This window comes from Rhodococcus sp. NPDC056516 (assembly GCF_042794655.1).
In the GTDB taxonomy this organism is placed as follows: domain Bacteria; phylum Actinomycetota; class Actinomycetes; order Mycobacteriales; family Mycobacteriaceae; genus Rhodococcus_F.
The window spans coordinates 60812-291497 of record NZ_JBHTTG010000004.1 but is presented as its reverse complement, the minus strand read 5'-3'; the positions used below and the strand labels follow the sequence as shown (position 1 = coordinate 291497).

210 protein-coding genes, 3 tRNA genes and 1 riboswitch (2 of these 214 cut by a window edge) are annotated in these 230686 nt (G+C 62.2%); of the genes, 98 read left to right on the top strand and 115 right to left on the bottom strand.

The features are described 5' to 3' along the window. Positions 1–402: the final stretch of an acyltransferase family protein gene (locus ACFQ6Y_RS14255; RefSeq protein ID WP_378633583.1), read on the top strand. It extends 1701 nt beyond the left edge of the window; the window shows 402 of its 2103 coding nt (coding positions 1702–2103); its start codon lies off the left edge, out of view; its stop codon occupies positions 400–402. A gap of 9 nt (positions 403–411) precedes the next feature. On the opposite strand, the gene ACFQ6Y_RS14250 is transcribed toward ACFQ6Y_RS14255, so the two are convergent. Genes ACFQ6Y_RS14250 through ACFQ6Y_RS14240 form a run of 3 tightly spaced genes read right to left on the bottom strand, consistent with a single transcriptional unit; the run spans position 412 to position 2661 of the window. Further along, positions 412–1080 carry a histidine phosphatase family protein gene (locus ACFQ6Y_RS14250; RefSeq protein ID WP_378633579.1) on the bottom strand — a complete coding sequence of 223 codons (669 nt, stop codon included), beginning with the start codon at positions 1078–1080 and terminating at the stop codon, positions 412–414. Further along, positions 1077–1991 (bottom strand): prephenate dehydratase, encoded by a 915-nt coding sequence (gene pheA / locus ACFQ6Y_RS14245; RefSeq protein WP_378540852.1) that lies wholly within the window; start codon positions 1989–1991, stop codon positions 1077–1079. The genes ACFQ6Y_RS14250 and pheA overlap by 4 nt, the downstream gene beginning before the upstream one ends. Before the next feature lie 31 nt (positions 1992–2022). Further along, on the bottom strand, positions 2023–2661 hold the full coding sequence (locus ACFQ6Y_RS14240) for a hypothetical protein (RefSeq protein ID WP_378633576.1): 639 nt from the start codon (positions 2659–2661) through the stop codon (positions 2023–2025). A gap of 139 nt (positions 2662–2800) precedes the next feature. Between ACFQ6Y_RS14240 and ACFQ6Y_RS14235 the strand changes: the two genes are divergently transcribed. From ACFQ6Y_RS14235 to ACFQ6Y_RS14215, 5 genes are all read left to right on the top strand, one after another. After that, the gene (locus tag ACFQ6Y_RS14235) at positions 2801–3580 is read left to right on the top strand and encodes a DUF2470 domain-containing protein (protein WP_378633572.1); all 780 of its coding nucleotides are present in this window, start codon (positions 2801–2803) and stop codon (positions 3578–3580) included. Between the two features lie 10 nt (positions 3581–3590). Beyond that, entirely contained in the window at positions 3591–4412 is an 822-nt protein-coding gene (locus ACFQ6Y_RS14230) for a CPBP family intramembrane glutamic endopeptidase (protein ID WP_378536487.1), read from the top strand. A 160-nt stretch (positions 4413–4572) separates the two neighbouring features. Beyond that, positions 4573–5808: an LCP family protein gene (locus ACFQ6Y_RS14225; protein ID WP_378633567.1), complete on the top strand. Its 1236-nt coding sequence runs from the start codon at positions 4573–4575 to the stop codon at positions 5806–5808. A 99-nt stretch (positions 5809–5907) separates the two neighbouring features. Next, positions 5908–6378: a hypothetical protein gene (locus ACFQ6Y_RS14220; RefSeq protein WP_378633564.1), complete on the top strand. Its 471-nt coding sequence runs from the start codon at positions 5908–5910 to the stop codon at positions 6376–6378. Between the two features lie 37 nt (positions 6379–6415). Next, complete coding sequence (locus ACFQ6Y_RS14215) at positions 6416–6964, top strand: ferritin (RefSeq protein WP_378633560.1); 549 nt, start codon at positions 6416–6418, stop codon at positions 6962–6964. A gap of 11 nt (positions 6965–6975) precedes the next feature. On the opposite strand, the gene ACFQ6Y_RS14210 is transcribed toward ACFQ6Y_RS14215, so the two are convergent. Further along, positions 6976–7914 carry a cytochrome c oxidase assembly protein gene (locus tag ACFQ6Y_RS14210; RefSeq protein WP_378633557.1) on the bottom strand — a complete coding sequence of 313 codons (939 nt, stop codon included), beginning with the start codon at positions 7912–7914 and terminating at the stop codon, positions 6976–6978. 126 nt (positions 7915–8040) lie between these two features. Here ACFQ6Y_RS14210 and ACFQ6Y_RS14205 point away from each other — a divergent pair, with 126 nt between their 5' ends. Together ACFQ6Y_RS14205 and ACFQ6Y_RS14200 are read left to right on the top strand one after the other, a co-directional pair. Beyond that, the gene (locus ACFQ6Y_RS14205; protein WP_378540863.1) at positions 8041–8685 is read left to right on the top strand and encodes a DsbA family protein; all 645 of its coding nucleotides are present in this window, start codon (positions 8041–8043) and stop codon (positions 8683–8685) included. Continuing rightward, the gene (locus ACFQ6Y_RS14200; protein ID WP_378633553.1) at positions 8682–9248 is read left to right on the top strand and encodes a vitamin K epoxide reductase family protein; all 567 of its coding nucleotides are present in this window, start codon (positions 8682–8684) and stop codon (positions 9246–9248) included. Before ACFQ6Y_RS14205 ends, ACFQ6Y_RS14200 begins: the two co-directional genes overlap by 4 nt. Positions 9249–9257: 9 nt before the next feature. Here ACFQ6Y_RS14200 and ACFQ6Y_RS14195 read toward each other — a convergent pair whose 3' ends face one another. The 3 genes from ACFQ6Y_RS14195 to ACFQ6Y_RS14185 are packed head-to-tail and all read right to left on the bottom strand — an operon-like array spanning position 9258 to position 11219. Then, on the bottom strand, positions 9258–10205 hold the full coding sequence (locus tag ACFQ6Y_RS14195) for a M56 family metallopeptidase (protein ID WP_378633550.1): 948 nt from the start codon (positions 10203–10205) through the stop codon (positions 9258–9260). Then, on the bottom strand, positions 10202–10561 hold the full coding sequence (locus tag ACFQ6Y_RS14190; RefSeq protein ID WP_378540870.1) for a BlaI/MecI/CopY family transcriptional regulator: 360 nt from the start codon (positions 10559–10561) through the stop codon (positions 10202–10204). The genes ACFQ6Y_RS14195 and ACFQ6Y_RS14190 overlap by 4 nt, the downstream gene beginning before the upstream one ends. Positions 10562–10589: 28 nt before the next feature. Next, positions 10590–11219 (bottom strand): M23 family metallopeptidase, encoded by a 630-nt coding sequence (locus tag ACFQ6Y_RS14185; protein ID WP_378634346.1) that lies wholly within the window; start codon positions 11217–11219, stop codon positions 10590–10592. Between the two features lie 179 nt (positions 11220–11398). Here ACFQ6Y_RS14185 and ACFQ6Y_RS14180 point away from each other — a divergent pair, with 179 nt between their 5' ends. Beyond that, positions 11399–12325: a cation diffusion facilitator family transporter gene (locus tag ACFQ6Y_RS14180; protein ID WP_378633545.1), complete on the top strand. Its 927-nt coding sequence runs from the start codon at positions 11399–11401 to the stop codon at positions 12323–12325. 154 nt (positions 12326–12479) lie between these two features. After that, the gene (locus ACFQ6Y_RS14175; protein WP_024487904.1) at positions 12480–13025 is read left to right on the top strand and encodes a ferritin; all 546 of its coding nucleotides are present in this window, start codon (positions 12480–12482) and stop codon (positions 13023–13025) included. Here the strand turns inward: ACFQ6Y_RS14175 and ACFQ6Y_RS14170 are convergent. Genes ACFQ6Y_RS14170 through ACFQ6Y_RS14155 form a run of 4 tightly spaced genes read right to left on the bottom strand, consistent with a single transcriptional unit; the run spans position 13022 to position 16558 of the window. Continuing rightward, complete coding sequence (locus tag ACFQ6Y_RS14170) at positions 13022–13840, bottom strand: alpha/beta fold hydrolase (RefSeq protein WP_378633541.1); 819 nt, start codon at positions 13838–13840, stop codon at positions 13022–13024. The two genes, ACFQ6Y_RS14175 and ACFQ6Y_RS14170, sit on opposite strands and share 4 nt — an antisense overlap. A 53-nt stretch (positions 13841–13893) precedes the next feature. Continuing rightward, on the bottom strand, positions 13894–14808 hold the full coding sequence (locus ACFQ6Y_RS14165; protein WP_003944127.1) for a DUF5926 family protein: 915 nt from the start codon (positions 14806–14808) through the stop codon (positions 13894–13896). 11 nt (positions 14809–14819) lie between these two features. Further along, entirely contained in the window at positions 14820–15584 is a 765-nt protein-coding gene (locus ACFQ6Y_RS14160) for a glycerophosphodiester phosphodiesterase (protein WP_378445512.1), read from the bottom strand. Further along, positions 15581–16558, bottom strand: coding sequence for a DUF4328 domain-containing protein (locus ACFQ6Y_RS14155; protein ID WP_378633537.1), 978 nt, complete (start codon positions 16556–16558; stop codon positions 15581–15583). The genes ACFQ6Y_RS14160 and ACFQ6Y_RS14155 overlap by 4 nt, the downstream gene beginning before the upstream one ends. A 415-nt stretch (positions 16559–16973) precedes the next feature. Between ACFQ6Y_RS14155 and ACFQ6Y_RS14150 the strand changes: the two genes are divergently transcribed. Further along, on the top strand, positions 16974–18770 hold the full coding sequence (locus ACFQ6Y_RS14150; RefSeq protein ID WP_378633532.1) for a hypothetical protein: 1797 nt from the start codon (positions 16974–16976) through the stop codon (positions 18768–18770). Between the two features lie 16 nt (positions 18771–18786). Further along, positions 18787–19716, top strand: a complete 930-nt coding sequence (locus ACFQ6Y_RS14145) for an LLM class F420-dependent oxidoreductase (RefSeq protein ID WP_378536464.1) — start codon at positions 18787–18789, stop codon at positions 19714–19716. Positions 19717–19730: 14 nt separating this feature from the next. On the opposite strand, the gene ACFQ6Y_RS14140 is transcribed toward ACFQ6Y_RS14145, so the two are convergent. The 3 genes from ACFQ6Y_RS14140 to ACFQ6Y_RS14130 form a co-directional block, all read right to left on the bottom strand. Further along, entirely contained in the window at positions 19731–20327 is a 597-nt protein-coding gene (locus tag ACFQ6Y_RS14140; RefSeq protein WP_378536462.1) for a hypothetical protein, read from the bottom strand. Between the two features lie 112 nt (positions 20328–20439). Then, positions 20440–21153, bottom strand: coding sequence for a peptide-methionine (S)-S-oxide reductase MsrA (msrA, locus tag ACFQ6Y_RS14135; RefSeq protein ID WP_378536460.1), 714 nt, complete (start codon positions 21151–21153; stop codon positions 20440–20442). Then, positions 21092–22270: an acyltransferase family protein gene (locus ACFQ6Y_RS14130; RefSeq protein ID WP_378540884.1), complete on the bottom strand. Its 1179-nt coding sequence runs from the start codon at positions 22268–22270 to the stop codon at positions 21092–21094. The genes msrA and ACFQ6Y_RS14130 overlap by 62 nt, the downstream gene beginning before the upstream one ends. 260 nt (positions 22271–22530) lie before the next feature. Here ACFQ6Y_RS14130 and ACFQ6Y_RS14125 point away from each other — a divergent pair, with 260 nt between their 5' ends. Next, a complete protein-coding gene (locus ACFQ6Y_RS14125) occupies positions 22531–23154 on the top strand; it encodes a superoxide dismutase (RefSeq protein WP_003944189.1) in 624 nt (207 codons plus the stop codon). Here ACFQ6Y_RS14125 and ACFQ6Y_RS14120 read toward each other — a convergent pair. The 4 genes from ACFQ6Y_RS14120 to ACFQ6Y_RS14105 all read right to left on the bottom strand — a co-directional run bounded on the left by ACFQ6Y_RS14120 (position 23151) and on the right by ACFQ6Y_RS14105 (position 27764). Further along, a complete protein-coding gene (locus tag ACFQ6Y_RS14120; RefSeq protein ID WP_378633527.1) occupies positions 23151–24503 on the bottom strand; it encodes a hypothetical protein in 1353 nt (450 codons plus the stop codon). The genes ACFQ6Y_RS14125 and ACFQ6Y_RS14120 overlap by 4 nt on opposite strands. A 44-nt stretch (positions 24504–24547) precedes the next feature. After that, complete coding sequence (locus ACFQ6Y_RS14115; protein ID WP_378633524.1) at positions 24548–25696, bottom strand: AI-2E family transporter; 1149 nt, start codon at positions 25694–25696, stop codon at positions 24548–24550. Beyond that, entirely contained in the window at positions 25686–26258 is a 573-nt protein-coding gene (locus tag ACFQ6Y_RS14110) for an HdeD family acid-resistance protein (RefSeq protein ID WP_378633520.1), read from the bottom strand. The genes ACFQ6Y_RS14115 and ACFQ6Y_RS14110 overlap by 11 nt, the downstream gene beginning before the upstream one ends. 156 nt (positions 26259–26414) lie before the next feature. After that, complete coding sequence (locus ACFQ6Y_RS14105) at positions 26415–27764, bottom strand: DUF1254 domain-containing protein (protein ID WP_378633516.1); 1350 nt, start codon at positions 27762–27764, stop codon at positions 26415–26417. Positions 27765–27929: 165 nt separating this feature from the next. On the opposite strand from ACFQ6Y_RS14105, the gene ACFQ6Y_RS14100 reads away from it, so the two are divergent. Further along, a complete protein-coding gene (locus tag ACFQ6Y_RS14100; protein ID WP_230816072.1) occupies positions 27930–28457 on the top strand; it encodes a peptidase in 528 nt (175 codons plus the stop codon). Positions 28458–28751: 294 nt separating this feature from the next. After that, the gene (locus ACFQ6Y_RS14095; RefSeq protein WP_378536450.1) at positions 28752–29495 is read left to right on the top strand and encodes a TMEM165/GDT1 family protein; all 744 of its coding nucleotides are present in this window, start codon (positions 28752–28754) and stop codon (positions 29493–29495) included. Here ACFQ6Y_RS14095 and ACFQ6Y_RS14090 read toward each other — a convergent pair. Continuing rightward, positions 29424–30437 carry an ABC transporter substrate-binding protein gene (locus ACFQ6Y_RS14090; RefSeq protein ID WP_378633512.1) on the bottom strand — a complete coding sequence of 338 codons (1014 nt, stop codon included), beginning with the start codon at positions 30435–30437 and terminating at the stop codon, positions 29424–29426. The two genes, ACFQ6Y_RS14095 and ACFQ6Y_RS14090, sit on opposite strands and share 72 nt — an antisense overlap. Positions 30438–30593: 156 nt before the next feature. On the opposite strand from ACFQ6Y_RS14090, the gene ACFQ6Y_RS14085 reads away from it, so the two are divergent. From ACFQ6Y_RS14085 to ACFQ6Y_RS14070, 4 genes are all read left to right on the top strand, one after another. Next, on the top strand, positions 30594–31316 hold the full coding sequence (locus tag ACFQ6Y_RS14085; RefSeq protein ID WP_378633508.1) for a FadR/GntR family transcriptional regulator: 723 nt from the start codon (positions 30594–30596) through the stop codon (positions 31314–31316). Next, positions 31313–31963, top strand: a complete 651-nt coding sequence (locus tag ACFQ6Y_RS14080) for a sterol desaturase family protein (protein ID WP_378633504.1) — start codon at positions 31313–31315, stop codon at positions 31961–31963. The genes ACFQ6Y_RS14085 and ACFQ6Y_RS14080 overlap by 4 nt, the downstream gene beginning before the upstream one ends. Before the next feature lie 144 nt (positions 31964–32107). Continuing rightward, entirely contained in the window at positions 32108–32266 is a 159-nt protein-coding gene (locus ACFQ6Y_RS14075) for a hypothetical protein (RefSeq protein ID WP_003944172.1), read from the top strand. A gap of 90 nt (positions 32267–32356) precedes the next feature. Further along, complete coding sequence (locus tag ACFQ6Y_RS14070; protein ID WP_378540904.1) at positions 32357–33769, top strand: amidase; 1413 nt, start codon at positions 32357–32359, stop codon at positions 33767–33769. A gap of 20 nt (positions 33770–33789) precedes the next feature. Here the strand turns inward: ACFQ6Y_RS14070 and ACFQ6Y_RS14065 are convergent, their stop codons facing one another. Genes ACFQ6Y_RS14065 through ACFQ6Y_RS14045 form a run of 5 tightly spaced genes read right to left on the bottom strand, consistent with a single transcriptional unit; the run spans position 33790 to position 39447 of the window. Beyond that, positions 33790–35988, bottom strand: coding sequence for an acyl-CoA dehydrogenase (locus ACFQ6Y_RS14065; protein ID WP_378633500.1), 2199 nt, complete (start codon positions 35986–35988; stop codon positions 33790–33792). Positions 35989–35992: 4 nt separating this feature from the next. Beyond that, positions 35993–36859, bottom strand: coding sequence for an SDR family oxidoreductase (locus ACFQ6Y_RS14060; protein ID WP_347875688.1), 867 nt, complete (start codon positions 36857–36859; stop codon positions 35993–35995). Positions 36860–36900: 41 nt separating this feature from the next. Further along, positions 36901–37776, bottom strand: a complete 876-nt coding sequence (locus tag ACFQ6Y_RS14055; protein ID WP_378536437.1) for a MaoC/PaaZ C-terminal domain-containing protein — start codon at positions 37774–37776, stop codon at positions 36901–36903. 6 nt (positions 37777–37782) lie between these two features. Next, positions 37783–38214 carry an SRPBCC family protein gene (locus tag ACFQ6Y_RS14050; RefSeq protein ID WP_378633496.1) on the bottom strand — a complete coding sequence of 144 codons (432 nt, stop codon included), beginning with the start codon at positions 38212–38214 and terminating at the stop codon, positions 37783–37785. A 42-nt stretch (positions 38215–38256) separates the two neighbouring features. After that, entirely contained in the window at positions 38257–39447 is a 1191-nt protein-coding gene (locus ACFQ6Y_RS14045) for a lipid-transfer protein (RefSeq protein ID WP_230816081.1), read from the bottom strand. A gap of 102 nt (positions 39448–39549) precedes the next feature. Between ACFQ6Y_RS14045 and ACFQ6Y_RS14040 the strand changes: the two genes are divergently transcribed. Beyond that, a complete protein-coding gene (locus ACFQ6Y_RS14040; protein ID WP_378633491.1) occupies positions 39550–40233 on the top strand; it encodes a TetR/AcrR family transcriptional regulator in 684 nt (227 codons plus the stop codon). Positions 40234–40337: 104 nt separating this feature from the next. Beyond that, the gene (locus tag ACFQ6Y_RS14035; RefSeq protein ID WP_378633488.1) at positions 40338–40796 is read left to right on the top strand and encodes a GNAT family N-acetyltransferase; all 459 of its coding nucleotides are present in this window, start codon (positions 40338–40340) and stop codon (positions 40794–40796) included. Here the strand turns inward: ACFQ6Y_RS14035 and ACFQ6Y_RS14030 are convergent. The 4 genes from ACFQ6Y_RS14030 to ACFQ6Y_RS14015 are packed head-to-tail and all read right to left on the bottom strand — an operon-like array spanning position 40759 to position 44607. Beyond that, positions 40759–41877, bottom strand: coding sequence for an FAD-dependent monooxygenase (locus ACFQ6Y_RS14030; protein ID WP_378633486.1), 1119 nt, complete (start codon positions 41875–41877; stop codon positions 40759–40761). The two genes, ACFQ6Y_RS14035 and ACFQ6Y_RS14030, sit on opposite strands and share 38 nt — an antisense overlap. Positions 41878–41880: 3 nt before the next feature. Next, the gene (locus ACFQ6Y_RS14025; RefSeq protein WP_378633484.1) at positions 41881–43338 is read right to left on the bottom strand and encodes a DUF222 domain-containing protein; all 1458 of its coding nucleotides are present in this window, start codon (positions 43336–43338) and stop codon (positions 41881–41883) included. 35 nt (positions 43339–43373) lie between these two features. Continuing rightward, positions 43374–44024 carry a DUF6308 family protein gene (locus tag ACFQ6Y_RS14020; RefSeq protein ID WP_378633480.1) on the bottom strand — a complete coding sequence of 217 codons (651 nt, stop codon included), beginning with the start codon at positions 44022–44024 and terminating at the stop codon, positions 43374–43376. Beyond that, complete coding sequence (locus tag ACFQ6Y_RS14015; RefSeq protein ID WP_378633476.1) at positions 44017–44607, bottom strand: hypothetical protein; 591 nt, start codon at positions 44605–44607, stop codon at positions 44017–44019. The genes ACFQ6Y_RS14020 and ACFQ6Y_RS14015 overlap by 8 nt, the downstream gene beginning before the upstream one ends. A gap of 158 nt (positions 44608–44765) precedes the next feature. Here ACFQ6Y_RS14015 and ACFQ6Y_RS14010 point away from each other — a divergent pair, with 158 nt between their 5' ends. Beyond that, positions 44766–45533 carry an SDR family NAD(P)-dependent oxidoreductase gene (locus ACFQ6Y_RS14010; RefSeq protein ID WP_003944195.1) on the top strand — a complete coding sequence of 256 codons (768 nt, stop codon included), beginning with the start codon at positions 44766–44768 and terminating at the stop codon, positions 45531–45533. Positions 45534–45588: 55 nt separating this feature from the next. Here ACFQ6Y_RS14010 and ACFQ6Y_RS14005 read toward each other — a convergent pair whose 3' ends face one another. The 4 genes from ACFQ6Y_RS14005 to ACFQ6Y_RS13990 form a co-directional block, all read right to left on the bottom strand. Then, positions 45589–47916, bottom strand: a complete 2328-nt coding sequence (locus ACFQ6Y_RS14005; protein ID WP_378633471.1) for a putative bifunctional diguanylate cyclase/phosphodiesterase — start codon at positions 47914–47916, stop codon at positions 45589–45591. A gap of 206 nt (positions 47917–48122) precedes the next feature. After that, positions 48123–48710: a hypothetical protein gene (locus tag ACFQ6Y_RS14000; RefSeq protein WP_378633468.1), complete on the bottom strand. Its 588-nt coding sequence runs from the start codon at positions 48708–48710 to the stop codon at positions 48123–48125. Positions 48711–48927: 217 nt separating this feature from the next. Next, the gene (locus ACFQ6Y_RS13995; RefSeq protein ID WP_378633464.1) at positions 48928–49689 is read right to left on the bottom strand and encodes a hypothetical protein; all 762 of its coding nucleotides are present in this window, start codon (positions 49687–49689) and stop codon (positions 48928–48930) included. A 410-nt stretch (positions 49690–50099) separates the two neighbouring features. Continuing rightward, positions 50100–51656 carry a TM0106 family RecB-like putative nuclease gene (locus ACFQ6Y_RS13990; RefSeq protein WP_378445765.1) on the bottom strand — a complete coding sequence of 519 codons (1557 nt, stop codon included), beginning with the start codon at positions 51654–51656 and terminating at the stop codon, positions 50100–50102. Between the two features lie 124 nt (positions 51657–51780). On the opposite strand from ACFQ6Y_RS13990, the gene ACFQ6Y_RS13985 reads away from it, so the two are divergent. From ACFQ6Y_RS13985 to cysC, 8 genes are all read left to right on the top strand, one after another. Continuing rightward, positions 51781–52434: a DUF6474 family protein gene (locus tag ACFQ6Y_RS13985; RefSeq protein WP_378445457.1), complete on the top strand. Its 654-nt coding sequence runs from the start codon at positions 51781–51783 to the stop codon at positions 52432–52434. Between the two features lie 14 nt (positions 52435–52448). Next, positions 52449–52964, top strand: a complete 516-nt coding sequence (locus ACFQ6Y_RS13980; RefSeq protein ID WP_378633460.1) for a hypothetical protein — start codon at positions 52449–52451, stop codon at positions 52962–52964. Positions 52965–53016: 52 nt separating this feature from the next. Beyond that, positions 53017–53685, top strand: coding sequence for a YcnI family protein (locus ACFQ6Y_RS13975; RefSeq protein ID WP_378536415.1), 669 nt, complete (start codon positions 53017–53019; stop codon positions 53683–53685). After that, complete coding sequence (locus tag ACFQ6Y_RS13970) at positions 53685–54203, top strand: copper resistance protein CopC (RefSeq protein ID WP_378540943.1); 519 nt, start codon at positions 53685–53687, stop codon at positions 54201–54203. The genes ACFQ6Y_RS13975 and ACFQ6Y_RS13970 overlap by 1 nt, the downstream gene beginning before the upstream one ends. A gap of 4 nt (positions 54204–54207) precedes the next feature. After that, positions 54208–55149 carry a copper resistance D family protein gene (locus ACFQ6Y_RS13965; RefSeq protein WP_378633456.1) on the top strand — a complete coding sequence of 314 codons (942 nt, stop codon included), beginning with the start codon at positions 54208–54210 and terminating at the stop codon, positions 55147–55149. A 122-nt stretch (positions 55150–55271) separates the two neighbouring features. Then, positions 55272–56081, top strand: coding sequence for a Stf0 family sulfotransferase (locus ACFQ6Y_RS13960; RefSeq protein WP_019746329.1), 810 nt, complete (start codon positions 55272–55274; stop codon positions 56079–56081). Further along, positions 56078–56992: a sulfate adenylyltransferase subunit CysD gene (gene cysD, locus ACFQ6Y_RS13955; protein ID WP_378536407.1), complete on the top strand. Its 915-nt coding sequence runs from the start codon at positions 56078–56080 to the stop codon at positions 56990–56992. Before ACFQ6Y_RS13960 ends, cysD begins: the two co-directional genes overlap by 4 nt. Then, positions 56992–58872: an adenylyl-sulfate kinase gene (gene cysC, locus ACFQ6Y_RS13950; protein ID WP_378633449.1), complete on the top strand. Its 1881-nt coding sequence runs from the start codon at positions 56992–56994 to the stop codon at positions 58870–58872. The genes cysD and cysC overlap by 1 nt, the downstream gene beginning before the upstream one ends. On the opposite strand, the gene ACFQ6Y_RS13945 is transcribed toward cysC, so the two are convergent. From ACFQ6Y_RS13945 to ACFQ6Y_RS13930, 4 genes are read right to left on the bottom strand one after another with little or no spacing between them, the layout of a single operon-like run. Then, on the bottom strand, positions 58869–60239 hold the full coding sequence (locus ACFQ6Y_RS13945; RefSeq protein WP_378633444.1) for a sulfatase: 1371 nt from the start codon (positions 60237–60239) through the stop codon (positions 58869–58871). The two genes, cysC and ACFQ6Y_RS13945, sit on opposite strands and share 4 nt — an antisense overlap. Positions 60240–60295: 56 nt before the next feature. Further along, complete coding sequence (locus tag ACFQ6Y_RS13940) at positions 60296–63493, bottom strand: carboxyl transferase domain-containing protein (protein ID WP_378633440.1); 3198 nt, start codon at positions 63491–63493, stop codon at positions 60296–60298. Beyond that, positions 63490–65187, bottom strand: coding sequence for an AMP-binding protein (locus tag ACFQ6Y_RS13935; RefSeq protein WP_378633436.1), 1698 nt, complete (start codon positions 65185–65187; stop codon positions 63490–63492). The genes ACFQ6Y_RS13940 and ACFQ6Y_RS13935 overlap by 4 nt, the downstream gene beginning before the upstream one ends. A 25-nt stretch (positions 65188–65212) precedes the next feature. After that, positions 65213–65848: a TetR/AcrR family transcriptional regulator gene (locus ACFQ6Y_RS13930; RefSeq protein WP_378633432.1), complete on the bottom strand. Its 636-nt coding sequence runs from the start codon at positions 65846–65848 to the stop codon at positions 65213–65215. A 150-nt stretch (positions 65849–65998) separates the two neighbouring features. On the opposite strand from ACFQ6Y_RS13930, the gene ACFQ6Y_RS13925 reads away from it, so the two are divergent. Next, positions 65999–67375 carry a M20/M25/M40 family metallo-hydrolase gene (locus ACFQ6Y_RS13925; RefSeq protein ID WP_378633428.1) on the top strand — a complete coding sequence of 459 codons (1377 nt, stop codon included), beginning with the start codon at positions 65999–66001 and terminating at the stop codon, positions 67373–67375. After that, complete coding sequence (locus ACFQ6Y_RS13920; protein WP_378633424.1) at positions 67372–68931, top strand: YfcC family protein; 1560 nt, start codon at positions 67372–67374, stop codon at positions 68929–68931. The genes ACFQ6Y_RS13925 and ACFQ6Y_RS13920 overlap by 4 nt, the downstream gene beginning before the upstream one ends. 1 nt (position 68932) lies before the next feature. On the opposite strand, the gene ACFQ6Y_RS13915 is transcribed toward ACFQ6Y_RS13920, so the two are convergent. Next, on the bottom strand, positions 68933–69520 hold the full coding sequence (locus ACFQ6Y_RS13915; RefSeq protein WP_378633419.1) for a DinB family protein: 588 nt from the start codon (positions 69518–69520) through the stop codon (positions 68933–68935). Positions 69521–69538: 18 nt separating this feature from the next. Here ACFQ6Y_RS13915 and ACFQ6Y_RS13910 point away from each other — a divergent pair, with 18 nt between their 5' ends. The 4 genes from ACFQ6Y_RS13910 to ACFQ6Y_RS13895 all read left to right on the top strand — a co-directional run bounded on the left by ACFQ6Y_RS13910 (position 69539) and on the right by ACFQ6Y_RS13895 (position 72884). Beyond that, positions 69539–70447 carry a hypothetical protein gene (locus tag ACFQ6Y_RS13910; RefSeq protein ID WP_378633416.1) on the top strand — a complete coding sequence of 303 codons (909 nt, stop codon included), beginning with the start codon at positions 69539–69541 and terminating at the stop codon, positions 70445–70447. A 68-nt stretch (positions 70448–70515) separates the two neighbouring features. Next, complete coding sequence (locus ACFQ6Y_RS13905; protein WP_378633411.1) at positions 70516–72162, top strand: MFS transporter; 1647 nt, start codon at positions 70516–70518, stop codon at positions 72160–72162. A 3-nt stretch (positions 72163–72165) separates the two neighbouring features. Next, positions 72166–72603: a DUF6325 family protein gene (locus ACFQ6Y_RS13900; RefSeq protein WP_378633408.1), complete on the top strand. Its 438-nt coding sequence runs from the start codon at positions 72166–72168 to the stop codon at positions 72601–72603. Next, positions 72600–72884 carry an SHOCT domain-containing protein gene (locus ACFQ6Y_RS13895; protein ID WP_378633405.1) on the top strand — a complete coding sequence of 95 codons (285 nt, stop codon included), beginning with the start codon at positions 72600–72602 and terminating at the stop codon, positions 72882–72884. Before ACFQ6Y_RS13900 ends, ACFQ6Y_RS13895 begins: the two co-directional genes overlap by 4 nt. Before the next feature lies 1 nt (position 72885). Here ACFQ6Y_RS13895 and ACFQ6Y_RS13890 read toward each other — a convergent pair whose 3' ends face one another. From ACFQ6Y_RS13890 to ACFQ6Y_RS13870, 5 genes are all read right to left on the bottom strand, one after another. Beyond that, positions 72886–73569, bottom strand: coding sequence for a SagB family peptide dehydrogenase (locus ACFQ6Y_RS13890; protein WP_378633401.1), 684 nt, complete (start codon positions 73567–73569; stop codon positions 72886–72888). Continuing rightward, positions 73566–74546 carry an ABC transporter substrate-binding protein gene (locus tag ACFQ6Y_RS13885; protein WP_378633396.1) on the bottom strand — a complete coding sequence of 327 codons (981 nt, stop codon included), beginning with the start codon at positions 74544–74546 and terminating at the stop codon, positions 73566–73568. Before ACFQ6Y_RS13885 ends, ACFQ6Y_RS13890 begins: the two co-directional genes overlap by 4 nt. Further along, a complete protein-coding gene (locus tag ACFQ6Y_RS13880) occupies positions 74543–75337 on the bottom strand; it encodes an ABC transporter ATP-binding protein (protein ID WP_378633392.1) in 795 nt (264 codons plus the stop codon). Before ACFQ6Y_RS13880 ends, ACFQ6Y_RS13885 begins: the two co-directional genes overlap by 4 nt. Further along, positions 75334–76401: a FecCD family ABC transporter permease gene (locus ACFQ6Y_RS13875; RefSeq protein ID WP_378633388.1), complete on the bottom strand. Its 1068-nt coding sequence runs from the start codon at positions 76399–76401 to the stop codon at positions 75334–75336. Before ACFQ6Y_RS13875 ends, ACFQ6Y_RS13880 begins: the two co-directional genes overlap by 4 nt. Before the next feature lie 84 nt (positions 76402–76485). Next, positions 76486–77745, bottom strand: coding sequence for an MFS transporter (locus tag ACFQ6Y_RS13870; protein WP_378633385.1), 1260 nt, complete (start codon positions 77743–77745; stop codon positions 76486–76488). Positions 77746–77837: 92 nt separating this feature from the next. On the opposite strand from ACFQ6Y_RS13870, the gene ACFQ6Y_RS13865 reads away from it, so the two are divergent. From ACFQ6Y_RS13865 to ACFQ6Y_RS13845, 5 genes are all read left to right on the top strand, one after another. After that, on the top strand, positions 77838–78026 hold the full coding sequence (locus tag ACFQ6Y_RS13865; RefSeq protein ID WP_003943543.1) for a streptamidine-related RiPP repeat protein: 189 nt from the start codon (positions 77838–77840) through the stop codon (positions 78024–78026). A gap of 94 nt (positions 78027–78120) precedes the next feature. Then, positions 78121–78933 carry a hypothetical protein gene (locus ACFQ6Y_RS13860; RefSeq protein ID WP_378633380.1) on the top strand — a complete coding sequence of 271 codons (813 nt, stop codon included), beginning with the start codon at positions 78121–78123 and terminating at the stop codon, positions 78931–78933. Positions 78934–78944: 11 nt separating this feature from the next. After that, positions 78945–80360, top strand: a complete 1416-nt coding sequence (locus ACFQ6Y_RS13855; protein WP_378633376.1) for a CocE/NonD family hydrolase — start codon at positions 78945–78947, stop codon at positions 80358–80360. After that, positions 80353–81693 (top strand): YcaO-like family protein, encoded by a 1341-nt coding sequence (locus ACFQ6Y_RS13850; RefSeq protein WP_378633373.1) that lies wholly within the window; start codon positions 80353–80355, stop codon positions 81691–81693. The genes ACFQ6Y_RS13855 and ACFQ6Y_RS13850 overlap by 8 nt, the downstream gene beginning before the upstream one ends. An 11-nt stretch (positions 81694–81704) precedes the next feature. Beyond that, positions 81705–82982 carry a YcaO-like family protein gene (locus ACFQ6Y_RS13845; protein WP_378633369.1) on the top strand — a complete coding sequence of 426 codons (1278 nt, stop codon included), beginning with the start codon at positions 81705–81707 and terminating at the stop codon, positions 82980–82982. Here ACFQ6Y_RS13845 and ACFQ6Y_RS13840 read toward each other — a convergent pair. The 7 genes from ACFQ6Y_RS13840 to ACFQ6Y_RS13810 form a co-directional block, all read right to left on the bottom strand. Then, the gene (locus ACFQ6Y_RS13840; protein ID WP_378633364.1) at positions 82932–84011 is read right to left on the bottom strand and encodes a dipeptidase; all 1080 of its coding nucleotides are present in this window, start codon (positions 84009–84011) and stop codon (positions 82932–82934) included. The genes ACFQ6Y_RS13845 and ACFQ6Y_RS13840 overlap by 51 nt on opposite strands. Further along, complete coding sequence (locus ACFQ6Y_RS13835) at positions 84008–85639, bottom strand: dipeptide ABC transporter ATP-binding protein (protein WP_378633361.1); 1632 nt, start codon at positions 85637–85639, stop codon at positions 84008–84010. Before ACFQ6Y_RS13835 ends, ACFQ6Y_RS13840 begins: the two co-directional genes overlap by 4 nt. After that, positions 85636–86499: an ABC transporter permease gene (locus tag ACFQ6Y_RS13830; protein WP_378633357.1), complete on the bottom strand. Its 864-nt coding sequence runs from the start codon at positions 86497–86499 to the stop codon at positions 85636–85638. The genes ACFQ6Y_RS13835 and ACFQ6Y_RS13830 overlap by 4 nt, the downstream gene beginning before the upstream one ends. A 4-nt stretch (positions 86500–86503) precedes the next feature. Continuing rightward, entirely contained in the window at positions 86504–87466 is a 963-nt protein-coding gene (locus ACFQ6Y_RS13825) for an ABC transporter permease (protein ID WP_378633352.1), read from the bottom strand. Then, positions 87447–89090, bottom strand: a complete 1644-nt coding sequence (locus tag ACFQ6Y_RS13820) for an ABC transporter substrate-binding protein (RefSeq protein ID WP_378633347.1) — start codon at positions 89088–89090, stop codon at positions 87447–87449. The genes ACFQ6Y_RS13825 and ACFQ6Y_RS13820 overlap by 20 nt, the downstream gene beginning before the upstream one ends. Before the next feature lie 31 nt (positions 89091–89121). Then, a riboswitch (SAM riboswitch) is annotated at positions 89122–89235 on the bottom strand. Between the two features lie 183 nt (positions 89236–89418). Further along, the gene (locus ACFQ6Y_RS13815) at positions 89419–90198 is read right to left on the bottom strand and encodes an SDR family NAD(P)-dependent oxidoreductase (protein WP_378633344.1); all 780 of its coding nucleotides are present in this window, start codon (positions 90196–90198) and stop codon (positions 89419–89421) included. Next, on the bottom strand, positions 90195–91139 hold the full coding sequence (locus ACFQ6Y_RS13810) for a hypothetical protein (protein ID WP_378633341.1): 945 nt from the start codon (positions 91137–91139) through the stop codon (positions 90195–90197). The genes ACFQ6Y_RS13815 and ACFQ6Y_RS13810 overlap by 4 nt, the downstream gene beginning before the upstream one ends. 52 nt (positions 91140–91191) lie before the next feature. Between ACFQ6Y_RS13810 and ACFQ6Y_RS13805 the strand changes: the two genes are divergently transcribed. After that, complete coding sequence (locus tag ACFQ6Y_RS13805) at positions 91192–91818, top strand: TetR/AcrR family transcriptional regulator (RefSeq protein ID WP_283305739.1); 627 nt, start codon at positions 91192–91194, stop codon at positions 91816–91818. Positions 91819–91824: 6 nt separating this feature from the next. On the opposite strand, the gene ACFQ6Y_RS13800 is transcribed toward ACFQ6Y_RS13805, so the two are convergent. The 3 genes from ACFQ6Y_RS13800 to ACFQ6Y_RS13790 all read right to left on the bottom strand — a co-directional run bounded on the left by ACFQ6Y_RS13800 (position 91825) and on the right by ACFQ6Y_RS13790 (position 94160). Further along, positions 91825–92265, bottom strand: a complete 441-nt coding sequence (locus tag ACFQ6Y_RS13800; protein WP_003943598.1) for a PAS domain S-box protein — start codon at positions 92263–92265, stop codon at positions 91825–91827. Between the two features lie 111 nt (positions 92266–92376). Continuing rightward, positions 92377–93117 carry an ABC transporter ATP-binding protein gene (locus ACFQ6Y_RS13795; RefSeq protein WP_378541014.1) on the bottom strand — a complete coding sequence of 247 codons (741 nt, stop codon included), beginning with the start codon at positions 93115–93117 and terminating at the stop codon, positions 92377–92379. Further along, positions 93114–94160, bottom strand: coding sequence for an ABC transporter permease (locus ACFQ6Y_RS13790; RefSeq protein ID WP_378445401.1), 1047 nt, complete (start codon positions 94158–94160; stop codon positions 93114–93116). The genes ACFQ6Y_RS13795 and ACFQ6Y_RS13790 overlap by 4 nt, the downstream gene beginning before the upstream one ends. Before the next feature lie 114 nt (positions 94161–94274). On the opposite strand from ACFQ6Y_RS13790, the gene ACFQ6Y_RS13785 reads away from it, so the two are divergent. The 4 genes from ACFQ6Y_RS13785 (at position 94275) to ACFQ6Y_RS13770 (ending at position 98383) form a co-directional block, all read left to right on the top strand. Beyond that, positions 94275–95477, top strand: coding sequence for a sensor histidine kinase (locus ACFQ6Y_RS13785; protein WP_378633336.1), 1203 nt, complete (start codon positions 94275–94277; stop codon positions 95475–95477). Further along, complete coding sequence (locus tag ACFQ6Y_RS13780) at positions 95474–96091, top strand: response regulator transcription factor (protein ID WP_003943536.1); 618 nt, start codon at positions 95474–95476, stop codon at positions 96089–96091. Before ACFQ6Y_RS13785 ends, ACFQ6Y_RS13780 begins: the two co-directional genes overlap by 4 nt. A 93-nt stretch (positions 96092–96184) precedes the next feature. Continuing rightward, positions 96185–97423 (top strand): DUF222 domain-containing protein, encoded by a 1239-nt coding sequence (locus ACFQ6Y_RS13775; protein ID WP_378633332.1) that lies wholly within the window; start codon positions 96185–96187, stop codon positions 97421–97423. A gap of 144 nt (positions 97424–97567) precedes the next feature. Then, positions 97568–98383, top strand: a complete 816-nt coding sequence (locus tag ACFQ6Y_RS13770) for a siderophore-interacting protein (protein WP_378633330.1) — start codon at positions 97568–97570, stop codon at positions 98381–98383. A 9-nt stretch (positions 98384–98392) separates the two neighbouring features. On the opposite strand, the gene ACFQ6Y_RS13765 is transcribed toward ACFQ6Y_RS13770, so the two are convergent. Together ACFQ6Y_RS13765 and ACFQ6Y_RS13760 are read right to left on the bottom strand one after the other, a co-directional pair. Further along, positions 98393–98587, bottom strand: coding sequence for a hypothetical protein (locus ACFQ6Y_RS13765; protein WP_378633326.1), 195 nt, complete (start codon positions 98585–98587; stop codon positions 98393–98395). Next, complete coding sequence (locus ACFQ6Y_RS13760) at positions 98554–98838, bottom strand: hypothetical protein (protein ID WP_378633323.1); 285 nt, start codon at positions 98836–98838, stop codon at positions 98554–98556. The genes ACFQ6Y_RS13765 and ACFQ6Y_RS13760 overlap by 34 nt, the downstream gene beginning before the upstream one ends. A gap of 161 nt (positions 98839–98999) precedes the next feature. Here ACFQ6Y_RS13760 and ACFQ6Y_RS13755 point away from each other — a divergent pair, with 161 nt between their 5' ends. Next, a complete protein-coding gene (locus ACFQ6Y_RS13755; RefSeq protein WP_378633318.1) occupies positions 99000–99956 on the top strand; it encodes a proline dehydrogenase family protein in 957 nt (318 codons plus the stop codon). Between the two features lie 61 nt (positions 99957–100017). Here ACFQ6Y_RS13755 and ACFQ6Y_RS13750 read toward each other — a convergent pair whose 3' ends face one another. From ACFQ6Y_RS13750 to ACFQ6Y_RS13740, 3 genes are all read right to left on the bottom strand, one after another. Next, the gene (locus ACFQ6Y_RS13750; protein WP_378633314.1) at positions 100018–100461 is read right to left on the bottom strand and encodes an SRPBCC family protein; all 444 of its coding nucleotides are present in this window, start codon (positions 100459–100461) and stop codon (positions 100018–100020) included. A 3-nt stretch (positions 100462–100464) separates the two neighbouring features. Continuing rightward, positions 100465–102018 carry a succinic semialdehyde dehydrogenase gene (locus ACFQ6Y_RS13745; protein ID WP_003943578.1) on the bottom strand — a complete coding sequence of 518 codons (1554 nt, stop codon included), beginning with the start codon at positions 102016–102018 and terminating at the stop codon, positions 100465–100467. Between the two features lie 78 nt (positions 102019–102096). After that, a complete protein-coding gene (locus ACFQ6Y_RS13740; protein ID WP_378536332.1) occupies positions 102097–103413 on the bottom strand; it encodes an MFS transporter in 1317 nt (438 codons plus the stop codon). Between the two features lie 71 nt (positions 103414–103484). On the opposite strand from ACFQ6Y_RS13740, the gene ACFQ6Y_RS13735 reads away from it, so the two are divergent. Both ACFQ6Y_RS13735 and ACFQ6Y_RS13730 read left to right on the top strand, forming a co-directional pair. Next, positions 103485–104456, top strand: coding sequence for a GlxA family transcriptional regulator (locus ACFQ6Y_RS13735; protein ID WP_378541038.1), 972 nt, complete (start codon positions 103485–103487; stop codon positions 104454–104456). Positions 104457–104486: 30 nt separating this feature from the next. Next, a complete protein-coding gene (locus tag ACFQ6Y_RS13730; protein WP_003943558.1) occupies positions 104487–104864 on the top strand; it encodes a DUF5313 family protein in 378 nt (125 codons plus the stop codon). Between the two features lie 7 nt (positions 104865–104871). On the opposite strand, the gene ACFQ6Y_RS13725 is transcribed toward ACFQ6Y_RS13730, so the two are convergent. Beyond that, positions 104872–106551: an oleate hydratase gene (locus tag ACFQ6Y_RS13725; protein WP_378633310.1), complete on the bottom strand. Its 1680-nt coding sequence runs from the start codon at positions 106549–106551 to the stop codon at positions 104872–104874. Between the two features lie 94 nt (positions 106552–106645). Beyond that, the gene (locus tag ACFQ6Y_RS13720) at positions 106646–107524 is read right to left on the bottom strand and encodes a TetR family transcriptional regulator (protein ID WP_378536322.1); all 879 of its coding nucleotides are present in this window, start codon (positions 107522–107524) and stop codon (positions 106646–106648) included. A gap of 163 nt (positions 107525–107687) precedes the next feature. Between ACFQ6Y_RS13720 and ACFQ6Y_RS13715 the strand changes: the two genes are divergently transcribed. From ACFQ6Y_RS13715 to ACFQ6Y_RS13705, 3 genes are all read left to right on the top strand, one after another. Next, positions 107688–108641 carry a cyclase family protein gene (locus ACFQ6Y_RS13715; RefSeq protein ID WP_378633305.1) on the top strand — a complete coding sequence of 318 codons (954 nt, stop codon included), beginning with the start codon at positions 107688–107690 and terminating at the stop codon, positions 108639–108641. Next, positions 108638–110287, top strand: coding sequence for a class I adenylate-forming enzyme family protein (locus ACFQ6Y_RS13710; protein WP_378633300.1), 1650 nt, complete (start codon positions 108638–108640; stop codon positions 110285–110287). The genes ACFQ6Y_RS13715 and ACFQ6Y_RS13710 overlap by 4 nt, the downstream gene beginning before the upstream one ends. Before the next feature lie 378 nt (positions 110288–110665). Continuing rightward, a complete protein-coding gene (locus ACFQ6Y_RS13705) occupies positions 110666–112114 on the top strand; it encodes a histidine-type phosphatase (protein WP_378633296.1) in 1449 nt (482 codons plus the stop codon). Here ACFQ6Y_RS13705 and ACFQ6Y_RS13700 read toward each other — a convergent pair. Together ACFQ6Y_RS13700 and ACFQ6Y_RS13695 are read right to left on the bottom strand one after the other, a co-directional pair. Then, complete coding sequence (locus ACFQ6Y_RS13700; protein WP_378633292.1) at positions 112060–112443, bottom strand: helix-turn-helix domain-containing protein; 384 nt, start codon at positions 112441–112443, stop codon at positions 112060–112062. The genes ACFQ6Y_RS13705 and ACFQ6Y_RS13700 overlap by 55 nt on opposite strands. Before the next feature lie 149 nt (positions 112444–112592). Further along, the gene (locus ACFQ6Y_RS13695; protein WP_230816135.1) at positions 112593–113051 is read right to left on the bottom strand and encodes a hypothetical protein; all 459 of its coding nucleotides are present in this window, start codon (positions 113049–113051) and stop codon (positions 112593–112595) included. Between the two features lie 171 nt (positions 113052–113222). On the opposite strand from ACFQ6Y_RS13695, the gene ACFQ6Y_RS13690 reads away from it, so the two are divergent. Then, positions 113223–114119, top strand: a complete 897-nt coding sequence (locus ACFQ6Y_RS13690) for an oxygenase MpaB family protein (RefSeq protein ID WP_378445374.1) — start codon at positions 113223–113225, stop codon at positions 114117–114119. Between the two features lie 24 nt (positions 114120–114143). Here ACFQ6Y_RS13690 and ACFQ6Y_RS13685 read toward each other — a convergent pair whose 3' ends face one another. The 6 genes from ACFQ6Y_RS13685 to ACFQ6Y_RS13660 form a co-directional block, all read right to left on the bottom strand. Then, positions 114144–114713: a GNAT family N-acetyltransferase gene (locus tag ACFQ6Y_RS13685; RefSeq protein ID WP_378633287.1), complete on the bottom strand. Its 570-nt coding sequence runs from the start codon at positions 114711–114713 to the stop codon at positions 114144–114146. A 126-nt stretch (positions 114714–114839) separates the two neighbouring features. Beyond that, positions 114840–115121 (bottom strand): type II toxin-antitoxin system RelE/ParE family toxin, encoded by a 282-nt coding sequence (locus ACFQ6Y_RS13680; protein WP_378633285.1) that lies wholly within the window; start codon positions 115119–115121, stop codon positions 114840–114842. Next, the gene (locus ACFQ6Y_RS13675; RefSeq protein ID WP_374105663.1) at positions 115118–115393 is read right to left on the bottom strand and encodes a type II toxin-antitoxin system Phd/YefM family antitoxin; all 276 of its coding nucleotides are present in this window, start codon (positions 115391–115393) and stop codon (positions 115118–115120) included. Before ACFQ6Y_RS13675 ends, ACFQ6Y_RS13680 begins: the two co-directional genes overlap by 4 nt. Before the next feature lie 128 nt (positions 115394–115521). Further along, positions 115522–116466 carry a tyrosine-protein phosphatase gene (locus tag ACFQ6Y_RS13670; protein WP_378633282.1) on the bottom strand — a complete coding sequence of 315 codons (945 nt, stop codon included), beginning with the start codon at positions 116464–116466 and terminating at the stop codon, positions 115522–115524. Between the two features lie 53 nt (positions 116467–116519). Then, the gene (locus tag ACFQ6Y_RS13665; RefSeq protein WP_378633280.1) at positions 116520–117683 is read right to left on the bottom strand and encodes a hypothetical protein; all 1164 of its coding nucleotides are present in this window, start codon (positions 117681–117683) and stop codon (positions 116520–116522) included. Next, positions 117680–118903: a phosphotransferase family protein gene (locus ACFQ6Y_RS13660; RefSeq protein ID WP_378633278.1), complete on the bottom strand. Its 1224-nt coding sequence runs from the start codon at positions 118901–118903 to the stop codon at positions 117680–117682. Before ACFQ6Y_RS13660 ends, ACFQ6Y_RS13665 begins: the two co-directional genes overlap by 4 nt. Before the next feature lie 124 nt (positions 118904–119027). Here ACFQ6Y_RS13660 and ACFQ6Y_RS13655 point away from each other — a divergent pair, with 124 nt between their 5' ends. Then, complete coding sequence (locus ACFQ6Y_RS13655; RefSeq protein ID WP_378536299.1) at positions 119028–119651, top strand: TetR/AcrR family transcriptional regulator; 624 nt, start codon at positions 119028–119030, stop codon at positions 119649–119651. A gap of 97 nt (positions 119652–119748) precedes the next feature. On the opposite strand, the gene ACFQ6Y_RS13650 is transcribed toward ACFQ6Y_RS13655, so the two are convergent. From ACFQ6Y_RS13650 to ACFQ6Y_RS13635, 4 genes are all read right to left on the bottom strand, one after another. Further along, on the bottom strand, positions 119749–120129 hold the full coding sequence (locus tag ACFQ6Y_RS13650) for a MerR family transcriptional regulator (protein WP_007735825.1): 381 nt from the start codon (positions 120127–120129) through the stop codon (positions 119749–119751). Further along, on the bottom strand, positions 120126–121355 hold the full coding sequence (locus ACFQ6Y_RS13645; RefSeq protein WP_378633275.1) for an LLM class flavin-dependent oxidoreductase: 1230 nt from the start codon (positions 121353–121355) through the stop codon (positions 120126–120128). The genes ACFQ6Y_RS13650 and ACFQ6Y_RS13645 overlap by 4 nt, the downstream gene beginning before the upstream one ends. Further along, the gene (locus ACFQ6Y_RS13640) at positions 121352–122608 is read right to left on the bottom strand and encodes an MFS transporter (protein WP_378633272.1); all 1257 of its coding nucleotides are present in this window, start codon (positions 122606–122608) and stop codon (positions 121352–121354) included. The genes ACFQ6Y_RS13645 and ACFQ6Y_RS13640 overlap by 4 nt, the downstream gene beginning before the upstream one ends. An 83-nt stretch (positions 122609–122691) precedes the next feature. Then, complete coding sequence (locus ACFQ6Y_RS13635) at positions 122692–123660, bottom strand: DUF2332 domain-containing protein (RefSeq protein ID WP_378633269.1); 969 nt, start codon at positions 123658–123660, stop codon at positions 122692–122694. A gap of 150 nt (positions 123661–123810) precedes the next feature. Between ACFQ6Y_RS13635 and rraA the strand changes: the two genes are divergently transcribed. After that, positions 123811–124287 carry a ribonuclease E activity regulator RraA gene (gene rraA / locus ACFQ6Y_RS13630; protein WP_378633266.1) on the top strand — a complete coding sequence of 159 codons (477 nt, stop codon included), beginning with the start codon at positions 123811–123813 and terminating at the stop codon, positions 124285–124287. A 15-nt stretch (positions 124288–124302) separates the two neighbouring features. On the opposite strand, the gene ACFQ6Y_RS13625 is transcribed toward rraA, so the two are convergent. After that, positions 124303–124530: an RNA-binding S4 domain-containing protein gene (locus ACFQ6Y_RS13625; RefSeq protein ID WP_003943569.1), complete on the bottom strand. Its 228-nt coding sequence runs from the start codon at positions 124528–124530 to the stop codon at positions 124303–124305. Positions 124531–124618: 88 nt separating this feature from the next. On the opposite strand from ACFQ6Y_RS13625, the gene lysX reads away from it, so the two are divergent. From lysX to ACFQ6Y_RS13605, 4 genes are all read left to right on the top strand, one after another. Next, on the top strand, positions 124619–127975 hold the full coding sequence (gene lysX, locus ACFQ6Y_RS13620) for a bifunctional lysylphosphatidylglycerol synthetase/lysine--tRNA ligase LysX (RefSeq protein ID WP_378633261.1): 3357 nt from the start codon (positions 124619–124621) through the stop codon (positions 127973–127975). Positions 127976–127988: 13 nt separating this feature from the next. After that, a complete protein-coding gene (locus ACFQ6Y_RS13615; RefSeq protein WP_378633256.1) occupies positions 127989–128879 on the top strand; it encodes an alpha/beta fold hydrolase in 891 nt (296 codons plus the stop codon). A 120-nt stretch (positions 128880–128999) separates the two neighbouring features. Beyond that, positions 129000–130367: a diguanylate cyclase gene (locus ACFQ6Y_RS13610; RefSeq protein WP_378633253.1), complete on the top strand. Its 1368-nt coding sequence runs from the start codon at positions 129000–129002 to the stop codon at positions 130365–130367. Between the two features lie 5 nt (positions 130368–130372). Continuing rightward, complete coding sequence (locus ACFQ6Y_RS13605; RefSeq protein ID WP_378536281.1) at positions 130373–130972, top strand: histidine phosphatase family protein; 600 nt, start codon at positions 130373–130375, stop codon at positions 130970–130972. A 6-nt stretch (positions 130973–130978) separates the two neighbouring features. On the opposite strand, the gene ACFQ6Y_RS13600 is transcribed toward ACFQ6Y_RS13605, so the two are convergent. The 6 genes from ACFQ6Y_RS13600 to ACFQ6Y_RS13575 all read right to left on the bottom strand — a co-directional run bounded on the left by ACFQ6Y_RS13600 (position 130979) and on the right by ACFQ6Y_RS13575 (position 138659). Further along, positions 130979–131968: an ABC transporter ATP-binding protein gene (locus tag ACFQ6Y_RS13600; RefSeq protein ID WP_378633248.1), complete on the bottom strand. Its 990-nt coding sequence runs from the start codon at positions 131966–131968 to the stop codon at positions 130979–130981. After that, positions 131968–133065 carry an ABC transporter ATP-binding protein gene (locus ACFQ6Y_RS13595; RefSeq protein WP_378445346.1) on the bottom strand — a complete coding sequence of 366 codons (1098 nt, stop codon included), beginning with the start codon at positions 133063–133065 and terminating at the stop codon, positions 131968–131970. Before ACFQ6Y_RS13595 ends, ACFQ6Y_RS13600 begins: the two co-directional genes overlap by 1 nt. Then, positions 133062–134156, bottom strand: a complete 1095-nt coding sequence (locus tag ACFQ6Y_RS13590; protein WP_378445764.1) for an ABC transporter permease — start codon at positions 134154–134156, stop codon at positions 133062–133064. Before ACFQ6Y_RS13590 ends, ACFQ6Y_RS13595 begins: the two co-directional genes overlap by 4 nt. Beyond that, positions 134149–135105: an ABC transporter permease gene (locus ACFQ6Y_RS13585; RefSeq protein ID WP_003943571.1), complete on the bottom strand. Its 957-nt coding sequence runs from the start codon at positions 135103–135105 to the stop codon at positions 134149–134151. The genes ACFQ6Y_RS13590 and ACFQ6Y_RS13585 overlap by 8 nt, the downstream gene beginning before the upstream one ends. 145 nt (positions 135106–135250) lie before the next feature. Next, entirely contained in the window at positions 135251–136870 is a 1620-nt protein-coding gene (locus tag ACFQ6Y_RS13580) for an ABC transporter substrate-binding protein (RefSeq protein ID WP_378633243.1), read from the bottom strand. A gap of 193 nt (positions 136871–137063) precedes the next feature. Continuing rightward, complete coding sequence (locus ACFQ6Y_RS13575) at positions 137064–138659, bottom strand: Na+/H+ antiporter (RefSeq protein WP_317826763.1); 1596 nt, start codon at positions 138657–138659, stop codon at positions 137064–137066. Positions 138660–138685: 26 nt separating this feature from the next. On the opposite strand from ACFQ6Y_RS13575, the gene ACFQ6Y_RS13570 reads away from it, so the two are divergent. Continuing rightward, positions 138686–139006, top strand: a complete 321-nt coding sequence (locus ACFQ6Y_RS13570) for a UBP-type zinc finger domain-containing protein (protein WP_378633238.1) — start codon at positions 138686–138688, stop codon at positions 139004–139006. A 292-nt stretch (positions 139007–139298) separates the two neighbouring features. Next, the gene (locus ACFQ6Y_RS13565; protein ID WP_378633234.1) at positions 139299–141611 is read left to right on the top strand and encodes a pyruvate dehydrogenase; all 2313 of its coding nucleotides are present in this window, start codon (positions 139299–139301) and stop codon (positions 141609–141611) included. A 51-nt stretch (positions 141612–141662) separates the two neighbouring features. Here ACFQ6Y_RS13565 and ACFQ6Y_RS13560 read toward each other — a convergent pair whose 3' ends face one another. Together ACFQ6Y_RS13560 and ACFQ6Y_RS13555 are read right to left on the bottom strand one after the other, a co-directional pair. Then, on the bottom strand, positions 141663–143282 hold the full coding sequence (locus ACFQ6Y_RS13560) for an ABC transporter substrate-binding protein (RefSeq protein WP_378633229.1): 1620 nt from the start codon (positions 143280–143282) through the stop codon (positions 141663–141665). Between the two features lie 174 nt (positions 143283–143456). Further along, positions 143457–143747 carry a putative quinol monooxygenase gene (locus tag ACFQ6Y_RS13555; RefSeq protein ID WP_003943546.1) on the bottom strand — a complete coding sequence of 97 codons (291 nt, stop codon included), beginning with the start codon at positions 143745–143747 and terminating at the stop codon, positions 143457–143459. 71 nt (positions 143748–143818) lie between these two features. Here ACFQ6Y_RS13555 and ACFQ6Y_RS13550 point away from each other — a divergent pair, with 71 nt between their 5' ends. Then, positions 143819–144721 (top strand): SDR family NAD(P)-dependent oxidoreductase, encoded by a 903-nt coding sequence (locus ACFQ6Y_RS13550; RefSeq protein WP_378633224.1) that lies wholly within the window; start codon positions 143819–143821, stop codon positions 144719–144721. A 1-nt stretch (position 144722) separates the two neighbouring features. Here ACFQ6Y_RS13550 and ACFQ6Y_RS13545 read toward each other — a convergent pair whose 3' ends face one another. Beyond that, positions 144723–145448: a hypothetical protein gene (locus tag ACFQ6Y_RS13545; protein WP_378633220.1), complete on the bottom strand. Its 726-nt coding sequence runs from the start codon at positions 145446–145448 to the stop codon at positions 144723–144725. Between the two features lie 149 nt (positions 145449–145597). After that, complete coding sequence (locus ACFQ6Y_RS13540; protein ID WP_378536264.1) at positions 145598–146470, bottom strand: hypothetical protein; 873 nt, start codon at positions 146468–146470, stop codon at positions 145598–145600. A 212-nt stretch (positions 146471–146682) separates the two neighbouring features. On the opposite strand from ACFQ6Y_RS13540, the gene ACFQ6Y_RS13535 reads away from it, so the two are divergent. After that, positions 146683–147249, top strand: a complete 567-nt coding sequence (locus ACFQ6Y_RS13535) for a DUF732 domain-containing protein (protein WP_378633215.1) — start codon at positions 146683–146685, stop codon at positions 147247–147249. On the opposite strand, the gene ACFQ6Y_RS13530 is transcribed toward ACFQ6Y_RS13535, so the two are convergent. From ACFQ6Y_RS13530 to gltB, 3 genes are all read right to left on the bottom strand, one after another. Then, positions 147250–148146, bottom strand: a complete 897-nt coding sequence (locus ACFQ6Y_RS13530; RefSeq protein WP_230816160.1) for a cutinase family protein — start codon at positions 148144–148146, stop codon at positions 147250–147252. It abuts the gene before it with no gap. A gap of 183 nt (positions 148147–148329) precedes the next feature. Then, entirely contained in the window at positions 148330–149781 is a 1452-nt protein-coding gene (locus ACFQ6Y_RS13525; RefSeq protein WP_378445324.1) for a glutamate synthase subunit beta, read from the bottom strand. Beyond that, positions 149774–154372 (bottom strand): glutamate synthase large subunit, encoded by a 4599-nt coding sequence (gltB, locus tag ACFQ6Y_RS13520; RefSeq protein WP_378633207.1) that lies wholly within the window; start codon positions 154370–154372, stop codon positions 149774–149776. Before gltB ends, ACFQ6Y_RS13525 begins: the two co-directional genes overlap by 8 nt. A gap of 534 nt (positions 154373–154906) precedes the next feature. Between gltB and ACFQ6Y_RS13515 the strand changes: the two genes are divergently transcribed. From ACFQ6Y_RS13515 to ACFQ6Y_RS13470, 10 genes are all read left to right on the top strand, one after another. After that, positions 154907–157099, top strand: a complete 2193-nt coding sequence (locus ACFQ6Y_RS13515) for a DUF262 domain-containing protein (RefSeq protein WP_378633202.1) — start codon at positions 154907–154909, stop codon at positions 157097–157099. 4 nt (positions 157100–157103) lie between these two features. Beyond that, a complete protein-coding gene (locus tag ACFQ6Y_RS13510) occupies positions 157104–158543 on the top strand; it encodes a phytoene desaturase family protein (protein WP_378633198.1) in 1440 nt (479 codons plus the stop codon). Positions 158544–159541: 998 nt separating this feature from the next. Further along, positions 159542–159748, top strand: coding sequence for a helix-turn-helix domain-containing protein (locus ACFQ6Y_RS13505; RefSeq protein WP_378633193.1), 207 nt, complete (start codon positions 159542–159544; stop codon positions 159746–159748). A 6-nt stretch (positions 159749–159754) separates the two neighbouring features. Beyond that, positions 159755–163018: a helicase-related protein gene (locus tag ACFQ6Y_RS13500; protein ID WP_378633189.1), complete on the top strand. Its 3264-nt coding sequence runs from the start codon at positions 159755–159757 to the stop codon at positions 163016–163018. Next, the gene (locus tag ACFQ6Y_RS13495; RefSeq protein ID WP_378633185.1) at positions 163015–163722 is read left to right on the top strand and encodes a DUF4391 domain-containing protein; all 708 of its coding nucleotides are present in this window, start codon (positions 163015–163017) and stop codon (positions 163720–163722) included. Before ACFQ6Y_RS13500 ends, ACFQ6Y_RS13495 begins: the two co-directional genes overlap by 4 nt. Further along, complete coding sequence (locus ACFQ6Y_RS13490; RefSeq protein WP_378633180.1) at positions 163710–165647, top strand: site-specific DNA-methyltransferase; 1938 nt, start codon at positions 163710–163712, stop codon at positions 165645–165647. The genes ACFQ6Y_RS13495 and ACFQ6Y_RS13490 overlap by 13 nt, the downstream gene beginning before the upstream one ends. 5 nt (positions 165648–165652) lie before the next feature. Continuing rightward, on the top strand, positions 165653–168781 hold the full coding sequence (locus ACFQ6Y_RS13485) for a type III restriction-modification system endonuclease (RefSeq protein ID WP_378633175.1): 3129 nt from the start codon (positions 165653–165655) through the stop codon (positions 168779–168781). 216 nt (positions 168782–168997) lie between these two features. Beyond that, a complete protein-coding gene (locus ACFQ6Y_RS13480; RefSeq protein ID WP_378633171.1) occupies positions 168998–170683 on the top strand; it encodes a DUF262 domain-containing protein in 1686 nt (561 codons plus the stop codon). Next, positions 170680–171903, top strand: a complete 1224-nt coding sequence (locus ACFQ6Y_RS13475; protein WP_378633168.1) for a type II toxin-antitoxin system HipA family toxin — start codon at positions 170680–170682, stop codon at positions 171901–171903. Before ACFQ6Y_RS13480 ends, ACFQ6Y_RS13475 begins: the two co-directional genes overlap by 4 nt. Positions 171904–172108: 205 nt before the next feature. Beyond that, positions 172109–172450: a hypothetical protein gene (locus ACFQ6Y_RS13470; protein ID WP_378633165.1), complete on the top strand. Its 342-nt coding sequence runs from the start codon at positions 172109–172111 to the stop codon at positions 172448–172450. Here the strand turns inward: ACFQ6Y_RS13470 and ACFQ6Y_RS13465 are convergent. After that, on the bottom strand, positions 172444–172545 hold the full coding sequence (locus ACFQ6Y_RS13465; RefSeq protein WP_378633162.1) for a histone-like nucleoid-structuring protein Lsr2: 102 nt from the start codon (positions 172543–172545) through the stop codon (positions 172444–172446). The two genes, ACFQ6Y_RS13470 and ACFQ6Y_RS13465, sit on opposite strands and share 7 nt — an antisense overlap. Before the next feature lie 4 nt (positions 172546–172549). Next, positions 172550–172789 carry a histone-like nucleoid-structuring protein Lsr2 gene (locus tag ACFQ6Y_RS13460; RefSeq protein ID WP_378633157.1) on the bottom strand — a complete coding sequence of 80 codons (240 nt, stop codon included), beginning with the start codon at positions 172787–172789 and terminating at the stop codon, positions 172550–172552. 1484 nt (positions 172790–174273) lie between these two features. On the opposite strand from ACFQ6Y_RS13460, the gene ACFQ6Y_RS13455 reads away from it, so the two are divergent. Then, the gene (locus ACFQ6Y_RS13455; protein ID WP_378633153.1) at positions 174274–174453 is read left to right on the top strand and encodes a hypothetical protein; all 180 of its coding nucleotides are present in this window, start codon (positions 174274–174276) and stop codon (positions 174451–174453) included. A 619-nt stretch (positions 174454–175072) separates the two neighbouring features. Then, positions 175073–175414: a hypothetical protein gene (locus ACFQ6Y_RS13450; RefSeq protein ID WP_378633149.1), complete on the top strand. Its 342-nt coding sequence runs from the start codon at positions 175073–175075 to the stop codon at positions 175412–175414. A gap of 53 nt (positions 175415–175467) precedes the next feature. Here the strand turns inward: ACFQ6Y_RS13450 and ACFQ6Y_RS13445 are convergent. Then, a tRNA-Leu gene (locus ACFQ6Y_RS13445) sits at positions 175468–175553 on the bottom strand. Positions 175554–175807: 254 nt separating this feature from the next. Here ACFQ6Y_RS13445 and ACFQ6Y_RS13440 point away from each other — a divergent pair. The 7 genes from ACFQ6Y_RS13440 (at position 175808) to pknB (ending at position 185496) form a co-directional block, all read left to right on the top strand. After that, positions 175808–177226 carry an FhaA domain-containing protein gene (locus ACFQ6Y_RS13440; protein WP_378633145.1) on the top strand — a complete coding sequence of 473 codons (1419 nt, stop codon included), beginning with the start codon at positions 175808–175810 and terminating at the stop codon, positions 177224–177226. 186 nt (positions 177227–177412) lie between these two features. Next, the gene (locus tag ACFQ6Y_RS13435; RefSeq protein WP_003943418.1) at positions 177413–177877 is read left to right on the top strand and encodes an FHA domain-containing protein; all 465 of its coding nucleotides are present in this window, start codon (positions 177413–177415) and stop codon (positions 177875–177877) included. Next, the gene (locus ACFQ6Y_RS13430; RefSeq protein WP_116057577.1) at positions 177874–179298 is read left to right on the top strand and encodes a PP2C family serine/threonine-protein phosphatase; all 1425 of its coding nucleotides are present in this window, start codon (positions 177874–177876) and stop codon (positions 179296–179298) included. The genes ACFQ6Y_RS13435 and ACFQ6Y_RS13430 overlap by 4 nt, the downstream gene beginning before the upstream one ends. Then, positions 179298–180749, top strand: a complete 1452-nt coding sequence (locus ACFQ6Y_RS13425) for an FtsW/RodA/SpoVE family cell cycle protein (protein WP_007735775.1) — start codon at positions 179298–179300, stop codon at positions 180747–180749. Before ACFQ6Y_RS13430 ends, ACFQ6Y_RS13425 begins: the two co-directional genes overlap by 1 nt. Continuing rightward, positions 180746–182212, top strand: coding sequence for a peptidoglycan D,D-transpeptidase FtsI family protein (locus ACFQ6Y_RS13420; protein WP_378633138.1), 1467 nt, complete (start codon positions 180746–180748; stop codon positions 182210–182212). Before ACFQ6Y_RS13425 ends, ACFQ6Y_RS13420 begins: the two co-directional genes overlap by 4 nt. Positions 182213–182215: 3 nt before the next feature. Next, complete coding sequence (locus tag ACFQ6Y_RS13415; protein ID WP_378633134.1) at positions 182216–183574, top strand: protein kinase; 1359 nt, start codon at positions 182216–182218, stop codon at positions 183572–183574. After that, the gene (gene pknB / locus ACFQ6Y_RS13410) at positions 183571–185496 is read left to right on the top strand and encodes a Stk1 family PASTA domain-containing Ser/Thr kinase (protein ID WP_378633130.1); all 1926 of its coding nucleotides are present in this window, start codon (positions 183571–183573) and stop codon (positions 185494–185496) included. The genes ACFQ6Y_RS13415 and pknB overlap by 4 nt, the downstream gene beginning before the upstream one ends. 56 nt (positions 185497–185552) lie before the next feature. Here pknB and ACFQ6Y_RS13405 read toward each other — a convergent pair whose 3' ends face one another. Together ACFQ6Y_RS13405 and ACFQ6Y_RS13400 are read right to left on the bottom strand one after the other, a co-directional pair. Further along, a complete protein-coding gene (locus ACFQ6Y_RS13405) occupies positions 185553–186218 on the bottom strand; it encodes an aminodeoxychorismate/anthranilate synthase component II (RefSeq protein ID WP_003942537.1) in 666 nt (221 codons plus the stop codon). Positions 186219–186240: 22 nt separating this feature from the next. After that, a complete protein-coding gene (locus ACFQ6Y_RS13400; RefSeq protein ID WP_003942461.1) occupies positions 186241–186954 on the bottom strand; it encodes a DUF881 domain-containing protein in 714 nt (237 codons plus the stop codon). Between the two features lie 102 nt (positions 186955–187056). Between ACFQ6Y_RS13400 and crgA the strand changes: the two genes are divergently transcribed. The 3 genes from crgA (at position 187057) to ACFQ6Y_RS13385 (ending at position 188540) form a co-directional block, all read left to right on the top strand. Beyond that, positions 187057–187320: a cell division protein CrgA gene (gene crgA / locus ACFQ6Y_RS13395; RefSeq protein ID WP_003942576.1), complete on the top strand. Its 264-nt coding sequence runs from the start codon at positions 187057–187059 to the stop codon at positions 187318–187320. A gap of 107 nt (positions 187321–187427) precedes the next feature. After that, positions 187428–187919 (top strand): PH domain-containing protein, encoded by a 492-nt coding sequence (locus tag ACFQ6Y_RS13390; RefSeq protein WP_378633126.1) that lies wholly within the window; start codon positions 187428–187430, stop codon positions 187917–187919. 9 nt (positions 187920–187928) lie between these two features. Beyond that, positions 187929–188540: a TetR/AcrR family transcriptional regulator gene (locus ACFQ6Y_RS13385; RefSeq protein ID WP_378633121.1), complete on the top strand. Its 612-nt coding sequence runs from the start codon at positions 187929–187931 to the stop codon at positions 188538–188540. Here ACFQ6Y_RS13385 and ACFQ6Y_RS13380 read toward each other — a convergent pair. Both ACFQ6Y_RS13380 and ACFQ6Y_RS13375 read right to left on the bottom strand, forming a co-directional pair. Beyond that, complete coding sequence (locus ACFQ6Y_RS13380; RefSeq protein ID WP_378633116.1) at positions 188533–189381, bottom strand: TauD/TfdA family dioxygenase; 849 nt, start codon at positions 189379–189381, stop codon at positions 188533–188535. The two genes, ACFQ6Y_RS13385 and ACFQ6Y_RS13380, sit on opposite strands and share 8 nt — an antisense overlap. Before the next feature lie 140 nt (positions 189382–189521). Continuing rightward, on the bottom strand, positions 189522–190889 hold the full coding sequence (locus ACFQ6Y_RS13375; RefSeq protein WP_378633112.1) for an FAD-binding oxidoreductase: 1368 nt from the start codon (positions 190887–190889) through the stop codon (positions 189522–189524). Between the two features lie 113 nt (positions 190890–191002). Here ACFQ6Y_RS13375 and ACFQ6Y_RS13370 point away from each other — a divergent pair, with 113 nt between their 5' ends. Next, positions 191003–192868 (top strand): helix-turn-helix domain-containing protein, encoded by a 1866-nt coding sequence (locus ACFQ6Y_RS13370; RefSeq protein ID WP_378633108.1) that lies wholly within the window; start codon positions 191003–191005, stop codon positions 192866–192868. Here ACFQ6Y_RS13370 and ACFQ6Y_RS13365 read toward each other — a convergent pair. Continuing rightward, the gene (locus tag ACFQ6Y_RS13365) at positions 192859–194202 is read right to left on the bottom strand and encodes an MFS transporter (RefSeq protein WP_378633105.1); all 1344 of its coding nucleotides are present in this window, start codon (positions 194200–194202) and stop codon (positions 192859–192861) included. The genes ACFQ6Y_RS13370 and ACFQ6Y_RS13365 overlap by 10 nt on opposite strands. A 305-nt stretch (positions 194203–194507) precedes the next feature. Between ACFQ6Y_RS13365 and ACFQ6Y_RS13360 the strand changes: the two genes are divergently transcribed. Continuing rightward, complete coding sequence (locus ACFQ6Y_RS13360) at positions 194508–195035, top strand: lipoprotein LpqH (protein WP_378633102.1); 528 nt, start codon at positions 194508–194510, stop codon at positions 195033–195035. Between the two features lie 14 nt (positions 195036–195049). Here ACFQ6Y_RS13360 and ACFQ6Y_RS13355 read toward each other — a convergent pair whose 3' ends face one another. Together ACFQ6Y_RS13355 and ACFQ6Y_RS13350 are read right to left on the bottom strand one after the other, a co-directional pair. Beyond that, positions 195050–195994, bottom strand: a complete 945-nt coding sequence (locus ACFQ6Y_RS13355) for a rhomboid family intramembrane serine protease (RefSeq protein WP_378633098.1) — start codon at positions 195992–195994, stop codon at positions 195050–195052. Positions 195995–196011: 17 nt separating this feature from the next. Beyond that, a complete protein-coding gene (locus tag ACFQ6Y_RS13350) occupies positions 196012–196539 on the bottom strand; it encodes a peptidylprolyl isomerase (protein WP_007729190.1) in 528 nt (175 codons plus the stop codon). Between the two features lie 90 nt (positions 196540–196629). Between ACFQ6Y_RS13350 and ACFQ6Y_RS13345 the strand changes: the two genes are divergently transcribed. Next, complete coding sequence (locus ACFQ6Y_RS13345) at positions 196630–197082, top strand: hypothetical protein (RefSeq protein ID WP_283305659.1); 453 nt, start codon at positions 196630–196632, stop codon at positions 197080–197082. 57 nt (positions 197083–197139) lie between these two features. Here the strand turns inward: ACFQ6Y_RS13345 and ACFQ6Y_RS13340 are convergent, their stop codons facing one another. The 16 genes from ACFQ6Y_RS13340 to dnaA form a co-directional block, all read right to left on the bottom strand. Beyond that, on the bottom strand, positions 197140–198417 hold the full coding sequence (locus tag ACFQ6Y_RS13340; RefSeq protein WP_378633094.1) for a lipase family protein: 1278 nt from the start codon (positions 198415–198417) through the stop codon (positions 197140–197142). Positions 198418–198544: 127 nt separating this feature from the next. Further along, the gene (locus tag ACFQ6Y_RS13335) at positions 198545–200209 is read right to left on the bottom strand and encodes an alpha/beta hydrolase (RefSeq protein ID WP_378633090.1); all 1665 of its coding nucleotides are present in this window, start codon (positions 200207–200209) and stop codon (positions 198545–198547) included. Positions 200210–200271: 62 nt separating this feature from the next. Beyond that, positions 200272–201381 carry a hypothetical protein gene (locus ACFQ6Y_RS13330; protein WP_378445283.1) on the bottom strand — a complete coding sequence of 370 codons (1110 nt, stop codon included), beginning with the start codon at positions 201379–201381 and terminating at the stop codon, positions 200272–200274. 227 nt (positions 201382–201608) lie between these two features. Then, a tRNA-Ala gene (locus ACFQ6Y_RS13325) sits at positions 201609–201681 on the bottom strand. Between the two features lie 176 nt (positions 201682–201857). Beyond that, positions 201858–201931 (bottom strand) — tRNA-Ile (locus ACFQ6Y_RS13320). Between the two features lie 75 nt (positions 201932–202006). After that, positions 202007–203401 (bottom strand): DUF3566 domain-containing protein, encoded by a 1395-nt coding sequence (locus tag ACFQ6Y_RS13315; protein WP_378633086.1) that lies wholly within the window; start codon positions 203399–203401, stop codon positions 202007–202009. Then, the gene (gene gyrA / locus ACFQ6Y_RS13310; RefSeq protein ID WP_378445279.1) at positions 203401–205932 is read right to left on the bottom strand and encodes a DNA gyrase subunit A; all 2532 of its coding nucleotides are present in this window, start codon (positions 205930–205932) and stop codon (positions 203401–203403) included. Before gyrA ends, ACFQ6Y_RS13315 begins: the two co-directional genes overlap by 1 nt. Before the next feature lie 87 nt (positions 205933–206019). Then, on the bottom strand, positions 206020–208056 hold the full coding sequence (gene gyrB, locus ACFQ6Y_RS13305) for a DNA topoisomerase (ATP-hydrolyzing) subunit B (RefSeq protein WP_003942515.1): 2037 nt from the start codon (positions 208054–208056) through the stop codon (positions 206020–206022). Positions 208057–208253: 197 nt separating this feature from the next. Then, positions 208254–209177, bottom strand: a complete 924-nt coding sequence (locus ACFQ6Y_RS13300; protein WP_378633082.1) for an alpha/beta fold hydrolase — start codon at positions 209175–209177, stop codon at positions 208254–208256. Positions 209178–209216: 39 nt separating this feature from the next. Further along, positions 209217–210338 (bottom strand): PDR/VanB family oxidoreductase, encoded by a 1122-nt coding sequence (locus tag ACFQ6Y_RS13295; protein ID WP_378634341.1) that lies wholly within the window; start codon positions 210336–210338, stop codon positions 209217–209219. Beyond that, complete coding sequence (locus ACFQ6Y_RS13290) at positions 210338–211249, bottom strand: metal-dependent hydrolase (RefSeq protein WP_378633078.1); 912 nt, start codon at positions 211247–211249, stop codon at positions 210338–210340. The genes ACFQ6Y_RS13295 and ACFQ6Y_RS13290 overlap by 1 nt, the downstream gene beginning before the upstream one ends. Before the next feature lie 124 nt (positions 211250–211373). Beyond that, positions 211374–211919: a DUF721 family protein gene (locus tag ACFQ6Y_RS13285; RefSeq protein WP_003942471.1), complete on the bottom strand. Its 546-nt coding sequence runs from the start codon at positions 211917–211919 to the stop codon at positions 211374–211376. Further along, positions 211912–213141 carry a DNA replication/repair protein RecF gene (gene recF, locus ACFQ6Y_RS13280; protein WP_030536718.1) on the bottom strand — a complete coding sequence of 410 codons (1230 nt, stop codon included), beginning with the start codon at positions 213139–213141 and terminating at the stop codon, positions 211912–211914. The genes ACFQ6Y_RS13285 and recF overlap by 8 nt, the downstream gene beginning before the upstream one ends. Then, on the bottom strand, positions 213142–214050 hold the full coding sequence (gene gnd, locus ACFQ6Y_RS13275) for a phosphogluconate dehydrogenase (NAD(+)-dependent, decarboxylating) (RefSeq protein ID WP_042920749.1): 909 nt from the start codon (positions 214048–214050) through the stop codon (positions 213142–213144). Positions 214051–214094: 44 nt separating this feature from the next. Then, positions 214095–215279 carry a DNA polymerase III subunit beta gene (dnaN, locus tag ACFQ6Y_RS13270; RefSeq protein WP_007729165.1) on the bottom strand — a complete coding sequence of 395 codons (1185 nt, stop codon included), beginning with the start codon at positions 215277–215279 and terminating at the stop codon, positions 214095–214097. 584 nt (positions 215280–215863) lie between these two features. Then, entirely contained in the window at positions 215864–217426 is a 1563-nt protein-coding gene (dnaA, locus tag ACFQ6Y_RS13265) for a chromosomal replication initiator protein DnaA (protein WP_003942491.1), read from the bottom strand. Between the two features lie 779 nt (positions 217427–218205). Between dnaA and rpmH the strand changes: the two genes are divergently transcribed. The 10 genes from rpmH (at position 218206) to ACFQ6Y_RS13215 (ending at position 226734) form a co-directional block, all read left to right on the top strand. Continuing rightward, positions 218206–218349: a 50S ribosomal protein L34 gene (gene rpmH, locus ACFQ6Y_RS13260; protein ID WP_003942540.1), complete on the top strand. Its 144-nt coding sequence runs from the start codon at positions 218206–218208 to the stop codon at positions 218347–218349. Between the two features lie 26 nt (positions 218350–218375). Then, positions 218376–218756, top strand: a complete 381-nt coding sequence (gene rnpA / locus ACFQ6Y_RS13255) for a ribonuclease P protein component (RefSeq protein ID WP_003942450.1) — start codon at positions 218376–218378, stop codon at positions 218754–218756. After that, positions 218753–219133 (top strand): membrane protein insertion efficiency factor YidD, encoded by a 381-nt coding sequence (gene yidD / locus ACFQ6Y_RS13250; RefSeq protein WP_378633070.1) that lies wholly within the window; start codon positions 218753–218755, stop codon positions 219131–219133. Before rnpA ends, yidD begins: the two co-directional genes overlap by 4 nt. Before the next feature lie 4 nt (positions 219134–219137). After that, positions 219138–220244 (top strand): membrane protein insertase YidC, encoded by a 1107-nt coding sequence (yidC, locus tag ACFQ6Y_RS13245; RefSeq protein ID WP_378633067.1) that lies wholly within the window; start codon positions 219138–219140, stop codon positions 220242–220244. Between the two features lie 20 nt (positions 220245–220264). Beyond that, positions 220265–220828, top strand: a complete 564-nt coding sequence (locus ACFQ6Y_RS13240) for a protein jag (RefSeq protein ID WP_003942504.1) — start codon at positions 220265–220267, stop codon at positions 220826–220828. A gap of 544 nt (positions 220829–221372) precedes the next feature. After that, on the top strand, positions 221373–221630 hold the full coding sequence (locus tag ACFQ6Y_RS13235) for a hypothetical protein (protein WP_378633062.1): 258 nt from the start codon (positions 221373–221375) through the stop codon (positions 221628–221630). Between the two features lie 1359 nt (positions 221631–222989). Continuing rightward, positions 222990–223670, top strand: coding sequence for a 16S rRNA (guanine(527)-N(7))-methyltransferase RsmG (gene rsmG, locus ACFQ6Y_RS13230; RefSeq protein ID WP_019746204.1), 681 nt, complete (start codon positions 222990–222992; stop codon positions 223668–223670). 81 nt (positions 223671–223751) lie between these two features. After that, positions 223752–224753: a ParA family protein gene (locus ACFQ6Y_RS13225; protein ID WP_378633057.1), complete on the top strand. Its 1002-nt coding sequence runs from the start codon at positions 223752–223754 to the stop codon at positions 224751–224753. A 1-nt stretch (position 224754) separates the two neighbouring features. Further along, positions 224755–225795, top strand: a complete 1041-nt coding sequence (locus ACFQ6Y_RS13220; protein WP_378633053.1) for a ParB/RepB/Spo0J family partition protein — start codon at positions 224755–224757, stop codon at positions 225793–225795. A gap of 255 nt (positions 225796–226050) precedes the next feature. Next, positions 226051–226734, top strand: coding sequence for a GNAT family N-acetyltransferase (locus ACFQ6Y_RS13215; RefSeq protein WP_378633050.1), 684 nt, complete (start codon positions 226051–226053; stop codon positions 226732–226734). A 20-nt stretch (positions 226735–226754) separates the two neighbouring features. Here the strand turns inward: ACFQ6Y_RS13215 and ACFQ6Y_RS13210 are convergent, their stop codons facing one another. From ACFQ6Y_RS13210 to nox, 4 genes are all read right to left on the bottom strand, one after another. Beyond that, entirely contained in the window at positions 226755–227945 is a 1191-nt protein-coding gene (locus ACFQ6Y_RS13210; protein WP_124566988.1) for an N-acetylmuramoyl-L-alanine amidase, read from the bottom strand. A 128-nt stretch (positions 227946–228073) separates the two neighbouring features. Further along, positions 228074–228397 carry a thioredoxin gene (gene trxA / locus ACFQ6Y_RS13205; RefSeq protein ID WP_003942530.1) on the bottom strand — a complete coding sequence of 108 codons (324 nt, stop codon included), beginning with the start codon at positions 228395–228397 and terminating at the stop codon, positions 228074–228076. A 38-nt stretch (positions 228398–228435) separates the two neighbouring features. After that, positions 228436–229443: a thioredoxin-disulfide reductase gene (gene trxB / locus ACFQ6Y_RS13200; protein WP_003942521.1), complete on the bottom strand. Its 1008-nt coding sequence runs from the start codon at positions 229441–229443 to the stop codon at positions 228436–228438. A 131-nt stretch (positions 229444–229574) separates the two neighbouring features. After that, positions 229575–230686: the 3' portion of a 4,4'-dithiodibutanoate disulfide reductase gene (gene nox / locus ACFQ6Y_RS13195; RefSeq protein ID WP_378633043.1), read on the bottom strand. Its footprint extends 100 nt past the window's final position; 1112 of the gene's 1212 nt are visible here — the last part of the coding sequence; its start codon lies beyond the right edge, outside the window; it ends in the stop codon at positions 229575–229577.

Here is a 230686-nt window from a genome sequence, read left to right as displayed (position 1 = left end):
GGTCCCGGCGACGTGACGCCGGAGTCGTACGTGCACGTGTGGGAGGAACTGGGGCGCGACGGTATCGACGTGCTCGCCATTCGCGACACCCCGTGGTTGCATCACGACGGCGTCGCCTACCGCGCGATCGACTGCCTGGCGACCACCACCTCACCCGATCACTGCGCGATGCCACGGTCGGAGATGCTCAGCGACGTCAATCCGGCACCGTCGGCAATTGTCGATCTGACCAACGTCCGGCTACTCGACCTCAGCGACGGCGTGTGCGGACCGGAGTTGTGCCGCGTCGTGGAGGGAAATGTGTTGGTGTATCACGATTCCCACCACCTGACCGCCAGTTACGTGAGCACCCTGTCCGCCGAACTCGGGCGCCAACTGAGCGTCCAGACCGGCTGGTGGTGAAGCAGGCGGTCAGCCCATCACGTCGTCGGCACCGGGGATGAGCCGATGCTCGAACGGCGGATTCACAGCTCCCCAGCGCAGGCACTCCCAGCTTCCGTCGGCCGAGGGCAACAGTTCGACGGTCTCGGTGTTGGCCAGGTGGTTGTTGGCGGCGAACAGACCGGGGACACCGGCAAGTTGGGCGGCGACAAGACGGATCGCCGCACCATGACTGACCACGACGATGTCTCCGCCGTCGCGTGAGCCTTCGAGAAATTCTTCCCGCAACGCGTTGACCACGGGGACGTACCGTTCCAGCACGTCGTATCCCGTTTCGCCGCCGGGAATGCGGGCGCCGAGGTTCCCGGTGTGCCAGTGATGGAACGTCTCCATGAACAGTCGGTGCGCGGCTTCGTCGGTGCGATCCTCGAGATCCCCGGCCTGCACCTCGTGCAGTCCGTCCCGCACATCCAGGGAGACGCCCGCCGCCTGCTCCACGAAACCTGCTGTCTGCCGTGCACGCAACGCCAACGACGACACAAGTGCGAGGGGCGGGGCCGAAGCGAGGCCGATGCCCAACGTTTCGGCCTGCGCCAACCCTGCCGGCGTGAGTTTTGCTCCAGGCAAGGCGGTGTCGAGACGCTTGGCGACATTCGCCTCCGTCTGACCGTGCCGAACGAGGATGAGCCTTCCGGTCATCGTTCTCCCTCTCCCCGCTTGAGCTCGTCGATCCAGTTGATTGCTTCTTCGTCCGAAGGTGGTTGTGGCCCGGTCGAATTCGCTGTTGCCCACGATCCGAGGAAGCGGACTCCGGATTTGCGATGCAGTGCACGCATCGCTTCGGCCACCAACGAGTCCTCGATGTGCCCGACGCAGTCCACGAAGAAGCGATAAGTACCCAATTCCGTTCGCATCGGCCGCGATTCGATCCGAGTCAGATCGATACCGCGAGCTGCGAATTCGGAGAGTGCACGTACCAGGGAGCCCGGAGCGTTGTCGAGGTGAAGCACCAGCGCGGTGCGATCGGCACCGGTCCGCGGCGGAACCGGGGCCGGCTTGGTGACCAGCACGAAGCGTGTGCGGGCACCGCCCACATCGGCGACGTTGTCCGCGAGGCTGTCGAGTTCGAGCATCTGACCGGCCAGCGCCGTGGACACACCGGCGTCAACGGTTCCGGCCTGCACATCCAGGGCCGCACCGGCATTGGACGAGGCCAGCACTACCTCGGCTTGTGGAAGGTTCTCGGCGATCCATCCGCGGACCTGTGCGCCCGCATGTGGGTAGGCCCCGATCGTGCGGACCTGATCTGCGGTAGTCCCGGCCCGAACCAGGATGGAGAAGCTCACGTCCAGATCGGTTTCGGCCACGATCTGCAGCGGCGAACCGAGGGCCAGCGAATCGAGCGTCGGCGCTACGCCGCCTTCCACCGAGTTCTCGAAGGGAACCACGGCCCCGTCGACCGAACCCTCGCGAACCATGTCGAGCGTCGCCGGCGGACTTCCTGCCGGTACTCGCTCGACGGTTTCGCCGAACGCGCCCTCAGCCTCCAACTGGGCGAGAGCTATCTCCGTGAAGGTTCCCGACGGACCGAAATACGCGATTCTTGGCACGCCTACGAGATTACGCACCGACCCGCGCCGGTCACTGCAAACCCGCGGCACGCAGAGCGGTTTCCACCGCCTGCGGATCCGCAACCTCGATCGTGAGCAGCACCTCGCGCATCGCGGACGCGGCTTCCGGGATCAGAGCAGTGAGTTTTTCCGGCTTCGGATCGACTATCGCGGCGCGAACGTCATCGCCGCGCAGTGCGGCGACGGTGCCACACAGCAGGGCGATCACCTCGTCGGCGTCGGCGGCGCGGGCGACGAAACCGACGGACTCGTGCGCGAGTACCGCCAGGAAATCGGCCACTTCGGTGGGCGTACGACCGGCGGCGAGTCCGGGAATCCGGCCACCTTCGCACAGTCGCAGTGCCGCTTCGGCAGGCGTCAGTTCCTCTTCACCGCCGTCGACGTACACCGCGAGCGGAGCGGGCAGGCGCAGCGCGATCGCGTCGTCGATCTGGTCGGTGGTGACGTCGAGGTCGAAACGCACGGCCTCGTACGACGCACCGGTGTCCGCACGTAGTTTCTCGGGATCGATGTCGAGACGGACGACCACCCGGCCCGCGGCTTCGGCGCCGATCAGGGCGGACGCCGGAACGACCGGGAGAAAGAGTGCTTCGAGGAGTCCGCGCGAGTTTCTCGGGGCGGGCAGCCCGAGTGAGAGAGGAATGGCCACGGACAAACCGTAACCCCGGCGAAGTCGACGGATTCCACGCGAGTTGCGTAAAAGTCTTGCGATTCACACCGGAGCACCTTAGGTTAGGGTTACCTCATCATCCGATGGAGTTCGAGAGAACACCCGCCAAGGGGGCAGCATGGCAACGAAGACCAGCACCGGCCCGTCCACCGCCGAACGCGTCCGCAGCGCCTGCGTGCGCGCACAGGACGCAGTTCTCGCCATCGAAGGCAGCGACCCCACCGTCACGTCGGTGCATCACCTGCGTTCGAACGGTGACGTCGTCGTTGCAGTCCCACATGCCTCCGCGGCTGCGGCTCTGGCCTGGAACTCCGGCGGCGGCGGCTTGCCTGCCGTCCTCGAGATCACCGATCACGCACCACTGCGACTGCGCGAGCCCGTGCGCTCCCTCGTGTGGCTTCGCGGCACGTTGCACGCGGTGCCCGATTATGAGGCACGCGTTCTCGCCGACGACGTCGCATCCGAACATCCCCACCCGGGACTTCTCGACATCGGCCACACCTCGGTCCTTCTTCGTTTGAGCCTGGCCTCGGCTGTAGTCGCTGATTCGACGGGAGCGGAACCCGTCGCCGTGGACGAACTGCTGAACGCCAGCCCCGATCCCTTCTGGGAAATGGAAACGGCGTGGCTACAGCATCTCGACGAAGACCACCGCGACCTCGTGGACCTGCTCGTGCGCAAGCTTCCCCCGTACATGCGCACCGGACGCGTTCGGCCACTCGGCATCGACCGCTACGGCCTGCGCCTGCGGGTCGAGGATCACACCGGTGACCGCGACGTGTGGATGCCGTTCGCCAACCCCGTCGACGACACTCCCGCGCTGAGCCGCGCCATCCGCATGCTGGTCGGGTGCCCTTTCCTCAACGGCCTCCGATCGGGCGGCGCATCGAACGGCTAGCGTTGCGCGGGTGAATGCCCGCGAAACCGTCCGCACGTGGTTACGGCCGCCGACTCCCGTCCCGGCCGGCCCGGCGCTCGATCCGGCCGCCAGACGCGGAGTCTGGATCGAGATCACGATCGTCCTGCTGGTCACCTTCGGACTCAGCGGATTGTCCGGGATCCTGTCGCTCGCCGAATCCTTGGCGACGCCGGTTGCGCTCTCGGATCAGACGGTTGCGCTCAATCCCTCGCGGGCCGCCATCGACTGGATCGACCTGGCGCGCCAATTACTGGGCGTCGCAAAGCTTCTCGCATGGGCAGCGCTAGGACTCTATCTACTGTGGCGCTCGGGGATCGGTCCGCGTGCTGCGGGGCTGACTCCCAAACCTCGATTCGGACGCGACATAGCCCCGGGTTTCGGCTTGGCCGCCGTGATCGGTCTCCCCGGCCTGGTGTTCTATCTCGTGGCTCAGGCGCTCAGCGTCAACCTCACCGTCCAGGCCAGCGCGCTCGACGACCACTGGTGGCGGGTGCCGATCCTCGTACTGTCCGCAATCGCGAACTCCGGCGCCGAAGAGGTGCTGGTCGTCGCCTACCTGATCACTCGCCTCCGAACGCTGGGTTGGAGCGAGAACAAATCGCTGCTCGCATCGTCACTCCTGCGCGGCAGTTACCACCTCTATCAGGGGTTCGGCGGCGGCGTCGGAAACGTGATCATGGGGCTCGTGTTCGGCCGGTACTGGCAGCGCACCGGGAAACTCTGGCCACTGGTCATCGCCCACGCTCTCATCGACATGGTGGCGTTCATCGGTTACGCCCTCCTGCGCGATCACGTCTCCTGGCTGCCGTGACCGGTACCGTGAACTGGTGACCGGCGACTCCGAATATCCTCAGCGCCCTCCGCGGCGCCAGCCGCCAGGGCCACCTCCGCGTGGACCGATGCCTCCGAGGCAGAACCCTCCACGCCCGAATCCACCCCGTCAGGGCCCACCCCCGCAGCGGCGTCCACCGATGCCGCCGGAAGGCCCGACAGTCATACGCCGCGACGGACACCCGCCGCAGCAGAATCCGGCCAATCAAGCCTGGTCACAGGCCCCACAACAAGCGCCGCAGCAACCCAGACGCGAGGACTGGGCACCGACCCAGCGCCCGCAGCCGTTCCAGGACGATCCCCGTCGTCAGGGTGGGCAGCGTCAGGATCCGCAGCGTCAGGCCAAGTACGCGCCCGCTCCGCCGCGCCGAACCCCGCCGAACGCCCCGCCGCGCCCTCCTGAACCACCGAAGCAGCGACGCCCACGTAAGCGTCGTAGCTGGGGTAAACGTATCGGCATCACGTTGTTGGTGTTGCTGCTCGCATTGGCCGGTGCGCTCTATTACGTCGACAGTTCGCTCAATCGAATCGACGCGCTGCCTGACTACGCAGGACGCGTCGCCGATACTCCGGGAACGAACTGGCTGATCGTCGGCTCCGACTCTCGTGAGGGGCTCACCCCCGAGCAGGAGCAAGCCCTTGCGACGGGCGGCGACACCGGACCCAAGCGCACTGACACGGTGATCTTGGTCCACGTCCCCAAGAGCGGGAAGACGACGATGGTCAGCATCCCGCGCGACTCGTACGTTCCGATCCCCGGCTACGGCTCGGACAAGATCAACGCCGCCTTCGCCTTCGGTGGCGCTCCCTTGTTGGTGCAGACCGTCGAGGAGGCAACGGGGCTTCGCATCGACCACTACGCCGAGATCGGATTCAGCGGGTTCGCGGGCATCGTCGATGCCGTCGGCGGCGTCAACGTGTGCCTGGCTCAGCCGATCGACGACCCGCTGGCCGGGATCAACCTCCCCGCCGGATGTCAGGACTTGAAGGGTTCGGACGCACTCGGGTTCGTGCGAACTCGCGCCACGGCGCTCGCCGACCTCGACCGCATGAACAACCAGCGCCAGTTCATGTCGGCGTTGCTGTCGAAGGCGACCAGTCCGACCACGTTCCTCAATCCGTTCCGGTTGTGGCCACTCGTCTCCGATACCGCCAAGTCTCTACAGGTCGACGAGAGCGATCACATCTGGAATCTGGCCTCACTCGCCTGGGCGCTTCGGGGAGGGATGACCACCACCACGGTTCCCGTCGCTGGTTTCGAGGACGTCGACGGTTCGGGCAACGTGCTGTTGTGGGACAAGGCACGCGCTTCCCAGTTCTTCGACGCCCTCGCCAACGATCAACAGATTCCGCAGGATCTGATCACCACCGGGTGATCGCCCTGAGTTCCGGTCGTACCGAGGGAGGACAATCCGGGCGAACAAATCGCTTTTCGGCAGGACGCGGAATCAGCGGCCGAAAAATACCGTGAAGGTATGAACAAAACACACCACAGGTACCGCACTCTCGCCGTCGTGGCCGCCGCCGTCGGAGCTGCTGCACTCGTGACATCCTGCTCCGGAACCTTCGAGAAGTTCGACGACTCCAAGGCGTACAAGAAGACCGAAACCTTCTCGTTTGCACGAACATCCAACGGAATCGACACGCTGCCGAGTTGGGTTCCGGCCGGCGCGACGGATATCGACGAGATCATCCGCACCACCGGCAACGAACGCATCCTGCGAATGAAAGCGAACGTCGCGGAGATCGATCACAACATCTGTACTGCACTTCCCACTGCCGAAACGCGCCCGGCCTCCCTGTCCGCTCAGTGGTGGCCTGAGGGGATCGAAAAGAGCAGCTCGTTCCAGTGCGGCGACTGGTACGTCGGCGAAAAAGACTCGTTCGTCTACGGGTACCGACCGGAATCTCTCGGCTTCATCATCGATCAGCTCGACAAGAAGTAGCTCCCTCTCAGCGGCGACGACCCAGTAACCTGTTGGGATGACACAGGCGAAGAACTCGAGCGAATTCACCACTCTGCTGCGTCAGCAGATCCGTAACGAGTTCACTGCATCGCAGCAGTACATCGCGGTAGCGGTGTACTTCGATGCTCACGATCTTCCGCAGATGGCCGCGCGCTTCTACAGCCAGGCCACCGAGGAACGCGGTCACGCGATGATGATGATCCAGTACCTGCTCGACAACGACCTCGACGTGGACGTTCCCGGTATCGACGACGTCGTGACGAAATTCGACAGTGTCCGGGCTCCGGTCGAATTGGCACTCGAGCAGGAGAAGACGGTCACCGAGCAGGTGACGCAGCTGGCACGTACAGCTCGCGATACCGGCGACTACCTGGGCGAGCAGTTCATGCAGTGGTTCCTCAAGGAACAGGTCGAGGAAGTGGCAAGCATGACAACACTTCTCACCATCGTCGACCGCGCAGGCGACAACCTGTTCCACCTCGAAACGTTTGTCGCACGCGAGATGAACACCCCGGTCGCTGCCGACGCAATGGCGCCGACGCCCGCCGGCGGCGGCGGCGTCTGAGGGCCACCGGCCTACCGAGTCTCGGGCCGCTCGGCGGCGCTCAGTGATCTGAGAAAGTTGTTGTACGCCTCAAGATCACTGTCGCCGTCGATCTCGGCGCGGCGGTCCAGGGCGGCATTCATCCGTTTGTCGTCCCGGTTCCAGCGCATTGCGAAGATCACGACCACCACCAGCGCGACGGGCTCTCCGTACGACCACGCGAGGGCGCCCGCCAGCTGCTGATCCTGCATGACGTCCACGCCCCACTCCGGAGGCGGATCCACGAACGTGGTCAGCAGCGGTTTTGTCGCCATCATGAGTACGACGCCGATGAACACGTGCAGCGGCATCTCCACGAACAGGTCGAAACAGCGCCCGAGGTAGCTCTGCCGCACCGGGAGTGGGCCGGTCGCGAGCACCGGCATGATGAAGAGCAGACCGCTGGCGAGAAAGAAGATCTCGAGCGAAACGTGTCCGGCCGGTAACGCCGAGACAGTGTCGAAGATCGGCGACAGATAGATCCCGTAGTAACTGAACAGAAATACCGGGATCGTGAAACCGGGGTGCAGCATCCACCGCGCCGGTGGGCTACGCAATGCCGAGAGGGCAAGCACGAGAACACCTTTTCCTATCCCTCGATGCGGCGTCGAACGCAGTAGCAGCAGTCCCGGCGAACCCAGTACCCAGAGCGGCGGGATCGCCATCGAGAGCGTCAGGTGTTGGAACATCCAGACACTGAAGAGTTCGTAGCCGTAGCTCTCGACCTTCAGTCCGGTTACCGCGATCAGCAGCAGGCACCCACCCAGGAAACACGCTGTCCGATGCCACGGCCACGGTCTCCCACTCGCGCGAACTCGCCGAGCGCCAGTCCAATACCAGAGCGCAAGAACAACTCCCAGCGCAGGAAGAAGCGGGAGGGATGAAGTATCCCACTCCAGCATCTGCCCGATCGACGGCGGCGTGTCGTTCACGAACGCTTCACCGGCGGGTCCTCCTTCGTCTCCATGCGGGTACCGTCGACTCTACACCTAACTACTATGTTGGATAGTATTTAGGAATTCGACGGAAGGTCCAGGTGCACAGCAGTGTCCAGAAGCATGAAGATATCCGCCGCCCTGATCGCGGTGTTCGCGGTAGCTCTGATCACGTTCATCACCGTCGACCCGATCCGGGCGGACAACGAAAGCACCGATCGGGCAGCACAATCCACCGCCGTCCTCACCGACGACGCGTACCGATTGACCTCGGCCGCCGACGGCAAGGTGAACCTGGTCGAGTTCCTCGACTTCGAATGCGAGGCCTGCCGCGCGCTGTACCCGACGATGGAGCGAATCAGAGCCGAGTACGAGGATCGAATCACGTTCGGGATCAGATACTTTCCGATTCCGAGTCACACCAACAGCACTCTCGCGGCGCAGGTCGTCGAATCCGCATCTCGCCAGGGCAAGTTCGTCGAGATGTATCAACGGATGTACGAGACGCAGTCGCAGTGGGGTGAATCTGCCGAATCGCAGGAGGTGCTGTTCCGCTCCTACGCACAAGATCTCGGCCTCGACATGACCCGATTCGACTCCGACCTCGGCAGCCGCGGCGTCCGCGAGCGGGTCGAGCGCGACTTCGAAGAAGGTCGACGCCTCGGCGTCCAGGGCACGCCCACCCTCTTTCTGAACGATGTGAAACTGGCCCCGATGCCGACCTACGAAGATCTGAAAGCCCAGATCGACACCGTACTGGGACAATGAACTCCGTCCTTACCGGTCGCATTCTGGCTGTCGCCGGCCTTGCCGGCCTGATCGCGTCATTCGTCCTGACGCTCGAGAAGCTGGCAACGCTGAGCGACCCGGCGTACGTACCGTCGTGCAGCATCAACCCGATCATCAGCTGCGGCACCATCATGAGTTCACCGCAGGCCGAGGTGTTCGGATTCCCCAATCCGATATCGGGTCTGATCGGCTTCACCGCGCTCACCACTGTCGGGGTCCTCGCTGCTACCGGAGTATCTCTCCCGCGGTGGTGCTGGTTCGCCACACTCGCCGGGCTGGCCCTGGCCGCGACATTTGTTCACTGGTTGATCTTCGCGAGTCTCTATTCGATCCAGGCGCTGTGCCCCTACTGCATGATCGTCTGGATCTCGGTGGTGTGTTCACTCTGGTATTGCGCCCTGCACCTTGCGGTTTCGCGAACCAACAGCGCCACGGCCGCCACCGCCGCCAGATACCACTCGGTAGTGCCCACGGTATGGATGCTCCTTGTGGTGCTTGCAATCACCGAGGCCTTCTGGTGGTACTGGCGGACACTCGCCTGAGTACGGGATTCAGGTCAGAACAGCGCAGATACCCGCGGAGACAGCTACCGTCACGGCTGCGGCAACGGCCGTCGTGACAGCCGCCGGCACACAGGCCGCCACCGCGCAGGTCAGTCGCCGAGGCGACGCCACGTCGCCGTCGACCAGGGAACGCAATCGCACTGCGGTCGCGCCGCCGTGATCGCCCAAGCTCCAGTCCGGTTGAGGAAGCGGCGATTTCGACACCACGGCAAGAGCGGAACGCACCGCAGCCGGGCTGGTGACGCGAGCGGCGTGCCGGTCCGCCGACAGTTCCACGATCGCGCCGACGGCAGCAGGTGCCGCCGCGAACAACGGCACTCGCGGCAGAACAGCGGCCAGGACTTCGCACGCACCGACGATTCGGTGATGACCGCCGCTCAGGTGTGCACGCTCGTGCGCGAGGACCGCGTCACGCTCGCCTCCGGTAAGAGCGGATGACAAGCCTTGCGTCGCAACGACAAATCCAGGTTTTCCGGCGACGCTGTAGGCCATCGGCAGCGGATGATCCAACCACAACACGTCGGACTCCGAGTTGTCGCGGCGCGCGACGATCGAGAGAACATCACGATGGAAATCTCGCACCCTCGCGTGCTCACGCGCTTGTTTGCGGCCGGCCAGCACGATCCGAACGGCGATCAAACCCACCGCAGCAACGGCTGTGCCGGTGATCAGTTCACCTACCCACGAACTCGTGCCGTGCGCGAAGGCGCTGAAGCACCGAGCGATACCGTCGACCAGCCCCTCGACCGGTGCGTGGCTCGGCCACACCAGAACCAAGACCGCGGAGAGAGCGAGATACAGAGCCGACGCCATACTGCCGAGCCACGCCGCGAGTAGCACCGCCGGTGACAACGCCGAGGAAACGGCTCGCAATACCCGCGGGACCAAAAATCCCACGAGTACCGCACCGAGAAGCATCGGCAACGCCAATGTCATTGCGCACCTTCCCCGGAAAGACCTCGGCGCAGGGCCTCGTTCTCGGCGTCCGTCATGGTCTTGGCGAAGTGCAACAGCACGGCAGCGGAATCGGAACTGCTGTCCAACAATTCGCGCAGAGCCCTGGAGGTGGCTTCTTCACGGGTGCGGCTCGGCCGATAGAAGTAGGCGCGACTCTTCTTCTCGCGACTCACCCACCCCTTGTCGTAGAGATGCGTCACGACGGTCAGGATGGTGGTGTACGCGAGCTGTCGACGCTCGCCCAAGATCTCGACCAGATCCTTGACCGAGAGTGCGTCGTCGGACTGCCAGAGCACATCCATGACCTCGGCTTCGAGTCCGCCCAGCCCCTGCATTGCTCCTCCATCGCGTCGTGACAGAACTTCAGTCGCCCGTGGTCTTCTCCCCGAACGACACGCCCCGGGAATTCAGATACGCGAGCGGATCGGTCTTCTGTCCGTCAGATTGCCACACCTCGTAGTGCAGGTGTGGTCCTGTCGATTGTCCACGATTGCCGACGGTCGCGATCAGCTCACCCGCCAGCACCTTCTGACCGGCGACCACGAGCGCCTCGTTGATGTGTCCGTAGACGCCGACGGTCCCGTCGTCCTGCTGGATGCGGACCCAGAGCCCGAATCCCGCGGCGGGACCGGATTCGAGCACAACTCCGTCGGTCGCGGACACGATGGGCGTTCCGATCGCGTTCGCGATGTCGAGACCGTAGTGGGTGGTTCCCCACCGTGGACCGAAGTTGGACGTCATCGTCCCGCTGACGGGGGCCATCACCTGCGGCTTCTCTGCCTCGTACCTCAGCGCCGCTCGCTCGGATTCGAGTTGTCGCGTCTTGCCGAGTTGTTCGGCTATTCCGGCAAGATCCGTCGTTCGAACAAGGTCGAGGATCTCCGGCACCGACACCGCCGCCACATCCTCGACTGCAACCGGCGGCGGCGATGCGTGCCCGATGGAAGTGCCGGACGCCAGGATTGCGCCCGTCGCCACGGAAACCGCGGCTATGCGCCCGCCGGGTCTGATCGGCTCGGCTTTTCGATGTCGTCCCACTTCTCGGTCCTCGCGTCGATGACAAATGAAGGTCTACGCCGCCACCATAAAACTATGTTGCATAGTTTTTAAGACATGCACTATTGCGCATATATGCATATGTGTCTAGGCTGACGTCGACGAAAGGATCTTCGATGTCACACGGACACGGACACGGAATCTCCCCCGCCGAGGCTGCGACCAGCAACAGCGGCAAACATGTCAACAAACTGTGGATCGCCGCCGGCCTCGGATTGGTGACGTTCGTTCTGCAGGTGACGGTCGGACTCTTCACCTCGTCGCTGGCACTGCTCTCGGACTCGGCGCACGTGTTCACCGACATCTTCGGCATCTTCATGGCGCTCGCCGCGATCCTCGTCGCACAGCGTGCCGCCCGGCGCCCCGACCGTACTTTCGGCATGTATCGCACGGAAGTGTTTGCAGCACTGGCCAATGCGATCCTGCTCTTCGCAGTCGCCGGATGGGTGCTCTACGAGGCTGCCAGCCGATTCTCGGATCCGCCCGAGGTTCCCGGCCTCCCCGTCGCGATAGTCGCCGTCGTCGGATTGGCGATGAACGTCATCGCCTTCCTGATGCTGCGCAGCGGCGCGAAGGAAAGTATCAATATCCGCGGCGCCTACCTCGAAGTCATGGCGGACATGGTCGGGTCCATCGGCGTCCTCGTCAGCGGCTTGGTCACGCTCGCGTTCGGTTGGCGCTACGCCGACCCCGTCATCGGCGTCGCCATCGGCCTTTTCGTCTTGCCGCGCGCCTTCAACCTGGGCCGCCATGCCGTCCGCATCCTGCTCCAGCAGGCCCCCGATCGCATCGACGTGACGTCGATCATCGAGAAGATCAACACCCTCCCGGGCGTCGTCGACGCGCATGATCTACACGTCTGGACGCTCACCTCGGGGATGGAAGTTGCTTCCGTTCACGTCACCGCGGCCAGTGACGCCGATCCCACAACGGTGCTCGCAGCAACCCAAAGTTTGCTTGCCGAGGCCTTCGAACTCGAGCACGCCACCGTACAGGTGGAACTACAGGGAAGTGACGGCAAATGCGCGGAACTCGCCTGGTGAAATGGACATTCCTAAATGAAACATTCGATTTCACCGGGCTCGATAACCTCGCCGAATTCGAAGAAAAATTAGGTCTTCTTTAGTTTGGGAACGCTTACCACAATAAGGTCAGACTGGGATGACAGGGCCTCTGACCTGCACTATCTTGGAATTCATGACTTCTGGGGAGACTCACATGACCAAATTCCACGCACTACTCCGAGACCAGATTCGCAACGAGTTCAACGCTTCGCATCAGTACATCGCGACAGCGGTTTACTTCGACAATGCGGATCTGCCACAGCTGGCAAAGCACTTCTACAAGCAGGCTGTGGAAGAGCGTAACCACGCCATGATGATCGTTCAGTACTTCCTCGATCGCGACATCAACGTCGAACTCACCGGCGTCGACGCCGCGAAGGCCGACTTCAAGGATGCCCGCGAGCCCATTGCTCTCGCGCTGACGCAGGAGAAGACGGTCACCGAGCAGATCGTCCAGCTCGCGAGCACTGCCCGCGAAGAAGGCGACTACCTCGGCGAGCAGTTCATGCAGTGGTTCCTCAAGGAGCAGGTCGAGGAAGTGGCAAGCATGACAACACTTCTCACGATCGCGGATCGCGCAGGCGCCAACCTGTTCGACCTCGAAGACTTCGTTTCCCGCGAGATGAGCACCGTCGGTGACACCACCGGTGCACCGAACGCAGCGGGCGGAACCATCTAGCCTGCAGCACTCACAGATTTTGCCCTCGAGCCGAACGGTTCGCTTCCTGCCAGCAGGATCGAACTGATCAGCTCGGGGGCATCTGTCATCGGTACGTGCCCCAGACCGGGCAGAACCATCAACTTTGCCTGCGGGAACGGCTTTTTCACGCGCTGCGCCTGATACACGGGCAGGATGAGATCGCGTCGGCCCCACGCAACCGTCACCGGCACAGTGGGATCCACGATGGGCGGCAACACGAAGTCCATCTCGAGACCGAGGTCGACGAGTTCGTTGGACACGAGCGAACGGCAGTCGGCCAACGCCGCCGCATACCCGACATGGCTCCGATGAGCGAAGAACGCGGCGAGCGCCGGATAGCGAATCAGCTTGTACCGTAATGCGCGTGGCAATCCGTCGCCCATGAGCTTGGCCGTGCCGCGCAGTGCACGGAACGTGTTGATCGCTCGCACCTGATCGAGGTGATTGACAAAGAACCCGGCCGGCGAAAGAGCTGTTGCCGACGCGACGTCTCCGCGCGCCGCCAGCGAGAGTGCAATCCAGCCGCCGAGCGAGTTTCCGGCGACGTGGGCGCGCTCCCCTGCCGGAGTTACTTCCTTGACGAACTCACTGACATCGTCGATCAGCTGTCCCATGACGTCAGGACCGAGTTCGGGCAGCAGTGACTCTCCGTGACCCGGCAGGTCGACGGTGACGACGCGGCGGTACGGCGTCAGCTGGTCCAAAAGCGAATCCCACGCCTGCCGTCGATGGACGATGCCATGGACGAGCACAAGCGTGGGACCACTACCGGAGATGTCATGCGACAAGGTCATGTCGCCAACATTAACCGTAACTTTGCGTAACGCCTATAGTTCGGGCGAAAAAATCAGCGCAGCGTGACCTGACGGCCACGAAGTCCGTCGCGCGAGCGAAGCTCGGCCGAGGTGAGCGGAGCATCGACGGCCAGAGCCTCGGCAAGACGCTCACCGAGCTCGACGGTTGCCGCTACCCACTCGTTTGCATGCTTTTCGCGGTCGAGGTCGAAGACGGGAACCAACAGGCCGTGGGTGCGGAACGAGCCTGCGTAGCGCGAGCCCTCACCCAGGTGCAGTCCACCGGTCGCGTGCACGCGCGCCAGCGCGAGCATCAGGTCGTCTTCGCTCTCGGGACGAACCCAACGCAGGTGCGCCTTCTCGCCGGCGTCGACCCACCACGCGGCGACGAGGCCGTCGCCTTCGAGGCGTGCAGAGGGCATGATCGCCGAGTTGGCGTGCTGCACGGTGGCGGCAACCTCGGGATCGGTTTCGACGCCTTCCGGAATCCACCAGTTGAAGTTCTGGTGCACGGTGATGTCGAGCAGCGCCGACGGATCGACGACAGCGGTGACTGCGGGGGTCTCGGAGTCGGGGTTCGCGGCAGAAAGCGCGTCGCCGGGGGCCGCGTCCTTGATCCAGTTCACCGAGGCGGCGAGGTCTGCGCCGAGGTCGGCCGAGTGCGCCTGAACCTGGACACCGACAAATCCGGTGGCCGTCTCGCCCTCGTCGCGGACGAGTGCGGCAACAGCGCCGGGGAGGACCGTCGCCAACGTGACGGGACGGTCGGAGCCGATGACCGGCAACGGAGCCGTGGCGGACGGAACGAATTCACGCAGCGCGACCAGATCGCACTCGGCGGCAAGGCCCTCGAACGGGCGGCTGACTACGCCGGCAGCGGCTTCACGCTCTGCTTGGCGTGCCGCCAGCTTCTCTGCGCGTGCGCTGCCCTGCTTCGGTCCACTGTTTCTTTTGCTCTTCTTGGCCACGAGGGCAAAATCTACACGCTGCCCAGCCATTGCTTCGTGCGCCCGGGATGGTTGGTGGCAACCCAACTGACCCCGAGCTCACGACACAGGTCCACATCCGCCTTGTCGTCGACGGTCCAGCAGTACGTCGCGCGGCCCGCTGCAGCAGCCCGATCGACCAGATCGGGATGTTCGCGCAGCGCCTTGATCGACGGCCCGATCGCCGTAGCGCCCACAGCCGTCGACGCACCGCCGCCGAGGTACCGCGACGCGTCACCGAGCAGGACCGTCGGCAGCAGCGGTGCCGAACGGCGCACTCGCCACACCGCACTCGCCGAGAAAGACATGACCACTGCGCGCGAATGATCGGCCGACGGCGGTGACGCGATCCCGAAGCGGTGCAGTTCCGCCAGGAGTTTGGCTTCGACCAGGCCGCCGAAGCGCACGGGGTGCTTGGTCTCGATGAACAGCTTCACGGGGCGCGCAAAATCCAGGGCGAGAGTGATGAGATCGGCGAGAGTCAGCAGTTCGGCCGGTTCGCTCGTCGACCCGTAGTCCAGAGCGTTCAGCGAATCGAGAGTCATCTCGCTGACGATCCCCGTCCCGCTCGAGGTGCGGTCGACCTTGCGGTCGTGAACGCAGACCAGGTGTCCGTCGCGGGTGAGCCGAACGTCGCATTCGAGCCCGTCCGCACCCTCTTCGAGAGCAAGTTCGTAGGCGGCGAGGGTGTGCTCCGGCCGCGCAGCCGACGCACCTCGGTGCGCAACGACGAGTGGACCTCGGCGATCTGGGCTCACAGGGCAGCGGTCTCTTTCTGTTCCAACACCGTCTTCTCTTCCGACACCGTCTGCTCCTCCAGCACCGAGCGTGGCACCGGTACCCACCGGGTTTCCAATTCGGGCTCACCACGCCAACTCTTGCGCTCGATCCGTCGGATCACGATGAGCGTCAACGCGGCGGTGACGGCAGCGATCAGCGCTATGAATGCGTTCAGCAGAACCCCGTCGGCCATTGCCTGAATCCCTGGGCGTGATCGCCAGTACGCGTTGACCACCAGCAGCAGAGCGCTGAATCCCCAGAAGCCCCACCAGATCTTGACCAGCAGGGTTCCGCGCGGATCGCGGCGAACCAGCTCGAGGAGATAGACGGCCGGCATCACGAGGTTGAGGATCGGCACAGCGCAGCCGACGACCACTTCCGAGGCGGTACGCGGATCGGATTCCCGGGTGCGTGCGAAGTGTTCACGACGCCGACGAAGCAGCCAGCACACGGCGGCGACGGCAGCGAGGGCGGAGACCAGCAGTCCACCCAACTGAGTGAAGTAGACGGCAGCGTCGGAGACCGTGAGCAACGTCTGCGGGATCAGCGTGGTGCGGTTGCGGACCAGGATCGCGTATCTGCCCAGTTCGGCGAACACCGCCAGTCCGTAGAGGATCGTCGCGAGCGTCAGCAACGGCCCGACTCGATCGGCCATCCGGTCCGCTCGCGAGGGCGGCACCGGTGAGGTGTCGACGACGTCCTGGAGGCCCCATTGCGGGACAGCGTCGTAGCGCGGGGTGGAGAAGCTACGACGCACTGGTGCGTCCCCCACGCCTCGCGGGTCGGACGGTGAGCGCGCGATCCAGCGGAAGCCTCGGCGGTTGGGCGGTTGATAGATCTCGGTGCGGGTGGGGATGAGGAGAACGCCGCTGCAGCGCGGGCACCACTGCGTTGGGCCGCCGACGACAGGCCAGCGTGCGGCGCACCGGGCGCAGACCTGAACGACACTCACAACTTCGATTCTGTCACGCCGTATCGGTAACGGCAGCAAATGGATTCACTCCCGATTTGTGATCGAACCTCCACCGCCTTCACCTGCATTGTTCGAATAATGTGACCTCCGCCACTTAAAAACTCGAGTTATCCACAGTTTCCACAGGTTCATCCACAGTTCTGGATGAATGAATCGGGCTTTATCCACAGGTCACGGGCAAGACCCTGAGAATTTGCTGACAGGTGTTAGCGAACGATGCACAGGCTCGAGGATGAATTTGACACCGCAGGTCAGTGAACTTTTGGGCGTCGACGTCATTTATCCCGGCAAAGTTCACAATCCATTCAGAAATTGCGCCCGAAAAGACAGAAAAGACCGTTATCCCCTTTTTTGCCGAAGGCCGGTTTTGACACACCTGGAAGCATGGCCGTCGATGACTTCTCCGTCGACGACTTCTCCACAGGCCGAGCCAACTCTGACGTTCACCGCGAAACGGGTCATGCAGCTCGCGTTCGTGTTGATCGGATGTCAGCTCGTCATTCGGGCCTGGGTTGCCGCGAGTAACTACTTCTACTGGGACGACCTCATCCTCATGGGCCGGGGCGCGCGCTTCTCGCTCTTCTCGAGCGAACTCCTGCTCTACGACCACGACGGTCACTTCATGCCCGCGGCCTTCTTCTTCACCGGGTTGATCGCACGCATCGCACCGTACAACTGGGCACTGTCGGCGACACTGCTCGTCATCGGTCAGGCCGTGGCGTCCTTGGCGCTTCTCCGCACGCTCCGGCTGGTCCTCGGATGGCGCCCGGCGCTGTTGATCCCGCTGATCCTGTATCTGTTCGTCCCGCTGACACTTCCGGCGTTCTCGTGGTGGGCGGCCGCGCTCAATGCCTTGCCGCTACAGATCGCACTTGCCTGGGCGTCCGGGGACGCGATCAAGCTGTACCGCACCGGGCATGTGCGCTACGCGTTCTCGGGCACCGCAGTTTTTGTCGTCTCCCTACTGTTCTTCGAGAAAGCAGTGCTCGTTCCGTTCGTGGCACTCGCTTTTCTGGTGCTGTACTTGCGCACGCAAGGGGAAGGAACGCCGATCCGGACTGCGATCACGAAGTGCCGACTCCTGTGGACGGCCTGCGCCGCTGTCCTCGCGATCTGGATTCCGGTGTACCTGACCACCGTCGAGTCTCCGGTCACCGGCTACGGCCGTTCCATGTCCACCGAGCTGCTGCATCACGGCACGTCCTTGGGGATGCTTCCCACTCTTCTCGGCGGTCCCTGGCACTGGGAGCGGTGGATCCCCAGCCCCGCGTGGGCCGATCCGCCGACGGTATTGGTGGTCGCGGCGTGGGCTGCATTACTGACGACGGTCGTGATGACAGTGCGTGCCAGACGCGGCGCCGCCTGGATCTGGGCCGCCGCGGCGCTGTACTTCCTGGCCTCCGTCGTGGCGATGACCGCGACCCGATCCGACGCCGACACCACCTACGAATTGGCGCAGACCTTGCGCTACTTCACGGATTCGGCGACGGTGTTCGCCCTCGCCGCCGCCCTGATTCTCGCCTCGCCTCGGCGACGTCCGGCCCGCATGCCCGTCGCAGTCGCCGCCGGACTGTCAGTGCTCTTCGTTGTCAGTTCGCTCGTCTCGACTGTCACGTTCGTCGACATCTGGGGCGAGAACCCGACTCGCGACTACCTCGCCAACGCACGAATGTCGTTGTCCCAGAATCAGGACGCCCCGCTGCTCGAGCAACCCGTCGCGATCGCGGTACTTCTTCCCGTCGCCTTTCCGAACAATTTGGCAAGCAATGTTCTCGCGCCGCTGTCTGATCGACCCGAATTCTCTTCCAGCACTCCGATTCTGCGCACGATCGACGACAGCGGAAAGATTGCCGATGCCGAAGTGACCTGGACGAGAAGGATTCCCGAAGCGGCAACACCGAACTGCGGCACCCGCGCCGAAGGCCCTACCGAGCTCCCACTCGACGGCCCCCTGGCCGGCTGGGAATGGACGGTCCAGCTCAATTACCTCGCGAGCACCGACGGAACGATCGACGTCGCGTTGGAGTCCGGCGACGCCGTATCAGTACCCGTGACGCAAGGTTTGCACTCAGCGTTCGTACGCCTGGTCGGCCACGGAAACAGTGTGAAAATCACGCCGACAACGCCGGGACTGACCCTGTGTTTCGGCGGTGGACAAGTCGGTGCCGTCGTCCCGACCTCCGCAAAATAGTGGCAGAGTAGAAGTCATGGAGCTGCGTATATTCACCGAACCCCAGCAGGGCGCTACCTACGAACAACTACTGACTGTTGCCCAGACCGCCGAAAAACTCGGCTACGGCGCATTTTTCCGCTCGGACCATTATCTCGCCATGAATACCGACGGCCTTCCCGGACCTACCGACGCGTGGATCACGCTCGCCGGTATCGCCCGCGAAACGTCCACCATCCGCCTCGGCACCCTCGTGACGTCGGCTACGTTCCGTCACGCCGGCCCGCTGGCCATCTCGGTCGCGCAGGTCGATCAGATGAGTGGTGGCCGCGTGGACCTCGGCATCGGTGCCGGTTGGTACGAGGAAGAGCACCAGGCGTACGGGATCCCGTTCCCCGCGCTCAAGGATCGCTTCGAACTGCTCGAGGAAACTCTCGACGTCGTGACCGGTCTGTGGCGTACGCCGGTCGGCGACACGTTCGACTACGACGGTAAGCACGTGCAGATCAAGAACTCTCCCGCGCTTCCCAAGCCGCACCAGGTCGACGGTCCTCCGATCCTGATCGGTGGCACGGGCAAGAAGAAGACTCCGGCGCTCGCCGCTCGGTTCGCAAACGAGTTCAACATCCCGTTCAAGTCCCTCGAAGAAACGAAGGACATCTTTGCGCGCGTTCGTCAGGCTTGCGTCGACATCGAGCGGGATCCGAACGAATTGGTGTACTCCAACGCTCTCGTCCTTTGCTGTGGCCGCGACGAGGCAGAGGTCAAGAAGCGCGCCGAGGCCATCGGACGAGACGTGGACGAATTGCGTGAGAACGGTCTGGCCGGAACACCTTCGGAACTGGTCGACAAGATCGGAACATTCGCCGAAGCCGGTTCACAGCGTGTGTACCTGCAGACTCTCGATCTCGCCGATCTGGATCATCTCGAACTCGTCGCAAGCGAGGTCATGCCCCAACTGCAGTGAGATACGGCCGGGATCTACAGCGCGTTCGCGTCGAGGAATGCGCGTAGGTCCCGGTCCCACTGGGCCGAGCGCGAACGGTCGAGAAACACCCGCACCAGCATGAACGCGATGACCAGCAAGGACATCACGCTGAACCAGGTGAAAACCCCGGTCACCACGGCTGCGACGTCGGCAGCGCTCTGAGTGATCGGGGCTACGGACTTGTCACCTTGATCGTTGACGTAGATGTCGACCTCGGTACCGGCAGGCGTCGCTGAGTCGACAGTGATGTCGCTCGTGTGAACCTCACCGTTCCAGTTCCACTGTGCGCTGGCCATTTCCGTCGTCGGCGCAATGTAATCGGCGTTGGAGACGGTGGTTTGCTTCGAATCCGCCGTTGTCGTCGCCGAAATGCTGTGCAGTTCCGAGGATTGTTTGGCGATCAGTGCGTTCTGGCTCGAAGCCGTCGCGGCGCCGGCCCACACTGCGAGTGGCAGCAGCAGAATTGCGAAAATGATCAGACCGAAGGACATGAACCCTTCGATCCGATCACTGCGGCGAACCATCGGATCGTGGCCTACGTGAATGGTGCGTCGAAGCAGCGACGCAGTTCCTCGCGTACTACCTGACATTGTGAACTCAGTTCTCTCGACGACACACTGTTACTTCGAGATTCCCTTTGTTTCGATCTAGTTGCAAGTGTTAACGAGCTGAATCACATGTGTCCTCCAACACCTGTTCCAGTTATTCGCTCGGCGGAAGGATATCCGTCTGCGCCGGAACCTGATCCTGACGGAGTAGTCCCACCGGGCAACTGACGCCTGTGGCATGCACCGGACAGTAACCGCCGGGATTCTTCGCCAAATACTGCTGGTGGTAATCCTCCGCGTAGAAGAAGTCGCGCAGCGGACCGATTTCGGTGGTGATCGCCCCGTATCCCGCTTCGGCAAGCCTTTCGCCGAAAGCGACGGCCGACGCGTGAGCGATTTCTTCCTGCTGCGCGGACGTCGTGAAGATCGCCGAACGGTACTGCGAGCCCTGGTCGTTGCCCTGACGCATCCCCTGCGTCGGATCGTGGTTCTCCCAGAAGTGCGCCAGGATCTGCTCGTAGGAGATCACCGCGGGATCGAAGACGACCAGCACTACTTCGGTGTGCCCCGTGCGGCCGGAGCACGTCTCTTCGTATGTCGGATTGGGGGTGAAGCCGCCCGCATAACCCGCAGCGGTCGTGTACACACCGGGAAGCTGCCAGAACTCCTTCTCGGCGCCCCAGAAACAACCCATACCTACGACGACGGTCTGCATTTCGGCCGGAAACGGCGGCGTCAACGGATGTCCGTTGACGTAGTGCGCGGTAGGTACCGGCATTTTCTGCTCTCGCCCGGGGAGGGCGTCCTCAGGCGCGATCAGCGTGGATTTTGCGGACGCTCGTCCCAGAATGTCGTCGTACCAGCTCATGCTTCGATGCTACGCGCGAGCGGCTGTTTCGCCACGCCGTGACCGCGCGGGCACCGGGCAGCTCCACCCAGCGGTAGCCGACTTCTGATACCGCAGCCGTGACCAGAAGGAACAGTGCGAAGGCCAGCGTCGGTCCCACGTACATCACGGTGTTCTCGACGACGCGGTACAGGATCAGGGTGTGCACGAGATAGATGACGTAACTGCGCGTCGAGAGCCACTTCACGACCGACCAGCGCGTCGGGACGCCGTCGTAGCGGCCGATGAGGACAACCGCTGCGGCGACTACCGAGATAGTCCACAGGTAGTGCTCGCCGGCCCAGTACACGCGGAACTGGGTCGCCACGATGATGACGTGCATCTGCATGAGGACGGCCGCGATCAGCCAGCGGCCGGGAGCGAGCTTCGCCCACGCGAGGTACATGATCTGGCCGAGGAAGACGGCCGGCAGCGTCGCGGCGATCTTGGACAGCATCGGCACGGTGTACGGCAGCGGCGCGTAGACGTTGTAGAGCAGAACCAGTGAGCACAGCGCACCACCGGCGAGCGGCATGACGATCGGACGCAGCCGCAGTATCGGACGAGCGGCGACGCACGCGAGATAGAAGAGGAATTGGACGGTGAGCGTCCAGGTCACTCCGAGAACTGCCACCTCGGGCTTGAGAAAGAATCCGCCGAGAAAAAAGCTCATCAACGCTTCGGTATCGGAAATACCTTCCTGACCGCTGAACATTCCGTTGATTCCGAGGCGGACCAGAAGAATGGCAATCGCGGTTGCCACCCAGAATGCGGGCAGCAGTCGACTGAATCGGTTGGTCAAGAACTTTCCGGGACCATCGCGAATCGCGGACCGCGTCACCAATGCGCCGGTAAGCATCATGAATACTGCGACTCCGACAAAAGAGAGGTGCTGGTTGAGTTCGGCCGGCTCGATCAAAACGCCGTAGACGACGTCGATCACCCACCAACCCGAGCCGAGATCGTCGATGACGTAAAAAGAGATGTGGGAGTAGATCACGGCGGCAACCGCCAGGGCTCGCAGCAGGTCAGCGCCCGGAAGATTCACCCGAGGCGCGGCCGCCTCTGGTGATTCCGGGAGGAAAACTGGTGCGGGCATCGCGCAAGTTTAAGGTTCCGTTCACCTTTACGACGAATTTGCGCATATTAGCTTACCCTTAGATCAGGGTAAGTTTGGTTGCCCAAACTTTATTCTTTGGTGATTACTACCTGAGCCGGACTGTTGCGGACGGTGTACGAATGTTATTGGGTGGAAACCCGAAGAATGATTTGCACATACGCGAGTGACGTCACGCCGTGACCGGTGATCGACGCACTCTAAAGCACCAGGGCTCACCAGCCCGCAAAGAAGGGACCCTCGTGTCTGTTTACACGCTGCCGGAACTCCCCTACGACTACGCAGCCCTCGAGCCGCACATCTCGGGCAAGATCATGGAGCTGCATCACGACAAGCACCACGCGGCTTACGTTGCCGGTGCCAACGCTGCACTCGAGAAGCTGGCCGAGGCTCGTGAGAACGACACCATCGCAGCGCAGGCCAACCTGCTCGAGAAGAACCTGGCGTTCCACCTCGGTGGCCACACCAACCACACCGTTTTCTGGAACAACCTCAGCGCTGACGGTGGCGACAAGCCCGAAGGCGAACTCGCCGCAGCGATCGACGACAACTTCGGTTCGTTCGATCTCTTCCGCGCTCACTTCTCCGCTAACGCCAACGCCATCCAGGGCTCCGGCTGGTCCATCCTCGCGTGGGACTCGATCGGACAGCGTCTGATCATCGTCCAGCTCTACGATCAGCAGGGCAACATCTCCATCGGCCTCACGCCGCTGCTGCTCCTCGACATGTGGGAGCACGCCTTCTACCTCGACTACCAGAACGTCAAGGGCGACTACGTCAAGGCATTCTGGAACATCGTCAACTGGAACGACGTCTCGGCTCGCTTCGACCGTGCACGTACCCAGACCGCAGGTCTGATCGTCTAGTCACGCTCTTCTCGCGAACGGCGGCGCCTCACCAGGGGCGCCGCCGTTCGTGTCAGCAGAGCACCACCGAGCAGGACCGTCGTCGCTCCGAAGACCAATGCCAGTATGCGAGTTCCGGAGTCACCGCTGCTCGCGGTGGTCTGATTGACGGCCACCGGATCCGACAGCACCGAGGTCAGCTGAACCTGCTGCGGAGTGGTCATCGCGGGAATGCCGGATTTTGCGCCGTCGAGGCCCGTGACCAATGACTTGGCGATCCCTTGCAGCGTCGTGAATCCCTGGGTGATCTGGTCGGTCACGTCACCGAGCATCTGCGGCGCCTGATCGGCTATGGGGATGAGTCCGTCGTTCAATTGTCCGGCAGCACTGCTCAGTTGATCGCTCGCCCCTTGCAGCTGCCCGACGGCGGTGCGGACCAGATCACCGAGCTCCGTATCGGGTCCGACCGAACCACCCAACAGCGCCGGAACGGTGCCCAATTGCGCATTCAGCGCACCGAGATCCGAACTCACACCGGCCAGTTGCGCTGTCACGTCAGGCGGGATCGGAAGGCCGTTCAACGCGGTCTGCAACGTGTCGATTCGTGTCTTCAATTCCGCTGTCGAGGACGACGCCTCCCCCAACGTCAAGCCCAGCGAATCAGCGCGCGTGGCCAACTCTTCCGCCGATCCCGATGCCTGATCGACAACACCGGATACCTGTTCCGCCACGCTCATCAACTCCAACGCCCCGGATCGTGCGGTCTCGAGATACGGCAGCAGTGTGCCGGCGCCTGCCTTCACCTGATCGATGGACTTTCCGGCCTCGTTGGTTCCGGCGACCAGAATCTGTGCGGTGGTGAGGTTTTGATCTATCGAGCGCCTGGCGGCCGACGTCTGAGCCAGCAGACCCTTGATTCCGTCGGCGCCGACCTGCGCGGAGACCGCCCGAGTCAGTTCGGTCGACCTCTCCGGATCCGAGCCCTTCACGGCCAGCTCGACACTCGCCTGGCGGGGGTCCGTGCCGAACATCGACGCAACGGATTCACTGAAGTCTTCCGGCACCGTCAACGTCGCGAAGTAGTTGCCGCCGGGGTTGTCGACCACCTGGAAGTCGAAGTCTTCATTCTTGCCCAGAGTGTCCACCAGCGTGTCACCCGCTCGAAGTTCCTTGCCGTCGAGAGTGGTTCCGGCGTCTGCGTTCACGATCGCGACGGTGCGCGAATTGTCAGCACCACCGCCCGCGAAAATTACGAAGCCGATCCCCGCGACCGCAGCTGCGACTATCGCCGCTACACCACCCACCGCCAGCCGTCGACCGAGGCGTGACGGCTGGCGGTGGGTGTTCTCGGTGGTGTTCTCGGCGCTCATGGGCGAGACGATAAAGCAACAACTTGTAGAAACGCTGAGAAGTACTAGTGTGCGGGCGTGGCCGGCTTTTCAGGCTCCTCGGGTTTCTCCTCCGGCAGGTCCCGAGGCCCGCTGATCAGGATGTCGGCCCAGCGTGTGGCTGGGTCGATGTCGAGCAGGACAGCCTTCACCAACAACGAGAGCGGGATCGCCAGCAGCGCTCCGAGCGCCCCGAGTACCCACGACCAGAAGACAAGTGAGAGGAACGTCATCGTCACCGACAGTCCGACGGCGTCGCCGACGAACTTGGGTTGGATGATGGACTGGATCACGAAGTTGATGACGGAGTAGACGACGATCACCCAGAGCATCAGCCAGGGTCCGCCCTGCAAGAGCCCGAGAAGTGCCGGCGGGATGACGCCGATGACAAACCCGATGTTGGGGATGTAGTTGGTGATGAAGGACAGCAGCGCCCACAGAACGGGTAGCTGAATGCCCATCAGCCACAGCGCACCACCGTCGAGCACCGCCACGATGAGTCCGAATACCGTCGAGACCACCAGGTACTTGCGAGTCCCTGCGGCAAAAGTGGAGAGCGCGTAGGAGATTTCGGGACGCTGCTCGGCCAGCACGTGTAACCGCGAGCGGATACTCATGCCGTCGAAGGCCATGAACAACAACAGCGCGAGGATGAACACCAGATCCGACAGAATGCCGAGCAGGCCCTCCAGCCCGCTTTCGAGTACACCCACTACTTTCGTGAGATCGACACTGCTGAGCGTGCTTTGGATCTGTTCGGTGCTCACTCCCAAGTCGGCCAACTTGTCGCGGCCCTCGTTGAGGAGGTTGGTCATCTCCTCGGAATACTGGGGCAGGATCGTCGCCAACTGCGCCGTCGACACGATCAACGAGGCAGCGAGCCCGAGCAGAATCAGATAGACGGTGACCAGCGAGCCCAACATCCCGACCCACTTGGGCCACCCGCGTCGCTGCGACCAATCCTGAATGGGCTGAACGGCAATCGTCAGCACCAGTGCGAGGAAGACCGGTCCGAGGATGCCGCCGAACACCTTCATTCCGCCGACGGCAACCACGGTGGCCGCGATACCGAGAAGGACGATCAAACCGCGAGGGATCGACCAGTTCTCACTACCGGACAGCGTGGGGATCGGAGCGGGAGCCGCGACGGCCGGCTTTCCCTTCTTAGAGAACACCGACTTCCTTTGCCCGGCTCCTGATCTGGAATGCTCCCACGATCATGACGAGGCCGAACAAGATTGCGTACCAACCCAACAACCAGATGAGGCTGATGATGCCTTCGCCGGGCGCGACGAGAAGAATGATGCCGAAGATGACAGCAAGCACCGAGGCTGCGAGCAACCATCCCCAACTGGATCCGGGAAGCGCCTTCATCTTGAAGGCGCCGACGATTCCGAAGATTCCGAACATGATGGCGTAGAAGGCAATTATGTACAGCAGCACCAGCGCGGTGATACCTGGCCAGACCAGCGCGACCACACCGGCTCCCACCGAAACGACGCCCGTGAAGACCCACCATCCCCAAGAACTCAGGTGTTCACGGTCCCGGATGGCTCGAACGATCGTGATCAAGCCGTCGGCAATGGAGTAGATACCGAACAGGAAGACCAAGGCCACCACGGTAATTCCCGGCCACACCAGTGCGATGATTCCGAAGATGACACCGAAGATTCCGCGGATCAGGATCATCCACCAGATCTCTTTGCCGTACTGCACGAACGGATTCTGCGTGACCATCAGTAGCCTCCGAAGCAAGCGGGTGTCTCTGACCGATTCAACAGCTCTTCAAACAGGGCAATACCGACAGATCGTATGGCTATCGAGACCTTTCCGCCCATCGAAACGCGCGGCTGATACCGAGTTGTGCTCTTCGGGTACGAAGCGAGAGGACCTTCAGCCTGCTTCTCGAGTACCAGCTTCCCGAAGACCCGGCGCAGTCCACGATCCCGACAGCACTGCCGCCTTCGGCCAGTACAGGCGCAGAAAGACGTTGAAGTCACCGGACGGAGCCGGCAGCCAGTTCCGCTCCTTCTCAACACCAGGGGATTCGTGCTGGAGATAGATGTCGAGGGAACCGTCGTCGGCAAACACCAGATCGCTTCGATCACCGATCGCGTATCGGTCGATCGGGTTGTCCACGAAGAACTGCCGCTCGTTCATCATCGTGAGCGACCAGAAGCCCTCGACCGGCGGCAGTTCGTCCTTCTCGAAATGAAGTACGTACTTCTTCTCGCCGGTCAGAGGCTTCCCGTCGACGTCCGTGGTGGCGTGCGGGTACACGGCATCAGCGTCGAGGTTCGCGCCGAAACCGAGCCAGACGATCAAAGCCCGCTGTGCGTAATGAGTTCCGTAATGCCCCAAGCCGCGGTGCATCGTCCAGCCGTTCTTCGGACTACCCTCGGCCTCTTTGGCGATCTCGCTCAGCACGTCCATTCCGGTTCGTGCTGCTCGGTCGAGGGCATCACGCACCTCTTGCGGACGCGACTTCCAGGGCAGCGAGGAGCCGATTCCGATGTCGGACAGCTGTTTCATCATCTCGGTATCGTCCGGGCGGGGAGGATTGTCGTCGAGAAGTGCGTCGAGTGTGGTGAAGAAGGCCTCGCCGTCCATGGCGGCCACCTGGTCCACCGGCGGCGTCCGAGTGTCGACGGCAGCGTTCACCGGCACTTCACCGGGCGTGTAGTCCTGCGGGTCACCCGTCCACTCCGACAGAGGTGTCAGTCGCGTCCGGTCCTGCAAGCTGTGCACTTCAGCCAGGTCCGTTCCCCCCGACGTCGCATAACGGGCGACTATCCAGTTCATCGCCGTCGGAGAACGCAGCAGCGTCAAACCTTTGGGTACGTTGCCTTTCCAATTCGGCCCGGCCACCAGATACGGTCCCCCGGTCCGCCCCACGGTCCGAGATCCCGGCACCGTGAACACGTCGCTCCACGCGTCGAGGATGGGCACCAGCCAGTACCGCGTCCCGAAGTCCGGCAGCGAGAGCACCTGCGGTTCCGTCGAGACGTCCAGCCACCCCGACGAGTAGAGAGTGTCCGCGTTGGGTGAGACGACATCGGTGAAGGTCGCGTCGGGCGTTGTACGCGCATAAGCGAACTGGTTGAGCGGGGCTTTCATCGCCACCGGGGCCGGCACCGCGGTCATGACGTCACGCGATACTGCCGCAATCAACAGTGGATATCCGAAGATCCACGCCTGCGTTGCCAGGTCTTCCAGCCGAGAACGGTTCTTCGACAGAGTCATGCCTGCGCATACCACCGCCCTCACCAGCGCAAACCTGGCTGGCACTCTCCCCGTCTTGTGTGCCAGTACCGAATGGGTGCATATTTCGATTACCCAACGAGGTGTGCCGGACCGACGCATGCGCGTCTGCCCGAGATTTGCCCCAGCACCGAGGGAGGAACAGAAATGAACAGAAACGAAGCAATAGGCATTTCTCCGTTCCAAGCCGCCGGATCTTTGCAGGGGTTTGTCATTTCCGGGCGTTGGCCGGACACCACCCAGGAGTGGGCTCAGCTTCTCGCCTTGGCTGTCCGAGTGGCCTCGATGCCGGGTTTGTTGCCGACGACGACGGTCTTCGGGGTTCGTGAGGACGTTCCCGAGGACCCCCAGCCGGGCACTGTCGGTCTGGTGGTTGCCGAAGGTCCGGTGCTGGGCGATTTTGCCCTGACACCCGGCCGTTTCTCCGATCACCAGCCACCGGCCCTGATCATGCTGCACCCGCCGTCGGAAACCACGTCCAGCCTGCCGGAATGCGAGGGCAGTGCGTCGGGGTGCGTACTGCTGCCCGGTCTTCCCTACCTGGGTTTGGAGCATCGCGCAGCCTGGGTCGAGGCAGAGCCGGACGGCACAGTCGTCTCCATGATCAGCCGTGTCGGCATCGATCCGATCAGCGATCCCGACACCGCTGTTTTGGCCATGCTCCTCGCCTCGTGACGGCCCCGGTAAGCGATAAGTTCGGACTCCCAAACTTGCTGCGCGCTTTGCCAATTCGTTTCGACCGCGCTAACGTGGGTAGCAACGAAGGGGAGTAGCCCCCAATCGCCTGTGTCGACATACTGGTTCGACGCGCTCCGTCATGTGCGGATCGCGAAGCACCCGGCCTGGCGAACCGAAGGTCCTGTGGCCTCGGTGGGCGAGACCTTCGGCCGGACAAGCGCACCCACTGCGCCTGCCCAGGCCGGAGGCTCGCATTTTTCCTCCGACCTACACCGACCGGAGGAGTAAATCTTGCTTGCCGCAATACTTTTGAGTTTCGGCGTCATTTTCGTCGCAGAACTCGGCGACAAGTCGCAACTGATGGCAATGACGTTTGCCTTGCGCTATCGCTGGTGGGTTGTTCTCGGCGGAATCACCGTCGCCACCACCCTTGTTCACCTCGTCTCGGTCGCCGTCGGCCACTACGTCGGCGTCGCACTTCCGACGGCGGCAATATCGATCGTCGGCGGTATCGCGTTCCTGATCTTCGGTCTGTGGACCTTGCGCGGTGACGATCTCACCGACGACGAGCAGAACAAGGCCGGTCGCGTCACGCGGTCCGCCTTCATCGCCGTCGCATCGGCGTTCTTCCTGGCCGAACTCGGCGACAAGACCATGCTCGCCACCATCACGCTCGCCACCGACAACGACTGGATCGGCATCTGGATCGGATCGACTGTCGGCATGGTGGCGGCAGACGCTCTGGCCATCATCGTCGGCTCGGTACTGGGCAAGCACCTTCCGGAGGGATTCATCAAGATCGGTGCCGCGGTGCTGTTCTTCGTCTTCGGTGTCTGGCTGCTGCTCGAGGGCATTTTCCCGGACTCGTCGGCCGGCGTCATCGGCGGCGGAGTTGTACTCGCAGTGTCCGTGGTGGGTGCGCTGGCCCGGATGATCTGGAAGCGCACCCACCCGAAGCCGACGTCAGAGCTTGGCTCTGATCTCCTCGGCGATCGGTTGGAACTGCTCGAGGAACGTCAAGGCCCAACCGAATGAGGCGACGCCCTCGTAGTCGAACGAGTACACCTGATCATTCTTGACGGCGCGCAAACGCTGGAAGATGGTGTCGCCAGCCAACTTCTCGTCGATAGGGCCCTTGCCGCTGTTAGTGATGATGACGTCGGCCTCGTCGAGTAGCTCCAACTGCTCCTTCGGGAACCACTCGTTGCTGCCGGCAGGAATTGCGAGCGAGCGGTCGTTGAACTGGAACCCGGCCTCGCTGATCACCGTCGTCTGATACTTCGTGGGCGAATACAGCGAGAAGCCACTCTCCTCGAAGTACGTGGTGTAGACGACCTTCACCTTGCTCAGCACATCAGCGTTGTCGCTGCGAAACTTGGCGATCCGCGCCTCGTACCGGTCTGCCAACTCCTGGACCTTCGCGCTCTGGTTGAGCGCGTCCGCGACCCCGAGGGCACGCTCCTTCCATGCGTACTGCCCGTCTTCGGCAAAAACCGCGGTCGGTGCGATCGACCGGATCTGCTCGTAAAGATCCGGGTTGTTCTCCGACAGCAGGTTGGTCATCACGATCAAGTCGGGAGACAAAGCCGCTATCGCCTCGGCGTTCGGCTCGTACCAGCGCCCCACCTTCGGGAGAGACCGCAGAGCAGACGCATAGGGTTCCGGGACGCCATCGGCGTTCTCGTAGTCCACCGGCAGTCCGACGGGCGTGAATCCGGCGTCGAACATCGCGGGGCCCGTGTAGTAATCGGCGCTGACCACCCGTTGCGGGTTGGCGGGCACTTCCACCTGCCCGAGAGCGGTATTGATGGTGCGCATCGACCCTTCGGCAGACTCACTGGTGCTGGTTCCGCAGGCCGTGAGCAATCCGATTCCGGCCAACGCGCCGGCCCCGAGGAAACCGCGACGGGTAAGCGCGGCCGTAATGCGTGTGAACTCTGCGTCGGTGTCGAGAGTCGGCAAGAGAAGTGATGTCATGGGCTTCCTGACGGTCAATCGAATTAGGGTCGCCTAAAATTACTCTCACCTGCGTCGTTGCGGTGAAGTTCGTTGGCCAAGAGGTGTCTCTTTCGCGCCAGAATTCAACTGGTAATACCACTTGACCTCTTACTAGTAAGCGCCTAAGGTCGGTACATGTTCCAACCCGTTGCACGTACCTCGGCCTCCGGCGCAGTCTTCGACCAGATTTCCGTGAAGGTGCTGGCCGGAGAGCTGGCTGCCGGCGAGGCACTACCCAGCGAGCGCAAACTCGCCGAGGCATTCGGTGTCTCCAGGCCGGCAGTCCGAGAGGCTATTCAGAAGCTCGCCCAAGCCGGACTCGTCGAGGTCCGCCAGGGCGAGTCCACGTCAGTGCGCGATTTTCGACGCCAGGCCGGACCAGAACTTCTCCCCCAACTGCTGGTTCGCGATGGTGTCCCCGACCTGACGGTGGTGCGCAGCGTCCTGGAAACTCGCGAGTTGATGGGACCGCAGATCGCGGTGCTGGCGGCTCGTCGCATCTCCGCTGAATCTGCCCAGCACCTCGACGCGGTCGTGGATCATCTAGGCGCCACCGAAGATCCGGTCGAGTTGCAAAGCCGCGCACTGGCGTTCTGGGACGTCGTCGTCGACAGCGCAGATTCCATTGCCTTCCGCTTGATCTTCAACAGCCTTCGAGCTGCATACGAGCCGGCCATGACGGCGCTTGCCTCCGTCATGGTGGCCGAAGTCGGCCAAACCGATCTGTATCGAAAACTGGCCTCCGCCATCACTTCACACGACGAGCCCGCCGCCGAGACCCTGGCAGCAACGCTGCTCCACACCGGTACGACGGCAATCGGCGACGCTCTCACCTTCCTGGAAGGACTGAAACCATGAGCAAGCCTCTTAACTTGGCCGATGCCGCACGGACGTTTCGTAAGTCACCGACGCCGTGGATGATCGGCACCATGCTGCTGGCCGCGGCGGCGACGCGCATTGCCTTGGGCGACTGGCAGATCACCGACGCACTTGTTCCGCTCGTGATGATCGCCGCATTCCCGTTCGTGGAGTGGATCATTCACGTCTTCGTTCTCCATTGGAAGCCGCGAACCATTGCCGGCGTCACACTCGATTCACGGCTGGCGCGCAGCCATCGGGAACACCACTTTGCGCCGCGAACCGTCTCACTCATCTTCATTCCGTGGCAGACGCTCCTGATCGTGATTCCCGTTCTGACAGCCGTCGCCCTCCTGGCGTTTCCTCGCGTCGAACTCGGCCTGACGTTCCTGACCTGCATTTCCGTGCTCGGCCTCGGTTACGAGTGGACGCATTTCCTCATCCACAGTGACTACAAGCCGAAAACTGCTCTCTACCGGTCGATTTGGCGCAACCACCGCAACCACCACTTCAAGAACGAGCACTACTGGTTCACCGTCACCACCGCGGGAACTGCCGATCGCGTACTGGGCACCTACCCCGATCCCAAATCCGTCGAGACATCCCCGACGGCGAAGAACCTGCACGGCACCGCGTCAAAGCTGTGAATGAACGCCGGTTCCTGGCCCCCAGCTGGCAATGAACTTGAACTTGACTGTGTATCAGTAATTTTCGTTGAAACTCACCAGTGCCGTGCTTAGTGTCGGTGGAGTCAGAAGTTCGAAAAACGCTGTAACCGAAGGACACACCACATGTTCAACGATGTATTCAACAACGTAATCCACCCGATGGTCACGAACTTCCAGCAGTTGGGCCCCCAGCAGTTCATTCCGCAGCAGTTCATCCCTCAGGGCGTGTTCCAGCAGGCGCCGCAGGCGGCCGAGCAGGCAGTGACGATCTTCGGTAGCTGATACCGCAATCCACAGATAGCGCCACTCAGGGGTCGTCCGTCCAATATGCTGGACGGACGACCTGAGTGCCTCCGCCTGACAAGGATCCCCATGACCGCGAACACCCCCGTCCACGCTTTCACCGACGACGCCCTGGGCGACCTCGACGCTACTGGCGTCGCCGCCCGGATCGAATCGGGTGAGGTGACCGCACGGGAAGTCATGGAGGCGTCGATCGCCCGCGCCGAGGCCGTGCAGGGGCAATTGAACGGTCTGGCCTGCACTGATTTCGATCGTGCCCTCGCGAGGAGCAACCGGCCTGCCAAGGGCGTCTTTGCCGGTGTCCCCACCGCGATCAAGGACAACACCGACAGCGCCGGCCTTCCCACCCAGCAGGGCAGTACCGCCTTCACCGCGATCCCCGCCAAAGCCGACAGCGATTTCGCGAAGCAGTTCCTCTCCACCGGGGCCATTTCGATCGGCAAGACCAGGCTGCCCGAGTTCGGATTCAGTGCGTCCACCGAATACATGACGGAAGAACCCGTCCACAACCCGTGGAATCCGGCGTACTCGCCGGGCGCTTCCTCGGGTGGCGCAGCCGCGCTTGTTGCTGCCGGCGTACTCCCGATCGCGCACGCCAACGACGGCGGTGGATCGATTCGCATTCCCGCCGCTGCCTGCGGACTGGTCGGACTCAAACCCACTCGCGGTCGCACCGTCGCCGACCCCGCCGACAAGTCGATGCCGATCCGGTTGATCGCTCAGGGCGCCGTTACTCGCACTGTTCGCGACACCGCACGATGGATGTCTGCGGCTGAGAACTACTACCGCAATCCGCGACTCGCACCGGTTCGCCTGATCGAAGGACCCAGCTCAACACGATTGCGCGTCGGCGTGATCGCCGATTCCGTCACCGTCACCAAGACGGACGACGAGACGCGCAAGTCCGTCGAAGCTACGGCCGAACTCCTTGCAAGCCTTGGCCATCATGTCGAGGACGCGGCATTGCCCGTCGGCCCCGAATTCATCGACGACTTCAGCATTTACTGGGGCTTCCTGTCGTTTGCCATCTCCACGGGTGGCAAACAAATGCTCGGACCCGACTTCGACAAGTCCGGTACCGACAATCTCACGAAGGGCCTGTACGCGCTGTACCGGAAGAACCTCGTGAAGACGCCGCGCGTACTCTACCGCCTGCGACGCCTCCAGCAGCAGTACAGCGCCATGTTCTTGAAGTACGACGTCGTGCTCTCGCCGGCTCTGGGACACACCACCCCTGAACTCGGATATCTCTCTCCCGCTCAGCCTTTCGAGGAGCTTTTCGACAAGCTGATCGCGTACACGTCGTTCACGCCACTGAACAACATTTCCGGAGGTCCCGCGATTTCGCTACCGATGCATCAGACCAGCAATGGTTTGCCGTTGGCTTCGCATTTCTCGGCTGATCTCGGCGACGAGCGCACGCTCCTCGAATTGGCCTTCGAACTGGAAGAGGCTCAGCCCTGGAGAAGAATCCAGGACTGAGCCCCACCCGATAAATACCCTCAGTCTCGCGGTAATCCGAGCATGCGCTCTCCGATCACGTTGAGCTGCACCTCGGTTGTGCCACCGTAGATGGTGGTGGCACGGCCCGAAATGAGTTGCTCCATCGCCTTGTCGCTTGGCTGACCTGGGATGCTGACCGCTCCGGCAGCACCCAGTTCGGCGACGACGAACTCGGCGATCGACTGGCTGATCTTCATCGCCAACAGCTTGCCGACGCTCGACGTCGTACTCACGTCGATTCCCGAAAGTTGCTTGAGCACAACGCGGGAACCGATGAGATCGATCGCCTGACTCTCCGCAACCAGCTCGCCGACGCGGTAGCGTCCGATCGGGCTCAGGTCTGCCGACTTCGCGAACTTCAGTAGATCGGAGTCCGAGGCGTACGCCTCCATCTTCTGGCTGAGCGCGACGCGCTCGCCGGCCAGCGTCGTACGTGCGACGTTCCAACCGTCGTTGACCTCACCGACCACGTTCTCGTCGGGGATGAACACGTCGTCGAGGAACACCTCGTTGAACAGCGCCGAGCCCGTCATCTCACGCAGCGGGCGGACGGTGATGCCCGGTGTCGACATATCGAGCACGAAGTAGGTGATGCCCTGATGCTTCGGCTTGGTGGTGTCCGTGCGGGCGATCAGCATTGCCCAGTCGGAGAACTGCGCAACCGTGGTCCAGATCTTCTGACCGGTGATCTTCCAACCGCCGTCGACCTTTTCGGCCTTAGTGGACAAGGACGCAAGGTCGGAACCAGCACCGGGCTCGCTGAAGAGCTGGCACCACACCAGCTCACCCTGCAGGGTAGGCACGGCCAGCTCTTGCTTCTGCTTGTCCGAACCATGTGCCACGACGGCCTGCACTGCCCACGTTCCCATCAGAAGCTGCGGCATCGAGATACCGGCAGTCTTGATTTCCTGGGAGATGACGATCTGCTCGAGCGGAGCGGCGCTGCGCCCGTACGGCTTCGGCAGGTGAGGCTGAACCCAGCCGCCGTCGCCGAGCGCGATCAGCTGGTCGTCCTCGTCGAGCTCGACCAACTTGGCAAGCTCGGCCGCGATGCCGCCGCGGATCTCCTCTGCCTCCGGCGGCAGTTCGAGAACCGAAGCCCGGCTGACACCGTCAAGTGCTTGCTGCGCAACACGATTGGCTCGATCCTCGCGGGTGCCGAGAATGCCGCGGATCGAGAGCGCGCGGCGGTAGTACAGGTGTGCGTCGTGCTCCCACGTGAATCCGATTCCGCCGTGAACCTGCACGCAGTCCTGCGCTACCTGCACTGCGGCGTCCGGCACGATGACTGCTGCGATGTCGGCGGCAAAATCTGCCGTGTCGTCGCCCTTGTCCAATGCACTTGCCGCATCCCACACAACGGCGCGTGCCTGCTCGAGCGCAATGCCCATCTGCGCGCACTTGTGCTTGACGCCCTGGAACTGGCCGATGGGTCGCCCGAACTGCACACGTGTCTTGGCGTACTCCGACGCGGTGGAGACGCACCAGGACATGACACCGACGTCTTCGGCGCCGAGAACGACTGCGGCAATGGACCGTACCCGCGCCTCGGTGAGACCGTCGAGGACCCGCTCGGCGCTGATCTGCGCTCCATCGGCTTCGATTCGCGCACTACCGCGCAGCACGTCGATGCTGTCCTGCACGGTGATCGCGACTGCGCTGCTCTCGAGCACCGCGTAGCGAACCCCCTCGGGCAACTGGATCGGAACCAGCAGCACGTCGGCGTGTTCACCGCCGAGCACACCGTCGAGTGCGCCCGTGACCGTGTACCCACTGTCCGACGACTCGGCCGCCAACGGAACGCCCAAGGCAACTGCTGCCGTCCGGCTTCCGTCGATCAGGCCGGGAAGGAACTCGAGTCCCGCCTTGGAATCGGCGGCACCGAGAACGGCGCTTGCCAATACCGTCGGGACAAATGGGCCGGGAGAGACTGTGCGGCCCAGCGCTTCCAGTGCCACGGCCAAGGTCAGCAGACCGGCGCCGTGCCCACCCTGCTCTTCCGGAACCGCGAGCCCGAGAAGGTCTTGTCCGACCAGTGCCGTCCAGAACTCGGGGAACTTGTCCTCGGTCCGTGACTCCACCGCCGCGCGCACCTGCTCGGTGGTGATGGTGCGCTCGGCGAAGGAGCGCACCGAATCTGCAAGCGCGGTGTGTTCCTCACTCAGCCCGAGGCCGAGTTCGTATGCGTTGCGTGCCATGCGCTTACAGACGTTCTGCGAGGTCGGCGGTGGTCCAGGGACCCTCGCTCTCGATGGTGTTCACGCCGTGCCAGCCGGCGAGTTCCGTGATGGCCCCACCCTGAACGGCGTACACCTTGCCGGTCAGCTTGCAATCCGCTGCCGCAAGATAGGCCACCAGCGGCGAGATGTTGGACGGCGCAAACGCGTCGAACTCACCCTCGGGGACCTCGGCCGCGAAGAGCGCACCCATACCGGGTGTCGCCAGCGTAAGTCGAGTACGCGCGATCGGCGCAATTGCGTTGACGCGCACGCCGTATCGATCGAGCTCGTCAGCGGCCACCAAAGTCAGGGCCGCGATGCCCGCCTTGGCGGCGCCGTAGTTGCCCTGGCCCGCATTCGGCATGAAGGTACCCGAAGCCGAGGCGGTGTTGATGACCGAAGCATTGACGGTCTCCCCTGCCTTGCTCTGGTCCTTCCAGTACGCGGCAGCGTGGTGCAGCGTCGCTGCGTGCCCCTTGAGGTGCACGGCAATGACTGAGTCCCATTGGCTCTCGTCCATGCCGGCGATGAAGGCGTCACGAAGAATGCCGGCGTTGTTGACCAGGACGTCGAGTCGGCCGAACTCGCTGACGGCCTGCTTGACGAGGCCCTCGGCGCCGTCCCAGGTAGCGATGTTGTCGGTGTTGGCGACGGCTTTGCCGCCTGCAGCGACGATCTCGTCGACTACCTGCTGCGCGGGGCCGGCGTCTGCACCGGAACCGTCGTTTGCTCCGCCGAGATCGTTGACCACGACGCTCGCACCCTCACGAGCGAAGAGCAGCGCATGCTCACGGCCGATGCCGCGTCCTGCTCCGGTGATGATCGCTACGCGACCGTCGAGACTTCCCATCAGTTCAGATTCCCATCAGTTCAGTTGTCGGACATGAAGACTCATTTGTCGGTGATGACAGCAAGGCCATCCTTGATGACGAGGTCACCGACCGCGCTGGTTTCGTACGAGTACGACGTGGCTCCGTCTGCCGAACCCGACTTGTAGAACACCGTCTCGATGTCCTGGGTCGGGAGTACGGGCTTCGCGAATCGCACTGCGAGACGGCGCAACCGCTCGGTCTCGCCGCCGGCCAGTTCGGTCAGGGCTCCCCACGACGTGAACGCCATCGTGCACAGTCCGTGGTTGATAATTCCGGGGAGGCCGGACATTCGAGCGATCTCTTCGTCGAGGTGGATCGGCATCGGATCGCCGGACGCCGGCGAGTACCGGAACGTCTGGTCCTCGTCGATGTGCTGATTGACCACCGCTGCCGGACTACCAGCACGAAGAGCGTCGTCGAATCGGTGTTCGGGAGCCTTCTCACCCAAGCCGGGGCCCGCGTCGACCTTGCGAAAGAACGCCGTCATCCACTGCTCGTTGACCAATTCACCCTTGTCGGTTTTGGTTTCGACGTAGATGACGACGGTGGAACCGTTGTCGCGACCCTCGAAACCGATGGGCTTGGCGCGAGCGACCAGATGGTCACCGGGGTAGATCGGACGGTGGAACAGGAAATCCTGCTCACCGTGAACGAGCTTCATCAGCAGTTCCACCGGTGCCACCGACAGGGCAGCCGGTGCCATCGACATGAAGACGGGTACCACCGCGAAGACCGGCGGAGCGATCTCGCCCTTCAGATGTCGCTCGATGGGATCGTTGGTGGCAGCGGCATATTCGGCGATACGCTCGGCTGTCACCTCGAAGTGCTCCGGATCGGTCCATACGTCCAGCCCGGAAGTATCGAATTCGACCGCGTTGGTCTTCGGTGTCGTCATCGAGCGTTATCCGACCAGCTCGGCGAACTTCGCCAGCGAAGCCTCGAGGTCAGCCTTGGCGTTCTTGGCGACTGCCTTGCCGATCGGCCCGACGATCATGGCGCCCTTGAAGCTGGCGTCGACGGTTGCCTTCGAGCCTGCACCGTCGGCCTCGACCGAGAGGATGAATTCGACGGTGACACCGGCCATTCCGGTTCCGGCGATCTTGACCATCTTCGGAACCTCGACCTCTTCGACGGTCCATTCGATCTTGTTGGCCATACCCATCACGGAGACGACCTCGGTGAACTTGGCGCCCAACGCAACCTCGGTGGGGAGTTCACTCTTCCAGCCCTGGTGAATGGTGAGCCACTCTTCCCAGCGAGACAGGTCGGAGAGCGCATCCCAGGTCTTCTCGGGGGACGCGGGCAGTACGGCGGAGACGGAAACGGAAGCCATGATGAAACTCCTAGTGGGTAGCTAGCGGGTTGAGGGTGTGATTCAGCGTGCGTAGGGCTTGTATGCGGTGACGACGACTGCGCCGCCGAGGCCGATGTTGTGCTGGAGTGCAACCTTCGCGCCGTCGACCTGACGCTTGTCGGCGGTTCCGCGAAGCTGCCAGGTGAGTTCGGCGCACTGTGCGAGGCCCGTTGCTCCGAGGGGGTGGCCCTTCGAGATGAGGCCGCCGGACGGGTTGACCACCCAGCGTCCGCCGTAGGTGGTGTCGTCGGCGTCGACGAGCTTGCCGCCGTCACCTTCGGCGCACAGCCCGAGCGCCTCGTAGGTCAGCAACTCGTTGGTGGAGAAGCAGTCGTGGAGTTCGATGACGTCGACGTCGTCGGCGGTGATCCCGGCCTGTGCATATACCTTCTCGGCGGCCTTCCGAGTCATGTCGGCGCCGACGAGGCTGATGGCGCTCTTGTCCTCGAAAGTGCTGTTCATGTCGGTGACCATGGCCTGTCCGACGATCTCGATCGCCTGAGCAGCGAGGCCGTGCTTCTCGACAAATGCTTCGCTGGCGATGATCGCCGCGCCGGATCCGTCCGAGGTGGGCGAGCACTGGAGCTTGGTGAGTGGCCCGTGAATCTGGCGTGCTTCGAGGATCTGCTCGAGGGTGTACTCGTCCTGGAACTGCGCGTACGGGTTGTTGAGCGAGTGCTTGTGGTTCTTGACGGCGATCTTCGCGAACTGCTCGGCAGTGGTTCCGAAGCGTTCCATGTGCTCGACGCCGGCCGCGCCGAACATGTACGGAGCGGGCGGCATCGCGAACTCCTGCAGCTCGGCGAGAGCGAGGAGGTGCCGCATGAGTGGCTGTTCGCGGTCGTCGTAGGTGGATCCGAGCGACCCGGACTGCATCTTCTCGAAGCCCAGCGCCAATGCGCAGTCGGCCTGACCGCTCTTGACTGCCTGCGTGGCGAGGTAGAGCGCGGTCGATCCCGTCGAACAGTTGTTGTTGACGTTGACGATGGGGATGCCTGTCAGACCCAGCTCGTAGACAGCCCGCTGACCTGCGGTGGACTCGCCGTAGACGTAGCCGACGTATGCCTGCTCGACCTCGGAGTAGTCGATACCTGCGTCTTCGAGCGCCTTGGTACCCGACTCGCGTGCCATGTCGGGGTAGTCCCACTCGCGGGATCCCGGCTTCTCGAATTTCGTCATGCCGACGCCGACGACAAAAACCCTGTTACTCATTGCCACTCCTGAAGAGAACGGTATCTGTGTGTGACACGCTGTCCCACCAAAGTATGTGAGACATCTTGTCCAGTCAATGGCGGGGTGAGTATCGTTCGATTTATGACAAAAACAGCCGAGTCGGCGCAGCCCGACGGGCGCAGCACTCGCTGGAATGATCACAAGGAACAGCGCAAAGCGCGGATCCTCGACGCAGCCCTCGACGCAGTCAACGAAGGTGGCGCCGACGTCGGCGTCCAACAAATCGCCGAGCGTGCCGACGTCCCCCGTTCCGTTGTCTACCGGATCTTCAAGGATCGAGCCGACCTCGACGAGCAGCTGCGAGTCCGCATCCTCGAGATGATGATGACCGACCTGACCCCCACCCTCACGCCGCAAGGCACCGTCGGCGAGGCTATCTCGCGGGCCGTCGACACATACCTTCGCTGGATTGTGAAATACCCACGACTGCATCACTTTTTGGGCAAGGGATCCCCGAGCACCCGAGCCACCGGTTCGAAAGTGGTGACCGGAACGAAGACAGCCATCGCCGTCCAGTTGGGAAACCTGTTGGGCGCGATCCTCGCCAGCCGCGGCAAACCGTCGAAGATGGCGGAGCCCTTGGCTTTCGGCGTGATCGGCTTGGTCGACGTCAGCGTCAACCGTTGGCTCAGCCAACCAGGTTCCGACGTGACCAGCGCAGAATTAGCCGAATTCCTCGAACGCTCCATCTGGCAGGTTCTGGACGGCAATCTCCGAAGCATCGGCGTCGATATAACGCTGTCGACCCCGATCGCCGACCTGTGACAGTCACCGAATTACCCTGGACTCTCGCCGGACGGGGACTTCGACTGATCCACATCCCATCACCAGTCCTACACGCATTGGGTGATGATGACGCTACTCTTGCAATGGAACTCGCACTCGACCTCCTGACCCCGTATCTCCTCGGCGAAGAATGCCAGGGCTTATGGCGCTACCGGAGCAAGCAGATAGCAGAGAACCCTCACGACAGCGCGTGGATCACCCGCATCGCGGTCGACACTCGGACGTCGACGCCGGTGGGGTTGGCGGGATTCCACGGTCGCCCCGATGCGCGTGGGATGGTGGAGATCGGATATCGCATCGACCCGGCGTTTCGACGACAGGGCTACGCACGAACCGCCCTCGAGATACTTCTCGACGTCGCAAGTCGCGAATCCGAAGTACACACCGTTCGAGCGACCATCAGTCCGGATAACATCGCATCACGAAATCTGATCAGCCAGTACGGTTTCAACGAAGTCGGTGAGCAGTGGGACGAAGAAGACGGTCTGGAAACCATCTTCGAAGTCAGTGCCTCTCGATCGGCCGAGGCCGCCAGCGATTGATCACACCGAATACCGACAAGGTAAGAATGTCGGGAGTCAACCGCACGGCAACATCACGCACCGCCGCCAGCGGGCGACTCGCCGGCATCACGACGGTTGACATGTGCCGCGAAATCCATTGGACAGCTAGAACTCTACGACGCCGAGCCTTTGTGTAGCCAGCGAGATCGTGCGCATAGGCAGCAAGAGTAACGGCATCCTCGATCGCCAAAGCGGCACCTAGCCCGAGGTGGGGGCGCATGGCATGAGCGGCATCTCCGATCAACGCAACTTTGCCGCGTGTCAACAACTTCGGGGTCCGAATCTCGAGCAACTCGTTCTCGATGATGCGAGCCGGATCAGCGTTCGCGACCAGTTGCGACACCGGTTCGGGCCAGTCGGCAAAATGCGCGAGACTCTCGACGCCGCGTTGCGCACCCGCGAAGGCGTAGGTGCGGTTGCCCGCCAACGGGAGAATCCCGAACTCCCCTCGAATCCCCCACACCTGTCCGATAAAATCCGGCGGTGGACCATCGACGATCCAGCGCCAAGCGGACACGCCGGTCCGTTCCACGGTCCCCTCCCCTGGCCAGATCTGCTGTCGCACAACACTGTGCACACCGTCCGCGGCAACGACAAGGTCGTACCTAGCAACTTCAGATCGATCGGTACCACCGTCGGTGACTATCTCGCCGCGGCCGTGATCTCCGCAGCCAACACCCGTCACCCTGGTTCCGGTGCGTAGACACTCGGCGGGGAGGGCGCGAACCAACACCTCGATCAGATCGGCGCGGTGGATTGTCACCAAATCGCGTCCGCCGGCGAAGTCACCAATTCTGCGCGTCACCAGATTTTGCCCGCGCAGATTCCTGATCGCGCCCGAGCTGTACGGAAGGGAGTTAGCCCTGACCTGTTCGCCTACACCGATTTCGTCCAACGCTGCCAGCGCGTTGGGAAACAACACGACGGCGGCGCCTACCTCCGTGAACTCGGACGCACGCTCGTACACGGTGACATCCCAACCTGCTTTGCGGAGCGCGATGGCAGCCGTCAGCCCGCCAATTCCCCCGCCGACGATTCCAGCGCTTTGTCCCTCCGGCACAGGTCAGATCCTCTCCGGAACTGTGACAGCCGTCAACCCGCTGGTGTTGTCGGTCCAGTGAATGGCTCGATCCTCCAGCATCACCGGCGTCCACAACCTGTATGTCTTCACCTGATGGTGATGACGACACAGGCATTGGAGGTTGCTCGCAATGGTCCACCCACCACGTTTCGAATCGGATGGATCAAATTCGGTGACGTGGTCGAGTTGGCACCTGTTCGCGGGCACCGAACAACCAGGGAACCGGCAGTGACCGTCGACGGCCCGCACCAATGCGGCCAGTGCCGCTCCCGGAGCATAGGTCAGCGCGCCGGGAGGTGGATCGGGCTGGGCGCCATGCCCATCCGATCTTCGAACTATGTCCGGTGCTTCCGCCACCTTCAGTTGCATTGCCCGAACCCGATCGCCGCAGCCGTTCGGTTCGCGGCCCGGGCGATCATGCCGGGTGACAGGCGGAAGGACAGCCGGAGCATGTTGCCGGCGAGGCCGATTCCCGGCGGCCTGGGCGCGGAAATCTACAAACAACGCCTGCCAGGTGGAATCAGCAGCAAGCTCGCGAGCAAAATCAGGATCGATCGGTCCGTACCCGTCGATGCTCGCGGGATCTGACGTCAATCCGAGGAGCGTCGCCAGATCACACACGATGTGCAACAACGGCTTCCGACGTGAGGATGTAGATGATTGGGCTGCCGTGGATGCAGCCTCGCACGTTTCGCTGCCACACTGGCAACGTAGCCCGTTCTCGCCGTGCAGGAGAGCGACCAGCGCGTCAGCCCGGCGCGTCGAGGCATTTCGTGGATCGTGGTTGCAGACGCTTCCGGCGGCATCGTTGATCAGGCCGAGGGCCTCGACGGCCTCGTTGGCACTGAGTGTTGCCTGCAACTGCGCGAGGCCGTGACGGTCGGCACGCGTACGAACATCGCGGTGCTCCAGCATCTTCCGGCGACGTTCGGCAGCAGCATCCGGATCGTAGGCAAAGAGCTGACGTTCGATGTCGCGCTCGAGTTGCCCGGGAGGAAGACGGTGCGCCGAGGCAAGTACCCGGCGCTCGAGTGCTGCGATCGCCTCGGGGTCGGCCCCGGTGAGTCCGTCGACAATCTTGCGCACACGCGCATAGTCCAGCTCGCCGGCGGCGAATGCGGCCTTGGTGAGCGGAAGGAACTCGCGTAGGGCGTCACCGATCTCGATGTGGACTTCGGCAGTACGACGTGAGCAAGTGAGCATGACCGCAATCTCGTTGCATGCAATCCGCCACGCCTTGTCGACATCACCGGACGCGTCAAGTTCGGCATTGAATCTCGACTCCGACAACATGGATGCGCCGAGCACCTTCTGCGCGGCAAGCATGTTCTCACTCTGCGCCGTGGCAAAGAGCATGTCCGGCAGCACGACTGGATCGACGACAGGACGGCCGTCATCGACGGATGTCCCCACACCGCTCGTCAATCCATCATCGAACATACATTCGACACTAGACCCGCCCACCGACAAGAAAGCTAGAGTGCCGGTTTGTATCCCTTACCTTGCATCCACGCCAGCACGTCCAACACCCTGATGACCGGGATGGATTCGTCGAGACCTGCACGTGCGCGTAGGTCGAGGAGACGACTCTGCAACTCGCCTTCCCGCATGGCTGCGCGAACCGGTTCCAGATGGGCAGCCTTCGTTCCCAACTCCCGCCCGATGACGTCGTCGTAGATCGGGAAGAGTCGCGGACGCTTGCGTGCGATCAGTTTGGACGCCATGGTTCGCCCGACGCCGTGAATCTCTCGTAGCGCCGTCTCCAACCGCCACACCGGAGATTCCGGGGTGAAGGGGTCGGGTTCGTTCGACAGATCGCGATCCGGTCCGACGTCGGCCAGAAGACGGTTCAATTCGGCGTTGTTTTCGCCGAGAAGGAAGAAGGCTCCCTGCGCCGGAACCTGAACCGACAGAAGCGTCACCGCAACAAGGTCTTCCGCGGTGAAGATGTTTGCATCACGCTCGCGATTGCCACTGGGATCCCAGGAATCCCACAGCGCGCCGGTTCGCAGATAACCCGTCTTGCGGAGCGGTCGCGTGAAGTATTCCTCCAACACGTCGAGCGCGCCGGAATCGTCCCCGTCACGCAGCACACGTGGGAGGCGGATGGGCAACTGATCAACCATGGTCGAGCGACCTTTCCAATACGTACTTGGCAAATCCAGAGTTGTGATACTGCCGGAATGGGCCCTTGCCCTTGGCAACAAGATGCTCCGCGAGTGGACGAACCGTCGTCACGTCGACGGGCAGTCGAGCAAACTGCTCCAACGCATCCGAGTCCTCGAGACTGCAGTCGATCACGGTCCCGTCGCCGTCGGCCGACGCCAATTCCGTGCGTCTGATGGCAACCAGATCGTGCTTGGCGTCGAGTTCTTCGATGCTGCAGCCGGTTCGCGATTCCAGTGCCGAACTGGACACGTACACGGACATCACGTGCTCGATCGGCTTACCGCCGACCAGATGGCACTCGACGCTCAGAATCTCCATCGGACCGATATTGAGAGTGAACAAGCGATGGCGCTCCGCCGATCGATTTGTCGACGGCAGGCAACTGATCGTCCACTGTTCGATCTCGACGTCGGCCGGCGCGTCGAACGCGTAGGAGAGAACCTCGGCAATCAGCTCTGCAAGATCTTCGAAGAGCGGGTCGCGCTGCAACCGCTCGAAATTCTCGACAGAAGCGGCGGGACGCACAGGCGCCTTGCTCACGCAGGTCCCCTCTCGTCCGGTGCTTTGCTCTCAGACCTCGCGTCCAAGGTACCCAGCCCTGCGCGGGTCTCGCGCGTTCGCCCTCACATACACCCTCGCGTTATGGTTCTCGACACGTACCACCGCCTTACCGATCGCTAACTCGAGGAGCACACGAAGTGGAAATCAAGGGAACCGCAGCACTGGTCACCGGAGCGGCATCAGGCCTCGGCGCCGCAACAGCCAAGCGCCTCGCCGACGCCGGCGCTACCGTCTTCGGCCTGGATCTGCCCGCGTCGATCGAGCGCGCAGGCGACAACGTCCCCGCCGGCGTCACCCTCATCCCCACCGACGTGACCAGCGGCGAAGAGGTCGAAGCAGCGATCAATCAGATCGTCGAGTCGGGCTCCCCGCTGCGCATCGTCGTCAACTGTGCCGGTGTCGGCTGGGCCGGACGCATCCTGTCCAAGAAGGGTCCGCACGACCTCGAGCTGTTCCGCACGGTCATCACCGTCAACCTGCTCGGCACCTTCAACGTCATGCGCTTGGCCGCCGACGCAATCGCCAAGACCGAGGCCGTCGACGAGTCGGGCCAGCGCGGCGTCGTCATCAACACCGCGTCCGTTGCCGCCTTCGAAGGACAGATCGGCCAGATCGCGTACTCCGCTTCCAAGGGCGGCGTGCACGGCATGACGGTTCCGGCTGCCCGCGACCTCGCGCAGTTCGGCATCCGCGTCAACACGATCGCTCCCGGCATCATCGACACCCCGATGCTCGCAGGCGTCACCGACGAGTACCGCAAGGGCCTCGAAGCCGGCGTTCCGTTCCCGTCGCGTCTGGGCCAGCCGTCCGAGTACGCGCAGCTCGCGCAGATGATCGTCGAGCACGACTACCTCAACGGCGAGACCATCCGCATGGACGGCGCACTGCGCATGGCGCCGCGCTAACTTCCCTGCTGTGCGCCTTTATTAACCGCCCGCGGTTAATAAAGGCGCACAGCTGTCAGAACGCATGAAAATTTCCACCATTGGTTTGTGCAGTTGCGCTCAGGTACTCGGCCACCTCTGTCGCCGGCATCGGTCGACTGATGTAGTAGCCCTGGACCAATTCGCAACCGGCGGTGCGCAAGAGCCTCAACTGGTCGGCTGTCTCCACGCCTTCCGCCAACGACTGCATTCCGAGCGCCTTCGCCACCTCGACCACCGACGTGACAACTGCCGAATCACCTTCGCTCAATTCGGTGATGAACGACCGGTCGATCTTGAGAATGTCCAATGGCAGTTTCTTCAAACTCTCGAAAGACGAATAGCCGGTTCCGAAGTCGTCCAAGGCAATCGCAATCCCGCTGGCGCGTAGGCGATCCAGCTCGGCGACGGCAAGCTCCTCGACCGCTCCCGTTTCTGTGATTTCCAGCTGAAGTCGTTTGCTGGACAGACCGGTTGCCTCCAACGCATCGTTGACTGCTGATCCGAAGCCGGACGACATCAATTGCACCGGAGAGACGTTCACCGTCACGTAGGTGTCGTCGGGCCACGTCGTCGCCTCGGCGCACGCCATGTGCAGAACCTGGAGCCCCAACGGGACTATCAAGCCCGTCTCTTCCGCGACATCGATGAAAATGTGCGGCGCAAGCACTCCCCGCACCGGATGATTCCAGCGAAGCAGTGCCTCGAATCCCTCGACGCGTCCATTGTCTGCAAGAACCTGCGGTTGGTAGTACAGCTCGAACTGCCTGGACTCGATCGCAAGCCCAAGCTCTTGCAGGGCCGATGCTCGTTCCCTGGCCCGCGCCCGCAGCACCGGTGAGTATCTTTCTACCCGGTTCTTACCAGCGGATTTTGCCGCATACAGCGCCAGGTCGGCGGACATGACGAGAGTGTCGGCGTCTTCGGAGTCTGCCGGTGCACTGGCATAACCAATCGATGCCCGAACCTCGATTCGATTTCCCCGCACGAAAAACGGCTCGCGCAATGCAGCCAGATAACGTACGAACACCGTGCCGCTGTCCTGCGACCCACGCACGATGAGCCCGAATTCATCACCACCGATTCGGGCACACATGGCACCGTCAACCACCCGATTGAGCCGTGCAGCAACGGAAATCAACAATTTGTCACCGACGGGGTGCCCGAGGGTGTCGTTCACCGATTTAAAGTTGTCCAGGTCCAGGATGCCGACAAGGATCTGCTCGCCTGTCCGGACCGAGCCGAGCGCGTCGGACAGCTCCGTACCGAATGTCCGACGGTTGGGAAGCCCGGTCAGTCCGTCGGTTGCAGCCAGCCAAAGAATTCGCCGTTCGTAGCTGTACTTCTCGGTGATGTCCGAACCCACGCCGCGCCAACCCACGAACTCCATGGACTCGGAAAGCCTGGGGTGACCCGACAGAGACCACCATCGGTCGACGTCGTCAACACGTACGGGAACGACGACCTCTCGAAACGGTACGAGGCGATCGAGGTGATCTCCGATGACCTGGACCGCGGCTCGACCGCTTTTCGTCGAACCGACGTCGAGCCGATCCAACAAACCCCTCAGTGACAAGGTTCGGAGGTCGGAAACGGGCACGCCCGAAATCTCCGACAGCCGAGCGGAGGTGTGCGACAACGTCCCGGTGGTGTCGACTTCCCACAGCCAGTCGCGTGACCCGCCCTCGAAATCGTCGAGGAGCAAACCGACTGTCTGACGCTCGGCAGCAGCCTCGAACTCGGCAAGACAACGACTTCGGAACGACGCCCAGAGGTACACGACGCCGATAATCAGTGTCACCGAGTAAACGACCAACTGGAACGAGAGGACAGCGTATTCCGTGGTTCTCTTGGGCAGGATAACGACGAGCAATCCGATGCTGTGCACCAGAATCCACGCTACCGCTATCGACCGAACCGTCGACAATGCTACGGCGCCGGCACCCATGACCCCGGCGAATGTCGCTATAAGCACAAGCTTTCGCGAGTTGTCCGTCACGGGAAGCATCGCGGCGGCGAGAACTACAAGCAGAAGCCCAAGCAGGATCACCTCGAGCATGAGCGCCCAGTAGTCGTACCTCGTCGTATGTTTGGGCGTGTACCGACCCTTCAGGACGACTCGCGGTATCCAGACACGCACCGAGTTGAGGACGACCAAGAAGGCCGCAGCACCCCATATCACCCGAAACTCGTTGTGACCGGGAGGTATGACATACGCAAGCAAAGCGCACACGCTGAGTACATTGACCATGTTGGCCAGTGGCGCGACCGTCGTCACCTGCAGTATCTGGCGTGCGAAGAGGTCGCGCCGCTCGACGTCAGACAGTTCGGCGTCGCTCGCACTCGAAGTCAGCCTGCTCAGCATTTAACACCCTCCATCGTGGAGCCGACCAGATGAAGGTAGCGCGTGCACGCAGGAGCGACACCCTATGGGAGATAATTGGGTAGCGAACCCCATTGCCAACTTGGGCATTTCATGCTTTTAGGACATTGGAGGCGCTACGACGGACCGATCCACCCCGGAATTGCATAGCCATCGACAATGTTGACAGAACACGAACGGGCTGAAACTTATGACACATCAGCCGGACCGATCCACCCCGGATACTGCACACCCAACGGCAATACCGGAGCCACAAAACCTTTTGGCTGGCGCCGCAACTGCGCAGTCGGAGTTTCATAGATCAGCTCCGGAAACTGCTGCAACCACCAATCCTGGCACCCTGGCGGAATACCGTTGCCGCCATTCGCAGGGGGATTCGACGACCCCGAGAGATAGACGTAGGGCTGAATCTTCCACGACCCGAACACATCCCAGGATGGCGTACGGTCCCCAGGCTCCCCTCGCTCGGGATCGGAATCGACAACGCCCGGCAAACCCGGACTCTCACCCCGATTCTTCAACACAATTCGATACGCGTGGTCCGGAAACTCTACCGACCAGTTTCGCCCCTCCGTCGTATTGATCATGTAGCTGCACACCGTGCCCGACACCTCGGTATCCGTTGCAGAGTAGTCGGTGATATGAGCAAATACGGTCTCCCCCAAAGGAGCCAGATACTCTGCCCGCTCAGCGAACCGTGTGCTCTGCCCCGGGCGCGGTTGTTCCACAAGAGCCGAGGTATAGCCAGGAAAGAAGTCGTCGACCTCACTGATCACAGGCCAGTAGCGTCTCGGCTCGAACGCTGCTCGCAGCAGTTCCGATCCACGCGAGAACAAATCGACGCCGGCATCTGCTGACCACACGTTCGGCACAAAGTTGTCGAAGGCCGGGACCACTTCGGCGGCCGCGCCACGACCCTCGGGATCCGATGTACCGCAGGCAGATACACCCAGAGCGACACATAGAGACAAAACCGCTACGCTCCGAACGCGCTTATCCATCGGTCAGCACGACGATTTGATATGCATGCAAAATGCCATCCGCATCGGTACCACCCAAGACTTCGAACATTTCCGCGCAGTCCGCACCAAGCTTGATATCGTCGGGCTCAGTCTTCACCATCTCATTCCAGCTCATCAGTTGCCCCGATTCGTCGAAGTACTTCCCGTACTGATCCCGGATCTCCATGGGCATCTCGGGCACTGCCCTCAGAATGTTGTAGGTGTCACGCTGAAAATCAGGAGGGTTGAGGGCCGCCTGATCTGCTCCACCCGGAGGCTTCCCGATCATCGCACTCTGCAAGGAATTCCCCGAACTATCGATCATCAAGTTGACGAACTCGCCACCTGGAAGTTTTTCGATGCCAAAGGAACCCATCGTCGACAGTGCGGTGAATGCAGCTTCTTTTCGATCGTAGATGACCTGAGCGTGCGCAGCCTTGTCATCGTATTGGTCTTGAACGGCCTCGAGCACCCCGCGATCGATCAAGCCGTGCAACCTACCGACCCTTTCCAACTCGGCCCTCGAGTCGCTACCGGTGGGATCTGCGGCATACCGACCTTCCGATGCCAATTGTTCGGCAATGGCAGCCTGCGTGAGTATCCTTCCTGCCCCCTCATCAGTATTCATCAGCGCGAAAACATTGGCAGAGCCTTTGTACTGGTTGTTATCAGTGGGATCGGCCCATTCCCCGCGATCGAATCCAGCGACGTTCGGACCCGGACTGCCGGCAAGGTCCGAAACGTAGGGGCTCATGCTGCGTGAAACTGTTTGCAAAAGATCAGGATTGAGCTGACCGGTCGATTGGCCGTCGGCTTCGGGAATGTTCGCAATGAGGGAACCAGCAAACCCTCGACAAGCTCGTGCGAGATCGCTGATGCTTCGAGAAAAGAGGTCAGCACCGTATTCGCTGGGGCAAAAGAAGAATTCCCGAGCAAGGGCCCAGGCGCCATGGGGACAAACGTGCCCCCAGCGGCCGGAGGAGCACCGGCCGACGGTCCCACGCTCAGCCGACCAGCTTCATCCGCGAGCCCGTGCAGCACCCCGCCCAAGCTTTTCAATTCAGCGATATCTGCCGCAAACGTACCCACGATTCCCCCTCGGACGCACGAGTCAGCCCCCCTGACTCGTGCAACGTCGGCCAAGTATACGTCGAGGCCGCCGACTTACAGGTCCGAGGCGAGCGGAATTTCCTTCTCCGCGCGGTCCGTCATCCACTCACGGAGGACCTTGGTGGCGATGACGTCGTCCTCGTTGTACTGCAGGATGCGTGTCCGCTGCGTCTCGTCCGGCTCACCGTCGTAGCCGACCGCCTCGCGGTACCACGCCATCGACGCTTCACCACCGGCTTCGGCGTCACGCCAGTTGAATCCGGCGACGGGGGCAATCTTCTTGAGTCCCTTGCCGTTCGGGCAGATGAACTGATCACTCACCGCTTGATAGATGTCGACCCACTGCGGACTGTCGATGAATTCGCGGATCTCGTCCTTACTCGGAATCCCGGGTTCACCGGCAAACCTGCGCGCCGAGTCCAACAACCATTTGTCCTCGGCCGAACGCGAATAGCAGTACGCGGCAAAGGTTTTGCCCGAAGCGGCGGCTGCGGCACGTTCCGCCATCAGCCAGCCCCAGAACTCTGCGAACGACCGCGCCTCGTCACGGGTCGGCAACGGATCCCACGTCGCAAATCCTCGATACATCGAGAAGCCGCCGACATTGAGCAACGTTCCCCACAGGTAGGCGCCGTGCTCCTGATAGCTCTCCATGTCGACGTCGATCTCGATGTCCGCCCGAGTCACCGAGATCTTCTCGAACCGCCGCACCAACGGAGCATCCACCAACCACGCCTTGGCGATCACCACTGCGTCGTCGAAATTTCCGTGCGGCCAATCCTCTAGCGGCTCACCGTCCCAGGCGGCCAGCTGATCGATCGTGTTGCAGCCGACGTCGCGCAGAAGCTCGGCCCGCGATCCGACAGCGACCAGGCTGACATCACGGTTGCGGACCAACTCCTGCTTGCATTCCGTCCACCACGGGCACGACTTGCACTCGCTCACCTGTGACGGAGACGTCAGCACCTCACCGCGGGCCACAGCGATACGGTCGGCGAAACGCTCGTCGTAATCGTCGAGGATCGCACTGAGGTCGTGGACGAGGATGCAGTCTCCGTTGTATCCGATCGCGCCTGCCGTCAGCGACGGGCTCGCCAGCCCACGACGCTCGAGCATCCGATAGACCTGCGCGACGCGCATCTGATCGCGGACCTGACTGCGGACCTTGCGTTTGGGATCGACCGCGGGCTCCCATTCGAAGAGCCCCGAGGTGATCGCGCCCTGGCCGGGATCGGTCACCTTGTGATTGACGACGATGACGGGGATATACCCGCCGCCCTCGTCGTCACGAATGAGCATTTCGCAGCGGCCCTTGCGGCCGGTATCGCGCTCGACCGGCAGGACCGCGCCCCAGATCCGGTCCGCGCCGGCCTCACAGGCAGCCAGAGTGTCGCGAGCCTGCGCCGACGCCGATTGATCGGGGTTGATCTTCACCCAACGCTCGGGAGCAGCGCCGATCACCAGGTCGGCGATCTCCGCGCGCTTCGCGATCGCGGCATCCTGGCGCTGCTTCACGCCGGTGTCGACGGGTTCCGAAGCCGATTTCCCGGGAAACAACCCGTCCAGACGCACCCGATGACGGCATCGGGTCAACGCCCCCGAATCGATGATCGGGAGCTGGGGCGCGGGGTTGTTAACGGAACACACGATGACGAAGATTATGTGCTCCCCTAGGCTGAAGCCGAAGCGCAGGTACCTGGCAACACACAAACACCTGGAAACGGGGTCCTTTTCGATGGGGTTGTTCAAGAAGCGAAAGTCTCGTGCCACCCGCAAGGCGGAGGCAAAGGCTCTCAAGCACAAGGCTGAGGTCGAGGCGAAGCTCAACGCCAAGAGCCAGCGTAAGCGCGACAAGGTCGAGACCAAGTCGCTCAAGAAGCTGGAGAAAGCCGAGATCGAGTCAGCGCACAAGATCGAGAAGGCGCAGATCGCGACCCTGAAGGCGCAGGAGAAGGCCGCTGCGAATCAGGGCCTGACCGTCGCCAAGGTGCGTAAGTACCTGGGTGTGGCACGTCTGCTTGCCCCCGTTCTCCTGCCGATCGCCTACCGTGCGGCCACGGCAGTGCGCGCCCAGCTCGACACCACGCGCGCACAGAAGATGGGCATCGCCGTCGACCAGCTCGGTGACTACACCGGTCACGGCGCGAAGTTGAGCGCTCGTATCGCCGGTGCCGAGAGCTCGGTCACCGAGATCCTCAGCCGCAAGCCCGACGACGCGGAGACGCAGCGTTTTGCCGCCGCCATCCGTGAGCGCCTCGGCGACCTCAGCACGGCAGTTCGCGCTGCGGAGCAGATGCCGCAGGCTCGCCGTAAGGCAGCTCATCAGGCAATTTCTTCCGAACTCGACGGCGTCGAAGCAGATCTGCTCGCACGTCTCGGCGTGCGCTAGACCTGAGTAAGCCAGTGAGAGCAGCCGAGCAGACCGCGACCCTCCGGGGGACAGCTGTCGGTTCCGCTTCGGCTGCTCTCGCTGTCGCTGCGCACGGAATCGGTGGAGGCGAGCTGCCACAGTCGTCGTCGCTGACCCTGCTGCTCGCGGTCTGCGCAACCGTCGGCGCGGTGACGGCCACCCTTCCCGCCCTCTCTCGGGGGCCCGCTGCACTGATCGTGGCTCTCGGCCTGGGTCAGCTTGCCGCGCACACCACCATGACGCTCTCCGAGCACGCTCATTCGCCCGCTCCGGGATTGGTGATGCTCGGTGCTCACGCCGGTGCCACCGCCGCCTGTGCGGTGGCGGTCCTGGCCGCCGAGCGCCTCTACCGGGTTGTCACCCACGCTCTTCACGTCGTCCTGGCGTCCCTGGCGCCCGCCGCCGTCACTTCCCGCGGTCACACCGTCTCGACCGGAATCCATCACGGACCCGTCGACGCTCTACTGCGCGCCAGCATCTCGCGGCGCGGTCCTCCTGCCCTGGTCTGAAGATTCGTAGAACTCCCCACCCCTTCACCAGACCAAGAGGACACTTCCCGACATGAAGAACACCCTGATTTCGCGTGCGGTTGTCACGACCGTTGCTACCGGCAGCGCCGTGCTGCTGGCCGCCGGAATTGCTTCAGCACACGTCAGCGTCGTCGCACCAGGAGCTACGCAGGGCGGATACTCCGTTCTCACGTTCCGCGTGCCCACCGAATCCGACACCGCTTCGACCACCAAGCTGACGGTGGCGCTCCCCGACCTCAAGTCGGCACGTACCGAACCGTTGCCCGGCTGGACCGCCGTCGTGGAGAAGGACCCCACCACGTTGGTCGCCAAGTCCGTGACCTGGACCGCCGACCCCGGCGTCGGAATCGCGCCCGGCCAGTTCCAGCAGTTCGTTCTTTCGGCAGGCCCGCTGCCGGAGCAGGAAGAGGTCGAGTTCAAGGCCGTCCAGACGTACAGCGACGGGAACGTCGTCAACTGGGATCAGGAAGAGCTGGCCGACGGCAGTGAGCCGGACAAGCCCGCGCCGACGCTGACTCTCGCCGCATCCACCGGCGATGCCCACGGAGCCCCCTCTGCCGATAACACTGCCGAGACTTCCGCCGCATCCGAATCTTCTTCGTCGGACAACACCGCCCGCTGGCTCGGCGGCGTCGGCCTGGTGCTCGGCGCGTTGGGCGCTGCACTCGGTCTCGGCGCACTGGTCAGGAGCAAGCGCTGATGAGTACCCGGATCAAGGTCATCGCCGTCGGCATGCTCGCGATGCTGGCCACGATGCTCGGAATGGGCACTGCCAGTGCACACTCCGCGGTGGTCGGCTCAAACCCGGAAAACGGCGCGTCCGTTCAAGCTGCGCCTGACAAGGTTTCGGTCACGTTCAACGAGGCCCTGCAGGCGCAGTTCGCGGCACTGACCGTCACCGGCCCGGACGGCAACCTCTGGACCAAGAGCGATCCGTCCGTCGAAGGTCCCACTGTCAGTGCAGACCTCGGCGATCTCGGACCGACCGGCGTCTACACCATCGCGTACCGCGTCACCTCCGCTGACGGTCACCCCGTCAACGGAACCCTGACCTTCACCCTCACCGAGGCAGGGTCGGGAACTCCCGGCGCTGCAGCCGCGTCGAGCACGGGTGAGTCGGAGTCCGGCAGCATGCCGGTGTGGATCTTCATCGTCGCCGGCATCGTCGTATTCGGCGGTGCGCTGTTCTTCGTGCTCCGTAAGCCGAAGTCGAGCTGATCGCGTGACGGGTACGGCAAACAGGTGGTGGTTGCTGTTTGCCGTACCCACAGCTCTGCTGGGAGTCCTGATCGCCTGGGGCCTCGCCAGCCCGTCGGGACCCGAATCGTCCAGCACGGTCCGCGTTCTCGCGATCGGATGTGGTTCGTTGACGCTCGGCATCGCGACGCTCGCCTGGATGGGCCGCAGTGAACGCCGCCCGGCAACAACCCCCGCCGTCATGTGGACTCAGCTCACCGCGGTGGCAGCAGTGTGGCTCGTCGCCGAGATCACGCTCCTCGTGCTCAATGCCGCAGCGGCCGACGGCGCCCCGGTCACCTCGCTGACCATCGGGCACTTCGGCGCATTCGTCTCCGAGGTCAACGTCGGCCGCGTCGGCGTCGCGATCATCGCGTGCGCGTTTGCCGTCGTCTGCTACGGCGTCCACGGATTCACCAATCCCGAGACCGTTCCCGTCGCACCGGCACTGGTCGTCTCCGCGTTGGCCCTCGCTGCCCGCCCGATCACCGGGCACATGGCGCAGCAGAGCTTCGGATCGATCCTCGACGCCGTTCACGTCCTCGCTGCGGCCTTGTGGTTCGGCGTGCTCGCCGCACTCGCGCTTGCCGTACCGTCGCGCGGTGCCTGGGCGATCTGGTTGCCAAAGTACTCCGCCCTCGCCTGGCGATGCGTCCTCGCGTTGGTCGTCACCGGTATCGTCAACGCCGTCGTGCGACTCGACTCGCTCTCCGCCTTCTACGACACCGCTTACGGCCGGGTGATCCTCGCCAAGATCGTGGCGATCGCCCTGCTCGTCGCACTGGGTTGGTGGTGGCGCCGGACGTGGGTGGTCGCAAGTGCCGCACACCGCATCAGTGCGGACGGATCCCTTCGCCGCGCCGTCGGTGAAGTTGTCTTCATGGCCATCGCTTTCGGGCTTGCCGCGGCCCTTGCGACAACTGCGTAAGACGTGCCTCAGCGCGACATTTCGTGACCCGCACATTTAACGTTTCACGTCGAGATTTAACCTCTACGTGAGTTTATTTTCCCAGCTTGCGGCGGTTTCCGGCCCCCCTTAGCGTTGCTCGCATGACGGAGGCCCAACGCTCGTTTCTCGTCTGCGCTTCGCAGCGCAGCGGCAGTACTTTGCTGGTCGAATCCCTGCGAGCAACCGGGGTTGCGGGTGAGCCGGAAGAGTTCTTCCAGTACCTCCCCGAGACCTCGCGATCGCCGCAACCGAGGCAGTGGTTCGAAGACGTCACGGACGAGTCCGTCCTGGGTCTGCTCGCCCCGTTCCACCCGGGCACGCCGGACACTCGCACCTCCGAACAGTGGCGCACACAACTTCTCGAACTCGGCCGAACCCCCAACGGAGTCTGGGGTGGCAAGCTGATGTGGAACCAGACGCCGCTTCTACTCGATCGCGCGGCCGGATTGCCCTGGCGCAGTGGGACGGACCTACGTTCCGCACTCCACGACACCCTCGATCACGACCTGCAGTTCATCCACGTCTATCGAGAAGATGTCGTCGCTCAGGCCGTGTCGATGTGGCGCGCCGTGCAGACACAGGTCTGGCGCGACGACGCGACCCCACCGAATCTCTCGGACGGTGCGCAGTACAACGCGCTCGGAATCGCACACCTGGTGACGATTCTCGGTGAGCAGGAACGCCAGTGGAAGCGCTGGTTCGAAGAGGAGGACATCTCCCCCATCGAGATCGGGTTTCGCGATCTCACCGAAGACCCGCAGTCCGTGGTCGCAAAAACCCTCATCTCCCTCGGCCTCGACGGACAACTGGCCCCACCACCGCCGCTGCGTCGTCAGAGCGACGGACGCTCCCGCGAATGGGTGCAGCGTTACCGCATCGACGCCGAACAGAACGGATACCCCGTCACATGAGCACCGTCACCGATGTTGTCGACGAACTCCGAGTTCTCGAATCCGAAGCGGTTCACATCATTCGAGAGGTGGTGGCAGAACTCGAAAGACCGGTACTGCTCTTCTCGGCCGGCAAGGACTCGATAGTCCTGCTTCGACTCGCCGAGAAGGCGTTTCGACCCTCCCCACTCCCTTTCCCGGTCCTGCACGTCGACACCGGTCACAATTTCCAGGAAGTCATCGAATTTCGCGACCGCCGAATCAAGGAGGGCGGGCACACACTTCTGGTTGCTTCCGTTCAGGATTCGATCGACCAGGGTCGAGTGCAGGAGTCGACCGAGTCCAGCGGATCGCGAAACCGCCTGCAGACCAGAACCCTGCTCGACGCTCTCGAAGGCGGGCGATTCGACGCAGCATTCGGCGGCGCCCGCCGGGACGAGGAACGCGCGCGAGCCAAGGAACGTGTCCTCAGCTTCCGTGACGAGTTCGGCCAGTGGGATCCTCGGGCGCAACGGGCCGAACCGTGGTCGCTCTACAACGGTCGGATCAGACGCGGAGAGTCCGTTCGTGTCTTCCCGCTGAGCAACTGGACAGAACTCGACATCTGGCGCTACATAGCCCAGGAGGAACTGGAACTGCCGTCCATCTATTTCGCGCACGAACGGCGGGTATTCGAGCGCGACGGAATGCTCCTCGCTGCTTCGGAATTCAGCACCGACACCGAGAACGCCGCGGCAACGACCGAGTGGGTGCGATACCGAACCGTCGGCGATCTGACCATTACCGGCGCCGTTCGATCGCACGCCACCACCATCGACGACGTCGTCACCGAGATCTCGGCCGCGACGGTTTCCGAACGAGGCGAGACTCGCGCAGACGACCGAACCTCGGTCGCCGCGATGGAAGACCGAAAGCGTGAGGGCTACTTCTGATGACCACCACCATCACTCGCCAACTCCTGCGACTGGCAACGGCGGGTAGCGTCGACGACGGCAAGAGCACCCTGATCGGCCGACTGTTGCACGACACCGGCAGCCTGCCCACCGATCACCTCGATTCCGTGACCGACGAGGATGGTGTCGCTGATCTGGCCGCACTCTCCGACGGGCTGCGCGCCGAGCGCGAACAGGGAATCACGATCGACGTTGCCTACCGATTCTTCTCCACTCCCACAAGAAGTTACGTCCTCGCCGATACTCCGGGGCACGAGCGCTACACGCGCAACATGTTCACCGGCGCATCCAACGCGCACGTTGCCGTCCTGTTGGTCGACGCGAGAACCGGAGTACTGCGTCAGACGCGTCGGCACGCCAGAATCGCTGCGCTGCTCGGTGTTCCGAACCTTGTCGCGGTAGTGAACAAGATCGATCTGGTGGACTTCGACGAAGCGCGATTCGCTCAGGTGCAGGAAGAATTGCGGGCCTTGGCACGGCAAGTCGGACGTGAGGACGTACTTGCAATCCCGGTCTCCGCGAAAGCCGGCGACAATGTCGTGACCCGCTCGGAGAACACCGCGTGGTACGACGGGCCGACGCTCCTCGAGTACCTCGAAGGCGTCGAACTCCATGCGCCTGCAACTCGCACCGAGGAGCTTCGGCTTCCCGTGCAGTGGGTTTCGCGTCCCGATCCGCAGAACCGTCGCCGATACACCGGCAGAATTTCGGCAGGCACTCTGAGCGTCGGAGACGAAGTGGTGGTTCTGCCGTCCGGATCGAAGAGCACCGTGATCGGATTGGACACTCTCGACGAAGGTCGCATCACTGCCGTTGCACCACTGTCGGTTTCGGTGGAGCTTGCGGACGACATCGACGTCGGACGTGGCGATGTTCTGGTCAGTGGCGGCACGCAGGCTCATTTGCCCGTGCTGGCCCGAGAACTGGACGCCACGATCTGCTGGTTGTCCAACACCCCGTTGCGCGCCGGTGACCGGATAGCACTCAAACACACGTCCCGGACCGTGCGAGCGACGGTTCAAGAACTCCACACCCGTCTCGATCCTGAAACGCTCGACGAGCAGGACAGCCCAGTCGAACTGGGACTCAACGACATCGGAACGGTCACGCTCCGAACCAGTTCCGTGGTGGTCGCCGACACCTACGACCACAACCGGGACTCGGGCGCTTTCATCCTGATCGACGAGCAGAGTAACGACACCGTCGGCGCCGGCACCATTCTCGAACCACGCGTTGTCGTTCCCGGTGAGCAGACCCGCAACGACATCAAATGGCACCCGTCCTCACTCGAACGTCAACGACGGTGGGCGTCGACCACCCAGAAGGGCGCGACGATCTGGCTGACCGGCCTGCCTGCCTCCGGAAAGTCCACCGTCGCCGTGGCTGTCGAACGTGCGCTGGTCGAGGCCGGGCGCACGGCGTATCTTCTGGACGGCGACAACGTCCGCCACGGTATCTCCGACGATCTCGGGTTCTCGCCGGGAGACCGGGCTGAGAATATCCGTCGCGTCGGGCATCTCACGCGACTGTTCGCCGACGCCGGCGTGGTGGCCATCGCGTCGATGGTCTCGCCGCTGCGTTCGGATCGAGCGATTGCGCGTGCTCTCAACGAAGCTGCCGGCCTCACCTTCCTGGAAGTTGCCGTCACGACTCCCGTCGAAGAATGCGAACGTCGAGATCCCAAAGGCTTGTATGCACGTGCGCGGTCCGGTGAACTGAAGGGACTCACCGGAATCGACGCACCGTACGAAACCCCGGAAGCTCCGGATCTGGCTTTCGACACGACCGGCGCTGACATCAGTGAACTGGTCGAGCGGGTCATCGCATTGTTGGAGGAGCGAGAGACCGCTCAAACCTAGGGGTTTTCGGTGTCCGACTCGAGATAGCCGCGGTCCGCGCTGTAGGCGGACCGCACGTTGGGCCGGACACCGATCTTCTCGAGGTACGCCGCCATGCGGTGCACGGCCATCGCGCTACCCAATGCCTCGTCGGGCAGACGGTCATCGGTTTCGGCGCGCCAGTTGTGAAGCTGCGAAGACAATTCCGCCTGTACAGCCGAGACTTCCGGTCGATCGATCAAATTGACCTTCTCGTCGGGGTCGGCACGAAGGTCGTACAGCTCCCGAGGCGCACGTACCGCCAGATGCTCGGTGCCCAGGGCTTTTCCGGAAAGACTGTCCTCGATGTCGAGCGGTAGATCCAGAGCCGGGCGGACGGCGTAGTTCTCGATGTAGCTGTAGTCCTTGGTTCGCACGGCGCGAATGGGATCGAAGCTGTCGTGAAAGGTCTTCTCCGTGAACAGGGAGGTCCGGACGGGTTCGGACGGCTCGGTTCCACGATCGACGAGGGCATCGGCGTGCGAGCGCCCTTCCACCTCGGTGGGGACGTCGATTCCGAGCAGATCGAGAATGGTCGGAACAAGATCCACACCACTGAACAGCGTCTCGTATTCATTTCCGCCACTGCGATACCGGGCCGGAGGCCGAGCGATCAAGGCTATGCCGGTACCCGGTGCGTAGAGCGTCGACTTGGCGCGAGGAAACGCCGCGCCGTGATCGGTGAGGAAGAAGACCCACGTGTTCTCGTCGAGCCCCTCTTCTTCGAGGGTCGCGAGCAGATCACCCACCGCGGCGTCGGCCACCTCTACGCTGCCGTGGAACTCGGCCAGATCCTCGCGCACCTGCGGCACGTCCGGAAGGTATCCGGGAACCTCGAGGGCTGCGGTGTCCGCCGGGGTGTAGCGATCCGTCGGGTACGGCCGATGCGTTTCGAAGAATCCCGTGGTGAGCAGGAACGGCTCGGGCGGGAAGCGTCGTAGCCAGTTCTGGGCACGCGGAACCACGTAGTCGCAGAACGAGTTCGTGACGTCGTACTCGTGATAGCCCAGTCGCTTCGGATACGCAGTCTCATGTTGCATGCCGAAGAGCGAGGTGTACCAACCGTTGTCGGAGAGGATCTGCGGAAGCGTCTGCACCTCCGCGTGGTACTCCCAGCCGTGGTGCGCCAACCCGATCAGACCGTTGTTGTGCGGATACCTGCCCGAGAAGAGCGATCCGCGCGAAGGCGAGCACAGCGGCGCCGTCGCGTGTGCGTCGGTGAACCGGATGCCTTCTGCCGCCAGACGGTCGAGATGGGGGCTGTTGACCCCGGCGACACCGTAACTCGCGAGGTGTCGCCCCAGGTCGTGCCAATGAATGATCAGGACGTTATCTCGCGCAGCCGACACGTGGGCAAGGCTAGTTGCCCCGCCCACGTGCGGCAACAGCTCGAATCAGCAGGATCTCAACTGTTTCTGCCGAGCTGTCTGATCCATCCGCGGGTATCGGCCGGATCGATGACGTCGTCCAATTCGAACGTGGTCGCCGCCATCAGTGCCTTGCCCTGTGCGTAGGCCAGTTCCACGAACTGACCGAACAGTGTTTCCCGAGCCACCGGATCTTCGACGGACTCGAGTTCCTTGCGGAAACCGAGACGCACGGCGCCTTCCAGACCCATCGGCCCGATCTCTCCGGTCGGCCACGCCACCGTGAACTCGGGTGCGTGGAAGGAACCACCGGCCATCGCCATGGCGCCCAACCCGTAACCCTTGCGCAGGATGACCGTTCCGAACGGCACGGTGAGTCGAGCACCGGCAACGAAGAACCTGCCGAACCTTCGGACCGTCGCCTCCTCCTCCGAATCCGGGCCCACCATGAAACCCGGTGTGTCGCAGAGGGTCACCAGCGGGATGCGGTGTGCTTCGAGGAGTTCCAGGAAATCCGAAGCCTTGTCCGACGCTTCCGCGTCTATCGCTCCGCCGAGATGCTCGCTGCTGTTCGCCAGCACACCGTACGGAACTCCTTCGACGCGAACGAGTGCAGTGACCACACCGCGTCCGTAGTCTCGACGCAGTTCCAGGACGCTGTCGACGTCCGCGATTGCGTCGATTGCTCCACGAACGTCGTACGAGCGCAGGCGATTCTCCGGCACCACATGCCGGGAGAGCCGCGGATCCGGAGCCGTCCACTCTCCGCTCGCACCCTGGAAATAGCCGAGGTACTGCTTGGCCAGGGCCACCGCATGAGCGTCGTCGTCAGCGACCAGGTGTACGACGCCGTTACGGCGCTGCACGTCGATGGGGCCGATGTCCTCGGGGCGGAAGGTTCCGAGCCCGCCGCCCTCGACCATGGCAGGACCACCCATGCCGATATTGGCGTCCGGTGTTGCGATCAGCACGTCGCACGCGCCGGCCAGGGCCGCGTTGCCCGCGAAACAACGACCGGACACGACGGCGACCATGGGCACCCGCCCGCTCAGCGCCGCCATGGCGCGGAAGGTTCCCAGCTCGAGGCCCGCCCCGGCGCCCGCATCGGTGTCACCCGGGCGACCGCCGCCGCCTTCGGCGAACAGCACCACCGGAACTCGCTTGCGGTCGGCGATCTCGAGCAGGCGGTCGGTCTTGGCGTGATTACGCATGCCCTGGGTACCGGCGAGCACCGAGTAGTCGTACGAGATCACGACGCTCTCGCCGCCGCTGATGGTCGCCACTCCGCCGATCAAACCGTCAGCCGGAGTGTTGGCGATCAGGTCTTCCTCGCTGCGTCGACTGCGCTGCGCCGCCAGCGCGAGAGCGCCGTACTCGACCAGGCTGCCGTCGTCGACCAGGTCGTAGACGTTCTCGCGAGCCGTCCGGCGTCCCAGCTTGTGACGCTTCGCCACTGCCGCGGGCCGGGCCGCGTCCAGGGTCACCTCGTGGCGAGCGATGATCTCCGCGAGATCGGGACGCACGTCGTCGAGGTTCACCTCGTCGACCTCTGCGAGCTTCGATCCCGCGCTTGCACTACGGACGACGAGCAACGGTTCGCCCGCACCCACCGACCTCCCCGGTGACGACAGGACCCGGACCACTTCGAGATCACCGGGAGCCGAGAGAACATGCTGCATCTTCATCGCTTCGAGGACGGCAACCTGGCCACCCGCATGGACGCCGTCACCGACGGCGGCGAGTTCGACGACGATGCCCGCCATCTGCGCATGAACCACATCCTCGTCCGGTGCCACGTCCACAGCCGAGGAGGGCGTGTGTGGGTCGGCTTCGGGAACGAGGTCCGCCAACCGCGAACCCAACCAGTCGACGTCGACCAAGCCGTCACGGAAGTCCTTGTCGGACAGAATTGCCTGCAGGAACTCGATGTTGGTCGCTACGCCGTCGATGGCGAACTCACTCAAAGCAGCAATCGACTTGCGCACCGCGGCAGGGAAATCCGATCGACGCGTGTGGGTGATCACCTTCGCCAGCAGCGAATCGTAACGTGCACTCGGCGACAGCCCGACAGCGCCGAAGGTGTCCACTCGCACACCGGGCCCGCTCGGAGGAGTGAAGGTGTCGAGCGTGCCCGACGACGGCAACGCATTGCCGTCCGGCGCCATGGTTTCCATGTTGACGCGGGCCTGGATCGCGATTCCCGATGCGACTGCCACGGATCCGACTGTCTCCGAGTCCTTCTCGACAGCGGTGATCCCTGTTGGTAGGTCCAGGTTCTCGAACGGAACTCCGTCCGCGATCGCGAGCTGCACGGCGACGAGATCTACCCCGGTGACCTCCTCGGTTACCGTGTGCTCCACCTGAATTCGGGGGTTGACTTCGAGGAAGACGAAGCCGCGTTCCTCGACGAGGAACTCGACCGTCGCGATTCCGCGGTAGCCGACCTCGGCGCACAGCCTCGCGGCCGCGGCGTGCAGACGCTCGCGCAGGGCCCCCGACAGCCCCTGCGCGGGCGCTACCTCGATCAACTTCTGATGCCGACGTTGGACGCTGCAATCGCGGTCACCCAGAGCGAGCGCATGGGTTCCGCCTTGCCCCGGTGCCGCCACGATCTGCACTTCGATGTGCCGAGCGTGCTCACTGAGTACCTCGGCGAACAGTGCCGAACTGCCGAATCCCGACTGGGCTTCGGCCGCACACACACGGTACGCGTCGTCGAGCGCTTTCGGGTCACGGACCGCGCGCATGCCGCGGCCACCGCCGCCACTGAGCGCCTTGATCATGATGCCGCGGGGGTTGCGCTCGAAGAATTCGCGCACCTCGTCGAGGGCGGCGTTCGCCGATGTCGACGGCAGCACCGGTACCCCGGAGTCGACAGCCGCAGTACGGGCGCTGGCTTTGTCTCCGAAAGTCCGGAGAACCTGGGCGTCCGGACCGACGAAGACCATGCCCGCGTCGGCGCACGCCTGCGCGAATTCGGCGTTTTCACTGAGGAATCCGTAGCCGGGGTGCACGTGTGTGGCGCCCGTTTCGGCCGCGATCTTCAGCAAGCCGCCCTGATCGAGATAGGCGGAAGCGCCCGAAGCTCCGAGCGGCACCGACTCCGTGGCCGCCGCGACGTGCGGACTGGACGCGTCGTCCTCGGCGTAGACTGACACCGTCTCGATGCCGAGTTCACGGGCAGTTCGAATGATCCGCAGCGCAATTTCGCCGCGGTTCGCAATCAGCAGTCTCACTTGTCCCCCTGAGTGCGCTCGAACAGATCGCCCTTACGCACCTTTCCTGTTGCAGTCATCGGAAGCGCCTCGAGCACTTCCACCTCGGGCACCTTGTACGTAGCCATGTTCTCCTTCGCCCACGAGACGATCTCGTCGGCCATGACTACCGAACCCTCGACCAGCTGGACAAAGGCAAAAGCCACCTGCCCCTTGTCCTGGTCCGGTTTCGGCACCACCGCAGCCTTTTCGATCGCCGGATGCAGCATCAGCAGCGCTTCCACCTCGGACGGGAAGACGCTCATGCCGTTGGTCTTGATCATTTCCTTGTTCCGCGCCAGGTAGTGCAAACCTCCACGCTCACTGAACTTTCCGACGTCGCCGGTCTGCAACCAGCCGTCACGGATGGCGTCGGCCGTCGCAGCGTCGTTGCGGTAGTACGCCGAAAGGATCGACGGACTGCGTACGATGATCTGTCCGTGCTCGCCGACGGGAACCGGCCTGCCGTCGTGATCGACGATCAGAACGTCGGTGCCGGGCACCGGTATTCCGCAGAACACCGGCTCGCTTTTCAGGTCGTAGTCACCGTCCTGGAAGCCGAGGGTGATCGTGTCCGCGGTATGGGTTTCGGTCATGCCGTAGCTCGCTTCGCGCAGAACACCGCCGGTGGCCTCGCGCCACCGCTGGCGTGTGGCCGGATCGAGTTTGAGGACAAACGAGACTGCCATGGCGTTCTGGAGTGTCGAGAGATTTCGCTCCGCGAATCCTGATGTGTCCATCAGTTCGACGTAATTGTCGACGGTTCCGACCAGTGAGGTCACGCCGTACGTCTCGACCGCGTCGAGCGTGGTTTCCGCATCCCAACGATTCAGCAAGACAACGGTTCCGCCGTTGACGAGCGGAACCAGGATGCCGAAGTCCTCACCCGCGATCCAGAAGATCGGCAGAAACACCAGGGACACCGGCGGATTGGCGCCCACCTGGTCACCGCCGGCAAGCGTCGCCGTGGCCGCGGTGTAGACCATGTGCCGCTGAGTGTGCTCACAGCCCTTGGGCATTCCCGTCGTTCCGCCCGTGTAGTTCAGAGCAGCAAGGGAATCGAGATCGGTGGCAACCGGAGTCGCCCGCTCACTGGTGATGATCGATTGCCAGTCGCTCAGGCGCGGATCGTCCACCTCGAAGGGCAGTTCGACGGTCGGGATCGCGGTCAGCATGTCCGACACTGCGGTCTTCGCGACGTGTTCGAGCGGAGTCTGGGAGCGAACCTTCTTCACCAACTTCGAAAAAGTGTTCTGCGTCAGAAGAACCGTGACGCCCGCATCGTTGAGTTCGTGAATCAATTCGTGTTCACGGAAGAGCGGATTGATCGGTACGTGAACCGCGCCGACCTTCAGAATGCCGAGCATCGCGATATGGAACTGCGGGCAATTGACCAGGTGAACGCCGACGCGATCGCCGCGTTCGACGCCGAGCGAAAGCAGCCATCCGGCAAAACGATCCGAAAGCTCGTCGTATTCGGAATACGTGATGACCCGGCCGTAGAAGACGATTGCGGGAGTATCCGGCCGCTCTGCCGCCCAATGCCGCAAGTAGTCGACAAGCCCCCCGCCTTCGAGCGGATACTCGACGGCGCGGGGAATGCCGGCGGGCCAATGCGCTTGTTGCAGCGCGGAGATTTCCGCCAGAGCCGCTTCGAGCACGTCTTGTTCTGCCACCGATCACTCCATTCGTAAAAGAAATCTATTTCGACTCTTCGAACCCGATCAACCGCTCGGACATCGTCGTCATATCTGCGATGAACTGGTTCTGCTCGTCGGCACTCGCTTTGCTCAATCGTGCTCCACCGGCCATCTGCGCGTCCGAGATCATCTGCACGAGCACCGGAGGCGAAACGCAGGGATCTACGTCGTGAACCTGTCGAATACGTTCGACGAAGCGCACGTAGCGGCTCACGAGCTTTTCGCGTACCGCCGACCAACTGCTCTCGACCTCGGAATCCACCCGCGCCCGGTGCTCGATGACCGCGAGCAGGTCCCCATAGGTGTACACGGCCGTGATGAACGCCGATGTGGTCGTTCGGAGAACTTCGCGTAGATCCTCGGCCGCCGGCCCCTCCATGTGCTGAGCGTCGAGAAACCGTCCGCACATCATTTCGGCGACGGCGCGGAAGACCTCGTCCTTGGACGAGAAGTACGCGTAGAAGGTCGCCCGGGACACATCGGCCCTGGTCGTGATCGTCTCGACCGTCACGGCGTCGTATCCGAGTTCGCCGAAACAGAGCGCCGCAGTGTCGAGCAAGCCGGCACGGCGTGGACCGTCCCCGAGCTTGCGGGCTGTCCGCGCTCGCTCCTGCGTTTCGCTGGTGGTCACCGTCACAGTGTGTGTTGACGTTGACGTCAATGTCAAGAATCGCAGCCCCGACGACCGACTTCGGCCTTTTGTTCGGGTTGCCCTTTCACAGCCCATATATCGGGTGTAAGACTCTGCCTCTAATGCTTTTCGCCTTTTCCAGAAGGAGTCAGTTCCGTGCCGGAAGAATCCGCGTCACCCTCCTATTCCACGATCAAGGAAACAGTTGCAGGTTTGATGCCGACTCTGGAGTCGGAACTAGTCGAACTTGTTCGCATCCCGTCGATAGCGACCGAGGGTTTCCCCAGCGAGCCCCTCTTCGAAGCTCACGATCTGATCGTTTCTCTACTGGAAAAATCCGGAGTCACGAAGATAGAGAAACTCGAAATAACAGGTAAAACCGCGCCCGTCATCATTGCAACAGTTCCCGGCCCCGCCGGATCCCCGACGGTATTGATGTATTCGCATTACGACGTCGTTCCCGCCGACGACGTCGAACTCTGGGATTCTCCGCCTTTCGAACCGACCAAGCGTGACGGCGCGATTTACGGCCGCGGTACGGCAGATTCGAAGGCAAATGTCATCGGCATGATCGGTGCACTTCGAGTCTTCGACGGAAAGCCGCCGGTGACGGTCAAGCTCGTCATCGAGGGCCAGGAAGAATTCGGCAGCCCCTTCGACAACTATCCGCCGGAAGCCCCCGAATTGTTCGCGGCCGACGCAATGGTCATCGCCGACGTCGGCAGCGTTCGCCCCGGATCACCGACTCTGACCGTCGCACTGCGCGGATCCGCCCAGGTGATCGTCGAACTCACCACTCTCGGCGCCGACAAGCACAACGGCCTCTACGGCGGCGCTGCACCGGACGCCCGCCTCGCGATCATCCGCGCACTGGCGTCGCTGCACGACGACAACGGGGACGTGGCAGTCGACGGCCTCCTACGCGAACCGTGGACCGGTAGTTCGTACACCGAGGAAGAGTTCCGCACCCTCGCCGAGATCCGCGACGGACTCCCCCTGCTCGGAACCGGCGGCATCGGCGAACGCATCTGGTCGGGCCCGGCAATCACCGTGACCGGTATAGACGCTCCCCCGGTGGACGGTGCGGTCAACGCCGTTGCAAGCACAGCCCGCGCCGTGATCAATCTGCGCGTGCATCCGCGTCAGCCGGCGGTGGAGGCACAAGCTGCCCTGATACGGCATCTGGAAGCCCTGCGCCCCTTCGGGTTGCAACTGACCGTCACCGCGGGAGAAACCGGCGACGGATTCGCGGCAGCCGAAAGTGGACCGGCCTTCGACGCAGCGCTGTCGGCACTCTCGCAGTCGTGGGGTGAGCCGGCCGGGCTGATGGCAGGCGGCGGCTCGATCCCCCTCGTGATGGCTCTGGATACAGCAGTGCCCACCGCCGAGAAGCTGTTGTTCGGCGCCACCGACGGTTACGCAAACATCCACGGCCCCAACGAACGTGTACTGCTCGACGAGCTCGAGAAGGCCGTCGTCGCCAAAGCACTGTTCTTCCAGGAGTACGCCGACACCTTCGAGGGGAAGAAATGAGCACCGAGACCGACACGGGATCCCCGCAAACGCCGGCCAAGAAGAAGTTCGAGTTTCCCGGTGCGGTCACGATGCTCGCGATCGTCACCATTCTGGTCTGGATTGCGGCACTGTTCATTCCGGCCGGACGCTTCGGCGTCGACGTGGACGGCTCACCCGTTCCCGGCAGCTTCGAAACAGTCACGTCTCCGCTCTCGTTCTGGGAACGAATCCAGCAACTGATCCTCTCTCCCGTCAACGGCCTGTACGGCGTACAGGATTCGATCACCGGGTTCGTCGACACCGACAACATCGGACGGCTCTTCGGTTCGGTCGGCGTAGTCCTCTTCATCATGGCGCTCGGTGCGTTCATCTCGGTCAGCTTTGCCACCCGCAGCCTGGAAACTGCTGTCTCCCAACTCGCTACCAAGCTCAGCGACAAGGGCTGGTTGCTCATCACCGTCATCATGGTGCTGTTCTCGCTGCTCGGTTCGACGATGGGCTTCTCGGTCGAGACGTTCGGCTTCTACGCCCTGCTCATACCGCTGATGACGGCACTGGGTTACGACCGCATGGTCGCGGCGACGATGATCATCCTCGGCGCTCTGGTCGGAAACATGGCGTCGACGGTCAACCCGTTCTCGATCGGCGTCGCCTCCGGTGAGGCAGGCGTCTCCATCGGTGACGGCATCGTGTTGCGCGTGATCTTGTGGATCGTATTGACCGCGGTGGCAGTGGCATTCGTTCTCCGCTACGCCGCGAAGGTGAAGAAGGACCCCACGAAATCGCTCGTCGGTTTCGAGATCGAGGACGACGACGAAGAACCGGCCGAGCCGGTGGACATCGACGGCAAGCTCACCGGAACTCAGAAGCTGGTGCTGCTCATCACCGGGCTCACGTTCGGATTGATGATCTTCTCCGTCATCCCGTGGTCGAGCATCTTCGGCGCCACGACCGGGCCGGCCGAGTACGACGCGTACCACGTCACGGCAACCGAGCCCTACTGGTTCGAGTTGAACTGGTGGTTCCCGCAATTGGCGATGCTGTTCATCCTCGCCGCAGTTCTCGTCGGCATAGTAGCGAAGATGGGTGAGAAGAAGATCGTCTCCCTGATCACGCGTGGAGCCGGCGACATGGTCGGCCCGGCGATCGTCATCCTGCTCGCTCGCGGTGTCTCGGTGATCATGACGAATACCGAAACCCTCGACACCATCCTCAACGCGATGGAGCAGTTGGTCAGCGGTGCTTCGGCAGGAGTCTTCGCGATTCTCGTGATGCTCGTCAACATCCCGTTGGCGTTCCTGATCCCGTCCAGTTCCGGTCACGCCACCCTGGCGATGCCGCTGCTCGCCCCGCTGGGCGACTTCGCCGGAGTCAGCCGAGCACTCGTCATCACCGCCTTCCAAATGGGCCACGGCCTGATGCTGATGGTTGCCCCGACCAACGTCGTCGTCGTCGGCGGGTTGGCCATGGCGAAGGTCGGCTACGACAAGTTCCTGCGCTTCGTCTGGCCACTGCTACTGATCAACTTCGTGATCGTTGTCGTGGTGATCGGCGCGGCAGCGGTATTCGAGTAGTTCAGGCGTGGTGGGCCTCGCGTGCCGCCGTCTCGAGACGGTCGTTGTACTCTGCCCACCACGCCTGATCACCGGGAGCCAGATTGTTGTCGCCCGCCTTCATCCCAGCGGCGCCGTCGATCAGCTCCCGCACGATGTCCGCGTGGCCGGCGTGCCGATGGATCTCGGTGACAACGTGAACGAGAATCCGGTGCAGCGTGACGTCGCGGCGGTCCTCCGGCCAGTGCTTCACGAAACCAGGTGCATCCAGATCGTGCTCCTCGATCGTGGCGTCGGCGAAAGCCCACGTCCGGCGGTAGGTTTCGACGATGTCGGCACTGGACTCGTCGGCGCGGGCCCACATGTCGACGTTGAGTTCCTCCGAACGCAACCACGCAGGCAGATCGGGAACCCGGCGGCCGAACGTCGGGCCGAAATACCCGAGCTCGACGCCGATCATATGTTTGACCAGACCCAGCAGGTTTGTCCCTGTCCGGGTCATCGGACGCCGAATGTCGTACTCCGACAGCCCGTCGAGCTTCCAGACGAGTGCGTCGCGCGCGGCCTGCAGGTAGCGCTGGAGATCTTCCTTTTCCGAGTTGGTGGTCATGAAACCAACCTAAACCGAGTGGAGCAGACATTGACAGCGGTCGAGGATCTGACCGAGGTTGCCTCCCGGGCCGTCGCCGCTGCGATCCGTGGTTACGTCCCGCTGAATTCGGGCAACCCCGTCGTCCGGCATGTGCAGGATCTTGGCTCCCGGATCCGTGAGGAAACCCGACACGTCGTGAGTGGTAAGCCTCGGTCGATCGCTTTTCGGCTGGGGCTGAGCCTCGGAATGGGCTTGGCGTACCTGGCATTCATTCGCCTCTTCCAGTGGGACACCAAGGAAGATCGACTGCCTTACCTTGCGCTGTATGCACTCTCGGGTGTGGTCGGAAGCGTCGTGTGCACCAATGCGCTCAGCTTCGACGCCGGCCGCGTGCGCGCTGCGTTGTCCGGTGGAACGAGGCTCTGGCACGTGCTCGTCGCGAAAAACGCGGTGATGCTGCTCCTCGTCGGCAGCGCCGGGTTCCTGCTCAGCGCCGTCCTCGCGTGGCGCTCCGGAAGCAGTGCCGACCTGATGAAGGCGTGCGGCCAGGTGCTGACCATGATCCTGCTCTGGTTGGGGGTCGCGAACGTGATGTCGGTGAGCTTGCCGCTGCGGGCAGAACCGATGACGGCGCGGCGCCACGACGGCACGTGGAAGCAGTTCCTGCTGTCCTTCGTCATCTCGTACAGTGTCGGACTGATCGTCAATCTGATGCTCTACTGGCGCGTCTGGGCAAAGACGACGCTGCTCGAGCAGATGGGCGGTCCGTGGATTCCGGTCCTGCTGCTCCTCGCGAGCGCGGCGGCGACCTGGCTGTTGCTGACCGTCCTGGCGGTACTGCTGGCCGACCAACCACGCTTCCGACGCGCCTTGCAACGGGAGATGGTGGTCTACCGCGAAGAAACCAACCGCCCGCAGGCGACCATTCAGCACAATTCCGGCTAATGTAACCGTGCGTGGCTGATCCGGGCACGTCGCGAGTACACGCAGTGTCGAGGAAGGCGTGACCCATCATGTCCGTAAAGCCTGGCGCGGCCGCCACATCGGCCGCCGTGAGCACCGCCTCCTGGCTACCACTCATCGTGGTAGTCCTCACCCAGATTCAAGCGTCGTTCGCCGTCAATGCTCTGACCGTCTCGATGGCCGGCATCACCACCGATCTCGACACGCCCGCAACAAGTGTCGGCACCGCGATCACCGCGGGCACCTTCGCCATGGCTGCCTTCATTCTGTTGGGAGCCAAGATCGGCGCCCGCTACGGAACGCGTTTGGTCTTCCAGATTGCCGTCGCGATTCACGGCCTCGCGATGGCCGCGGTCGCTTTGAGCCAGAGCCCGGCCATGCTGTTCGTGGCGCAAGCTGCGTCCGGCGCTGTGATCGCCCTCATTGCTCCCGCGTTGACTGTCTTCATCGCCACGAACTTCAGCGGCGATCAGCAGGCAAAGGCCATTGGTTACCTGGCAGCAGCAATCCCCGCGGCCGGAGTGCTGGCGCTGCTGATCGCCGGTTCCTTCGCGACGACGATCGGTTGGCGCTACTCGTTCGCCCTCGTCGTGGCTCTCGCTGTGGTCAACCTGATCCTCAGCTTCCGGGTCAAACCTGTTCCCCCGCAGAAGGACATCACCATCGACTGGGCCGGCGCCGCCATTGCTGCCGTTGCCGTCATCCTGCTCAGCTTCGGTTTCAGCGGCCTCAACTCGTGGGGCGTCATCCTCGCCACCGACGCTGCGCCGTTCTCGGTCATCGGTGTTTCACCCGCGGCCATCCTGATCGTCCTCGGCGCCATCTGCGCGCAAGGCTTCTTCCAGTGGACGCGAAACCGCAAGGCTCAGAACAAACCTCAGCTCTTCAACCTCGACGTTCTCAAGACCGGCGCCGAGCGCGCCACCACGATCTGCATGGCCACGATGATGTTCGTCGGAACCGCGGCCAACTTCCTCATCCCGCTGTACATGCAGATTATCCAGGGCCGCAGCAGCTTGCAGACGTCGTTCTCGATCATCCCGTACACACTCTCGATCTTCATCGCGAGCACCGTCGTCGCTCGTCTCTACAAGACGTACTCCCCGCGTCTGATCGCACGAGCCGGGTTTGTCGTCGTGGCCGCCGGACTCATTCTGTTGGCCTTCACCATCCGCGGCGATTGGCATCAGATCTTTGTCGTCATCGGCCTGATCACACTCGGCCTCGGACAGGGCGCCATCGTCGCATTGGTGTTCAACACCCTCCTCACCGCAGCGCCCAAGGAACTCGCCGGTGACGTCGGCGCCTGGCGAGGACTGGTACACAACATGTCCGGCAGCGTCGGCATCGCGGTGGCCAGCGTGTTCGCCGTCGGAATCCTCGGTTCTCTGGTCAGCTCGCAGCTGATCGACAACCCCACCATCCCGGCGTCACTCAAGGTCGAGTCCGGGATCAACCTCGACCAGGTCAACTTCGTACCCAACGATCAACTCGTCGTGACGCTCGAAAACACATCGGCAACTCAGGCACAGATCGACGAAGCCATCCGGATCAACACCGAAGCACGCCTGCGTGCGCTGCGGACCTCGCTACTCGTCCTCGCCGGACTCTCCCTGCTCGCCATCATTCCCGCCGGCCGCATGCCCAACGAAGTACCTGCTCTGGAAGAACCGAAACTCACGAAGGACAAGAAGTAACCGATGTCCAACCAAGACCAATTCGGCCCGATCGAATACGTAGCCGTCGAGTTTCCCGGCGGTGCACCGACTTCGGCAGGATTCGAACAGCTGCTCACTCTCGTCGACACCGGCGTGATCCGCATCCTCGACCTCGAGTTCGTCACCAAAGCCGCCGATGGATCAGTGGCCGTCGTACCAGCGTCGACCTTCGAGCTTGCGGATTTCGACTTGGCGCAGTTCGACGGCGCTGCCTCCGGACTGCTCGATGCCGGAGACATCACCGCCGTTGGTGAAGAGTTGGCCGCCGGAAGTGTTGCCGCCGTGCTCGTTTACGAGGAACTGGCCATACTGCCGGTGATCGACGCGTGGACACGCAGCGGCGCAAAGATTGTCACCGAAGGTCACCTGAGCTTGGACGAACTTGCCACCGCACTCGACAATACGGAGAAGGACGCATGAGTTTCTTGAGGCGAGCCGGCCGGGTAGCCGTCGCCAGCTCCATTCACGGCAATGTTCAGCGCCGTCAGCGCACGCGTTGGGCGGCAGAAGATCAGGCCCGTGCAGCACAGGCCCAGCCGGTGCCACCGATTCCCGATCTACCACCCCTGCCGCAGCAGGCAGCTCCGTCAGCATCGATGGACTTGAAGCTCGAACAGCTCACCAAGCTGGGCGAACTCAAGAGTGCGGGAGTGTTGACCGAGGCCGAGTTCGAGACCCAGAAGGCACGTATTCTCGCCTGAACTAGCTGCGCCTCCCGAGTGCAAAAGCCATGACGGGAAGCTGCGTCGTCGCGAGATTCAACAGAGATGCCACTCGCGCATCCGTGAATCCTGCGATGGCGCAGCCCGCAAGTCCCATTGCCTCGGTCACGAGGTACAGATTCTGAACCAGCACACCGGCATCCACGTGCATCGTGCGGTAGTGCCGCATCGCGTACTTCTCGAGCGGAGCTTCGACGTCGGCGACCACAAACAGAAGAACCGGGAACAGGTCGACAAACTCGGGCTGGAGAAGGCTCGCTCGAAGGTGCTCTCGCACTTCGCCTGGCCGGACAGCTTCGGCGCGGCCCTGGGCGTACCGGTACACCCCGACTCCGAGCGGATCACAGGGCCGGGTGAGACCCATCAACACCGTCAGTTCGCGCATCCCGCCCGCCGTCGGGCTGCTGACAAGACTGTGGTGCAACACGTTTGACAGCTCGCCTGCTCGGAGTGCCGTCTGTGCGGGGTCGTAGCGGCTCCGTCGTGCCTGCAAGACGTCCGCGAACCCGCGGGCCGGCAGTGACGTCGGGGCCGGCAGTTCCACGAATTCACACGTCACCGGCGGCAATGCGTCCGCGTCGAACGGTAGCTCCGACGAACTCACCGTCCGGTCCATCGCAGCATGCAGCGATACGACGGCCTCGATCCGCTCGAGTGCGGTCACGAACCCGGGTGCAGCAGGCGAGACACCTCGCCAGCCCCGTCGATCGAGACCAACTCGCCGGCGAACCACGCCTCCGGAACGGCAAAGATCGCATTCGACGCCGCGGCCGGGGTCCCGGCAAACGCCGTGCGCGCAGCCTCGAGCGTGGATTCCCGCGTCGACTCGGTGGAGTAGACGACGAGGATTGCCTTCGGCGACTTCGCGAGCACCGATTCGGTGGCTACCTGACCGAAGTACTTTCCGTCGGGAAGGTCGTTCTCGAAAAGATTGCTTCCCCCGGCAGCCTCGAGCACACTGCTGTAGAGGCCCCTGGCCAGAGCATAGGACTGTCCCTCCGAAACCTGAACCATCACAGTGGGAATCGGCTCTTTCCCGGCGACAGATGCCTCGGTTGCTGCGAGCGACTTCTTGCCGTCTGCCAGGAGAGTTGCTGCCTCCTCACGTGTTCCGGTCAGGGTACCGAGACCGTCGATGTCGGACCAGACGTCGTCGATCCGTCCCTCGGTGACTGCCTTGTGGCAATACCCGCTGTTCACGAAGATCGGGATGCCGAGGTCGCGCAATTCGTCCATGCTCTGCAATCGGTCACCGTCGAACCAGTATTCCCCGTCGGAGACGATCAGATCCGGACGGGCGTCGAGCAAGGCTTCTTTCGCGGGAACTCCGGTGCTCAGTACCGGCACGGCCGCGAACTGATCAGCGAGTTCGGGACTGGGAGGAGAGAGGTCGGTGTTCGATTGTCCGATAATGCGGTCGGCAGCACCGAGCTGAATGAGAAGCTCCGTCATCGACGGATACAGCGAGACTATCCTTTCGGCAGTCTTGGGCAACGTGATGTCGCGATCACAATTGGTGACGGTGATTTTCTCGGACGAGGCTGCCGCCGAATCGGCAGTGGAGTTCCCGCACGCGGTCAGTACGGCGGTGGTGGCCACGGCCGAGCAGAACAGCGCGGCAGTACGTATCGAGGTTTTCAAGAGACTGCTTCTTTCGTAGGTAGGAGAGGAGGGGCGAACGAGAGCAGGGGGCGCCCGGTCAACGGATGAGTGCCGAGATGCACCTGAACCCCGAAAACTTCGGACAGCAGATCCTCGGTCAGGACCTCGGCGGTCGGTCCCGATGCGACAACTGCACCCTCTGAAAGCAAGCACACGTAGTCGCAATACGCTGCGGCCAAGGCGAGTTCATGGATCGCGACAATCGTCGTGGTACCGAGTTCGGCGACCAATTCCATCAATTCGAGTTGAGCACGGATGTCGAGGTGGTTGGTGGGCTCGTCCAGGACCAGCACCGACGGTTGTTGAGCGATCGCCCGGGCCAACATCACACGCTGCTTTTCTCCGCCGGACAGTTCGGCGAAGAGACGTGATCCAAAGCCCTGCATGCCGGTTCGCACCAGTGCTGCGCTGACGATGTCTCGGTCGATCTCACCGAGTCGAGAGAACGCGCTGCGATGCGGCGTCCGGCCCGTTGCAACCACCTCGCGGACGCTGAACGAGAAATCGGATGAATGCTCCTGCCCCACAACACCAATGATGCGTGCCGCCGATCGAGGCGAGAGATCGTCCCAAACATTCACCTCGTCGACCTTCACGATTCCGCTTCTCGGCTTCATCGAGCGATACAACGCACGCAGGAGGGAGGACTTTCCACTGCCGTTCGGTCCGACGAGTCCGACCACGCTTCCCTCGGGCGCTTCGAGATCTACACCCGAAACCACCAGGCGCCCACCCCGAACGACGTGAATCCCGCTGGCCGACAATCTCATGACTGCGCACCTCCGTCGCGTCGAAGTAACCAGAGGAAGAATGGTGCACCCAATCCGGCGGTGATGATCCCGAGTGGTAATTCGTTGGGCGCATCCAACATTCGAGCCGCTAGATCGACGATCACCAGGAAGGTGGCACCAACCAGCGCGGTCGCGGGGAGCAGCTTGCCGTGATCGGATCCGACCAGAAGTCGTACGGCGTGCGGCACGAGCAATCCCACGAAACCGATTCCGCCGGCAACGGATACGACAACCGCGGTCAGCAACGACGCGATCACCAGTAGTAGCAACCTGGTCCGGCGCACGTCCACGCCTACCGATTGCGCACTTTCGTCGCCCATAGCCAGCGCGTTGAGTTGGCGCGATTGTGTCAACAGCACCGCCGCACACACGGTGATAACCGCAGCGGGCACACCGAGATCCGACCAATTTGCCCCGCTCACCGAGCCCAGCAACCAGAAGAGCACTCCCGAAAGCTGGCTCGGATCGGCGCGCAACTGCACAAAACTTGTTGCAGCCGAGAGCAGATAGCCGATGGCAACTCCGGCCAGGACCATGCGCAGCGGGACCAGCATTCCCTCTCGCCTACCCAGGACGAGAACCGCGATCAGGGAGACCATGGCCCCCAGGAAGGCTGCCACCGGGACACCGATCGACAGGCCGGTGCCGATGCCGGTCGTCATGATCAGTACTGCACCGAAGGATGCTCCGGAACCCACGCCCAGAATGTATGGATCGGCAATCGGGTTGCGCACCAACGCTTGCAGCACGGCGCCGGCCAGCGACAGCCCGGCGCCCGCCAACGCCGCAATCAGAATGCGCGGTACCCGCAATCCCCACACGATCCGATCGAGCAGCGGGTCGACCGGCGGACCGCCGACGTGCGCGTACAGCACCGCGAATACGTCGGCAAAGGAGACCGACGCGGCACCCGACCACACCGCGACGGTGGAGACCGCGACAAGCACAACCGTCGTGGCCAACAGAAACGGGACGTACCCGCGCTCGCCGACGGGGTGTGCACGCGACGGCACTCGCGGTGCTGCCTCGCTGGTCAGCGTCATCGCACTCCTGAGTAGGTGGGGTTCGCAGTCATGAACAGGTGGATCTAACCATAACGACAGTCGTTTTCATTAATAGTCACATGCTCATCTGTGCGGGTACGGTTCGGTCCGCAGCGCACTCGCCCACGCGAAGAGCGCCCCGACCAGCGCAAAGATGCACGCAACGAGGTAGGCGGTGCCGATGTCCCAGCGTCCTGCGATTGCCCCGGCAATCAAGGCGCCGACCGGCGAACCACCCCAGGCGACCATCCTCGCCGTGGTGTTCACCCGCCCCTGCAGACGATCCGGAGTCAGGCGCTGACGTGCACCGATGCCATTGAGGATGGTGACGGTCGCACAGCCGGAGTAGACGACGAGCGCCGTGATCGCGGCGCCGGTGTTGCCCGTTGTCGCAACGACGAACAGCACCACCGGGGCGATGGTCAGCGCACCGATCGTGATCGCCCCGACCGGCCACTGCGCCGGTAGGCGTGGAAGCACGAGCGCCCCGACCACTCCACCCACGGAGACGGCCGTCCACACGGCGCCGATCATCGGACTCGACGTCGAAATCCCCAGCCTCTCGGATGCGTACACCACCAGGAGCGCCGTAACAGCACCCTGCGTCAGCGAATTGACGAAGCCGATGCCGGTCAAGGCTCGCAGAAGCGGCATCTGCCAAAGGAAGCTGAGGCCCTCGCGTATGTCCCGCGCAATTCCAGGTTCCGACCTCTGCGCCGCAGCAGGGGCAACCGAGAACGAGGCTCCGATCGACGCCATGGCCAGTCCGGCCAAGACGTAGGCCAGCGCATCAGCGCCCAATGCGTAGGCCGGGCCGATCGAGGCCACAAGCACTCCCGCGATCGCCGGAAACGCAACATCGATCAACGTGCTTGACGTCCACAGCGCACTGTTGGCGGCCGGTATCGCGCGCCTTCCGACAAGCGCAGGCAGCGCTCCGAAAGCAGCGGCGTCGAACCACACGAAACACGTTCCGATGCACATCGATACGCCGACGGCATGCCACGCCGTCAATATGCCTAGTGCCTGCGCTGCCGGAATACTCGCCAAGGCAAGTGCAGCAACGGCCTGCGCACACAGGATGACCGTCCGCCGGTTGACTCGGTCTGCCACGGCGCCGGCAAACAAGCCGAACACGAGGTACGGCAGAACCGTCCCCGCAGCCGCGAGCGAGGTGAGAAACGGAGACCGACTGATGTCGAACACCAGAATCGGCATGGCCACGCCGGTGACCGCCGCACCGGCCACGGCAATGGTACGAGCCGTGAAGAACAATCGAAACGATCTGTCCCGAAACACATGTGGTTGCGTTTCGGCAGATCCCGTCGTCGGGGTCTCGCTCATGTATGCACTCTCTTGTACCTGTTGCTCTCCGTCGCGATCTTTCGTACGGTGGCATCGTAATGGAAATGGTTTCCATTACGGAAGGGATGACAATGAGCAACATTTCGTTCGACAGCGTCTCCAACTCGGCTCCGGCCAATGCACTCCAGGGCGTCGGCACCAACGCTCTCGTCGACAACCCGTTCACCTTCGAGCCGGTTGCCGAGGCAACGTCCGCACACGCTCTGCAGGGTGTGGGCACCAACGCCCTCGTCGACAACCCGTTCAGCTTCCAGAGCTGAAACCTTCCCTGATCCAGACTGTTTCGACAGTCTGATCTGCCGATGACCCCGCCCGCATCCGACTCGTCGGGTGCGGGCACCGACAAGGAGATCCGTGTACGCCCTCGCCGACGGACACCAGCTGTATCCGACACCGGACGGTACTTGGCATTACCTGACACCGGACGAGAACGCAGTCACGATCGGTGCTCCTGCCGAAGATCTCGCAGAACTCGACGACTTCCTCCGGCGGTCGAGTTCGCTGCTCGGTGCCGGCGCGAGCGAGATCGCCGACGCTCTCGTCGCTCGCGGCGTGCTGGTTGTTCCAGGCGACGTGCTGGAGATTCCGGGTCCACAGCGTGTGCTGATGGACGGGATCGGACCCGTAGTCGATGCCTGCATCGCTCTGCTCTCCAGGGCTCTTCCGGATCTCGACGTCGTATCCACCACTGCGCCTGACGAAACCGACGTGGCATCGTCGGACCTCGTATTCTCGGTTGCTGACGCTACTCCTCACGACGAGTGGTCGGAACTCGATACCTGGTGCCGCCGAAACCACACACCGTGGCAACGCGTCCATACGGAATTGGGTGAGATCTGCATCGGCCCGTTCTTCGACGGTATCGAAAGCGCAAGCTACCGGGACGTCTGCGGTCGACGGCTTGCCGCGTCGCGTGTCCCGGAGCATCTGCAGGCGCTGTGGAATCACCTCGCCGGCAGCGACCCTCGCCCGCTTGAACTTTCACCCACCGCAGCCGCAATGGCCAGTGCGCTTGCATGTTCGGACGTCGTGGCTGGTGCGCATGGCGCGCCGCCATCACACCTTCACCACCAGATCCGGATGAATCCGCGAACCCTCATGATGACTCGCCATCCCGTGCTACCACTGCCAGGCGGCGTTCTCGAACCCTCGCCGACGCTCCGGTGATCTCACTCGGCGTGAAGATCCCAGCGGCAGACGGTTCTTCGCTGGCTACGGATGTGCTTCTCCCACCAGAGTCTTCACCTCGGGGGCTGATCGTGATCCGCACCCCGTACGGGCGCGGGTGGCATCTGGCCGAAGGACTCGAATGGCGATCGCGAGGAATTGCCTTCATCTGTCAGGACGTACGCGGACGGCACGATTCCGCCGGTTCTTGGGAACCGTACGTCCACGAGCGCGAGGACGGCGCCGCCCTCGCCGAGTGGCTGCAGGATCAGCCGTGGACTCCGAAGTGCGTCATCGCAAGCGGGGCTTCATACGCGGCAGGAACAGCCTGGGCGTTTGCCGCCGAGACCAACAGCGCCGATCGGTCATTTCGCGTTGGCGGCGTCGTCTCCAAAGTGCCGACCATCGGAAGTGATCGCGTCAAACGTGATCCCTCGGGGATACTTCTCCTCGCCGAGCATCTGGCGTGGTGGGGCGAGCACGGAGATTCGGCTTCCTCTCGCGAGGGTTTCATCCCTGCTCTGATGCGTTCGGATTCAGCTTTGCTGGAACATCTTCCGGTGCAGTCGATGATCGAAAAGGTTGGCCTCACTTCCGATTCACCCGGTTGGTGGACGCCGATCAGCAGGGCTCGTGAACGCGAACCCTACGGCAGCGACGATCTCGTCTCCGCAGGCGAATTGTCCGAGCTCGATGTTGCCGGTCTGCACATCGGCGGCTGGGACGATGCGATGATTCGGGAGACGCTGCGACACTTCGCATTCGTGGGGCGCGGGCCACAAAGTTTGATCGTGGGCCCCTGGGCGCATGATCTCCGCCCCGGTATGGTCGGCGAGAGAAGTTTCGGGTGCCTTCAGGTCGAGTGGATGGAATCGGTATTCTCGGCGCGGCCCCTGACCGTCAATCGGGTGTTCGACCGAGGCGCGGGCAATTGGTCGATCGCGCCGTATGTGACGGGTGCGAATTGCGTTCGTCTCGAACCAGATCCGAGGACGGCACCTTTCAGCTTCACGCACCACGTGGAAGAGGGCCGAAACGACTGTGTTGTCTGGACTTTCGACATGGAAATCGAGTGTGTGCTGTCCGGAACACCTTCGGTGGAGCTGAAAGTGCACTCGCCCGAAAGCGAAGCTGATTGGATCGTCGAGCTGAGCGTCGTAGATGCCGCTGGAGTCACCAGGTCGATCGCACGCGGCGCGGGCGTCAGCCTTCGATCCGGCACGCTGACCATCGATCTCGATCCTGTGCTCCACACTGTGCACCCCGGTGACGTTCTGTCCTTGCAGATCGCCGGCTCGGACTTCCCCCGCCTCGCACGCAATCTGGGAGACGGCGATCGCTATCGAGAAACACGCAGTCTTGCACTGCACCAATCATTTTCCGGGTCGCTGACCCTGCCGATGTTCGGAGGAACCGACCGTGGATGACTTGCTGGTCGACGCTCGGAGCGGCGTACTGACCTCACTGGAACCACACATTCGCTCGGACATGCCGACGGGCTGGGTCGGGTGGGCCGCGAGGGTGGCCGACACCCGTAACTTCGGCGGGAGCGGTTCACTGTTTCGCGCCGACCCCTACGGATTCGGGGCTTCGATACGCGACGACGCCTCAGCCCGCGGGGCGGCAACCGGTGAGGCCGTCGAAAGATATTGCGGCAACGTGGTCCCCGAAGATCTGGTCCGCAGCAGTGCATCAGCGCTGGAACTGGCCGGCTCACGGGTCGCCGATCCGGCTAAATTTGCGTTGTACAGCGAGGACCAGTACCGCCTTCCCGGATTCCCTTTTGTTCCCTTCACCTCTGATCTGAACATTCGCTGGGCGTTGGGTCACACCATGGACGAAAAGGTGCCCACCTACGTGCCTGCGGCCCTGACCTATCTCGGGTACTACGCGGGCACCCGTCGCGGCGAATCACCAATCGCGTCATTGCAGTACGCCGGAATTGCCGCGGGACCTTCCCGCACCGAAGCCGAGATGTCAGCTCTGCTGGAGCTTCTCGAACGCGATGCCACCGCGCTGTGGTGGTGCGGGGACCGGTCACAGCCGGCAATCGAACTTTCCGACTGGGAGCGGTTGCCCGCGCACCGCCAGCTCGGGGATCTGGAGAGCGAGACCCGGAGCGTTCGAGTGCTGTTGCTTCCCTCCCCCTTCGGCGTTCCCGTCGCCGCAGTCTGGATCCGGGATGATCGACGTGGACTGGTCGCGCTGGGCACGGCTTGTCGACCAACGGTGGAAGCTGCGGTGTCGAAGGCTCTTGTCGAGGCGTACGCCGTACTGGCCATCACGATCGACCTCGCCGACCCCGACGGACCGACCTGGCGCAGCGTGGCGGACGGAACCCTGCCGGCGCACCTGTACAAACCCTTTCGAGCCGACCGTCGTTACCGAGACGAGTTCGATCCGCAATGGAAGGACGTCGTCGATCTGCCGACCGTCGCCCAGCTGTATCTTGATCCCACGATGGCGCTAGCCGCAGAGGAACATCTCTTCGACTACACCGAAACACGCTCGGTATCAGAGATTCCCGACAAGGCGCCGCTGAATCTGGCTTCCCTGGTGGCGCTTCTGACATCTCGAGGGCACCGGCCGATTTCCGTCGATCTCACCACCCGCGACATCTCGATTGCCGGGTTGCACGTCGTCCGTGTCCTGACACCCGGCCTGTACAACAATGCCCCGGCAGCCTTTCCCCTTCTTGGAGGTAGCAGATTGACCAGCGCATCGACCACCCGCCTACACCTGCCGGTCCCCCTCGCATGAGGTCTTCGCTCGTGGATCGCCGGACCGGGATCATTCGAGAGCTCGTCGACGCCGTTGTTCCCCAGCACTTTCCACCCGAGTTCAAGCTGATTCACTCGTATGTCTGCGATTCGGCACGCTTCTCACCCTGGTCCAGTGACTCGGCCGGTGCCGGATACTGTTTCGACCTCGGCAACCGTGCTCGACCCACTGCTGCCGCGATAGGCGAAGCGGTGGAACGATATTGCGGTAACATCGTCGCCAAACCGATCGTCCGCGGGTCCGCTACCGCGTTGATCGGAGCAAGCATCGACCTTTCTCAGCTCGCGCGTTTCGACGCCACCCAGTACGCGCGGCCGGCGTTCCCGTTTGTCGAACCAACCGAGCATCTCGAGATGGACTGGACTCGCGGAATCGACCTGACCACGGATTCGGATGTCTGGGTACCGGCCGAACTCGTCTGGGGTTCGTATCCGCACTACGTCGCCCGGACCGGATCCGCGATCTCGCCGGTGGCTCAGGCGGGTCTTGCTGCCGGGCCCTCGGTGAAGTTCGCCATCGACAATGCCTTGCGCGAGATAGTCGAACGAGACGCGATGACGCTGTCCTGGACCGGGCGGCGTGGTGTTCGGATTGTCACCGGCATGCCCGAGGCGCTTCGTCGGCTGGGGAATCACGACAGCCTCTCGACCAGATGGCTGGCATTCGACAGCGATGTCGGGATCCCCGTCCTGGGCGCCCTGGTTTGCGACCGACTGACCGGATACTCGACCATGGGTACCGCTTGCCACGAAGACGCCCAGACCGCTGCGTTCAAGTCACTCGGCGAAGCGCTTCAGCTGCAACTCCTTTCCGCCGACTACGACGACCCCGACAGCGGTATCGGCCGGGCCGCGGCCTCCCCGACCAGCCCGCTTGCGCCTTGGCGGTCGGACCGCCGCTATGCGGAGGTCTACCGATCGGACTTTGCCGACGTCATGGATTACGGGTGCCACTTGCAGCTCCACCTGGACCCGGAGATCCAACAACGATTCGAGAGTGAACTGGCAGATGCCGTCGTCGGCGAGGTGGAACTCGACTCTCTGACCTCACACACGGACGCCGAAAGCGCACTGACTACAGCTGGTTTCAGACCGGCCTGGGTCGATCTCACCACAACTGATGTTCTCCGCACCGGCCTGCATGTTGTCCGTGTCGTCGTTCCCGGCTGTCTCACCAATGCGGCCGCCGGATTGCCGTTTCTCGGCTCGTCCCGACTACTAGACAGTCTTGCCGGACGAGCGGCTCGCACCATCCCGTTGCCGCACTGACGCGTCGGCCTCGTCGAGTACCCGAAGTATGTTCGCTCCGTTCAGTTTGACCAGTTCGTCTACGGTCCACCCGCGGTGAACCAGTTCGTCGAGCAGGCGCGGATATCCCGACACGTCTTCGAGGCCGTCCGCGAGGGCAGGGTAGCCGTCGTAGTCGCCGCCCAACCCGATGTGGTCGATCCCGACGACCTTGCGGGCGTACTCGATGTGATCGGCAACCTCGACGATCCCGGCGGGCGGCGACGTTCCCTCTCTTCCGCCGTCGAACCAGCGAGCGTACTCGGCGGAGACAAATGTCGGCACGAAGGTGAGCATGAGGACACCACCATTGCCGGGCAGTCTGCGCAGTACGTCGTCGGGAACGTTACGAGGATGATCTGTGACTCCGCGAACCCCCGAGTGCGAGAAGATCACCGGTGCGGTCGAGACGTCCAGGGCGGCGTGCATGGTTTCAGGTGAGGTGTGCGAGAGGTCGACAAGCACGCCGGCGTCGTTGAGTTCGCGAATGAAATTGCGGCCCAGTTTGTTCAGACCATGATGGCGTGGGTTGTCGGTTCCCGAATCGGCCCACGCGGTGTTCGAGTTGTGAGTCAGGGTCACGTATCTGACGCCTAGTTCGGCGAAGATCCGAAGGATCGCCGGCGAGCTTCCGAGTGAGTAGCCTCCCTCGATGCCGAGCAGTGAGGCAATCTTGCCGTCGGCGATCGCGCTGCGGACCTGCGCGGAGGTTCGGGCAAGCACGAACGCATTCGGGTAGCGCGCGACGAGACGGTGGACAAAATCGATCTGTTCGAACGTCGCTTGGACCGCTTCGGCTTCACTGGTGTTCGACGGAACGAACAGCGACCAGAACTGCGCGCCGACGCCGCCCGCCCGCAGACGGGGAATGTCCGTGTGCAGATCGGGAACTCCGGTGTCCAACCCTTCCACCGAATAGTCCCGCTTGTACTTCGACGCGATCGGAAGATCGTTGTGCCCGTCCACGATCGGCTGAATGGAAAGTGCTTGTTCGGTGACGGTCTCTGTCATCGTGCTACCGCTTCCAGGCTGGGGATGGAATCGAGAAGTTCTCGGGTGTACGGGTGGGTGGGTCGGGCGAAGATGTCTTCCGCCGATCCGCTTTCGACTATTCGACCGTCCTTCATGACATGAACGTGGTCGCTGATATGACTGATGACGCCGAGATCGTGGGAGATGAACAACAGGGCGAGCTTTCGAGTGGAGCGCAGTTCCAGGAGTAGGTCGAGAACTTGCGCCTGGATCGAGACGTCGAGGGCAGAGACGGGTTCGTCGCAGATCAGGATCTCCGGATCGGTGGCGAGTGCCCGTGCGATGGCAACGCGTTGACGTTGACCGCCCGAGAGTTGGCGCGGATACCGGCTCAGATGTGCGGTCTCCAAGCCGACCTGCTCGAGTAATTCGACCGTCCGGCCCCGGTGATCGCCGTCGACACCGGACTCGGTCAACGCACGAGAGATCAGGCGCGCCACGTCGAACCGTGGATCGAACGAGCCGAGGGGATCCTGCGAGATGGGTTGAATCCGACGGCGATGCGGACGACGATCCTTCTCTCGGACAGCACCGGACGAGGAGTTCCAGAGCGTTCCATCCAGGGTAACTTTTCCGGAATCCGGAACGAGAAGCCCTAGCGCGATTCGGGAGACGGTGGTCTTGCCAGATCCGGATTCGCCGACAATGCCGACGACCTCGCCGCGCCTCAACGTCAGCGACACGTCGTCGACCGCTGTCCTGGTCTCACCGCGACGACCGTGAAAGATCTTCCTCACTCCCGAGACGCTCAGCACCGGTTCGGCAGAGAGATCTTCGCGTGTGAACGCCCCGTTGCCGGTGAGGCGTCGACCACGGGTGTGAGAGCTGGGACTGGCCGCGAGCAAGGTCCGAGTGTAGGGGTGCACAGGTGTCGTCAAGATCTGTCGCGACGGCCCCTGCTCGACGATGCGCCCGTGTTGCATGACGGCAATCCGATCAGCCAGTGCCGCCACCACGGCGAGGTCGTGGCTGATGAGCAGTAGTGCCGTACCTTCTTGTCGCAGTCGGTCCAGAAGTGTGAGGATGCGCGCCTGAACTGTGACGTCGAGGGCTGTCGTCGGCTCGTCGGCAATCAGAACCTTCGGCCTCGCGGCCAGCGCCGATGCGATGAGTGCGCGCTGCCTGAGTCCCCCGGACAGTTCGTGTGGGGACGACGACATGCGAGAAGCAGCATCGGGAATGCCGACCCCGGACAGCAGTTCCACTGCGGCATCGACACGTTCGTGCCGGGGGTGGGTGCGGTGGATCGACATGGGTTCGATCACCTCGCGGCCGACGGTGCGAAGTGGGTCGAGTGAAACCAATGCATCTTGCAGGACGAGACCGATCATTCTGCCACGCAACGCTTTGAACTGTTTGTCTCCGTACCGGGAGACGTCGTCGCCGTCGATCACGAAGTTGTCGGCGCTGACCTGGGCGTCGCCGCCGACCAGACCCAACAGAGAGCGTCCGGTGACGGATTTTCCGGAGCCGGATTCGCCGACGAGCGCCAGGCATTCACCGGCCGCGAGATGGAAGTCGATGCCGGCAACTGCGGTCACCGCGGGGTGGTCGCGCCTCGCAGGAAAGGTCACCTGCAGATTGGTGACGGAGACTATGTCGTTCACGCGAGTCCTCGTTCGGCCAGGCGGCGCTGCGCGTGACGACCCAGAGTTGTTATGGAGACCACGGTCAGCACGACCGCGAGACCGGGAAACAGGGATGCCCACCAGGCCAGCCGTAAGAACTCTCGTCCCTGGGCGAGCATGACACCCCACTCGGCGTCGGGCGGTCTGACTCCCAGACCGAGGAAGCTGAGCGACGCGACCGAGATGATGGCCGTTCCGACGCTGATGGTGGCAACTGCGACGAGGGGAAGCAGTGCGTTGGGCAGAATGTGCAGGCCGACGATCCGGCGACGGGGGGTGCCCAGTGCTACGGCCGATTCCACGTATCCCGAAGCGGCGATCGGAAGTGTCTGAGCACGAATAACTCTCGCGAAACGCGGCACCATGCCCAGTGCAACCGCGATCAGTGTGTTGCGCGGGCCCGGCCCGAGGACGGCGATGACGAGCAGGGTCAGGAGCAGATCGGGAAATGCCATCGTGATGTCCACCATTCGTAGCAGACCTGCTCGCACCCAGCGTGGTCCGAGCACCGCCGATATTCCGACGAGAGTGCCGAGTAGCACCGCGACAGCGGTGGCACCCAGTCCGATGAGCAACGAGAACCGGGCGCCGTGCACGACTCGGGAGAAGATGTCGCGGCCCAGGTTGTCGGTACCGAACCAGTGCGCCGATCCCGGTCCGGCAAAGGGCGCGGCTGGGTTGGTGGCGTTCGGATCGACACCGGTGAGCAGTGACGGTGCCGCGACCGCCACGAGAGCGATGGCAGTGAAGAGCAGAGCGAGCGTCGTACCGAGGCTCGGGCCCTGCTTGTTTCGGAAGACGAACGACGGACGCCGCAGTACAGCGGTGAGAGTGGCCACGGACTCAGCCCTTTCGCAGGCGTGGATCGATTACCACGTACAGCAGATCGAGAAGTGTGTTGACCACGATGAACACGAGAGCAGAGAGGAGAACGATCCCCAACACGACCGGCATGTCCTTCGCTCCGATCGCCTGGAGTGTGACACGTCCCAGACCTGGTCGCGCGAAGACGGTTTCGGTCAGTACAGCACCGCCGAGCGTTGCCCCCACGAAGTACGCCGCGAGCGTGGTGGCGGGCAGCAGAGCGTGCCGGAAGGCATGCCTGAGCAGAACCGTGGCACGGGAGGCCCCGCGAGCGCGGGAAGTCACGACAAACGGCTGCGCGAGTGCGTCCTCGACCCCGTCCCGGAGAACTTGCGACAGCAAACCCGCGATGGGCAAAGCCAGAGTGATGATCGGCAGAACGAGCGAGATGTCCGTCTTGGCGCTCGACGCCGGAAACCAGCCGAGTGTGAAAGCGAAGATCCAGAGCATGAGAATACCGATCCAGAACGTGGGCACCGACACGGACAGTAGTTCGAAACCCGATGCCACAGTTCGCAGCCGCGGTCGGCCGGCGGTCAGCAGTGCTAGCGCCGAGGCGATCACGATCGCCAGAACGACGGCGGGTACGGCGAGCGCGACGGTGGGCCAGAGTTGTTCTCCCAGAACCTCCGTCACCGGCCTTTGGAGCTGGTACGAGTTTCCGAGGTCGCCGGTGAACACCCGCTTCAGATAGGTGAGGTACTGGACGACGATCGGCCGGTCCAGTCCGTACGAGACGCGAATTGCGTCGCGGTCGCTCGGACGGACCACCGAATCGCCACCCAGAATGATGTTCACCGGATCACCCTTGATGGTGTGCAGTGCGATGAAGGTGAGAGTGCCCGCGCCCCACACCACCAGAGCTGCGGCACCGATCTTGGCGACGATCAGCCGCGACAGGGATGCCGTGCGTCGCCGCTGCTCAGTTGGTGAGGAAAGCATCGTAGAACAGCGGGGAGGCGTTGGTGGCGAACGAGATTCCGTGAATGTTGTTGTTCGTGCCGAGGCGGTATGCCTGGACGTAGACGGGAACGACGTACGCCGAGTCGATGACGTGATGCTGAATCGACGAGTAGATCGCCTCGCGCTCCGGGCCGTTGGGAACGGAAGCGGCCCGGGTGAGATTGGCGTCGAGTTCCGGGTCGACGGCGCGTGCATATGCACCACCGTTCGGCGGTACGTATGCGCTGGAGAAGACGGTGCGGAGGATATCGGGTTCCGGTCGCACGAAGAACAATGCTGCCGCCTCGTAGTCCCCCTTCGCCGCACGATCGGACAGCGTTCCGGTGTCCACGGGCTCGATGACCAAGTCGAATCCCACATCCTTCTTGACCTGATCCTGGAAAGCCTCGAGCAGGGGCGCGTTCTCGGCGAAGTAGCTGGACGAATCGTAGGGGAATCGGATGCTCAGACGTTTACCGTCCTTGGTCCGGTACCCGTCGGAATCGCGTGATGTCCAACCTGCTTCGTCGAGAAGCGAATTCGCCTTGTCGGCGTCGTATCCCCAGTTGCCGGCGACGGTAGCGTCGTAGTACGGCGTCTTCGGTCCGAGGATGTTGTCGGCGGGTCGCAACTGGTCGAAGTAGACGCTCTTGACCAGGTCGGTGGAGTTGAGCGAACTCTGGAAAGCCTGTCGCACACGAGTATCCGTGAACGGTGCGGCTTGGGTGTTGAGAAAGATGCTGTAGTTGATGCCTGGGTTCTCGTACTTGATCAGACGGAGGTTCGGATCCTTGTCCACTTGCGGCGCGTTCGCCGACGGAACGGACGCGATGGCATCGACCTCGCCGTTCTCCAGAGAGCCGAGGCGCGTGGCGTTTTCGGGCAGGATGCGGAAATTCAGCTTCTCCAAATAGGCTGCACCTTGATGTTTGGCGTATCCGGGGCCCCAGTTGTAGTCGTCTCGGCGATTCAACTCGAATCCCACGCCCTTGGTGTAGTTGCCCAAGGTGAAGGCCCCTGACCCGACCAGAGTGGTGCAGTTCGCGTTGTCGGTCGAGCGCAGATGCGTCGGCGACTGAATGCCGAGGAACGGCAGTGAAGCACCCTGCAGGAACGACGGGTACGGCGCGGTGAACGCCACGCTGACTGTGTTCGCGTCTACCACCGTAACCGTATCGAGCGGTCCGAGAAGCGATCTGGCGTACGCCGACTTGGTCGCCGGGTTGGAAACACGATCGAAGTTGAATTTCACGGCCTCCGCGTCGACCGGAGTTCCGTCGGAGAACGTGACGCCGTCACGCAGGGTGAAGGTGTACAGCTTCGCGTCCTCGGATTCGGTCCAGGAACTGGCCAACCACGGTGTGAACTCGTTGTTCTCGCCGTGCGCGACGAGGGAATCCACCACGTTTCGTGAGACCAGCGCTGCCACGGAGCTGCCGGTTTGTTGCGGATCGACGCAATCGACGTCGGAGTTGAGACCGAACGTGGACGTGCCGCCTGAAACCGGCGTCGCATTCTCGTCGAACGGCGTGCTGTCTGCCTTGGACGAGCAGGAGGTCAACAGTATCGCGAAGGTAACCGCCACAGCTCCGGTCGCACCAACGCGTCGAAGAACACGAGTCAAGGTATTCGCTCTCTACAAAGGGCTCTTTCAAAGCCAGCGCTGACCGAACGGGGGTGCCCGTCGGCCTGGTCGTCATCCGGGGCACCCCGTCGCGTCGAAGGGTTGCCGACCAGCGAGCCGGAGCTTGTCACTGATTCTCATGACCGATTGGAAGTCTAAGGCGACGCATAAGAGTAAACACGGATTAAACTCAGCGTGAGTGAGAGAGCTGTTCCATGCTCGCGCCAAATCTCCGATATGTCACCAATTTTGGCTTGCCCACCCCTGAACCCGTCAATTACCCGCGGCTGGACGTCGATCTAGTTCGGTCGTCACGGAACGGCCAGGTTCAGAGCGATTGGCCCGGCAACGGAAGGATCCCGAGATTGGCATCGAGGCCTCCGTCGACGACGAGTGTCGTGCCGGTGATGTAACTCGCCGCGGGGGACGAGAGGAACCAGATCGCCTCTGCCTGTTCCACAGGTTCAGCGAAGCGGCCCAGAGGGATTCGTCGCTCGATAGCGGAAAGCACCGCCGGATCGGAGGTAACGTTCGCGGTGATACCGGTCCTGGTCAGACCGGGCGCGAGGGCGTTGATCCGAACGCCGACGCCGGCGTAGTCGATTGCGAAGGCGCGCACCAGATTCACGAGTGCGCCCTTGGTGGCGTTGTATGCCCAGTTGCCTGGATCGCCCCGCAGGCCGGCGACGGAGGCCGTGAAAACGGCAGAACCCTTGCTTGCGCGCAGGGCCGGAATCGCGGCCCGTAGTCCGTGGATGGGACCCCGAAGGTTGACGCCGATGATGCGGTCGGCATTCTCGACGGCATCGGGAGACTCCAGCGGAGGTGTGCCTCCGGTCCCGGCGTTGAAGACGGCAGCGTCGAGTCGGCCGAAACGTTCGAGTGCGGTATCGACGGCCGCCTTGTTGACCTGCTCCTCGGTGACGCTACCGACCACCCTGACGACGCCGTCGAGTCGATTCAGAGATTCCAGTCCGCGTTCGGAGACATCGACGGCCACAACTGCATGCCCGCGTGTGACGAACAGTTCGACGGTGGCCCTGCCGATTCCCGAGGCGGCTCCGGTGACCAGAGCGACCCGACGTGTGTCGGCGGACGATGTATTCATGGTGCGCCCTTCTGCAGGTGGAATGGACCGGGAACAGCCGCTTGCAACGACTCTGCCGTCTCCACCGAGTGATACCACGTCGGCTTCGAGATCGTTCGGTCTCGAATCAATTGCACGGCGCGCGCGGCGACAGCTGCCGTCGCTGCCGACTGGCTCCGCCCCGAAACCCACAGCGCCGGACCGTTATCCGTTCGGGCCATCGCGATCCAACGATCCGAGCCCCACAGCTTCTTCGGTACTACCTTCCGGAGCGCGGGTACCCACGTCATGACGGCGAGCCCGAGCGTCGCAGCGGACGTATCCAATCGCAGGTACGTCCTGACCGGCACGCCGAGGTCGCGCGTCAACGCATGCTGGTCCGAAAAATCTGCCCGCACAGCAGGACCGGTGCGGTACCCGGTCGCGTCGGCCGGCATCCGAAACGTCTTCATCCCGGTGTAGTTCCGGATCGATCGACCGTCAGCGTCGGGAAAGCGGGTGCCCAACATCCCGTACGTCCACGCCGTCGCGGCCGGCCCGTGTAGCTCTCCGCCGCCGAGGCCGATCACGATGTCCACGGGTCCGTCGCCGAGTCGGTGCGCCGCTGCTGCCAGGACACTGGTCAACCCCGGCGCCAAGCCGACGCCGATCAGGACGGGTCCGTCGACCGCTTCCAATTCTTCGCAATAGCTCGAGGTCGCCGTGACGTCGACAAATGCTGCCCCACTACGTACCGCTTCTTCGGCCAGGCGAACGTCCTCGAAACCCGACGCGTTCACCACGACATCGAAGTCTCGAACCACTGCCGAAAACGCGCCTGGTTCTTTAAGATCAACGACGACGTCAGCGCGGACTGGATCGCGCCCGGCGGAGAACGCGGAGATTTCGGGGACCTTCGCGAGTTGTCTCATCAGGGGAATCCCGACGGCGCCATAGCCACCAAGTACAAGAACCTTCATCATTTTTTTCGCCTCCCGAGTCGCTAGAGTTCGACTCTAGAGTTAAACTCTATTCATGACTGAGGTTCTTCGGGAAGACACGTCGGCGCGGCGCAAGATCATCGAGGCAGCGCGCGAAGTTTTTGTCGATCCCGGCTACGCGGCCGCCACGATCAAACAGCTTGCCGCGGCGGCGGGCGTGTCGGTGCAGAGTGTCTATTTCGTGTTCGGCAACAAGCCGAGCGTGCTGTCAGCACTGCTCGACGTGGCTGTGGCGGGCGACGAGGAAAAGACGGCAACTCTGGACCGACCGTGGGTGGCGGCGGCACTCGGCGCCCCACATCCCCTCGGGCAACTCCGGATTCAGGTTCACCACGGACGGCTGATTCTGGAGCGCACCGCGGACATCCTGTTGGCACTACGCGCCGCTGCTTCCGCGGACGACGATGCCGCCCGCTTGTGGCAAATCAACCGCACGCAGCGACGCACGGTGCAGGAACATCTGATGGTCGGCATCGTCGAAAAGGCGCCGACCGTCGACCTCGAGACAGCCGTGAACGTGGCACTGACACTGCTCAGCCCCGAGACGTACACAGACCTCGTGGTCGGCGCGGGTTGGACGGGCCAACAGTACGAAGAATGGGTGGTCAACACCCTTGCTGCAACCCTCGGTCTGGACCGAACCGTCAAATCGAGGAAGTAGCTCGAACTACTTGGTGGGCTTGTCGTCGATGTGCCGTGGGTTGTTCCACAGGCGTTCCGTCAGATCGTGGAGGACGGCAAGGGTGATCGTGTCGTCGTCGCGGCGAAGCAGCGACTGGCTGACCGTCGCCCGCACCAAAGTGCTGTCCGAGTGCACGAACTCCTTGACCGAGCCCGGTTCGGAACTCAGTTCACGATGGGCCTGCTCGGCACTGACGTCGTCGGCATCCTTGTCGTAAAGAATGTCCTGCAAACGCAACGCCGAGACGGCCTTCTTGGGGTATCCCAGCATGTCAGCGAAGGACGGGTTGGCGAAAACGATGCTGCCGTCGCGATGAACGGCCATGACCGGCACCGGAAGCCTGTCAAGGAGAATCAGGGCAGGCATCTGCTCCAGATCCGCAATCGGCGATTGTGGCGGCTGCGCAACATTGCGGCGGCGTTCCATAACACGTCCTCTCAAGTTGCCCGAGTCGACAACAGTCTAACTGCCCAGCAAATCGCGGGTTGACTTCCCGCCCGGATGCAGTGACGAATGCCCGAATCGTGCCCGCCTGAGTTACGCCGCGAGCGCCTCCTGGTCCTCCGCCAAGGAACCGTCAACAACACGATAGACAGTATCCATCCGAGACAGGTGACTTCGGTCGTGTGTCACGAGAAGGGTTGCCGCCTCGTGTTCCCGCACCACCCCGATGATCAGATCCATGACGGCAGCACCGCGCTCCTGATCGAGCGCGCTGGTGGGCTCGTCGACCACCAGAAGCTGGGGATCGTTCATCAATGCCCGCGCGAGATTTACCCGCTGCCGCTGCCCGCCCGACAGCTGAGACGGCCGTTTTCCGCTCTGATCCGCCAGTCCGACAGCATCCAGCAAATCCATCGCTTTTGATCTCACGGCTTTGCGACGGGCCCGCGACGTGAACACGGACTGCCCCAGATGCGCCATCACCTCGAGCTGCTCCAGTGCCGTCAACGACGACACAAGGTTGGACTGCTGGAAGACGATCCCGATGGACGAGCGTCGCAGCTCCGACGCCGCTCGCCGACTCAGCGCCGCGATGTCGGTGCTGCCCTCCGGCGTCCGGAGGTAGACGTGCCCGGAATCCGGACGGATCAGGGTCGACGCCACCGCCAACAGGCTGGACTTACCCGAACCCGAGGGCCCGGTGATCGCGGCGATCTCGCCGCGGTGCAGCCGCAGGGACACGTCGTCCAACGCTGTCACCCGAGATTGCCCGTCGGGAAACGTCAGATCGACGTTCTGGATGTCGAGAACTGTGGTGCCGGTAGTCATGGTCATCGTGCGCTCCCCAATGCTGTGAGTGGATCGGTGGTCGAGAGGAATCGAAGTGCAAAGGCCGCGCCGAGCAGACCGAGTCCGATCAATGCCACGGCAGGTACGACGGTCGTAGATGCATCCAGGACAAACGGCATGGCATCACCGATCAGCGAACCGGCAACCGCTGTCAGCCCGATCCCGACGGTGACTCCGGCGATCAGCACGATGAGTGCCTGACCCAAAGCGTCGCGCACCAGAGAACCGGTTGTCGCGCCCAGTGCTTTCAGCGTCGCGATGTCCGGGGTTCGCTGGATCGTCCACACCGTGAAGAACGCACCGATCACCAGGGCCGAGATCGCGAACAACATGAGCGTCATCAACGTCAACGACCCGTTCTCCGACTTGTACGAACCGATCGCGTCGAGCGAACCGCTGACCGTCGTCGACGTCGTCGCGGCCGACTTGTCAGTTGCGGAAGCGTCAGAGGCTCCGCTCACAGCCAGCACCGTCGCGACTCCGCCGCGCGGATTGGCCGCCTGCCAGTCGTCAAGCGTCATCCAGACGACGGGTGAATGGCTGTACCAGTCGTCACCGCGAACGGCGCTGACGGTGAACTGCTGCGTACCGACGCTCACCTGATCGCCGGCGCTCGCCGCCAGATCGCGGGCGGCACCTTCGCTCAACACCACCGTGCCTGGCGCCGACGGCGTCACGTCCCCGAAACCGCCATCAGCACCGAACAGGGCGACCGACTTCTGATTTCCGCCGGCCAATCCTGCTTTCCCGCGACCGATTCCGATGGGATCGACGTCCTTCGACGTGGAGGTCCAGGCGTTGACCTGATCCTGCGTGAGCGCCGACTCGTCGAACGACGCACCCGCGCCAGTGTCGGCGAACACCACCGTGTCGGCATTCATGGCCTCGATGGCGGACACGTTCTGATGGCGAAGTCCCGCAGTCAAACCACTGAGAAAACTGACCAGAAGTGCAACCAACAGAACCACCACGGAGATCAACGCGAATCGACCTCGCGCTGCCCGTAAGTCCCTCATTGCGACAAACACTGTGAATTCCTTTCCTGTGCTTGCCTCTACGCTCCCGCGGATGCAGACTCTTTCCATCGCACCTCGGATCGACATTCCAGCGCTCGAAAGAACCATCCCCGTTTACAACTTTTGATGGATGATCCGAGGCCGAACCTCGCTAAGCTGGGCGAGATGCACAGATCTCCGCTCACGCCTGTCTTCGCCGGCCTACAACTGGGCCTGCATGTCCTTGTCATGGCGTTGGCCGGTGTCGTGTTTCTTCGAGCGCTGATCGACGAATCCGACCTGACCGCAACCATCACCGCACTGTCCGTGATCTTTGTTGCCGTCTATCTGTTCGGGGTCGCCAAAAGGCTGCGCGGCAACGCTGCCCGCTGGTGGCTGGGCGTGCTGACCCTCGTCTGGATCGCGACGATGGCGGTATCCGCCGACGCCGCCTACCTCGCGTTCGGGCTCTTCTTCCTCTATCTCCATCTTCTGCGACGCCCCTGGAGCCTTCTCGCCGTCACCGCGGCAACGGCTGTCGCCGTGATCGGCACCGGCCTGCATCGTGGATGGACGATTGCCGGCGCCGTCGGTCCGATCATCGGCGCCGCCGTAGCCGTTGCAATCGGCCTCGGATATCAAGCGCTGTACCGCGAGGCAGCTGAGCGCGGACGTCTCATCGACGAATTGATGAATACCCGTGAAGAATTGGCGTCGACGTCCCGCGATGCGGGAAAGTTCGCAGAACGTGAAAGGCTCGCGGCCGAGATCCACGACACCGTGGCCCAGGGACTTTCGAGCATCCAGATGCTCCTTCACGCGGCCGAGCGCGCCGATCCGGACAGCCCGGCCATCCGGCAGATCAGCCTCGCGCGCGAAACTGCCGCGGACAGTCTTGCCGAAACCCGCCAACTCATAGCCGAATTGACACCCGCGGCCCTCGACGGTCAGTCGCTCGCCGACGCGCTTCGTCGTATCTGCGAACGCGCGAGCGGCCCGGGACTGGAAGCGCGCTCCGTGGTCGAAGGCGAGGCAGTCCGGCTGCCGATGCCCCTCGAAGCAACATTGGTGCGCATCGCTCAGGGCGCGGTGTCCAATGTCCTCCGCCATGCGGATGCAACCAGAATGGCTGTGACACTGACGTATTCCGACGATACCGTCAGCCTCGACGTGGTCGACAACGGTCGCGGCTTCGACGTGGCAGTTCTCGAACGTGGGCCGGCGGAATCTTTTGGTCTCAATGCAATTCGCCGACGCGTCGAACTGCAGGGTGGGACTTTCTCCATCGAGTCCGAGCCGGGACACACGGCCGTCGCAGTGACGTTTCCCCTCGAAGTAGGTGAACAGTGATCCGCCTGCTGCTCGCCGACGATCACGCGATCGTGCGCGCCGGGTTACGAGCGCTGCTCGAAAGCGAAGCCGACATCGAGGTAGTCGGCGAAGCGGGCACCGCCGAGGAGGCCATAGCCTTCTGCGCCACCACGCCGGTTGACCTCGTGCTGATGGACCTGCGATTCGGCCCCGGGAAGACGGGCGTCGACGCCACCCGCGCGGTGTGCGCGCTGCCGAATCCGCCGCACGTACTCGTCGTGACTAACTACGACACGGACGCGGATATCTTGAGCGCCGTCGAGGCAGGGGCCAGCGGATACCTGCTCAAGGACACACCACCGGTCGAGTTGCTGTCGGCCGTCCGCGCCGCTGCGAGCGGGGACAGCGTTCTCTCCCCCGCGATCGCGTCGAAGCTCATGACTCGCGTACGTAAGCCCGAAACAAGCCTCAGCCCAAGGGAAATCGAAGTTCTGAAGCTAGTGGCGGCGGGTCGGTCCAACCGAGAGATCGGCAAAGAACTGTTCCTCAGCGAGACCACGGTCAAATCGCATCTGGTCCACATCTTCGGCAAGTTGGGAGTGAAGTCGAGGACGTCGGCCGTCGCCCGTGCGCGGGAGTTGGGTTCGATCTGACGTTTTGCCCGAAATGTCGAAAGTCGCCGAACAGCAGTAATTTTCACTTCACATTCTCTTGTGTTCGAAACTTTGTTCGAATATGATTGCCTTATGGACAGTCGGGAAGCGTGGCAGCTGGACGGTGAGGGCCTCAAGAGTGAGGTTCTGGATCTGGTGCGTGTCCGGCATGAGTTGCAATCGCGGATGGTGTTGCTGATCGTGGAGATGTTTTCCCGGGAGACTGTGGTCGGGAAGGGTTTTCGGGCGATTGCGCAGTGGTTGCATGGTTCGACGAATTTGGAGATCGGTGAGTGCAGTCTGTTGGTCAGTCTGGCGCGGTTGTTGTTGCTCGAACCTGTTGTCGCCGATGCTTTTCACCGGGGTGATGTGGATGCGTTGAAGGCGCGTCAGGTGGCGTCGTTTTGTCAGCATCCGCCGAAGAACATGACGCCGGCGGATGTGGACAAGGCCCGCGGGATCCTGTTGGAGTTGGCGTCGAAGAACATTGCGGATTGTGATGCGGTGCGGGCGGCGATCCGGCGGATCGAGAAGCAGTACGGAAAACGCGAGGACGGCGTCCCGGTGGGTGAGGATTCGGAGCGCAATGAGTTCTATGCCTCGAAAGGCCTGTACGGGCGTGTGTCGGTGAAAGGCGATTTGGATGCCGTGAACGGGGCACGTTTGATCACGTTGTTGTCGAGTTTGTCGGCGCCGACGCCGGAGAAGGACGGCGTGAAGGACGCCCGCACTCCGGCGCTGCGGCGGGCGGACGGGTTTTGCGAGTTGTTGCGCCGGTACGAGCGGGCGGGATTGGGTCCGATCGAGGGTGGGGTGAAACCGCACATCACGGTGACTGCGTCGGCGAAAGACATGACCGACCTCAAAGCCTTGAAAGATTTGTTGCCGTCGACCGATGAACTGGGGTTCGCGTGGACGGATTGGGTAGGTCCGATCAGTATCGACACTGCCCGAATGTTGGCCTGCGACTGCACCGTAACGCGGATTTTGTTAGATGAGAATGGTGTTCCGCTCGACTGCGGCAAGGAAGTGCGAACAGCGACGGTTCCGCAAAGGCGGGCTCTTGCGGTGCGGGATGGTGGGTGCGCGTTTCCGGGGTGCGGGACTCCGTCGGGGTGGTGCGATGCTCATCATATTGTTCACTGGAACGATGGTGGCCCAACGGATCTCGACAATCTGATCTTGTTGTGTGGTCATCATCATCGGACGATGCACCACACGCAGTGGCGAGTCGAGATCGGCCCCGATCGAAAAACGGTGTTCTATCCGCCGATGTCGATCGACCCGTATCAGCAGCCGATCGGCGGGAACAGTCCACCGACTGCGGCGTGAACCGACATAACTGAAAAGGCCAGCGTGTGCACCGGGGAAGAATCATGCCCCGGGGCATACGCTGGCCTTTTCGGATGCGCTCGATGTCCGTCTTGCGACAGCATCTGTCTCCACTTCGACACGCCGGACCCATAGGGTCGAGGCATGTCTTTCTGCGAACCCGCCCGCGTTGTCACCGTCACGTCCCTGACCCCGCACATGCGGCGAATCAGCATCGAGGCAGAGGGCGACTGGCATTGGCCGACCGGCGGACAGGGCGACGAGCGCATCGACCTCGCGTTCCCGAAACCCGGTGAAACAGAAGCAGAATACGATTACTTCAACAATCCCGACTACGGCAAGGCAGATCTCGGAACCGAGCCACCATGGCGGCACTACACCGTGCGCAAGGTGCACGACGGCGGCCGACGTCTGGACATCGACTTCGTCGTGCACCCTGGCGGTATTGCAGCAGATTGGGCCCTGCGGGCCGAACCAGGTCACCTACTCGGCGTCTTCTGGTCGGACAGTTCTCGTTCCCATTACCAAGCTCCGGCGGGTCCTCGCTGGCAGCTGCTGGTCGCAGACGCCACGGGTCTCCCCGGACTGGGCAGGATTGTCGAAGAACTTCGTGAAGGCGATGTCGCACAAGCGATCATCGAGGTCGAAACCGAAGAGGATCGACAGGAACTTGTCACTCGCGGCGATGTCACGTACACGTGGCTCGTGGGGAGTGGCCTCGGAAACGCGCCGAGCGCGCTCTTCGAAGCTGTGGAGAAGGTCGAGTTTCCCGAATCCGAAACGGCCGACGTCTACGCGTGGGTGGCGTGCGAAAGCGCAACCAGCCGTCGTATTCGTAAGCATCTGAGGGAAGTTCGAGGAATTGCTCGCGACAAGCACAATGTTGTCGGGTACTGGCGAGAGGGCGCCGACGGCCACGTTTCCGGCATGAACAGCGAGGAAGTCACCGTCGGCGCCTGAGCGCCGTGATCACTCTGTCGGCAGTGTGTCGGTAGCTTCTGCGGCTGTAGCTTCGGCGTCAGCCGGTTCTACATCGGCCGGCTTTTCCGCCAGCATCTCGAACAGTGCTCGGCGTGCCTCGGCAAGGATTGCCTCTGCCTTGACTACCTGCTCAGCGGTCCCACCTGCGGCTACCGCGACAGCGGCACCTCGGAGTAGACCCATCGCGGGGCGGAGAGTTGCGCCGGCTTCACCGAAGTGAGAGCGGCCGTGTCCGCGCTGGTCGGGTCGACCGAATCCACGCTGGTCGGGTCGACCGAATCCACGCTGGTCGGGCCGGCCGAATCCACGCTGACCGCCGCGGCTGCGTCGGCCTTCGGGGCGTCCTTCTTCTCGGTCTTCGAAGCGACCCTCGGGTCGCTCTCCCTCGAATCCTCGACGGAGACCGTGTCCACGATGCGGGCCTCGGCGGCCATGCTCGCGACGTTCTTGCATTTCTGGGTTGTTGTGTGGGGCGTACATGTTGTCCTCCTGGACTGTCTGTGTTTGATTGACGTATCGACGATATATCGACAATAGATCGAACGCAAGGGTCCGGAGAATAATTCCCGCACCCTTGTCCGGATACGCTGAAGCCGTGAACACGGATCTACAAGCCCAGGCCGCAGACGTCCTACGCCGCCTCGCACTCGACGAATCCCTGAAAGAACGCACCATGGCGGACGCTGCGACGGCAGCACTCGCACGGAAAGTCGCCGCTCGCTACATCGGCGGCGAAACCATCGACGACGCTTTCGGCCGCCTCCCCTCGATCTTCGCGCGAGGACACAAGGCGAGCATCGAATACACGGGGGAAAGCGTCCGGGATCCCGAACTCGCGAACGCCGAAACCGATGTGTTCGTGGAATTGGCGGAACGGATCGGAACGTCAGGCGTCGACAGCACCGTGTCGTTCGACCTCTCGCACATCGGCTTGGTCATCGATCCGGAGCAGTGCTTTCGCAATGTCGTGCGCCTGGCCGAGACCACGGAACGCGCAGGTGCTGAGCTGATCATCTCCGCCGAAGCGTCCGACCGCACCGACCTGGTCCTCGACATGCACGCGCGACTGGCCGAGCGGTTCACTCACGTGGGAATCACCGTTCAGGCCCGACTGCACCGCACCGCAAAGGATCTCGCCGCGCTGCTCGACCGGCCCGGTCGCATCCGGTTGGTGAAGGGCGCCTTCCTCGAAGCCGAATCCGTCGCCTACCCGCGCGGTAGTGCCGAACTGTGCGACGCGTATCTCGACTATGCAGCCCGGATCGTCGACTCGGGTCACCAGCTTTCCATCGCGACGCATGACCGCGACATCCTCGAAGCACTACGCGCCGAGCATGATTCGAAGCTCAGAGGCGAGCACGTCGAGTTCGAGATGCTGCTCGGCCTCGGCACCGAGCAGCTGGACGCCCTCCGAGCAGCGGGCTTCACCACACGCGAATACGTCATCTTCGGAACACAGTGGTGGCTGTACGTACTCAATCGCATCGCCGAAGAACCGGAGCGTGTCTACACCGCGCTCATCGACGCTGCGCTCATCAGCACTGCAAACTAGATCTCCAACAACAGAAGTGGGGCCGCACTCGAATCGAGTGCAGCCCCACTTGTGTCAGTTTCTAACTCTCCAGAAACGCCTTGATGCGCGCCAGAGTGGTTTCCATTCCGGTCTGCATCAGCTGGTCTCGACCCCGACCGAGCAGGCCGCTACCCGACATCATGCGCACGTAAAGCGCAGGCGCCGCATAGATCTCACGAGTCTCGGTGAGCACAGTGCCCGTTCCCGAAGGCTCGAGCACATAGGTCCACCGCGCTTTCGGCTCGTCCGATTCGAAGGAGAACTTCCGGCAGTCGACCACGTCGACCACCGTGCAGTGAGTGCTCCAACGAATCAGACCATGTTTGTTGGTGCCCTTGAACTTTGCACCAACAGTGCCCGGAGTTCCGGAAGTCCACGTGCCGCCGGTGTTTTCAGGACTGAAGCGACCCATACCCTCGATGTCGCTGACAACCTTCCACACCGATACCGGCGTCGCCTCGATGTAGGCGCTGGCGGTCTCCACCCGCTACCGGCCCGGAACCCAGGACATGATCTTGATGGCGTGAGGCATGAGCTTTGCCCACACCTTGGCCGGAAGTCCGCGCGGTCCACCGAGGTTCATGACGCGAGTGGTGGCAACGGTCTGCGGTTCGGTGTACTTGATCAGACCCTCGGCGCCGTGACGACGACCGACGCCCGAGACACCCATGCCGCCCATCGGTGCTGCGGTGCTGCCCCAGGTGGGAGCGTAACCCTCGTCGACGTTGACGGTGCCGGCGTGGATGCGCGCTGCGATAGCTTCACCGGCAGCCTTGCTTCCCGCCCAAACACTGGCGTTGAGGCCGTATTCGGTGTCGTTGGCCGCAGCGATGGCCTCTTCGACGTCCTTGACCGGGTAGATCGAGACGAGCGGCCCGAAGGTCTCGTCGCGGTAGCACTCGGCGTCCTCGGGAACCCCGGTGAGCAGCGTGGGCTCGTAGAACAGCGGTCCGATGTCCGGGCGGGCCTTGCCGCCGGCAATGACGGTGGCGCCCTTGACGACTGCGTCGTCGACATGAGCGGAAATTGCCTTGACCTGCGCCTCGGAGACGAGGCTGCCCATCTCGATTCCGAATTCGTATCCGGCGGCGAGGTTCATCTTCTTGACGCGATCACCGAACATGCGGATGAACTCGGGTGCGATGGACTCTTCGACGTAGATGCGCTCGATGGAGATGCACAGCTGACCGGAGTTGGAGAAGCACGCACGCACAGCGGCGTCGGTGACCTCGCGCAGGTCTGCGCCGGCGGCGACGATCATCGGGTTCTTGCCACCGAGTTCGGCGGAGAAGCCGATCAGTCGACGGCCGGCCTGCTCGGCGAGGAGCTGACCGGTCGCGGTGGAACCGGTGAACATGAGGTAGTCGGTGTTCTCGACCAGGGCGGTGCCGACGACGGAGCCCGGCCCGGGAACCACGGCGAAGAGGTCGCGGGGCAGACCCGCCTTGTAGAGCAGTTCGACGCAGGCGAGCGCGCAGTACGGCGTCTGGCTGTCCGGCTTGAGGACAACGGCGTTACCGGCGAGCAGCGCGGCGATGGCGTCGGACACGGCCAGCGTCATCGGGTAGTTCCACGGCGAGATGACGCCGACGACACCCTTGGGCTGGTAGCGGACGACGGTCTTCGTCAGGCCCGGGAGCATGCCGGAGACGCGACGCGGACGCAGCAGCTTCGGCGCTACGCGTGCATAGTGACGCGACGTCATCGAGATGTCGAGGACTTCTTCCTGAGCTGCGGTACGCGACTTTCCGGTCTCGGCCTGGGCCATGTCCATGAGTGCGTCGCGGTTTTCGAGGATGAGGTCGCGGTAGCGGTGGAAGACGGCAGCGCGATCGAGGACTGAGCGCTTGGCCCATTCCTTCTGAGCGACGCGCGCGCGGGCGATGGCCGCAAGTGCGTCGTCGGCGGTGCCGACGGGGATGGTCGCCAGCTCCTTGCCGGTGAACACCTCGGTGATGGACTTCGTCGGGCGATCGGCAACATTGTCGATGGCGATCAGATCGGCGAGCCGCGAGAAGGTCGCAGCGGACGGAGCAGGCATTTCAGTACCCCTACTGGTGAGTAGTTCTTGGAGTTACACACAACTTACCCCGTCGGTGGTACCGATCACAGTGCCGAATCAGACAGAGTCAACCAATACTGCCTCTTTCGGACGTTTTGCGATCAACAACGACATGACTGCAGCGATCGCGCAGAGCGCGCCGGCCACCAAGAAGGCAGCGTCGTACGAGCCGATCTGATCACGAACGAGGCCGGCCAAGAAGGCCACCAGACCCGCACCGATCTGGTGCGATGCCAGCACCCAACCGAACACGATGGGGGCGTCGGCGCCGAAGTGCTGACGGCACAGCGCGACGGTCGGCGGAACCGTCGCCACCCAATCGAGCCCGTAGAAGATGACAAACGCGATCATCGGCGGATTCACGGTATTGGCGAGCAATAGCGGCAGAAAGAGCAGCGAGATCCCGCGGAACAGGTAATAGATGCCGAGAAGTTTTCGCGAGTCCATGCGGTCGGTGAACCAACCCGAAGCGATGGTGCCGACCATGTCGAGGATTCCGATCAACGCCAACAGTGACGCGGCCGTGGTGATCGGCATTCCGTGATCGTGCGACGCCGGAACGAAGTGCGTTCCGATCAGTCCGTTGGTGCTCGCGCCGCAGATCGCGAAGGTACCGGCGAGAAGCCAGAACACCTTGGTCTTCGACGCCATGACCAGCACCGAGATCGCGCGGGCTCCGGCGCCACCGCGCTGATAGACAGGCTTGGCCGGTGGGGTGTAGTCGGCGGGCGCACCGTAGGGCGTCGTACCCACGTCGGACGGGTAGTTGCGCAGGAACAGCAGAACGAACGGCACGACGGCCAATGCGGCGAACGAGACCGTGAATGCGACGCTCTTCCAGTCGTAGGTTTCGGCGATCTTCGCCAGGACGGGCAGGAACACCAACTGACCGGCCGCACCACCGGCGGTGAGGATGCCGGTCACAAGACCGCGCTTCTCGACGAACCACCGATCGACGATGGTGGCAACAAACGCCAGCGCCATCGAACCCGTACCGAGGCCGACAAAGACACCCCACAGCAGGATGAGCTGCCAACTCGAGGTCATGAATATCGTGAGACCGCTGCCGAGTGAAATGAGCGCCAACGCCGAGGTGACGACCGCCCGGATACCGAACCTCTCCATCAAGGCAGCGGCGAACGGAGAGGTCAGCCCGTACAGAATCAGGTTGACCGAGACTGCGGCGGAGATGCTGGCGCGCGACCAACCGAAATCCTCGTGCAGCGGATCGATCAGCACCGAAGGCGCGGCGCGGAAGCTCGCCGCACCGACCAACGCCAGGAACGCCACGATCGCGACGGACCAGGCGCGGTGAAAGCGCGGCGGGCTCACCTGCTGTTGGCCTGATTCGGGGAGAGCGGTCTCAGAAGTCACAGAGAAGATTCTGCAGTTCGGATTCGATCGAGAACAGTGGCCAGATTGCCAATATATGAAAGAATCAAGCCATGTCTGGTCCGCATCGCGTCGTCGTACTGGCTCTGAATGGAGTCATACCCTTCGAACTCGGCATCCCGGCGCGCATCTTCGGGCGCGCCCTCGACGTCGAGGATCGACCGCTGTACGAGATCCTGACGTGCACCGTCGACGGCAATCCCGTGCAGACCGACGCAGACTTCAGCATCTCGGTCGACCATGGGAGCGAGTTGCTCGCCACCGCCGACACCGTCGTCATACCCGCGTCGTACGAGTTGGGTCCGGCCTACGAAGACGGTTACCTCTCCCCCGAGTTGGCCGCAGCTTTCCAACACATCCGGCCGGGCACTCGGCTGGTCTCGATCTGCACCGGGTCGTACATCCTCGCCGCGGCAGGTTTGCTCGACGGCCTCCGCGCCACGACGCACTGGCGCAACACCGACCATTTCCAGCGTGTCTATCCCAAGGTGAACGTGGATCCGGACGTGCTGTTCGTCGACGAAGGCCACATCCTGACGTCGGCCGGCGTGGCGTCAGGCGTCGATCTCTGTCTGCACATTGTCAGGCGCGACCACGGCATGGAAGTGGCGAACACCGTCGCGAGGCGCTGCGTCGTACCGCCGTGGCGCGACGGCGGCCAAGCGCAGTACATCCGGCGCCCCCTGGCCGACAAGCCATCGGAATCGACTGCCGACGCTCGGCACTGGGCCCTCGAACATCTAGGCGAGCCGATCACCCTGGCGGACCTGGCGACGCGCGCCAACATGAGCGTCCGCACGTTCAGTCGTCGATTCCGCGACGAAGTCGGAACCACACCGAACCGCTGGTTGACCAGCAGACGCGTCGATCGAGCACGGGAACTTTTGGAGGAATCCGATCTGTCGATCGATGCAATTGCCGCTCGAACCGGCTTCGGAACTGCGACATCGATGCGTCAACACATGAACGAGGCCCTCGGCGTTTCACCGAGCGCGTACCGCCGCACGTTCAAGGCACCGGTGTAAGCGGCAGTACCAGGCACTATCCTGGAGACCATGGCCGAACAGACTCGCCCGAACTTCCCCCAATACTGCGGATACCTGCTGGGAAAGACGCTCCCCGACCGGTATCAGGACTGGGTTCGGAACGATCTGGTGGGCCCGGGGGCGCAGGCGCGCTACATCATTCGTTTCACAGTGCCGGCGACGCTGATTCTCCTGCTGTTCCTCTTGATTCCCGGACCGATCTGGATCCCCCTGGCCATGATGGCCTTGCTGCTCATCCCGCTCGCGTACTTCGTCGTGGCGCTCGGCACCATCTACCGCCGTCACCGCCTACTGAGCCACGGACTCGATCCCGAACTGCTCGACGAGAAGGCCCAGCGCCGCGCCGATCGCACTCGCGAGGACTACGAGAAGCGGCACGGTCGCTGAGCACTCCTCAGCGGAACATCGTCACTGCGGCCTTGGCGAGGACCTTCGGATCCTTCTCGTAGTGATGCATCTTGGTAAGCTTGTCTTCCGGAATCCCCAGGAACTTGTAGACGGCCACTTGAGCGCAGCGCACCGAGTACTGCTCGGTGAACACCATGTCGAACGGCAACTCCGCGAACTGACTGATGAAGGCCAGATTCTTGGAGTGCTTCGGCACCACCAGAGGCCGGTCACCGACGGCGCGCCGATTGAACAGCGCACTGGCGTAAGGCATATGGCTGGGAATCGAATTGACGACGCTGCCGGTGATCTCTTGTCGGCGCGCGGCCAGCGCACCGCTCTCGTCGAGCGCCTCGAGGTGTCCGAGCGTCTCTTCCAGCATTTCCCGGCCGGTCATCTCGATGAACGGCTTCTTCACGTAGTCACCGTTCTTGCGCGGGAACAGACAGTAACCCCAGAAGACCCCTTCGTTCTCCTTCTGCGCGTGATAGTGCGGCTGATGGTGAACCACGATCGACAGAAGGACGTTCGAGTCCACGAACGTGTTGAGCGCATTTCCGGGGAGCTGCTTGGTGATTCGGGAAATCTCGTTGATGAGTTCGTGTGACGACGTGGTGACGGTGAAGCTGGTCCACTCACTCTGCTCCCGATCCCCGAAGAACTTGTCGGGATTCCCGAGGTCGTAGAAATGCTCGGTAGCCTGCTTCCACAGCAGTGCACTCGGCGCGTACCTCATGTCTTCCACGATCGGGGTATCCAGATCGCCGATCGACGAACTGTCGGTGATGCTGCCGTTGGTGTCGAAGACGAAATCGCCCTCCGCTACGTCGATTCGGCCCTTCTCACCGGTGCGGACGTTCTCGTAATCGAGTCCCGTCACGACGATCTCGTCTCGAAGCGGGGTGTCCTTGAACACGAACTCCGTGATCTTCAGTTCGTTGACGAACTTCACGCCCTTGCATTCGAGGAAGGTCCGCATCGGCAAGATGATGCTCTCGTACTGGTTGTACGGCGACCTGGTGACACCGGCGAGCGTCTGAATGCGACTGAACTCGAGAATCATTCGGTTCATGTACCGGCGAAGCTCCATCGCCGAACTCACCCGCTTGAAAGCAAATGTGGTCTCCCACATGTACCAGAAGTTGGTGGTGAAGAAGTGCGGAGTGTCCTCGAACCACTGCTCGATGCTGATATCGTCCAACTTTGCCTCGTCCGACTCCGGCAACGTCATCAGCTTCGTCAACAAGTAGCGATCCTTGTTGTCGAATTGCATGTGCTTGTAGTCGTTCCCACCCTTGTTGCGGATGCCGTCTCGGTCGATCAACCGTGCAACGTCGTGCGTCGGATGTGCGTGGTCGAAATCGAGGATGTCATCCGTCACCGATTTTCCCGGGTTGTCCAGCGACGGAACCGCACTCAGCACGTCCCAGAGGTTCTCGTAGGTCTCCTCGTTGAGCATACGCCCGCCACGGTTGATGAAACCCGCGTCGTTTCCGAGCTCGCGATGACCGTACTGGTGCTGGAAGGTAGCGGCAGATTCGCCGTCGTTCGCTCCGTGCATGTCCAGACCCATGATGGTGATGTCCGCACCATCCCACTCACCGTCTCGAATCAAATAGATCGCCGCCGAAAGGTTTCCGATGCCGGCGCCGATCATGTAGGCCTTGTGAGACAGCTTGGAAGACATTAGGTTTCGTTCCTTACTCGAGTCGCGGTACGGATACCTTCCAAGCATGGACCCGTTTGCGCGCAGGCGCATCACCCGAACCGGATGACGTCCGTCACGGTCGTCGGTAGCGCACCAGATCGAGCGCAAAACGCGCATAGTCGCGTGCGATTTCCTCGGGCGTTTGTGGTCCGCTCGGCCGATACCATTGCGCGACAGAGACACACATCACGACGATTGCACGCGCAGCCTGTCGCGGTCGATCCGTCCCGAACACGCCGGCGGCGATTCCGTCGTCGACTTGCTTCGTCGTCAACCATTGCTGGTAGTTGCGTGATTCCGTGATGCGCAACCTGTTCTCGTCTGTGAGACTGCGCATTTCGCTGGCACCCAGGAAACCTTGATCGCGGCGATAGATATGGAACAAGGTCACACATTCGACGAGCAGAGCCAGCCTTTCAGAGGGACTTTCGCCCTCGTCGATTGCGGCCAACGATCTCGTGTTGAGTTCGGCCATGGTGAGGTCGAGAATTTCGGCCAACATTTGTTGCTTGCTGGAATAGTGGTGGTACAGACCCGGCACACTCATCTGCGCGCGCTTAGCGATCTCACGCATCGCAGCGCCGTGATATCCGGTCTTCACCATCTCCGCAAGCGCGGCCGCCAACACCGGATCGAACGAACTCGGGCCGAACCTTCGCCACACGTTCGGTCGCATAGGTGCGCTCGGGTCCGCGTCGTCGCCACCCCATCGTGGCTGTTCCGGCGGACGCACTATCGCGGCTGGGAGCAGTGCGTCGAAACGCACTCCGAGGATCCCCCCGATCGCCGCCAACCTGTCGACGCTGACCCTGGTCTTTCCGGTCTCGACGGCGCTGAGGGTAGCCGCGCTGACATCGAGACGCCTGGCCAATTCGCGCAGCGAGAGCCCGCTGTGACGCCGTGCCTGCCGGATCGACGCTCCAATCAGGACGGCATTCTCGATTTCGGTCACAGTGTTCAGTATTCCCGAACATTGGATTTCCAACAATGCGATGACCACGGCAATCGGTGAACATGTTGACTACTGATTATCGGCCTGAACATGATGTGGATCACAAAGACCCAGGTCCGCCCGAGCGATCGTTCGGTGTCGGTAGCGAGAGGATCGAATCACCATGACCGAGGCGCCATATCTTGGAGAACTCCTGCGCGACGCACCCAGCAACTGGGGCAAGTGGGGAGAGTCCGACGAGGTCGGTTCACTGAACTACCTCGACGCCGGACAGGTGCTTCGTGGCGTCGGAACCATCAAGCAGGGTTCCGTGTTCACGCTTCAACGGCTCATCGGCGACCCCAAGGGTGATCCGGTGTGGCCGGGACGCAGCCCTGCCGAGCGCACACAGATCTTCGACGAGAGCAGCTGGGACGGCGACGACGCCCCCAACTTCCCCGGCGGCCTGCATTACGCGGACGACAAGATCGACGCGTTCCTGCAGGGTTCGACGCAGTACGACGCGCTCGGCCACGTCTGGTACGACGGTGCGCTGTGGAACGGATACTCCGCTGACACGACTGTCGGCGGCCTCGAGAAGGCCAGCGTCGAACCGATTGCCGACCGTGGCGTCGTCGGACGCGCAGTACTTCTCGACATGGCAAAGTTCCGCGGCAAGGAAAACCTCGACAAGGCCGAAACATTCACGCACCATGATCTTTTGGCCTGTGCCGAAGCGCAGGGCGTCACCATCGAGAAGCGTGACATCCTCGTCATCCGCACCAACTTCCTCAAGCTGTTCTTCGACCAGGGCGAAGCCTTCTACGAGGGCTTCTGCGAGCCCGGCCTGATCTACAGCCCCGAACTCGTCCAGTGGTTCCAGGACATGGAGATCCCGAACCTGGTAACGGATACCATCGCCAACGAGGTCACCACCGACCCCGAAAACGGTGTGGCACTGGTACTCCACAACGCTCTGATGCGCAATCTCGGCGTGGTGTTCACCGAGATCTGCGATCTCGAGAAACTGGCTGAAGACTGTGCGTCCGACGGCCAGTACACATTCTTGTACGTCGCCGCACCACTCAAGGTTGCCAAGGCCAGCGGCTCTCCCGTGAATCCGGTTGCCATCAAATGACATACGAAGATCGCCCTTGGTTGGCGTTGTACCGCAACGACGTTCCCCCCGACATCGAGGTCGAGCACCCCACGATGCTCGAGATGTTGGCGACCACGGTCCGCTCTGATCCGGACGCCACGGCTGTGAAGTACTTCGACGGTCAACTCAGTTTCGCCGAACTGGATCAGCAGAGTGACGCCCTGGCCCGAGCACTCCGAGCCGGTGGACTGGTGGAGGGTGACCGCGTCGCTCTGTTCCTCCAGAACGTTCCGCAGTTCGTGCTCGCGCTCGCCGGAATCTGGAAAGCCGGCGGCGTCGCAGTCTCGATCAATCCCATGAGCCGTGAACGAGAATTGGGATACCAACTCGAAGACTCCGGAGCTGTGGTTCTCATCGCTCTCGAGGGGCTCTACGAGTCCGTCGGCCGCAATGTCGTCTCCGACTCGCCGGTCAGGCGAGTTATCACCACCTCGGAACTCGAGTACCAAAGTCGCAACGATCCAAGGATTTTCGACGGAATCGTCAAGAAGGATCTCGGTACCGACGATCTTTCGACCCTGATCGACGAACATCGGCTCGGCGATCCGGTCACCACTGACGTCGCACCGGAAGACATCGCGGTACTGACCTATACGTCGGGAACCACCGGTCCGCCGAAGGGGGCGATGACCTCTCACGCGAACATGACCTTCAACGCCCAGGTCTACCGTGACTGGCTGGGGCTCACCCCGAAAGACACGGTTCTCGGCGTCGCACCGCTCTTCCACATCACGGGGTTGATCGGTCACATCGCGGTGTCCGTCCTGGCGAGAATGCCGCTGGTGCTGGCCTATCGCTTCCAGCCCGAGGTGATGCTCGACGCGATTCGTGAGCACCAACCGACATTCACAGTCGGCGCCATCACTGCTTTTACGGCACTGCTCAACACTCCGGGATGCGCGCCGGAAGACTTCACCTCCATGCGGTTGCTCTACTCCGGCGGCGCACCCATCTCGCCGACTGCCGCCGAGGCCGTCCGCGCCATGACCGGTGCTGCGCTGCACAACATCTACGGTCTGACCGAGACGACGTCGCCCACTCACGCCGTTCCCGTCGGGGCGGATACGCCCGTCGACCCCACGTCCGGGGCACTGTCTGTCGGCGTTCCAGTACCCAACACCGTGGTCCGCATCGAAGACGAGGGCGGTGCGGTCCTGCCGATCGGAGAGATCGGCGAATTGGTCGTCCGTGGTCCACAGGTGGTGCGCGGTTACTGGAACAAGCCGGAGGAGAGTGCGTCGGCCATTCGCGACGGATGGTTCCACACCGGCGACGTGGGGTTCATGGACGAAGCCGGCTGGTTCTACGTCGTAGACCGTAAGAAGGACATGATCATCGCGTCCGGCTACAAGGTGTGGCCACGCGAGGTCGAGGACGTTCTTGCCGAGCACCCCGCAGTCCGTGAGGCGGCTGTCGTCGGTATCGCCGACGAATACCGCGGTGAGACGGTGAAGGCGTTCGTCAGCCTCGTCGCGGGGGCGTCGGTGACGCCGGACGAACTGATCGATCACTGCAAACAGCGGATGGCGGCGTACAAATACCCACGATCTGTGGTGCTCGTGGAGGAACTGCCGAAGACCGTTACCGGCAAGATACTGCGACGGGAACTGCGCACGATCTCTTGATCACAGGGCAGCGGGCGGACTTCGCGGTCCGCCTGCTGTCTGATCGCGCACAGTTTCCGGTCGACCGCGCCATTGGGGTAATGGAACAGTAATATGTGCTGAGTACCCACGGACAAACGGGAGACATCAGTGAGCAAGTTCGGACGTAAGAAGCAGCCCACACCCAAGAGCTACCAGTGGCTGGCCATGACCCTCATAGCATTGTCGCTCTCCGTGTCGATCGGGATTGCCGCCAAACCCTCCTGAGCTCTCCGAATCCGAAACTTGTAACCCCGCGTCCATCTGCACATGGGCAAATAGGTGCAATTCGGACGCTTAGCTGTTCTAACTTTCCTTCCGTCGTGTCACCTCGGCACCGACGGAGAGGATCAACTCACCATGCGAAGCTCACGCTTCGGCGTGCTGGCCGCTGCCGGCGCTGTCGCACTAGTGCTTGTCACCAGCAGCGTCCAGTCCATCGCCACGGCGTCACCGTTCGGTTCGCTCGACGCTGGTTCGAGTTCCGGTTCGGCCGAGACCCCGGCGTCGACCGACGGCGGTTTCACGTCCAAGACGCCCTACACTCCCGGCCAGCGCATCGCCGACTATCAGGCGCCGCCGACGGGATACTCCCCGGTGTACACGGAAAGCGTTGCGCGCCATGGTTCCAGAGCGCTGTCGAGCCTGAAGTACGACGACCTGAGCCTGCAGCTGTGGGAAATCGCCGAAGCCGAGAACGCATTGACTCCCGTAGGCAAGGAATTCGGCCCGGCCCTTCGTGATCTCATGGCCGCCAACAAGAAGCTGGGGTACGGCAACCTCAGCGGACTCGGGGTGACCGAACACAGGCAGCTCGGCGCGCGGGTCACCGAACGCCTCCCCCAACTGTTCGACGCCATCGCAGCGCAACAGGGCACCATCACTTTGACTTCGTCGGGCGTCGACCGTGCCGTGGACAGCGCCGAGAACTTCGCTCAGGGCCTGACCGGTGCGTTTCCGGCCGTCGCCGGCGATGTTGCACCGGTGACGACGGATGCCGATCTCCTCTACTTCCACGACTCGGATGCAAATGCCGACTACAAGGACTACGAAGAGTCCGATCCTCGACTGAAAGCCGTCGACGACCAGATCGCCGATCTTCCCCGCACCCGCGAAGTCTCACGGCACATGATGCTCAAGCTCTACTCGGAGAACTTCGTCAACCGCCTGAGCGCGGGCGAGTTCTCACTCGTCGACCGCGGCAAGGGTTCCAGCACGATCGACAACGAGGTCGACGCTGCATACATGCTGTACAACACGTACATCATCACTCCGGGCATGGCCGAAGAAGGCAAGTGGAATTTCGAGCGATTCATCGAACCTGCCGACGCACAATGGCTCGCGTACACGAACGATGCCGAGGACTTCTACGCCAAGGGTCCGGGTTTCACCGGTGAAGACGTCACCTACCGGATGGCAACCGTGCTCCGCGACGAGTTCCTGCGTGGCTTGCAGGAACACAACGGCGACGACGCCGTACCTGGAGCCGATTTCCGGTTTGCACACGCAGAAACGATCATCCCCTTCGCGGCGCTCTTGAAACTGCCGGGGAGCTCCGTCTCGCAGGCGGAGGGCGACCTCTACACCTACGCGAACAACCCCTGGCGCGGAGCGCAGGTCAGCCCGATGGCTGCCAACGTGCAGTGGGACGTCTACGCCGGGCCGGACGGCAAGCGTCTGGTCCGAATGCTCTACAACGAGCGTGAGACAGCCTTTGCGGCCCCGTGCGCTCCGGTGAGCGCCGGAAGTTTCTACTACACGCCGGACGAACTGGCCCGCTGCCTACCGGAGATTTCACCGGCGGCCTGAGATCCGGCAACTCGGGATCCGGGCCGAGGTCGACGAGGGCGCGCCCATGCCTGATGCAATGCCAGCATGCGCGCCTTCTCGTCGTCTTCCATCAACAAGGCGTCGCAGATCCTCACGATGACCGGAGCCGAAACACCCACGGACGTACCCTGTTCCAACCGTTGGTAGTGATTGAAACTGATGTCGGCAATCTGTGCGACATCACGCCGACTGAGGCCGTGCATGCGGCGAGCACCCTCGCATCGCATGCCGACCTTTTCGGGTGCAAGGCTGTTTCGTTTCTCGACGAGCATCTGGCTCATCAACTGACGCGCGCTCGACCCGTTCACGTCGCCACCTTTTCCATCCCTGAAATATGCTTTCACCTAACATGTTTCAGAATATGGGATGGGACGGACCCGGCGGTATCTCCGAGATGACAGATAATCACGCGATACCGCCAACTCTGTGCCTGTTCAGGCTGTGAACGCTGTGATGATCAGGCTATGAACCTGCCGATCGTCGGATTCGACTGGCAGATGGGACTACTGCCCCAGTTGATCGAACCGAACGCCGTCGCAACGACATTGCCGACGCCGGTATTGACCGTCGCGGAGAGGTACGGGTAAGTCCCTACGAGGTCGACGATTCCGGACTTGCCGGTGTCTGTATTGACCCACGCAACGGTGACCTGTCCGGCCGCCGGGATAGGCGCAGCTGCCGGGAACGAATCGAAGCGAATATCACCCTTGGCAATGGGCGGATTGGCCTCTGGTCCGGACTGGCCGGTGAGACCGGTCAACGAGGCCAGCGACCCCTGATTCGGACACCCGATGGTGACGGCGGCGCCGCCGAAAGGATGTGGCGGATCAGCCGAGGCGACTCCGGCGAACATGACGCTCGCGGCAATCGGTAGTCCGATGGCCGCAAAAACCCCGGCCGTGCGTGTGACGCTCATAGCTGCTCCTCGGGTCGACAACACTTTCCGGATACCCCTGGTACAACGCCCGAAACGAAGGAAAGTCGACTATTCACACCCCCTAGACAACGCGTGTTGTCAGAACTACAGTCGGTGGTGCAGCTCACACCTACCTCTGCCGCGCGCAGACCAGTCCCAGGGAGTGTTCAGATGAAGCGCTACGACCTCCGCAGTCGCACGGATCGACTCGATCCCGAAACCGATTACGAAGAGATGTCGCGCATTCTCGCGGCGCAAGAGTTCCCCTGGGACATCAATCAGGCGCTCAGCTTCGCACTGTTTCGCACGTACGCAGTCCCCTCCATCGGCAAGCTCCTCTTCTCCACGGGCGAGTTCACCGACAAGGTTCAGAAGCGTTACGACGACACCAGCCTGATCCTCGACGCGATCCTCGAGCACGGCCTCAGCAGCACCGAAGGCCGCAAGAGCGTGCGTCGAATGAATCAGATGCACGGCTCGTACGACATCTCCAACGACGACATGCTCTACGTCCTGGCCACCTTCGTCGTCACACCGGTCAGATGGCTCGACGCGTACGGCTGGCGAAAGATGACCGAGAACGAGATCGTCGGGTCGACGAACTACTACCGCCACCTGGGTCGGTACATGAACATCAAGGACACGCCTGACACCTACGAGGGGTTCGTCAAACTTCTCGACGACTATGAGCGCGAACACTTTTCATTTGATCCCGGCGCGCGGGCCGTCGCCGATTCCACCCTCGAACTGATGTGCACCTTCCCGCCCAACAACCTGGCGCCGAAGGCTCTGGTCAAGGGATTCGCCTTCGCCCTCATGGACGATCACCTACTCGACGCCTTCCACTACAAGCACCCGAGCACCGCAATGCGCGTCGTCTCGCGCGGAGCGCTGAAGGTCCGCGCGCGTCTGCTGCGGTTCTTCCCGGTGCGCACGAAGCGGAAGTTCGCCCGCGAACTGCCCAACATCCGCAGCTACCCGAGCGGTTACAAGGTCGAAGACCTCGGCACTTTCCCCGCCGGATGTCCGGTCAAGCACCTCCAGGCAGACCAGCAGGCTCAAGCGTAAGCACGCTGGGCTGAATAGCCTCTCTCATGCCTGAATGCGGGAGGAGTCGCGACCAGTACGACGCAGGGTGATCAATTCATGGTTTGTCTCGGCGTCGTGGCGACGCCCCTCTTCTTCGAAGTCCATCAGCTCATAGAACCTGCGGGCGCGATCGTTGAGGGTGTAGACCTCGAGTGTCACCTCGCCGTGCAGGGTAGCAGCGTGTTCGACCAACGCCCGCCCGACACCCAACCCTTGTGATGCCGGCGCGACGAACAGTCCCCCGATTTCGGAGCCGATCATTCCCAACAGGCCAACGACTTCGGAGCTGTGCTCAGCCACCCAATTATCGGCCTGAATCAGATAAACCTCTCGCATCTTCTGCTCCCGTTCACCGGTCCCCTCACCCGCAAGAAACGGGTGGGCTTCGCGGGCTGCACGAGACCACAGGTCGACGACCACGTCCTCATCCGAGGGCTGGTAGCGGCGAATGATCAGATCCTGGTTCACAATCCGACAATACCCTCCGGCATCAGACCATTTGCTGGTGCCGAACTGACCAATCTCGGATTTACCCAGACCACGGAAGTCAGCACACTTCAAAAGATTTCGCATCTTTGTACAGGAAACTGGATGTCACGCAAACGATGGGCCGGTTGCCACGAGCGCGGATCCTGCAGCAAGCCGTAATCGCAATCCCGGTGTCAAGTCTCCGGGCAGTTGTTCACTTTAAGACGCTTTTCAGGTGCGGTAAGCATCGGAGCGGTGCGCGATCGAGGTGACCGTCACCCGACGGGCGTCATCGTCGATCAAGTACAGCACCCGATACGTACCGCGCCGCGCCGAATACGCCGGAGCCAGCGGCGGATCGAGCCGCTTTCCGACCCGGTGAGGGTTCTCGAGCAACGGACCGGTGATGAACGCGTAGACCGCGACCGCAACCTTCTCGGGTAAGCCCGCTTTCAGCGATCGAGCCGCAGAACGCGCCACCGCCAAGACATAGGGCTCGTCAACGCCGCTCACTCCTCGCTCTTACCCAGGAACGCAGCCAAACCGGCAGCGTCGAGGGTGTCCCCGGCCTGCGCCTCAGCCACTCCCGCCAGATGTCCGGCCAGTAGCGATTCATCGGCCAGCACGGCGATCGTCTCGCGCAACGCGTCATAGTCGTCGGCGCCGAGCAGCACGGCGGCACGATGCCCGTTGCGGGTGATCTCGAACCGTTCGTGTGTGCGCTCGGCCTCGTCGACGAGACGAGAGAGCTGCGCTCGGGCGTCGGCCACCGGGAGAGTTGTCATGTACATAATTCTAGCGCACATAGGCTAAGGTGCGCTCGCCGCGTCGCAGGGCAACCTCCGGGATCGAGGCCCACCAGAGTTCGATGGAGACCGGTACACCTTCGTTCAAGCGTTTTAGCAGCGTGAAACTAGCCGACCAGCTTGGCCTTCAGAAGCTTGATCGTGTCCGGGGTGAGTCCGAGACCATTGGTGAGATAGCCGTCGACGGTTCCGTAATCGCTGGTTATCTGCGCGAGACCTGCCTCCAGATACGAAGCGTCGACACCGAGAGCGGGCTCGAGATTGGTCGCCACCTGCGGGCTCAGGGCCTGAGAGATCTGCGCGAGAATCTTCTGGTTGGTCGCCTGAAGGTAGGTGTTGCTCAACAAATAGTCGTCCATGATCGTCTGGGCGGGAACACCGGCGATGGACTGCAGCAACATCGCGGTCCAACCCGTGCGGTCCTTGCCTGAGGTGCAATGGAACAACTGCACCCCGTCACTCGCAGCGATGTCCGAGAGAACCTGCTTGAAGCCGGCGCGGCGCACGGGGTCGGTGACAAAACTGCGGTTGGTGTCGACCAAGAACTGCTTGGCCTCCTCCGGCGACTTGATCGTCGTGGCGAGCTGAGTGAGATCCTTGAACTCGATCGGGATGTTCGTGTACGTCACGCCGTCCGGAAGCTTGTCTGCGCCACCGATGAACGGGTTGGAGATCTCGGTTGCACCGCGCAGGTCATAGGCGTCGGCAAGTCCGAGGCCGGTGAGTGTCGCCTTGTCGGCGTCGCTGGTCGCGGTCAGCGCATTGGACCGGTAGATGACGCCGCGCTTGAGATGCGAGCCATCTGCGGTGACGTATCCCCTCCCGTCGTTTCCTGCAATGTCGCGAAAGTTGGCCACGGAGGCCAAGTTCGGTGTCGGCGCGAGCACCGGATCGAGTGAGCCGAGATCGACCGAACCGAGTGATCCCGTGCCCAGGGAACCCAGGTCAAGCGGGATTGCCGTAGCGGGAGCGGCAAACAACAGACCTCCGGTGACAACAAGTGCGGCGGCCTTCGCGGTGCGAGCGAACAACATTCGTGTGCGTGTGGACATGTGGCAGTACCTCTCTCTGTAGTTTGTTGATCTGTAGTTACGGTGATCTGTAGTTAAGGTGCAACGTCACCGATGCCGGTAAAGCCGTATCGCTGATGAGGTCCGATGACTGCCACCTCGAACAGGCCTGTTCCGGTGCGGGATACGCCGTCCTCGACGAGGGTGAACCGGGCGAGATTGTCGACCGGACACAGCATCTTCTTCCACGGTTCGATCTCCGAAACCTTCTCTCGCAGGCCTTGAACCACCAGTTCGCCTTGCCACATCCCGTGGCGCCAATCCTGCTCGAGTCCGTAGCCTGTGCCGACACCGATGTAGTTGGGCAAAATCGGTTCGCAGGTGATCTCCAGAATATGGTCGGGCTCGCCTGGTGCACCGGGACGCCGGAAGTACAGAGTTCCGCTCTTCACCTCGCGTGTACCGGAGATGAAGGTGAGCTGGTGGTCGGGTCGACCCAACCACTCCGGCTCCCGCGAGCGGTCCGCCCAGACGCGAGTTGCATCCTCGAGGATTCGGCATCCCTGCTGATCTTCTTGAACGATCGTGACGACGGTGAAGTCGCCGAATTGCATGATCGAGTAAATCCAGAAGAAGTTCTGACTGCCTGCTATCGCCGGATCCGCCTTGCGCCCAGGAGGTTCCGCTTCACCGACCGGTCGAACACCCCAAGACCGATCGCGATTACCCCGCCACGTCTCCGGCGTGACGGGAATGACGTCGCCGTCCACGGTCAGAGATCCGGACCACGTGCCTGTCTGCACGAATCGTTGGGTGTCGAAGGTGACTCGTTCCAGCTGACGGTGGAAATGCCTGGCCTCGAGATTGGCCGGACCGTCGGACTCGAAGGTGAGGTCGAAGCTCAGATCCGGCGCCTCGGGGCTCGATTCCAACACCACACGTAGGCGGTGCAGACCCTCGATGATGTCGATTCGCAGTGGGCCTACTGACAGGTCCATTCGGTCGTCACCCAAGGCTCGGGATGCCCGGAAGACTATATGGTCTTCGCCGCGCCGAAGAACCGCAAAGCCGTCGCATACACCAAGATTGGGGTACTGACCGAGACCGATGATGAGAAACAGCGGCTCGGTGTCGCCGTCGACGCCGGCATGAGCGTTGAAGTAGTAGCGATCGTAGAAGTTTCGATCCGAGGTGCCCACGTGGCGGATAGTCTCCGCGATCTGATGTACCGGGTAGTCGTCGAGCGGGGACAGTGTCATCGCGCTTCTCCTGTTGTGACCGGGGCTGATGTAACCGGTACTGTTGCGAGCGACTCCCAATAAGTGCCGTCGAGCATGGCTTCGAGCGTCTTGTGGTGCAGGATCATCTCGTCCGGGTTGTCGGGGAACTCTGCCTGACCGAAAGCCACTGCGCGGCTTTGAACTCGGAACATGATCACCGCATGCCGCAACGCGGCGTACACGATGTAGAAATCGAGATCCGCTACCTGGTGTCCGGACAGCGAGCGGTAGGCATCGGCCACGTCCTCACGGCGCAGGAAGTCCGGCATTCCGGGGAGGCCGGCCATGGCCGCAAGATCCTCGAAGAACCTGTGCTGGAAGATCATCCAGCCGAGGTCCAGCTCACGCGGCCCCAGTGTGGCCATCTCCCAATCGAGGACCGCCGCCGGCTCGAAGTCGCGGTAGATGACATTTCCGATCCGCGAGTCACCCCAGCAGAGCACTGCGGAACCGGCATCGGCGGGAAAGTTCGCTTCGATCCAGTCGAAACCGCGCTCGATCAAAGGAGATCCTGGTCCGTCGGCTGTTGCCCACTCGTAATAGCGGCGCTGCTCCTCTAGGTGCGCGCGAAGTGCCTCTGTGCCAGTCGGTTCGACACCGTCGCGACACAGTTCAGGGAGTGCGAGGTGCGGATCGGCCATCGCGTGCAACTCCGCAAGTACGCGGACCGATGACTGCTGGAGTCGAGAACAGTCGTCGGCCGAAGCCTCCGAGAGCCAGGATCCGAACGTGTACGGCATGACGTCGGGCGGGATTTCACCGTCACGCCGCTCCATCACGAAGAATTCGCCGCCGAGCGCGTCCGGATTGCTCTCGGACCAGTACACCCGCGGGACCGGCACCGAGGTGTGTGCGGCGACGGCGCTCATCACCTGAAACTGCTGGTCCAGGTTGTACGACGGAAAGATCGGCACCGCGCTGTCTCGCGGTGCGATTCGGGCGACAAGGCGGTGCTCGGCTCGGACACCGTCCTCGATCCACGTCGCGTCGAAAAGCACGGTTTCGTTGGACATGCCGTTCGCGGCCGGCACCTCGACCGAGGTCACGGAAGGTTTCGAGCCTCGCCACAGCACGGTAGCGAGCCAGCTTTCGAGGTTGCGCCGCATCTCGGTCGGGTCGTTTCGGGATTCGCCGGGTCTGGCGAATTCGGCGTAGTCGGGATTCTCGCCTGAGGTTTCTGTTTCGGTTCGAAGGTTCATCACCACTCCTCGTGGTTCGGTGGCGCCGATGCGCACGTGCCGATTGTCGATACAATATGTATCGACTAAAGCCGTGACAGAATGTAACGGCCATCACAGCGATACCGCAAGGGATTTGCCGAAAATGTCCAAAGATTCCGAAACTCAGCACCGCCTGGGCCCGCAGCGAAACCCTGCAATCGACGACGCAGTACTGGACGCGACCAGGCAACTGTTAGAAGAAAAGGGGTATGCGGGCACGTCCATCGACGCCATCGCCACCCGTGCGGGAGTGGGGCGCCCGGCGATCTACCGTCGGTGGCCGTCGAAGGCGCACATCGTCAACGACGCGATTTACCCGGTGCTCGACGTCGAACAGGGCGCCGACATCGACACCGAACTCGGCACCGAGGGCACGATCACGGATCAGATCCGCGCGCTGGTGCACGGCGCGGTTGCACTGTTCGCAGCTCCTGCCACGCGAGCCGCTGCACCCGGGCTGATGAGCGAAGTGCGAACAAACGCGGAGTTGCGTGAGGTTCTGGTGGTGCGGCAACTGGCCGGAGTCCGCGTCGAGCTGAACCGTCGACTGGAAGCAGCGAGGGAGCGAGGCGACATCCGAAACGGCGTCGACGCCGACGCTCTTCTCGACATCATGGCGGGCGCGGCCATCTTCGCGATGTCGGTTCGGGATGTCCCGGACCCGGGACCGTTCGCCGACTCACTCGCCGACATAGTGCTGAACGGCATACTTCCCGACGACCGCTGAACCCTGAACCGTTGGTTTGCGCTGCCACGCGCGAAACGATGGACATAGGCATGGTCCGGACCAACTGACAGCACGCTCAGTGTTCATCCATCGACGTTCACCCATCGAGTGGGACCGTCTGTCGCTGCCTAACTTCTGCGATGTATTCACGGATGGCGTCGCGATTTTTCACCAGAAAGCTGATCTTCTCGTCAAGTCCCGACGCCTCCGCCTCGAGCATCGACAGCATCTCCGGTGTCACATCGCTCATGTGAATGACGCGTTCTTGGTCCAGGCAAGGAAGGATCTGCCGGATCACTCGCGTCGGGAAACCCATGTCCAACAACCCGCGTATCTGAAAAACCCGATCAACCATTCGTTCGTCGTAGTCGCGGTAACTGTTTTCGGATCGTCTCGGAGCAATCAGGCTTTGCTCCTCGTAATACCGCAAGAGACGGCGGGATACCCGTGTCGCTTCCGACAGCTCGCCGATCTTCATGTGGTCGCCGATGTTTCGAGCGACGCTGTCTGGAGACGCTCTCGCAACGTGCGCACCCGGGTGCTCGCCCCGAAAGCAGCGGGAAACTGTTCGAGGAGAAGTGGGATGTCCCGGCCGTTCACCGCTGGCCGCAGTCGCACGCCATGCGCGCCAGCCGATACGAGTTCGTCGATCCGGTGCATCAGTTCACCCACCGAACCGACAAAAATGTCGGTGTCGGACGAATACGGTCCGCCTGACAACTTGTCGAGGGCACGCTTCTGCTGCACCGCCTCAGAATGGGTCGCGCCGAGGAAGACCACGAGATCCACCAGGATCGCCAGCGGCTCATCGATCAAATTTCGCTGCACTGCAACACATTCAGCGTTGACAGCGTCGAGAACATCACCGATGGTGACACCATTGACACTCGGAGTTGGCGTCACCAGGATGACATCAGCCGAGGCAGCGGCCAACCGATAAGGAACTTGGGCGTGATGCGCCAGCGCGACAACGACAGGTCTCAAGCCTTCGGCAACAGGGACGGCGAGTGGCCCGGAAACCTCGAAATTCGTTGTCACAATTGACTTGTCAGAGATCTTGTCGATATCGACGAATCGGCCATCGGCGCCTTCTTGGAGTGCGCCTTCGGTCCATGTCGACCACAATGCTCGGAGTATTTCGATCGACTCGGTCGCGCTCGAGAAGACCTGCTCCAGTCGGGTTCCAATCAATTCGGGGAAGTAGATGTCGGACTCTCTCAACTCCGGCACGGGTTGCGGACGAACGAAATGACGTCTGTCGATGCTTCGCGAAGTGATCTGGGCACGGAGGCCGACTCGGCCCCCGCTCAAGAGATTGAGCGATGCGATTTCGGTGGCGATACTGTATGGCTCACTGTGAGTCAGGTTTCTCGCGGCGATCACGCCGACTCTCTGCGTCCCGAAAACAGCCAGTGCCGTCAACGCTACCGGCGACAACCGACCACGAACCTGGTCTTCCTTGTCGTCGATTCTCCTGAAGTCCGACGACTGCAAACCGATCGATTCTTCGAAAGTGACAAAATCGAGGACCGATGCATCTATGTCGCGCAACAACTCCGACCAGTAGTGAGCAGTGAAGAGTTCGGCAGGGGCATGCCCCTGCAATCGCCATGCCGCCGGATGCCAGCCGGCTGGTTCCAGCGCGATACCGATGACCGGTGACCGATGGATCGGCGGCCTTTGAATCGACGGCGTTGCGTTCATGCGTGTGCCTGACCTTCCTGATGGATTTGTGCAGGTGACCGGAACCCGTCTCCGCGTGCGGCCCACATGATCACCACGCAGAGCAGGGCGAGTGCGACCGTCCACCACGGGAGGGATCGAGCACCGTTGAGAGACAACAGAACTCCACCCATCACCGCACCTGCTGCCATCGCACCGTTCCACAGCGTCGTGAGAACCGCTTGAGCCTCGTCTGCGTGTGAGCCCGCAGCAATCGCTGCCGAAGTTTGCAGCAGAGTCGGAATTCCACCCCACCCCAATCCCCATACGGCAGCTGCCAAGTAGACGAGCAGCGCATCCTCCGTGGTGACAGCCAGTACGGTTGCGGCGACCGCAATCAGGACAGCGCCGACAAAGGCAAAGGTCCGTAGTCGCGTGTAGATTTGTTTGCCCACAACAACAATGCTGATGAGGCATGCCACCCCGAAGGTCAACAGAACGAGGTCATTGTCATCTCCCATTTCGATCGACTCGAGGAACGGAGCGATGTATGCATAAAGGATGGTGTGGCCCAACACCACGGTGAACGTCACGATCAGAACTGCGTCGACACCGGGAATGCGCGCCGCCTCGAACATGCTTCGCCGTCTACGGTCGCGGGGCCGACCTGGACGATCGGGAACCGACACCGCGATTGCAACGAGTAGCGCAACAGCCAGTATCGACATGAGATAGAACGGTGCCCGCCACCCGGTAGCGTTACCCAAGTATGTCCCGAACGGAACGCCGAGCGCGAGAGCGAGCGGAATTCCGGCCATCGCGAACGCGATGGCGCGACCCTCGAGATGTTTCGGGGCAAGACTTCTGGCGTATCCGGCGAGCAATGCCCAGGCGATACCTGCAGCAACTCCCGCAATGAACCGGGCGGTCATCGTCAGAAAATAGTCGGAAGAAAATGCAGTAACCGTGTTGGCGAACGCAAACCCGAGAATCGAGGTCAGCAGTAACACCTTTCGTGACCAAGACGCCGTCGCTGCGATCAGGGGAATTGTCGTCAGCGCCGTCCCCAGCGCGTAGATCATGATCGTCTGCCCGGCGGCTGATTCACTGACATCGAGACCTTCACTCATTGCCGGCAACACTCCCGCTGGGAGCGTTTCCGTCAGGCTGGTGATGAAGACGGACGCGAACAACGCCAGCAGGGGAACGAGCGGAAGTGTGTCCCCGCGATCCTGTTCCGCAAGAAACTGTTTCGCTCCTGATGTGTGGTGCTTTGAATCGATGTCGTCTGCCATGAAACGATTGTCAACCTTCACATCAATGTGAAGGTCAAGCTCTCCGCAAAGATCGGACCGCGAATCAATCAATCTGATGCCGTTCAAGTTTGGTCTATCCAGTCGAGGAACTGCCCGTGTCCACCGGCTAGCCCGTGAGGTGTGCCGTCAAGAGAGACAACAAATTTGCCGCGACATTCCTCGTGTGACACGGTCAGCGCTGCGTCGACTTCAGGTAGAACGCCAATACCTTCGTTGGCGATCCAGTGACATGGCAAAGCGCGAACAATCTCTGTGAATTTCACTCTGGCAGTTGGGATCAGATAGTTGAGGACTGCGCTGTGAAAGACGACGATCGTGGTGTCGAGTGGCGCACGCTCGACGAGATCGGCCACAGCTGACGTGAGATCTCCGCGAACCAGACGAGGCGGATCCGCACGAGCGAGGGCGGCTGCGTCGTGCAATCGGCGACGGCGGTAGTCCTGTTCCGGCCATACAAGACTCTCCAACCATCTCATGTCGTCAGTGTCGTTTACATCAAGCGGATTGAGGTCGATTCCCGCCCGGTACACCACGTCTGGGACTCTCTCCGGAATTGGCGGACTGCCGGTCGTCGCACACTCCAGCAGAACGGTGGACGGACCATCTACTGGATGCAGATACCTTTCGCCGTCGTAGAGAAAGCTGTAGCGGTCCGGATAAAGGCACAGGCCCGCCGAAGCACCGACTTCGATGAGGGAGAGCGGGCCCTTCAACAACCCGAGAACGGGAAGCAACACAGCAACGCGGCCTGCTTCATTGGTCTGTGTAGTCCGGATCCGCGCAAGTTGTTCCACCTCTGACCAGTTCTCGCTCAACCACCGGCGGAACGACGCGTACGGCTCAACCGGGGCACCGAGGTGACGGCTCGCCCCGAACACCAGGTTGGGTTGCCTGCGGGGTTCTGGAAGCCGATCGATCAGAGCGAGGACTGCTGGATCCTCCGATACGCGGATGCCCCATTCCTCGTAGATCGCTGAGTTCCCTCGAGCCTCCACTTCCGCGAACGATCGGTACCAGCGCGATGTGTCCACCGTCGATGTCTACCGGATGGCGTGTGGTGCGGAAAGGTTTTCGATCACGCCGACGCGTAACTCGAAGACGTCCCCCCCGTCAGGCGTGCGGGCCCGAGCACCCTCCCCGACGACAACCAGGCGCGAACCCCGCCGACTATCCTGTGGGGCATGACCGAGCCTGTAGCGACCGCTGACCTTGCCGACGAGATCGGACCCGACATCCGTAGCTGCGACACGCAGTTCACCCAGTTCGGTGGACGTGACGTTTTTGCCGGCCCCATCACCACCATCAAGTGCTTCCAGGACAACCTGCTCGTGAAGCAGACCCTCAGCGAACCGGGCAACGGTGGAGTCCTCGTCGTCGACGGTGACGCGAGCATCCACACCGCACTGGTCGGCGACATCATTGCCGGCCGCGGCGTCGACAACGGCTGGGCCGGCGTCATCGTCAACGGAGCCGTCCGTGACTCGGCGATCCTGCGCACCCTCGACATCGGCGTCAAGGCTTTGGGTACCAACCCGCGCAAGAGCACTCAGACAGGTTCGGGTGAGAAGAACGTGCCAATCGAAATCGGCGGCGTCACCTTCAACCCCGGCGAGATCGTCTACAGCGACCAGGACGGCGTCGTCGTTCGCGAAAGCTAGTCAGACGTCGCGGGATCAGGCGGGGGCTTCCACTTTGGCGGCCATCCCGCCGATCTCGACGACATCGCCGTCACGAAGCTGGCGGCCCCGACGATCTTCGACCTCACCGTTGACCGAAACCATGCCGTCGGCGATCACTTCCTTGGCCTCCGCGCCCGATTCGATGAGGTTCGCAAGCTTGAGAAACTGACCGAGCCGAATCATTTCGTCGCGGATGGGTACTGCTGGAATGTTGTCGGTCATGTCAATCATCTTCCTCCTCCCACAAAACTGGACACGACAGACCACACTTAGCGTGAGGATCTGATCGACCGGTAGGAGAGGAAGCTCGATGGCACCATTGACCGAGGTATCGGACACCACTGCAGAGTTGGTGGAATCGCCACCCGAAAATCCGCGCCAGGCGCGTCGATTCCGCAAAGGGCGGTTCAGCCAGGTTCCTCATATCTCGGGACTGATCCTCGGAGTCTTCTCCGTACTGGTGTTCCTGTGGAGCATCTCGCCGGTTCTGCGGCACATCCTCCGCGTCCCACGCGAATACATCGACAGCTACTACTTCGACGCACCCGATACGAGCCTGTCGTGGGCGCTCGTCGTCGCCCTGCTCGCCGCTGCCCTCGCGAGCCGCAAGCGCATCGCCTGGTGGCTGCTGACGATCTACCTGGCGCTGATCACCCTCACGAACATCGCCTCCGCGATCGTCGACAAGAACCCGAACAACGCCGTGGCAGTTGTGGTTTTGCTTGTCGTGATCGGAATCCTCATCGCGGCGAGGCCCGAGTTCTACACACGCGTACGACGCGGTGCCGGCTGGAAAGCTCTCGGCGTGCTGATCGGCGGCATGGCTGTCGCGACCGTGATCGGTTGGGGCCTTGTCGAACTCTTCCCGGGTGACTTGCCGCAGAACCAGCGATTCCTGTGGGCCCTGAACCGCGTCACCGCTGCGGCTTCGGTCGACAACGAGGTGTTCGACGGTCACCCGCGCGTCTTCGTCAACACGGTCCTCGGTCTCCTCGGTGCCATCGCGCTCCTCGCCGCCGTCATGACGCTCTTCCGCGCGCAACGCTCCAACAACGCCCTCACCGGAAACGACGAGTCCGCGATTCGCGGATTGATCCAGAACTTCGGCGCCGACGACTCGCTCGCCTACTTCGCCACCCGCCGCGACAAGGCGGTCATCTTCGCGCCGAGCGGCAAGGCCGCCATCACGTACCGCGTCGAGATCGGCGTCTGCCTCGCCAGTGGTGATCCCATCGGCGATCCCGAAGCGTGGCCGCACGCCATCGAAGCGTGGCAGGGACTCGCGTCGCAGTACGGCTGGGCGACAGCCGTCATGGGTGCCAGCGAAATCGGAGCGACGGCGTACAAAAAGGCGGGCCTGAGCGTCCTGCAACTCGGCGACGAAGCGATCCTGCGCACCCGCGAATTCAACCTCAACGGACGCGACATGCGCCCGGTCCGTCAGGCCGTCACCCGCGTGAGGCGCCACGGCGTCACTGTCCGGATGCGACGTCATCGTGACGTTCCGCCGGAGGACATGTCGGCCGTCATCATCCGCGCCGACGACTGGCGCGACACCGACACCGAGCGCGGCTTCTCCATGGCGCTCGGCCGACTGGGCGATCACCTCGACGGCGACTGCCTCCTCGTCGAAGCCGTCATGGGTGAAGGCACCGAGGACGAAAGCGTCGTCGGCATGCTCTCGCTCGTGCCGTGGGGACCGAACGGCGTTTCGCTCGATCTGATGCGTCGCAAGTCGACTGCGCCCAACGGAGTCATCGAATTGATGGTCGCGGAGTTGGCCACACGCTCGGACGAGATCGGCGTCGTACGGGTCTCGCTCAACTTCGCCGTGTTCCGCTCGGTATTCGAGGAAGGTTCGCGCATCGGCGCCGGCCCGATCCTCCGCATTTGGCGCTCGGTGCTCGTCTTCTTCTCGCGCTGGTGGCAACTCGAAGCCCTGTACCGCTCGAATGTGAAGTACCAGCCTGATTGGGAGCCACGCTTCCTCTGCTTCGAGGACAACCGCGAACTGCCGCGCGTCGGATTCGCGTCGGCCATCGCCGAAGGCTTTGTGGTGCTGCCCAGTTTCGGGCGCAAGTCGAGCCAGGTCGTCAAACACACCGGCACGCATGTGGCGGTGCCCGCCGCTCTGGTGACGTCCGAAGGACTGCACGCCGACGGCAGTCCGCCGGACTCGGCGCCGTCGTTCACCACCAACGGCCCGCGTCGACCCGAACAGGTCCGAGTGCGCATGAACAAGCTCGCGCAACTCGCCGACGAAGGGATCGCCGCCTACCCCGTCGCCTACCCGCCGACGCACACGATCGCTGCCGCAGCAAAGTCACCGGAGGGCACCCGCGTGCGAATCGCGGGACGCCTGCTGAGGGTTCGCGACTACGGCGGAGTGGTGTTCACGGACGTGCGCGACTGGTCCGGCGACATCCAGGTTCTGGTCGACCAGGACAACGTCGGCCGCGAGAAGTTGGCGGAGTTCGCCGCCGAGTTCGATCTCGGTGACCTGATCGAAGTCAGCGGAACCATCGGACGCAGCCGCAAGGGCGAGCTGTCGCTCATCGCCGTCGAGTGGCGCATGAACGGCAAGTGCCTGCACCCGCTGCCGGACAAGTGGAAGGGCCTCTCGGATCCCGAGACCCGAGTCCGCCAGCGGTACCTCGACATCGCCCTCAACCCGAAGGCCCGCGAACTGCTCGAGGCCCGAAGCGCCGTCGTGAAGTCGCTGCGCGATTCACTCGGTGGTCGCGGATACCTCGAAGTCGAGACCCCGATTCTGCAGCAGGTGCATGGCGGCGCGAATGCCGCTCCGTTCCTGACACACATCAACGCGTACAACCTCGACCTCTATCTCCGCATCGCACCCGAGCTGTACCTGAAGCGCCTGTGCGTCGCCGGTATGGAGAAGGTGTTCGAGATCGGCCGCGTGTTCCGCAACGAGGGCGTCGACTTCAAACACAATCCCGAGTTCACGATCCTCGAGGCGTACGAAGCCCACAGCGACTACGAGGGAATGATGCGGATGTGCCGCGAGCTGATCCAGGCGGCGGCCGTCGCAGCGTTCGGTCGCGAGATCATCATGCGTCCCGGCCCGGACGGCGAACTGGTCGAGGTCGACATCTCCGGCGAGTGGCCGGTGAAGACGATGCACGGCGCCGTCGCCGAAAAACTTGGTGTCGACGTCTCCCCCGAGACAAGTCTCGAAGACCTGCAGAAGCTGTGCGACGCCAACGAGATCCCGTACCAGTCCAGCTGGGACACCGGCGCCATTGCGCAGGAAATGTACGAGCACCTGGTCGAGGACTACACCGAGTTCCCGACGTTCTACACCAACTTCCCCACCTCGATGTCGCCGCTCACCCGGCCGCACCGCAGCATCCCCGGCGTCGCCGAGAAGTGGGACCTGGTGGCGTGGGGCGTCGAACTCGGAACCGCGTACAGCGAGCTGACGGACCCCGTGGATCAGCGCAACAGGCTTACCGAGCAGTCGATGCTCGCGGCCGGCGGCGATCCCGAAGCGATGGAATTGGACGAGGACTTCCTTCAAGCCCTCGAACACGCGATGCCGCCGACGGGTGGTCTCGGGATGGGCGTCGACCGAATCGTCATGCTGATCACGGGTGGCAGCATCCGCGAGACGCTGGCCTTCCCCCTCGCGAAACCGCGTCAGTAGTCCGGATTCTCGCGTGCCGGAATTGTTCCACGTGAAACCACCGGGCGAGATCTTGCAGGTCGGCGAGAGCCGACTGCATGTTCTTGCCGAGGGCGACGGCCCCGTCGTCGTCCTGTGCGGTGGGCTGGCGGGCAATTGGTTCGACTGGGATGACTGCGCGCGTCATCTTCAGTCGGACCACACCGTCGTCCGCTTCGATCGCCCGGGCTTCGGGCTCAGCGAGCCTACTTCCGAAGTTCCGACCGTCCGCGGCGAAGCTCAGCGGATCCTCGATGTTCTCGACGCTCTGGGGTTGGCGGGGCCCGCGGTGGCGGTCGGTCACTCCATCGCCGGCTTCTACGCCGAAGGCTTCGCGCGCCTGTTCCCCGATCGCGCAGCGGGCATGCTCCTCCTCGACTCCAGTGCCGAGAAAGAGCCGAAACGTCTTTTCCCTCGCGACCTGCTGCTGATCGCCTCCCGGGCCGCCGCGGCTTCGTTCAGCACCACTGGGCTCCAACGACTCCTCGGCACCACGACGCGCAAGATCCTCAACCAGTCCGTGCCGCCGAGCGGGTCGTCCGAAGCCACTCTCGAATGGGTCCGGAAGATCTACCGCGAGCCTCATTATCTGGAAGCGGCGATGATCGAATACGTCGCGTACACCGATATGGCCCTGGAGCTCACCGCTTTACGACGCTCGAGCAAGCATCCACTGCCCGACATCGACCTCAGCGTCGTCGCCGCGCACACGGGCCACACCACTCCCTGGTCCATCGCCTGGATGGCAAAGCAGCAGAAACTCGCCACCTACCTCGGCGGGAGTTTTCACGTCCTGCGTCCGGCGCATCACCACGCCATGATCGATCAGCCCGAGGAGTTGGCGGACTTGATTCGGCGTCTCACGCAGCCGAACCGTCGAGGATGATGCTTCAACCTACAACTCGGACAGTAGCCGGATCATTGCTAGGCTCGGACAGCTTCTGCTATCTACGACAGGCTGACCATGGACCGTTCGACACGTCGGGTGCGCTCCTGCCTTATTTTCGTGGCGATCCTCGTTGTCGCCCTGGCGGGCATCGCCGCCCGTCCACCCGGGTTTCTGTCGACCTTCTGGCCCGCCAACGCGATCCTTCTGGGCATTCTCCTCCGTAACCCTCGCTCGTTTGCGCCGATCGGACTCGCCGTCGGCGGCGCCGCGCTGCTGACGGCGGATCTTTCGACCGGAAGTTCGGTGCAGCGGGCATTCGAATTGAACGGCATCAATCTGGTCGGGGTGACGACGGGATTGATCGCCGCGAACTTGCTCGGCTGCTTTCCGAGGCGGATCCCCGAGACCAAGTACACCACCAGAATCTTCCTCGTCTCCGTTCTGGCGTCGTTCACGGCCGGGTCCGCGAGCGCGCTACGCACTCAACTTCACGAAGGAAGCGGCGCGGCAACGGAATTGGTGGGGTGGTTCTTCGCCGACCTGTGTACGTATCTGATCGTGCTGCCGATCGTCCTTTCTGCACCGACGCTCGAACACATTCGTAGGACTTTCGGGCCGTCCGTGCGGCAGAGTCTGCACTTGCGGCGGCTCGCACAGATCCTGGCACCTCTGGCCGCTCTACTGGCCTGTCTGCCACTCGCCCTGGAGGTTCAGGGAGCCCTTGCGCTGCTGCTGCCGATGCCGGCGCTCCTGTGGTGCGCAATGCGTGTCTCACTGTTCAGCACTTCGCTCCTGGCAGCCGGATGGGGCGCGTGGGCACTGGTCATGGCAGGCCAGGGGCGACTGGCACTCGCAGATCCGGTTCATCTGCTCAGCGAGGGTGTGACCACCCGGATCTCCGTCATTCTGATGGCACTCTCCCCCATCGCCGTAGCCGTCGCCACGGGCGCACAGCGACGCGCTGAACGTGAACTCCAACGCATCGCCGAATGCGACGCCCTGACCGGAACACTGAGTCGCCACGCGTTCTGGACCCAATCGCAGGAACTCCTCGACGCCCAGCACGCGGCGCAACGACCGATCGCCGTCATGATGCTCGATCTCGACCACTTCAAATCGATCAACGACAACCTCGGCCACCTCGCCGGCGATTCCGTCCTCGAACAGTTCGGTAACACCCTCCTCGCCACTACCGAAGGCCTGGGACTTTCCGGCCGCCTGGGTGGTGAAGAATTTGCCGTCGCGATAGCCGACTGCACCTTCGAGGAAGCAATCCAGCTCGCGGAGAAGATTCGGCTGACTCAGGAGTCCCACGCGCGATCCATTCGCGGTTTCGCGGGGACGGTCAGTATCGGCGTCGCCTGGGTCGACCGGGCGATGCAGGGGATGGAGACTCTGCTCGACATCGCAGACAACGCGATGTACCAGGCAAAACGCGAAGGGCGAAACCTCGTGGTGGCGTTCGATCTCTACATGGCAAGGTGACGTAGGTGCAACTACTCCTGATCCGACACGCGCTCCCCGAACTGGCCGAGGTCACCGAAGGCCGCGCCGATCCCTCGCTGACCGACGAAGGCCGTGCCCAGGCACTTCGTCTGCCCGCAGCACTGGCGCCGTACCGGATCACCGGACTATTCAGCAGCCCGCAGAAGCGCGCACTCGAGACCGCGGCCCCGGTCGCGCAGGTAGTGGACCTTCCGGTAACCCAGCTCGAGGGTCTGGCGGAATACGACTACGAGCAGCCCCACTACATCCCGATGCACGAGGTCCTGGAGCGGGCACCGGAAACCTATGCGCGTATCAAAGCCGGCTGGCTCCCGGAGTCGGTGGACGGCGACGCATTTCGTGCGCGAGTCCTCGGTGCGATCGACGAGATAGTCGCGGCGACCGACAACGACGCCACCGTGGCGATCTTCTGCCACGGTGGCGTCGTCAACATCGTTTTGCAGGAACTGCTCGGGCTGGAGCGCCCGTTGACCTTCCCGATCGAGTACGTCTCCGTCACGCGAATTCTTGTTTCCCGCAGTGGAAGCCGAAGGGTCGGGTCCATCAACGAAACAGGTCACGTGCGCAACATGTTGCGCGTCTAGCTCAACTCATACGTGGTGGCACGCCACCTGATGGCCGCCCTCGACGAGACGAAGTTCGGGAACTTCCTCGGCGCAGAGATCAGTGGCCAGCGGGCACCGCGTGCGGAAGCGGCAGCCGCTGGGCGGATTGAGCGGCGACGGCAGTTCGATGACCTTCTGCTCGACATTCTGCGCCGCGGTGACGGTGGCGTCGGGATCGGGAATCGACGCCAGCAGTAGCTGCGTGTACGGATGCAGCGCGCGGTTCTGCATGTCTTCTGCGGGAACGATTTCGCACACGCGGCCCAGGTACATGATCATCACGCGGTCGCTGATGTTCTTCACGACGGCCATGTTGTGCGCGATGAACAGCAGAGACAGCCCGTGGCGCTTCTTTGCGTCCTCGAGCAGGTTCAGAATCTGCGCCTGCACGGACACGTCGAGGCTCGAGACCGGCTCGTCACAGATCAGGACCTTGGGGTCGAGCATCAACGCGCGGGCGATGCACACACGCTGGCACTGTCCGCCCGAGAGCTCGCGCGGCGTCCGGTCCCACACCATGTCCGGGTCCAACCCGACCTCGGCAAGAACCTCGCGCGCCCGAGTTTCGATGGCGGCCTTGTCTTTTCCGCCCCAGATCGACGGGCCCTCGGTGATGAGAGCCTTGACCTTGCGACGGGGGTTCAGGGAGGAGATGGGATCCTGAAAGATCATCTGCAACTGAGTGCGGCTGCGACGCAACTCTTCCGCACCCAGTGCCGTCATTTCCGTCTCTCCGAGGCGGATCGAGCCCGACGTCGGTGAGGGCAACTGCATGATCGCCCGGCCCGCCGTGGACTTGCCGCAGCCGGATTCACCGACCACACCCAAGGTTTCACCCGGAGCGACGGTGAAGCTGATCCCGGACACGGCGTGAACCGTCTGCCCCTTGCCGACGTTGAATTCGACGACCAGGTCCTCGACGGTCAAGGCCGCGTCCACCGTCTCGGGCTTTCTGGTATCGGTTGCTGCAGTCATCAGACCATCTCCTTCACCGCGAGCGTCAGGCCCGCTGCGGTAGTGCCGGCCTTCTCGTTGGCGACCAATGCCGTTGTGCCTTCCGGGGTATCGACCGGGTAGTGGCACGCGAACGTGTGACTTTCAGTTGTGTTGTCCCCAGGTCCGCCGGGAGCCAGAGCCGGGTCACCGGTCAAGCAGTCGTCCTGGGCGTACCGGCAGCGAGCAGCGAAGCGGCAACCGGTGATCGGCTTCGTCATGTCCGGGAGCCCACCCGGAATTGTCTGCAGCACTGTGTGCGTCGGCGATTCGAGTCGCGGAATCGCGGCCATCAATGCTTCGGTGTACGGATGACGCGGACGAGTGAACAGCTCTTCGGTTGCCGACGTTTCCACGACGGATCCGGCGTACATGACGGCGACGCGATCCGAACGACCCGAGACCACCCCGAGGTCGTGGCTGATCAGGATGACGGCCATGTTGAGCTTGTCGTTGAGCGAGGCGAGCAGATCGAGGATCTGCTTCTGGACCGTCACGTCGAGAGCGGTGGTCGGCTCGTCGGCGATCAGCAGTTTCGGCTCGCAGGCCAGTGCCATCGCGATGACCACACGCTGTCGCATACCGCCCGAAAGTTCGTGGGGGTACTGATCGAGCCGACGCTTGGGCTCGGGGATGCCCACCATCGACAGGAGTTCCGCAGCGCGATCGCGCGCCGCGTCCTTCTTCAGACCAAGGTGGAACTTCAAGGATTCGGTGATGTGCGTACCGATGCGCTTGAACGGATTGAGCGAGGTCATCGGATCCTGGAAGACCATGGCGATCTCGGGTCCCCAGAAGTGCTTCATCTCCGACTTCTTCATCGTCGACATGTCGCGGCCGGCGAACGTCACCGTTCCGGTGATGTCGAGGGCGGGACCCTTCTGGAGCAGACCCATGATGGTGCGCCCGAGAACCGACTTGCCGGAACCGGATTCGCCTACGATGCCGAGAGTTTCACCAGCGGAGACGTGGATCGAGACACCGTCGACTGCTCGCAACTGGCCACGCGGAGTGGCGAATACGGTTCTGATGTTGTCCGCCTGCAGCAGCGGAACGCCGTTCTGAGATGAAGTGGTCACAGCTTACTCCGATACTTCTCACCGATGAGGTTGAAGGAGAACACCGTCAGGAAGAGGAAGACACCTGGTACCAGGACGATGAACGGATGCTTCTCCACGATCCCGCCCTGACCTTCGGCAATCATGTTGCCCCAGGTCGGATCGGGTTGTGCGATACCGAGTCCGAGGAAGCTCAGTGAGGCTTCCGCGACGATCAGACCGGAGACGGCCACCAAGCCGAGCGCAGCGACGGGAACGAGGACGTTGGGAACCAACTCGCGCCAGATGACACGCCATTTGGTGGCGCCCATGGCACGGGCGGCCAGCACGAACTCGCGTTGGGCGACAACAATGGTGTTGGCCCTCGCGATTCGAACCATGCTGGGAATGCAGAGAATCGAGAGTGCGAGCGTGATGTTGCGCAGGTTCGACGTCAGCACCGCGGCCAGTGCGATGAGCAGGACCAGGGAAGGAATGGCCAGCAGCGAGTTGGTCAGGATTCCGACGACGGCATCGACCTTGCCGCGGAAATAGCCGGCCATGACGCCGATGGTGCCACCGATGATCATGCCGATCAGTACGGCGCAGATGGCGACGGTCAAGGAAGCGCGAGCCCCGAACAGGGCGCGGGCGAGGAGGTCGAGACCGAAGTTGTTGGTACCCAACGGGTGCTCGGACAACAGGCTCGGCGAGGCGAAGCCCGGCTCGGCCAATGTCTTGACCGTGTCCTTGTACTCACCGAGCGGCAGCAGCGGCGCGAAGATCGCGGCCAGGATCAGGGCGACCAGCCAGATGCACGCCAACCAGTACGAGAGATCGAACTGACTGCCCCACTTGGACGTACCGAGCTTGCCGAGACCCTTGAAGAGGAAAACCAGGGCAACGAGCGCGAGCACGATGCGGACGGTCATCATGATGGCCGAACCGAAGAGTGCGGTGCCGAGGAGCGCAAAGCCGACCACCGTGAGAATCGACCCGATCAGGACCAGGTTCTTCGGCTGTTCCAGCGTTTCGACGGGACCGGGAGCCAGCAGGACTGTCTGCTGCCGGTATGTCATCACCTCGGACGGGGCCGGCGACGGGGCCGCTCCGTCTGGCGTCACTTCAGACATGGACACGACGACTCCTCGGGTCAAGATAGGTGTACAGAACATCGATCGCGCTGTTGACGAGGACGTAGATGACGGCGATCACGACCACCGCGCCCAGCAGCATCGGCGAATCACCTTGCTGCGCTGCGCGGACGATGAGCGTGCCCATTCCGGGCAGTGAGAACAGCGTCTCGACGATCACGGTGCTGCCGATCATGCCGCCGAGAGCCAGACCCATCATCGTGATGAGCGAGAACGACGACGGGCGAAGCGCGTCACTGAAAAGCACTCGCAGCGTGGGCATTCCTTTGGCCTTCGACGCGAGGATGTAATCCTCACGGAGCGTCGTCACCAAGTCGGAGCGGAGAACGCGAGTGAACATCGCCATCTCGAGGAGGCTGATGGTGATCGCGGGAAGTATTGCGTGTGAAAGGTTTCCGGAGAGGCTGTCACCGATGCGCACCCACTGTGATCGCGGGAACCAGCCGAGCCAGTTGACGGTGACCATGATCAGCAACAGACCGGCAAGGAAGCTCGGGACGGAAAGAACACCGAACGTCGCGGCGCTGATGACGCGGTCGATGACGCCGCCTTCGTGGTGTGCCGACCAGAGTGCCAGCGGAACTGCGACGACGAGGGCGATGACGAGACCCATCACTGCCAACTGCACGCTGACGGGGAGGGCGGAACTGATCGCCGTGAGGACGTCCTGCTGCGGGGGAACGAGCGAGTTACCAAGGTCGCCCTGCAGAGCACTGGTCAACCAGTCCCAATAGCGAACCAGGAGTGGATCGTTGAGGCCGAGCTGCTGGCGAACTTCCTCGTACTCGGCAGGCGTGCGCCCCTCACCGAGGACGGAGACAGCGGGATCGCCGGGGATCAGTGATGCCAGCACGAAGGTTCCGAAGCTGACGATCAGGATCACAATGACGAGCTGGCCCAATTTCTTACCTATTGCGCCGATGTTCATCGATTTCGTCTCCTTCGGACAGCGAGCTCGCAATACACAGCAGTTCCTCTGATTTCATTTCTTCGTTCACAGCCGGCCCCGATCCGCTGAAATATGGGCGCGGGGCCGGCTGTGAACTTCAGGCTCTCCAGGACTTCCAGGCTCTCTAGGACTTCCAAGCTCCGTCGAAGAGCACGATTCCGTCGAGGCTCTGCTCGAGTCCGTGAACATTCTGGTTCCACACGTCGAGTGCGGCGACGTTGCCCCACACCTGCCACGGCACCGTCTCGTTGGCGCGTTCCTGGATCTGCGCCAGGACTGCCTTCTTGTCATCGTCGGTGGTAGCAACGCCCAACTTGTCCAGGAGAGCATCCATTTCGGCGTCGGAGTAGCCGGTCGCGTTGTTGCGGCCACCGGACTTGATGCCCGTGTACAGACGCTCGTAAGGATCGGCCTCGGCGAGGCTCAGTGCTGCGGTGCTCATGTCGTAGTCGTGATCGGCATACATCCGCTTGACCAGATCACCTGCACCGGTGACGTATTCGATCTGAGCGTCGAAGCCGACTGCGTTGAGCATCGCCTGGATGGCCAGAGCCGTTGCCTGCGCGGACGGTTCCTGGATGGACAGGAACGTGATCTTGCCGTCGTACCCGTCGGCCTTGGCCTGATCGAGCAGTTCCTTCGCCTTGGTGGGGTCGACGCCGATCGGTGCGACGTCGTTGTGCCAGCGCGAGGTGTCCTGGAAGATCTCCTGGCCGGGCAGTCCCTTGCCGTTGTTGACGCGCGTGTTGAGCGTCTCCGGATCGACGGCCAGCGCCATCGCCTGTCGGACACGGACATCCGATCCGGGGCGGCCCGGGGCCATGTTCACGTTCGCGATGTAGCCGAGCGAGGGGATGTCGACGAAGCCGGGGTAACCCGACTCGATCAGATCCAGGATCGGGGTGAGCGTACGCATGTATGCAGCGTCGATACCGCCCGTCTTGAGGGCTTCGGCGGTGGGCTGAGCGCCGACGATGCTGATCAGCTTGAGCTTGTCGATGTTCGGTGCGCCGCCGTAGTAGTCGGAGCGAGCAGCCAACAGCAGTTCCTCGTTGGGAGCGAACTTCTCGAGGGTGAACGCGCCGGCACCGATCGGGGTGAACTGGTCACCCTGCTGGGCGCTCGGGGCGACGATCATGCCGGGTCCGGTGGCGAGCATCGACTGGATGCCCGTCCACGGATCAACGAGGTTGAAGACAACCGTCGTCGCGTCCGGGGTGTCGATCGAGGCAACCTTGGAAGCCCAGAGGCTCGACTGAGGTCCCTTGTTGGTGACGTAGCGGTTGATGCTGTCGGTGACGGCCTTGGAATCGAAAGCTGTTCCATCGCTGAACTTCACACCGTCACGCAACTTCAGCGTCCAGGTCTTGCTGTCCGCACTCGCCTCGAGCGACTGGGCGAGCTTGGGCTCGAACTTCTGCCCGATGGGGTCGTAGCGCATGAGCACGTCGTAGATGGCGCTGAGCTCGCTGCCACCGGTGGCACCGGCAACCTGAGCCTTCGCGGGATCGAGAGTCGTGACCGCGGAGTAGCCGCTGAAGGTCAGCGTGCCGCCCTTGGTGGGAGTGCCGGCGTCGGCCTGCTCATTGACCATGCCGATCTTCAGCGAGGAACCGGAATCAGCGGATTCGCCGCCGCCGTTGCCCGTGCCGTTGTCGGCGCACGACGCCAGGAACATACTTGCGGTGATCGCCAGCGCAGCCGCAGCCAATCTGCGACTTCCGCGGCGGGAACTACGACTCATTCGAATGCCTCCAAGGCGGGGTAAGACCGTGACGTGATGTTGAACACGAAACAGTCTGTGATGGGAGGCACAGAAAATTGGATCGAGTCTCGCTCAGTGGAATCGGTTAAGTTGCAGGCCTCAACGGTCGGGTAAACCGACCCTGGCCAGCGAATACCCTCACCGAGATCAGACCAGCCGGTCTAGTCCAGATCTAGTCGCGATCCAGCGTCGCTTCCTCGAGATCGAGCTCTCGAAGTACCTTTCGGAGCACCTCGTCGTCGATCCGGCCGGCATCGCGCTCGGCGATGAAGACACCTCGCTCGGCATCGATCATCTCGAGGCGCAGCGAGCGGAAGGCATTCGACGGGCTCTCCCCCAGATCCTCGTCGCTGCGTCCCAGTCGCTCCCAGGCCGAGTTCGCCCGGTGGGTGTTCCAGCTTCGCAAGATGTCTGCGGCCCGATTGCGGACCTGTGGAACGTCGTCGGCGTCGGCTCCGACCAACTCGTCCAGCCGCGCCGCAGCAGCCCGCGCAGCCTTGTCCTGTGCTGCCGCCTCAGCGCGCGCGTCGGACTGCGCTTCGTTGCCCTGCACGCCGAGGACTCGGATGACCCACGGCAACGTCAGACCGTGCAGCAGTAGCGTGCCGACCACAACGACAAATGTCAGGAAGAGGATCAGCGAACGCCCAGGGAAGTCTTCGCCACTGTTGACCGTCAACGGAATCGCAAAAGCAGCCGCCAGTGACACGACCCCTCGCATACCGGCCCACGACACGACGAACACTGCCCGAGCCGAAATCTCCGGCTCCCTCGCCCGGATACGGGGAGACAGCCAGCGCGGTACGTACGTGAACGGGAACACCCAGGCGATCCGCACCACCACCACGGTCACGAGCACGGCAACCGACGCCCAGACGACGATCGAGGTGCTGTACCCCTGCAATCCGTTGACGACGCTGGGCAATTGGAGACCGATCAACAGGAAGACGAACGACTCCAGAATCAGGTCGACGGCCTTCCACACTGCCGTGTCCTGCAAACGCGTCGCATAGCTCGCACGGGTGGAGCGCTGGCCGAGGAACAATCCGGCCACGACGACGGCGATGACGCCCGACGCGTGGATCTCTTCTGCAGCCAGGTAGGTGAAGAAGGGCACCACCAGTCCGATTCCGCTCTCCATCACCGGATCCTGGAGCTTGCCGCGAACCTTCGAGATGACAAACCCCACCGCGAGGCCGATCACCGTTCCACCGACCGCCGCGACGAGGAAGGTCTCGAAGCCGCCGATCAGCGTCGCACCCGTACCGACGGCGGCCGCGAGAGCGACCTTGTACGCCGTCAGAGCGGTGGCGTCGTTGAGCAGGCTCTCGCCGCCCAGCAGTGTCATGATTCGGCGCGGCAGGCCGAGCTTGCGTCCGATTGCGCTCGCGGACACCGCGTCCGGCGGCGCCACGATCGCGCCGAGAACCAGAGCAGCCGCTATCGAGAACTCCGGCACGATCAGGTAGGCGACAAAGCCCACCGCGGCCGTCGTCGCCAGGGGAAGCCCCACCGCGAGAAATCCGATCGGACGCAGATTCGAGCGCAAAGCCAGGTATGAACTGTCCAGTGCTGCCGAGTACAGAAGTGGAGGCAACACGACGAACAGGACGAGGTCGGGATCGAGTTCCAATTCCGGAACACCCGGTATCTGACAGGCGATCAAACCGACCAGGACAAGGATCAGCGGCGAAGACAGCCCGAACCTTCGCGCGACCGCCGCCACCAGCAACGCCGCTACTACAACCCCCAGTAATATGCCGTTCACCCTGGCAGCATGCAGTATGGAAGGCGATGAAGAAAATCCTGAAGCGAGCAGCAACTCGCACACAGCAGCCCGCACCCGCTACGAGCGGTTGCGAGGAACTAACCAATGCGCCCGAAACGGACCCGGCGGCGCTGACGCCCGGCGTCTGCCAGGAATGCACCGAACTGGGTGAGGATAACTGGTCTCACCTGCGCATGTGCCTGTCCTGCGGCCACGTCGGATGCTGCGATTCCAGCCCTCATCAGCACGCCACCAATCACTACCGCGAAACCGGGCACCCGGTCATGCGCTCGCACGAGCCCGGCGAATCCTGGCGCTGGTGCTACGTCCACGATCTGATGGACTGACCGCGCGCGGCTGGCGGTGCACTGCGCATTGTGCCCACCTGTCGCGGCGCACAGCCCTCGGTGTTGCGCACATTGCTCAATCCAGTGGGTAGCTATTGCCCAATCTGTATGCCGATGATGGACTTTGACGCAGAATCTGCACAACAGATCGACAGGTGCGGCTGGATTTTGCCGCACCGAACGGTTCGGCCTCAGGAAGTCCTGCCAAACATCACAACCACATCGTCGGCCCCACGATCTGGGGTACAGGCGGTGCGGTGATCGATGTCCACTATTGAAGGCAGGACCGGCCGTGAACAGCCCCAGCATCAACCAGAACGCTCCCGAGTCACTGGCGGAAATCGAGAAGCGCGTTCTGTGGTTGTCGACCGCGATGATCCATCACGCCAACCGTGTTCGGCCGAATCCCAGTGGGCTCAAGGTCGGCGGCCATCAGGCCTCGTGCGCGTCGATGGTCTCGATCATGACGTCGCTGTGGTTCGGCCAACTTCGTTCCGGCGACCGGGTTTCCGTCAAGCCGCACGCGGCTCCGGTGCTCCACGGCATCAACTATCTGCTCGGTGAACTCGACGAGTCCTACCTGACGACTCTGCGCGAGTTCGGGGGCCTGCAGAGCTACCCGAGTCGATCAAAAGATCCTGATCCGGTGGATTATTCGACCGGATCGGTGGGCATCGGCGCGACGGCTCCCATCTGGGGCGCCATTGCTCGCCGATACGTCGACGCCTCCCTCGGCGGCGCCGGAACCGGGCGTCAGTACTCCCTCGTCGGTGACGCCGAACTCGATGAGGGCGCTGTGTGGGAAGCAGTTCTCGATCATTCGGTTGCCGAACTGGGTGAGATCGTGTGGATAGTCGACCTCAACCGCCAGTCACTCGACCGGGTGGTGCCGAACATCGCGGCAACTCGCCTGGAGCGCATGTTCTCGGGTGCGGGCTGGCAGGTCATCACCGTGAAGTTCGGCGCTTTGCTGGAATCACTGTTCACCCGGCCGGGCGGCACCGCGTTGCGCGAACGAATCCTGGACATGCCGAATCCGGAGTACCAGCGTCTGCTGCGATGCACGGCCGACGAGGTTCGTCTGAGACTGCCCGGCGACGCGGCGGACGCCGACGCGATCACGGCGCTGATCGACGACCTCGACGACGCCACTGTGCTCGAGGCCATCCGCAATCTCGGTGGCCACGACCTCGACGCTCTGCGAGAGGCCTACGAGCAGATCGACGACACCCGCCCCACTGTGATCATCGCGTACACGATCAAGGGCCGGGGCCTGCCGACGCAGGGCCACCCGCAGAACCATTCGTCGCTGCTCACCACCGAGCAGTACGAGCACCTGGCGGCGGAACTCGGCATGGATCCGTCGAAGCCCTGGGAAAGGTTCGAGACCGACAGCCCGTCGGGCCGTATCTGCGCCGAAACCACTGGGCGCCTGGCTCGCCCGAAGGTGGAGCACCTGGTGCCCCCGGCAGTTCCGAAAGACATCGGGCGTACGCCCTCCGGCACGTCCACCACTCAGGCAGCACTCGGCCGGGTACTACTCGACCTCAGCCGCGAAGCACCGGACGCCGCGAAACGTGTTGTCACACTGAGCCCGGACGTCAGTTCCACCACCAACCTCGCAGGCTGGCTGAACAAGGTCGGCGTGTGGTCACCCAACGAGCGGCACAACTGGTTTGCCGACGACGCCGAAACGATCATGCACTGGCGTGAGAAGCCCACCGGTCAGCACATGGAACTCGGTATCGCCGAGACCAACCTGGTCGGGTTGATGGGCGAACTCGGTGCGACCTGGAGTCGTTGGGGCCAGCCACTCTTCCCCATCGGCGTGATGTACGACCCCTTCATCGAGCGGGCTCTCGAACCGTGGTCGTACGGCATCTACGCCGGCGGGCAGTCGATCATGGTCGGCACTCCGTCGGGCGTCACCTTGGCCGCCGAAGGTGGTGCACACCAGTCGATCAAGACCCCGTCCATCGGACTGGAACAGCCGGGTTGCACCAGTTTCGAACCGGCATTCGCCGTCGACGTGGAGTGGACGCTCCTCGACAGCATCGGACGCCTGGGTCGCCCCGACGGCAGCTCGTCGTACCTGCGCCTGTCGACCCGTCCGGTCGATCAGGCCCTGGCCGCGGTACCGACCGATCCGGCGGCGCGAGAACGCCGTCGACGTCAGGTCGTGGCCGGGGCTTACACACTGCGACACAATCCTGATCCGGTCGTCACTCTGGTCGGCATGGGTGCCACCGTCACCGAAACACTTGTCGCAGCCGAAAGACTCGGCGAGCAAGGCATTTCCGCCGACGTCGTGTGCGTGACCAGCCCGGGCTTGCTCTTCGAAGCACTCCAGTCTCGGCGTGGCCTCGCGGACGGTCCGTCGTGGATCCTGGATCAGGTCTTTCCGAGCAGCCGGTCCGCGCCGATGGTGACCGTTCTCGACGGGCACCCGCACACCCTCGCGTTCCTGACGGGAATCAACAACGTTCCGGGTGCTGTGCTCGGAGTGAGCCGGTTCGGTCAGGTCGGTTCGCTCGAGGACGTCTACCGGTACCACGGCCTCGACTCCGACAGCATCGTCCGCGCCGCCCTCGATCTCACTTCTTGATCACTCTGATGCCGAGAAGCGTCCCCCGTGGGGGACGCCTCTCGGGTCTTGTCAGTTCTTCCAGGCCTTGTCGAAGAACATGATTCCGTCCAGGCTCTGCTGAATGCCGTGGACGTTCTGTCCCCACACACCGAGCCACGGGGTGTTGCCGTAAACCTGCCACGGCACAACCTCGTTGGCGCGCTCCTGAATCTTGGCGAGCACCTCGATCTTCGCGTCGTTCGACGTCGCGACACCCAACTGGTCGAGCAGCGTATCCATCTCGGGGTCGGAGAAGCTCGTGGCGTTGTTCCGTCCACCCGACTTGAGATTCGAGTACAGACGCTCGAACGGATCGGCTTCCGCGAGGCTGGCGGAACCTGTTGCCATGTCGAAGTCGCGGTCGGCGTACAAACGCTTGACGACGTCGGCAACCGAGTTGACGTACTCGATCTGGAAATCGAAACCGACGGCGTTGGCCATCGACTGCAGTGCGAGAGCCATCGCCTGCGCCGAATTCTCCTGCAGCGTCAGGTATGTGATCTTGCCGTCGTAACCGTCGGCCTTGGCCTCGTCGAGAAGCTGCTTCGCCTTGGCGGTGTCGACGCCGATCGGAGCAACGTCGTTGTGCCAGCGGGAGGTGTCCTGGAAGATGACCTGTCCGGGCAGACCCTTGCCCTCGTTGAGTCGGTTGTCGAGTGCGACGGGATCTGTTGCGAGTGCCAATGCCCGACGGATGCGCACGTCGGCACCGGGACGACCGGGTGCCGTGTTGACCAGCGACAGGTACGACAGCGACGGAATGTCGACGAAGCCCGGGTAGCCGGAGTCGATCAGATCCAGCACGTTCGGTAGCGAACGCATGTACGCGACGTCCGTGCCGCCGCTCTTGAGCGATTCGGTGGTGGACTGCGAACCGACAATGCTGATCAACCGCAGCTTGTCCACGTTCGGGGCACCGTCGAAGTAGTCCTCCCGAGCGTCGAGGATCAATTCCTCGTTGGGAGCGAACTTCTCGAGGGTGAAGGCACCCGCGCCGATCGGGGTGAACTGATCACCTTGCTGGGCGCTCGGCGCTACGATCATGCCGGGGCCCGTCGAGAGCAGTGACTCGATACCGGTCCACGGGTCGACGAGATTGAAGACGACCGTCGACGGATCCGGAGTGTCTACCGACGCGACCTTCGACGCGTACAGACTCGACTGCGGTCCCTTGTTGGTGACGTAGCGATTGAGGCTCGCCGAGACGGCCGCCGAATCCACCGGCGTCCCGTCGCTGAACTTCACACCGTCACGCAGTTCGAGGGTCCACGTCTTGAAGTCAGAACTCGGCTCCATCGACTCTGCGAGCTTCGGAACGAATTCCTTGGAAGCCGGGTCGTACCGCAGGAGCGTGTCGTAGATGGCGCCCAACTCCGAACCGGCGACCGAACCGGCGATCTGCGTCTTCGCGGGATCGAGATTCGTGACGGCGGAGTACCCGCTGAACGTGAGGGTGCCGCCCTTGACCGGATCGCCCTCGCCGGACTGCTCGTTGACCGGGCCGATGGACAATCCCGAACCGGAGTCCGGTGCGTCGCCGCTCCCACCCCCGTTCCCGCTGTCAGCGCACGACGAGACGAACAGGCCGGCGGAGACAGCCAGCGCGACGGCGGCAACCTTGCGGTGACCGCGCCGAGAACTGCGACTCATTCAAAACCTCCAGGTCAGAAACTGTGATGTGAAGCATTGTCGAGACAGTTTGTGACTTAAGGCACAGGTATTAGTCGCAGGTCCCGCTCAGTGGAATGAAGCGCGACGATTGGTCAGTTTTCGAGCGACATCCGCAGGTCAGACCCTTAGCGAAGGTCAGGAATTCATTCTGATTCAGGCGCCTTTCAACGGATGAATCGCCGGAGCGCCGTCGAGGAGCGGACCGGCAGCGGCAAGCGCAGCCTGCAAATGCGGGGACTGCATGTGGGCATCCAACTCCTCTTGCCCGCGCCAAGTTTCGATCGTGACGAAGGTGCCGGGCGCAGCCGCTGACTCGAACAGTTCGTACGACACACAGCCGTCCTCGGACCGACTCGCCTCCGCGAGAGTTGTCAGAGCCGATCGGACGTCGTCCTCGGAACCGGACTTGGCCGGGATGGTTGCAACTACACGAAGCTCGCTCATCGGATACCTTTCGCAGAGGGGAAGTCAGCTAGAGACACACGCCACAAACGTACACACGAAAAGGGCAACCAATGGGGCTACTGAAGGACGTCACCGGCTGGCGACGCGGAACGAAGTTGCAGCGTCGACTGCGCGATCTCACCGGCACGCTGGTGGTGATCACCGGTGCGGGCAGCGGCATCGGGCGTGAAACGGCCCTCGCCTTCGCGGCCCAGGGAGCAATCGTCGTCGTCTCCGACATCAACCTCGAAAGCGCGCAGGACACTGCGGCGCTCATCAACACACCCACTCAGGCCAGCGGAGCCGAAGCGGTGTTCGGTGGCGGTTCGCACGCCTACCAGGTCGACGTGTCCGACGAACAGGCCGTAATTCGTTTCGCGGAGACGGTCGCGGCACACCACGGCGTGCCGGACATCGTCGTCAACAACGCCGGAATCGGGTTCTCCGGAACTTTCGCCGACACCGAGCAGCGCCAGTTCGAGCACGTCATGGACATCAACTTCTGGGGAGTTGTCTACGGCTGCCGCGCCTTCACCCCGATGATGATCGACCGAGGAACCGGCGGGCACGTCGTCAATCTGTCCTCGGCCGCCGCGTACACACCACAGAAGGCCCTCACCGCGTATTCGACAAGCAAAGCAGCGGTATTCATGCTCTCGGATTGCCTACGGGCAGAGCTGCTTCCACACGGCATCGGCGTCAGCACCATCTGTCCCGGCCTCGTTCACACGAACATCCTCAAGACCACCGAATTTGCCGGGACCACCGCCGAGGAGCAGCTCGAAAACCAGACCAAGGTCGACAACTTCTACCGCAAGCGCAACTTCACGCCTGATCGAGTGGCCAGCGCCATCGTGAAAGCAGTTCGCACGAACAAGGCCGTGGTACCCGTGACCGTCGAAGCCAAGCTCGGACGCACGATCAGCCGGTTGTCCCCCGGATCGATGCGCGTCGGAGCTCGGTTCGAGATCTAGGTCAGCTGCCGAAGCTCAGGCTGCCCGTGAAGCCCTGCTGCACATCGGCTTCCGAACGGGGAAGAACCTCGTAGGTGCTGGCGTACTGACCACTGAAACCGGTGACGGTGATCGGGCGTCCCACCGCAATGGCGTCGACATCGATTCCGGTCTGGGTGTTGACGAAGATGACGGTGTTTCCCTCGATGCCCGAGACCAGGATCTTGTGGCCGTACGGCAGATCGTCGACGACGGGTCCGCTCACGATTCCGGACACCGTCACGAGGCGCCCTTCGCTGGCCTCACCGATTGCATTGAGTGGCAATCGCGCCGGGCTGATCTGGGTGGCTGTACCGATTACCTCGACGGCAGTGGGGCGGACGACGAGCAGGCCCTCCTGATCCGCGAGGACTCCGGTGACCCGAACCTGATCGCCGAGAGCAATCCCGGAGTTGTTCGGATCGCTGATGTAAATGCCCGAATTGCCACTCTGGAGACCAAAGCCCTTGTCGTAGAAGCTGGATTCGAATACTCCCGACGGCGTTGTCGCGGTTCCCACGACGGTGACCGTCGTTCCGATGGCCTGCGCACGGGCTGCCGCGATGGAATCCGCGGACACCTCACCGGCAACTGGCGCCGGCTCCGCCGTTGCTGCAGTGCCGACAAACATCGTGGCCGCAGCCGCCACTGCCAGTGCCGTCACACCCCGGCGCAGGACCGGACTGGCAAGAACGCTGTCTCGAAACATGTTTGAGGACTCCCCTGTGATTTCGTGGCCGCGCAGGTCCTCCTGATGGAGTCCGCCTTCGCCCACCCTGAGGCACAGGTTATTACAGGTCGGACGCCGCAGCGGTGGTGACATTCCGTCACCACCGCTGCTTCAAGGCATCCAGGTTTTCAGGAACCGGAGCTTCCGGACGAACCGCTCGAGCCACTGGACCCGCTGGAACCTGTTCCGCCGCCGAGATCGTCGAGAGGATCGCTACCGGTGAGCCCACCCGGGTACAGGTAGGCGTCGGAGATCGTGCTGAGCGAGGTTCCGGACGTGGCCGGTACCTTTGCTCGCCAGTTGACGATCGGATTCAGCACTCCGAACGGTCCGCAGCCACTGGCGGCGGGGAGCGCGAAGCCGGTGGCCTCGTTCCCAACCGGGCTCACCTTCAGCGCAGTCGACGGCAGCACCGTGTAGGTCGGTACCACCGACGGGTCAGGCGCGAGACGGAGATTCACCGGCGCAGCCGCGGAGCCCAGGTAGCAGTTGTCACCGAGGAACGCGTTGTTGATCTTCATCCGCACCGGGATGCTCAGATCCATGTCGGTGATGATGCCGTTGAGGGTCGGGGCAGCGGTCGCCTCCACCTCGGCGGTGACTGCGGCGAGGCCGAACAGATTGCCGAACGGCAGGTCGATTCCGAGAACTCCACCCGGAACGGTCAACGGCTTGGAGTAAACACCGTTATGTCCGTCGTCGCGAGGGAGTAGAACGGTGGACTCACCTTCACCGGAGCCGGCCTCGGCGGCGATAATCATGTCGCCTTTTCCGATCGGGAGGTTGAAGCCGTTGTTGTCGAAGGTTCCGCTCTGAACCACAACCGACACACAGGATTCGGCAGCAGCCGGACACACTGCGGCACCGGGTACCGAATTGTCGACCGGATCCTGAGCCGAGGCCATCGGCGCCGCGAACGCGAGGACCGCACCTGCGGTACCTGCAATAACGGCCACGCGCGTGCCGAGACGTCTGTTGCCGTTCTTGTGAGATTTCTGCACTGATTTCTCCCTGCCGTTTATGTGATGGGGGACGAAACTCGCAGTCATTGCTTGTGTTTCGACCGCCGCCGACAAGGTCTTGCGGTGTGCTCCTACTCACAAGTAACAACTGAACAGATGTATATCACAGGACTTCGACTTAAAAACAGGGCAAAAGGGAGTTTCCTTAAAACGGACAAACTAAGCGGTACGGTGTGTAACACTCACGGGTGATGAACACGAACAGACTGGTCCTCTGCGTCGCGGCAGCGGGCCTACTCCTCAGCGGCTGCAGCAGCCAATCCGACAGCGATGCAGCGGAATCCACATCTGCTGCTACCAGTACCACGGTGGCGGCAACGTCGAGTTCGACTGCTCCGAGTACGCTCTCCGAGCTGCCGACCAGCCCGCTTGCCGTAACTCCGGAAGCCGCGCCGAGCGTCGTCGAATCGACGCCCCCAGCGGTGTCACTACCGGTAGCGCCACCGGCGAACGCAGTGCCACAGCCAAACGCACCGATCGACGCACGCTCACCGGAAGATATCGTCGCGAACGCCGGCGAGAAGGGGCAGCGGTACATCGCCGCCCTGCGTCTGGCCGGGATCCCGCCCGCCGGAATGGATTCCGCGGAGATCCTCTACGCCGACGGCACCTGCAAGGCTCTTGCCGACGGCATGCCTCGGTCCGAGGTGCTGGCGGAGTTCAACTCCGTGGGCGAGGTGTACTCGCAGATCACGCCGATGTCCTCGCAGCGCATCGCCGAGATCTACGTCGACACCGCGCAGCAGACGTACTGCTGATCAGGCCTTGCCGGCCAACCAGCCGTGCAGCCAGGATGTAGCCGAATTGCCCGCGCCGTCAACGACGTAACGCGTGTAGTCGGTGTGGACTTGCGAGCCGTAGAAGTCGACCAACTGATCGACGCGTCGCGAATTCGCGCCCGGATCGAGCTGAGCGATCAGGGCGGGGAGACCGCCAGCGGTCACCAGATCATTGACGATCACGGCGGCCTCGTCGCGCAGCGCCAGCGCACTTGCGGGAGTGGGATCGGACGCCTGAGCCATGAATCCGGCCAGACGCATCACAAAATCGTCCTTGGGCGTCGAGCAGTACAGGTCACCGACGGCGCACAGCGTCACCGTTTTGCCTGACAGCCAACCGAATCCACCGATGCGCGGGCCACTGGCACCGTTACCACCGACAGCGGGTCCGATCAGGACGTCGGACTCGGAACGGCGGGGATCGGACAGCAGGCCGACGCCCTCCACGCGAGTCGGCGGAACAACGCCGATGCCGGTTCCGATCTCGGCGGCGAGATCGCCTGCCGCGTCGGCACCCTGGCTGTATCCGACGATGGCGAAGCGAGTGTCACCGCACGAGGCTGCCATGGCGCCGATCATGCCGCGGGCATTGTCGACGGCCTGCTGCTTCGACTTGGCGTAGACGTTGGACTCCCAGGGGAACGCCGTCGCCGAGTAGGTGACGTAGTCGGTGCGCACCGAGCCCGGAAGCCCGTTGGTCACCGGGGCGAGCATGCCGGCGCCGGGCCTGGTGCCCGAGGGCTCCCACGTTCCTGGGATGGCCACGACGTAGAGGCTGGGGCAGGGATCAGCCGACGCCACGGGAGCACTGACAACCGGTACCACTACTGCCGCAGCAAGTGCCGACAACACCGCAACGAGACGCCTCGCACGCATGAAACTCCCCTGATTTACCTGAAACAACCCTTACACCACTGTCGATGCTCAGGAATCATACTGCCTGGGCGGTATGTCTGTCCGATGCACGATTGATGAAGGTTTGTTACAGATCGTACGAATTACGGGCAGAAACAAGTCCGCACCCCACCGTTGCGGTGGGGTGCGGACTTGTAGGAGCCTCTAGCGCTGCGGAGCCGCTGTCGGGTGGATCGGGGACGGAAGGGCGGTGACACCCTCGAGGTAGGTGTCCACAGCCGCTGCTGCGGAACGTCCCTCGGCGATGGCCCAGACGATCAGGGACTGACCGCGGCCCATGTCGCCTGCCACGAACACGCCGTCGACGTTGGTGTTCCACTTAGACGTGCGGGCGACGTTGCCACGCTCGTTCAAGTCGACACCGAGATCGGTGAGCAGACCCGGCTTCTCGGGACCGACGAAGCCCATGGCCAGGAGCACGAGATCGGCTTCGAGCTCGAAGTCCGAGCCCTCGACCTTCTCGAAGCGACCCGACTTCATCTCGACCTCGTGAGCCTTGAGTCCGGTGACCTTGCCGTTTTCACCGACGAAGTTCTCGGTGTTGACGGAGAACAGACGCTCGCCGCCCTCCTCGTGAGCCGAAGCCACGCGGAACATGAGCGGGTACGTCGGCCACGGAGTCTGCTCGGCGCGAGTCTCCGGCGGACGCGGCATGATCTCGAACTGGTGGACGCTGGCCGCGCCCTGACGGTGCGAGGTGCCGAGGCAGTCGGCTCCGGTGTCGCCGCCGCCGATGATGACAACCTTCTTGCCCTCAGCGGTGATGGTGGGAGCGTCGAGGTCGCCCAACTGCACGCGGTTGGCGATCGGCAGGAACTCCATCGCCTGGTGGATGCCGTCCAGCTCGCGGCCCGGGATCGGAAGATCGCGAGCAGCGGTGGCGCCACCGGCCAGAACCACTGCGTCGAACTGCTCACGCAGCTCGTCCGCGGTGATGTCCACGCCGACATTGACGTTGGTCTTGAAGACGGTGCCTTCGGCTTCCATCTGCTCGAGACGGCGGTCGATGTGCCGCTTCTCCATCTTGAACTCGGGGATGCCGTAGCGCAGCAGGCCGCCGATGCGGTCTGCCCGCTCGAAGACCGTCACTGCGTGACCGGCGCGGGTCAGCTGCTGCGCTGCAGCCAGACCGGCCGGACCACTGCCGACAACTGCGACCCTCTTGTTGGTGGCGTGCGCGGCGCGAACCGGCTTGACCCACCCTTCGTCGAAGGCCTTGTCGATGATCTCGACCTCGACCTGCTTGATGGTGACCGGATCCTGGTTGATGCCCAGGACACAGGACGCCTCACAGGGTGCGGGGCACAGACGACCGGTGAACTCCGGGAAGTTGTTGGTCGCGTGCAGACGCTCGATGGCGTCGTGCCAGTGGTCCTTGTAGACCAGGTCGTTCCACTCGGGAATCAAGTTTCCGAGAGGGCAACCGTTGTGGCAGAAAGGAATTCCACAGTCCATGCAACGGCTGGCCTGGGTCTTGAGGGTTTCCTTCGGGAACTCCTCGTAGACCTCTTTCCAGTCGAGCAGGCGCAACGGCACCGGCCGGCGAACCGGAAGTTCGCGCGACGTGTGCTTCAGGAAGCCGCTTGGATCACCCACGAGCTGCCTCCATAACTGCCTCGTCCACGTTCTTGCCATCCTTCTCTGCGGCCGCGATGGCCAAAAGAACCTTCTTGTAGTCGCGGGGCATCACCTTTGCGAAGTGACCCACCTGCTGCGACCAGTCAGCGAGGATGCGCGTGGCAACCTCGGAGCCGGTTTCGTCGCGATGACGTTCGATGGCGCCCTTCAACCAGGTGAAGTCGTCGCCCGAAAGATCCTCGAGGTCCACCAGTTCGGTGTTGAGGTTCTTCTCGAATGCCTTGTCGGGGTTGTAGATGTACGCGACGCCACCGGACATGCCGGCGCCGAAGTTACGTCCGGTGGCTCCGAGGATGACCACCTTTCCACCCGTCATGTACTCGCAACCATGATCGCCCACACCCTCGACGACGGCAGTGGCGCCGGAGTTACGGACTGCGAAGCGTTCGCCGACGACACCGCGAAGCAGAGCCTCGCCGCTGGTGGCGCCGAACAGGATGACGTTGCCACCGATGATGTTGTCCTCGGCGACAAAGCCTTCCGCTGCATCCAGCGGCGGGCGTACGACGATGCGTCCACCCGAAAGGCCCTTGCCGACGAAGTCGTTGGCGTCGCCGTGCAGGCGCAGGGTCATACCGCTGGGCACGAAAGCACCGAAGCTGTTACCGGCGGAACCGGTGAACGTGATGTCGATGGTGCCCTCGGGCAAGCCCTCTCCACCGAACGCCTTGGTGACCTCGTGGCCGAGCATGGTGCCGACCGTGCGGTTGACGTTGGTGATCGCGGACTCGAAGGAGACCGCCTCACCCTTGTCGAGTGCGTTGCGGGCCGAGACGATCAACTGCTGATCGAGCGCCTTGTCGAGACCGTGATCCTGCGTGCCGGTGCAGTGGACGTCCTGGTCCATGAACGCGGACTCGACCTGGGTGAGGATCGGCGACAGATCGAGATTGCCTGCCTTGCTTCCCTTCCAGTGCTCGAGGGCGCGCTTGGTGTCCAGCATGTCGACCTGGCCGACCGCTTCGAGCAGCGTGCGGAAACCGAGTTCCGCGAGAAGCTCGCGAACCTCTTCGGCGATGAACATGAAGAAGTTCTCGACGAATTCCGGCTTGCCACTGAAACGCTGACGCAGCAACGGGTTCTGCGTCGCGACACCGACGGGGCAGGTGTCGAGGTGGCAGACGCGCATCATGATGCAGCCCGAGACCACCAGCGGTGCGGTGGCGAAACCGAACTCCTCGCCGCCGAGCAGGGCAGCGACGACGACGTCGCGACCCGTCTTGAGCTGGCCGTCGACCTGCACGACGATGCGGTCACGAAGACCGTTGAGCAGCAACGTCTGCTGGGTCTCGGCGAGGCCGAGCTCCCACGGTGCGCCCGCGTGCTTGACGGAGGTCAGCGGGGTGGCACCGGTGCCACCGTCGTGACCGGAGATCAGAACGACGTCGGCATGTGCCTTGGAGACACCGGCCGCGACGGTTCCGACGCCGACCTCGGAGACGAGCTTCACGTGGATGCGGGCCTGCGGGTTGGCGTTCTTCAGGTCGTGGATCAGCTGAGCGAGATCCTCGATCGAGTAGATGTCGTGGTGCGGCGGCGGCGAAATCAGGCCGACGCCAGGTGTGGAGTGCCGAACCTCGGCCACCCACGGGTACACCTTGTGAGCCGGAAGCTGGCCGCCCTCACCGGGCTTGGCTCCCTGCGCCATCTTGATCTGGATGTCGGTACAGTTGCTCAGGTAGTGCGAGGTGACACCGAAGCGTCCCGACGCGACCTGCTTGATCGCACTGCGTCGCAGATCGCCGTTCTCGTCCGGCGTGAAGCGCGACGGGTTCTCGCCGCCCTCACCGGAATTGGAGCGAGCGCCCAGACGGTTCATCGCGATCGCGAGCGTCTCGTGAGCCTCGGCGGAGATGGAGCCGTAGCTCATCGCACCCGTCGAGAAACGCTTGACGATTTCGCTGGCCGGCTCGACCTCGTCGATCGAGATCGACGGCCGCTTGCCGATGTTGAAGTCGAACAGACCACGCAGAGCGGCAAGGCGCTCCGACTGGTCGTTGACCATGGTCGTGTACTCCTTGAACACCTCGTACTGGCCTGTGCGAGTTGCGTGCTGGAGCTTGAACACCGTGTCCGGGTTGAACAGGTGGTACTCGCCTTCACGACGCCACTGGTACTCGCCGCCGACCTCGAGCTCGCGGTGAGCGCGCTCTTCGGGACGATCGAGGTACGCGATGCGGTGACGTGCTTCGACGTCGGCTGCGATCTGGTCGAGGCCGATGCCACCGAGCTGCGACTGCAGACCGGTGAAGTACTCGTCCGTCAACTCCTGCGAGAGGCCGATGACCTGGAACAGCTGAGCACCGGTGTACGACGCGAGCGTCGAGATGCCCATCTTGGACATCACCTTCAGGACACCCTTGCCGGCTGCCTTGATGTAGTTCGCGATGCCTTTCTCGAGGGTCAGACCCTCGAGCTCGCCGTTCTGCAGGAACTCGTCGATGGTCTCGAAAGCCATGTACGGGTTGACCGCTGCGGCACCGAAGCCGATGAGGAGCGCCATGTGGTGCACCTCGCGGGCGTCGCCGGCCTCGACGATGAGGCCGACCTTGGTGCGCGACTTCTCACGAACCAGGTGGTGGTGCACAGCCGAGGTGAGGAGCAGCGACGGAATCGGCGCGTAGTCCTCGGTGGACTCGCGGTCCGAGAGCACGACGATGCGTGCGCCACCCTCGATTGCCTGCGAGACCTGGTACTTGATGCCCTCGAGCGCACGACGGATACCGTCGCCGCCTTCCTTGACAGGGTACAGGCCACGGATAACGACACTGCGGAAGCCCGGGAATTCGCCGTCGTCGTTGACGTGAACGAGCTTCGACAGGTCGTCGTTGTGCAGGATCGGCTGCGGGAGCGCAATCTGCTTGCAGGAGTCCGCATTCGGGTGCAGCAGGTCGCCCTCGGGGCCGATGGTCGCGCCGAGGCTGGTGACAACCTCTTCACGGATCGCGTCGAGAGGCGGGTTGGTGACCTGAGCGAAGAGCTGCGAGAAGTAGTCGAACAGCATCCGGGGACGTGACGAGAGCACGGCGATCGGAGTGTCGGTACCCATCGAGCCCAGTGCCTCGGCACCGGAGAGAGCCATCGGCTTGACCAGCAGGTTGACCTCTTCGCTGGTGAAACCGAAGAGCTGCTGACGCAGAACGACGCGCTCGTGCGACATGTACGTGTACGGGCGGTCCGGCAGGTCGTCCATGTGGATCAGACCTTCGTCGATCCACTGCTGGTACGGGTGCTCGGCAGCGAGTTCGGACTTCAGTTCGTCGTCGCTGATGACCCGGCCCTGCGCGGTGTCCACGAGGAACATGCGGCCGGGCTGGAGGCGGACCTTGCGGACCACGGTGGACGGATCGATCGGCAGAACGCCGACCTCCGACGCCATGACGACGAGGCCGTCTTCGGTGATCCACAGACGCGACGGACGCAGACCGTTGCGGTCCAGCACGGCGCCGATGACGGTGCCGTCGGTGAAGCACACCGACGCCGGTCCGTCCCAGGGCTCCATGAGAGCCGAGTGGTACTCGTAGAACGCCCGACGAGCGGGGTCCATGCTCTCGTGCTTCTCCCAGGCTTCCGGGATCATCATGAGAACTGCGTGGGGCAGGCTGCGGCCGGCGAGGTGCAGCATCTCGAGCACCTCGTCGAAACGAGCGGTGTCACTGGCGCCCTGGGTGCAGATCGGGAAGATCTTGTCCAGGTTCTCGCGGCCACCGAAGACGTCGCTGTCGATCAGGGACTCGCGAGCGCGCATCCAGTTCTCGTTGCCGGTGACGGTGTTGATCTCACCGTTGTGAGCGACCCGGCGGAACGGGTGCGCCAGCGGCCACGACGGGAACGTGTTGGTGGAGAAGCGCGAGTGGACCAGGCCCAGTGCGCTCTCGACACGATCGTCCTGCAGGTCGAGGTAGAAACCCTTGAGCTGCGGGGTGGTGAGCATGCCCTTGTAGACGAACGTCTGGCCGGACAGGCTGGGGAAGTACACGGTCTCGCTACCCGGGCCACCCTTGCCGGCGCCTTCGGAGCCGAGTTCGTGCTCGGTGCGCTTACGCACCACGTATGCACGACGCTCGAGATCCATGCCGGTGTACTTGTCACCCTCGGAGCCGATGAAGATCTGACGGAACGTCGGCATCGCGTCGCGCGCCAGTGCGCCCAGCGAGGAGTCGTCTGTTCCGACTTCGCGCCAGCCGAGAACCTTCAGGCCCTCTTCGACGACGATCTTCTCGACTGCAGCAGCAGCCTCGTGTGCATCGGCGTCGCCCTGCGGGAGGAATGCGATACCGGTTGCGTACGCGCCTTCGGCGGGCAGCGCGAAGTCCACGACAGCTCGGAAGAACTTGTCGGGAACCTGCAGCAGAATGCCCGCACCGTCACCCGTGTTGGGTTCGGATCCGGCAGCGCCGCGATGCTCGAGGTTGACCAGAGCGGTGATCGCCTTCTCGACGATGTCCCTGCTGCGGCGACCATGCATGTCGACAACAAATGCGACTCCACAGGAGTCGTGCTCATTGGACGGGTGATAGAGGCCCTGGGGGCCTGGAAGTTGCTTCATACCCAGCCTTCGTATGCCATAAAGATGCACCGACGACCAGCAGCGCTGATGGCCATCAACTTGCAATGCAAGTCCTTCAAAGCACCGACACGACGATGTGTTCGGTACCACCGAAGTAGCCGCCCTGCGCAGACGCGATGGTGTGCGTTCTGGCACCCGGCGACGTGAGTCTTCGGTCGGTTGAAACTTTTGTGAGTCAACCGTGTAACGAAAACGATAATTCAGAACCCCGGCACGGGCGCAACTAAGGTAGCCCTATAATTGCTCTGAACTGCGGCGATGCAGGGAGCCAGAAGGCCCCTCGACAGATTTCGGAGCTGCGTCTGTGCAGAGAAGTTCCGATTCACAGGATACCGAATCCGCAGGAAACAGGCGCGATGGGCGATGAATGCAACAACTGGCCGCAGCGATAAGAATCAGCTGCGGCCAGTGCGCCTCGAACTGTAACAAAAGTTGATCGATCAACCAAGGTCTAGGCCTGAATTGTTTGCTCGCAGAATGCCATCGCTGTAATTTCCGTAGGCTCAGGTCGCCATGACCGTCAACTCCGACGTCCCCGCAGCTAAAGTTCTTCGCGACGATGCCAACTACGTCGTGGTCCAACCAAGTCGAAGGAAACGCCGGATGAGCACGCTTTTCAAACCCGTCGGATGGAATGTTCAGAGCCTCGTCGATTCAGTCCACAGCGGTGTCATTCAGTTGCCAGATCTCCAACGGCCATTTGTATGGCCCAAGGCAAAGATCCGCGATCTGCTCGATTCGATGTACCGAGGCTATCCGGTCGGCGAGATCATGTTCTGGAACGTGTCGCAAGAGGACACATCCCGTGCCATATCAGGATCGACCGAGCGAAGTGGTTCACACCAGATCATCGATGGGCAACAGCGGCTGACCAGTCTGTATTCCGTTTTCAAGGGGCAACCGGTGCGGAATGCAGAGTACAAGGAACAACGCATGCTCATAGCGTTCAACCCGTTCACCGAGAAGTTCGAGGTCACGAACACGGCTATTGAGAGATCCGCGGATTGGATACCGAACATCTCGGCATTTTTCGACAATCCGTTCAAGGTCAAACGTGCCTTCAAACGGAGGTACGAGGATGCGCGCGGGGAGATCGACGAGGAGTTGGAGGAGCTGATCGAAGATCGGCTGGGGCAGCTCGACAACCTTCGTTCCTACGAGTTCACCGTCGTCGAAATCCAGAGCCACGCAGACAAGAAGGTTGTCGCTGACATCTTTGTGCGAATCAACTCCGAGGGTGTCAGCCTGAAATCCTCAGATTTCATCTTGACCTGGCTGAGCGTTTTCTGGCCAAACGGGCGTGAACAGCTAGAGCAGTTCGCCCGCAATTCCCGCCTGACCCCGCAACGAGCCAGCGAGATCGCGGAGGCACCGGTTCGGTGGACACCGATCAACAACTACCTTGCCGTTGATGCCGGACAGCTTGTCCGCGTGCTCGTCGCTGTCGGCCAGAATCGCGCGAAGCTGGGTGATGCATACAACGCATTACAGGCGAAAGATCGGCACACCGGTTTCATTGACGGCGCGCGCCAGGAAATTGAACTAAACAAACTGCGAACCGCGCTTCCTCTGGTGATCAAAGAGATCCACTGGACAGAGTTCATACGATGCCTTGCGGTCGCCGGATTCAAGTCCCGCAAGATGATCACCTCTGACATGAATGTTCTGTCAAGTTACGCACTTTGGATATTAGGACGCACCAGATTCGGTGTGGATCTGACCGTCCTACGCAACCTGATGGCACGTTGGCTGTTCATGTCTCAGCTCTCGGGTCGCTACACCGGCAGTGCAGAGACACAGTTGCAGAAGGATCTGGATCGCTTGAGTGCGCTGGAGAGTACCGACAGCAGGCACTTCATCAATACACTGGAATCGGTCATCAACGCTGAGTTGTCAGAAGATTTCTGGACGTTGCGTATGCCCGACGCTCTGATTTCGTCGTCGGCCGCGCTCTCCCCCACCTACCAGACCTATCTCGCTTCTCTAAATATCTTGGATGCGGACATGTTCATGTTGAACAACAAGATCCAACAGTGGATGGATCCGGCCCTACCTGCGGAGAAAGGTTCGGAAGGACACCACCTCAATCCTCGAAAGTACCTCCAAAACTCCTTGGGCATAATGGATCTGAAGAAGATTAACCAGGTTGCAAACTTCGCGCCAACGGACTGGAGCACCAACATTGCGATCTCCGATCGTAGACCTGGCGAGTACTGGCCGGCGCTTGTCGAGGAGCGAGGCTTCGCAGGTAAATCTCTAAAAGACCAAATGTTTTGGCACGCTCTACCTGACAGGTGGGAGCACATGGAGTACGACGAGTTCCTGCGGAAACGTCGCACACTTATGGCTGAGGTAACGCGAGCAGGATACGAAAAATTGCTGGCAGGTCAATCTCCTTCGGCAATCTACGAGACGCCCACTGCTGCATCTCCTTTCGCAACTCCAGAAATTTCGGATCTGATCGATACCGGAATTTTGGCTGTCGGTGACGTTTTGAGTCCGATCGACGAATCGCTACGGATACGAGCCGAAATCACGGAAAGTTCAACCGCGTTGGTCGAGGGCCACGAATTCACGACGCTGGATTCAGCAGCGCACCATGCTGGTGCAGACAACATGTCTGGGCTTGATTTTTGGCAGCGCGAATCAGCAGATGGACTAACTCCCCTCAGTTCAGTCGTCGAGAGACAAAAGCTGACAAGGTAGAGTCATGACAACAGCGGCAGTGGTGGGCAGTGGCCCCAACGGTCTCGCGGCGGCGATCGAACTCGCCCGCGCCGGAATCGACGTCCATGTCATCGAAGGTGCGGACAAGATCGGCGGCGGCACCCGCAGTAGCGAATACATAGTCGACGGACTCGTCCACGACGATTGCTCCGCCTTCCATCCCACCGCTTTGGCTTCTCCCTACTTCAAGGCCCTCGACCGCGAATTCGGGCTCGCCAAGCATGGCCTGACGTGGCTGTGGCCCGAGATCGATCTGGTCCATCCACTCGACGACGGCACCGCCGGGGTTCTGTGGCGCGACATCAGCCGGACCGCTGAAGGACTGGGTGTCGACGGTAAGCGCTGGCTCGACGTCTTCGGATACCTCTCCGAGAACTTCGATGAGTTGGTGCAGGACGTCTTCCAGCCGATCGTGCACGTTCCGAAGCACCCGCTGATGCTCGCCCGTTTCGGCACGGGCGCTCTGCTTCCCGCGACGGGTTTCGCTCGGATGTTCAAGACCCCACAAGCGCGGGCGCTGTTCGGTGGCGTCGCGGCGCACATGTTCGGGACGCTCACCCTTCCACTCTCCAGTGCTGTCGGCTCGATGCTCACTGCTGGAGCCCATGCTCACGGTTGGCCTGTGGCGCAAGGTGGTTCAGAATCAATTGCGGAGGCGCTCGCCTCGATCCTGCGTAGCCTCGGTGGCACCATCGAAACCGGGAACTGGGTCACCAACTACTCCCAGATCGCCGACTACGACATCGTGATGCTCGATATCGCACCAGACGTGGCCGGCCGTCTGCTCGACGGTCGGCAGCCCGACCGCATTGCCCGGGCCTACCGCAAATTCCGCTACGGCACCGCCGCGTACAAGGTCGACTACGCCGTGCGTGGTGATTCCGACGGGAGCGTCGTGCCGTGGACGAATCCGCATGCCCGCAAGGCCGGCACCCTGCATCTGTCCGGGACGATTTCGGAAACTGCTGCTGTCGAACGCCAGACCATACGGGGTCAGATGCCGGACAAGCCCTTCATTCTGTTGGGCCAGCAGTTCTTGGCCGACCCCTCCCGATCTGTGGGAGACATCCACCCGGTATGGGCGTATGCGCATGTGCCGCACGGATATCCGGGTGACGCGACCGATGTGGTCACGCGTCAGATCGAGAGGTTCGCGCCGGGGTTCCGGGACCGGATCGTGGGCGTCCACGTGCGCAATGTGCCGCAGATGCAGGCGTACAACCCCAACTACGTGGGCGGCGACATCTCCGCGGGGGCGAACACTGCGCGGCAGATCATCGCGCGCCCCCGGTTCGGGCTCAACCCCTATGCCACTGGGGTTGAGGGCGTCTACCTCTGCTCGTCCGCGACTCCCCCGGGCGGCGGCGTCCACGGGATGGGCGGGTTCAATGCTGCGCGGGCGGCGCTGACGGCGCGGGGTTGATGCGTCCCCGATGGGGACGACATTTCAGACACACGTGAACCCATCGTCACTGTCCAAGGGAAAACGAGGAACTGTTGTCCGTCACTCCCGACGATGAAGACGATGAATACGGGCCGTAGCTCGAGGACGCCTGCGTTCCGGCTGCGCCTCTGGACAGGAGGTTGAACTGCCCCTGTTGGCGCGCTGGCCGGGCCGCTTCAGATCGAGACCGGCGTAGCGACCACCGGCGAGAAACTACTGGCATTGGTCCACATCGACGACGAATGGAAACTCGCGATGCCATCGACATCAAACTTTGTACGGGTCGAACTCCTGATCCCCGATGCGCTTCCCAGGTTCTCAGCTCGGTTCAACCCTGCAGTCTTGCGGCCGAAGGAATGGCTTCACCGCGGTGCAGATGGATACGAGATTTCGCACCTTCACAGTGATCGAATCGGATCACGAAGTTAGAGCCGACCCTCCGTCGCCATGGCACTCAAATCTTCAGGTGGAGGATGACCGCTCACCAACCGTGTCTGTCCACCTCTGCACACCACCTCTGCGCGCGGACATGCGAACTGATCTGCAATAAACGGGGTTCGATCCCTTCAATGCCGTCGGAAACCCCGGACGCCCGCAGCGATTCGACGTCGACACGGGTTTTCGACACACTCCACCAGCGCAATCGCCGCGGCTGACCAGATACCGAATATCGATCTATTTTCGACAACATCCGTCACGCACCGAAAATCACTGCCCGTGAAAGTCGGTGCGAACCACGTGTCTGACTCGCGCAGGGCGCTCCTCGCAGGGCACTCCTCCAAGTGCAGAGGTAGCGACGCTGACGTCGCCAAAGATCACCAGCAGGATCGACAGAAGCAGCACCAGCGCGGATACGATCCATAAGACCGGGCCTAATCCTGTCTAATTCGGACTAATCTACCTAGGATCGACTCACATCTCCGCTACGATAGAGCGGTTCGGGCGCCGCCCGTCAATCTTTGACTGGAGGTCCCGCCGTGGTCGAGCCCTGGCTATCCGCCGACGAGATTTCGATCCACCTGGGTGTCACGAAGGACACGGTGTACTCCTGGATAGCGGACAAACGGATGCCCGCGCACAAGGTCGGCAGACTCTGGAAGTTCCAAACTAGCGAGGTCGACGAGTGGGTACGCAGCGGCGGTGCTGCCGAACATTCCGACCGTTCCCCGTCGACGGAGGAATGACCAAATATGCGAATCATCGACAATGTTAACGAATCCTTTGGTGACGACCTCAAGACGGAAATCACCACCGGATCGCGGTTACGCATCGCGGCATCAACCTTTTCGATTTTTGCATTCGAGGCGCTCCGCAAAGAACTCGAACAAATTGAGTCTCTAGATTTCATCTTCACTTCGCCGTCATTCGCGACCGCGAAAGCCACGGACCGCTTGCCGAAAGAACGACGGGAGTTCGTCGTTCGGCATGGACTGAACAGTGAGTCGACCCTGTATGGGTCTGAGTTCGAAATTCGCTTGCGCAACAAGATGACTCAGCGCGCGATCGCACGCGAGTGTGCAGACTGGGTGCAGCGCAAAGTCCGGTTTCGATCGAACAAGACCGGCGCCCCGATGCAGCAGTTCGCCATAATCGATGACAAAGCCGCATACATGCCGCTTCATGGATTCACCTCCGCGGACCTGGGGTACGAGCGAGGCAACGCAGTGTCCAATATGGTCAATAAGCTCGATGAAGCACCGATGGCTACTCAGTACGTACAGCTCTTCGACCAGATCTGGCACAACCAAGAGCATCTCGACGACGTAACCACGGAGGTTTACGACCACATTGCTTCGGTATACGCGGAGAACTCACCGGAACGCATCTACTTCCTGATCTTGTACAACCTGTTCGCGGAGTTTCTCGACGACATCAGTGAGGACGTTTTACCTAACGATCTTACTGGCTACCAGGACAGCGCCATCTGGAAAAGCCTTTACAACTTCCAGAGCGACGCCGCAACTGGGATCATCAACAAGCTTGAGACTTATAACGGCTGCATCCTGGCCGATTCGGTGGGGTTGGGAAAGACATTCACGGCGCTGGCCGTCATCAAATACTACGAACTGCGCAACAAGTCGGTGCTCGTACTGGCACCCAAGAAGCTGGCCGAGAACTGGACCAATTACAATGCGAACCTAACGACGAACATCTTCGCATCCGACCGGTTCAACTACGACGTGCTCGCCCACACCGACCTGTCACGAACCAAGGGGGAATCGCTGGGAATCCCTCTGGATAGAGTGAACTGGGGCAACTACGACCTGGTGGTGATCGATGAGTCGCATAACTTCCGCAATGCGGACTTCACTACTGAGAAAGAAACCCGCTATCAGCGACTCATGCGGCAGGTCCTTCAGCAAGGTGTCAAGACCAAGGTACTGATGCTGTCGGCGACACCGGTGAACAACCAGTTCACCGATCTACGCAACCAGCTCGCGCTCGCATACGAAGGTGACTCTCAACAGCTCACTGCGAAGCTTGACCTGTCGAGCAGTGTGGAAGAAGTGTTTCGGCAGGCGCAGCGCGTGTTCAACGAATGGTCGAAGCTCCCGGTCGAGCAACGCACTACTGACGCGATTCTGGCCAGGCTTGACTTCAACTTCTTCGAGTTACTCGACGCCGTGACAATCGCTCGCTCGCGCAAGCACATCCAGGCATTCTACGATACGTCCGCAATCGGCGCTTTCCCTGAACGATTGCCGCCTGTGTCGATCCACTCGCCTCTCACAGATCTGCCCGATGTGCCGTCGTTCAACGAGATATTCGAGCAACTGTCCTCACTTACCCTCGCTGTATACGCCCCACTGGCGTACGTGTTTCCAAGCAGACTAGAAAAGTACGAACTGCTCTACGCCGCGGTAGGAAATGGGAGCACAGCGAACCTCGGTCATGCGAACCGTGAACGCGGCATCCAGAAACTCATGACAGTCAACTTGTTAAAGCGGTTGGAGAGTTCCGTCGAAGCATTCCGCATCACACTCACTAAACTCGCCAGCACAGTCGGCCAGGCGATCACAGTGACCGGCAACCACACCGGCGCGGTTGCCGATCTCGCGTCAGCTATCGGAAATCTCGAGGCCAGCGATGACGACTTCGAGTTCCCGACTACCGGTACCGTCGGTACGAAGGTACAGATCGAGCTGGCGGACATGGACATCGAATCCTGGCTCCGTGACCTCGTCCACGACGCAGGTGTCATCGCCGAGTTGCTCGCCGGTGTCAGTGTCGTTACTCCGCACCATGACCTCAAACTCCAGGCGCTTGAGCAGCGGATCCGAGACAAAATCGCCACACCGATCAACGCGGGAAATCGTAAGGTACTTATCTTCTCTGCGTTTGCTGACACCGCTGCCTACCTCTACCGAGAACTTGCACCGCGCCTCGCGGACGAGAGCCTACATACGGCCGTTGTGACCGGGCAGGGAAGCCCGAATACCACTTTGGGCAAGGGATTTCCGTTCCAACAGATCCTCACACTGTTCTCACCGCGGTCGAAATCCCGCGAACTCATCATGCCGAACGAGAAGCGTGACATCGATATACTCATCGGCACCGATTGCATCAGTGAAGGGCAGAACCTTCAGGATTGCGACTACCTCGTCAACTACGACATTCATTGGAATCCTGTTCGCATCATCCAACGATTCGGTCGTATTGATCGCATCGGCTCGATCAACCAGTCGATCCAGCTCGTGAACTTTTGGCCCGACATCTCACTGGACGAATACATCAATCTCAAGGAGCGGGTCGAGAACCGCATGGTCATCGCGGACCTTGCTGGTACAGCCGACGACAACGTTCTCACTCAGGAGTCCAGCGACACCGCCTTCCGTAAGGAACAGCTCCGAAAGCTTCAGGACGAGGGCATCGAACTCGAGGATGTCCGCACCGGAGTCTCCATTACCGATCTCGGTCTCAACGACTTCCGTATGGACCTTCTCAGTTACGTCAAGGAGTACGGGGATCTGGCCGCCGCACCCAAGGGCTTACATGCCGTCGTGCCTGCTCAACCCGGCACAGCTTTGCAGCCGGGTGTCATTTTCGCGCTGCGAGACGTAAATACCGAGGAGACCATCAATCGCGGTAACCGACTTCATCCGCACTACTTGGTCTACCTCGACAACAACGGCAACGTCATCGCCGACCACACCGAGGTTAAGCATCTCCTCGACGTCATCCGCGCCGGATGCCGAATCCACGACGAACCCGTCGCCGCAGTCTGCCGCATCTTCAACACCTCCACCAGTGAAGGTGCGGATATGAGCCACTACTCCGATCTACTCACCGCCGCGATCCGCTCAATGATCGACGTTACTGAGGAACGCGACCTCGACAGTCTGTTCACCGCCGGCCACACCACAGCTCTGACTCAAACCATCAGCGGGCTCGACGATTTCGAGCTGATCGCGTTCCTCGCCATCGTCGACCCCGAATCCGGAGTCACCGGATGAACGCAACACTCTACAAATGGCCGCCAACTGCCAAGTTCGACCGGGTGGTGTCCAAAACTAAGTTCTACGAACACTCCTCAATCCCAGTTACTGTGCGTGAGAAGTTCGTCTCCGAAGTTCAGCGCATCAGGTGGGCATACAAACTTGCCGACAAGACCATCCACCTCCGTGGTAGTGACGCCGTTCCCGAGGTCCAGGTCTTTGTCATCGATGCGAAGGACGATGACATCAGCGAAGCGGTACTGGCTGCTATCGACAAAGCAATCCCGTTCCCGATCATCTTCGAGATCAACAGCGAGGCCAGCGACTATGCGCACACACGCATGGTCGCCGCCTACAAACAACTCGGTAGTACTACTACACGGATCAGCACCTACTTCGCCACCGGATGGCAGCCCGCGGATGTATCCCGCGTACCGCTTCCACCCGCGATAGACCTGCCAAGTCTCTATGCCGCGATCCTGACCCCCATGATCCCAATCGAAACCCTTCCATCCGAAGATCTGTCGGCAGCAACCAGCAGGATAGAGCAGGCGCGCAAAATTGAACGCGAAATCATAAACCTAGAGAAGAAACTCCGGAACGAACCGCAGCTCAACCGCAAGATTGAACTGCGACGAAGAGTTCAAGAGCGCACCACCGCGCTCACCGCGCTTACCAACCCCGCAACACCAACGAACGAGGATGCCCCGTGGAGAAGCTGAAGATGCACTCACCTGATTTGGCCAAACGGAACGTCGATGAGATCGCGAAGCTGTTTCCCACCGTCATCACAGAGGGCCATGACCAAGACGGCAACCCCACTTGCGTCATCGACTTCGATCTGCTCCGACAGGAACTCTCCGACCACATAGTAGAAGGCCAGCAGGAGCGCTACCAACTCGACTGGCCAGGTAAACGCGAATCCTTGTTCGCCGCCAACGCCCCGATCGCCAAAACTCTCCGGCCCCTACGCGAGGAGTCGGTCGACTTCGACACGACCCAGAATCTCTTCATTGAGGGCGATAACCTCGACGCACTCAAGCTCCTCCAAGAGTCATACCTCGGGCAGATCAAGCTCATCTACATGGACCCGCCTTACAACACCGGAAACGACTTCGTTTACGACGACGACTTTGCAACGTCAACTGATGAGTACCTTGCAAGATCTGGGCAGACCGATGAATCGGGAAACAGACTCGTCGCCAACACCGAGTCGAACGGACGCTTCCATTCGGACTGGCTCAGCATGATGTATCCAAGGCTTAAGCTGGCAAGAACATTACTAAGACCTGACGGTGTATTTGTTGCGAGTATCGATAGTCATGAGGCGCATAATCTCCGGAAGCTTTGTGATTCGGTTTTCGGCGAACGAAATTTCGTCGCGGAAGCAATCGTCGTAGCGAGTCCTCGCGGGCGCCAATCAGACTCCTTTCTTGCGGGCGTGCACGACTCGCTCCTTGTCTATGCACGTGACCGTTCGCTCGCTGTTGTGGGAGGTCGACCCCTCGATGATGAACAACGAGGAGACTTCAAGTTTCACGATCCAAGCCTTGGACCGTATCGCCTTCTGGGGCTTCGGCAACGAGGAACAGCATCGAAGCGAAGCGATCGTCCCGAAATGTACTTTCCTATATTCGTTGCGCCTGACGGTAAGAGCGTCTCTTTAGAAGCCACACCAGGATGGCATGAGGTGCTGCCTCGCAAGTCGGATGGATCCGATGGTCGATGGGCTTGGGGGAAGAGTCGTTGCGTAGCAATGAACGACCTGCTCGTTGCGCGCTGGATCGAACGTCGGGGAGAATACGATATATTCACGAAAGATACCCTCTTCCGAGAAGGATTCGAACGTAAACGGAAGTTCAAGACACTTTGGGATTCCAGTTCGTTCGACAACCAGAATGGCACTCAAGAGAACAAAGCGCTTATGGGTGGGGACTACATGAGTTACCCGAAACCTGTCGCTCTTATGCACGAGATCTGTCTATTGGGTGCTCCAGATGGCGGAATCGTCGCTGATCTCTTTGCCGGTTCGGGCACAACTGCGCAAGCAGTACTTGAGGCCTCCGCCAAAGACGGCAAGCACCGTCAATTCTTACTGCTTCAGCTCGATGAGCCGTCGCCCGTAGCTTCAGCAGCACACAAGGCCGGATACGAGACAATCGCACAGCTTAGTCGCGAGCGCGTGCGGCGCGCTGGGGCAAAGATCGCGGCCGACATTGGACTGACCGCTGGAGGATTCGACCATGGCTTCCGCGCGCTCAAGGTGGACTCGACGAATCTTGCCGATGTGTTACGCACACCTGACGAGGTCGGTCAGGACGATCTGGTCCTTCACTCCGACAGCGTGAAACCGGGTAGAACTAGCGAGGACCTGCTCTTTCAGGTGCTACTCGACTGGGGCCTTGAGCTAACGATGCATATAACCGTCGAACAGATCGACGGCTATGAGGTGATTGTGGTGGAGGATGGGGCTCTGGTCGCGTGCTTCGACACTGATGTGAGCTCCAGGCTTGTGCGTGAGATCGCCAGCCGCGAACCACTTCGTGCGGTGTTCCGTGACTCCAGCTTCGCTACCGATGCTGACCGCATCAACGCCGAGCAGGTTTTCACCGAGGTATCACCGTCAACTGATGTGAAGGCGATCTGAACGCCATGAAACTTCAGTTCAAGATTCAGCAATATCAAACCGACGCTGTAGATGCGGTCGTTGATTGCTTCGCAGGGCAACCTCGAGACAAAGGCGTATCGTACCGGATCGACCCAGGGGTTCAAGCAAAGTCGACCCAACCGACTCTGGAGATTCCGGTGACGCCAGATTCGGGGCTGCGGAACGCAGAGATTAAGTTGAGTCCAGCGCAGCGATTGGCTGGGATTCAGGCTGTGCAGCGCAGCCAAAACCTGCCAGTGTCGGCGACGCTTGTACCTAGCAAGGCAGCAATGCCCGGTACCCCGAACCTTGATATTGAGATGGAGACGGGGACAGGAAAGACCTACGTTTATATCAAGACGATCATGGAGCTTCACAAGCGCTACGGATGGTCCAAATTCATTATTGTCATACCGAGCGTGGCAATCCGCGAGGGCGTCAAGAAGTCATTCGACATCACCGCGGAACACTTCCAACAGACCTACGGAACGAAACCACGATCTTTCATCTACAATTCGACAAAGCTACACGAGCTTGAACAGTTCAGCTCCGACGCTGGCGTACAGGTCATGATCATCAATATTCAGGCGTTCAACGCCGCTGCCGACGCAGAGCGGAAAGCCTCGGAAGGCAAAAAATCTTCCGACGAGGCTCGGCGGATCTTTCGGAAGCTTGATGATTTCCAGTCTCGTCGCCCAATCGACGTGATCAGCGCGAACCGCCCCATCGTCATCATCGATGAGCCCCAGAAAATCGGCGCAGCTAAATCCTTGGAAGCCCTTTCGAGGTTCAACGCCCTTATGGTGCTTCGCTACTCGGCAACTCACAAAGTCGAGCACAATAAGGTTCACCGACTCGATGCGCTCGACGCGTACAACCAGAAGCTTGTCAAGAAGATTTCCGTGCGAGGCATCACGGTCAAGGGGCTGGCCGGCAGCACGGCTTACATGTATTTGGACGCGATCGAGATCGCTAAGGGAGCCAAGCCCCGTGCCCGGCTGGAAATACTGGTGCGGGCCAAGAACGGTGTCACCCAACCACGAGTCAAGCGGCTCGAAGTCGGCGCGAATCTGCACGTCGCCTCCGGTGGCATCGAGGCTTACAAACCGGATGGAACACCGCTGTTCATTACCGATATCGATGCCAACCGCGATGTCGTCGAGTTGAGCAACGGCGACGTGATCGCTGCTGGGCAGGTTACGGCAGACGTGACGGAGGAAGCTAGACGCCGTATCCAAATTCGTGAGGTCATCCGAGCTCATCTGGACAAGGAGCGTGAACTCTTCGCGCAGAACATCAAAGTGCTCTCGTTGTTCTTCATCGACGAGGTCGCCAAGTACCGCGACTACGACCGCGATGACACCCTCGGTGACTATGCACGCATATTCGTCGAGGAGTATCAGTCGATGGTTGTAGTCGAACTGAGCCAGCTGGACTATGACGCGGAGGCATATCGGCGACATCTCGAATCCATCCCCGTTGAAAAAACTCACCAGGGCTACTTCTCAGTGGACAAGAAGTCAAAGCGGCTCGTCGACGGCCAGGTCAAGAGGACAGGCGACGAAAAAGGCCAATCGGTCGACGTCGACGCCTACGACCTGATCCTCCGCAACAAGGAAAAGCTGCTGTCCTTTGCCGAACCAGTGCGGTTCATTTTCTCCCATTCAGCGCTGCGTGAGGGCTGGGATAACCCCAATGTGTTCGTCATGGGGATGCTCAAAAAGAGCGACAATACCGTCTCCCGCCGACAGGAAATCGGCCGTGGGCTCCGACTTTCGGTCGACCAGCACGGTGATCGGATGGACAATCCGATCACAGTGCACGACATCAACGAGCTGACCGTAGTTACCGACGAGTCCTACACCGACTTCGTCGCGGGACTGCAGAAGGAAATCAGCGAATCCCTAGCCTCTCGCCCTCACAAAGCAAGCCTCACGTACTTCAGCGGAAAAACAATCACCACCGAATCCGGGGAAACCGTCATCGGAGAGGCACTGGCAGCCGCCATCTACAACCACCTTGTTCGAAACAACTATGTCGACGACAACGGTCTGGTCACCGATGCCTACAAAAATGCCCGCGACGCAGGCACCCTCGCCGAACCCATCTCGGACATTCTCAAACCGGTCATCGACTCCGTGCTGCCCGTGGTCGATGCCTTACACCTAAACGTCAACCTTGTCACTGATGGCCGCAAACCAAAACGGATCCCCCTCAACGAGGAGAACTTCGCCAAAAAGGAATTCAAGGAACTCTGGAACCGTATCAACCACAAGGCCGTTTACCAGGTGGAATTCGACTCCAACGAACTGATAGGCAAATGCACTACTACGCTCGATATCCACCTCAACGTCACCGCGATGCAGTACGTCGTACAGTCGGGCAAGCAGAACGCCGCCCTCGAAGCTGACGACCTGTCAGTCGGGAAGGGTTTCACCCTCAATTCGACTACGCCCCATGCATCGACCGTCTCAGCGTCGTCACAGATCAAATACGACCTTCTTGGGGAGATCACGGAAAAAACTCAGCTCACCCGGCACACCGTCGGCAAAATACTAAAAGAAATCAAACCGGCGACATTCGCGAAGTACCGCCAGAACCCTGAACATTTCATCACCGAATGCGCCCGACTGATCAATGAACAAAAAGCCACGGTCATCGTCGAGCACCTAACCTACGACACGCTCACTGAGCAGCATGACACGGCTATCTTCACTGAAAATCAGACGAAGCAGGACTTCGCCAAGGCTGGACAGAAGCTGAATCGTCATATCTACGACTATGTAGTTACCGATTCGAAGATCGAGCGTGACTTCGTGACCGAACTGGACACCAGTGAGAATGTTATCGTTTATGCCAAGCTTCCGCGCGGATTCTTCATTCCGACCCCCGTTGGGAACTACAACCCTGACTGGGCAATCGCTTTCAAAGAGGGCTCGGTTAAGCACGTCTACTTTGTCGCAGAGACGAAGGGGTCACTCTCATCATTGAACCTCAAAGGCGCCGAAGATGCGAAGATCAAGTGCGCTCGCAAATTTTTCGCGGAACTGAACCGAAGACATGAAAAATCGGTTAAGTACGACGTCGTTACCAACTATACCGATCTTATGCAGCTCGTCGGAGTTCAATCATGATTCATTAAATTCGAACCACCGACTTTTAGTTTTCCCTAAATTGCCGTAGAAAATCACGACATACTGTCGATATATTTAATAACATTATTATTTAGGAACTGTGGGATACTGCGATTTCCATACCGAAAACTCTCAATACATATACCAACGACAAGCCTTCAAGCATAAGGGAGTATCCTTACGCTAAGATTCAGAGGCCGAGGTAAGGACGCGCTGATGGACGAACAGACTACACGATCAAGGAACGAACATCTCAAAATTCAAGAGCTCGTCGCGCACGTGCACACGGGCAGAATTCGTGTCCCCGAATTCCAGCGATCGTTCCGTTGGGGCACAGAGGATGTCCTAGCGCTTTTCGACAGCATCCTACGTGGCTACCCATTTGGAAGCCTACTACTATGGAAGCGTGCCGCGCCGGCCACTCCGATTCGAATTGGAGCCATCCGGATTGATGCACCCGCAGTAGCTGATGCATTGTGGGTGGTCGACGGGCAACAACGGATCACCAGCCTCGTAAATGCAGTTGATCCAGAAGCAAGCGCTGCTGATGAACGCTTCAGAATTGTCTACTCACTCGACCAACATCGCTTCATATCAACGCGCGACCAGAAGACGTCTCTGGGTATCCCGCTACCAGCGTTATTCGACCTGAGTCGCGCTTTCGCTTGGCTACAGGAAAACCCCGATGCGGCCGGACACGCCGCCGAGATTCAGCGTGTGACAGCGTTACTTCGCGATGTCGAGGTTTCAGCCTCGGTGATCGAGCAGGCCGACGAGCATGTACTTCGGGAGGTTTTCGATCGGATCAATTCAGCTGGCAAGCGGCTACGTGGATCAGAAATTTTCGATGCGATCCATAGCGCGACCAATTCGGATTCTGAGCAATCTGTATCAATCGGCGCAATTGTTGATCGATTGGACCAAGCCACTGATTTCGGTAGGTTTGACGAGGAGATCGTTTATCAGGCCATCCTTGTCAGACGACATCCAGACATAACTCGGGATGCGCATATCGAGTTCAACCCGGAACGTTCTGCAAATACTCCATTCGCCAACGAGTCGAAGTCAGACGCCTACGCCCAAACAGAGTCCGCGTTGGAAAGAGTTGTTCGCTTCCTGCAGGTTCGTGCAGGAATCCCCCACGTTACGTTTGTGCCGTTTCGATTCCATCTCCTCGTATTGACTCGATTCTTTGCTTTGTTTCGCACTCCATCACCACGGAATCTGGAATTGCTTGATCGCTGGTTCTGGCGATCGACAGCTGCAGCATCCGTTCTCGGATACACCGGATCAACCGGCAACATCCGCACCCTTGCAGCTCTCGTGGAAGCTGGCGACGAAAGTGGTTCTGTACAGCGGCTACTCGACGCGACGAGACCTTCCGATCCGGTTCCGACACCTCGACTTGATCGCTTTCGGACCAACCATTCGTCAGGAAAAGTGGTCCTAGCTGCACTGTGGGCGCGAGGGCCTGTCAACCCTTCGACTGGAAATCCGCTGAGTCACAGCGACCTCGCTGCGTATCTCATCGGCGAGACATCAGCGGCTCCCGTGGCTCTAGAGATTTTCCCACGGCGATTGCTTGGAGATCACGCATCAAGTGCTGCAAATCGTGCGATTGCCGTAATCGATCGTGATGACTTCGCGGGCGGGCTCCACAAGGCCCCTCTAGATACTCTCTTACTCGATGAAGAAATGCTGATGCTTATTGACGAAGGAAATTACAGTCTATTCTTGGAAAAACGGATGCAATATCTGGAGAACTTTTTGCGTGAGTTCCTCGATGAAAGGACTGGGATCGGCTTCGAGGTCACTCCTCCCCTATCCGAGTTTAATCTTGATGACGAAGATGATCGGACAAGTCCTTCATCTAAGCAGGAAGATTTATGGGGGGAACAGTGAGCGAAGCCGCCCACGCCGTTCTACTTCATGGCGAACGAGTCGGCACGATCCTCCAACGAGGTGATGTCGCCCGCTTCATTTTTGTCGACGAATACTGGGAGGATTCCAGCAGGAACGTACTCGGTTTGTGGTTCGAAGATGACCCACGCCGATCGCCACAAGCTGCGCTCCGACTTCCTCCGTGGTTCTCCAATCTGCTGCCGGAAGGACGTCTGCGCGACTGGATCGCGCGAGACCAGGGAGTCTCAGTCGAGCGCGAGCTCCAGCTCCTCCTTCGGATTGGAAATGACTTGCCTGGAGCTGTTCAGGTTCTTCCATTCGTCGGCGAAATGGACTTTGACCCCGACGTGCTAGCAGATACCCAACACATCGTGGCGAGAAACAACATCCAGGCCAGTCCGTGGAAATTCTCACTTGCAGGTGTAGGTTTGAAATTCTCGCTGTTGAAGCAGAATGAACGGCTTACTATTCCGATGGCCGGCGCCGTGGGTGACTGGATTGTGAAATTTCCGGACGCAACCTACTCCGATGTCCCCGCAAACGAATTCGCAACGATGAGTCTCGCAGGCAGGGTAGGGATCAACATTCCCGAGATTAGCTTAGTTCATAGGGATGAACTACCTCCCCTCTCTGACATTGTTTGGCCAGGTGCTGAAGATCAGGCCTATGCGGTCGCCCGATTTGATCGAGCGCCAGGCGGGCGCCGCATCCATATCGAGGATCTAGCGCAGGTACGTGGATTCTATGATGACCGAAAATATCACGGAGCCTTCGAGACCGTGGCGGCACTAATCTATAGAGGTAAAGACACATCCTCTCTGCGTGAATTTATCCGGCGGCTTACTTTCAATATACTGATCGGAAATGGCGATGCCCACTTAAAAAATTGGTCGCTCATATATCCCGATGGGCGAATTCCAACTCTTAGTCCGGCATACGATCTCGTATCCACTGCTCCATATGCAAACGAATACGCCCCTGATGATTTCGGGCTAAAATTCAATGGAACAAAAATTTTGGACCGCGTAGACCGAAGCTCATTCGAGCAATTGCAGCGCCGACTTGGGGTGGATACAACGGAGGTCATTGACATAGTCGATGCAACTGTCGAAATGTTAGCCGAAGCGTGGCGCAGTGGCGCAAGAGAGACATTCCCACCATTAGTCGGCGAGTGGGTCGATGCACGCCTTCCTCACGTGCAGGCCCGGCTAAGTAAATGACTTAAAGATGTTGATGACGCCGTGCGGAAATAGAGGCTGTCCCTCCCGTCCATCGATCTCGATCACGGCAGTGGCGGTCTTCGCAGTCGATCGGTCCGGATTTTCGAACTCTCCAAAGCATGTTTCTACGCAACCAAATAATGAAACGTCCGGAATGGTCGAGGCGATGAGTGTTTCTGTCGTATTCTCTGCCAGAATCGGGTTTATGACCGATTCTGACGCTCAACACACTGATCCCATCGCGGTGGGTTCCCGGATCACGGTGATCCCGACCTTCGAATCCCAATCCGGTGACACCAAACCCCAGGTCGGTACCGTGGTCGAGGACCACGCCCGCAATGTCATCGGCAGCTCTGACCTGGGGCGGGATTGGGCACCGGTGCTGCGGTGGGCGATAGCCCTCGACGACGGCCGTCTGGTCTTCGCCGTCGAGGGTGGCCCTCGAACTCGCCTGAAGCTTTCCGTCTCTCACCACGAAAGTCTCGGATACAAATGCTCTAATCGCTGGGTGTCGGTGAGAGAAAACGCTGTTCACAAGTCTCAATGAGCGGCGTCGAAAGTATCGATGACGTCGGCTTTGATCCGCTCACGTGGGGCGACATCGAAGCCGTTCTTGTCGGCCCAGTCGCGGATCGCTTTCAATTGCTCAGCGGATGGTATTGGCCGCAGTCGAGGTTTTCGCACGGCCATTGCCGGCAGAAGAGACCTTCTCCGCGACCTTGATGTATGCGGCGAATTCCGCTTCGATCTTGTCGGCATTGGTAGGTCGAAGATCAATCCGATAATCGTCAACCTGATAAGAGATGGTCACTTCGTGTCCCAATCCGGCGTCGATGCGCTTTCCGTCGAAATCGTCGATAAGTTGGCGAATAAATATTTCAGCCACAGGGAATCCTTTTCGTCGCGCGCTGGATGAATATCCTATTTATATTACCTGCAGTATCCGATAATCCAGGACTCCCCTTCCACCGCCGGCCCTCGCCTAGCGGACACAGGCGCGCCGGCGACGTCGATCGAGCAATCACAGCGGGCAGCAATCACAGCGGGCTTCGCAATCGATCGGCCCCGATTTTCGGCCGCCAAACCATGTTTCACAAACGACTGTTTTTGGAACACACACTACGGTCGTGACGAACAAATGACGAACAAATACTGCCTGGCGATAACTTCCGTATGGCACGAGCGGGGTACCAATCGTGGTCGCCCCTGTCTGCCTAGCATTTGTTCCTCGGCGGTGTCGGGGCGGTGTCTTACAGAGCCTCCGGCGCAGCCTGCCTCGGTAGCAGCACCTGAAACTGCGGACACAACTGCTGCGCCAGAGGAACAGGTTGCTGAACTTCTTACCTTACACACGCTGCCGTTCAATCTTCCGGTCGGCCCTGCCGACGACATTACGGAGATGGATCCTTCCGGCATGGGCATCACTGTGTTACCAGCTCAAGACCAACAATCTTTCGTTCAATGGAACAACTTCCCTCTTGAGCTTGGATCAAGCCCACCAGTGGATCAAAGATGTGGTGACCGTCTACTGTCCCGAAAACATCACCAGGATTCCCTGGTGAACACTGGATGCGCATGCGACCGTGGCGGAACCATTCAGGTCCAGTCCGATAATCGGCACCCAATAAGAAATAGCGGACTCGTGCCCAACCGGCGTCGATCGGCCTTGAGTCACGAATAAACATCTCGGCCGCAGAAGACCCTTCAGTAAATGCGGAATGAACAAATAGACGCGGCGTTCATGTTATCCGCAGTATCGAATATTGAGAGAACCCCTCCTCGGACGTCGCGACTCCACCAAATCCGCCGACGACCTCCAGCGTCGTTGTGGCGGCCTCGGCAGTCGACCGGCCGAATTTTCGGCGTCATTGATCGATGTTTCATAAACGCTCCTTTTCAGTAATCAAGGAACAATTTTCGGTGACCTGGACTACGTAGGTTCCGAAACTCATGTCCAATATCGATGATTCGTTAGATGGATTATCGTCGAGTTGTGGAACAGCACTGCTGGTAAGAGACGACCATGTCTCTGACTGTAGCTCCCGAATTATTTGGTACGGTGCCAGGCAAGATGCCGGTAAGCGTCAGGGCCAACTATCTTGACGATATTCCGAGGACCGTGGTGTAGGCCGCAAAACAGATACACTGATCGGACAAACTGCCTTTTTAGCACTGGTATATCCAGGATGCAGGGAGCCGCCGATATCCGCAGTTCCGGTGAAAGTCGTCCGGAAGAAACCGGAAGAAACCCGTACACAAAGCAGCCCTGGTCAAAATCGACCGCGAACACCTCTCAATCAACACAGACTAGGTACACGCAGATTGCAGACCAACCGTGACTACATTCACGGGAACACTCTCCACAAGTGCATGGTCGAGTGGGAACGCGTCGTCGCGGACAAGGACATAAGCACCGTTCGCAGGATCCGCATCTCCGATACCGAGACCGACCGCGAGATACGAAACATGTCGCCCCTGTCGGTCTTGCTGAGCGAGAGCGAACGCCTGCGGGTACTCGACCTCCTCCTCTTCCAGAGAACCCGTGAGTGAACCGACGCGGCTAGAGAAAGTTAGATATCACCACGTATGGGGAATCTGGTTCACCGGGCGGTCGTCGTCGCTGGCTGGAATACGAATACTTCGATAAGTACGAATGATCGTAGTATTCGCGCGGTCTTATTCGGTGGAGCGCTCGGCCACGGTCGGTTGAACCGGGTCTCGTGCTGACCGGCGCCGACGGCCCGACGTGTGCCGCCACGAGAGTCCGTCCAGGAAATGTCAGCCCCGCCCTCAGGGTTCGGGAAAGGCACTTCTCGCAAGTGGACAACAGATCGGACCTTGCGATGACGAGAACCGAGAACGTCGTGGCTGGCGCCAGGCCTGACGTGGCCGCGCCGAACGTGGTGCCCAGAGCTGGCGAGTTGTTCAATCAGCCTGCCGCGATGGACGATTCGGAGTTCACGAGTCGATACCGGGCTTGGTTCACGCGAAAACCCGCGCGCGGCCCTCGGTCGACTTGAGAATCGACTCAGATCCGTTGGCAAGCAATCGGTGCCGAACCACCCCACCATGGGGTGAATGTCCGTTATCTTCCTCGATAGTGGTTGCAATCTCCTGGCTGCTTGGCATCCCGCGCACGGACGCTGTCACCATGAAAAGGAGCACGTCTGTGAATGGACTCGAAACGCCTACTCGTTTGTCCCGGACCACCGCCGCCCTCGGTGTCGGCGCACTCGCTGCCGCGATCACCTTCGGCAGTGCAGTTGGTACGGCATCAGCCGACACTCCGGTCGTCGACTTCGGAAGTCTCTCGTTCTCGGTGACCAACGGTCCCGACAACACCATCTACGACATCAACGCCATCATCAATCTCCCACCCGGCACACTGCCGCCAGGGATGATGAACCCTCAGATCACGGCGCCCGCGGCGGCCACTCAACCCGTCAACGACTCGTTTGCGGGCACCGCATTGGACTTCGTTCTGAGCTTCATCCAGGCTGCGGCCAGATAGCCGACAACAAAAAACGAGGCTACAAACTCGCTAGAGTTTGTAGCCTCGTCTTGTGGTGGGCGAAGGGGGACTTGAACCCCCACGTCCCTAAGGACACTGGCACCTGAAGCCAGCGCGTCTGCCATTCCGCCACTCGCCCGAGCAACGCCGAAACATTATCACGACAAACTTTGAAAGTTCTATTCGTGCAGTTCAGGGGACGAATCGATGAACACTGAGCACCCGAAAGCCCAGAACCGATACCATGCTGAAACAGCGGCCAGGTACTGCCGAAGCGACATTTGACAGTACCGTGGAACCTGTACAGCAGTTTGGACGACACGCGACAAGGCGGTGCCGGCGCTACTTGCCGAGCATTTTGCCGTCGTAGATGCGAGGCGAGAGGAGGGCCCGATGGGCATCGTGCAGCGATTCGAACGAAAGCTCCAAGGAGCTGTCGGCGACGCATTCGCGCGGGTCTTCGGTGGTGGTGTTGTGCCGCAGGAAGTAGAGGCGGCGCTCCAGCAGGAGGCACGTGACCGCGTCGAGCACCTCGGCGGCGGAATCCTTCTCGCCCCCAACAACTACGTGATCACCATCAACAACTCCGACCACGAAGAGTTGGCAGCTGATCGCGAACTGACTACCAAAGCTTTCAGCCGACACCTGCAGGATTTCATCCGCGATCAGGGTTGGCAGACGTACGGCGACATCTCGGTCACTTTCGAGCCTTCGCCTACGCTCCACACCGGTCAGTTCCGCACCCGCGGAACCGTCGACCCGGATGGTGACGCCGAGCAGGCATCACCGCCGTCGCATGTTCCGCAGGTTTCGTCGCGGCCTCCACAACGGCCGCCTCAGCGACCCGCACCGATTGTTCCCCCTGTTTCCAATCCAGTCCCGTCACAACCAGGAGCCGGCCCCATGACGCAGAACTCAGGCTACGAACCAAGCCGCGAACCGGCGGGTCGCCAGCCCGAACCGCAGCAGCCGGCACGGAACGGGTACTCCCACGACGACGGCGGTTACGCCGCTCCGCAGGGCCAGGAAGCGCCGTACCAGAACGGTTACGACCGCGGCGACGGTTATCGCACGGGCGACGACCAGCAGGGCTACAACCAGCAGCAGGGTGGCTACGACCAGCAGGCGTACCCGAACCAGCAGCAGCCGTACGAGCAGGCCGGTTACGACCAGCAGAGCTATGACCAGCAGGGCGGCGGTTACGACCAGCAGGGTTACCAGCAGCAGCCGTACGACCAGCAGGGCTACGGCCAGCAGGCGTACCAGGGTGGGTACGACCAGCAGAGCTACCAGCAGGGCGGTTACGACCAGCAGGGCTACCAGCAGCCCTACAACGGACAGTCCTACGATCAGCCGGGCTACGACCAGCAGAGCTACCAGCAGGGCGGCTACGACCAGCAGGCGTACACACAGCAGCCGTACGAGCAGGCCGGCTACGAGCAGGGCGGCAACTTCGAGCAGACGCAGGCCTACCCGCAGCAGGGCTACGCCCAGCCGCAGGGCGGTTACGCACCGACGGCCCAGAGCCTGACGGCAACCTTGCAGCTCGAGGACGGCAGCGGACGCCACTTCCAGCTTCGCGACGGCAGCAATGTCATCGGCCGCGGCCAGGAAGCTCAGTTCCGCCTCCCGGACACCGGCGTCTCACGTCGCCACATCGACATCCGTTGGGACGGCCGCACCGCGATGCTGTCCGATTTGGGATCCACGAACGGCACCACCGTCAACGGAGCACCGGTCCAGGACTGGCAGCTGGCAGACGGCGACATCATTCGTGCAGGTCACTCGGAGATTCTGGTTCGCATTCTCTGAGCTGAGAAACGGACGCCAGGATTTTTCCGATAACAATCGAACATTCGGCGGTCCGTCGGCGCGCCGCCGTCACGCGGCTGTCAGTATCGTGATCTTCGGGGCCCAGAGCCCCCTATGATGCTGCCAGTCGACAATGCTCGAACCCCGCTGCGGCGGGGCTCGAGCCATAGAAGGAGGTGGACAGCCGTGCAGGGCCTGATTCTGCAACTCACACGGGCGGGCTTCCTGCTCCTACTGTGGCTGTTCGTCTGGGCAGTCCTCCGCACTCTCCGCTCCGACATCTATGCCGGCTCCGGGGTCAGGGTTCCGCCGCGGTACACCCGCGCCGGAAAGGTCCTGCCCTCGCTGGGCAAGGCGAAGGTGCCTCGGTACCTGGTGGTCACGCAGGGCGCCCTCGCCGGTACCCGCATCACCCTGGGTTCTCAGCCCGTCATGATCGGTCGCGCCGACGATTCGACGCTCGTTCTCACCGACGATTACGCGTCGACGCGCCATGCGCGGCTCTCTCAGCGCGGCGCTGATTGGTACGTCGAGGATCTCGGTTCGACCAACGGCACCTATCTGGACCGCGCCAAGGTCACCACTGCGGTGCGCGTGCCGCTGGGCACTCCGGTTCGCGTCGGCAAGACGGTAATCGAGCTACGCCCGTGACCCTTGTTCTCCGCTACGCGGCGCGCAGCGACCGCGGTCTCGTGCGCTCCAACAACGAAGATTCCGTGTACGCCGGTGCCCGCCTGTTGGCTTTGGCCGACGGTATGGGCGGGCACGCGGCCGGTGAGGTCGCGTCGCAGTTGATGATTGCCGCCCTGGCGCATCTCGACGACGACGAGCCCGGCGAGGATCTGCTCGGCAAGCTCGAGGCAGCCACCCGCGAGGGCAACGATTCCATCGCCGATCACGTCGAGGAAGAACCCGAACTCGACGGCATGGGCACCACGCTCACCGCGATCCTCTTCTCCGGCAGCAAGCTCGGTCTCGTGCACATCGGCGACTCGCGCGCCTACCTGCTGCGCGACGATCACCTGACGCAGATCACCCGCGACGACACGTTCGTTCAGTCGCTGGTCGACGAGGGCCGGATCACCGCCGAGCAAGCACACACTCACCCGCAGCGATCCCTGATCATGCGGGCGTTGACCGGCAACGAGATCGAGCCGACGCTCACCGTGCGCGAAGCCCGCGCCGGCGATCGTTACCTGCTCTGCTCCGACGGCCTCTCCGACGTGGTCAGCGACGAGACCATCGAGAACACGATGCGCGAGGGCTCGCAGGAGCAGTGCGCCGACCGTCTCATCGAATTGGCGCTGCGCAGCGGCGGTCCCGACAACGTCACCGTCGTCGTCGCCGATGTCATCGACCTCGACTACGGCCAGTCGCATCCCATCGTCGCGGGTGCCGCGTCGACGGAAGAGGAAGAGGACTCCCCTCCCCCCAACACCGCTGCCGGCCGCGCCGCTGCCATGCGTCCGCCGCGCGCGACGCCCAAGCGAGTTGTCTCCCAGCCCGAACCGGAACCGAAGAAGAAGCGGAACCGGTTGTGGTGGGTGGTCCTCGCCGTGGTGCTGATCGCGCTGGTCGGCGTCGGCGCAGTGATCGGCCGCGCCGTCATCCGCAACAACTACTACGTCGGCGAAGACAACGGCCGCGTGACGGTGCTACGCGGAATCCCCGGTTCGGTGCTCGGCTACTCGCTGCAAGACGCGGATCTGGTGGGTTGCGTCGGCGACGACGACGTCCTGACCCTCGTCTCCCCCGACGCGATTCCCAGCAACTGCAACATCCTCGAGGTGACGGATCTGCAGCCGTCGGCGCAGGAGCAGGTGCGCGCCGGGCTGCCGTCCGGCAAGCGTGAAGATGCGCAGAGCCAGATGATCCGTCTCATCGGCGGCGATCTGCTGCCTCGTTGTGAGCCGGTTCCGACGACGACGGCCACGCCCACTCCCCCGCCGGCACCGGAGACGACGCCGCCCCCCGCACCGCCCGGCGAGCCTGCTGCGCCGACGACGGCAGCACCCACGACTACGCCTACGCCGACCGAAGTTCCCGGTCAGACTTGCAGGACGGTCAACTGATGTCGTCCAACGCAGCTGCGGGGACGGCTTTTCCGAGTCCGCCCGGAGGTTTTGCCCCGGCGCCGGTCCAGTCGACCCGTCGAAACATGGAGCTGCTGCTCCTGGGCTTTGCCGTCATCATCACGACGGTCTCGCTTCTGCTCGTCGAGGCGAGCCAGGAACAGAAGATCACTCTCGATCTGGCCAAGTACGCGCTCGCGTACACGGGCTTGTTCCTGATCGCGCACTTGGCAATTCGGCGGTATGCGCCGTACGCCGATCCGCTGTTGCTCCCGATCGTCGCCCTGCTCAACGGCCTGGGGTTGGTGCTCATCCACAGGCTCGACCTCGCCGACGAACAGACAGCGCTCTACAACGGCGTCGAGGCACCGTCACCGGATGCGAACCAGCAGGTCATGTGGACTGCACTGGCGATCACCGGTTTCGTGCTGCTGCTCGTGTTCTTGAAGGACTACCGCCTGATGGCGCGGTTCAGCTACACACTCGGCCTCGCGGGCCTGGTGTTCCTGGCGATTCCCGCGATCCTGCCGGCGAAGTTCTCGAGCGTGAACGGCGCGAAGATCTGGATTCGCCTGCCCGGATTCAGCATTCAGCCAGGTGAGTTCGCGAAGATCCTGCTCATCATCTTCTTCGCGTCAGTGCTCGTCGCCAAGCGCGACCTGTTCACCTCGGCCGGTAAACACTTCCTGGGCATGGATTTTCCGCGTGCCCGCGACCTCGGCCCGATCCTGCTCGCCTGGATCGTCTCGGTGGGCGTTCTCGTCTTCGAAACCGACCTCGGTACGTCGCTGCTGCTCTTCAGCACCGTGCTGGTGATGCTCTACATCGCGACCGAGCGTGTGGGCTGGCTGGTGATCGGCGGCGGACTGCTCGCCATCGGATTCTTCTTCGCCTACAAGATGTTCGGACACGTGCGCGTGCGCGTCGACACCTGGCTGGACCCGCTCGGCGACTACGCCAACACCGGTTATCAGATCTCGCAATCGCTGTTCGGCCTGGCCACTGGTGGTATCGCCGGAACAGGTCTTGGTAGTGGTCGACCCAACCAGGTCCCGTTCGCGAAGACGGACTTCATCATCGCGACCATCGGCGAAGAGCTCGGCCTGATCGGCCTGGCGGCTGTACTGATGCTGTTCCTGCTTCTCATCGTGCGCGGCCTGCGTACGGCGTTGGCAGTGCGCGACAGCTTCGGCAAACTGCTCGCCGCCGGTCTGTCGTTCACGATCGCGATCCAGATTTTTGTCGTCGTCGGCGGCGTCACCAAGCTGATCCCGCTGACGGGTCTGACAACACCGTTCATGTCGTACGGCGGCTCGTCGCTGCTCGCGAACTACCTACTGCTGGCCATCCTCGTCCGGATCTCGGACGCGGCACGTGCGCCGGTAGTGACGAAGAAGAAAGGCCCGCCCCCAATCGCTGACGCCAATACCGAGATGATGCCGCGCGTATGAACACTCCACTGCGCCGCGTCGCGATGGCCGTCATGGTGATGGTCGTCGCCCTCCTCGCCAACGCCACGTACGTACAGGTCATCAAAGCTGACGACCTGCGAGCCGACCCGCGCAACTCACGGGTGCTGCTCGACGAGTACTCACGCCAGCGAGGTCAGATCTCGGCGGCCGGACAGGTACTGGCGGCCTCCCAGGCCACCGACGACCGGTACAAGTACCTGCGCCAGTATCCGAATCCGTACCCGTACGCACCAGTCACAGGCTTCTACTCGATGCAGTACGGCAGCGCCGGCCTCGAGCGCACCGAGGATCCGATTCTCAACGGCTCGGACAACCGGTTGTTCAGCCAGCGCTTCTTCGACCTGGTCTCCGGACGCGATCCGCGCGGCGGCAACGTCGTCACGACGCTCAATCCGGCCATGCAGCAGGTGGCCTACGACCAGTTGACCAGCAAGGGTTACACCGGTTCCGTGGTCGCCATCGAGCCGAGCACCGGACGCATCCTGACGATGGTCAGCACCCCGAGCTACGACCCGAACCTGCTCGCCAGCCACGACGGCGCCGAAACCACGAGGGCGTGGGACGAGCTCAACGCCGATCCCAACGATCCGCTGGTCAACCGCGCGATCTCGCAGACCTACCCGCCCGGTTCGACGTTCAAGGTGCTCACCACGGCCGCAGCACTGGGCAACGGTGCGACCCCGGAAGACCAGCTGACGGCGGCGCCGCAGATCACGCTGCCCGGCACCAACACGACCCTCGAGAACTACAACGGCAGCACCTGCGGCCCCAATCCGACGGCGTCGTTGCGTGAGGCGTTTGCGCGCTCGTGCAACACGGCTTTCGTCGAACTCGGTATCAAGGACGGCGCCGACGCCATCAAGGACGAGGCCAGCGCCTTCGGCATCGGACCCAACACTCCCGCGATCCCGCTGCCGGTTGCAGACAGCACCGTCGGCGACATCTCCGACGACGCTGCCCTCGGCCAGACCAGCATCGGCCAGCGTGACGTTGCGGTGACCCCGCTCGAAAATGCGGTGATCGCCGCGACCGTCGCAAACGGTGGTGTGCGGATGCAGCCCAACCTGATCTCCCAGTTGCAGGCGCCCGATCTGACCGATCTCAGTACGCCGTCACCGGTGTCGATGGGTCAGGCGATCTCGCCGGCAGTGGCGGCAACGCTGACCGATCTGATGATCGGCTCGGAGAACTTCACCGGCGGCGACGGCAAGATCCCCGGCGTTCAGATCGCGTCCAAGACCGGTACCGCGGAGCACGGCGTGAACCCGCGGGAAACCCCGCCGCACGCCTGGTACATCGCTTTTGCACCGGCGCAGAATCCGACGGTCGCCGTGGCCGTCATCGTCGAGAACGGTGGTGACCGCGGACTCGCCGCTACCGGTGGCTCGGTTGCTGCGCCGATCGGTCGTGCAGTCATCGCAGCCGGAATCCAAGGGGGCTGAACCGTGGCGTTGAACAACGGCGCTTTGATCGCCGATCGTTACCGATTGATCCGTCTCATCGCCACCGGTGGGATGGGTCAGGTGTGGGAAGCCACCGACTCCCGGCTCAACCGTCGCGTCGCCGTCAAGGTACTCAAGTCCGAGTTCTCTTCCGATCCGGAGTTCTTGGAGCGCTTCCGCTTCGAGGCCCGCACCACCGCACAGCTCAACCATCCCGGTATCGCCGGAATCTACGACTACGGCGAGACCCGTGACAGCTCGGGCGATTCCACGGCGTACCTGGTGATGGAACTCGTCAACGGTGAACCGCTCAACGCCGTCCTGGCACGCGTCGGCCGCCTGGCGGTTCCGCATGCCCTCGACATGCTCGAGCAGACCGGCCGCGCCCTGCAGGTCGCACACGACGCCGGTGTCGTGCACCGCGACGTGAAGCCGGGCAACATCCTCATCACGCCGACGGGCCAGGTGAAGATCACGGACTTCGGCATCGCCAAGGCCGTCGAGAACTCGCCTGTCACGCGTACGGGAATGGTGATGGGCACTGCCCAGTACATCGCGCCCGAGCAGGCTCTCGGTCAGGACGCGACCGCGGCGAGTGACGTGTACTCGCTGGGAATCGTCGGGTACGAAGCACTTTCGGGTCGACGCCCGTTCACCGGTGACGGCGCGCTGACCGTCGCGATGAAGCACGTGCAGGAAACCCCGGCGCCGATGCCGGCCGACCTGCCGCCGAACATCCGCGAGCTCATCGACATCACGTTGACCAAGGATCCGGCCGGCCGATACGCCAGTGGTGGCGAATTCGCCGACGCCGTTGCAGCCGTTCGGGCAGGGAGACGTCCACCGCCGCCCGGTCTGCTCGCCACCGGCGCCGCAAGCGCGTTGCCGGCAACTGGTGCCACGCAGGTCATGCCGCCGACGTACGCGGGCCCGGCGACGGGTGCAGCTGCTGCGGACGACGCGGCAGCCGGCGGACTGACCAGTGGGCAGAAGGCCGTGGCGTGGGCCGGTGGCGGATTGATCTTGTTGGCGTTGATCATCGGCGGAGTCTGGATCGCGACCGACGGTCCGAGCGACCCGACGCCGCCCGTCGTCACGTCCACGACGTTGCCGACTACGACGACGACCAAGCCCACCACGACGACGACTCGGCCGACAACGACGACCACCGAGCCGACAACAACGACGACTCGGCCGACGACAACCACGACCGAGCCGACAACCACAACGACAACGCCGACCACGACAACAACAACTCCGACGACCACAACCACCACCACGACGACAACGACGACCACAACGACCACTGAGCCGTTGGCGGATCCCGGAGACGCTGAAGAACCGCTAGGACAAGACCAATGACGACACCCCGCAATCTCTCCTCCCGCTACGAGCTGGGTGAGATTCTCGGCTTCGGCGGAATGTCCGAGGTTCACCTGGCGCGCGACCTCCGACTCAGCCGCGACGTCGCGATCAAGGTGCTGCGTGCAGACCTCGCGCGCGACCCCACGTTCTACTTGCGGTTCCGTCGTGAGGCGCAGAACGCTGCCGCGCTGAACCATCCGGCGATCGTGGCCGTCTACGACACTGGTGAAGCCGAGACCGACGCCGGGCCGCTGCCGTACATCGTCATGGAGTACGTCGACGGCGACACGTTGCGTGACATCGTGCGCAGCACCGGGCCGATGACTCCGCGCAAGGCAATGGAAGTGATCGCGGACGTCTGTGCCGCGCTGGACTTCAGCCACCGCAACGGCATCGTGCACCGCGACGTCAAACCCGCCAACATCATGATCAACCGCGCCGGCGCCGTGAAGGTGATGGACTTCGGTATCGCGCGCGCTATCTCGGACGCGTCGAGCCCGATGACGCAGACGGCTGCCGTGATCGGCACTGCTCAGTACCTGTCGCCGGAGCAGGCGCGCGGTGAGCAGGTGGACGCGCGTTCGGATGTGTACTCGCTCGGTTGTGTGCTGTTCGAGATTCTGACGGGCGAGCCGCCGTTCAAGGGTGATTCACCCGTTGCCGTGGCGTACCAGCATGTTCGTGAAGATCCGCAGACGCCGTCGGAGGTCAATCCCGACATTCCACGCGAGCTGGATTCGATCATTCTCAAGGCGATGAGCAAGAACCCGGCCAACCGCTACCAGAGCGCCGGCGACATGCGCAGCGACTTGGTACGCGTTCTGGGCGGTCAGCGTCCGAGTGCTCCGATGGTGATGAGCGACGAGGACCGCACCACCATTCTCGGCGCCGTCGGCTCCGACACCGGGAACTACCGCACTGCCCCCGATCCGGTCGAGCCGGTTGCTACGAGGACAACTCGCGCTGCCGAGCCGCCTGCCAAGAAGAAGGGCGCACGCTACGCCCTGATGGGCATCGCGGCGCTTCTGGTGATCGGTCTGGTGACGTTCTTCCTGATCCGGGTGAACTCGCCGAAGGTCGAGATGGTGACCGTTCCGGGTGACCTCACCAACCAGCCCGCCGACGTCGCCGAGGCGACGCTGACAAACGCCGGATTCCAGGTGGAGCGTCAGCAGAAGACGGACAAGGTGATCGCCGCCGGAAACGTCATCACGACGCGTCCGGTTGCCGGGGTGCGCATCGAGAAGGGCAGCACCGTCACCATCGACGTGTCCACCGGCCCCGAGCAGGTCGCCATTCCGCGCCTGACCGGCCTGAGCCAGGACGACGCCGAGAAGAAGCTCAACTCCGTCGGACTCCGACTGGATCCCACCATCGGCAAGGCAGCGTCGACCATTGCCGAGGTCGACAAGATCGTCAATCAGGACCCGGCCGTCGGAGTGTCGGTTGTTCTCGATTCCGCGGTCTCGATCACCGTCGGCACCGGCCCGGAGCAGGTTCGTGTCCCGGATGTGACCGGTCAGCGTGAAGAGGTGGCGAGGCCCAACATCGAAGGTGCCGGGTTCGTCGTCCAGATCACGGAGATCGATTCGGGTCTGCCGAAGGGACAGGTTGTTTCGACCGACCCGACCGGTGGCACGTCGGCCACCAAGGGTTCGACCGTGACGCTGCGAGTGTCCAACGGCAACCAGGTCTCGATGCCTGATCTCACGAACAAGACTATTTCGGAGGCGTTGACCGCGCTTCGGGCCGCCGGCTGGGCGGGAACCGCATCGCAGCTGGTGCAGAACCAGACCACGACGCTCGTCCCGGAAATGGTGGGCAAGATCGCCTCGCAGACGCAGCCTCCGGGATCGGAGATCTCCAAGGACGCGGTCATCACCGTCAGCGTCGGAGCGCTCGGAATCCCCAACCGCTAGCAAAGTGAAAAGTGCCTCCCGGAGATTTCCGGGAGGCACTTTTTTGTGGACAGGTGTCAGAGAATTGCGGGCAGGGCTCCACCGAGCGCCGACGCCACCTCGGCCTCGAGGGCTGCGACGAGCCCCTCCGGCGGCGCCTCACCGCAGACTGCGAGCCAGTTCGCGAGCATCCGGTGCCCACCCTGGGTGAGGACGGATTCGGGGTGGAACTGGACGCCGTGAATCGGCAGTTCGCGGTGACGCATCGCCATTACGACGCCGCTCTCGGTGTGTGCGGTCACCTCGAGTTCCTCGGGAATGGTGTCCTCGAGAACCGTCAGCGAGTGGTAGCGGGTAGCGGTGAACGGATCGGGCAGCCCGGCCAGGACGCCGACGTCCTTGTGGTGAACCAGACTCGTCTTGCCGTGAAGCAGTTCGGGCGCGCGGTCGACGGTTCCGCCGAAAGCCGCACCAATCGCCTGATGGCCGAGGCAGACGCCGAGCAGCGGGGTCTTGGTGTCGGCGCAGACCTTCACCAGATCCATCGTCGCTCCCGCGCGCTGTGGAGTTCCGGGGCCCGGGCTCAGGAGAATGCCGTCGAACTGAGCTACTGCACCTTCGAGGTCTGCCGTCAGTTGTGGATCGTCGTTGCGCCAGACCACGGCTTCGGTTCCGAGCTGGCCGAGGTACTGCACCAGGTTGAACACAAAGCTGTCGTAGTTGTCGACGACGAGAATCCTCATGAGAGCAGGGTAAACGCCCGTGCTATCCGCCGGTATAGGCGGGGACCGTGATCTGCGACGGCGTCGCCTGCGTGTACCCGAGGCCGAAGCGGGTCGCGTACTGCTTGTAGATCCGAATGCCCGGTTCGGCAGCGAGGGCCGCCTCGAGGCGCGCAACGTCGCCGATGGCGCTCATCACATACGGCGGGCTGTATGTACGGCCGTGCAGAAGGAGAGTGTTTCCGATGCACCGCGGCGCCGACGTACTGATGATCCGTTGGTCCTGCATGCCCACCGCTTCGGCACCGCCCGCCCACAGTGCGTTCAGGACGCTCTGGACGTCCTGCTGATGCACGACGAGGTCGTCCGGAGTGGCGTCGACCGGATACTTGCCGTCCGCGTTGCGCGGAGCGTCCGTCATCGTGACCACGACACCAGGGCCGGTCATCTCCGTCAGTCCCGCGTCGGCGGAGATGTTCTTGATGTCACCGAGCGCTGCGGCAACTCCGGCATCGGACCGAGCGGCGTCCTGCTGCAGCGAATCGAGCTGGGCGGCAAGTTCGTCCCGGTCGGCCGAGACTTTTTCGGCATTGGCCTGGGCACTGCGGACCAAATCGGAAAGCCTGGTGCTTTCGGTGACCTGCAGCTGATTTTCCTCGGCGGATCTCTGCGCCGTGGCGACCATCAGACCGGCAACCAGGCAGACGGCAAGAACACCGATGTGCCAGACCGTTCGTGAAGATTCACCCGAAGACACGTGGCTCCTCCCGGATTGTGCAGGTCGGCCGGTGACCAACTGGACACAGCTACGTTAGCGTGTAGGTAACACATGCAGGTCACACCGTAGAGCGAGGACGTCATGCCCAAGTCGAAGGTCCGTAAGAAGAACGACTACACAGTCAACCCGGCAAACCGCACTCCGGTGAAGGTGAAGATGGGTCCGTCGAGCACGTTGTACGTCTCCGTGATGCTCGGATTCATGCTTGTCGGACTGGCGTGGCTGATTGTGTACTACTTGGCCGCGGATTCGATCACGTGGATGAACGACTTGGGAAACTATAACTTCCTCGTCGGCTTCGGTTTCATGGTTGTCGGCCTTGTCATGACCATGAGATGGCGCTGACCAGCGAGTATCTGATTCGACCCGGATCGTGACCGTCTTTCAATTACATGGGTGTCATTCATCCCCATTGTGGATAACTCCTGTGGACAACCTAGGAAGTTATCCACATGCTCGAGGATGAATTTCATCCACAGCCTCGTGACAACGCCACGGAGGTCGTCTCGTGGGCCACTCCGATGGGTGTTGTCTACGCGATGTTCGGCGGCGGAATTGCCCTCGCGATCGCCTCGATCGTCGCGCCCACGGAGCCGGCCGGACGCTTCCTGCTCGCCCTCGCGGTGATCGGGCTGTTCGTGATGGGCGGCCTCGCTCTGCGTCAGCGTCCCCGCCTGGCCGTGATCGAAGACGGGGGAACCAAGTCGATCGCGGTGCAGCGACTGCGCGCCCGGCACACGTTCACTCACGAACAGATCGACCGCGTGCGGCTTGTCCGCTACCCGCGTCTGGGTCGACGCGTCCCGATGCTCGAGATCGACATCGTCGACCGTCCCACCGACACGGAGAAGCTGTTGATCTTCGGACGCTGGGATCTCGGTACCTCGCCGGAGGACGTCCTCGACGTGCTCGCTGTCCACGGATTGGTACCGCCCGAGAAGTAGGGTCGAGCGGTGAGTAGTCCAGAAGTTTCAGAGCGCGGTTCAGAACGCGACCGCCTTCTCGACCTCGCCGCCGACTACGTCCTCGAGTTCGGTGTCTCCTCGGCAACGCTTCGGGGGCTCAGCCGCGCACTAGGTTCCAACAATCGCATGCTTCTGTACTACTTCGGGAGCAAGGCCGGACTGCTCCTCGAGGCACTGCGCCGCGCCGGGCTTCGCTTTCCCGGGATCGCCCACCTCCTCGATCTGATCCGCGATTCCGAGATCCCCATCGCGGACCGTCTACACGACGCATGGGGCATCCTCGCCGACCCCGAACTTGTTGCCTACCATCGGCTCTTCTTCGAACTCTTCGGTGTGGCCGCATTCGACTCGGAGCAGTACCGCCCGCTCCTCGAGGGCGTTGCCAACGAATGGGCCGACGAAACAGCCCGCGCCATAGCCGAAACCGGCGTCGACGCCGAGCTTGCCGAAACTCTCGGACACGAGATCGTCGCCGCCTGGCGCGGATTCCAGATGACGCTGATCGGTGGCGGCGACCGCGCAGTGGTCGACCGTGCCGCCCGGCATCTGACGGAATCGATTGTTGCCACCGTGCATTCTGCGGCGAGGTCGATCACATAGCGAGCGCCGCCAGGTCTGGTTGCACGATGTCGAGAGCCTGCTGCGGCACCGCGACGGCGTCGCTCGACCATCCCCAGATCGAGTACAGCTCACGGCCGGGGTCGGTGTACCCGTCGCGGCCGTGCAGTACCCGGTAGTTGTCGATGCAGATCATCTCGCCGGCTTCGGCGCGGAACATCGGACCGCTGTCGCGCACGTGAATCACAGCCTCACTCCACTGCTTCACCAGCGGCCACTGCGCTACTTCCGATTCACCGGCGATCGGCGCGAGATACGGGTGATACCGAACCTGGTTACGTCCACTCGGGACCGTCCTGGCGATCGGTGCAAAGGAGTTCTGCGGGAAGTTCGGCTCCGAATGGTCGATGTCTGTGCTCCAACAGAATTCGGCCAATTCAGCGGTTGCGGGATCGAATGCGAGCAACCGCGTCAGTGTGAGCGCATCGATGAGAAACGAGTCGCCGCCACTCGGATACGCCGGACGCTTGCACCACAGAAACAGATAGTCGGGCGCGTAGTCACCGAACGCAAAACCGTCGTTGTGGGCAGTCATCCGCTCGCCGGAGATGCCGAACGAGCGCTTCCGGCCGCGTTCGTCCACCGGTTGGGTGTCGACGACGGCGGCCTCGGCATCCTGACTTCTTGCGCTTGCCTCGAACTGTCGGCCGACGCGAATGTACTTCTCACCGAGCAACTTCGACGCAAAGGCAATCGCGTCCTCCTCGGTGTGCAGCCCGCCGTAAACCGCGGCGCCGTCGAGTGCGATCGCAGCCCGAACCGCTGCCACCGTGTCCACGCGCCGGGGAACGACACTTGCCTGCGTCAAGTCGGAAGAGAACATCCGTGACTCCTTACATCGAGTTGAACCAAGTGGTTCAACTCAGCGTAGGGACTCGCCGTTTCAGCGGTGTAACTCCGGAAACCGATTCGGTTACGGAGCTGGCTCTTCAGATCACCCTGCCTTTCAAATCACCCGGCTTTTCAAATCACCTTGCCGGGGTTCATGATTCCGTGCGGGTCGAGTGCGCCCTTGATTGCATGATGCATCGCAACAACCGCCGGTGACAGTTCTTGCGCGAGGCCGCCCATCTTCAGCAGGCCGACTCCGTGTTCACCGGTGACGGTTCCACCCAGTTCGAGAGCGTTGTCGATGATCTCGGCAAAAGCAGCCTGAGCGCGTCGACGTGCCGCTTCGTCGTCGTGTGGCGTGATCAGCAGCGGATGCAGGTTGCCGTCACCCGCGTGCGCGATGTTCGCGATGTGTGTGTCGTGCCGGGCCGAGATGGCCTCGATGCGCGCCAACATTTCCGGGACCGCCGCCTTGGGAACACAGATGTCCTCGGTCAGCACCGGGCCGAGCCGCTCGAGGGCCGGGTACGCCAGACGCCGGGCGGAGAACAACGCGTCGGCTTCCTCCTGGTCGGTGGACCTGGCGCTCCAGGTGGCTCCGGAGCGGTTGAAACAGGCCAACATTCGCTCGGCCTCGGCATCGCCGATCTCGCCCGGTGTGTCGATACGGCCGAGCAGTACCACCTCGGCATCGGCCGAGAGGCCCATGTTCTTCCAGGCATCGACGGCAAGCAGGCACTGTCGATCGATCAACTCGAGGGCAGACGGCGTGAGACCGTCGGCAGCTACGGCTTCGACGGCCTTGCCCGCAGCGACGATGGAGTCGAAGTATCCGACGATGGTGCGTTCGGGATCGCGCTGAGGACGAAGTTTGACGGTCACCTCGGTGATCACACCGAGAGTTCCTTCGGAGCCGACCATGAGCGCCGAGAGATCGAACCCGGCTACTCCCTTCGCAGTTCGACGCCCGAGCCGAACCAGCTCGCCGGTTCCGGTGACCACCTGCATGCCCAGCACGTAGTCCTTGGTGACGCCGTACTTGACGCAGCACAGGCCACCGGCGTTGGTCGCGACGTTGCCGCCGATCGTCGACCAGGGCGCGCTGGCCGGATCGGGTGGGTACCAGAGGCCGTGCTCAGCGCAGGCGTCGCGGAGGTGATCGTTGACCACTCCGGGTTCGACCACAGCCAAACGCTCGAGGGTGTTGATCTCCTTGATGGCGTTCATTGCGTCGAAGGCGATCACGACGCCGCCGGCGACCGCGTTGGCTCCACCCGACAGACCGGTGCCGGCGCCGCGCGTGACGACGGGCGCACCGTGGGTGATGCACGCCTGCACAACCGTCTGTACCTGCTCGGCTGTGCGCGGACGGACCACGGCGACCGGCATCTCGTAGGGAGCCCACTCGGCGTCGTCGTGGATGTAGCTCGCCATGATGTCGGGGTCGGTGATCAGTCGATCCGCATCGATCTGCGAGCTGAGCGCCTCGAGGAGTGTCATGCCTCCACGATAGTGACGGCCGCTACACCACCCCATGTAGATTTACTCCGAGAAACCGGAAATCGTATGGACATTCTCTCCATACTCGCGATTGGTCTGACAAGGGAGTGCCGATGCACGAGAACTGGCTACAGCTTCTCCTGGCCGAGGCATCCACCGAGGAACTGATCGAGCATCGCGATCAACTGGCCGCAGGCTCAGGCCCCGAGGCCGCCGCCGAGATCGAGCGAGACGCCCGATCGGCACTACAGCTGCGAAGCCTTCTGGCTCAGCGCCGTCAGCGCGCCACCGAACTGGGGGCGCTCAACGACATCGCGTCGCTGCTCACCACGATGCACGATCACCATGCCCTCCTGCAAGAGATCGTGGACCAGGCCAAACGACTACTGGGCGTCGACCTTTCGTACCTTGCTCTGATTCACGACGACATCTTGATCATCGAGGTCACGAGTGGGGCGTACACATCCCAGCTACTCGGCCTCACGGTTCCCTTCCGTGAAGGTCTGATTGGTCGCGTAGTCGAGAACTCTTCTCCCGCTTGGTCGTCCGACTATCGCAACGACCCCTCGTTTGCACACATCGGACCGGCCGACGACGCAGCGCGGGCCGAGAACATGCGCGGCCTACTGGCCGTGCCACTGACGTTGAACGGCAAGATCCTGGGTGCCCTGTGCGCCTGTAAGCGTCAGGAGCGTCGATTCGGCAACGAAGAAGTTGCGTTGCTGTCCGCACTCGCAGCTCATGCCTCGGTGGCCATCGAGAATGCCCGTTCTCTCGAACGCTATCGCGCGACGGTTGCGGAAGTGAACGCCGCGAATACCGAACTTGCCGAGCGCACAGCACTTCTCGAACAGACACTGACTTGGGATCGTTCGCTCACTCAGGTTGTCCTGCGCGGCGGTGGTGTGCGCGAACTCGTGGAGGAAACCTCGGCGTCGACGGGCTCTCCGGTGTTCTTCGTGACCGGAACATCCGAGGTCCCGCCAGGGTTGCAACGGGTGAGCGAGAGCGTACATCGGGTCTTCGACATCTTTTCCGCAGACCGACGCGAGCAGGAAGTGACGCTCGTCGTCGGCGAACAGTTCCTGTTCGCCACCGAAGTACGCAGTGCCGGTGACCAACTCGGAGTTCTGTTCCTACTCGCACGCCAGGAACCCACCGCCGCCATGAGGTTGGCACTCGAGCGGTCTGCTCCCGCCATTGCACTGGCACTGGTCGGCGAACGGGCAGCCCGGGAAGCCACCCGCCGAGCACGCGACGCCTTCCTGGTCGATCTGATCACCAGGCCTGCGCCGACGCCGGCCGAAGTCACCGGGCAGTTCCGCCTGGCCGGGCTCAATCCCGACCGCTCGTACACCGTCGTGGTGGCCCGCCCGGCCGACGCCGTAGACCGTACGCGTCGCAGCATCGAGGAAATTGCATTTCCTTCGGGAACCGTTGTTGCCGAGCATGGTTCACGGGTCATTGCTTTGATTCCCGGAATGTCACCAACAGAGGTCGCGGCGGCGTGGGTGCAACCTTCAGAGAACCCGACCGTCGGAATTGCCGATCCGGCCGTGGGAGCGGAAGGTTTGGCGCGAGCGTATGTCGAGGCGCAGCACACCGTCGACGTCCTCGAGACGCTCGGACGGGCGTCGCACGTGGAACCGGCAAGTTCACTCGGCATCTACCGAATTCTCCTCAGCCGCACCGGCCGCGACGAACTCGAAGCACTGACGCAGCGCTCCCTCGGCCCCCTCCTCGAGGAGGAGCAACGACGCGGCGTTCCACTGTTGGACACCCTGGCGTCGTACCTCTCACACAATTGCAAGCACTCCGCGACCGCCGCCGCGCTCGCGATTCACGCCAACACCCTGTACCAACGCCTCGAGTCCATCGACCGGTTGATCGGAACACAGTGGCGTCAGCCGGACCAGGCGCTCGATCTTGCGCTCCTGATCCGGCTGCGTGCCAGTGCGGGGAAACTCGGTCAGATCTGAGCGGACTTGCTCGATCGCTTGGCCAGCACTACAACAAGTATTGCGGCACAGAGCATCACGGCACCCACCACCCACAGCCCCGCCTTGGCATTTCCGGTCACATCGGTGAGCCAGCCGGTGATGTACGGAGCGCCGAAGCCCGACGCGTTGCCGATCGAGTTGATCATCGCGATACCCGCGGCCGCACTGGCGCCCGTCAGGAACGTGGTGGGCAGATACCAGAAGACGGGGAGTGCACACAGCACGCCCACGGCGGTGAGCGAGACCGCAATCATGACGGTGAACGGTGAATCCAGGTAGAGCGCAATCGGAATGGACACCGCGCCCAGAAGCGTCGGCGCTGCGACGTGCCACATTCGTTCACCGGTCTTGTCGGAGTGACGGCTCCACAGCACCATCGCGACGGCGCCGATCGCGTAAGGGACGGCCACGATCAGGCCGGTCTCGACGAGCGAGAAATCGGTGTTGAACGTCTGCTTGAATCCCGCGACGATGCTGGGCAGGAAGAAGCTCAAAGCGTAGAGACCGTAGGTGATTCCGAAGTAGACCAGACCGAAACCGATGACGCGAGGATCGCGCAGGGTCTTACCGGCAGACTGATGACCGGCGTCGCCGAGTTCTTTTTCCTCGTCCGCCATGGACTTCATCAGCCACGTGCGCTCCTCGAGGGTCAACCACTTGGCGTCGGCGGGACGGTCGGTGAGGTAGAACCAGACGACAAACGCCAAGATCACGGCGGGCAGACCCTCGATCAGGTACATCACGCGCCATCCGGCCAGGCCGAACAGACCGTCGCCGTACTGGATGATGGCGGCCGAGAGTGGGGCGCCGAGCGCCGACGAGAGAGGAAGCGTCAGCAGGAACAGGCCCATCAGGCGTACGCGGTACTTCTTCGGGAACCAGAAGGTCAGGTAGAGAAGAACTCCGGGGAAGAAGCCGGCCTCGGCGATTCCCAGCAGGATGCGCAGGAAATAGAGACTGCCCACGTTGGGTACGAATGCGAGCGCAGCGGCGAGAATGCCCCAGGTGAGCATGATGCGCGCGATCCACAGCCGGGCGCCGAAGCGGTGCAAGGCCAGGTTGCTCGGCACCTCGAACAGCAGATATCCGACGAAGAAGAGTCCGGAGGCGAGCCCGAACATCGTCTCGGTCATCCCGAGGTCGGCGCTCATGGTGAGCTTCGCGAAAGCGATGTTCGTACGATCCAGATAGTTCACGAAATAGAGCAGGATCAGGAAGGGGATCAGCCGTCGCGCTACCTTCTTCACCACGCGAGATTCGATCTCGCTCGGCGCAACCCCACCGTCAGTGGTGGTGCTATCGGTGGAGGTCATGGCAGGGGTACTCCTCGGAAAAGGTCAGCGGTGCTATCTACGAAGTGACTCAAGCCACAGTAGAAGGACCACCGAGCTCAACCTATGTGGACAATCTCTACAGAAGCCGTCCTCGCATGTGCGTTTACTCCCAACGATCCGGAGGACGACCCGCAGCAGCCTGACGAACGCCCCTGAAACAGTCGAAGACGACAAACCCGTCTGAGCTGGGGGTTTAGAGCTACGAGCACCGAGTCAGTGGTTAGTGTTGTCGCCGAAATAGCCAGAGCAAGTGCGGACGCACCGCGTGACTTGAAGGACAGAACATGACGAAGATGGTTCGGACCACGATGACCTGCCGGTCCTCCACCGCTTTCGCTGCCACCATCGCGGCGGTCGCTCTATTCGCCTCCGCCTGCGGCAGCGACTCCGACAAGACTGGCTCGGACAAACCTGCTGCCGGCGCTTCGTCCGCTACGTCCTCGGTCACCGTCGGCGGGAAGGCGCTTGACGCCACGTTCGAGACGAAGTGCGCAAAGGACGGCGGCACGACAGCTATGACACTGCTCGACGCGGAAAATCCCACCTACGGCATGTTGACCGTCTCGGCCATCGTCGATGAATCCGGCACGGTTCAGACTGCTGGAATCGCCGGAAGCGAGGGTGGATCGAACGGTCTGCCGTACACCGCCGGATTCGCACCGGGCCTGCCCGGCGGGTCTGCCACTGCCAAGCAGGACGGCAATACCTTCGTGGTGACAGGCGAGGGAATCGGCGCCCGGGACAAGGGCAACCCAACCGCGACCTCCAGCTTCGAGATCACCTTCACCTGCAAGTCCGTCATCGGCGGCTGAAGCATAGATTCTTGCTAACTGATTCCCAACTGTTCGCGCAGTTGGACGACGCGGAGCACGATGACTCCCAACGTCACCACAGTGACGGCACCAAAAGCGATCCAGCCGATCCGCACTGCTTTCACGCGGTTATCACCGGCGCCCAACCACTGTGGGGCGTACAGGAAGGCAGCGGCCGTTGCGGCACCTGCCACCAGACCTCCCGCGTGACCCCAGAACGAGATCCCGGGCAGCGAAATGCTGATGATCACATTGATCGCGATCACCGAGATGATCGGGACCGGGCTTCGCCGCAAACGCAGCAGAAGGACGGCCTGTGCGCCCATGATGCCGAAGATCGCGCCCGACGCTCCGGCAGTCCAGGACAGGGCCGTGAGCGAAGAGAACACCGGCTGGAACGCCATCACCGAGGCTGAACCGCCGAGAAGCGAAACCAGGTAGATGCCGATGTACCGGGAGCGGCCCATCACGATTTCGGTGTCGCGCCCCAGAATGTAGAGGGCGTACATGTTGACCGCGAGGTGCAGGATTCCGAAGTGCAAGAACCCGGAGCCGATGAGCCGGAACCAGTCCCCGCTGGCAACCAGACCGGGATTGAGTGCCCAGTTCGCGAAGATCGACGATCCGACCTGGTTGTTCATGATGCTTCGCGACTGCGCGAAGGTGGCGAGGAACGCCAGGACGTTGAGCCCCATCAAGGTGTACGTCACGACCGGGACCGCACGGGTGGGGCTCACGGTGTTTCCGGCAACGCCCCGAACGGGACGGACATCGCGTTGGCCGGCAGCTACACAGTCAACACATTGGTATCCCACCGCCGCCTCGCGGAGACAGTCCGGGCACGCCGGGCGTCCACAACGATTGCAGGAAAGTGCGGTAGGTCGATCTGGGTGGCTGACGCACCGCGGTTGGGGCGGGATGCCCTCACTCGCACCGCCGCCCCAACCGGGGTTCGTCATCTGCTTGTTTTACCTGTTCAGGAGATGGTGATGCTGTTGATCACGACGGGCTCGACCGGACGATCGCCACGATCGACGGCGGTGGAAGAGATAGCGTCGACAACCTTCTTGGAATCGTCGTCGAGAACCTCACCGAAGATGGTGTGGCGACGGTTCAGGTGCGGCGTCGGGCCGGTGGTGATGAAGAACTGCGAGCCGTTGGTTCCCGGGCCTGCGTTGGCCATGGCCAGCAGGTAGGAGCGGTCGAACTGCAGTTCCGGGTGGAACTCGTCACCGAACTTGTAGCCCGGGCCGCCGGTGCCGGTGCCGGTGGGGTCGCCACCCTGGATCATGAAGCCGTCGATGACGCGGTGGAAGATGGCACCGTCGTAGAACGGGCCGGTCTTGGTGCCGGCGGCGTTTGCGGTGGTGTACTCCTTCGAGCCGTCGGCGAGGCCGACGAAGTTCTCGACGGTCTTCGGCGCATGGTTGCCGAACAGAGCGATCTTGATGTCGCCGCGGTTCGTGTGCAGCGTTGCGGTTGCGGTCTGATGAGTTGAAGTCACACCACCATCGTGCCATTGCCGACGTTCTCGCGGATGTCGCCCCGTAAAACTCTCCCTGTCCTCGCCCCGCTGTTATGGCACAGTGAAGTCATGACACGAGTGACCGAGTCCCTCAGCACGCAGTTGCCCGACACCTTCGATCACGCGCGCGCCCGCGTCGAGGACACCTTCGACGAGACCGCCGCCTACCTCGAAGAGACAGCGGCTCGTATCAAGGAGTCCGAGGCAGCCGACAACGCTCGCCGTATCGCCGCGGTGGTCGCGACGTCGGTCGCTCGCGGCGCCGGGCAGGTCGGGTTGTTCCTGGGTCGTCAGGGCAAAGTCCTCGCCAAGAAGGGCGTCGAGCGCGCCAAGGCCATCCCGGCAAAGTCCGCGGAACGTGCCGAGAAGCCTCGCGGCCGCAAGCGCGTCACCGTGTTCGTCATCGCCGGTGTTGCGGTGATCGGTGGCGCGGTGTTCTTCAAGAGCCGCCGACGCGAACATCCGCCGGTCGCTTCCGCACCCCCGCGCCTCGAGGAGAACTCGGCCGAGAAGACCGCGTAGTCGACATACGAAAGCCCCGGAACACAGTGTGTTCCGGGGCTTTTCGATGCCTGGCCGTCAGCAGTTGGACGGTGCCGGGACGTTGTTGAAGCGATCGATCATGTACCCGACGGATTCGGGGGTACCGACCAGATACGGCGTCGCGTGATTGATTGCCAGACCCGGAATGATCGGGGGCAGTTCGTTGACGGAGAACTGCACCGTCGCGCCCTTGCCGCACCAGTCTTGCGCCAATTGCTGTCCCTGGCCGAACGGAACGATGTCGTCGGAGCGGCCGTGCTGGATCAACACGGGCGACTCCGGCGTCAGCTTGCCGATCTTCTGTTCGTCGAGGATCGCCTGCGCCATGGGTAGACGCGCCAGAACCGCGGAGAGTGATTCACCGGAATTGGTGAAGCTCGACGACTGCTGGAAGCCGAACTGCAATCCACTTTCGGCGACGCACTGGTTCTTGGTGGCGGCCAACATCTGTCGGCCGCGATCGTTGATCTCGGCGTCGAGCAGCGGCTGAACCTCGGGGTACTGCGCAAGGATCCCGTTGAGCGCGTATCCGATCACTCCGGTGAGGAACGTGCCGTCGACCTGCTGCAGCGTCGCCGCCAGATCGGCGGGCGGTGCGCCTGCGTATGTGCCCTTGAGATCAAGTTCGGGAGCGTACGACGGCTTCAATTCCGTTGCGGCAGCGGCAGCTCCACCACCTTGCGAGTAACCCCACAGTCCGACGGGGCCGTCGGCAGGAATGCTCGCGTTCGGGAGTTGCTGAGCGGCGCGTACCGAGTCCAGAACGGCGTGTGCTTCGGCTTCACGGTTGACGTAGGTGTGATCGCCAGGAGTTCCGAGACCCTCGTAGTCGGTGACGACGACGGCAATGCCGTTGAGCAGCAACGTGTTCACCCAGATGGACTCGTAACCGACCATGACGTCCGTCGGGAACTGATACTCGATACCGGTGTTGAACAGCTTGGACGGTGCGCACTGATCGCCCTGTCCATGCGTTCCCACCGCTGCGGCAACCAGTGGACGCGCCCCCTGCCCGGTCCACGGGTTCGACGGTTCGAGATAGGTGCCCGTCACGGCAACGGGGGCGCCCTTGGCGTCCTCGCTTCGGTACATGATCTTGGTGGCAGTCGCCGGCCATGCACCGTTCGATCCGGGCACGCTCAGCAGCAGTGGTGACGGCTCGCTCTTGATGAGATCGCCGTTGGCACCTGCCGGAAGCTCGGACGGCGGTGTGTAGAAATCCGCCGGCTCAGCCATTGCGGCGGGGGCCGTCACAGCACCCATGACCAGTGCTGCGACGGAGACCCCGGCCGCCCACCATGCTCTGCTCTTCACGTTTCGATCTCCCCACGTTCGCCTGCGCTGTGGCTTGGCACACAGCGAACGCAGAGTAACACATACCTCACGTAACACTTTTTCGTGAGGTTTTTGCCTTAACAGGCTGTATTACAACCGTTTACGACTACTTTGTGGGCTCCAGATTCGTGGTCAGCAGCGAACGAAGCTTGTCGGTATCAGCCGAGGTCCACGCCTCGGGATGCAGGATCTTGGCCCACATGTCTGCCGCATCCTCGCCGTAGTTGTGACCGTGCCCGGACGGAACGTCAGCCGAGAAGACCATGTCGAGGGTGACCTGCCAGAACGTCACGAGCGGCACCCACGTCATTCCCGGATCCACGTCTCGACCCAACGGTTCCTTGAGCCAATCCGGCTTGTTGAGCAGTAGGTCGAAGGACCACCACGTGATCGGGTCGCTGGCGTGCTGCCAGTACACGATGCGGTCGTCGTCCCAATCCGACTTCAGCTCCAGATCCTCCGGATCACCGGCAAACCGAATGGCGCGTCCGCCGTCGACCACCGGCAGAATTTCCTTCGAACCCGAGTCACGACTGTCCGTGATTTCCTGCCACTGAGCAGTGAAGTTGGGGGTTCCGACCCACAGTGCGCCGTCGACGCGCGTCATCATGTCCTGAGCGCCGGCAAATGCGGCCTGCCCACCGTAGGAACCGAGGCTCTCACCGAAGACAACCAGTTCGGGTCGCGTCTCCACAGGCAGGTCGATCCACTTGGCGTAGACCGCGTTGAACAGCGCGCGCCCGGCGATCATCGGCGTCTCGCGGTCTGCGATGAAGGCCAACGGACTCGGAAGGAACGAGTACTGCATCGACGCGATCGCCGTGTCGCCGCCCTCGACGTACTCGAACGCCGACGCGACGTCCTCGTTCACCCAACCGCGGCCGGTGGTCGTCACGACTGCGAGGGTTCCGCGATCGAATCCGCCGGTGCGCTCCAACTCGTCGACGACGCGCTGTGCCACACCGTTGATCGAGTCCGAGGATTCCCGTCCGGCGTACACGCGGATGGGTTGCTTCGCTTCACGTCCGGTCAACGCAGAGATCTCGGCTGCGGTGGGACCGCTGCCCATGAAGGTGCGCCCCTCCTGGCCGAGAGAATCCCAAGCCTCGGCGGACATCGGTGAACCACTGCGCTCGGCGATCATGGGTTGTTCGATGCCGTCCGGAGTTTCGTGATCGGCGCCGGAGAAACTCCAGTTCGCGAATGCGATGAGCCCGTTGTACAGCGCACCGTTCACGATGAAGATTCCGAGAGCGAAGATGACGATCAAGCTGCCGACCTTCGCCGCTTCGAGGGGAACGAACCGAAGCGCGACTGCGGTGAGCTTGTTGGTGGTGAACCGAAGACCACGTCCGGCCTCGAGCAGGATGAACCAGATTCCGAGCGAAATCATCAGCACCAGAAGGTAATTCGCCTGATTGGTGCGTGGAGCTTCCACGAGATCGCGAACGATCTGCTGCCACCATGAACCGAGGACCAAGAACGTCGGCACCAGAATGACGGCCGCGACCAGCAGGATTCGCCAGCCGATCTTTTTCGTGCGATCCGACCATTGCGGCTCGACTCCGCACTTGCGGATCATCCAGGCAACCGTGACGCCGACGCCATATCCCATCGCGAGCGAGATGCCCGTCGCAACGCCCTGGAGGTACCACGCGCGCGGCAACAAGGACGGACTCATCGACCAGGTGAAGAAGACCAGAGCAAAGGCAAGCCCGACCGGGTGCAGCGTCTTGCAGTAGAGGCGCAGCCGTTCCCACACACGTTTCATGCCGGAATCGTATGCGCCCCGTGCCCGAATCAGGTCACGAGGCGCACACGCGTCCAGTCTGTTTACGGAGCGAAGCGCAAAATCGCGGCAACTGCGCCGCCGCCCGGAATGTCCTCCGCGCGAACAGCGAGCACCCGAGCACCGGTCAAGAGCGAACGACGAGCGATCTCGTCAACGACACCGTAGGTGCTTCCGTTGGTCGACTCACCGGTCGTGAGAGCGCCTGTCTGGGGATCGAGACTTCCGGGTACGACGGAATCGATGTCGATGAAAACGGTGTCGACCTGTCCGTACGTCGCGGCTGTTGCCACGTCGGCGACGTCCGTCTGAGTGCGCCCCTGTTCCGTGCGCACATTGAAGGTGTCCCGCACCGCCGCCAGCTGCTCGGCATGGAAATCGTCGAGCGCCGGACGCGAACCGTCCGCCACTTCCTGCGTCGACAAGGCTTCGGGGTTTCCCTCGACGGTTTTGTCGACCAGGTGGCGGTACGAATTCACGGAGCGATACACCGACGCGATGGGTTCCGCAGCGGCCAGAATCAAGGGGACGTCACGGCCGGCGAGCACACCGCGGACCTCGTGATCGACTGCGCGGGCGTACTGATTGACGCGCAACTTTCGGCTGTCCGACCCCGACAACCGACCCGCCTCGGTACGGCTGTTGATCGACGACTTGCCCGCGTGATCCGCAGCATTCTTCGGCATTCCCTGAACACGGACCTCGTCGGCGGGTTGATCGGCAGCGATCTCGATCAGTCGCACCGAACCTTCTGCCAGAGCGAGAACAAACGCCGTCTGGGGGAAGGTCACCGAACGGAGCAGTGGCTTGAGGTGGAACCGATCGCTGACCGTTTCGAGCGCCTGCAGACGGTTGGGGAGACGGAAGGTCACCAGACGCTCCGGCGTCGCGTACGTGACCAACGAGCGCGACTGGAAGCGCCAGAAATCGTCGTCGTCGTCGAGCTCTGCGTATTCGGCCTCGAACTGCTTGCGCTCGGCGGGATCCTCCACCGATGCGAGTGCCGAGCGGACCTGGTCCTTGAAGGCTATGCGCGCTTTGTCGTAATCCTGAGGCGCATCTTCAGTCGGAGTAACGATGGTGATGCAGGTGGGCCCCTCCACCTCCGCGAGTGCGGCAATTTCACCGTGGCTGGGAATGTCGTTGTGAAGCACTACGAACCTCCTGAAATTGGGTTCTCCTCACGCTACGCCCGGCTGGTTATGACCACTAGACTTTCCGGAGAATTCGGGACGAACGGTCCATAGTGGGCGCGGTTCTGTCCACCCCGCTCCGAGCGAACGGCATGTTCATCGCCTTCAGTGCGCCGAAAGTGCCGTTCGCTCAAAAACGGGGCATACAAAAACACCCTCCCGGATCCCGGGAGGGTGTTTTCTTACTGTGGAGCCTAGGAGATTCGAACTCCTGACATCTGCCTTGCAAAGGCAGCGCTCTACCAACTGAGCTAAGGCCCCGTTCGGTTTTCTGACCGGAGTCAGAGTACCTAGGTTCTATCCTGTTTCCAAATCGTGCCAAACCTTGTCTCCGCGCTGACTTTTGATCAGCTTGGTGACCCCGAGAGCTACCAGAATTCCGGCCCCGACAAGCAGGAAAACCTTCATTCCAGCAACCCTTCTTCGGCACATGGGAGTGGGCCTAGGAGGACTTGAACCTCCGACCTCTTCATTATCAGTAAAGCGCTCTAACCACCTGAGCTATAGGCCCCTGAACCGATTCCAAAGATTACCCCACCGGGCCGCTGACACCAAAACGGGCCCGGCGGAGCAATGTTTTCGCAGGTCAGTCGCGGTCGGCGAGAGTTACCTCTACGCCGCCAACCAGGTCGCTGCAGAGGTTGTAGATGAACGATCCGATCGTGACGAGTGCCGTGAAAAGCACCATGTTCGCGATACCGATCAGCGCCGCGTAGCCGAACACCTGGCCCGCCGTCACCAGACCGTCGGAGCCGCCGTCGGCAACGATGTCGGTGAACGCGTTGTTCAGGCGATCCCAGACGCCCATTCCGTCGAGAACGACGTAGAGCAGCCCGACGGCCACCATCCACACGAAGAACAGCGACACCGAGATCACGGATGTGATCTTGAGCGTGGACCACGGGTCGATACGACGGATCTGAACCGTTGCGCGCAGTGGCGCACCGTCGACGACCGAAGCTGATACGGCGTGAGTTTTCTCACCCTTCACCGCAGCAGGCAACGGATGCTTGGCCTCGGAGAGGTCAGGCATGTCCTTCGGCAAATCCTTGCGATCGATGTGCCGGGTGGGCCCGTCGATCGCAGCAGCTTTTGCTTTCGGATTTGCGACCGTGGGATTGGCGACTGTGGCATTTGCAGCCTTGGGATTTGCGCCCGAGGGTGTAACAGCCTTGGCTGCTGCCGCGCCGGCGACGCCACCGGTAGCTGCGGCCGCCGCCGTTCCCGTCACGACGGGACGCGCCGAAGGGTTCCCGGCAGGGCGACCTGCCTGTGCACCGGCGGCAGGACGACCCGCTTGAGGCTGTCCCTTCGGCGCACCACCCTGCGCGGGGTTTTTGGCCGGGCCACCCTGCGCCGGGCCACCCTGCGCCGGGCCTGCCGCTGCAGGACGCTGCGGACCGGCAGGCGGCTTACCCCCGGCAGGAGCTGCCGGTCGACCCGCAGGAGCACCAGCGCCGGCTGGGCGCGTGATGTTGGTCTGCGGCTGACTTTGCGGCGCCTGACTCTGCGGTGCCTGAGCCTTGGATGCAGGGTTCTGAGCAGCCGGATTCTGAGCAGCCGGATTCTGAGCTGGCTGCCCCTGCGGCTGACCTGACGGCTGGGGTCCGCGCTGCCAAGGCGGTGCCTGGCTGCCTCGAGCCTGATTGGCAACCGGTTGCGGCGGAGCCTGACCGTCACCCTTCGCCGGAGTTACCGGCGCAGCCGGAGCCACAGAAGGAGCGGAAGGAGCCTGACCCTTGGCCGCACCCGCAGCGTCGGAAGCCCCACCCGCCGGCTTCTGAGCCGACGGCCCGCGAGGCGGCTCAGGTGCCTTGGGCGCCGGAGCTGCCTCGGAAGCTTTGGGTCCGCCGTCCGCTGGAGCTGCAGGTTTCGAGGTCTGCGGCCCCGCCGGAGCAGTTGCCTGCTCCGGCTTCGGTGGCGTCGAACCTGAAGGGCTTCCGCTCTTCTGGTCACTGCCCGGCTGGTTGGGAGTGCTCACTAGGACTCCTTAGCTCCATCGGCATTGTCTGCGTTGTCGGTGGTCTCTGCAGCGAGCTCTTCGGGCTCGTCGGCGTTGCGCGCAATCGCGAGCAGTGTGTCGCCTTCGCCGAGGTTCATCAGACGCACGCCCTTGGTCTGGCGTCCTGCCTTACGAACCTGCTTGGCAGCCGTCCTGATGACGCCGCCGCCCGAGGTGATCGCGTACAGCTCGTCGTCGTCGTCGACGATGAGCGCACCGACCAGAGTGCCACGTTTCTTGTCGTACTGAATCGTGAGCACGCCCTTGCCGCCGCGACCCTGCACCGGGTAGTCCTCCATGCCGGTTCGCTTGGAGTAACCGCCCGAGGTGGCGACCAGGAGGAACGTTCCTTCACGAACGACGTTGAGCGAGAGCAGCTCGTCGTCACCGTTGAAACGCATGCCCTGGACACCGGAAGTGGCGCGGCCCATCGGACGCAGTGCCTCGTCGGTGGCCGAGAAGCGGATCGACTGGCCCTGTGCCGAGACGAGAAGCAGGTCGTCGTCGGCCGAGCAGAGAACAGCGCCGACCAGTTCGTCTTCACCGCGCAGGTTGATGGCGACGATGCCACCGCTGCGGTTGGAGTCGAAGTCGGTGAGCTTGGACTTCTTGACCAGACCGTTGCGAGTGGCGAGCACCAGGTAGGGCGCGTCTTCGTAGGTCTTGATCTGGATGACGGACTGGATGCGCTCGTCGGGCTGGAAGGCCAGCAGGTTGGCAACGTGCTGACCGCGAGCGGTACGGCTCGCCTCGGGCAGTTCGTAAGCCTTGGCGCGGTAGACGCGGCCCTTCGTGGTGAAGAACAGCAGCCAGTCGTGCGTCGAGGTGACGAAGAAGTGCGAGACGATGTCGTCCTGCTTGAGGCCGGCGCCCTGAACACCCTTGCCGCCGCGCTTCTGCGAGCGGTACAGGTCGGTCTTGGTGCGCTTGGCGTAGCCGGTCTCGGTGATCGTGACGACGACGTCTTCGCGGGCGATCAGATCCTCGTCGTTGACGTCTCCGTCGGCGGCGATGATGCGGGTACGACGGTCGTCGCCGTACTTGTCGACGATTTCCTTGAGCTCGTCACGAACGATCGCGCGCTGACGCTCCGGGCGAGCCAGAATGTCTTCGAGGTCCGCGATTTCGAGTTCGATCTCGGCCAACTCGTCGACGATCTTCTGACGCTCGAGGGCGGCCAGACGACGCAGCTGCATGCCGAGGATGGCGTCGGCCTGGATCTCGTCGACGTCGAGGAGTTCCATCAATCCGGCGCGAGCGATATCGACGGTCTGCGACGCGCGAATCAAGGCGATGACCTCGTCCAGAGCGTCGAGCGCCTTGACCAGACCGCGCAGGATGTGGGCGCGCTCTTGTGCCTTGCGAAGCAGGTACCTGGTACGACGAACGATGACCTCGAGCTGATGCGTCGTGTACAGACGGATCATCTGGTCGAGGCGCAGCGTGCGCGGCACTCCGTCGACGATGGAGAGCATGTTGCAGCCGAAGCTGGTCTGCAGCTGGGTGTGCTTGTACAGATTGTTCAGCACGACCTTGGCAACGGCGTCACGCTTGACGGTGACGACGATGCGCATGCCGACGCGGTCCGAGGACTCGTCGTGGATGTCGGAGATGCCACCGATCTTGGCGTCACGAACCTGCTCAGCGATGGAGGTGATCAGGTTGTCCGGGTTGACCTGGTAGGGCAGCTCGGTGATGACGATCGTGGTGCGGCCCTTGGCATCTTCTTCGATCTCGACGACGCCGCGCATACGGACGGATCCACGACCGGTGGTGTAGGCGTCCTGGATGCCCTGTCCACCGACGATGAGACCGTGCGTCGGGAAGTCGGGTCCCTTGATGCGCTCCATGACGGCCGCGAGGGTGGCTTCCTCGTCCGCCTCGAAGTTCTCGAGCGCCCAGTAGATGGCGTCGGCAACTTCACGCAGGTTGTGCGGCGGAATGTTGGTGGCCATACCGACGGCGATGCCGTTGGAACCGTTGATCAGAAGGTTCGGGATACGACTGGGCAGAACCGTCGGTTCCTGCGTCTTGCCGTCGTAGTTCGGGGTGAAATCGACTGTCTCGTGGTCGATTTCGCGCAGCATTTCCATCGCGAGCGGCGTGAGCCTGCACTCGGTGTAACGCATGGCGGCGGCGCCGTCGTTGCCGCGGGAGCCGAAGTTTCCCTGACCGTCGACGAGCGGGTAACGCAGCGACCACGGCTGGGCCATACGGACCAACGTGTCGTAGATCGAGGAGTCGCCGTGGGGGTGGTAGTTACCCATGGTCTCGGCGACCGGTCGGGCAGACTTCACGTATCCGCGGTCGGGGCGATATCCGTTGTCGTACATCGCGTAGAGCACGCGGCGGTGCACCGGCTTGAGTCCGTCGCGGACATCCGGCAGAGCGCGACCGACGATGACGCTCATGGCGTAGTCGATGTAGCTGTTCTGCATTTCCTGCTGGATGTCGACCGGTTCGATCCGGTCGTGTTGCGGACCGTCCGGTGGCAACGTGGTGTCGGTCATGAGCTCACTTTCTTAAAAGAGGGGGCAAGCCCTTGTGCGCGGAAAAGGAGTCCGGGGACTCCTCAACCGCTCACAGGGCCGCAGGCGCTACACGTCGAGGAAACGAACGTCCCGGGCATTGCGGGTGATGAAGCTGCGTCGTGCTTCGACGTCTTCGCCCATCAGCACGCTGAACAGCTCGTCGGCAGCAGCCGCGTCGTCGAGCGTGACGAGACGCAGAACGCGCACCGTCGGGTCCATCGTGGTTTCCCACAGCTCCTTGGCGTTCATCTCGCCGAGGCCTTTGTAGCGCTGGATGCCGTCGTCCTTGTTGATCTTCTTGCCGGACTCGAGGCCGGCCTTGACCATCGCGTCGCGCTCGCGGTCGGAGTACGCGAATTCCGGCTGCGCACCCTTCTGCCACTTGAGCTTGTACAGCGGCGGCTGCGCGAGATAGACCTTGCCGTGCTCGACGAGCGGCCGCATGAAGCGGAACAGCAGCGTGAGCAGCAGCGTTGCGATGTGCTGACCGTCGACGTCGGCGTCGGCCATGAGCACGATCTTGTGATAGCGCAGCTTGGCGATGTCGAACTCGTCGTGGATGCCCGTGCCGAACGCGGTGATGATCGACTGGACTTCGGTGTTCTTGAGGACGCGATCGATACGCGCCTTCTCGACGTTGATGATCTTTCCGCGAAGCGGGAGGATCGCCTGGTACATCGAGTCTCGGCCGGACTTGGCCGAGCCGCCTGCGGAGTCGCCCTCCACGATGTAGATCTCGGACTTCTCCGGATCGTTGGAGCGGCAGTCGGCGAGCTTGCCGGGCAGGCCACCGAGGTCGGTCGCGCTCTTACGGCGGACCAGCTCACGCGCCTTACGTGCGGCGACGCGGGCCTGCGCCGACGAAACAGCCTTGTTCACAATGGTTTTCGCGTCGGCGGGGTTCGCCTCGAACCAGTGCGCGAGGTGCTCGTTGCACGCCTTCTGCACGAAGGACTTGACCTCGGTATTGCCGAGCTTGGTCTTGGTCTGACCCTCGAACTGGGGTTCACCGACCTTCACCGAGATGATGGCCGCGAGTCCTTCACGGATGTCGTCACCGGTGAGCTTGGGATCTTTGTCCTTGAGCAGCTTCTTTTCGAGCGCGTACTTGTTGACCGTTGCGGTCAGTGCGGCGCGGAAGCCCTCTTCGTGGGTACCACCCTCGTGGGTGTTGATCGTGTTGGCGAAGGTGTGGACGGACTCCGAGTAGCCGGAGTTCCACTGCATTGCGACCTCGAGCTCGTGGCCGGTGCCCTTGGCGGTGAATCCGACGACCGAGTTGTGGATCGGGGTCTTGCTCTTGTTGATGTGCCGGACGTAGTCCTCGAGTCCACCGGGGTAGTGGTAGATACGGGTCTTGGACTTACGCGGCGCTGCCTGAGCAGCTTCTTCGGCTTCTTCGGCAGCAGACTTGGGAGCCTCGGCTACTTCGGCGGCTTCGTCGTCGATGACCTCGGCGCGCTCGTCGGTCAGCGTGATGGTCAGGCCCTTGTTGAGGAAGGCCATTTCCTGCAGACGACGCGCAACGGTCTCGAAGTTGTAGCGGGTGGTCTCGAAGATCTCGGGATCGGCCCAGAAACTGACGGTGGTGCCGGTCTCCTTCGTCGGGTCGCCCTGTACGAGCTCTCCCGGCTTGGAATCGGTGTACGTCTGCTGCCACCGGTAGCCGTCGACCTTGATGTCGACGTCGAGCCGGGTGGAGAGCGCGTTGACCACCGAGATGCCGACGCCGTGCAGACCACCGGAGACGGCATAGGAGTCGGAGTCGAACTTGCCGCCGGCGTGCAGCTGGGTCAGCACGACCTCGACGGTGGGTACTCCGGAGGCGTGCATGCCGACCGGGATGCCACGGCCGTCGTCGATGACGCGGATTCCGCCGTCTTCGAGGAGGGTGACCTCGACCTTGGTGGCGTGTCCGGCCATCGCCTCGTCGACCGAGTTGTCGACGACCTCCCAAATGAGGTGGTGCAGACCGCGTTCACCGGTGGAACCGATGTACATGCCTGGACGCTTACGTACCGCCTCGAGTCCTTCGAGGACGGTGATGGACGACGCGTTGTAGTCCTTGCTGGAAGTGCTTGTATCTGACTTCTGGGCAGCCACGGGTGGGTAGCTCTCCTTCTCCGTCAATACTCGAGCGCAGCCGTCAGCAAGCCCTTGCGGGTGTCGTCGGAGCGGGTTCGAGAATGTTGCCGCTAGTTACCGTTGACCATCTTACTGGTAAGCACCGACTAGAAGCGGCCAATGACACCCCTGGCTGCGCCGCAGACGAATTTTTACGATCCCCGGAAGGTGAAACGCTAGGAACTTTGCTTCTCCGAGCGACGCTCTCTCAGGCTCGCGATAAATGCCCGCGCATGTTCGGCAACCTCACCCGGATGTGAAAACGGCGACCAGTGTCCCGCTGCAATTTCACGTCGCTGCAGGTCGGAGACCCATTTGTCGGTGTCTTCGTATCCCACCGGACGAACGGCTTTGTCGTACTTGTTCAGAATGAGCTGAACGGGCACGTCCGTGTACCGATCCCGCGGCTTGCCGAGAGACGGCCGGATGTTGGCGCGATAAAGCTTGAGTCCGTTCACCATGTCGTCGGCGATGGTGGGCGCGGTGTTGACCACACGGGGGTCCAGACCGTCGAAGAAGCCCAGAAACGCCGGCCAGTGCTTGGAGAACCACAGACGCAACGGAAGGGTGCACAGGCCGGGAATCTGGAACAGAACGGTGTAGGCCGACGCAATTCCCTGCGCCGCCGGGCCGAGGAAACGACGCTTGGACGCGCTCGCCCGGATCCACTTACCGAGATGATCGAGATTCGGACCCGAGATGGAAGAGAACGACGCGATCTTCTCTTCGGCACCCGGCTCGCAGACCGCTTCCCACGTTTCGACGGATCCCCAGTCGTGCGCGAGGACGTGCACCGGCTTGCCCGGGCTGACCGCGTCGATGACGGCGAACAGATCGCCGGCCAGTGCGCTCAGTTGGTAGTCCTGCACCCTCGAGGGGATCGTGCTCTCGCCGGCCCCGCGGCTGTCGTAGCTGACGACGCGGAAGTCGTCTGCGAGCAAAGGCACGACGCGGTTCCACAATTCATGGGTGTCGGGCCAACCATGCACCAGGACGATGGTCTCGCCGTCCGCCTTGCCCTGCTCGAACACGGCCAGGCTGACGGAACCGTTGGTCACCCGACGCGCGGTCACGGCATGGACAGGAGAGTGCTTGGACATTGTTGAACCCTTCGGAGTTAGTCCTTCGGACTGGGAAATCTAGAGATCGAGAACGAGACGTCCACCGTCGGAACGGGATACGCAGATGAGCATCTCCGTTTCCTGCTCGGTGTCGGTCAGACGCCTTTCGCGGTGATCGGGTTTACCCGCCAGCACCTTCACACGACAGGTTCCGCAGAAACCCTGCTGACACGAGTACCCGACCCCGGGCAACGTCTTCTTGATGACGTCGAGCGCGGACTCGTCGGCCGGCACGGTGAGCACCTGACCCGAATTGACCAGCTGCACTTCGAATTCCTTGCCGTCGATCACCGGCGGAGCCCCGAACCGCTCGAAATGCAAAGCGGCAGAGGGTGTATCGCGGAATCCACGGCGGACGGCGTCGAGCATCGGTGTCGGGCCACAGCAGCACACGGCACCGCCGACCGGCGCTCGTCCGAGAAGATCTGCGGTGGTGGGCAATCCGAACTCGTCGTCCGGACGTACGAAGACACGGTCGGGATCCCAGGTCCCGATCTCGTCGAGGAACGGCATGGATTCACGGGAGCGGCCCGAGTACACGAAGTACCAGTCCATACCTAATTCTCTTGCCGCACGGACCATTGCGATGATCGGTGTGATGCCGATACCGCCGGCGACGAACAACGCGCTGCCTTCCCCGACAAACGGGAAGCCGTTGCGAGGTCCGCGTACCGTGACGTGCTCACCGGGCTGCAGGGCGTGCATCTCGATGGAACCGCCACCGCCGTCGGGGATCCGGCGCACCGCGACGCTGTATCCCGTGCGATCAGCAGGGTCGCCGCACAGCGAATACTGACGCCGCAGACCCGAAGGTAGATGGAAGTCCAGGTGCGAACCCGGATGCCACGGCGGAATCGGTGAGCCGTCGGCGGATTCGAAGCGCAGGCGAACGACGTTCTCGTCGGTTGCCACCACCTCACGCGTGCTGACCACCATGTTCATGGCCGTGTCAGGGTTGTGACCCGCGATCTCGGGGTTGTAGTCGTAGGCCGTCAACACCCGAAGGTACTTGTCCGCCAACAACTCCGTGATGCGCATGGCGCGGTCGGGACGGTTCTTGCCGGACAGATCGGGTGGCGCCGGAAACCGCGGCAATCCGTCGTGACCGGAAATGACGTCCTTGACCCTCGAGAGTGAAATCACCGTGCAGCCGCCTGTGCTGCGGGTGACGACGCGAGGTACTGCACCGCCTGGGCGGTCGAGCCCTCTTTGCTGGGGTGGTACGACTTGCTGAAGTACGTCGACATCCGCTTGACCAGCTCGAACGAGGTGGGAACCGTGCCTCGCTTACCCGCCGCGATGAAATCGGACAGGTGGGGGCGTCGACGGCTGGGAGCCTGAGCGGCAAGTTCGGGATCGTTGCGCATGAGGAACCTGGTGCCACGAATCCACAGCCACACCAGTACCGGCGTGACGACGATCTGCGTTCGGATGCGGCGTGTCTCGCGCTTGTCGAAGTAGCGCATCACGTCGTACGCGACAGAGCGGTGTTCGACCTCTTCGGCGCCGTGCCAGCGGAGCAGATCGAGCATGGTCGGGTGCATGCCGGCCTTGTCGAGCCCCTTGGCGTTGAGCACCCAGTCGCCGAGAAAAGCGGTGATGTGTTCGATGGCCGCGATGATCGCCAAACGCTCCACCAGGTGGTTCTCGGCGCGCAGCCCCGTCATCGGGCGCGGACCGAGCAGCTTCGAGAAGGTCCATTCCATCTGCTGCGTGTACGGCGTCGGATCGAGGCCGTTCTCCTTGAGATGGACCAGGACGCCCGAATGCGCGTTGGAGTGCATCGCCTCCTGGCCGATGAATCCGACGACGTCTTCGCGGAGCTTCTCGTCCTCGATCAGGGGAAGAGCTTCCTTGAAGGTCTCGACAAACCATTCCTCACCGGCAGGGAGGAGAAGGTGGAGCACGTTGAGAACGTGTGTGCTGAACGGATCGCCCGGAATCCAGTGCATGGGCAGATCGGACCAGTCGAACTCGACATTGCGAGCCTGCAACAGGATGTGATCCGGCTCGGCGAACGACGAAGCGGGTGTCGATATCTTCTGCGACATCTGGCTACTCCTTCATGCCTGCCGAACGGTGGGGAACGACAGCCTTGTGACACAGTTCACTCACTAGCGAGTTTTAACTGTAACACGAAGTAATAGGTAGAACCAGGGCCTGGTTGAGTTTTCCTCAGCCGTACGTATCGCGAGGTCCGCGGCCTTTCACGTGCCTTTCACCCTTGCGCCAGCTCGGCGCGCTCGGTCCGGTGATTCGCAGCGTCTTCACGACGCCGTCACCCACGGCAGCGGCAATTTTCGCCAGGATCTGCGACTGCATCATGCGCAACTGGGTCGCCCACGCCGTCGACTCGGCGGAGATGCTCAGTACACCTTCTTTCAGCGAAATCGGCTCGGCATGGGCAGAGATGTCTTCACCGACGACCTGGGGCCACCGGCCGAGGACCGTGCCCTCGGACACCTTGGGGGACCACCCACGCGACTTGGAGATCGCACTGGTGAGGGCGCCGAACGGCTGAGGGTCCCGCGCATCCGGGCCGGGGCCGGACCAACCGCTGCGCCGACGCGGGCGGCCGCTTCCGTACTTGGGCGACGAACGCCCCTGACCGACGGCCTTGCCGTTGGCCTTGGCCGTCGCGCGCGCCTCCTCGAGGGCACGGCGCGCCAGATCGATCCCTTTGAGCTCGGGCTCCGGAGCCGCGCTGCTGTCTTCAGTCATCGAACTCGACCTCCTGATCTGTCGAGCCTACGGGCACTATCCGGGATATCCGACCGTCTCCGGTATCGGAGGCTTCGACGCCGAACTTGGCCGCCTCGAGTTCGTCCGGCACATCTTCGGGAACAGCAGCCGTGATCAGTACCTGTTCTGCGGTGGCGGCGACAGTGGCGAGCGCTCGACGGCGACGACGGTCCAATTCCGCGAACACGTCGTCCAACATCAGAACCGGGTCGCTGCCGTCTGCACGCAGTAGGGCAAAACCTGCCAGTCGCAGCGAAAGCGCAAAAGACCACGATTCACCATGGCTGGCAAAGCCTTTCGCCGGACTGTCACCGAGAATCAGCTCCAGGTCGTCCCGATGCGGACCGACCAGACACACTCCACGATCGATTTCCTTCGACCTCATCTGCGCCAACTCGAGATGGAATCGCTCCTCGAGGTAGGCGACGTCATCGATACCGGAAATCCTTGCGGGGTCGGTGAATTCGGGATCCAACGACGAACCCAGGCTGCTCTTGTATCGAATCGACGCCGGCCGCGATTCGGGCGCGATGGAACGATACGACTCCGCCAGGTGCGGCGCCAGATCGTGGACCAACTCGAGGCGCCCGGCCAACAATTGTGCGCCGTGAGCAGCCAGATGCCCGTCCCACACCTCGAGGGTGGAGAGGACGTTGTCGGACTCGCCACCTCGAGAACCTCTGCGCAAAGCCGCACCGGCAGTTTTGAGTAGCGCCGAACGCTGGCGCAGCACCTTGTCGTAATCCGCACGGACAGCGGCCATTCGGGGAATCCGGGACGTCAACAACTCGTCGAGATAGCGTCGACGATCACCAGGATCACCGCGTACCAACGACAAATCCTCCGGCGCGAACATCACCGACTGCAGAATCCCCAACACTTCACGCGGACGACGCGTCGGAGACTGATTTATCCTGGCGCGGTTGGACTTTCCCTCGATCAATTCGACATCGATGGTCAGTTCGCGCCCGTTGTTGACCACCGTTGCACCGGCAAAGGCACTGGCGGAACCGCTGCGGATCATCGGTGCATCCGCGGACACTCGATGTGACGACAGCGTCGACAGATACCCGAGCGACTCGAGGACGTTTGTTTTTCCGTGCCCGTTCGAACCGAGGAACACGGTTGTTCCCGGCGTGAGGTCGAGCGTCAGCGAGTCCCAGGATCGGAAGTCACGCAGCGAAAATCTACGAACGAACACTTAGCTTCCAGAAGCCGAATTCTTGGGCGAAGCGCTCTTGACCGCGTGACCACCGAACTGATTGCGCAAGGCCGACACCGCCTTCATGGCCGGTGAATCATCCTGTCGTGAAGCAAATCTCGCGAACAGCGCAGCGGAGATGACGGGAGCGGGGACAGCGTGCTTGATAGCTTCCTCGACTGTCCAGCGGCCCTCACCGGAATCCTCGGTATAGCCCGTGATCTGCGCGAGCTCCGGATCCTCCTCGAGGGCGTCGACAAGCAGATCGAGCAACCACGAACGTACGACGGTTCCCTTCGACCAAGCTCGGAGAACACCCGGAACGTCCGCGATCAGGCTTTCCGCCTCGAGGAGCTCGTACCCTTCGGCATACGCCTGCATCAGGCCGTATTCGATGCCGTTGTGCACCATCTTCGCGTAATGACCAGCACCGACGGGGCCGGCGTGGACAAAGCCGTCTGCAGCGTCGCCGTCGGGGCGCAGAGCGTCGAAGATCGGCATTGCCTTCGCCACGTCGGGCTCGGATCCGCCCACCATCAGGCCGTATCCGTTCTCACGGCCCCAGATGCCACCGGAGACACCGCAGTCGAGGAAACCGATCCCACGGGCGCCCAAAAGCTCGGCATGGACAGCATCGTCGGTGTAACGCGAGTTCCCACCGTCGATGACCAGATCGCCACCCTCGAGGGCATCCGCCAGCTCGGCAATTGTGCTCTGGGTGATGTCACCGGCCGGAACCATCACCCAGACGACTCGAGGTCCCTCGAGGGAAGCAGCGAGTTCGGCAAGTGACCCGACATCGGTGACTTCCGGTCGAGGGTCGTATCCGATCACCTCGAGGCCATGCGCGCGCAAGCGCTCACGCATGTTGAAGCCCATCTTGCCGAGACCTACGAGTCCGATCTTCATACTGTTCTCCCTGGTCAGGCGCGAACTGAAGTGCGGGGTTCCACTCAGCCCGGAAGGCGAACCGGCATCAGCAGGTACGTGTACTCGCTCGAGGGCGCAGCGAAGTTACCGGACTCGTCTGCCGTGGGCTCTTCCTCGGCCGCGGGGCGAAGAACAGCCGGACGGCTGGGAGTGGTGAAGCCGAACAGAACGTTTTCGCTGTGAAGCGAATTCAACCCGTCGATGAGGTAACCGGGGTTGAACGCAATGGTGAGTGCTTCGCCCTGGAACGACGCGTTGAGCGTCTCTTCCGCGCGGCCGGCGTCGTCGCCACCCGCAGAGAGGAGCAGGCCGTCAGCGGAGAACTGCATGCGAACCTGTGCGCCACGCTCGGCGACGAGTGCTACACGCTTGATGGCCTCGATGAGAGGCGTGACCTCGACCGTTGCCATCGCGGTGTGCTGAGCAGGCAGCAACTGACGGAACTTCGGGAACTCGGCGTCGAGGAGGCGCGTCGTGGTGCGGCGTCCGTCGTTGACGATGCCGAGGAGTCCGTCGTTTCCGATGGTCGTACCGGAGCCGAGAGCCAACTCGACCGGCGAATTTGCATTGCCGGCAAGCGTTTTCGCGGACTCGGACAAAGTCTTGGCCGGGATGAGAACAGCAGCCTGGACGTCGGGATTGGCCGGAGTCCACTCGAGTTCACGTACGGCGAGACGGAAGCGGTCGGTAGCGGCGAGGACGATCGAATTCTGTTCGATCTCGACACGGATACCCGTGAGCATCGGAAGGGTGTCGTCCTTGCCGGCTGCAACGGCTACCTGGCTGATGGCTTCGGAGAACAGGTCGACGGGAATGGACCCGGACTGCTGCGGAAGCGTCGGAAGCTGGGGGTAGTCCTCGACCGGCATCGTGGGCAGGGAGAACTTGGCGCTTCCGCACGAGATGAGCACGCGAGTGCCCTCGAGGGTCACATCGACCGGCTTGTTGGGAAGCGACTTGGTGATATCTGCGAGGAGGCGACCGGAGACGAGTGCCTGACCTGCAGTTGTGACATCTGCCGAGACGCGGACCTGCGCGGATACCTCGTAGTCGAACCCGGAAACGGTGAGGCCGGCTTCGGTTGCGTCGAGAAGAACTCCGCCGAGAACCGGCACGGGCGGCCTCGAGGGCAGGCTACGAGCAACCCACGCTACTGAATCAGCGAACTCTTCCCGGGAAACGCGAAACTTCAGGCTTCCAAGCTCCATCGCCGGGTTATTCCTCTCGGTAGGCATGTTCGTCTGCTGCGGATCTGCATCAGCTCACTTGAAGTCTGACACAGACCAAGCGATGCCCACCGTATGCCCTCGAGGGCGCAAGTGGAAAGCCGAAGCCGCGGCGAGCGCAGCCTGAGGCGAGGTTCTCAACAGGGGTTGTCCCCAGAACTATTTTCAAAGAGCTTTTCCTAGGAAATTCTCAGTAGTAGTAATAAGTCCTGTGCAATCTGTGGAGCAACGGTTGTCGACGCTGGTAGGTCCCCTCGAGGGCCTGTGCACTTCTCGAGGACAGACTCGAGGACCAATCGACCCCCTCTGTGCACTCTCTGAAAGTTTTCGGATTCCTCCTCGAGAACTCCACAGACTTTCGGAGTTATCAACACACTTATCCACAGATGTGAATACTTTTCACAAGAAACGAAGAGTTTGTTCTCATCGGCGTGTCTGACTCCGGCGTGTCGTCCCTCGAGGTGGACAACCGCCCTCGAGGGGACCGCACGTGGAACCCTTCGAATACACCGATGCCGCTCGAGGGAACCTCTGCCTCGAGCGGCATCGATCGAAATAAGTGCAGGTCAACGCTTGGAGCGCTGCTTGATCCTTGCGGTCAACTCCTGAACCTGGTCGTACACCTTGCGGCGTTCCGTCATTTCTTTACGGATCTTCTTGTCGGCGTACATGACCGTCGTGTGGTCACGGCCGAACGTCTGACCGATCTTCGGCAATGACAAATCAGTGAGCTCACGGCACAGATACATCGAGATCTGGCGGGCCTGAGCGAGCGGCCGGGCCTTACCCGGCCCACACAGGTCGTCGATCGACATGTTGAAGTATTCGGCCGTCACAGCCATGATCGTCGCCGCGTTGATCTCGAGGCTCGACGAATCGGGCATCAGATCTCGCAGGACCACCTCGGCCAACGTCAGATCCAACGGCTGACGGTTGAGCGAGGCAAAAGCGGTGACGCGGATCAACGCGCCCTCGAGTTCACGAATGTTGCGCTCGATACGGCTGGCGATCAGCTCGAGGACGTCGTGCGGGACCTCGAGGCGATCCATCCTCGCCTTCTTACTCAGAATCGCGATACGCGTCTCGAGCTCAGGCGGCTGAACGTCGGTGATCAGGCCCCATTCGAAGCGCGTCCGCAGACGCTCCTCGAGGGTTGCCAACTGCTTGGGCGGACGGTCCGAGGAAACGACGATCTGCTTGTTCGCGTTGTGCAAGGTGTTGAAGGTATGGAAGAACTCCTCCTGAATACCTTCCTTGCCCTCGATGAATTGGATGTCGTCGACCAGCAGGACATCCGTTTCCCGGTAGCGACGCTTGAACGCGACCTTGCGGTCGTCACGAAGACTGTTGATGAAGTCGTTGGTGAATTCTTCGGTCGAGACGTATTTGACCCGCATTCCGGGGAACAGACGCTGTGCGTAGTGGCCGGCGGCGTGAAGAAGGTGCGTCTTGCCCAGTCCCGAAGCTCCCCAGATGAACAAGGGGTTGTAGGCACGCGCCGGCGCCTCCGCGATCGCGACCGCAGCGGCATGGGCGAATCGGTTGGACGAACCGATCACAAAAGTGTCGAAGGTGTACTTCGCGTTGAGGCTGTTGGCGCCGGACCCCGAAGCAGAAGGAGTAGCGGGCGGCTTCGTGAAGTACGACGGCCACGATTCGTGAACGCTCGCGAGTGCTTCGCGGTCGTCGTCGACTTCTTCGGTCTCGGCAGTCTCGGAGTCCGAGGGTTCGCCGTCACCTTCGGTGAATCTGCGACGTCGGTATGCGCCCGAGCTGTTGACCGACTCGAACTGACGGCTGCCCGTGCGCTCCTCGACCGGTTCGGCGGGTGCGTCGGCATCGTCCTCGAGTGCGATGCGGACACCGAGTCCTTCGACCTGGCCGCCGAGATGGCGTCCGAGTGCCTGCAGGATCGGCTCGCGTAGATCGCGCTCGATCGTTTCTTGAGCAAATGGCGATGGAACCGAGAGGAGTGCAAAACCCTGAGCAAGTGTGAGAGGCCTCACCAGACGGACAAACGCCTTCTGCTTACTGCTCAAAGCCGGAAGATTACTTCCGGGGTCATCACTCGTGAGTTCTGCAACCACGTCGACCCAGACCCGTGCGAGCGCGTTGGGATCGTCGTTCACGTGGTTCCTTCCCGTGTTTCGCCGACAGTGGGTGTGCTGCAGCTGCCGAGCGTATGGCTGCGGCGTCGAATGATTCGGTGGATTACCACCCGGGGTGAGAACCCCGTAACAGGCTACGAATATGCCACCTGGGCTGTGTTTCCACACAATTATCCACAGATGTGGACAAACCTGCACTGAGTCGGTTTTTTCGTCAACCAAATTCGCTGAAGTGACCGAGAAATTGATCTACCTGCAACTTTGTCGGAACTCGAGGCGTTCGCCACTTGGTGTCGGGGATGCGTCAACACTCACAGCCCTGTGGATGAATGTGGAAACTCGGGATTCGGGGTCGCGTCCGGCACTCGTGCCCGTATGTGCTGATGAGGCCTTGTCGAGAGCATGCGCAGGTGGAACTGTCCGGCTTGCCTTCAGGCCGCCTGCAGTCCGTAGCGGAACTGTTGCCAAGGTCACACTTGCCGCCTCACTCGAGGTCAAGGCCGTATGCACACCGGAATTGGAATCTGCGGAATAATGCAACTATCGGCGTGTCGTCGCAGTTGCCGCGGAAGGACCTCGAATCGGGCTGGTTTGACCTTGGCAACGGTGGTAAGTAACCTCGAACGGTCACCCGCTGGTGGTGATCGCTTCGTGCTGGCTACATATGTCAGGTCGGATCGGTCTTCCAAGCCACAACGAGTGAAGTTGATTGTTCTGTACCTGTTGGATCCAAGGCGCCGTAAGGCGTCGATCACTGAATGACGCCGGGAGGCGTCAATGAACTTCGAGGAGTGTTGACCGTGGCCAAGGGCAAGCGGACGTTCCAGCCGAATAATCGCCGCCGCGCGCGTGTTCACGGCTTCCGTCTTCGTATGCGTACCCGTGCGGGTCGTGCGATCGTTTCGGCGCGTCGCCGTAAGGGCCGCGATTCCCTCACCGCCTGATCTGATTTCGAGTTCAGGAGCTCGGGGTGTTGCCTGAGCCGTTCCGGTTGCGTCGCCACGCGGATTTCTCCGTGGCGGTGCGACGTGGGCGTCGTATGGGAAGACGCGACCTTGTCGTGCACGCGTTCGATCGCGAGCAAGTAGAGGCGCTGGTAGTAACAAATCACGGTCCCCGGTTCGGGCTGATCGTGAGCAAGGCTGTCGGGCCGGCGGTGATTCGACATCGAGTCGCACGCCGGCTTCGTCATATCTGTGCAGATTTCGTCGGACAGGTTTCGCCGGAGACAGACGTGGTTATCCGCGCACTTCCGGGCGCAGCTACCGCCAGTTCAGCCGAACTGGCCAAGCAGCTGCGTGGGGGCCTGACCAAAATGAACCTATTGGTGTCGGTAAGTGAAGAGCCATGAGTACTCCGCTCTCTGAGCAGATCGAGACTCCCAGAGCCTCCCGTGTCATCACGGTGTTGAAGGCTGTGCGTCGCGCTCCCGCCACTGTTCTTATCTTCTGTATCGAGTTGTACCGGACGTATGTGTCGCCCTTGAGGATGCCGACCTGCCGGTTCACCCCCACCTGCAGTGAATACGCGGTCGAAGCGTTGCGCACTCACGGGGCGATCAAAGGCCTTTTCTTGACTGTGGTGCGGTTGGCGAAGTGTGCCCCCTGGCATTCTGGAGGGTGGGACCCTGTCCCCGCCCGTCGTGACCGTGATGCGGGTAGCCGCCATAGCTGTCCGGAAGCACGCGCAGCGTGTCACAGTCCGACGGAAGAACAGAGGAGTACTTAGAGCCGTGCTCAATTTCATTTACTATCCGGTATCCGCGATTCTGTGGGTCTGGCACAAGGTCTTCGGGTTCATTCTCGGCCCGGACAACGGAATAGCCTGGGCGCTCTCCGTGGTGTTCCTGGTGTTCACCTTGCGTGCGGTTCTGTACAAGCCGTTCGTGAAGCAGGTCCGCACGACCCGCCAGATGCAGGAACTGCAGCCGCAGATCAAGGCATTGCAGAAGAAGTATTCGGGCGACCGTCAGCGCCAGGCCGTCGAGATGCAGAAGCTCCAGAAGGAGCACGGATTCAACCCGATCATGGGCTGTCTCCCGGTCTTGGCTCAGGCTCCGGTGTTCATCGGTCTGTTCCACGTCCTGCGCTCGTTCAACCGCACCGGCACCGGCATGGGCCAGCTGGGCATGAGCGCCGAGGACAATCTCAACACTCCGAACTACGTCTTCTCGGCCACTGACGTCCAGTCGTTCCTGGATGCTCGTCTGTTCGGCGCGCCCATCTCGGCCGCGATCACGACGCCGGTTGCGCAGCTTCAGGCTTACGTCACCGAGAACGTTCCCGAGCTTCCGTCACGGCTGAACATCATTCTCGTGGCCGCTCCGCTGATGATCATTGCCAGCATCGCGACGCACTTCAACTCACGCGCTTCCGTTGCTCGTCAGAGCGAAGCAGCTGCCGCGAACCCGCAGTCCGCGATCATGAACAAGCTCGCGCTGTACGTCTTCCCGCTCGGTGTTCTGGTCGGTGGACCGTTCCTCCCGATCGCGATCCTCCTGTACTGGGTGTCGAACAACATCTGGACCTACGGTCAGCAGCACCTCGTCTTCCGCAAGATCGACGCCGAAGAAGAAGCCAAGAAGCAGGAAGCGATCACTCGCCGCAACGACAATGCGCCCAAGCCCGGTGCCCGTCCCGATCCCAATAAGAAGAAGGGATCCCCGGCTGCACTGAAGACCGCGGAATCAGCTGACGACGACGGCGACGCCCCGGAAGTTTCGCTCGAGAAGCCACAGCCGAAGTCTTCGGGTTCCAGTGGTGGGTCCACGTCGAAACCGAAACAGAACCGGCCACAGAACAACCGCGGCAACTCCCCCAAGCGCAATAAACGGCGCTGATCCAGGAAAGAGAACGACCAATGTCCAGTGAAGCTGACATCGTTGTGGATGGAGAGAACGCAGACGTGAGCACCGAGACCACTGCGCCGGTTACCGATGTGGATGTAGACATCGACGATTCCGATGACGACCTGATCGAAGAGGGCGAGATCGCCGGCGACTACCTCGAGCAGTTGCTCGACGTTCTCGATTTCGACGGAGACATCGACCTTGACGTCGAGGGCGACCGGGCGATCGTCAGCATTGACGGCGGCGACGACCTGACCAAGCTCGTGGGACGTAAGGGTGAGGTTCTGGATGCTCTCCAGGAGCTGACTCGTCTGGCAGTTCAGCAGTCGACCGGCGAGCGCAGCCGCTTGATGCTCGACATCGCCGGCTGGCGTGCGGGGCGTCGTGAGGCACTCAGTGCTCTCGGTGCGGAAGCTGCACAGCGTGTTCTCGAGACCGGCGAACGCGAAGAGCTTGCTCCGATGACGCCGTTCGAACGCAAGATCGTGCACGACGCCGTCGCCAAGGTCGCCGGTGTTTCCAGCGAGAGCGAAGGCGCTGAGCCGTCTCGCCGAGTGGTTGTCCTCAAGGACTGACGCTCCCCCCTTGATCGAATGCGGGCCCCGGATTTTCCGGGGCCCGCTTTTGTGTCCGAGAGGTGTTTCACGTGAAACCGAATCCGGCGGCACGGTGACGGTCAGGTCCCTATCGTTGTCGACATGTCCCACGAGCGTTCCGGAATCCCTCTCGGATTTGATGATCTTGAGTGCCTTACGCATGCTCTTTCTGTATGGTCGGGGCTCAGTCCCTAGGCGGCGATTCCCTCATGGGTGGGTCATTGCTTCTTCGTTTTGATCGGGTAAGCGAAGGCGGATGAAGGAAATCGGAAATACCCATCCGGTTCGCTCGTAGGCGCAATCTCGTGGTCTTTATGACCCGAACGCCAGGGAGCCTGTAGGTTCCGGCTTCGATCCAACCCGCACCTCGTAGGACACGCCATTCGACAGTTGTCCCATCACCCAACCTCCTCCCTGCGCGGGCTTACCGCACCAGGCGGTGAAGTCGTAAACCCCCGGCTGGAGATCGTCGCGCGTTAGTTCCACCGACTGCCCGGCCTGCGGCCAGGAGGCATCGTCATCGGTGAAAGACTCGACCGTGCGTGTGTGGTCATTGGGATCGTTCACCGGTGGTCTCGGTGAGGACGAAATTGACAAGGTGCAGATGCCACTGTCATTCGGGTTCGTGATCGTCGCGGTGATCGATGAATCATCACCAACGAGCGCCACCACTGGCGGTTGGTACGGGGCCTGGGCGCTGGCCACAGCGGGTGCAGCCAGCGAGGCCAATATGGCAGCGGCAACAATTGCGTATCTCATGCCCGATTTGTACCACGCCTAGTATCTTCTCGACCTCAGAACCACTGCGCTCTATCGCCTGGTTCCACCGCACTATGGAGTAAGTTGAGGTACCTCGTTGGATGCCTTTTGGGATATGAACACCGCCGTGCAGTACGGAACTTCCCAGCTGCGTCGGCGACCTTTTAATCAGCGAGTCAGAAATGCGATGAATGCATCAATTGAGGGCCGTCCGGACCCTTCCGCCTTCTGTAGAGCAGAACCGCCTTCAGTGGAGTTTGAACTCGTCTCGGTTGTCGAACCGGATCTGCGTATGGCCTTACCGGGTGCTGACATTTCATTCGGCACTGCCTGACGGTTATTCACCTAAACCCGAGGAGAGCCCCGGTCAGGTCGTGATCGCTGCCAACCGGTCGCCTCGAGGCGAGACCACAAGCGATCCGTGTTTCGACCACGCTGGCTTGGTCAGTTCCGGCACGGCAGACAACTTGGCTGATCGACCCCTCGGTCCCGTCATCGTTTACGTCAGTATCCGTCGAGTTGGCGGTATGGTCCATGGCTGCTATTCGCCCGCGAGACATGGATTCCGAGCTTGCCATGAGATTTACCGAAGGACGGCAGGTTGCCGTATTGCGAGATGCCCCTCTCCCCCGACTCGAAATAGTCGGCCTTCGTTTCACGTGAAACCGAGTCGATGTGGTGCCTCGGTACGAATGTGGAACCGTCGAGGGTTGAGGTTTCGTATCAGATGGGAGGGACTAGCGAGGGTTCTGCTCTCGCCGTCATCGTGCTCGCTGCTGTCAGGGCTCTGGTCAACGGAGCGCTGTGGGCGGCTAATTATGTGGATGGTTTGATCGGCGTAGGCGCCGCGGGCTCTTGCTCTGTTGGCCACAATAATTGGCGGTGCCTTCGTGGGGATTGAGTCATTGCGGTCATCCTCGTATTCGGATGTCGTCCAAGAACTGGAATCGAAGAAGAACGTCCGCGTCAAAAACGGACTGGGTCAGACTGACCGAGTCCGTCCGGCTGTCCGACGGCAGCAATTTTCGGCGACCACTTTTCGTTGAAAATTGCCCATTTTCGGTCAGAATTCCATCCATGTAACGACCCATGGCAGTTTCGTCACTGTGATGATATTAGGAATTGCGCTGCTATCTGCATTCGATCGTCGGGCTATGTTTCACGTGAAACGCGTCAGAATTGGAAGATCTATCAGCGCGATGTTTCACGTGGAACGTGAACCCCTCCCCTCCCCCGCTTGAATTTTGGGCCGAATACTTCCCAAAGAATGAATGAGTCGGCAGACTCACAGCGAGTCGGTGTGCAGAAGCGAACACATGTCGGCTCCAGAGCGGATAATGATTTCGGTCTTGATTGTTGATTTCGCGGTTTACGCGGGAGGATGTTTCACGTGGAACAGAATGGTGCGGCGTCGGTTGACTGGGACGAACAAGAGACTGCGCGCGCAGTGTTCGGTGACAGATATGAGATCGCGGAACGGTATTACCAATCCCTGGCGACGGATGGTGTCGAGCGCGGGCTGATTGGTCCCCGTGAAGTCCCTCGACTGTGGGAGCGTCACCTCCTCAATTGTGCCGTCATCGGTGAGTTGATTGCCGAAGGCGAGTCGGTTGTGGACGTTGGAAGCGGTGCCGGTCTACCCGGTATCCCTCTCGCAATCGCCCGCCCGGACTTGAAGGTGACTCTGGTCGAACCGTTGCTTCGACGCTCGGTGTACCTCGCGGAGTTCATCGAGTCCAACGGATTGGACGTATTGGTTGTCCGAGGGCGAGCCGAGGAATCGGGTGTTGTGAAGGAAGCGGGCGGCGCGGATGTAGTCACCTCGCGAGCTGTGGCGCCTCTCGAGAAGCTCGCACGTTGGTCCCTCCCACTCATTCACGAGCACGGCCGGATGTTGGCACTCAAGGGTTCGAGCGCCGCCGAGGAGATCGAGCGAGACCGTACGGCGCTCACCAAGTTGGGCGCAGGTAAGTTGGAAATACTCGAATGTGGAGCCAAGATTCTCCGCACCCCCACTGTTGTGGTGAAGGCCGAACGTCTCCCGAAGCGCCGCCAGCGTTGATGATTTACACGCATGCAATCGAGAGCAATGTACAGATGATGAGAGCACCTAGTGATCGATTCCCAATCGAAGGAGCAGTCAATGTCGGGTCGATCTGAATCCGCCGTTTCACGTGAAACACCGAAGCAACAAACGAGTGCGGGTGCGGATCAGATCGTCAACGACGACGACAATTTCACCGCCCCCTATGCGGCGATCTCTTCGGAGGAGACTCCCATCGGGGCCGCCGCGCATCGAGCGAGTCAGGTGCTTCATCCCCATTCGGTGACACTGCCGAAGCCGGCGTTCCGCCGCGTGATCACCATCGCCAACCAGAAGGGTGGCGTCGGTAAGACGACGACCACAGTGAACCTTGCGTCGGCGCTCGCTCTTCAGGGCCTCACGGTCCTGGTGGTCGATTTGGACCCTCAGGGCAACGCCAGCACGGCTCTGGGCGTCGTCCATACCTCGGGCACCCCCTCCAGCTATGAGTTGCTCATAGGTGAAGTGAAGGCCCCGGAAGCGATCCAGACCAGCCCGCACAGTGAGCGGCTGCTCTGCATCCCCGCGACGATCGATCTGGCGGGCGCCGAGATCGAATTGGTCTCCATGGTTGCCCGCGAGAATCGACTCAAAGGCGCGCTCAACGACAAGGTGCTCGCGGAACTCGACGTCGACTTCGTTCTCATCGACTGCCCGCCTTCGCTGGGACTGCTGACCGTCAACGCGATGGTCGCTGCCAAGGAAGTTCTGATCCCGATCCAGTGCGAGTACTACGCCCTCGAGGGGGTCGGTCAGTTGCTCCGCAATATCGAACTCGTCCAGGCTCATCTGAACCCGGATCTGCATGTCTCCACCGTCCTTCTGACGATGTACGACGGGCGCACCAAGCTGGCCGACCAGGTCGCCGAAGAAGTACGCAAGCACTTCGGTGAGGCCGTCTTGCGCGCTGTGATTCCGCGCAGCGTGAAGGTGTCCGAGGCTCCCGGATACGGGATGACAGTTCTCGATTACGACCCGGGTTCACGTGGCGCCATGAGTTACCTCGACGCCGGCCGTGAACTTGCCGCCCGCTCTGCCACCACGACGACCCAGGAGCAGTGAGATGAGTCAAGCACGCAAGGGTGGATTGGGCCGCGGCTTGGCTGCTCTCATCCCCACCGGGCCGGCCACGGCGCCGGGTCTGGGATCGGCTGCAGCGGACGTCGTAATCGGCGTCGACAAGCGCAACCCCTCCCCTCCCCCACCGACCAAGGCGGCCCCGAAAACGCCGAAAGCCACCAAGGCGACGGCCGCGAAGGCCCCTGCCGAAGCGGAGCCGGAGACAGAACTCGAACCGACCGGCGCGGTATACCTCGAGATCGAACCGAGCCTGATCGAGACGAACCCGAAGCAGCCCCGCAGCGTTTTCGACGAGGAAGCGCTCGCGGAGTTGGTTCACTCGATCCGCGAGTTCGGCTTGATGCAGCCGATCGTGGTCCGTCGTCACGGTGACAAGTACCAACTTGTCATGGGTGAGCGTCGCTGGCGCGCGAGCCAGGAAGCCGGGCTGGAGAAGATTCCGGCGATCATTCGTGAAACCGATGACGACTCGATGCTGCGCGACGCGCTCCTCGAGAACATCCATCGTGTGCAGTTGAATCCCCTCGAGGAGGCAGCGGCGTACCAGCAGTTGCTCGAGGAGTTCGAAGTAACTCACGAAGAGTTGGCCAATCGGATCGGACGTTCGCGTCCCGTCGTGACCAACATGATCCGTCTGCTGAAGCTGCCGGTGGCGGTTCAGCGCCGCGTTGCGGCCGGTGTGCTTTCGGCCGGCCATGCGCGCGCACTGTTGTCCCTCGAGGCGGGTGCCGACGCTCAGGAAGTCATGGCGGCGCGCATCGTCGCGGAAGGAATGTCTGTTCGCGCGACGGAGGAAGCAGTCACTCTGGCCAACCGGGCGGACAATGAGATCGCTCCCCAGCAGAAGCGGAAGCCGATCGTGATGCCGGGTCTGCAGGATGTGGCCGAGCGGTTGTCGGACTCGTTCGACACTCGGGTGACTGTCAGTCTGGGCAAGCGGAAGGGGAAGATTGTGGTCGAATTCGGCTCGGTCGACGACCTGCAACGCATCGTCGGGATGATGGAAGCGCAGAAATCCACGTAGTGAACTCGGAAGCCCGTTTGGTGACGTAATGACGATGACCGGGCACACCACCTATTTTCGTCACTGTGACAAATCTAGGTGGTCCGAGCTTCTCGAAATCTTGAACCGGGACGAAAGATGTTGAACAGCAATACATTAGGGCGATCAACTCTCGTGCCACTGCCGACTTGTCGCAGCTGGCCTATCCTGGAGAAGAAAAAAGCGGCGGGCGAGCATCAAAACCGCTTCGGGGACCTACGGAGAGTGAGTTAGTCAGTGTCGACTCACGTCATCACCTCGCTCACGCTCGACACCCTCGATCAGCTTTCCGCCCATGCGCGTCGTTGCGTGTTCTGGGAGATGGATCCGGGCGCGCTTCACGACGCCCGAGGATTCTGCGATCAGGAATTCGAGAAGGAAGCATGGCTGTCGATGGTCATGCTCGAGTGGGGCTCGTGCGGACAGGTCGCCATCCGAGACGGCAAGCCGCTTGGTAGTGCGTTGTACGCCCCTCCCCGCACGATCCCGCGCGCGCAGCTTTTTCCGACCAGTCCGGTCAGTTCGGACGCAGTGCTCTTGACAAGCCTTCGGCTCGAGCCGTCGGGCATCGAAGAAGAACTTGGGCCGAGCCTGCTGGCCGCTGTCGTGACAGATCTGGTTCGACGCGGAGTTCGTGCGCTCGAGGCATTCGGTATCCGCAGCGACGGCCTGGGGCCCGCGTCCGACGTGGCCAGCGCAACCGCTGCTCTGGAATGTTCACCCGCAGAATGCATGATCAGTGCCGAGTTCCTCGAGGACTACGGTTTCGAGGTCGTGGCTCCGCACCATCGTTATCCGCGGCTTCGTCTCGAACTCAATCGAGACCACGAATGGAAAGTCGACGTCGAAGAAGCCCTCGACCGTCTACTGAAGGCCGCAGCTCTCGAGATGGTGGAGATCAGCGAACTCGCCAGAGTGTGAGCAGGTGCCGACCGCAGGACCTACGAAATGCGGTCGGCTACCGAAAGTTCTTCTGCGAGAAGCTCGGCGAAGGTGAAGGTGCCGGTCGGCTGATCGTCTTGACCCAGCAGGTACAGCCGCTTGACCGAGATCAAGATGGCTTCGGCGATGGTGTCACGCATCCGCGGATTCGTCAGTACCGCAACGTCGGACGCGTTAGACAGGTAGCCGAGATCGATCTGCACCGTCGGCATGTTGGTCAGGCGCAACAACTCCCACGTACGTCCGTGAGTTCTGCAGTCCCGCAACGGGGTTCGCGCAACGATCTCGCGCTGAACGAATCCGGTCAACACCTGCCCGATCATCGAGACCGAACCGTGCGAGTTACCGAAGTGAAAGCTCGCGACACCGTTTGCCGACGGGCTCGAGTTGCTGTCGCAACGCAAGGAGATCATCAGATCGGCGTCGAACGCGTTGGACGTCAGCGCGCGCTCTGCCTCGGTCGGATCGGCGTTGTGCGGGCGGGAGAGGAAAGTTTCCATTCCGGTTGCAGCCATGCGTCCCTCGAGGCGCATGGCCAGATCCCAGAGGATGTCGGCTTCGGAGATGCCGTTGACGATGGTGCCGGTGGACGGCCCACCGAGGCCTGGATCGATGACGATGCGCTTGCCGCCCAGCTGCGGGCCCTTGCGCCTCACCAATTCCTCTTCGCTGATGGCGTGTGGGGAACCACCGGTGACGCGAGTTCCCAACAGTTCCAGCGAACGCAGTGTCTGCGGACCGCAGATACCGTCGGCGGCGATACCGATTTCACGCTGGAAAGACGAGAGAGACTCGTGGGTCTGCGGACCGAAGAAACCGTCGACCCGACCCGCATAGAAGCCGAGGTCCTGCAATTTGGCCTGCAGAGCTGCGACGTCGTCGCCGTACAGCGGCGCGGACAGCTGGTAAATCAACGTACGGGCGCCCAGGCGGTACGAGGCCTCGCGAAGTGACCGATAGGTGGCCGGGCCCACGATGCCGTCGACAAGGAGCCCACGCTGCTGCTGGAAGGCGCGAACGGCGCTGTCGAGTTGATGATCGAAGATGGCGTCGGGTGCAACCCAGTGGGCACCGTCGGCGCTTTCACGTCGAATGCCGGAAGTTCCGTGATGGAGGTATCCCAGCTTCGTCAATGTGCCCCGAATCTCGGCGACGGCCGGGCCGTGATCGCCGTGTCGGAGTCTGTGCATGCGTGAAAGCCTCTCGGATCGGTTAACGAATTCGATCGATGTGCCTGGTCGTAGACCCGATCAGGCACATCGATCGATTATCTCAGAAATTCTGTGGATTGCGAGAATCCACGATGCTCAACCAGCCGTCAGAGAACGTCTGCGAGGTCCTTGAGCAGTGCAGCCTTGCCCTTGGCGCCGACGATCGTCTTGATCGGCTTGCCGTCCTTGAACAGGATCATCGTCGGAATCGACATGACCTGGAAATCGCGGGCGGCCGCCGGGTTGGCGTCGATGTCGAGCTTCGCGACGGTCAGCTTCTCGCTGTTCTCGCCGGCGATCTCCTCGAGGACCGGGGCGACCATCTTGCACGGGCCGCACCAGGTTGCCCAGAAATCGACCAGAACGGGCTTGTCGCTGCCCAGGACGTCCTGCTTGAAGGAATCGTCGGTGATGGTGACGGTATTCGACACTGTTACTCCTCGAGGGTTGGGTACGACAGCTTTGTGAATCAGGGAGCGCCGACGACGTCGACCGTATGGCCGGCAGCGTCGAGCGTGTTGGCGGTGATGTCGCCGCGGTCGGCCAGCCAGCGTTCGGCGTCGATTGCTGCGGAGCATCCGGTGCCGGCAGCGGTGATCGCCTGGCGGTACGTGTGATCGACCAGGTCACCGGCAGCGAAGACGCCGTCGACGGAGGTCGCGGTGGAACCGGGAGCGACGCGCACGTATCCGGCGTCGTCGAGATCGACCTGGCCCTTGACGAGCTCACTGCGCGGGTCATGACCGATGGCGACGAACATGCCGGTGATCTCGAGTGTGGAGGTCTCACCCGTGACGGTGTCACGAACGACGAGCCCGGTGACGCTGTTCTCACCGAGCACCTCAACGGGCTCCGCGTTGGTCAGGAAGCGGATCTTCTCGTTGGCCTTGGCGCGCTCGAGCATGATCCGTGAGGCGCGGAATTCCTCGCGGCGGTGCACCAGGGTGACCGAGCGAGCGAAGCGGGTCAGGAATGTTGCCTCTTCCATCGCGGAGTCGCCGCCGCCGACCACGACGATGTCCTGGTCACGGAAGAAGAAGCCGTCGCAGGTGGCGCAGGCGCTGACGCCGCGGCCGAGGAGGCGTTCTTCACCGGGAATGCCGAGGTAACGGGCTGCCGCGCCCATGGCGAGGATGATCGCGTGCGCGGCGTACGTTTCGCCGTTCGCGACGACCGTCTTGATCGGGCCGCTGAGATCGATCTCTTCGACGTCCTCGGTGCGGATGTCGGTATCGAAGCGAAGTGCCTGCTCACGCATCTGTTCCATCAGGTCGGGGCCCATGATTCCTTCGCGGAATCCGGGGAAGTTCTCGACCTCGGTGGTGGTCATGAGGGCGCCACCGAACTGGGTTCCCTCGAAGAGCAGGGGCTGGAGCTCAGCGCGCGCGGTGTAGACACCAGCGGTGTATCCGGCCGGTCCGGAACCGACAATGATGACGTCATGGACCGCGGGCGTGTTTTCCAGCTGGGTGGTCATGCGAGCCTTCCAATAGTGAGTGCAGACCCTCCGCTTCTTGGAGAGCCGTACCGATCAACACCAGGATAAGGGGTGTTGTTCCCGCACTCCGCTGGAAAGTGGCTCACAGCCGGCAGCTCACAGCGCGGGACTCACGGGGCGGGGCGCGGTGCCTCCCGAACCACAAGCGCGTCCCGAACCACACAGCGCGTGCCGGTGTAGATGGTGGGCATGCACTTGTTGCAGTGGATACACAACCCCTCGTCGACGCTCTCGGCTTGGAATTTGTTGACCAGTTGTGGGTCCCTGAGGAGCGCACGCGCCATGGCGACGAATTCGAATCCTTCATCCAGTGCGTGCTCGATGGTGTCGACGCGGTTGATGCCGCCGAGCAGGATCAGTGGCATCCTCAGCGCCTGTCGGAACTGACGGGCGAAGGGCAGGAAGAAGCCCTCCTCGAACGGGTACGTCGGAAAGAGTTTGGGGCCGTAGAACTTGAGCCCGTACCCGACGAGCTTGGGTTGGGAGGCAACAAATTCTGCGAGTGGGACCTCACCGCGGAAGAAGTACATTCCGTTGAGAAGTGAACTGCCACCGGTCAATTGCATCGCGTCGAGATGCCCGTCGTCTTCGAGGATCTGTGCGATCGGCAGGCTCTGGTCGAGCCACAGACCCTTCGGAACCCCGTCGGACATGTTGAATTTCGCGGTGACCGCCACGGTGGATCCAGCAGCTCGTCGCACCGCTTCGATGACTCGACGCGGATACTCCGCGCGCTTGGCGACGCTGCCGCCGTATCGATCGTGGCGTTTGTTCAGATTGGGGCTCATGAACGAACTGAGCAGGTAGTTGTGACCGAGATGGACCTCGATGGCGTCGAATCCCGCGTCCACGGCGACGCGGGCGGTCCGTTCGAAGTCGGCGACAACACCGTCGAGTTCGGCAAGTGTCGCGCCTTTGACGAGGCCCATTGCCGGCGGACTCAGCCGGGTCGACGGCGCCAGAGTCTTCGTCTTGTTGGAGAGCGTGTTGGCGACCAGTCCCGCGTGGCCGATCTGCGCTGCGGCCAGTGCGCCTTCGGCGTGGACGGCATCGGTCAGTCTGCGCAGCCCAGGTAGTGCGCGCTCGTCCATGACAAGGGTGTCGCGGTGGACTCGTCCACCCGGTGAGACGGCGCAGTAGGCGACGGTGGTCATCGCGGCTCCGCCCCGAGCCACTTCGGCGTGGAAGTTGATCAGATCGTCGGAGACCGCTCCCCTGGGCA

Coding starts and splice junctions, on each gene's coding strand:
- ACFQ6Y_RS14250 (WP_378633579.1), bottom strand. CDS start 1,080: ATGACCGGAAGGCTCATCCTCGTTCGGCACGGTCAGACGGAGGCGAAT.
- ACFQ6Y_RS14235 (WP_378633572.1), top strand. CDS start 2,801: ATGGCAACGAAGACCAGCACCGGCCCGTCCACCGCCGAACGCGTCCGC.
- ACFQ6Y_RS14225 (WP_378633567.1), top strand. CDS start 4,573: ATGCCGCCGGAAGGCCCGACAGTCATACGCCGCGACGGACACCCGCCG.
- ACFQ6Y_RS14220 (WP_378633564.1), top strand. CDS start 5,908: ATGAACAAAACACACCACAGGTACCGCACTCTCGCCGTCGTGGCCGCC.
- ACFQ6Y_RS14215 (WP_378633560.1), top strand. CDS start 6,416: ATGACACAGGCGAAGAACTCGAGCGAATTCACCACTCTGCTGCGTCAG.
- ACFQ6Y_RS14205 (WP_378540863.1), top strand. CDS start 8,041: ATGAAGATATCCGCCGCCCTGATCGCGGTGTTCGCGGTAGCTCTGATC.
- ACFQ6Y_RS14200 (WP_378633553.1), top strand. CDS start 8,682: ATGAACTCCGTCCTTACCGGTCGCATTCTGGCTGTCGCCGGCCTTGCC.
- ACFQ6Y_RS14195 (WP_378633550.1), bottom strand. CDS start 10,205: ATGACATTGGCGTTGCCGATGCTTCTCGGTGCGGTACTCGTGGGATTT.
- ACFQ6Y_RS14190 (WP_378540870.1), bottom strand. CDS start 10,561: ATGCAGGGGCTGGGCGGACTCGAAGCCGAGGTCATGGATGTGCTCTGG.
- ACFQ6Y_RS14180 (WP_378633545.1), top strand. CDS start 11,399: ATGTCACACGGACACGGACACGGAATCTCCCCCGCCGAGGCTGCGACC.
- ACFQ6Y_RS14175 (WP_024487904.1), top strand. CDS start 12,480: ATGACTTCTGGGGAGACTCACATGACCAAATTCCACGCACTACTCCGA.
- ACFQ6Y_RS14170 (WP_378633541.1), bottom strand. CDS start 13,840: ATGACCTTGTCGCATGACATCTCCGGTAGTGGTCCCACGCTTGTGCTC.
- ACFQ6Y_RS14150 (WP_378633532.1), top strand. CDS start 16,974: ATGACTTCTCCGTCGACGACTTCTCCACAGGCCGAGCCAACTCTGACG.
- ACFQ6Y_RS14145 (WP_378536464.1), top strand. CDS start 18,787: ATGGAGCTGCGTATATTCACCGAACCCCAGCAGGGCGCTACCTACGAA.
- ACFQ6Y_RS14140 (WP_378536462.1), bottom strand. CDS start 20,327: ATGTCAGGTAGTACGCGAGGAACTGCGTCGCTGCTTCGACGCACCATT.
- msrA (WP_378536460.1), bottom strand. CDS start 21,153: ATGAGCTGGTACGACGACATTCTGGGACGAGCGTCCGCAAAATCCACG.
- ACFQ6Y_RS14130 (WP_378540884.1), bottom strand. CDS start 22,270: ATGCCCGCACCAGTTTTCCTCCCGGAATCACCAGAGGCGGCCGCGCCT.
- ACFQ6Y_RS14120 (WP_378633527.1), bottom strand. CDS start 24,503: ATGAGCGCCGAGAACACCACCGAGAACACCCACCGCCAGCCGTCACGC.
- ACFQ6Y_RS14110 (WP_378633520.1), bottom strand. CDS start 26,258: ATGGTCACGCAGAATCCGTTCGTGCAGTACGGCAAAGAGATCTGGTGG.
- ACFQ6Y_RS14105 (WP_378633516.1), bottom strand. CDS start 27,764: ATGACTCTGTCGAAGAACCGTTCTCGGCTGGAAGACCTGGCAACGCAG.
- ACFQ6Y_RS14100 (WP_230816072.1), top strand. CDS start 27,930: ATGAACAGAAACGAAGCAATAGGCATTTCTCCGTTCCAAGCCGCCGGA.
- ACFQ6Y_RS14090 (WP_378633512.1), bottom strand. CDS start 30,437: ATGACATCACTTCTCTTGCCGACTCTCGACACCGACGCAGAGTTCACA.
- ACFQ6Y_RS14085 (WP_378633508.1), top strand. CDS start 30,594: ATGTTCCAACCCGTTGCACGTACCTCGGCCTCCGGCGCAGTCTTCGAC.
- ACFQ6Y_RS14080 (WP_378633504.1), top strand. CDS start 31,313: ATGAGCAAGCCTCTTAACTTGGCCGATGCCGCACGGACGTTTCGTAAG.
- ACFQ6Y_RS14075 (WP_003944172.1), top strand. CDS start 32,108: ATGTTCAACGATGTATTCAACAACGTAATCCACCCGATGGTCACGAAC.
- ACFQ6Y_RS14070 (WP_378540904.1), top strand. CDS start 32,357: ATGACCGCGAACACCCCCGTCCACGCTTTCACCGACGACGCCCTGGGC.
- ACFQ6Y_RS14065 (WP_378633500.1), bottom strand. CDS start 35,988: ATGGCACGCAACGCATACGAACTCGGCCTCGGGCTGAGTGAGGAACAC.
- ACFQ6Y_RS14060 (WP_347875688.1), bottom strand. CDS start 36,859: ATGGGAAGTCTCGACGGTCGCGTAGCGATCATCACCGGAGCAGGACGC.
- ACFQ6Y_RS14055 (WP_378536437.1), bottom strand. CDS start 37,776: ATGACGACACCGAAGACCAACGCGGTCGAATTCGATACTTCCGGGCTG.
- ACFQ6Y_RS14050 (WP_378633496.1), bottom strand. CDS start 38,214: ATGGCTTCCGTTTCCGTCTCCGCCGTACTGCCCGCGTCCCCCGAGAAG.
- ACFQ6Y_RS14045 (WP_230816081.1), bottom strand. CDS start 39,447: ATGAGTAACAGGGTTTTTGTCGTCGGCGTCGGCATGACGAAATTCGAG.
- ACFQ6Y_RS14040 (WP_378633491.1), top strand. CDS start 39,550: ATGACAAAAACAGCCGAGTCGGCGCAGCCCGACGGGCGCAGCACTCGC.
- ACFQ6Y_RS14035 (WP_378633488.1), top strand. CDS start 40,338: ATGGAACTCGCACTCGACCTCCTGACCCCGTATCTCCTCGGCGAAGAA.
- ACFQ6Y_RS14025 (WP_378633484.1), bottom strand. CDS start 43,338: ATGTTCGATGATGGATTGACGAGCGGTGTGGGGACATCCGTCGATGAC.
- ACFQ6Y_RS14020 (WP_378633480.1), bottom strand. CDS start 44,024: ATGGTTGATCAGTTGCCCATCCGCCTCCCACGTGTGCTGCGTGACGGG.
- ACFQ6Y_RS14005 (WP_378633471.1), bottom strand. CDS start 47,916: ATGCTGAGCAGGCTGACTTCGAGTGCGAGCGACGCCGAACTGTCTGAC.
- ACFQ6Y_RS13995 (WP_378633464.1), bottom strand. CDS start 49,689: ATGAGCCCCTACGTTTCGGACCTTGCCGGCAGTCCGGGTCCGAACGTC.
- ACFQ6Y_RS13985 (WP_378445457.1), top strand. CDS start 51,781: ATGGGGTTGTTCAAGAAGCGAAAGTCTCGTGCCACCCGCAAGGCGGAG.
- ACFQ6Y_RS13975 (WP_378536415.1), top strand. CDS start 53,017: ATGAAGAACACCCTGATTTCGCGTGCGGTTGTCACGACCGTTGCTACC.
- ACFQ6Y_RS13970 (WP_378540943.1), top strand. CDS start 53,685: ATGAGTACCCGGATCAAGGTCATCGCCGTCGGCATGCTCGCGATGCTG.
- ACFQ6Y_RS13960 (WP_019746329.1), top strand. CDS start 55,272: ATGACGGAGGCCCAACGCTCGTTTCTCGTCTGCGCTTCGCAGCGCAGC.
- cysD (WP_378536407.1), top strand. CDS start 56,078: ATGAGCACCGTCACCGATGTTGTCGACGAACTCCGAGTTCTCGAATCC.
- cysC (WP_378633449.1), top strand. CDS start 56,992: ATGACCACCACCATCACTCGCCAACTCCTGCGACTGGCAACGGCGGGT.
- ACFQ6Y_RS13920 (WP_378633424.1), top strand. CDS start 67,372: ATGAGCACCGAGACCGACACGGGATCCCCGCAAACGCCGGCCAAGAAG.
- ACFQ6Y_RS13915 (WP_378633419.1), bottom strand. CDS start 69,520: ATGACCACCAACTCGGAAAAGGAAGATCTCCAGCGCTACCTGCAGGCC.
- ACFQ6Y_RS13905 (WP_378633411.1), top strand. CDS start 70,516: ATGTCCGTAAAGCCTGGCGCGGCCGCCACATCGGCCGCCGTGAGCACC.
- ACFQ6Y_RS13900 (WP_378633408.1), top strand. CDS start 72,166: ATGTCCAACCAAGACCAATTCGGCCCGATCGAATACGTAGCCGTCGAG.
- ACFQ6Y_RS13895 (WP_378633405.1), top strand. CDS start 72,600: ATGAGTTTCTTGAGGCGAGCCGGCCGGGTAGCCGTCGCCAGCTCCATT.
- ACFQ6Y_RS13880 (WP_378633392.1), bottom strand. CDS start 75,337: ATGAGATTGTCGGCCAGCGGGATTCACGTCGTTCGGGGTGGGCGCCTG.
- ACFQ6Y_RS13875 (WP_378633388.1), bottom strand. CDS start 76,401: ATGACGCTGACCAGCGAGGCAGCACCGCGAGTGCCGTCGCGTGCACAC.
- ACFQ6Y_RS13870 (WP_378633385.1), bottom strand. CDS start 77,745: ATGAGCGAGACCCCGACGACGGGATCTGCCGAAACGCAACCACATGTG.
- ACFQ6Y_RS13865 (WP_003943543.1), top strand. CDS start 77,838: ATGAGCAACATTTCGTTCGACAGCGTCTCCAACTCGGCTCCGGCCAAT.
- ACFQ6Y_RS13840 (WP_378633364.1), bottom strand. CDS start 84,011: ATGACAGAGACCGTCACCGAACAAGCACTTTCCATTCAGCCGATCGTG.
- ACFQ6Y_RS13825 (WP_378633352.1), bottom strand. CDS start 87,466: ATGCTTTCCTCACCAACTGAGCAGCGGCGACGCACGGCATCCCTGTCG.
- ACFQ6Y_RS13815 (WP_378633344.1), bottom strand. CDS start 90,198: ATGAATACATCGTCCGCCGACACACGTCGGGTCGCTCTGGTCACCGGA.
- ACFQ6Y_RS13810 (WP_378633341.1), bottom strand. CDS start 91,139: ATGATGAAGGTTCTTGTACTTGGTGGCTATGGCGCCGTCGGGATTCCC.
- ACFQ6Y_RS13805 (WP_283305739.1), top strand. CDS start 91,192: ATGACTGAGGTTCTTCGGGAAGACACGTCGGCGCGGCGCAAGATCATC.
- ACFQ6Y_RS13800 (WP_003943598.1), bottom strand. CDS start 92,265: ATGGAACGCCGCCGCAATGTTGCGCAGCCGCCACAATCGCCGATTGCG.
- ACFQ6Y_RS13795 (WP_378541014.1), bottom strand. CDS start 93,117: ATGACCATGACTACCGGCACCACAGTTCTCGACATCCAGAACGTCGAT.
- ACFQ6Y_RS13785 (WP_378633336.1), top strand. CDS start 94,275: ATGGATGATCCGAGGCCGAACCTCGCTAAGCTGGGCGAGATGCACAGA.
- ACFQ6Y_RS13775 (WP_378633332.1), top strand. CDS start 96,185: ATGGACAGTCGGGAAGCGTGGCAGCTGGACGGTGAGGGCCTCAAGAGT.
- ACFQ6Y_RS13770 (WP_378633330.1), top strand. CDS start 97,568: ATGTCTTTCTGCGAACCCGCCCGCGTTGTCACCGTCACGTCCCTGACC.
- ACFQ6Y_RS13765 (WP_378633326.1), bottom strand. CDS start 98,587: ATGGGTCTACTCCGAGGTGCCGCTGTCGCGGTAGCCGCAGGTGGGACC.
- ACFQ6Y_RS13760 (WP_378633323.1), bottom strand. CDS start 98,838: ATGGCCGCCGAGGCCCGCATCGTGGACACGGTCTCCGTCGAGGATTCG.
- ACFQ6Y_RS13745 (WP_003943578.1), bottom strand. CDS start 102,018: ATGCCTGCTCCGTCCGCTGCGACCTTCTCGCGGCTCGCCGATCTGATC.
- ACFQ6Y_RS13735 (WP_378541038.1), top strand. CDS start 103,485: ATGTCTGGTCCGCATCGCGTCGTCGTACTGGCTCTGAATGGAGTCATA.
- ACFQ6Y_RS13730 (WP_003943558.1), top strand. CDS start 104,487: ATGGCCGAACAGACTCGCCCGAACTTCCCCCAATACTGCGGATACCTG.
- ACFQ6Y_RS13725 (WP_378633310.1), bottom strand. CDS start 106,551: ATGTCTTCCAAGCTGTCTCACAAGGCCTACATGATCGGCGCCGGCATC.
- ACFQ6Y_RS13715 (WP_378633305.1), top strand. CDS start 107,688: ATGACCGAGGCGCCATATCTTGGAGAACTCCTGCGCGACGCACCCAGC.
- ACFQ6Y_RS13710 (WP_378633300.1), top strand. CDS start 108,638: ATGACATACGAAGATCGCCCTTGGTTGGCGTTGTACCGCAACGACGTT.
- ACFQ6Y_RS13705 (WP_378633296.1), top strand. CDS start 110,666: ATGCGAAGCTCACGCTTCGGCGTGCTGGCCGCTGCCGGCGCTGTCGCA.
- ACFQ6Y_RS13695 (WP_230816135.1), bottom strand. CDS start 113,051: ATGAGCGTCACACGCACGGCCGGGGTTTTTGCGGCCATCGGACTACCG.
- ACFQ6Y_RS13690 (WP_378445374.1), top strand. CDS start 113,223: ATGAAGCGCTACGACCTCCGCAGTCGCACGGATCGACTCGATCCCGAA.
- ACFQ6Y_RS13685 (WP_378633287.1), bottom strand. CDS start 114,713: ATGCGAAATCTTTTGAAGTGTGCTGACTTCCGTGGTCTGGGTAAATCC.
- ACFQ6Y_RS13675 (WP_374105663.1), bottom strand. CDS start 115,393: ATGACAACTCTCCCGGTGGCCGACGCCCGAGCGCAGCTCTCTCGTCTC.
- ACFQ6Y_RS13670 (WP_378633282.1), bottom strand. CDS start 116,466: ATGTCCACACGCACACGAATGTTGTTCGCTCGCACCGCGAAGGCCGCC.
- ACFQ6Y_RS13665 (WP_378633280.1), bottom strand. CDS start 117,683: ATGACACTGTCCCCGCTCGACGACTACCCGGTACATCAGATCGCGGAG.
- ACFQ6Y_RS13660 (WP_378633278.1), bottom strand. CDS start 118,903: ATGAACCTTCGAACCGAAACAGAAACCTCAGGCGAGAATCCCGACTAC.
- ACFQ6Y_RS13655 (WP_378536299.1), top strand. CDS start 119,028: ATGTCCAAAGATTCCGAAACTCAGCACCGCCTGGGCCCGCAGCGAAAC.
- ACFQ6Y_RS13650 (WP_007735825.1), bottom strand. CDS start 120,129: ATGAAGATCGGCGAGCTGTCGGAAGCGACACGGGTATCCCGCCGTCTC.
- ACFQ6Y_RS13645 (WP_378633275.1), bottom strand. CDS start 121,355: ATGAACGCAACGCCGTCGATTCAAAGGCCGCCGATCCATCGGTCACCG.
- ACFQ6Y_RS13640 (WP_378633272.1), bottom strand. CDS start 122,608: ATGGCAGACGACATCGATTCAAAGCACCACACATCAGGAGCGAAACAG.
- rraA (WP_378633266.1), top strand. CDS start 123,811: ATGACCGAGCCTGTAGCGACCGCTGACCTTGCCGACGAGATCGGACCC.
- ACFQ6Y_RS13625 (WP_003943569.1), bottom strand. CDS start 124,530: ATGACCGACAACATTCCAGCAGTACCCATCCGCGACGAAATGATTCGG.
- lysX (WP_378633261.1), top strand. CDS start 124,619: ATGGCACCATTGACCGAGGTATCGGACACCACTGCAGAGTTGGTGGAA.
- ACFQ6Y_RS13600 (WP_378633248.1), bottom strand. CDS start 131,968: ATGACTGCAGCAACCGATACCAGAAAGCCCGAGACGGTGGACGCGGCC.
- ACFQ6Y_RS13590 (WP_378445764.1), bottom strand. CDS start 134,156: ATGTCTGAAGTGACGCCAGACGGAGCGGCCCCGTCGCCGGCCCCGTCC.
- ACFQ6Y_RS13585 (WP_003943571.1), bottom strand. CDS start 135,105: ATGAACATCGGCGCAATAGGTAAGAAATTGGGCCAGCTCGTCATTGTG.
- ACFQ6Y_RS13580 (WP_378633243.1), bottom strand. CDS start 136,870: ATGAGTCGTAGTTCCCGCCGCGGAAGTCGCAGATTGGCTGCGGCTGCG.
- ACFQ6Y_RS13570 (WP_378633238.1), top strand. CDS start 138,686: ATGAAGAAAATCCTGAAGCGAGCAGCAACTCGCACACAGCAGCCCGCA.
- ACFQ6Y_RS13560 (WP_378633229.1), bottom strand. CDS start 143,282: ATGAGTCGCAGTTCTCGGCGCGGTCACCGCAAGGTTGCCGCCGTCGCG.
- ACFQ6Y_RS13555 (WP_003943546.1), bottom strand. CDS start 143,747: ATGAGCGAGCTTCGTGTAGTTGCAACCATCCCGGCCAAGTCCGGTTCC.
- ACFQ6Y_RS13550 (WP_378633224.1), top strand. CDS start 143,819: ATGGGGCTACTGAAGGACGTCACCGGCTGGCGACGCGGAACGAAGTTG.
- ACFQ6Y_RS13545 (WP_378633220.1), bottom strand. CDS start 145,448: ATGTTTCGAGACAGCGTTCTTGCCAGTCCGGTCCTGCGCCGGGGTGTG.
- ACFQ6Y_RS13535 (WP_378633215.1), top strand. CDS start 146,683: ATGAACACGAACAGACTGGTCCTCTGCGTCGCGGCAGCGGGCCTACTC.
- ACFQ6Y_RS13530 (WP_230816160.1), bottom strand. CDS start 148,146: ATGCGTGCGAGGCGTCTCGTTGCGGTGTTGTCGGCACTTGCTGCGGCA.
- gltB (WP_378633207.1), bottom strand. CDS start 154,372: ATGAAGCAACTTCCAGGCCCCCAGGGCCTCTATCACCCGTCCAATGAG.
- ACFQ6Y_RS13515 (WP_378633202.1), top strand. CDS start 154,907: ATGACCGTCAACTCCGACGTCCCCGCAGCTAAAGTTCTTCGCGACGAT.
- ACFQ6Y_RS13510 (WP_378633198.1), top strand. CDS start 157,104: ATGACAACAGCGGCAGTGGTGGGCAGTGGCCCCAACGGTCTCGCGGCG.
- ACFQ6Y_RS13500 (WP_378633189.1), top strand. CDS start 159,755: ATGCGAATCATCGACAATGTTAACGAATCCTTTGGTGACGACCTCAAG.
- ACFQ6Y_RS13495 (WP_378633185.1), top strand. CDS start 163,015: ATGAACGCAACACTCTACAAATGGCCGCCAACTGCCAAGTTCGACCGG.
- ACFQ6Y_RS13485 (WP_378633175.1), top strand. CDS start 165,653: ATGAAACTTCAGTTCAAGATTCAGCAATATCAAACCGACGCTGTAGAT.
- ACFQ6Y_RS13480 (WP_378633171.1), top strand. CDS start 168,998: ATGGACGAACAGACTACACGATCAAGGAACGAACATCTCAAAATTCAA.
- ACFQ6Y_RS13470 (WP_378633165.1), top strand. CDS start 172,109: ATGACCGATTCTGACGCTCAACACACTGATCCCATCGCGGTGGGTTCC.
- ACFQ6Y_RS13455 (WP_378633153.1), top strand. CDS start 174,274: ATGGTCGAGTGGGAACGCGTCGTCGCGGACAAGGACATAAGCACCGTT.
- ACFQ6Y_RS13440 (WP_378633145.1), top strand. CDS start 175,808: ATGGGCATCGTGCAGCGATTCGAACGAAAGCTCCAAGGAGCTGTCGGC.
- ACFQ6Y_RS13425 (WP_007735775.1), top strand. CDS start 179,298: ATGTCGTCCAACGCAGCTGCGGGGACGGCTTTTCCGAGTCCGCCCGGA.
- ACFQ6Y_RS13420 (WP_378633138.1), top strand. CDS start 180,746: ATGAACACTCCACTGCGCCGCGTCGCGATGGCCGTCATGGTGATGGTC.
- pknB (WP_378633130.1), top strand. CDS start 183,571: ATGACGACACCCCGCAATCTCTCCTCCCGCTACGAGCTGGGTGAGATT.
- ACFQ6Y_RS13405 (WP_003942537.1), bottom strand. CDS start 186,218: ATGAGGATTCTCGTCGTCGACAACTACGACAGCTTTGTGTTCAACCTG.
- crgA (WP_003942576.1), top strand. CDS start 187,057: ATGCCCAAGTCGAAGGTCCGTAAGAAGAACGACTACACAGTCAACCCG.
- ACFQ6Y_RS13390 (WP_378633126.1), top strand. CDS start 187,428: ATGCTCGAGGATGAATTTCATCCACAGCCTCGTGACAACGCCACGGAG.
- ACFQ6Y_RS13380 (WP_378633116.1), bottom strand. CDS start 189,381: ATGTTCTCTTCCGACTTGACGCAGGCAAGTGTCGTTCCCCGGCGCGTG.
- ACFQ6Y_RS13375 (WP_378633112.1), bottom strand. CDS start 190,889: ATGACACTCCTCGAGGCGCTCAGCTCGCAGATCGATGCGGATCGACTG.
- ACFQ6Y_RS13370 (WP_378633108.1), top strand. CDS start 191,003: ATGCACGAGAACTGGCTACAGCTTCTCCTGGCCGAGGCATCCACCGAG.
- ACFQ6Y_RS13365 (WP_378633105.1), bottom strand. CDS start 194,202: ATGACCTCCACCGATAGCACCACCACTGACGGTGGGGTTGCGCCGAGC.
- ACFQ6Y_RS13360 (WP_378633102.1), top strand. CDS start 194,508: ATGACGAAGATGGTTCGGACCACGATGACCTGCCGGTCCTCCACCGCT.
- ACFQ6Y_RS13355 (WP_378633098.1), bottom strand. CDS start 195,994: ATGACGAACCCCGGTTGGGGCGGCGGTGCGAGTGAGGGCATCCCGCCC.
- ACFQ6Y_RS13345 (WP_283305659.1), top strand. CDS start 196,630: ATGACACGAGTGACCGAGTCCCTCAGCACGCAGTTGCCCGACACCTTC.
- ACFQ6Y_RS13335 (WP_378633090.1), bottom strand. CDS start 200,209: ATGAAACGTGTGTGGGAACGGCTGCGCCTCTACTGCAAGACGCTGCAC.
- gyrA (WP_378445279.1), bottom strand. CDS start 205,932: ATGACCGACACCACGTTGCCACCGGACGGTCCGCAACACGACCGGATC.
- ACFQ6Y_RS13300 (WP_378633082.1), bottom strand. CDS start 209,177: ATGTCCAAGCACTCTCCTGTCCATGCCGTGACCGCGCGTCGGGTGACC.
- ACFQ6Y_RS13290 (WP_378633078.1), bottom strand. CDS start 211,249: ATGTCGCAGAAGATATCGACACCCGCTTCGTCGTTCGCCGAGCCGGAT.
- ACFQ6Y_RS13285 (WP_003942471.1), bottom strand. CDS start 211,919: ATGACTGAAGACAGCAGCGCGGCTCCGGAGCCCGAGCTCAAAGGGATC.
- gnd (WP_042920749.1), bottom strand. CDS start 214,050: ATGAAGATCGGACTCGTAGGTCTCGGCAAGATGGGCTTCAACATGCGT.
- dnaN (WP_007729165.1), bottom strand. CDS start 215,279: ATGGAGCTTGGAAGCCTGAAGTTTCGCGTTTCCCGGGAAGAGTTCGCT.
- yidD (WP_378633070.1), top strand. CDS start 218,753: ATGAGTACTCCGCTCTCTGAGCAGATCGAGACTCCCAGAGCCTCCCGT.
- ACFQ6Y_RS13240 (WP_003942504.1), top strand. CDS start 220,265: ATGTCCAGTGAAGCTGACATCGTTGTGGATGGAGAGAACGCAGACGTG.
- rsmG (WP_019746204.1), top strand. CDS start 222,990: ATGTTTCACGTGGAACAGAATGGTGCGGCGTCGGTTGACTGGGACGAA.
- ACFQ6Y_RS13225 (WP_378633057.1), top strand. CDS start 223,752: ATGTCGGGTCGATCTGAATCCGCCGTTTCACGTGAAACACCGAAGCAA.
- ACFQ6Y_RS13220 (WP_378633053.1), top strand. CDS start 224,755: ATGAGTCAAGCACGCAAGGGTGGATTGGGCCGCGGCTTGGCTGCTCTC.
- ACFQ6Y_RS13210 (WP_124566988.1), bottom strand. CDS start 227,945: ATGCACAGACTCCGACACGGCGATCACGGCCCGGCCGTCGCCGAGATT.
- trxB (WP_003942521.1), bottom strand. CDS start 229,443: ATGACCACCCAGCTGGAAAACACGCCCGCGGTCCATGACGTCATCATT.